210 protein-coding genes, 3 tRNA genes, 5 pseudogenes and 1 other annotated feature (2 of these 219 running past the window's edge) are annotated in these 230,686 nt (G+C 56.6%); of the genes and pseudogenes, 95 read left to right on the top strand and 123 right to left on the bottom strand.

Annotated elements, in window-relative coordinates:
- On the bottom strand, positions 1-353 hold the 5' portion of the coding sequence (locus ACTG19_RS07155; RefSeq protein ID WP_439988924.1) for a LysR family transcriptional regulator. It extends 547 nt beyond the left edge of the window; only the first 353 of its 900 coding nucleotides appear in the window; it begins with the start codon at positions 351-353; its stop codon lies beyond the left edge, outside the window.
- Positions 354-508: 155 nt separating this feature from the next.
- Here ACTG19_RS07155 and ACTG19_RS07160 point away from each other — a divergent pair, with 155 nt between their 5' ends.
- Both ACTG19_RS07160 and ACTG19_RS07165 read left to right on the top strand, forming a co-directional pair.
- On the top strand, positions 509-1,531 hold the full coding sequence (locus ACTG19_RS07160; protein ID WP_439988925.1) for an MBL fold metallo-hydrolase: 1,023 nt from the start codon (positions 509-511) through the stop codon (positions 1,529-1,531).
- A gap of 91 nt (positions 1,532-1,622) precedes the next feature.
- Positions 1,623-2,342: a substrate-binding periplasmic protein gene (locus tag ACTG19_RS07165; RefSeq protein ID WP_088869933.1), complete on the top strand. Its 720-nt coding sequence runs from the start codon at positions 1,623-1,625 to the stop codon at positions 2,340-2,342.
- A 90-nt stretch (positions 2,343-2,432) separates the two neighbouring features.
- Here ACTG19_RS07165 and ACTG19_RS07170 read toward each other — a convergent pair whose 3' ends face one another.
- Positions 2,433-3,725, bottom strand: coding sequence for an HAAAP family serine/threonine permease (locus tag ACTG19_RS07170; RefSeq protein WP_005338498.1), 1,293 nt, complete (start codon positions 3,723-3,725; stop codon positions 2,433-2,435).
- Between the two features lie 498 nt (positions 3,726-4,223).
- Here ACTG19_RS07170 and ACTG19_RS07175 point away from each other — a divergent pair, with 498 nt between their 5' ends.
- Together ACTG19_RS07175 and ACTG19_RS07180 are read left to right on the top strand one after the other, a co-directional pair.
- The gene (locus ACTG19_RS07175; RefSeq protein WP_113738963.1) at positions 4,224-5,162 is read left to right on the top strand and encodes a LysR family transcriptional regulator; all 939 of its coding nucleotides are present in this window, start codon (positions 4,224-4,226) and stop codon (positions 5,160-5,162) included.
- Positions 5,163-5,235: 73 nt separating this feature from the next.
- Positions 5,236-6,647: pseudogene (locus tag ACTG19_RS07180) on the top strand (MATE family efflux transporter).
- A gap of 114 nt (positions 6,648-6,761) precedes the next feature.
- On the opposite strand, the gene alsS reads toward ACTG19_RS07180, so the two are convergent.
- Both alsS and budA read right to left on the bottom strand, forming a co-directional pair.
- Positions 6,762-8,432, bottom strand: coding sequence for an acetolactate synthase AlsS (gene alsS / locus ACTG19_RS07185; RefSeq protein WP_005338504.1), 1,671 nt, complete (start codon positions 8,430-8,432; stop codon positions 6,762-6,764).
- Between the two features lie 18 nt (positions 8,433-8,450).
- Positions 8,451-9,245, bottom strand: coding sequence for an acetolactate decarboxylase (gene budA, locus ACTG19_RS07190; RefSeq protein WP_005338506.1), 795 nt, complete (start codon positions 9,243-9,245; stop codon positions 8,451-8,453).
- Positions 9,246-9,353: 108 nt separating this feature from the next.
- Between budA and ACTG19_RS07195 the strand changes: the two genes are divergently transcribed.
- Entirely contained in the window at positions 9,354-10,289 is a 936-nt protein-coding gene (locus ACTG19_RS07195) for a LysR family transcriptional regulator (protein ID WP_113738965.1), read from the top strand.
- 42 nt (positions 10,290-10,331) lie between these two features.
- Here ACTG19_RS07195 and tyrS read toward each other — a convergent pair whose 3' ends face one another.
- Positions 10,332-11,531, bottom strand: a complete 1,200-nt coding sequence (tyrS, locus tag ACTG19_RS07200) for a tyrosine--tRNA ligase (RefSeq protein ID WP_005347884.1) — start codon at positions 11,529-11,531, stop codon at positions 10,332-10,334.
- Positions 11,532-11,640: 109 nt separating this feature from the next.
- Between tyrS and ACTG19_RS07205 the strand changes: the two genes are divergently transcribed.
- Both ACTG19_RS07205 and ACTG19_RS07210 read left to right on the top strand, forming a co-directional pair.
- On the top strand, positions 11,641-12,966 hold the full coding sequence (locus tag ACTG19_RS07205; RefSeq protein ID WP_439988926.1) for a peptidoglycan DD-metalloendopeptidase family protein: 1,326 nt from the start codon (positions 11,641-11,643) through the stop codon (positions 12,964-12,966).
- A 313-nt stretch (positions 12,967-13,279) separates the two neighbouring features.
- Entirely contained in the window at positions 13,280-14,401 is a 1,122-nt protein-coding gene (locus tag ACTG19_RS07210) for an anhydro-N-acetylmuramic acid kinase (protein ID WP_439988927.1), read from the top strand.
- 22 nt (positions 14,402-14,423) lie between these two features.
- Here ACTG19_RS07210 and ACTG19_RS07215 read toward each other — a convergent pair whose 3' ends face one another.
- Positions 14,424-15,296: a hypothetical protein gene (locus ACTG19_RS07215; protein ID WP_113738966.1), complete on the bottom strand. Its 873-nt coding sequence runs from the start codon at positions 15,294-15,296 to the stop codon at positions 14,424-14,426.
- A gap of 1,163 nt (positions 15,297-16,459) precedes the next feature.
- On the opposite strand from ACTG19_RS07215, the gene ACTG19_RS07220 reads away from it, so the two are divergent.
- Complete coding sequence (locus ACTG19_RS07220; protein ID WP_113738967.1) at positions 16,460-17,725, top strand: RidA family protein; 1,266 nt, start codon at positions 16,460-16,462, stop codon at positions 17,723-17,725.
- A 73-nt stretch (positions 17,726-17,798) separates the two neighbouring features.
- Here the strand turns inward: ACTG19_RS07220 and ACTG19_RS07225 are convergent, their stop codons facing one another.
- From ACTG19_RS07225 to ACTG19_RS07235, 3 genes are all read right to left on the bottom strand, one after another.
- Positions 17,799-18,521, bottom strand: coding sequence for a PA1136 family autoinducer-binding transcriptional regulator (locus ACTG19_RS07225; RefSeq protein ID WP_113738968.1), 723 nt, complete (start codon positions 18,519-18,521; stop codon positions 17,799-17,801).
- Entirely contained in the window at positions 18,518-19,381 is an 864-nt protein-coding gene (gene hchA, locus ACTG19_RS07230; RefSeq protein WP_041208110.1) for a glyoxalase III HchA, read from the bottom strand. The genes ACTG19_RS07225 and hchA overlap by 4 nt, the downstream gene beginning before the upstream one ends.
- A gap of 145 nt (positions 19,382-19,526) precedes the next feature.
- The gene (locus ACTG19_RS07235) at positions 19,527-20,399 is read right to left on the bottom strand and encodes a LysR family transcriptional regulator (protein WP_201989750.1); all 873 of its coding nucleotides are present in this window, start codon (positions 20,397-20,399) and stop codon (positions 19,527-19,529) included.
- A gap of 135 nt (positions 20,400-20,534) precedes the next feature.
- Between ACTG19_RS07235 and ACTG19_RS07240 the strand changes: the two genes are divergently transcribed.
- Positions 20,535-21,563, top strand: coding sequence for an NAD(P)H-quinone oxidoreductase (locus ACTG19_RS07240; protein ID WP_113738969.1), 1,029 nt, complete (start codon positions 20,535-20,537; stop codon positions 21,561-21,563).
- Between the two features lie 182 nt (positions 21,564-21,745).
- On the opposite strand, the gene ACTG19_RS07245 is transcribed toward ACTG19_RS07240, so the two are convergent.
- Positions 21,746-22,318 (bottom strand): hypothetical protein, encoded by a 573-nt coding sequence (locus ACTG19_RS07245; protein ID WP_113738970.1) that lies wholly within the window; start codon positions 22,316-22,318, stop codon positions 21,746-21,748.
- Between the two features lie 225 nt (positions 22,319-22,543).
- Entirely contained in the window at positions 22,544-24,535 is a 1,992-nt protein-coding gene (gene tkt, locus ACTG19_RS07250; protein ID WP_201989748.1) for a transketolase, read from the bottom strand.
- A 349-nt stretch (positions 24,536-24,884) separates the two neighbouring features.
- Here tkt and metK point away from each other — a divergent pair, with 349 nt between their 5' ends.
- From metK to ruvX, 7 genes are all read left to right on the top strand, one after another.
- Positions 24,885-26,036 (top strand): methionine adenosyltransferase, encoded by a 1,152-nt coding sequence (metK, locus tag ACTG19_RS07255; protein WP_005343827.1) that lies wholly within the window; start codon positions 24,885-24,887, stop codon positions 26,034-26,036.
- Between the two features lie 68 nt (positions 26,037-26,104).
- On the top strand, positions 26,105-26,632 hold the full coding sequence (locus tag ACTG19_RS07260) for a SprT family zinc-dependent metalloprotease (protein WP_439988928.1): 528 nt from the start codon (positions 26,105-26,107) through the stop codon (positions 26,630-26,632).
- A gap of 73 nt (positions 26,633-26,705) precedes the next feature.
- Positions 26,706-27,410: an endonuclease gene (locus ACTG19_RS07265; RefSeq protein WP_113738972.1), complete on the top strand. Its 705-nt coding sequence runs from the start codon at positions 26,706-26,708 to the stop codon at positions 27,408-27,410.
- A gap of 118 nt (positions 27,411-27,528) precedes the next feature.
- Positions 27,529-28,260: a 16S rRNA (uracil(1498)-N(3))-methyltransferase gene (gene rsmE / locus ACTG19_RS07270; protein ID WP_005343824.1), complete on the top strand. Its 732-nt coding sequence runs from the start codon at positions 27,529-27,531 to the stop codon at positions 28,258-28,260.
- A gap of 114 nt (positions 28,261-28,374) precedes the next feature.
- Positions 28,375-29,325: a glutathione synthase gene (gene gshB, locus ACTG19_RS07275; protein ID WP_159158357.1), complete on the top strand. Its 951-nt coding sequence runs from the start codon at positions 28,375-28,377 to the stop codon at positions 29,323-29,325.
- Between the two features lie 202 nt (positions 29,326-29,527).
- Positions 29,528-30,082, top strand: coding sequence for a YqgE/AlgH family protein (locus ACTG19_RS07280; RefSeq protein ID WP_005349793.1), 555 nt, complete (start codon positions 29,528-29,530; stop codon positions 30,080-30,082).
- A gap of 43 nt (positions 30,083-30,125) precedes the next feature.
- The gene (ruvX, locus tag ACTG19_RS07285) at positions 30,126-30,548 is read left to right on the top strand and encodes a Holliday junction resolvase RuvX (protein ID WP_005343821.1); all 423 of its coding nucleotides are present in this window, start codon (positions 30,126-30,128) and stop codon (positions 30,546-30,548) included.
- 60 nt (positions 30,549-30,608) lie between these two features.
- Here ruvX and dtpB read toward each other — a convergent pair whose 3' ends face one another.
- From dtpB to ACTG19_RS07300, 3 genes are all read right to left on the bottom strand, one after another.
- Positions 30,609-32,114 carry a dipeptide/tripeptide permease DtpB gene (gene dtpB, locus ACTG19_RS07290; RefSeq protein WP_439988929.1) on the bottom strand — a complete coding sequence of 502 codons (1,506 nt, stop codon included), beginning with the start codon at positions 32,112-32,114 and terminating at the stop codon, positions 30,609-30,611.
- A gap of 711 nt (positions 32,115-32,825) precedes the next feature.
- A complete protein-coding gene (gene yidZ, locus ACTG19_RS07295) occupies positions 32,826-33,788 on the bottom strand; it encodes an HTH-type transcriptional regulator YidZ (protein WP_113738974.1) in 963 nt (320 codons plus the stop codon).
- A gap of 18 nt (positions 33,789-33,806) precedes the next feature.
- The gene (locus ACTG19_RS07300) at positions 33,807-34,979 is read right to left on the bottom strand and encodes an MFS transporter (RefSeq protein ID WP_113738975.1); all 1,173 of its coding nucleotides are present in this window, start codon (positions 34,977-34,979) and stop codon (positions 33,807-33,809) included.
- A gap of 356 nt (positions 34,980-35,335) precedes the next feature.
- Here ACTG19_RS07300 and ACTG19_RS07305 point away from each other — a divergent pair, with 356 nt between their 5' ends.
- The 3 genes from ACTG19_RS07305 to ACTG19_RS07315 are packed head-to-tail and all read left to right on the top strand — an operon-like array spanning position 35,336 to position 39,259.
- Complete coding sequence (locus ACTG19_RS07305; protein WP_419178067.1) at positions 35,336-36,265, top strand: AAA family ATPase; 930 nt, start codon at positions 35,336-35,338, stop codon at positions 36,263-36,265.
- A complete protein-coding gene (locus tag ACTG19_RS07310; protein WP_113738976.1) occupies positions 36,265-37,260 on the top strand; it encodes a DUF58 domain-containing protein in 996 nt (331 codons plus the stop codon). Before ACTG19_RS07305 ends, ACTG19_RS07310 begins: the two co-directional genes overlap by 1 nt.
- Positions 37,247-39,259: a transglutaminase TgpA family protein gene (locus ACTG19_RS07315; RefSeq protein WP_113738977.1), complete on the top strand. Its 2,013-nt coding sequence runs from the start codon at positions 37,247-37,249 to the stop codon at positions 39,257-39,259. Before ACTG19_RS07310 ends, ACTG19_RS07315 begins: the two co-directional genes overlap by 14 nt.
- Before the next feature lie 62 nt (positions 39,260-39,321).
- Here the strand turns inward: ACTG19_RS07315 and ACTG19_RS07320 are convergent, their stop codons facing one another.
- Positions 39,322-40,752: an alanine/glycine:cation symporter family protein gene (locus tag ACTG19_RS07320; RefSeq protein WP_013724018.1), complete on the bottom strand. Its 1,431-nt coding sequence runs from the start codon at positions 40,750-40,752 to the stop codon at positions 39,322-39,324.
- 701 nt (positions 40,753-41,453) lie between these two features.
- Between ACTG19_RS07320 and tal the strand changes: the two genes are divergently transcribed.
- Together tal and ACTG19_RS07330 are read left to right on the top strand one after the other, a co-directional pair.
- A complete protein-coding gene (gene tal, locus ACTG19_RS07325) occupies positions 41,454-42,404 on the top strand; it encodes a transaldolase (RefSeq protein WP_005338545.1) in 951 nt (316 codons plus the stop codon).
- Between the two features lie 160 nt (positions 42,405-42,564).
- Complete coding sequence (locus ACTG19_RS07330) at positions 42,565-42,747, top strand: DUF3545 family protein (protein WP_005338547.1); 183 nt, start codon at positions 42,565-42,567, stop codon at positions 42,745-42,747.
- A 286-nt stretch (positions 42,748-43,033) separates the two neighbouring features.
- On the opposite strand, the gene accA is transcribed toward ACTG19_RS07330, so the two are convergent.
- The 17 genes and pseudogenes from accA to rpsB form a co-directional block, all read right to left on the bottom strand.
- Positions 43,034-43,984 (bottom strand): acetyl-CoA carboxylase carboxyl transferase subunit alpha, encoded by a 951-nt coding sequence (gene accA / locus ACTG19_RS07335; protein ID WP_005338549.1) that lies wholly within the window; start codon positions 43,982-43,984, stop codon positions 43,034-43,036.
- A 15-nt stretch (positions 43,985-43,999) separates the two neighbouring features.
- On the bottom strand, positions 44,000-47,479 hold the full coding sequence (gene dnaE, locus ACTG19_RS07340; RefSeq protein WP_439988930.1) for a DNA polymerase III subunit alpha: 3,480 nt from the start codon (positions 47,477-47,479) through the stop codon (positions 44,000-44,002).
- A 38-nt stretch (positions 47,480-47,517) separates the two neighbouring features.
- Positions 47,518-48,108, bottom strand: coding sequence for a ribonuclease HII (gene rnhB / locus ACTG19_RS07345; RefSeq protein WP_042055124.1), 591 nt, complete (start codon positions 48,106-48,108; stop codon positions 47,518-47,520).
- 119 nt (positions 48,109-48,227) lie between these two features.
- Positions 48,228-49,367 carry a lipid-A-disaccharide synthase gene (gene lpxB, locus ACTG19_RS07350; RefSeq protein ID WP_040098041.1) on the bottom strand — a complete coding sequence of 380 codons (1,140 nt, stop codon included), beginning with the start codon at positions 49,365-49,367 and terminating at the stop codon, positions 48,228-48,230.
- Positions 49,360-50,151, bottom strand: a complete 792-nt coding sequence (lpxA, locus tag ACTG19_RS07355) for an acyl-ACP--UDP-N-acetylglucosamine O-acyltransferase (RefSeq protein WP_005338557.1) — start codon at positions 50,149-50,151, stop codon at positions 49,360-49,362. The genes lpxB and lpxA overlap by 8 nt, the downstream gene beginning before the upstream one ends.
- Positions 50,152-50,156: 5 nt before the next feature.
- Positions 50,157-50,618 (bottom strand): 3-hydroxyacyl-ACP dehydratase FabZ, encoded by a 462-nt coding sequence (gene fabZ, locus ACTG19_RS07360; RefSeq protein WP_005338559.1) that lies wholly within the window; start codon positions 50,616-50,618, stop codon positions 50,157-50,159.
- A gap of 24 nt (positions 50,619-50,642) precedes the next feature.
- Entirely contained in the window at positions 50,643-51,662 is a 1,020-nt protein-coding gene (gene lpxD, locus ACTG19_RS07365; protein WP_005338561.1) for a UDP-3-O-(3-hydroxymyristoyl)glucosamine N-acyltransferase, read from the bottom strand.
- 3 nt (positions 51,663-51,665) lie between these two features.
- Complete coding sequence (locus tag ACTG19_RS07370) at positions 51,666-52,178, bottom strand: OmpH family outer membrane protein (protein WP_005338563.1); 513 nt, start codon at positions 52,176-52,178, stop codon at positions 51,666-51,668.
- Positions 52,179-52,327: 149 nt separating this feature from the next.
- Positions 52,328-54,841 carry an outer membrane protein assembly factor BamA gene (gene bamA, locus ACTG19_RS07375; protein WP_439988931.1) on the bottom strand — a complete coding sequence of 838 codons (2,514 nt, stop codon included), beginning with the start codon at positions 54,839-54,841 and terminating at the stop codon, positions 52,328-52,330.
- A gap of 34 nt (positions 54,842-54,875) precedes the next feature.
- The gene (gene rseP, locus ACTG19_RS07380; protein WP_439988932.1) at positions 54,876-56,228 is read right to left on the bottom strand and encodes a sigma E protease regulator RseP; all 1,353 of its coding nucleotides are present in this window, start codon (positions 56,226-56,228) and stop codon (positions 54,876-54,878) included.
- Positions 56,228-57,423 (bottom strand): annotated as a pseudogene (gene ispC, locus ACTG19_RS07385) (1-deoxy-D-xylulose-5-phosphate reductoisomerase). The gene rseP and the pseudogene ispC overlap by 1 nt, the downstream one beginning before the upstream one ends.
- Positions 57,423-58,280 carry a phosphatidate cytidylyltransferase gene (locus tag ACTG19_RS07390; protein WP_026034918.1) on the bottom strand — a complete coding sequence of 286 codons (858 nt, stop codon included), beginning with the start codon at positions 58,278-58,280 and terminating at the stop codon, positions 57,423-57,425. The pseudogene ispC and the gene ACTG19_RS07390 overlap by 1 nt, the downstream one beginning before the upstream one ends.
- A gap of 27 nt (positions 58,281-58,307) precedes the next feature.
- Positions 58,308-59,084 carry a polyprenyl diphosphate synthase gene (uppS, locus tag ACTG19_RS07395; RefSeq protein WP_005338574.1) on the bottom strand — a complete coding sequence of 259 codons (777 nt, stop codon included), beginning with the start codon at positions 59,082-59,084 and terminating at the stop codon, positions 58,308-58,310.
- Between the two features lie 72 nt (positions 59,085-59,156).
- Entirely contained in the window at positions 59,157-59,714 is a 558-nt protein-coding gene (frr, locus tag ACTG19_RS07400) for a ribosome recycling factor (protein WP_005338576.1), read from the bottom strand.
- A gap of 101 nt (positions 59,715-59,815) precedes the next feature.
- Positions 59,816-60,550: a UMP kinase gene (gene pyrH / locus ACTG19_RS07405; protein ID WP_005338577.1), complete on the bottom strand. Its 735-nt coding sequence runs from the start codon at positions 60,548-60,550 to the stop codon at positions 59,816-59,818.
- Between the two features lie 71 nt (positions 60,551-60,621).
- Positions 60,622-61,503 carry a translation elongation factor Ts gene (tsf, locus tag ACTG19_RS07410; protein WP_005338578.1) on the bottom strand — a complete coding sequence of 294 codons (882 nt, stop codon included), beginning with the start codon at positions 61,501-61,503 and terminating at the stop codon, positions 60,622-60,624.
- A 104-nt stretch (positions 61,504-61,607) separates the two neighbouring features.
- Positions 61,608-62,336: a 30S ribosomal protein S2 gene (gene rpsB / locus ACTG19_RS07415; RefSeq protein WP_005303470.1), complete on the bottom strand. Its 729-nt coding sequence runs from the start codon at positions 62,334-62,336 to the stop codon at positions 61,608-61,610.
- A gap of 371 nt (positions 62,337-62,707) precedes the next feature.
- On the opposite strand from rpsB, the gene map reads away from it, so the two are divergent.
- The 4 genes from map (at position 62,708) to ACTG19_RS07435 (ending at position 67,730) form a co-directional block, all read left to right on the top strand.
- The gene (map, locus tag ACTG19_RS07420) at positions 62,708-63,496 is read left to right on the top strand and encodes a type I methionyl aminopeptidase (RefSeq protein ID WP_005338579.1); all 789 of its coding nucleotides are present in this window, start codon (positions 62,708-62,710) and stop codon (positions 63,494-63,496) included.
- An 85-nt stretch (positions 63,497-63,581) separates the two neighbouring features.
- Entirely contained in the window at positions 63,582-66,218 is a 2,637-nt protein-coding gene (glnD, locus tag ACTG19_RS07425) for a bifunctional uridylyltransferase/uridylyl-removing protein GlnD (protein ID WP_113738984.1), read from the top strand.
- Positions 66,219-66,392: 174 nt separating this feature from the next.
- Complete coding sequence (dapD, locus tag ACTG19_RS07430; RefSeq protein ID WP_005338581.1) at positions 66,393-67,220, top strand: 2,3,4,5-tetrahydropyridine-2,6-dicarboxylate N-succinyltransferase; 828 nt, start codon at positions 66,393-66,395, stop codon at positions 67,218-67,220.
- A 126-nt stretch (positions 67,221-67,346) separates the two neighbouring features.
- Entirely contained in the window at positions 67,347-67,730 is a 384-nt protein-coding gene (locus ACTG19_RS07435) for a DUF3461 family protein (RefSeq protein WP_005338583.1), read from the top strand.
- A gap of 269 nt (positions 67,731-67,999) precedes the next feature.
- On the opposite strand, the gene ptsG is transcribed toward ACTG19_RS07435, so the two are convergent.
- The 4 genes from ptsG to ACTG19_RS07455 all read right to left on the bottom strand — a co-directional run bounded on the left by ptsG (position 68,000) and on the right by ACTG19_RS07455 (position 74,762).
- Complete coding sequence (ptsG, locus tag ACTG19_RS07440; RefSeq protein ID WP_005338586.1) at positions 68,000-69,430, bottom strand: PTS glucose transporter subunit IIBC; 1,431 nt, start codon at positions 69,428-69,430, stop codon at positions 68,000-68,002.
- Positions 69,431-69,989: 559 nt separating this feature from the next.
- Positions 69,990-72,362 (bottom strand): amylo-alpha-1,6-glucosidase, encoded by a 2,373-nt coding sequence (locus ACTG19_RS07445; protein ID WP_162628349.1) that lies wholly within the window; start codon positions 72,360-72,362, stop codon positions 69,990-69,992.
- Positions 72,363-72,462: 100 nt separating this feature from the next.
- Positions 72,463-73,329, bottom strand: coding sequence for a MalM family protein (locus ACTG19_RS07450; RefSeq protein WP_113738986.1), 867 nt, complete (start codon positions 73,327-73,329; stop codon positions 72,463-72,465).
- Positions 73,330-73,469: 140 nt separating this feature from the next.
- Positions 73,470-74,762: a carbohydrate porin gene (locus tag ACTG19_RS07455; RefSeq protein ID WP_113738987.1), complete on the bottom strand. Its 1,293-nt coding sequence runs from the start codon at positions 74,760-74,762 to the stop codon at positions 73,470-73,472.
- Between the two features lie 631 nt (positions 74,763-75,393).
- Between ACTG19_RS07455 and ACTG19_RS07460 the strand changes: the two genes are divergently transcribed.
- The 3 genes from ACTG19_RS07460 to ACTG19_RS07470 all read left to right on the top strand — a co-directional run bounded on the left by ACTG19_RS07460 (position 75,394) and on the right by ACTG19_RS07470 (position 78,975).
- Positions 75,394-76,989 (top strand): glycoside hydrolase family 13 protein, encoded by a 1,596-nt coding sequence (locus tag ACTG19_RS07460; RefSeq protein WP_113738988.1) that lies wholly within the window; start codon positions 75,394-75,396, stop codon positions 76,987-76,989.
- 82 nt (positions 76,990-77,071) lie between these two features.
- Positions 77,072-77,251, top strand: coding sequence for an alpha amylase N-terminal ig-like domain-containing protein (locus ACTG19_RS07465; protein ID WP_197927519.1), 180 nt, complete (start codon positions 77,072-77,074; stop codon positions 77,249-77,251).
- Between the two features lie 44 nt (positions 77,252-77,295).
- Complete coding sequence (locus ACTG19_RS07470) at positions 77,296-78,975, top strand: alpha amylase N-terminal ig-like domain-containing protein (protein WP_439988933.1); 1,680 nt, start codon at positions 77,296-77,298, stop codon at positions 78,973-78,975.
- On the opposite strand, the gene ACTG19_RS07475 is transcribed toward ACTG19_RS07470, so the two are convergent.
- From ACTG19_RS07475 to ACTG19_RS07485, 3 genes are all read right to left on the bottom strand, one after another.
- Positions 78,953-79,402, bottom strand: coding sequence for a flavodoxin (locus tag ACTG19_RS07475; protein WP_201989734.1), 450 nt, complete (start codon positions 79,400-79,402; stop codon positions 78,953-78,955). The genes ACTG19_RS07470 and ACTG19_RS07475 overlap by 23 nt on opposite strands.
- Positions 79,403-79,492: 90 nt before the next feature.
- Positions 79,493-80,266 carry a tRNA pseudouridine(65) synthase TruC gene (truC, locus tag ACTG19_RS07480; RefSeq protein WP_041202291.1) on the bottom strand — a complete coding sequence of 258 codons (774 nt, stop codon included), beginning with the start codon at positions 80,264-80,266 and terminating at the stop codon, positions 79,493-79,495.
- The gene (locus ACTG19_RS07485; protein WP_005338596.1) at positions 80,263-80,598 is read right to left on the bottom strand and encodes a YqcC family protein; all 336 of its coding nucleotides are present in this window, start codon (positions 80,596-80,598) and stop codon (positions 80,263-80,265) included. Before ACTG19_RS07485 ends, truC begins: the two co-directional genes overlap by 4 nt.
- Before the next feature lie 276 nt (positions 80,599-80,874).
- Between ACTG19_RS07485 and ACTG19_RS07490 the strand changes: the two genes are divergently transcribed.
- The 5 genes from ACTG19_RS07490 to ACTG19_RS07510 all read left to right on the top strand — a co-directional run bounded on the left by ACTG19_RS07490 (position 80,875) and on the right by ACTG19_RS07510 (position 83,806).
- Positions 80,875-81,915, top strand: coding sequence for a DUF3549 family protein (locus ACTG19_RS07490; RefSeq protein ID WP_439988934.1), 1,041 nt, complete (start codon positions 80,875-80,877; stop codon positions 81,913-81,915).
- A 111-nt stretch (positions 81,916-82,026) separates the two neighbouring features.
- A complete protein-coding gene (locus tag ACTG19_RS07495) occupies positions 82,027-82,326 on the top strand; it encodes a DUF3301 domain-containing protein (RefSeq protein WP_005358647.1) in 300 nt (99 codons plus the stop codon).
- Between the two features lie 74 nt (positions 82,327-82,400).
- Positions 82,401-82,637, top strand: coding sequence for a DUF2789 family protein (locus ACTG19_RS07500; protein WP_005338602.1), 237 nt, complete (start codon positions 82,401-82,403; stop codon positions 82,635-82,637).
- Between the two features lie 83 nt (positions 82,638-82,720).
- On the top strand, positions 82,721-83,017 hold the full coding sequence (locus ACTG19_RS07505) for a hypothetical protein (RefSeq protein ID WP_439988935.1): 297 nt from the start codon (positions 82,721-82,723) through the stop codon (positions 83,015-83,017).
- Between the two features lie 3 nt (positions 83,018-83,020).
- Complete coding sequence (locus tag ACTG19_RS07510) at positions 83,021-83,806, top strand: Zn-ribbon-containing protein (protein WP_439988936.1); 786 nt, start codon at positions 83,021-83,023, stop codon at positions 83,804-83,806.
- A gap of 92 nt (positions 83,807-83,898) precedes the next feature.
- On the opposite strand, the gene syd is transcribed toward ACTG19_RS07510, so the two are convergent.
- Positions 83,899-84,447 (bottom strand): SecY-interacting protein, encoded by a 549-nt coding sequence (gene syd, locus ACTG19_RS07515; RefSeq protein ID WP_064337110.1) that lies wholly within the window; start codon positions 84,445-84,447, stop codon positions 83,899-83,901.
- Between the two features lie 204 nt (positions 84,448-84,651).
- On the opposite strand from syd, the gene queF reads away from it, so the two are divergent.
- From queF to ACTG19_RS07550, 7 genes are all read left to right on the top strand, one after another.
- Positions 84,652-85,500 (top strand): NADPH-dependent 7-cyano-7-deazaguanine reductase QueF, encoded by an 849-nt coding sequence (gene queF / locus ACTG19_RS07520; RefSeq protein ID WP_439988937.1) that lies wholly within the window; start codon positions 84,652-84,654, stop codon positions 85,498-85,500.
- Positions 85,501-85,667: 167 nt separating this feature from the next.
- On the top strand, positions 85,668-87,950 hold the full coding sequence (locus tag ACTG19_RS07525; protein WP_439988938.1) for a hypothetical protein: 2,283 nt from the start codon (positions 85,668-85,670) through the stop codon (positions 87,948-87,950).
- An 83-nt stretch (positions 87,951-88,033) separates the two neighbouring features.
- Entirely contained in the window at positions 88,034-89,650 is a 1,617-nt protein-coding gene (locus tag ACTG19_RS07530; protein ID WP_245094816.1) for a GGDEF domain-containing protein, read from the top strand.
- Positions 89,651-89,798: 148 nt separating this feature from the next.
- Positions 89,799-91,154 (top strand): nucleotide 5'-monophosphate nucleosidase PpnN, encoded by a 1,356-nt coding sequence (ppnN, locus tag ACTG19_RS07535; RefSeq protein WP_005338611.1) that lies wholly within the window; start codon positions 89,799-89,801, stop codon positions 91,152-91,154.
- 135 nt (positions 91,155-91,289) lie between these two features.
- The gene (gene xni / locus ACTG19_RS07540) at positions 91,290-92,090 is read left to right on the top strand and encodes a flap endonuclease Xni (protein ID WP_279464459.1); all 801 of its coding nucleotides are present in this window, start codon (positions 91,290-91,292) and stop codon (positions 92,088-92,090) included.
- A 159-nt stretch (positions 92,091-92,249) separates the two neighbouring features.
- On the top strand, positions 92,250-93,257 hold the full coding sequence (locus ACTG19_RS07545) for an isocitrate dehydrogenase (RefSeq protein ID WP_005349723.1): 1,008 nt from the start codon (positions 92,250-92,252) through the stop codon (positions 93,255-93,257).
- A 117-nt stretch (positions 93,258-93,374) separates the two neighbouring features.
- Positions 93,375-93,833 (top strand): hypothetical protein, encoded by a 459-nt coding sequence (locus tag ACTG19_RS07550; protein WP_113738999.1) that lies wholly within the window; start codon positions 93,375-93,377, stop codon positions 93,831-93,833.
- Positions 93,834-93,913: 80 nt separating this feature from the next.
- Here ACTG19_RS07550 and rlmM read toward each other — a convergent pair whose 3' ends face one another.
- From rlmM to dinB, 6 genes are all read right to left on the bottom strand, one after another.
- Positions 93,914-95,008 (bottom strand): 23S rRNA (cytidine(2498)-2'-O)-methyltransferase RlmM, encoded by a 1,095-nt coding sequence (gene rlmM / locus ACTG19_RS07555; RefSeq protein ID WP_005338617.1) that lies wholly within the window; start codon positions 95,006-95,008, stop codon positions 93,914-93,916.
- Positions 95,001-95,387, bottom strand: a complete 387-nt coding sequence (locus tag ACTG19_RS07560) for a DUF423 domain-containing protein (protein WP_100654345.1) — start codon at positions 95,385-95,387, stop codon at positions 95,001-95,003. The genes rlmM and ACTG19_RS07560 overlap by 8 nt, the downstream gene beginning before the upstream one ends.
- Before the next feature lie 51 nt (positions 95,388-95,438).
- Positions 95,439-96,083, bottom strand: coding sequence for an alpha/beta family hydrolase (locus ACTG19_RS07565; RefSeq protein ID WP_439988939.1), 645 nt, complete (start codon positions 96,081-96,083; stop codon positions 95,439-95,441).
- Entirely contained in the window at positions 96,076-96,996 is a 921-nt protein-coding gene (locus ACTG19_RS07570) for a transcriptional regulator GcvA (protein ID WP_005338622.1), read from the bottom strand. Before ACTG19_RS07570 ends, ACTG19_RS07565 begins: the two co-directional genes overlap by 8 nt.
- Before the next feature lie 284 nt (positions 96,997-97,280).
- Positions 97,281-99,422: a methyl-accepting chemotaxis protein gene (locus ACTG19_RS07575; protein WP_113739001.1), complete on the bottom strand. Its 2,142-nt coding sequence runs from the start codon at positions 99,420-99,422 to the stop codon at positions 97,281-97,283.
- 66 nt (positions 99,423-99,488) lie between these two features.
- Positions 99,489-100,544 carry a DNA polymerase IV gene (dinB, locus tag ACTG19_RS07580; protein ID WP_113739002.1) on the bottom strand — a complete coding sequence of 352 codons (1,056 nt, stop codon included), beginning with the start codon at positions 100,542-100,544 and terminating at the stop codon, positions 99,489-99,491.
- Positions 100,545-100,675: 131 nt separating this feature from the next.
- On the opposite strand from dinB, the gene ACTG19_RS07585 reads away from it, so the two are divergent.
- The gene (locus tag ACTG19_RS07585; protein ID WP_019445898.1) at positions 100,676-100,882 is read left to right on the top strand and encodes a hypothetical protein; all 207 of its coding nucleotides are present in this window, start codon (positions 100,676-100,678) and stop codon (positions 100,880-100,882) included.
- Positions 100,883-100,992: 110 nt separating this feature from the next.
- On the opposite strand, the gene ACTG19_RS07590 is transcribed toward ACTG19_RS07585, so the two are convergent.
- The gene (locus tag ACTG19_RS07590) at positions 100,993-101,553 is read right to left on the bottom strand and encodes a DJ-1 family glyoxalase III (protein ID WP_113739003.1); all 561 of its coding nucleotides are present in this window, start codon (positions 101,551-101,553) and stop codon (positions 100,993-100,995) included.
- A gap of 37 nt (positions 101,554-101,590) precedes the next feature.
- On the bottom strand, positions 101,591-102,544 hold the full coding sequence (locus ACTG19_RS07595) for a ketopantoate reductase family protein (RefSeq protein WP_113739004.1): 954 nt from the start codon (positions 102,542-102,544) through the stop codon (positions 101,591-101,593).
- Between the two features lie 200 nt (positions 102,545-102,744).
- On the opposite strand from ACTG19_RS07595, the gene ACTG19_RS07600 reads away from it, so the two are divergent.
- Positions 102,745-103,227: a YajQ family cyclic di-GMP-binding protein gene (locus tag ACTG19_RS07600; RefSeq protein WP_047435500.1), complete on the top strand. Its 483-nt coding sequence runs from the start codon at positions 102,745-102,747 to the stop codon at positions 103,225-103,227.
- A 107-nt stretch (positions 103,228-103,334) separates the two neighbouring features.
- Here ACTG19_RS07600 and ACTG19_RS07605 read toward each other — a convergent pair whose 3' ends face one another.
- From ACTG19_RS07605 to ACTG19_RS07625, 5 genes are all read right to left on the bottom strand, one after another.
- Entirely contained in the window at positions 103,335-104,165 is an 831-nt protein-coding gene (locus tag ACTG19_RS07605) for a nucleoside-specific channel-forming Tsx family protein (RefSeq protein ID WP_047435495.1), read from the bottom strand.
- A gap of 156 nt (positions 104,166-104,321) precedes the next feature.
- Positions 104,322-105,701, bottom strand: coding sequence for an AmpG family muropeptide MFS transporter (locus ACTG19_RS07610; RefSeq protein ID WP_041202292.1), 1,380 nt, complete (start codon positions 105,699-105,701; stop codon positions 104,322-104,324).
- A 173-nt stretch (positions 105,702-105,874) separates the two neighbouring features.
- Complete coding sequence (locus tag ACTG19_RS07615) at positions 105,875-106,450, bottom strand: peptidylprolyl isomerase (protein WP_201904784.1); 576 nt, start codon at positions 106,448-106,450, stop codon at positions 105,875-105,877.
- Positions 106,451-106,452: 2 nt separating this feature from the next.
- A complete protein-coding gene (locus ACTG19_RS07620) occupies positions 106,453-107,037 on the bottom strand; it encodes a YajG family lipoprotein (RefSeq protein ID WP_005349692.1) in 585 nt (194 codons plus the stop codon).
- Positions 107,038-107,054: 17 nt separating this feature from the next.
- On the bottom strand, positions 107,055-108,188 hold the full coding sequence (locus ACTG19_RS07625; RefSeq protein WP_159163041.1) for a methyltransferase: 1,134 nt from the start codon (positions 108,186-108,188) through the stop codon (positions 107,055-107,057).
- A 203-nt stretch (positions 108,189-108,391) separates the two neighbouring features.
- On the opposite strand from ACTG19_RS07625, the gene ACTG19_RS07630 reads away from it, so the two are divergent.
- The 9 genes from ACTG19_RS07630 to nqrM all read left to right on the top strand — a co-directional run bounded on the left by ACTG19_RS07630 (position 108,392) and on the right by nqrM (position 116,251).
- On the top strand, positions 108,392-108,706 hold the full coding sequence (locus ACTG19_RS07630; RefSeq protein ID WP_376895900.1) for a BolA family protein: 315 nt from the start codon (positions 108,392-108,394) through the stop codon (positions 108,704-108,706).
- Between the two features lie 434 nt (positions 108,707-109,140).
- Positions 109,141-110,484 carry a Na(+)-translocating NADH-quinone reductase subunit A gene (locus tag ACTG19_RS07635; RefSeq protein WP_005349684.1) on the top strand — a complete coding sequence of 448 codons (1,344 nt, stop codon included), beginning with the start codon at positions 109,141-109,143 and terminating at the stop codon, positions 110,482-110,484.
- Between the two features lie 3 nt (positions 110,485-110,487).
- A complete protein-coding gene (locus ACTG19_RS07640) occupies positions 110,488-111,717 on the top strand; it encodes an NADH:ubiquinone reductase (Na(+)-transporting) subunit B (RefSeq protein WP_005338642.1) in 1,230 nt (409 codons plus the stop codon).
- Positions 111,707-112,495: a Na(+)-translocating NADH-quinone reductase subunit C gene (locus ACTG19_RS07645; protein ID WP_005338643.1), complete on the top strand. Its 789-nt coding sequence runs from the start codon at positions 111,707-111,709 to the stop codon at positions 112,493-112,495. The genes ACTG19_RS07640 and ACTG19_RS07645 overlap by 11 nt, the downstream gene beginning before the upstream one ends.
- Positions 112,488-113,120, top strand: a complete 633-nt coding sequence (locus ACTG19_RS07650; protein ID WP_005338644.1) for an NADH:ubiquinone reductase (Na(+)-transporting) subunit D — start codon at positions 112,488-112,490, stop codon at positions 113,118-113,120. The genes ACTG19_RS07645 and ACTG19_RS07650 overlap by 8 nt, the downstream gene beginning before the upstream one ends.
- A gap of 3 nt (positions 113,121-113,123) precedes the next feature.
- Positions 113,124-113,720: an NADH:ubiquinone reductase (Na(+)-transporting) subunit E gene (gene nqrE, locus ACTG19_RS07655; protein WP_005338645.1), complete on the top strand. Its 597-nt coding sequence runs from the start codon at positions 113,124-113,126 to the stop codon at positions 113,718-113,720.
- Between the two features lie 32 nt (positions 113,721-113,752).
- The gene (nqrF, locus tag ACTG19_RS07660) at positions 113,753-114,976 is read left to right on the top strand and encodes an NADH:ubiquinone reductase (Na(+)-transporting) subunit F (protein ID WP_005338656.1); all 1,224 of its coding nucleotides are present in this window, start codon (positions 113,753-113,755) and stop codon (positions 114,974-114,976) included.
- Between the two features lie 3 nt (positions 114,977-114,979).
- The gene (locus tag ACTG19_RS07665) at positions 114,980-116,017 is read left to right on the top strand and encodes an FAD:protein FMN transferase (protein ID WP_439988940.1); all 1,038 of its coding nucleotides are present in this window, start codon (positions 114,980-114,982) and stop codon (positions 116,015-116,017) included.
- A gap of 9 nt (positions 116,018-116,026) precedes the next feature.
- The gene (nqrM, locus tag ACTG19_RS07670; protein WP_005338668.1) at positions 116,027-116,251 is read left to right on the top strand and encodes a (Na+)-NQR maturation NqrM; all 225 of its coding nucleotides are present in this window, start codon (positions 116,027-116,029) and stop codon (positions 116,249-116,251) included.
- Between the two features lie 73 nt (positions 116,252-116,324).
- Here nqrM and ACTG19_RS07675 read toward each other — a convergent pair whose 3' ends face one another.
- From ACTG19_RS07675 to ACTG19_RS07755, 17 genes are all read right to left on the bottom strand, one after another.
- Complete coding sequence (locus tag ACTG19_RS07675) at positions 116,325-116,864, bottom strand: DUF3833 domain-containing protein (protein WP_439988941.1); 540 nt, start codon at positions 116,862-116,864, stop codon at positions 116,325-116,327.
- Between the two features lie 14 nt (positions 116,865-116,878).
- Positions 116,879-117,421, bottom strand: a complete 543-nt coding sequence (locus tag ACTG19_RS07680; RefSeq protein WP_439988942.1) for a chalcone isomerase family protein — start codon at positions 117,419-117,421, stop codon at positions 116,879-116,881.
- Positions 117,378-117,599, bottom strand: a complete 222-nt coding sequence (locus ACTG19_RS07685) for a TIGR02450 family Trp-rich protein (protein WP_005338671.1) — start codon at positions 117,597-117,599, stop codon at positions 117,378-117,380. Before ACTG19_RS07685 ends, ACTG19_RS07680 begins: the two co-directional genes overlap by 44 nt.
- Entirely contained in the window at positions 117,596-118,072 is a 477-nt protein-coding gene (locus tag ACTG19_RS07690; RefSeq protein WP_159163039.1) for a DUF2878 domain-containing protein, read from the bottom strand. Before ACTG19_RS07690 ends, ACTG19_RS07685 begins: the two co-directional genes overlap by 4 nt.
- A 2-nt stretch (positions 118,073-118,074) precedes the next feature.
- Positions 118,075-119,331: a class I SAM-dependent methyltransferase gene (locus ACTG19_RS07695; protein ID WP_439988943.1), complete on the bottom strand. Its 1,257-nt coding sequence runs from the start codon at positions 119,329-119,331 to the stop codon at positions 118,075-118,077.
- The gene (locus ACTG19_RS07700; RefSeq protein WP_113739010.1) at positions 119,331-120,113 is read right to left on the bottom strand and encodes a DUF1365 domain-containing protein; all 783 of its coding nucleotides are present in this window, start codon (positions 120,111-120,113) and stop codon (positions 119,331-119,333) included. Before ACTG19_RS07700 ends, ACTG19_RS07695 begins: the two co-directional genes overlap by 1 nt.
- The gene (locus tag ACTG19_RS07705) at positions 120,110-121,369 is read right to left on the bottom strand and encodes an NAD(P)/FAD-dependent oxidoreductase (protein ID WP_107682467.1); all 1,260 of its coding nucleotides are present in this window, start codon (positions 121,367-121,369) and stop codon (positions 120,110-120,112) included. The genes ACTG19_RS07700 and ACTG19_RS07705 overlap by 4 nt, the downstream gene beginning before the upstream one ends.
- Entirely contained in the window at positions 121,366-122,100 is a 735-nt protein-coding gene (locus ACTG19_RS07710) for an SDR family NAD(P)-dependent oxidoreductase (protein ID WP_113739011.1), read from the bottom strand. The genes ACTG19_RS07705 and ACTG19_RS07710 overlap by 4 nt, the downstream gene beginning before the upstream one ends.
- Positions 122,097-122,525, bottom strand: coding sequence for a nuclear transport factor 2 family protein (locus tag ACTG19_RS07715; protein ID WP_113739012.1), 429 nt, complete (start codon positions 122,523-122,525; stop codon positions 122,097-122,099). Before ACTG19_RS07715 ends, ACTG19_RS07710 begins: the two co-directional genes overlap by 4 nt.
- 1 nt (position 122,526) lies before the next feature.
- Positions 122,527-123,948: a deoxyribodipyrimidine photo-lyase gene (phrB, locus tag ACTG19_RS07720; protein ID WP_113739013.1), complete on the bottom strand. Its 1,422-nt coding sequence runs from the start codon at positions 123,946-123,948 to the stop codon at positions 122,527-122,529.
- Complete coding sequence (locus tag ACTG19_RS07725) at positions 123,945-124,832, bottom strand: MerR family transcriptional regulator (protein ID WP_439988944.1); 888 nt, start codon at positions 124,830-124,832, stop codon at positions 123,945-123,947. Before ACTG19_RS07725 ends, phrB begins: the two co-directional genes overlap by 4 nt.
- Before the next feature lie 69 nt (positions 124,833-124,901).
- Complete coding sequence (locus ACTG19_RS07730) at positions 124,902-125,849, bottom strand: YbgA family protein (protein ID WP_113739015.1); 948 nt, start codon at positions 125,847-125,849, stop codon at positions 124,902-124,904.
- Between the two features lie 180 nt (positions 125,850-126,029).
- Positions 126,030-126,677, bottom strand: coding sequence for an autotransporter (locus tag ACTG19_RS07735; protein WP_113739016.1), 648 nt, complete (start codon positions 126,675-126,677; stop codon positions 126,030-126,032).
- Positions 126,678-126,866: 189 nt separating this feature from the next.
- Positions 126,867-127,439 carry a DUF3157 family protein gene (locus tag ACTG19_RS07740; RefSeq protein ID WP_113739017.1) on the bottom strand — a complete coding sequence of 191 codons (573 nt, stop codon included), beginning with the start codon at positions 127,437-127,439 and terminating at the stop codon, positions 126,867-126,869.
- Between the two features lie 106 nt (positions 127,440-127,545).
- A complete protein-coding gene (locus ACTG19_RS07745) occupies positions 127,546-128,382 on the bottom strand; it encodes a hypothetical protein (protein ID WP_101530819.1) in 837 nt (278 codons plus the stop codon).
- A 79-nt stretch (positions 128,383-128,461) separates the two neighbouring features.
- Positions 128,462-128,740, bottom strand: coding sequence for a DUF6482 family protein (locus ACTG19_RS07750; protein ID WP_005338699.1), 279 nt, complete (start codon positions 128,738-128,740; stop codon positions 128,462-128,464).
- An 18-nt stretch (positions 128,741-128,758) separates the two neighbouring features.
- Positions 128,759-129,370, bottom strand: coding sequence for an HAD family hydrolase (locus ACTG19_RS07755; protein WP_257687106.1), 612 nt, complete (start codon positions 129,368-129,370; stop codon positions 128,759-128,761).
- Positions 129,371-129,540: 170 nt separating this feature from the next.
- Positions 129,541-129,662: a sequence feature (Phe leader region), on the top strand.
- A 38-nt stretch (positions 129,663-129,700) separates the two neighbouring features.
- On the opposite strand from ACTG19_RS07755, the gene pheA reads away from it, so the two are divergent.
- On the top strand, positions 129,701-130,873 hold the full coding sequence (pheA, locus tag ACTG19_RS07760) for a prephenate dehydratase (RefSeq protein ID WP_005338715.1): 1,173 nt from the start codon (positions 129,701-129,703) through the stop codon (positions 130,871-130,873).
- Positions 130,874-130,948: 75 nt separating this feature from the next.
- Here pheA and ACTG19_RS07765 read toward each other — a convergent pair whose 3' ends face one another.
- Both ACTG19_RS07765 and ACTG19_RS07770 read right to left on the bottom strand, forming a co-directional pair.
- Positions 130,949-131,374: an LPP20 family lipoprotein gene (locus ACTG19_RS07765; protein WP_005338717.1), complete on the bottom strand. Its 426-nt coding sequence runs from the start codon at positions 131,372-131,374 to the stop codon at positions 130,949-130,951.
- Positions 131,375-131,384: 10 nt separating this feature from the next.
- Positions 131,385-132,005, bottom strand: coding sequence for a FlgO family outer membrane protein (locus ACTG19_RS07770; protein WP_005338718.1), 621 nt, complete (start codon positions 132,003-132,005; stop codon positions 131,385-131,387).
- Between the two features lie 201 nt (positions 132,006-132,206).
- On the opposite strand from ACTG19_RS07770, the gene ACTG19_RS07775 reads away from it, so the two are divergent.
- From ACTG19_RS07775 to radC, 11 genes are all read left to right on the top strand, one after another.
- Positions 132,207-133,361: a flagellar assembly protein FlgT gene (locus tag ACTG19_RS07775; protein ID WP_113739022.1), complete on the top strand. Its 1,155-nt coding sequence runs from the start codon at positions 132,207-132,209 to the stop codon at positions 133,359-133,361.
- Positions 133,362-133,411: 50 nt separating this feature from the next.
- Positions 133,412-133,488: transfer RNA gene (locus ACTG19_RS07780), tRNA-Arg, on the top strand.
- A 235-nt stretch (positions 133,489-133,723) separates the two neighbouring features.
- Complete coding sequence (locus ACTG19_RS07785; RefSeq protein ID WP_139392548.1) at positions 133,724-134,674, top strand: DUF932 domain-containing protein; 951 nt, start codon at positions 133,724-133,726, stop codon at positions 134,672-134,674.
- Positions 134,675-134,768: 94 nt separating this feature from the next.
- Complete coding sequence (locus tag ACTG19_RS07790; RefSeq protein WP_201939244.1) at positions 134,769-135,758, top strand: YqaJ viral recombinase family nuclease; 990 nt, start codon at positions 134,769-134,771, stop codon at positions 135,756-135,758.
- Positions 135,755-136,735 carry a recombination directionality factor gene (locus tag ACTG19_RS07795; protein ID WP_181497540.1) on the top strand — a complete coding sequence of 327 codons (981 nt, stop codon included), beginning with the start codon at positions 135,755-135,757 and terminating at the stop codon, positions 136,733-136,735. The genes ACTG19_RS07790 and ACTG19_RS07795 overlap by 4 nt, the downstream gene beginning before the upstream one ends.
- A gap of 77 nt (positions 136,736-136,812) precedes the next feature.
- The gene (locus ACTG19_RS07800; RefSeq protein ID WP_025201152.1) at positions 136,813-137,088 is read left to right on the top strand and encodes a hypothetical protein; all 276 of its coding nucleotides are present in this window, start codon (positions 136,813-136,815) and stop codon (positions 137,086-137,088) included.
- A gap of 83 nt (positions 137,089-137,171) precedes the next feature.
- Positions 137,172-137,519: a YkvA family protein gene (locus ACTG19_RS07805; protein WP_025201151.1), complete on the top strand. Its 348-nt coding sequence runs from the start codon at positions 137,172-137,174 to the stop codon at positions 137,517-137,519.
- Between the two features lie 19 nt (positions 137,520-137,538).
- Positions 137,539-137,964: a DUF2787 domain-containing protein gene (locus tag ACTG19_RS07810; RefSeq protein ID WP_025201150.1), complete on the top strand. Its 426-nt coding sequence runs from the start codon at positions 137,539-137,541 to the stop codon at positions 137,962-137,964.
- Positions 137,965-137,973: 9 nt separating this feature from the next.
- Positions 137,974-138,384 carry a hypothetical protein gene (locus tag ACTG19_RS07815; protein ID WP_025201149.1) on the top strand — a complete coding sequence of 137 codons (411 nt, stop codon included), beginning with the start codon at positions 137,974-137,976 and terminating at the stop codon, positions 138,382-138,384.
- The gene (locus ACTG19_RS07820; RefSeq protein WP_234918443.1) at positions 138,377-138,673 is read left to right on the top strand and encodes a hypothetical protein; all 297 of its coding nucleotides are present in this window, start codon (positions 138,377-138,379) and stop codon (positions 138,671-138,673) included. The genes ACTG19_RS07815 and ACTG19_RS07820 overlap by 8 nt, the downstream gene beginning before the upstream one ends.
- 71 nt (positions 138,674-138,744) lie before the next feature.
- On the top strand, positions 138,745-139,242 hold the full coding sequence (radC, locus tag ACTG19_RS07825; protein WP_025201148.1) for a RadC family protein: 498 nt from the start codon (positions 138,745-138,747) through the stop codon (positions 139,240-139,242).
- 222 nt (positions 139,243-139,464) lie between these two features.
- Here radC and ACTG19_RS07830 read toward each other — a convergent pair whose 3' ends face one another.
- From ACTG19_RS07830 to ACTG19_RS07885, 12 genes are all read right to left on the bottom strand, one after another.
- On the bottom strand, positions 139,465-142,524 hold the full coding sequence (locus tag ACTG19_RS07830; protein ID WP_421296823.1) for a DEAD/DEAH box helicase: 3,060 nt from the start codon (positions 142,522-142,524) through the stop codon (positions 139,465-139,467).
- On the bottom strand, positions 142,525-144,585 hold the full coding sequence (locus ACTG19_RS07835) for an EH signature domain-containing protein (RefSeq protein WP_181497542.1): 2,061 nt from the start codon (positions 144,583-144,585) through the stop codon (positions 142,525-142,527).
- Complete coding sequence (locus ACTG19_RS07840; RefSeq protein WP_024941047.1) at positions 144,582-145,349, bottom strand: OmpA/MotB family protein; 768 nt, start codon at positions 145,347-145,349, stop codon at positions 144,582-144,584. The genes ACTG19_RS07835 and ACTG19_RS07840 overlap by 4 nt, the downstream gene beginning before the upstream one ends.
- Positions 145,349-147,409 carry an anti-phage ZorAB system protein ZorA gene (gene zorA, locus ACTG19_RS07845; protein ID WP_181497543.1) on the bottom strand — a complete coding sequence of 687 codons (2,061 nt, stop codon included), beginning with the start codon at positions 147,407-147,409 and terminating at the stop codon, positions 145,349-145,351. The genes ACTG19_RS07840 and zorA overlap by 1 nt, the downstream gene beginning before the upstream one ends.
- Before the next feature lie 173 nt (positions 147,410-147,582).
- Entirely contained in the window at positions 147,583-148,296 is a 714-nt protein-coding gene (locus ACTG19_RS07850; protein WP_181497544.1) for a M48 family metallopeptidase, read from the bottom strand.
- Entirely contained in the window at positions 148,296-151,427 is a 3,132-nt protein-coding gene (locus ACTG19_RS07855; protein WP_439988945.1) for a type I restriction endonuclease subunit R, read from the bottom strand. The genes ACTG19_RS07850 and ACTG19_RS07855 overlap by 1 nt, the downstream gene beginning before the upstream one ends.
- A 74-nt stretch (positions 151,428-151,501) precedes the next feature.
- Positions 151,502-152,566, bottom strand: coding sequence for a type II toxin-antitoxin system antitoxin DNA ADP-ribosyl glycohydrolase DarG (darG, locus tag ACTG19_RS07860; RefSeq protein ID WP_259584242.1), 1,065 nt, complete (start codon positions 152,564-152,566; stop codon positions 151,502-151,504).
- Positions 152,563-153,216, bottom strand: coding sequence for a type II toxin-antitoxin system toxin DNA ADP-ribosyl transferase DarT (gene darT / locus ACTG19_RS07865; protein ID WP_058396005.1), 654 nt, complete (start codon positions 153,214-153,216; stop codon positions 152,563-152,565). The genes darG and darT overlap by 4 nt, the downstream gene beginning before the upstream one ends.
- A 267-nt stretch (positions 153,217-153,483) precedes the next feature.
- Positions 153,484-154,860: a restriction endonuclease subunit S gene (locus tag ACTG19_RS07870; RefSeq protein WP_319890422.1), complete on the bottom strand. Its 1,377-nt coding sequence runs from the start codon at positions 154,858-154,860 to the stop codon at positions 153,484-153,486.
- Positions 154,860-157,307 carry a type I restriction-modification system subunit M gene (locus tag ACTG19_RS07875; RefSeq protein ID WP_319890421.1) on the bottom strand — a complete coding sequence of 816 codons (2,448 nt, stop codon included), beginning with the start codon at positions 157,305-157,307 and terminating at the stop codon, positions 154,860-154,862. Before ACTG19_RS07875 ends, ACTG19_RS07870 begins: the two co-directional genes overlap by 1 nt.
- Positions 157,308-157,492: 185 nt before the next feature.
- Positions 157,493-157,939 (bottom strand): hypothetical protein, encoded by a 447-nt coding sequence (locus tag ACTG19_RS07880; protein WP_021138009.1) that lies wholly within the window; start codon positions 157,937-157,939, stop codon positions 157,493-157,495.
- Between the two features lie 147 nt (positions 157,940-158,086).
- Positions 158,087-158,275, bottom strand: a complete 189-nt coding sequence (locus ACTG19_RS07885) for a DUF3283 family protein (protein WP_058394506.1) — start codon at positions 158,273-158,275, stop codon at positions 158,087-158,089.
- A gap of 115 nt (positions 158,276-158,390) precedes the next feature.
- Here ACTG19_RS07885 and umuD point away from each other — a divergent pair, with 115 nt between their 5' ends.
- From umuD to ACTG19_RS07915, 6 genes and pseudogenes are all read left to right on the top strand, one after another.
- On the top strand, positions 158,391-158,834 hold the full coding sequence (gene umuD, locus ACTG19_RS07890) for a translesion error-prone DNA polymerase V autoproteolytic subunit (RefSeq protein WP_024945037.1): 444 nt from the start codon (positions 158,391-158,393) through the stop codon (positions 158,832-158,834).
- Positions 158,815-160,074 (top strand): translesion error-prone DNA polymerase V subunit UmuC, encoded by a 1,260-nt coding sequence (umuC, locus tag ACTG19_RS07895; RefSeq protein ID WP_439988946.1) that lies wholly within the window; start codon positions 158,815-158,817, stop codon positions 160,072-160,074. The genes umuD and umuC overlap by 20 nt, the downstream gene beginning before the upstream one ends.
- A gap of 291 nt (positions 160,075-160,365) precedes the next feature.
- Positions 160,366-160,647: pseudogene (locus ACTG19_RS07900) on the top strand (IS5/IS1182 family transposase); the annotation flags it as partial.
- An 86-nt stretch (positions 160,648-160,733) separates the two neighbouring features.
- Positions 160,734-161,666, top strand: a pseudogene (locus tag ACTG19_RS07905) (IS110 family transposase); the annotation flags it as partial.
- Positions 161,667-161,755: 89 nt separating this feature from the next.
- Positions 161,756-162,960, top strand: a protein-coding gene (locus ACTG19_RS07910; RefSeq protein WP_100654772.1) for an IS3 family transposase whose coding sequence is annotated in 2 segments (ribosomal slippage) — positions 161,756-162,074 and positions 162,074-162,960 — 1,206 coding nt in all. Because the reading frame shifts where the segments join, the coding sequence is not laid out codon by codon here.
- A gap of 441 nt (positions 162,961-163,401) precedes the next feature.
- Positions 163,402-164,046 (top strand): annotated as a pseudogene (locus ACTG19_RS07915) (IS5 family transposase); the annotation flags it as partial.
- Positions 164,047-164,292: 246 nt separating this feature from the next.
- Here ACTG19_RS07915 and ACTG19_RS07920 read toward each other — a convergent pair.
- The 6 genes from ACTG19_RS07920 to ACTG19_RS07945 form a co-directional block, all read right to left on the bottom strand.
- Positions 164,293-166,044, bottom strand: a complete 1,752-nt coding sequence (locus tag ACTG19_RS07920) for an exo-alpha-sialidase (RefSeq protein ID WP_234918457.1) — start codon at positions 166,042-166,044, stop codon at positions 164,293-164,295.
- A 134-nt stretch (positions 166,045-166,178) separates the two neighbouring features.
- The gene (gene nanQ / locus ACTG19_RS07925; RefSeq protein WP_181497551.1) at positions 166,179-166,649 is read right to left on the bottom strand and encodes an N-acetylneuraminate anomerase; all 471 of its coding nucleotides are present in this window, start codon (positions 166,647-166,649) and stop codon (positions 166,179-166,181) included.
- 133 nt (positions 166,650-166,782) lie between these two features.
- Positions 166,783-168,264 carry a sodium:solute symporter gene (locus ACTG19_RS07930; RefSeq protein WP_181497552.1) on the bottom strand — a complete coding sequence of 494 codons (1,482 nt, stop codon included), beginning with the start codon at positions 168,262-168,264 and terminating at the stop codon, positions 166,783-166,785.
- A 44-nt stretch (positions 168,265-168,308) separates the two neighbouring features.
- A complete protein-coding gene (locus tag ACTG19_RS07935) occupies positions 168,309-169,211 on the bottom strand; it encodes an N-acetylmannosamine kinase (protein WP_181497553.1) in 903 nt (300 codons plus the stop codon).
- Entirely contained in the window at positions 169,208-169,915 is a 708-nt protein-coding gene (locus ACTG19_RS07940; protein WP_181497554.1) for an N-acetylmannosamine-6-phosphate 2-epimerase, read from the bottom strand. Before ACTG19_RS07940 ends, ACTG19_RS07935 begins: the two co-directional genes overlap by 4 nt.
- A 302-nt stretch (positions 169,916-170,217) precedes the next feature.
- Positions 170,218-171,090, bottom strand: coding sequence for a MurR/RpiR family transcriptional regulator (locus tag ACTG19_RS07945; RefSeq protein WP_042011381.1), 873 nt, complete (start codon positions 171,088-171,090; stop codon positions 170,218-170,220).
- Positions 171,091-171,359: 269 nt separating this feature from the next.
- Between ACTG19_RS07945 and ACTG19_RS07950 the strand changes: the two genes are divergently transcribed.
- The gene (locus tag ACTG19_RS07950) at positions 171,360-172,259 is read left to right on the top strand and encodes a dihydrodipicolinate synthase family protein (RefSeq protein ID WP_042011366.1); all 900 of its coding nucleotides are present in this window, start codon (positions 171,360-171,362) and stop codon (positions 172,257-172,259) included.
- Positions 172,260-172,676: 417 nt separating this feature from the next.
- Here the strand turns inward: ACTG19_RS07950 and ACTG19_RS07955 are convergent, their stop codons facing one another.
- The 5 genes from ACTG19_RS07955 to ACTG19_RS07975 all read right to left on the bottom strand — a co-directional run bounded on the left by ACTG19_RS07955 (position 172,677) and on the right by ACTG19_RS07975 (position 176,435).
- Positions 172,677-172,946 (bottom strand): winged helix-turn-helix transcriptional regulator, encoded by a 270-nt coding sequence (locus ACTG19_RS07955; protein ID WP_439988947.1) that lies wholly within the window; start codon positions 172,944-172,946, stop codon positions 172,677-172,679.
- Positions 172,943-174,105 (bottom strand): IS3 family transposase gene (locus ACTG19_RS07960; protein WP_439988875.1). Its coding sequence is split into 2 segments (ribosomal slippage): positions 172,943-173,850 and positions 173,850-174,105, totalling 1,164 coding nucleotides; the frame shifts between segments, so codons are not numbered across the junction. Before ACTG19_RS07960 ends, ACTG19_RS07955 begins: the two co-directional genes overlap by 4 nt.
- A gap of 8 nt (positions 174,106-174,113) precedes the next feature.
- Positions 174,114-174,671, bottom strand: coding sequence for a Fic family protein (locus ACTG19_RS07965; protein ID WP_439988948.1), 558 nt, complete (start codon positions 174,669-174,671; stop codon positions 174,114-174,116).
- Between the two features lie 400 nt (positions 174,672-175,071).
- Entirely contained in the window at positions 175,072-175,755 is a 684-nt protein-coding gene (locus tag ACTG19_RS07970; protein WP_181497556.1) for an inovirus Gp2 family protein, read from the bottom strand.
- A gap of 503 nt (positions 175,756-176,258) precedes the next feature.
- Positions 176,259-176,435 carry a helix-turn-helix transcriptional regulator gene (locus ACTG19_RS07975; RefSeq protein ID WP_081990762.1) on the bottom strand — a complete coding sequence of 59 codons (177 nt, stop codon included), beginning with the start codon at positions 176,433-176,435 and terminating at the stop codon, positions 176,259-176,261.
- A gap of 403 nt (positions 176,436-176,838) precedes the next feature.
- Between ACTG19_RS07975 and ACTG19_RS07980 the strand changes: the two genes are divergently transcribed.
- Positions 176,839-177,798 (top strand): hypothetical protein, encoded by a 960-nt coding sequence (locus ACTG19_RS07980; protein ID WP_181497557.1) that lies wholly within the window; start codon positions 176,839-176,841, stop codon positions 177,796-177,798.
- A 58-nt stretch (positions 177,799-177,856) separates the two neighbouring features.
- Here ACTG19_RS07980 and ACTG19_RS07985 read toward each other — a convergent pair whose 3' ends face one another.
- Entirely contained in the window at positions 177,857-179,182 is a 1,326-nt protein-coding gene (locus tag ACTG19_RS07985; RefSeq protein WP_181497558.1) for a tyrosine-type recombinase/integrase, read from the bottom strand.
- Between the two features lie 386 nt (positions 179,183-179,568).
- Between ACTG19_RS07985 and ACTG19_RS07990 the strand changes: the two genes are divergently transcribed.
- From ACTG19_RS07990 to ACTG19_RS08010, 5 genes are all read left to right on the top strand, one after another.
- Positions 179,569-180,453 (top strand): DMT family transporter, encoded by an 885-nt coding sequence (locus ACTG19_RS07990; protein WP_439988949.1) that lies wholly within the window; start codon positions 179,569-179,571, stop codon positions 180,451-180,453.
- Between the two features lie 105 nt (positions 180,454-180,558).
- Positions 180,559-182,496, top strand: a complete 1,938-nt coding sequence (locus ACTG19_RS07995) for a methyl-accepting chemotaxis protein (protein WP_439988950.1) — start codon at positions 180,559-180,561, stop codon at positions 182,494-182,496.
- A 501-nt stretch (positions 182,497-182,997) separates the two neighbouring features.
- Entirely contained in the window at positions 182,998-184,158 is a 1,161-nt protein-coding gene (locus ACTG19_RS08000; protein ID WP_439988951.1) for a porin, read from the top strand.
- Positions 184,159-184,253: 95 nt separating this feature from the next.
- Positions 184,254-184,943: a YccT family protein gene (locus ACTG19_RS08005; RefSeq protein WP_240533628.1), complete on the top strand. Its 690-nt coding sequence runs from the start codon at positions 184,254-184,256 to the stop codon at positions 184,941-184,943.
- Between the two features lie 89 nt (positions 184,944-185,032).
- Positions 185,033-185,860 carry an SDR family oxidoreductase gene (locus ACTG19_RS08010; protein WP_439988952.1) on the top strand — a complete coding sequence of 276 codons (828 nt, stop codon included), beginning with the start codon at positions 185,033-185,035 and terminating at the stop codon, positions 185,858-185,860.
- A 92-nt stretch (positions 185,861-185,952) separates the two neighbouring features.
- Here ACTG19_RS08010 and ACTG19_RS08015 read toward each other — a convergent pair whose 3' ends face one another.
- Positions 185,953-186,285, bottom strand: a complete 333-nt coding sequence (locus ACTG19_RS08015; RefSeq protein WP_439988953.1) for a DUF1904 family protein — start codon at positions 186,283-186,285, stop codon at positions 185,953-185,955.
- A gap of 88 nt (positions 186,286-186,373) precedes the next feature.
- Here ACTG19_RS08015 and ACTG19_RS08020 point away from each other — a divergent pair, with 88 nt between their 5' ends.
- The 4 genes from ACTG19_RS08020 to ACTG19_RS08035 all read left to right on the top strand — a co-directional run bounded on the left by ACTG19_RS08020 (position 186,374) and on the right by ACTG19_RS08035 (position 189,963).
- The gene (locus ACTG19_RS08020) at positions 186,374-187,261 is read left to right on the top strand and encodes a TraB/GumN family protein (RefSeq protein WP_439988954.1); all 888 of its coding nucleotides are present in this window, start codon (positions 186,374-186,376) and stop codon (positions 187,259-187,261) included.
- 136 nt (positions 187,262-187,397) lie between these two features.
- On the top strand, positions 187,398-187,577 hold the full coding sequence (locus tag ACTG19_RS08025; RefSeq protein WP_005338733.1) for a DUF3149 domain-containing protein: 180 nt from the start codon (positions 187,398-187,400) through the stop codon (positions 187,575-187,577).
- A 187-nt stretch (positions 187,578-187,764) separates the two neighbouring features.
- On the top strand, positions 187,765-188,346 hold the full coding sequence (gene smrA / locus ACTG19_RS08030; RefSeq protein ID WP_005338734.1) for a DNA endonuclease SmrA: 582 nt from the start codon (positions 187,765-187,767) through the stop codon (positions 188,344-188,346).
- Between the two features lie 138 nt (positions 188,347-188,484).
- The gene (locus ACTG19_RS08035) at positions 188,485-189,963 is read left to right on the top strand and encodes a carboxypeptidase M32 (protein ID WP_439988955.1); all 1,479 of its coding nucleotides are present in this window, start codon (positions 188,485-188,487) and stop codon (positions 189,961-189,963) included.
- 119 nt (positions 189,964-190,082) lie between these two features.
- Here the strand turns inward: ACTG19_RS08035 and ACTG19_RS08040 are convergent, their stop codons facing one another.
- The 6 genes from ACTG19_RS08040 to ACTG19_RS08065 form a co-directional block, all read right to left on the bottom strand.
- Positions 190,083-190,484, bottom strand: coding sequence for a VOC family protein (locus ACTG19_RS08040; RefSeq protein ID WP_005338740.1), 402 nt, complete (start codon positions 190,482-190,484; stop codon positions 190,083-190,085).
- 94 nt (positions 190,485-190,578) lie between these two features.
- A complete protein-coding gene (locus ACTG19_RS08045) occupies positions 190,579-192,210 on the bottom strand; it encodes a DUF7305 domain-containing protein (RefSeq protein WP_439988956.1) in 1,632 nt (543 codons plus the stop codon).
- Positions 192,207-192,767, bottom strand: coding sequence for a PilW family protein (locus tag ACTG19_RS08050; protein ID WP_439988957.1), 561 nt, complete (start codon positions 192,765-192,767; stop codon positions 192,207-192,209). The genes ACTG19_RS08045 and ACTG19_RS08050 overlap by 4 nt, the downstream gene beginning before the upstream one ends.
- Positions 192,761-193,153 (bottom strand): type IV pilus modification PilV family protein, encoded by a 393-nt coding sequence (locus ACTG19_RS08055; RefSeq protein WP_005358533.1) that lies wholly within the window; start codon positions 193,151-193,153, stop codon positions 192,761-192,763. The genes ACTG19_RS08050 and ACTG19_RS08055 overlap by 7 nt, the downstream gene beginning before the upstream one ends.
- Positions 193,150-193,569, bottom strand: coding sequence for a GspH/FimT family pseudopilin (locus ACTG19_RS08060; protein WP_005338751.1), 420 nt, complete (start codon positions 193,567-193,569; stop codon positions 193,150-193,152). The genes ACTG19_RS08055 and ACTG19_RS08060 overlap by 4 nt, the downstream gene beginning before the upstream one ends.
- A 1-nt stretch (position 193,570) precedes the next feature.
- Positions 193,571-193,960: a type IV pilin protein gene (locus tag ACTG19_RS08065; RefSeq protein WP_204385146.1), complete on the bottom strand. Its 390-nt coding sequence runs from the start codon at positions 193,958-193,960 to the stop codon at positions 193,571-193,573.
- Between the two features lie 411 nt (positions 193,961-194,371).
- On the opposite strand from ACTG19_RS08065, the gene ACTG19_RS08070 reads away from it, so the two are divergent.
- Together ACTG19_RS08070 and ACTG19_RS08075 are read left to right on the top strand one after the other, a co-directional pair.
- Complete coding sequence (locus ACTG19_RS08070; protein ID WP_439988958.1) at positions 194,372-195,916, top strand: DNA-3-methyladenine glycosylase 2 family protein; 1,545 nt, start codon at positions 194,372-194,374, stop codon at positions 195,914-195,916.
- On the top strand, positions 195,913-196,386 hold the full coding sequence (locus ACTG19_RS08075; protein ID WP_439988959.1) for a methylated-DNA--[protein]-cysteine S-methyltransferase: 474 nt from the start codon (positions 195,913-195,915) through the stop codon (positions 196,384-196,386). The genes ACTG19_RS08070 and ACTG19_RS08075 overlap by 4 nt, the downstream gene beginning before the upstream one ends.
- Positions 196,387-196,452: 66 nt before the next feature.
- On the opposite strand, the gene ACTG19_RS08080 is transcribed toward ACTG19_RS08075, so the two are convergent.
- From ACTG19_RS08080 to ACTG19_RS08090, 3 genes are all read right to left on the bottom strand, one after another.
- On the bottom strand, positions 196,453-198,312 hold the full coding sequence (locus ACTG19_RS08080) for a peptidase U32 family protein (protein WP_439988960.1): 1,860 nt from the start codon (positions 198,310-198,312) through the stop codon (positions 196,453-196,455).
- Between the two features lie 97 nt (positions 198,313-198,409).
- Positions 198,410-199,018, bottom strand: a complete 609-nt coding sequence (locus tag ACTG19_RS08085; RefSeq protein ID WP_439988961.1) for a LysE family translocator — start codon at positions 199,016-199,018, stop codon at positions 198,410-198,412.
- A gap of 128 nt (positions 199,019-199,146) precedes the next feature.
- Entirely contained in the window at positions 199,147-200,088 is a 942-nt protein-coding gene (locus ACTG19_RS08090; protein WP_160881892.1) for a LysR family transcriptional regulator, read from the bottom strand.
- Positions 200,089-200,314: 226 nt separating this feature from the next.
- Between ACTG19_RS08090 and ACTG19_RS08095 the strand changes: the two genes are divergently transcribed.
- From ACTG19_RS08095 to ACTG19_RS08145, 11 genes are all read left to right on the top strand, one after another.
- Complete coding sequence (locus ACTG19_RS08095; RefSeq protein WP_021230362.1) at positions 200,315-201,403, top strand: ketoacyl-ACP synthase III; 1,089 nt, start codon at positions 200,315-200,317, stop codon at positions 201,401-201,403.
- A 254-nt stretch (positions 201,404-201,657) separates the two neighbouring features.
- On the top strand, positions 201,658-202,872 hold the full coding sequence (locus ACTG19_RS08100) for a methyl-accepting chemotaxis protein (protein ID WP_439988962.1): 1,215 nt from the start codon (positions 201,658-201,660) through the stop codon (positions 202,870-202,872).
- Between the two features lie 9 nt (positions 202,873-202,881).
- Positions 202,882-203,250 carry a response regulator gene (locus tag ACTG19_RS08105; RefSeq protein WP_005338778.1) on the top strand — a complete coding sequence of 123 codons (369 nt, stop codon included), beginning with the start codon at positions 202,882-202,884 and terminating at the stop codon, positions 203,248-203,250.
- Positions 203,251-203,263: 13 nt separating this feature from the next.
- Positions 203,264-203,590 carry an STAS domain-containing protein gene (locus tag ACTG19_RS08110; RefSeq protein ID WP_005349569.1) on the top strand — a complete coding sequence of 109 codons (327 nt, stop codon included), beginning with the start codon at positions 203,264-203,266 and terminating at the stop codon, positions 203,588-203,590.
- A 22-nt stretch (positions 203,591-203,612) separates the two neighbouring features.
- A complete protein-coding gene (locus tag ACTG19_RS08115; protein ID WP_439988963.1) occupies positions 203,613-205,823 on the top strand; it encodes a chemotaxis protein CheA in 2,211 nt (736 codons plus the stop codon).
- 10 nt (positions 205,824-205,833) lie between these two features.
- A complete protein-coding gene (locus ACTG19_RS08120; protein ID WP_005338785.1) occupies positions 205,834-207,759 on the top strand; it encodes a HAMP domain-containing methyl-accepting chemotaxis protein in 1,926 nt (641 codons plus the stop codon).
- A gap of 12 nt (positions 207,760-207,771) precedes the next feature.
- Positions 207,772-208,341 (top strand): chemotaxis protein CheW, encoded by a 570-nt coding sequence (locus ACTG19_RS08125; protein WP_429102605.1) that lies wholly within the window; start codon positions 207,772-207,774, stop codon positions 208,339-208,341.
- A gap of 43 nt (positions 208,342-208,384) precedes the next feature.
- Positions 208,385-210,139: a methyl-accepting chemotaxis protein gene (locus ACTG19_RS08130; RefSeq protein WP_005338789.1), complete on the top strand. Its 1,755-nt coding sequence runs from the start codon at positions 208,385-208,387 to the stop codon at positions 210,137-210,139.
- A gap of 57 nt (positions 210,140-210,196) precedes the next feature.
- A complete protein-coding gene (locus ACTG19_RS08135) occupies positions 210,197-211,000 on the top strand; it encodes a CheR family methyltransferase (RefSeq protein WP_064338649.1) in 804 nt (267 codons plus the stop codon).
- Positions 211,001-211,003: 3 nt separating this feature from the next.
- Entirely contained in the window at positions 211,004-211,495 is a 492-nt protein-coding gene (cheD, locus tag ACTG19_RS08140; RefSeq protein ID WP_058059429.1) for a chemoreceptor glutamine deamidase CheD, read from the top strand.
- The gene (locus ACTG19_RS08145) at positions 211,492-212,550 is read left to right on the top strand and encodes a protein-glutamate methylesterase/protein-glutamine glutaminase (protein WP_005338795.1); all 1,059 of its coding nucleotides are present in this window, start codon (positions 211,492-211,494) and stop codon (positions 212,548-212,550) included. The genes cheD and ACTG19_RS08145 overlap by 4 nt, the downstream gene beginning before the upstream one ends.
- 98 nt (positions 212,551-212,648) lie before the next feature.
- On the opposite strand, the gene pnp is transcribed toward ACTG19_RS08145, so the two are convergent.
- The 15 genes from pnp to rlmE form a co-directional block, all read right to left on the bottom strand.
- Positions 212,649-214,796: a polyribonucleotide nucleotidyltransferase gene (gene pnp / locus ACTG19_RS08150; protein ID WP_201937376.1), complete on the bottom strand. Its 2,148-nt coding sequence runs from the start codon at positions 214,794-214,796 to the stop codon at positions 212,649-212,651.
- Positions 214,797-214,963: 167 nt separating this feature from the next.
- The gene (rpsO, locus tag ACTG19_RS08155) at positions 214,964-215,233 is read right to left on the bottom strand and encodes a 30S ribosomal protein S15 (protein WP_005338797.1); all 270 of its coding nucleotides are present in this window, start codon (positions 215,231-215,233) and stop codon (positions 214,964-214,966) included.
- Between the two features lie 143 nt (positions 215,234-215,376).
- Positions 215,377-216,327: a tRNA pseudouridine(55) synthase TruB gene (gene truB, locus ACTG19_RS08160; protein WP_005338798.1), complete on the bottom strand. Its 951-nt coding sequence runs from the start codon at positions 216,325-216,327 to the stop codon at positions 215,377-215,379.
- Position 216,328: 1 nt separating this feature from the next.
- Entirely contained in the window at positions 216,329-216,766 is a 438-nt protein-coding gene (rbfA, locus tag ACTG19_RS08165; RefSeq protein ID WP_005338799.1) for a 30S ribosome-binding factor RbfA, read from the bottom strand.
- 55 nt (positions 216,767-216,821) lie between these two features.
- Positions 216,822-219,515 (bottom strand): translation initiation factor IF-2, encoded by a 2,694-nt coding sequence (infB, locus tag ACTG19_RS08170; RefSeq protein ID WP_005338806.1) that lies wholly within the window; start codon positions 219,513-219,515, stop codon positions 216,822-216,824.
- A 20-nt stretch (positions 219,516-219,535) separates the two neighbouring features.
- Positions 219,536-221,038 carry a transcription termination factor NusA gene (nusA, locus tag ACTG19_RS08175; RefSeq protein ID WP_005338808.1) on the bottom strand — a complete coding sequence of 501 codons (1,503 nt, stop codon included), beginning with the start codon at positions 221,036-221,038 and terminating at the stop codon, positions 219,536-219,538.
- A gap of 14 nt (positions 221,039-221,052) precedes the next feature.
- Entirely contained in the window at positions 221,053-221,511 is a 459-nt protein-coding gene (rimP, locus tag ACTG19_RS08180) for a ribosome maturation factor RimP (RefSeq protein WP_042060102.1), read from the bottom strand.
- Between the two features lie 166 nt (positions 221,512-221,677).
- A tRNA-Met gene (locus ACTG19_RS08185) sits at positions 221,678-221,754 on the bottom strand.
- Between the two features lie 92 nt (positions 221,755-221,846).
- A tRNA-Leu gene (locus tag ACTG19_RS08190) sits at positions 221,847-221,931 on the bottom strand.
- 9 nt (positions 221,932-221,940) lie between these two features.
- Entirely contained in the window at positions 221,941-222,267 is a 327-nt protein-coding gene (secG, locus tag ACTG19_RS08195; RefSeq protein ID WP_042060101.1) for a preprotein translocase subunit SecG, read from the bottom strand.
- The gene (gene tpiA, locus ACTG19_RS08200; protein ID WP_113739042.1) at positions 222,268-223,032 is read right to left on the bottom strand and encodes a triose-phosphate isomerase; all 765 of its coding nucleotides are present in this window, start codon (positions 223,030-223,032) and stop codon (positions 222,268-222,270) included.
- Between the two features lie 131 nt (positions 223,033-223,163).
- On the bottom strand, positions 223,164-224,498 hold the full coding sequence (gene glmM / locus ACTG19_RS08205) for a phosphoglucosamine mutase (RefSeq protein WP_113739043.1): 1,335 nt from the start codon (positions 224,496-224,498) through the stop codon (positions 223,164-223,166).
- 15 nt (positions 224,499-224,513) lie between these two features.
- Complete coding sequence (folP, locus tag ACTG19_RS08210) at positions 224,514-225,359, bottom strand: dihydropteroate synthase (protein ID WP_113739044.1); 846 nt, start codon at positions 225,357-225,359, stop codon at positions 224,514-224,516.
- A 59-nt stretch (positions 225,360-225,418) separates the two neighbouring features.
- Positions 225,419-227,365, bottom strand: a complete 1,947-nt coding sequence (gene ftsH, locus ACTG19_RS08215) for an ATP-dependent zinc metalloprotease FtsH (protein ID WP_042060094.1) — start codon at positions 227,363-227,365, stop codon at positions 225,419-225,421.
- Positions 227,366-227,410: 45 nt separating this feature from the next.
- Entirely contained in the window at positions 227,411-228,040 is a 630-nt protein-coding gene (gene rlmE / locus ACTG19_RS08220; protein ID WP_005338828.1) for a 23S rRNA (uridine(2552)-2'-O)-methyltransferase RlmE, read from the bottom strand.
- Positions 228,041-228,137: 97 nt separating this feature from the next.
- Between rlmE and yhbY the strand changes: the two genes are divergently transcribed.
- Both yhbY and ACTG19_RS08230 read left to right on the top strand, forming a co-directional pair.
- Entirely contained in the window at positions 228,138-228,434 is a 297-nt protein-coding gene (yhbY, locus tag ACTG19_RS08225; protein WP_005338829.1) for a ribosome assembly RNA-binding protein YhbY, read from the top strand.
- A 103-nt stretch (positions 228,435-228,537) separates the two neighbouring features.
- Positions 228,538-229,119 (top strand): PilZ domain-containing protein, encoded by a 582-nt coding sequence (locus ACTG19_RS08230; RefSeq protein WP_279497842.1) that lies wholly within the window; start codon positions 228,538-228,540, stop codon positions 229,117-229,119.
- A 76-nt stretch (positions 229,120-229,195) separates the two neighbouring features.
- Here the strand turns inward: ACTG19_RS08230 and greA are convergent, their stop codons facing one another.
- Positions 229,196-229,672, bottom strand: coding sequence for a transcription elongation factor GreA (gene greA, locus ACTG19_RS08235; RefSeq protein WP_005338833.1), 477 nt, complete (start codon positions 229,670-229,672; stop codon positions 229,196-229,198).
- Between the two features lie 156 nt (positions 229,673-229,828).
- Positions 229,829-230,686 carry the 3' portion of a flagellar motor protein MotB gene (locus ACTG19_RS08240; RefSeq protein WP_005349528.1) on the bottom strand. Its footprint extends 36 nt past the window's final position, so only the last 858 of its 894 coding nucleotides appear in the window; its start codon lies off the right edge, out of view — the gene reads right to left on this strand; its stop codon occupies positions 229,829-229,831.

Raw genomic sequence — 230,686 nt, forward strand, 5'->3', positions numbered from 1 at the left:
TAGCGGTCGAGAAAAGCGGGCAGCAGCGGCACCAGCCGGTGGTGGCCAAAGCTGAGGGGAGCGGCGATGCGCAGCCGTCCGGCCGGCTCGGCCAGCAGGTTCTGGGTGAGCGACTCGGTCAGTGCCAGCTCCTCCAGTACCCGCTGGCAGCGAGCGAGAAAAAGCTGGCCCAGCTCTGTCAGGGTCTGCTGGCGGGTGGTCTTGTGAAACAGCTTGCCCCCCAGCCACTGCTCCAGTCCCAGCACATGCTTGCCCACCATCTGGGCGCTGATCCCCTCTTCGCTCGCCACCGCGCTGTAGGAGCCGAGATCCACCACCCGGATGAAGATACGCATGCTGGTCAATCGGTCCACAACCCCTCCTTTTTTCCCGTTTCAAGGCCGTTTGGCCCGCGACCAGGGCCCTGATTCACAACCAAAAGTTTAGTAAGAAATGGATTTTAGCCAATTTATTCAACCTTTAGTTACCAATACAGTGATGCCATCCCTCCCCCACAGGATAAATTCCCATGAAAAGCACCTATCTGGCCGCCCTGCTGGTCGGTCTACTGGCGAGCGGCGCCAGTCAGGCTGCCGAGAGCAGCTTTATCAGCAACCACGACCATGCCCCTGCCTCAGCAACTCAAGCCCGGCCCGATATCTTTCGGGTCAGCCTGCTCGGCACCGGCACTCCGGTGCCCCAGATCAGCCGGGGCGGCTACAGCACTCTGGTCGAGGCGGGCAACCAGAAGCTGGTGTTCGATTTTGGCCGCAACTCCGCCACTCGCCTGTGGCAGCTGCATATCCCCATCGGCCGGGTCAACGCCTTCTTCCTCACCCACTTTCACTCCGACCACACCAACGGGCTGGCGGATCTCTGGCTGACCGGCTGGCTGCAACCGGCCTATGGCCAGCGCCACGCGCCGATGGAACTCTACGGCCCCAAAGGCACCACAGCTCTCGCCCGTGGCTTGCAGCAGGCCTACGCCACCGACATCGCCACCCGGGTCAAGGATGAGGGAACGCCGCTGGACGGGGTGGAGATCAACAGCCACGAGGTCACCGCCGGGGTGATCTACAACCAGGACGGGGTCAAGGTAACCGCCTTTGACAACGACCACGGGGTCAACATCAAGCCGTCATTCGGCTATCGCATCGACTATCACGGCCACAGCGTGGTGCTCTCCGGCGATACCCGCTACACCCCCGAAGTGGTGAAGCAGGCCAAAGGGGCCGACCTGCTGGTGCACTGCGTCTCCATGACCTCTGCCGAACAGATGAAGGCCAACCCCGGCTACAAGGCGATCGCCGGTCACCTCGCCTCCCCCGAGCAGGCGGCCCGGGTAATGAACGAAGCCAAACCGGCGCTGACCGTGTTCAGCCATATCGGCCTCAACGGCAAGATCAGGGTCAAAGATCTGGCGCAGGATCTGCGCGCCCGCTACACGGGCCCCTTCGTCATCGGCAACGACCTGATGCAGATTGATCTGCCCACCACGGCCTCCGGCAAGGGCTATGCCCTCTGGCAGTCGGAGAATATCGACAATAAATAGATGGCACGGATGCCGGTCAGCCATGGCCGGCATCCGCAATCGACACCGGGGGCTATCTTTAAGGGGTGTTTGACCACAAGGAGTTATCTCTATGAGCCTGAAATGGAAGCACCTCGCCCTGGCCACTCTTCCCTTGTTCGGCATGTCGGCCGCTCAGGCGGCAGTGTTGACCAGCCTTGAATGGCCCCCTTACACCAGCGCCAGCCTCCCTGAGCAGGGCAAGAGCAGTCAGGTGGTGACCGCAGCCTTTGCCCTGGCTGGCGACCCGCTGACCATCAAGTTCTATCCCTGGCAACGGGCCGTGGACGAGGCGACCAACAACCCCGAGGTACTGGGTTATTTCCCCGAGTATCTCGACCCCAAGAGCAGCTGCCTCTTCTCCGACCCCATAGGTAACGGCCCTCTCGGCTTTGCCCAGCGAGCCGATCAGCCGGTCACCTGGCAGACCCTTGATGACCTCAAGGGCAAGAAAATTGGTGTCGTCACCGGCTATGTGAATACCACCGAGTTTGACGAAAAGGTGGCCAGCAAGGCGCTCTCGGCCGACGCCACCAGCTCGGACAGCCAAAACCTGCTGAAACTGGGCAATGGTCGGCTCGATCTGGCGGTTATCGACCAGAATGTGATGACCTATCTGCTGGAAAGCGATCCCCAGCTCAAGGACGTTGCCGCCAACCTCGGCTTCAACGGCAAGATCCTCGAGGACAAATCCCTCCACGTCTGCTTTACCAACTCCGCCAAGGGGAAAGAGGCGCGGGACAAATTCAACAAGGCGCTGGCCAGTGACGAGGTGAAGAAGCTGATGAAGTAGCGATACCGCATCCGCTCGCCGCCCCAAAAAGCCATAAAAAAGCCGCCTCTTGCGAGGCGGCTTCTTCATTCAACTTGGTAACCGGAGTTATCAGGCAATCAGCTTGTAGATGATACCGGACATGGCGATCAGGCCGATGATGGTCACGAAGCCGTTGCTGATGTTGCCAGCGTATTTGCGCATGGCCGGAACCTTGGTGATGGCGTACATCGGCATCAGGAACAGCAGCATTGCGATGATCGGGCCGCCCAGGTCTTCAATCATGCCGAGGATGCTCGGGTTGATGGTGGCGATGGCCCAGGTGGTCAGGATCATGAACACGGCAGTGACTTTGTTCAGTTGCTTGGTGTCAACGTTCTTGCCCTTCTCGCGCAGCGCCTTGGCCATCAGGCCGTTCATGCCTTCTTGCGCACCCAGGTAGTGACCCAGGAAGGATTTGCTGATGGCAACCATGGCGATCAGCGGAGCCACAGTACCGATAACCGGGTTATCGAAGTGGTTGGCCAGGTAGGACAGGATGGAGATGTTCTGTTCTTTGGCAGCAGCCAAGTCAGCCGGGGAGAGGCTCAGTACGCAGCTGAATACGAAGAACATAACGGTCATCACCATCATGACGTGGGCGCCCAGCAGGATGTTGCTGCACTTCTTCTCGGCACCTTCACCGTAACGACCTTTGTTGTCCACCGCGAAGGAGGAGATGATCGGGGAGTGGTTGAAGGAGAACACCATTACCGGGATAGCCAGCCACAGGGTCTTGATGAAGTCACCGTTGAAGGCGTCGGACAGGGCCGGAGCTTCAGTGATGATGGCACCGTTCCAGTGCGGGATCAGGTAGAACGCCAGACCCATCAGGGTGAGTACGAACGGGAATACCAGCACGCTCATCGCTTTGACGATAACCTGGCCGCCCAGACGAACAACCGCCATCAAACCGAGGATCAGGGCCAGTGACAGAACGGCACGGGGAGGTGCAGACATGCCCAGCTGGTGAACAATCACGCTCTCGACGGTGTTGGTGATGGCGACTGAATACATCAGCACGATCGGGTAGATGGCAAAGAAGTAGAGCAGGGTGATGAATTTGCCTGCGGTCTTGCCGAAGTGCTCTTCTACTACTTCAGTGATGTCGCCATCACGGGTAGAGCCGGACAGCACGAAGCGGGTCAGACCACGGTGAGCAAAGAAAGTCAGCGGCAGCGCCAGGATCAACATGGCAACCAGCGGCCACAGGCCACCTACACCGGCGTTGATTGGCAGGAAGAGCACACCGGCACCGATCGCGGTACCGTACAGACCCAGCATCCAGACCACATCGGCCTTGTTGACGCCGCGGGAGGTGTTGCTGGCTAAACGACCATCAGCTGCAATATTCATGTCAGACATACGTTGTTCCTGTCATCTAGGAAAATGGGATTCTTGTTTGGTCGGGCCTTGGCCCGGTTCCATCTCCCTGGAACGCCTGCTGTCCATCCTTGATATTAACCTCTCGCCCCCCGGCAACCTGGCCATCACTCCTTGTGACAACAGGATTGCAACAAACAACAGTGCGAGATTTTGACCCTGAGGGTCGGCGCCCGTCTCACTTAACAACCGATTAACGTGCGCCACTCTTGATGGGCTGACTTTAATTAAATGCCCTTATTAATCACAGCGTTTTTTTGAATTAATCAACCAAAGTTTGATTTTGGTCGCCTTTCGGGCGACCAAGATCACACTCAAAGCGCCTTATTGTGAGTTTTTTTTAACAATTCAACTTAGTTTCACTGGAATCAATGGCCTGCGAGCAGCTACATATTTGCAACAAGCCACCCGTTTAGCGCGGATTGTATGCAGCATGGCCTTGGCGTACCCTTGTGACTCACGCCTTTTTGTTGATTGATGATGACCATTACCCGTACCGATCTCGCCGAACTGGCGGTGTTTGCCGCCGTCGCCCGTCACCGCAGTTTCAGCAAGGCCGCCCTCGAACTCGGGGTCTCCGCTTCCGCCCTCAGCCATAGCCTGAAGGGGCTGGAAGCCCGTCTGGGGGTGCGGCTGCTCAACCGCAGCACCCGCGCCGTGGTACCGACCGAAGCGGGCCAGCGGCTGCTCAAGCAGCTGCTCCCCACCCTCAATACTCTTGAAGAGGCGCTTTGCGAGCTGGCCCGCAACAGCGATGAACCGGTGGGAAGGCTCAAGCTCTGCGCCCCCCGCGGCGCCATCGACAGCCTGCTGGCACCAGTGCTGATCGACTATCTGGCCCGTTATCCGCGGATGCAGGTGGAGGTAGTGGAGCAGGAGCTGATGCCCCGGCTGATTGAAGATGGTTACGATGCCGCGCTCTTTTATGGCGATCTGCTGCCCAAGGAGATGATCGGCATCCCCCTCGGCCCGCCCCAGCGTTATCTGGTGGTGGGCTCCCCGACCTATCTGGCGGAGCACGGTACGCCGGAACACCCAAGCGAGCTGAGCCGCCACGCCTGCATCGGATATCGCCTCACCCCGCACCACCACTATCGCTGGGCCTTTGCCGCCCATGGCACCATGCTGGAGATCGAAGTGACCGGGCCGCTCACTACCAGCACCCCAGCCCTCTATCTGGGCGCCGCCGAGGCGGGGCTGGGGCTCGCCTACTGTCTGGAAGAGGAGGTGAGCCAAAAAGTCGCGGAAGGGAAACTGCTCACCGTGCTGGAGCCCTGGTGCCCCACCTTTGCCGGTTTCTACCTCTTCTATCCCAGTCGGCATCAGCTGGGCAGCGGGCTGCGCATCCTGATCGACATGCTCAAGGCGCACTACCAAAACCCCGGATTAGTGAGTAATACTCAGCAATTCATCAAGTGAAACCCTTATTATCACCAAATAAGTATTAATCTAGACTAGCTGTTCGATAATCGAACTCCCCGAGAGAACAGATATGTCTGCCTATTTAACACTGCGGCAACGGGCCATGACCCGTCGCTTCTGGGCTTACGCCCTCCCCTCCATTCTTGCCATGCTGGTCTCGGGGGCCTACTACCTCATCGACGGCATCTTCGTCGGCCACTATGTCGGTGCCGCTGGCCTCGCCGGGATCAACTTGGTCTATCCGGTCATCATGGTGCTGATTGGTCTGGCTGCCATGATCAGCATGGGGGCCGCCACCGCCATCTCCTTCCAGCAAGGGGCGAAAAACGACACGCTGGCCCGTCAGGCGCTGGTCAACGCCCTCTGGCTGCTGGCCGGACTCGGGGGCGTTGCACCGATGCTGCTCTATTACACCCACACCGATATCCTGCTGGGGCTGGGAATAGAACAGGGCACCGAGACCTGGAAACAGGCGAGTGACTACCTCACCTGGATTGGCGGCGGTACCCTGCTACTGGCCAGCAATCTGGCGGTCCCCTATCTGCTGCGCAACGATGGCCGCCCGAAACTGGCCATGGTGCTGGTGAGCAGCGGCGCCGTGCTCAACATCATCCTCAACTACATCATGGTGGGTCGGCTGGGGCTGGGATTGATCGGGACCGCGCAAGCCACCCTGATGGCAGAGGGTGCGGTGAGCCTGATCGGCCTTGGCTACTTCTTTACCCCCTGGGCGCGGCTGCGCCTCAGCTGGCGGGATCTGGTGCCCAACCTCCCCGCCATGCCGCACCTGCTCTTTACCGGCCTGCCGAGCCTGATTGCCCAGTTCAACCTCGGCCTGCTGCTGATGCTGCACAACAGCCAGCTGATGGTGTATGGCAATGTGAAGGATCTGGCGGGCTTTACCGTGGCCGGTTACACCGAGGCGGTCTTTATCGTCATTCTGCAGGGGCTCGCCTTCGGCATTCAGCCGCTGATCAGCAAGGCGGCGGGGGCCAAGCGCCACCGCAACCTCAAGTACCTGATGGAGATGGGGCTCAAGTTCACCTTTATCTACGGCATGCTGGTGTGGCTCACCATCCAGCTGCTGCCGGGACAGGTCGCCATGCTCTATACCGGCGACAAGGATCCCGAACTGCTGGCCGCCGCCATCAGCAGCCTGACCCTCAACCTCGGCGCTATTCCGCTGGAGGGGATCATCATGTTCGGCATAGTGCTGCTGCAATCCATGGCACGTACCGTCAGGCGCTGGTCATCTCCATCGCCAAAACCGTGTTGCTGCTGCCGCTCATCTTCCTGCTGCCGCAACTGTGGGGCCGTGATGGGGTGCTGATGGCCCAGCCCGCCACCGTGCTGCTGCTCACCCTGCCGCTCTGCTGGCTGCTGTGGCGCGAGTGGCTGCGCCTGAAGATGGCCTGCGCGCCAAAAGCCAAACAGCGCCCACAACCGGCCCGCGCACGCGCCGCCGTCCAGCTGGCCCGTTAAGGCCACCCATCCCGCAAAACAATAAAAAACCGGCATCCATTGATGCCGGTTTTTGCTATATGGGCGGGTCTGCCTGCCCTTACACAAGGATTCAGGCCAGCACCGCTGCCCACACTATGCCAATACTTCTGGCCTGAGCTGGGCCATCAGCCCCGGGTTGTCGGAGTAATCCACCGGGATCGCCACCACAGCAGGCCCCTCCACCGCCAGCGCGGCCCGCAGGGTGGCACGCAGCTCGTCGGCCGAGCGCACCGCAAACCCGGCCGCCCCGAACGATTCGGCATAGCGTTTGAAGTCGATGGGACCAAAAGAGACGCCTGAGGTGCGGCAATACTTCTGCTGCTCCTGCATCGCGACCATGTTGTAGCCGTTATCGACCCAGATGATGTGAACGATATTGCTCTTGAGCCGCACCGCCGTCTCCAGCTCCATGCTCGACTGCATGAAGCTGCCATCCCCCGATACCGAGATTACCTTCTCCCCCGGCCGCACCAGCGCCGCACCGATGGCCCACGGCAGTGCCACCCCCATGGTCTGCTGACCATTGGAGATCAGCACCTGACGGGCGCGGAAGCTGTAGAGGTAGCGGGCAATCCAGATATGGAAGCTGCCCATGTCGACGCAGAGGGTCATGTCGTCGCGCACCAGATCCTGCAGCTCGCGCACGATACGCAAGGGGTGAACCGGATTGCCGTGCAGATCATCGGCCCGCATCGCCAGTCGCAGTCGCTGCTGGCGTACCCCTTGCAGCAGCCGATCCACCTCGGGGGGGCGGATTTTCGGATTGCCCATGATGCGGGTCAGCTGCAACAGGTTGGCGCGGATCGACCCCACCAGCTCGGCGGTCGGGCAGTAGCTGCTGTCGATATCGGCAGGCAGCACGTCGATATGGAGGATGCGCCGCTCCCGGTCGCCATTCCACAGCACGGGGTCGTACTCGATGGGGCTGTAGCCGATGCAGATCACCAGATCGGCCCCTGCCAGCAGCTGATCTCCCGGCTGGTTGTTAAACAGCCCCACCCGTCCGGCAAAGTCATCGAAGTGGCAGCTGTCCACCACCCCGGCAGCCTGATAGGTACCGGTCACCGGCAGCCGCGCCTTGTCGAGGAAGGCGCGCACTGCCTCGGCATTCTCCGGCCGACTGGCCATCAGGCCGAGCAGCACCACCGGATTCTGGGCGTTGCGCAGCAGGGTCAATGCCTGCTCCATATTCTGCTCATCGGCGCAGCCCGGCTCAGGCACCTCACGGGGCACCAGCACATTGCCCTGCACCGGCTTGTTGATGATGTCCATCGGCAGACTGACAAACGCCGCCCCCGGCCGCCCCAGCTCGGCAGCGCGAAAGGCGTTGGCCATCACTTCGGAGATCGCCGCCCCGCTGTTGACCTGAGCACTGAACTTGGTGACCGGACGACAGAGATTGACCGTATCCATGCTCTGATGAGTGAGCTTGAGGCCATCGGCACGGCGCACCGCACCGCCCAGCGCCACCATCGGGTCCCCCTCCGAGGTGGCGGTCGCCAACCCGGTAATGAGGTTGGAGCAACCGGGGCCCGAGGTGACCAGCGCCACCCCCGCCTTGCCGGTGAGACGCCCCACGGCGGCAGCCATAAAGGCGGCGTTCGCCTCGTGGCGCACCACTATGGTCTCGATGGGGGAGTCCTCCAGCGCATCGAACACCCGGTCAATCTTGGCGCCGGGGATCCCGAACACCTGCTTGACCCCTTGCGCCTCCAGATGACGAACCACCAGCTCGGCACCGCACTTCCACTGTCTGTTTTCCATGATATTGCTCCTTGTCTATCAGCCTTCGGCGGCCTGAATGGCGCGGTCGAGATCGGCGGGGTTGAGGTCGGCCTGCCGGAAAGCGGGATCCGATGGCAGGGCCAGATTGAGGTGACGCACCACAGAAAGTCGCAGGGTGCCGTGGGCCATGGTGTAGTCGAGCAGATGACCGCCCCCCTTGCGATCGGCGGTGATCATGTGCTCGTGAAAGCCCGCTACATTAACTCCCTGCACGAACGGCGGGCAGCGAAAGCCCACCAGAGTTCCCGCCACCGCGGCAAAGCGGAACAGCGGCTGCTGTTCGATGGCTTCCAGCATGGGACGATAAGGGGGCTCCTGACGCGGCACGGTTCGTACCTTGGCCGTTTCAAACTGGCCGTCGAGGCGCAGGGCGACGAAGACGTTGTCGGATCCCACCAGCCGATCCACCCACTGGTGGATCTCGTCACGGCTGAGGGGGTGATCGAAGCGACGCTCCAGACAGGGGCGAAAATGGGTCATCACCGCAAAGGGGGTCTTCTGATCGGCGCGGGCGGGCCGGGCCGAGCCATCGGAGCGCAACTGGTGGATCTGGCGCTCGAAGGCGATCAGCTCGCCATCGAGGTGATTGAAGGTGCCGAGGCCAAAGTCGCCGTGGCGCAGCAGCTCGCTCATGGTGGTCTCCCCTTCGTAGACCCCCGCCAGCAGGGCGCTCATCAGGGAACTCTGGTAGATCTCGCCACCGTCATGCTGCCTGCGCCAGCGGGAAAACTGCTGGCTCACTTCGAGGGCACAGCTGCACCCGGCACTGTCAGATGTTGCAATATGTTCCATTCGGGTTTCACCTCCACCGTGAATCCTGTTAGCGTTCGGATCCAATGGTGACTTGGTTCACATTTCAACACCAATACGCTGATCCCATGACTTTGAGACTCAATCGATATGGAACTTCGTACGCTCCGCTACTTCATGGCCGTTGTTGAAAAGCAGAATTTCACCCGCGCAGCCGAATCACTCAATATGGCCCAGCCGCCCCTGAGCCAGCAGATCCGCAAGCTGGAGGAGACCCTGGGCACCCCTCTGCTGCGCCGTTTGACCCGCAGTGTCGAACTGACCGAGGCGGGCGAGAGCCTCTATCGGGATGCGGCGCAGATCCTGGCGCTGGCCGATGCGGCAAAACTGAAGGTAAAGCGGATTGCCCGGGGCGAGCAGGGGGCACTGCGGATCGGCTTTGCCGGTTCCACCGTGCTCCACCCCGCGGTGCTGACCCTGCTGCACGACTATCGGGAGCGCTACCCCGAGGTAGCCCTCAGCCCGCAGGAGGGCACCATGCCGGCACTGGTGGAGGCGCTACGCAACGATCGGCTGGATGCCGCCATCTTGCGGCTGCCCTGCCGGGGTAGCGAGGGCTTTGCCCATCACCTTATCGAGCAGGAGCCGCTGCTGATCGCCCTGCCGACCAGCCACCCCAAAGCCAAGCCGGGCCCCTTGTCACTGGCCAGCCTGAAGGACGAGAGTTTTATTCTGTTTCCCCACGCCATCGGGCCCGGGCTCTATGACGGAATAGTGGGTCTCTGCCGGGAGGCGGGGTTCGAGCCGATACTGGGGCCCGAATGCCCGCAGGTGATCTCTACCGTCGGCATGGTGCAGGCGGGCTTTGGCGTAACCCTGGTGCCCAGCTCGGTGGCGGCGCTGCGCCCGCTCGGGGTCAGTTACCACCCCATTGAGGGCAACGGCATGATGACCAGCATCAGTCTGGCAACACGGCCACACCCAAGCAGTGCCGTGCTGCGGCACTTTATCGCCCAGATCCGTGCCGCCCAGATACAACAAGGCCTCCCGAAGGAGGCCCTGTTGAACAAGCTTGAACCGGCCTGATGACCAGCTTGCCTGATGCGACTGCTTATTTGACGGTACTGCTTATTTGACAGTCACTCGGGCAAACTTGCGCTTGCCGACCTGGTAGACGGCGGTACCGGCACCGATGAGTGCCTTGCCATCTTCCAGCTTCTCGCCATCCACCTTGACCGCGCCCTGCTTGATCATCCGCAGCGCTTCGGAGGTGGTGGCCACCAGATCGGCCTCTTTCAGCAGGTTGGCAATGGCCAGACCTTCGCCTTCCAGTGCCAGCTCGATTTCCGGCATTTCGTCCGGAATGGCGTTCTTGGAGAAGCGCTGGGTGAAATCTTCATGGGCCGCTTCAGCCGCCGCTTCGTCGTGATAACGGGCAATGATCTCTTTGGCCAGCCAGATCTTCACGTCGCGCGGATTGAGAGTACCGGCAGCGATACCTGCCTTGAACTCTTCGATTTCAGCCAGCGGACGGAAGGAGAGCAGCTCGTAGTAGTTCCACATCAGATCGTCGGTGATGGACATGATCTTGCCGAACATCTCGCCCGGAGCGTCGTGGACGCCGATGTAGTTGCCTGCGGACTTGGACATCTTCTTGACGCCATCCAGACCCACCAGCAGCGGCATCATCAGCACGCACTGGGTCGCCATGCCGGCATCTTTTTGCAGCTCTCGGCCCATCAGCAGGTTGAACTTCTGGTCGGTACCACCCAGCTCAACGTCCGCCTTCAGCGCGACCGAGTCATAGCCTTGCAGCAGCGGATAGAGGAATTCGTGAATCGCGATGGATTGGCCGCCGGTGTAGCGCTTTTTGAAGTCGTCGCGCTCCATCATGCGGGCCACGGTCTGCTTGGCCGCCAGCTTGATCATGCCGGTCGCACCCAGCTCGCTCAGCCAGGTCGAGTTGTACTCGATGCGGGTCTTGGCCGGGTCGAGGATCTTGAACGCCTGCTCGGCATAGGTGAGGGCGTTGTGCTTGATGGCCTCTTCGGAGAGCGGCGGACGGGTGGCATTCTTGCCGGAGGGGTCACCCACCATGGCAGTGAAGTCACCGATCAGCAGGATCACTTCATGGCCCAGATCCTGGAAGGTCTTCAGCTTGTTGAGGATCACGGTATGACCCAGGTGAATGTCGGGGGCGGTCGGGTCCATGCCCAACTTGATGCGCAGCGGGCGCCCTTCCTTCAACTTGGCGACAAGTTCTTCTTCAACCAGAATTTCTTCCGCTCCGCGCTTGATCTCGGCTAGCGCCACCTCGAGCTGGGACATTTTTTGACTCTCCATCACGATTCCACAGGGCCAAACATATTACTGGAATGGCGGGCCAATTGGAAAGGCTGTAAAATCCGTCCATTCTGCCCGACTTCATCTGCTTCTCATGGTTATTTGGCACGCCTTCAACGCACTCCCCCACTGGCACCGCAAGATGGTGCTGATCTTGAGCATCATGATCATGATGCTGGCTGCCTGGCCCAGCGAACAGGCAGTAGCAACACGGGTCGATGAAAACGGCAACGAAATTGCCCTGCGGGAATCGGCGAACGACAACGCACTGAACGATGAGCTGTCGGCCGAGGCCGCCCAGCCCGTTACCCCGCCCAAGCCGCGCTATATCACCAAGCAGGTGAAGGTACGCCGTGGCGACAACATGGGAGTCATCTTCCAGCGCATTGGCCTGAGCACCACGGATCTGCACCTGATCGATCAGCTCGAGGGCAGCGATCCCCTGCGGATGCTGCAACCTGGGCAGGAGCTCACCTTCAAGCTCACCGAGAACGGCGAGCTACACAGCCTCTATTACCCCCACAGTCTGGAGCAGGCGCTCAAGGTGAGCCGCAAGGAGGAGACCTTTGTCGCCCGCAACGTCAAAATCGCCCTCGACACCCGCGAACAGGTAAGCAAAGGGGAGATCCGCTCCAGCTTCTGGGGCGCCGCGGTGGATGCGGGGATGACCGAAGATCAGATCATGGACTTGGCCGCCATCTTCGGCTGGGACATCGACTTTGCCCAGGACTTGCAGCCGGGGGACAGCTTCCGGGTGGTCTATGAAGACAAGTTCCGCGACGACGAGCGGGTCGCCTCCGGCGATATTCTGGCGGCGGAGTTCGTCAACCAGGGCACCGCCTACCGCGCCGTGCTCAATGAAGATGGCAACTACTACACCCCGGAAGGGAAGGCGATGCGCAAGAGCTTCCTGCGCGCGCCGGTCAACTTCAAATACATCAGCTCCAACTTCAACCCGCGCCGCCTCCATCCGGTGACCGGCAAGATCCGCCCCCATAACGGCATCGACTATGTGGCGCCGGTGGGTACCCCCATCATGGCGGCGGGCTCCGGCAGCGTTGTGGCTGCCGGTTACAACCAGTTCAACGGCAACTACGTCTTTATCAAGCATGCCGGCAACTATGTGACCAAGTACCTGCACCTCTCCAAGCGCACCGTCAACAAGGGACAGCGGGTGAAGCAGGGACAGACCATCGGCACTCTGGGTGGCACCGGTCGCGTCACCGGCCCGCACCTGCACTACGAATTCGTGGTGGGCGGCATTCACAAGAACCCGCGCACCCTCACCCTGCCGCAGGCAGAGACCCTGAGCGGACGCGAGCTGGCCAACTTCAAAAAGCTGGCGATGCCGCAACTGGCCAAGCTCGACAACCCCGAGCTGCAGCTGGCCCAGAACAAGCGGGATAGTCGCGGCAACTAAGTCATCAGGGCTGGCAGGGTGAAGGCCCTGCCAGCCCATTTTATTGAGCTCGCGCCAGGTGACAAGATTGAAATGAGTCCACCTTCAGACATAAGATGAGATGGATCACCGGGAGCGGCATGTGGCACTGAAGCAAGGGCTTATCTATCCTGTCTCTCTCACTCTTTTTCCGGTCCGCATTGAGGATGCAACATGGTTGAGCGTTATATCGGTCTGATGTCAAAGACCACGCCATGTGGCATGGGATGAAAGCCGTTCCCCTCTTCACCCTCTCTGCACACCGTATTTTCGAACAGCAATGTAAGGAGACACCATGGCTGAGCGCTATATCGGTCTGATGTCGGGAACCAGCATGGACGGCATTGATGCCGTGCTGGTGATGATCGCCGGGGATGAACTGCGGGTCGAAGCGGCGCTTTGTCACCCCTGGCCGCAAGAGACCGCCCGCACGCTGCATGCCCTCTGCACCCCGGGCGACAACGAAATCGACCGCATGGGGGTGGCCGATAATCTGGTGGCGCGAGAGTTTGCCGCCGCCACCCACGCGCTGCTGGCCAAGGCGAAGCTTGAGCCCAAAGATATTCGCGCCATCGGCAGCCACGGCCAGACCATCCGCCACCGTCCCCAGCTCGGCTTTACCCTGCAGATCGGCAATGCCGCCCTGCTGGCCGCCCTGACCGGCATCGACGTTATCGCCGATTTTCGCACCATGGATATGGCCCTCGGCGGTCAGGGGGCGCCGCTGGTGCCCGCCTTCCATCAGGCACTGTTTGCCAAGCCCGGCGCCCTGCGGGTGGTACTGAACCTCGGCGGCATCGCCAATATCTCGGTGCTGCCGGGCAATCCGGGCGGTGTATATGGTTTTGATACCGGCACGGCCAACACCCTGCTCGATGGCTGGTATCGCCGCCATCAGCCCCACGGCGGCAGCTATGACGCCGGTGGCAAATGGGCCGCCAGTGGCAAGCCCATCCCGGCCCTGCTGGAAAAACTGCTGGCTCACCCCTACTTCGCAACCCCCGCCCCCAAGAGCACCGGACGGGAGATGTTTACCCTCGATTGGCTCGATGGGGAGCTGGCAGGCACTTCATACGCCCCCGTGGATGTGCAGCGCACCCTGCAGGCGCTCACCTGCCACAGCATCGCCCGCCAACTGCCCGCCCGGCCAGAGTCAGTCGGTACCAGCCAGCCGAAAGCCGAGCTGTTTGTCTGCGGCGGCGGCGCCCATAACGCTCCCTTGCTGAAGGAGCTGGCCAGCCTGCTGCCTGCATGGCGCATCGCCAGCACAGCCGAGCTGGGCCTTGCCCCCGACTGGGTTGAAGGCGCTGCCTTTGCCTGGCTGGCCATGTGCTTTGTTCACCGCAAGCCGGGCAACCTGCCCGCCGTCACCGGCGCCAGCCGTTCGGCTGTGCTGGGGGCACTTTATCCCGCCTGAGTGATGACAAGGGGGCTGCGGATCAGTGTGCCCCCTTGAACAGACGCACAACCTGTTGCCGGATCGGTGCAAACAGCGGGGGCTTTGGCGGCTCCAGATTGATATGGCGCCGCCCGGCACGGGTTTCACAGCGAAGCAGATTCTGGATGTAGTGGTGGTGGGAGCGATGGATCAGCTGTGAGGCCTGATACGCCCACTGTCTGGGCACGCCCCACAGGGTGCTGGCAATCGCCCCGACGATGCAGAAGAAAGCGGGCTCCTGAATTCCCATCCGGCTGGCGTTCTCCAGCGCCTCCTTGAGCGAATTGGAGTGAGCAATACAGGTCATGATATTGACCATGAAGGCGTCGTAATCATCCTCCCCACCCTTGCCAACGCGCACCGTCAGGGTCGCCGCGGGCTGATAACCAAACTGATGGCCGATATTTTCCAACACTGTATTCCGCTGGCGGATCACCTTGCCATAAAACATCAGCATCACCATGCAGTCGATCGCCTTGCACAGCGCCTCGTAGTGGGGATGACTCTTCTTGGGACGCGGCGCCGTAGCGAGGGCCAGCTCTTCAGAGATAGCCAGCAGGCCCACAGGTACGGCGGTGCTGACAAACGAGAGATCAATCGACAGCTCCAGCCCATCCTCCCCTTCCATGCGGGCCACAATCACATGTTCGCCAAACAGCCGACGCTGGCGCTCGATAAAAGCGCCAAAGACCAGATCACGAAACTGCTTTTGCGGATAAGGGGTATCGAGCAGGCTCTCGATGGTCATGATGGCGGCGGATACCCGGCCGCGCAGTCGGTAATCGGCAGGAATGGGAAAGCTCTTTCCCAGGCGAGGAGGTAACCGCTGCCCAGATGTTTGACAATACATATCGCCCAGAACGAAACCCAGCATAAATCCTCCACAGTCAGGTAATGATGATCGCGACGCGATCTCGTTTGCCAATCCTGGGCAATGGCCTGCCGGTGCTTCGATGCTCTCCGTCAGGGCTCCTTGATTACCTTATTAATCATACGATTAATAGCGAGTGAAAAAAGCGACCTGACTCGCAATCACGCCACTAATTAACAGTTTCATCAAGAAACCATAAAAAGCGGTCGATAAATCCATTTTTTGACACATTTCCCTTTAAAAACAGCACATTGAACTTTATTCCTGCGAAATCATCTGAACTGTTCCCGAGCCCTGAAAACCATCCCAATCATCACAACCAGCCACAGATAAGAGGGAGATCAGACAAAGCCACAAAAAGTGGAGAAAGCGATGAGGCGGGGCAACCCCACCCATCGGAGGATGCAACCGGCGTGAAGATAAGCGGATTGCCACCACCGCCCCTCATCCAGCACCACAGCTCCCGCACACCGTCACGCCAACGCCAACGCCAATGCCAATGCCATGCTCCCCACTCCTGTGCAGCAGGGGCAGATCCGCCGTGCAAATTCATGGCATAGAATTTTATGGCGTTAATAACAGATCCCGGCTGCCAGCAAGGCGTCATCGAGTATGCCGGAATAATCATTTACAGAGAGGAATGCAAAAGCCGTGAATTATATTCCAGAGGTATCTTTAATAATGTTGATATGCATATTCAAGGGAATTTTCATAGCCCCTTAAAAAAGCTGGAAACAGATATCCATGCACCATAATATGCATTATTTGCACATCGGCGAATAATATTAACCCTTTATTCACACGCCAATATCCCGAAGAGGGGGAGAGCAAACCCAGTCAGGGCAAGGCTGTCCGCCGGTTCGGCACCATTTGTGCACAAATTGGCTCCTATTTCGGGTGAATTGAATAGCAATATGATTAAATTTGCGCCCATTGAGCCATCTCATAGAAATGTAATCAGCGGTTTGCAACCCCTGATAGCCACTCATAGAATCGCAGCGTCTGAAATATCTACCCTGTCCTCTCCTCCCTTATTCCTCTCAGTAATTGAGTGGATCACAAATAATAACCGGGGATGCCGTCGCTGGCGCAGTGGCCGTGGCGCACAACAAGATGGGGTAAACCTGTACCTGAATGAACAACAAATATTAAAAAGAGGCATATCTATGAGTGGCACCATCATCAAGTCAGCAAGAAATACCCCCCATGCACCCCAGGATCTGGGCCCCAGCACCCAAACGGTGGCGTTTTCTCATTACAACAATATCTCCGCCCAGCTGCCGGTCGATCCCGCCACCGGCAAGATGGTGAGTGGCGATGTCACCGCGCAGGCCAGACAGTGCCTGAGCAACCTCAAGGCAATCATCGAGAGCATCGGCCATGTGATGGACGATATGGTCAAAGCGACCATCTTCCTGAAAGAGATGGCGGATCTGGAGGCGGTCAACGCCGTCTATCGCGAATTCTTCCCGGGCTATCTGCCGACCCGCACCACCCTCGCCGTCGCCGCCCTGCCGCTAGGCGCGCTGGTGCAGATCGATGCCATCATCTCCAACGGCGAAGGCACCTTCCCGCAAGATCCTTGCCCGCTGGTGAAGCTCGCCCGCAACAGTGACAAGGCGCCGCACAATCAGTTCTCCACCCATACCGTGGCCTTCTCCCACTACAACAATATCGGCGCCCAGCTGCCGGTCGATGCGGCCTCTGGCCAGCTGGTTGCCGGTGGCATCACGGAGCAGGCGGGCCAGTGCCTGCGCAATATCAAGGCGGTGCTGGAGAGCATCGACGTGCCGTTTGACGATATCGTCAAGGTCACCGTCTATCTGACCGATCTGGCAGATCTGGAGGCCGTCAACGAGGTCTACACCACCTTCTTCCCCGACTCCGCCATCGCCCGCGCCGTGGCCTATCTGCCCGCCCGCTCGGTAGTCAGTGCCGCCGCTCTGCCCATGGGGGCACGGGTGCAGATGGATGCGGTCATCTCCCACGGTGACGGCACCCCGCCGCAACTGGTGGAAGATCGTCACAATCTGGTGATCCGTGCCCGCAATACCGACAAAGCGCCGAGAAGCCCGCTGCACACCCAGACCGTCGCCTTCTCCCACTACAACCATCTCTCTGCGCAGTTGCCGATAGACCCCGCCACCGGCAAGATCCTGGCTGGCTGCATCAAGGAGCAGACCGCCCAGTGCCTGAGCAATATCAAAGCGATTGTGGAGAGCATCGGCCATGTGATGGACGATATCGTCAAGGTCAATATCCAGCTCGCCAATATCGCGGATCTGGATGCGGTCAACGCCGTCTACACCAAATATTTCCCGGGTTATCTGCCTGCCCGCACCGTAATCGGGGTCAGTGAACTTCCCGCCGGTGCTCTGGTGCAAATTGATGCGGTGATGTCCAACGCCGAAAGTACCCCGCCGCAGGTGTAATGTTGTGGTAAATAAAAAAAGAGACCGGCTGATGGCCGGTCTCTTTTTACATGCCAGACAAAGGGATAGCCCCTCAGCCCTCGATATCGCGGTTCCTGATCGCCACTCTGACCGCCTCTGCGGTAGTGGCCACCCCCAGTCGACGGCGAGCACTTCGCAGATGGTTCTCGACCGTGCGCACCGAAAGCTTCAGGGTGGTGGCGATATCGGCATGGCGCCAACCCCGGGAGACCCACTCCAGCACTTCGCGCTCGCGCCCAGTGAGGCCACGCTCGTGACCCGCTACCGGCATCTCCATCAGGCGACGGGCAGCATGAAAAGCCGCCGCCGCGATCAGTGCAAGGCCAACCCTAGCGGGAGTGCTGGCATCAATCTGATCGCCGCCAAAGCTCATCGCCCCTTCCAGTCCCAATGGCCCATAGACGGGTACCTGCAAGCCATGTCGGCCCGGCCCCTCAGGCTGGCGAACGATACGGTACTGCTCGCCAGCGGCGCTATGGGTCTTGCTCCAGAAGAAGGGCTGGTCTCGCTCCCTGATATGCATCGCCATCGGGCACTCGCGCATATAGGCATGCAGGTCGACCGCCTCGCCGCTCTCCAGCCACTCCCCCTCCAGCCAGTAGAGGTGCTCGACCACTCCCTCCTCGCTGGCACTGATGGAGAAGAGCGCAAAGCGGTGATATCCCAGCGGGGTGGCGAAGGCGCGCACCAGTTGCTGGATCTCCTCCAGCCGCTGACACCCTTCCAGCGCCACCGCGACCTGCAGCGCATTCGCTGGCGATGACGACAACCTCATCGCTTGGCAACCGCCTCCAGCAAGGTGGTGGCGGCCAGCTTACCGAGGTTATTGCCCGCCAGCGGGCTGTCACCGGTCAGCAGATTGCGATCCCGGCACACTTCTCCCGAGATGCCGTTGTTGACGATCTCGAAGCCAATCTCTTTGAGCTTCTCGCCAAACTTCCAGGTGAGGTGGCCCGGCATATAGCCAATTGCCGGGGTCTGGGCATCCAGCTCATCGGGGAAAGCGCAGATCTTGTAGCCCGCGAAGGTCTCTGGATTGGCCACCGCCAGCAGCGCAGCAGGCCCGTGACAGAGGGAGATGATGAAGCGATCGTTGGCCATCGCCCACTCCAGCAGCGCTTTCACCTCGGCACTCTCCGGCAACCCCATCAGGGCGCCGTGGCCGCCGGGAATAAAGACGCCGATATAGTCCGAGTCGGCGGCCAGCGCCTCTTTCAGCAGGTCGGCCAGCTTGGCCGGTTGGCGGAACTGCGCCTGATATTTGCCATAGAGCCCCAGCACCTCTTCATCTTCGCCGGGCATGGCCCACCACTCGAACTTGACCGGATTGCCGGAGAGGGTGGCCACGTCAAAAGCAAAGCCCGCCTTGTCGAGGTGATACATGGGCAACAGGGTTTCGACCGGATGGTTGCCGGTGGAAAACAGGGTACCGTTGTCGGTGGGCAGATAACGCTCATCGGCCCCGATCAGCAGGATCTTCCAGCGCCCCTCCCGATAGGGTGCGGGATAGTCAGCCCCGGCAAGGTCAGATTTGCGCGAGGTGAACTGGCTCAGGGAGTAGGGCGATGGGAAGAAGGCATTCTGCTCTGCCGGATCCGGGGTCGGTTGTTTATCGTCAACAAGCATATCGGTCATGGGTCAGGCTCCAGTAGTGGTGGACTCGGTCTCACAGTATTGACTGTCAGAGACCAAGTAAATGAGGGTTTTCCCTCAACCGCCATGACTATGGCAAGAGGTGTGACCACGCTGCGACAAAACCTGAACAGAATCCCCGCCAGACTTAGGCCATCGCGGCAAATGCCCTGACGATGGCATCCATGACGGCCCTGACCCGCGCGGCATGCTGCACATCCTGATGGGTCACCAGCCACACATCGTAGGATTGCTGTAACTGCCGCTCGGGCCAGACCCGCACCAACCCGGCTTGCTCGGCGAGCGGAACCGCCACCTCGCCAAGTCCCAGCCCCATCAACAGGGCCTGACGCAGCATCAGGCTGGTATTGACCCCCGCGGCGACCGTGGCCCCCTCGGCCGCCTCTTCGAGCATCATTGGCGAGCGAGCGCTCTGCCAGTGGGGCTCATACACCACCAGCGAATGGCCCGCAAAACCGGTGCCCGCTTCGGGAATGCCATGGCGAGCCAGATAGTCGGCGGAGGCATACAACCCGACCGGCCAGGAGGCCAGCTTGCGAATAATCAGGTCGGGATTGTCCGGCTTCACCGTCCGGATCGCGATATCCGCTTCCCGCAGGGACAGATTGACCACCTGGGTCGAGGTATTGAGGATGACCCTGATATCGGGATAACGCTGATGCAGCTCGGTCAGAGCCGGTATCAGGAAATCCATCCCCAGGGTGTCTGTGGTCGCCACGCTGACCTCCCCAACCAGGCGGTTGTCGACCCCTTGCGCCGCCCGCACAAAATCAATGGCCGCCAGCTCCATCTGCTGGGCGCTGGCCAGCACTATCTCTCCGACATGGGTCAGCACATACCCTTTGGATGTGCGGAGAAACAGCGTGGCCGCCAGACGATGCTCCAGTGCGGAAATCCGTCTGCCAATGGTGGCCTGATCGACCCCGACCACACGGGCGGCGCCCCTCAGGCTCCCTTCCCGATGCAACGCCAGAAAAATTTTCGCATCATCCCAGTTCATCACGACTCCCGATTGAAATGCATTTTTGCATTACAGGTGAGGGATAATACTGCGTTTATTCATCAGCAATCTCCACTATCTTGGTGCTCATCCCATCCGGGGAACCTCATATCACCTCGTTACAAGGAGCCGCTGATGCATAACGCCTATTCCATTCCCGCCACCATGAGCGCGGTAGAGATTACCCAGCCAGGTGGCCCCGATGTCTTGCAACTGACCACCCGCGCCACACCGGCGCCCAAGCCCGATGAGGTTTTGATCCGGCACTATGCGACCGGCATCAATGGGCCGGATGTGATGCAGCGCAAAGGGCTCTACCCGCCTCCGGCAGGGGCATCGGATATTCCCGGGCTGGAGGTCGCCGGGGTCGTGGTCGCCAAGGGGGAGCAGGTGACTCATCTCAAGATTGGCGACAAGGTCGCCGCGCTGATTTCGGGTGGCGGCTATGCCGAGTACAGCGTCGCCCACCAGAGCAATGTCCTGCCCCTGCCGCCCGGATTGAGCTTTGTCGAAGCCGCGGCACTGCCGGAAACCTTTATGACGGTCTGGTCAAATATGTTTGAACGGGGTCAGTTCAAAAAAGGGGACATTATCTTGATCCATGGCGGTGCCTCCGGCATCGGCACGACCGCCACCATGCTGGCCAAGACATTTGGCGCCGCCAAAATCATCACCACGGTCGGCTCCCCCGAGCAGCAGGCCGCCAGCATCAAGCTGGGCGCGGATGTGGCCGTGCTCTACAAGGAGGAGGATTTTGTCGAGGCCGTGCATGCAGCCACCGATGGCCATGGCGCCGACATCATTCTCGATATCATTGGCGGAGAGTATGTCGCGCGCAACTATGCGGCGGCCGCCATCAATGGTCGCATAGTCCAGATCGGCATTATTGCGGGCGCCGCCCCCAATCTGGATCTGTTTCCCATGCTGCAAAAGCGGCTGACCCATATCGGCTCCACCCTGCGCTCGCGTACTCCGCAGGAAAAAGCCGAACTGATTGCCCAGCTGCAAACTCATGTCTGGCCATTTATCGAACGCGGCGAGGTCAAACCGCAGGTTTACCAAACCTTCCCGCTGCATGAGGCCGCTGCCGCTCACCATTTGCTGGACTCAGGCCGCCATATCGGCAAGCTGGTGTTAACCATGGCACCGTTATCGTCAGATTGATAAAGCGCATAGTGGAGCAGGCCGAGGTGGATGTGGTGATATCCAACGCGGAAAGCCCCCGCCGCAGGGGTAAGTGTTGCTCTCAATAAAAAGTGACCGGCTATATGCCGGTCTCTATTTTGGTAACAGGAAGGGACATTATTTTTATGGCATCGAAATAAACTTCCTTTTCAGATAGGAAATTACACCTTAGAAAAATAATCTGGCAAGTCGTTTATATAAAGCCTCAATATGTCACCTCGTTTTACTCTGCTATTATGTCCAAGATCTTTTCTAACTGCGAAAAGCAGATCTTCTACAGAGGCTAGAATATGGCGAGAGTCGCCATCGCTAGGAATAGACATCATGGCCTCACGAAAATCTCCAAATGCTTTTACCATATCATGAGAGCCCCAAATAACGAGATCTCTTGTTGTATCAGCAAAAAACTGTATTGTTTCACTTTCAGTTGGAGCATTTTTTTCAAGCTTTGCTGCAAATGTTATAAGGAAAATAAATTCTATGATTTTTTCATATACTGGAACCTTTTTCTGCCTTAGCTGAGCAGCAATTTCTACTTTTTGCTCTTGTCTTTTTGAGAGCATAACCGTAGCGACAGAAACAAAAATAGTTGCCGATGCAGCAATAATACCTGCAGCGAGAGTCGGATTTATAGCCTGAAAAACAGTCCAAACTTTGCTAACTAATATATAGATACCAAAAAAGAGAACCGCTAACAAAATCAACCCTATAGTTACTTGGAAAAATTTTTTCATTAATAAACCCTCTCCCATACAAAACCGACATATCGCTAAACCATTACTTTTAGTGGCTATAGCGTATCGAATGAAGCCAACTTTGGGAATGTTAGGCACGAAAATATAAGCCTTTAAATTGACCTTTGCTGTTTGAAACCAAAGATAGAAAAAACGCCCCCCATCTTGCGATGGAGGGCGTTTTATTTTCTAGCTATTGGGCCAGAGTGGCCCAATGGTCAGCTATTACAGGGATTCAGCGGTCGCAACCACGTTTTCCACGGTAAAGCCGAATTCCTTGAACAGCAGCTCGGCCGGTGCGGACTCACCGAAGGTGGTCATACCAATGATCTTGCCGCCGAAACCGACGTACTTGTACCAGTAGTCAGCGATGCCGGCTTCGATGGCCACACGCTTGGTGACGGAGGACGGCAGGACGGACTCTTTGTACTCGGCAGATTGAGCGTCGAACACGTCGGTAGACGGCAGAGAGACCACGCGCACGGCACGGCCCTTGGCAGTCAGCTGCTCATAGGCAGCAACGGCCAGTTCCACTTCGGAACCGGTGGCGATCAGGATCAGCTCCAGAGTACCGGCGCAATCCTTCAGCACGTAACCACCCTTGGCGGTGTCGGCCAGCTGCTGGGCAGTACGGTCCATCTGGGCCAGGTTCTGACGAGAGAAGATCAGAGAGGTCGGGCCGTCGGTACGCTCGATGGCGTGTTTCCAGGCGATGGCGGATTCAACCTGGTCACACGGACGCCAGGTGCTCATGTTCGGAGTCAGACGCAGGGAGGCGATCTGCTCAACCGGCTGGTGAGTCGGGCCATCTTCACCCAGACCGATAGAGTCGTGAGTGTAAACGAAGATAGCGCGCTGCTTCATCAGGGCGGCCATGCGCAGGGCGTTGCGGGCGTACTCCATAAACATCAGGAAGGTAGCGCCGTAGGGGATGAAACCACCGTGCAGGGCGATACCGTTCATGATGGCGGACATGCCGAACTCGCGTACACCGTAGTGGATGTAGTTGCCGGAGGCATCGTCGTTGGTCAGAGACTTGGAGCCGGACCACATGGTCAGGTTGGACGGAGCCAGGTCGGCAGAGCCGCCCATGAACTCCGGCAGCAGCTTGCCGAACGCTTCCAGAGAGTTCTGGGACGCTTTACGGGTCGCAATCTTGGCCGGGTTGGCTTGCAGGGTTTCGATGATCTTGGCGGATTCGGCAGCCCAGTTGGCCGGCAGTTCGCCAGCGGTACGGCGCTTGAATTCGGCAGCCAGAGTCGGGTGAGCGGCTTCATAGGCAGCGAACTTGGCAGCCCAATCGGCTTCCAGTGCAGCACCCTTCTCCTGAGCGTTCCACTCGGCAGCGATATCGGCCGGGATAACGAACGGCGCGTGGTCCCACTTCAGGAATGCGCGAGCAGCTGCGATCTCGTCGTTGCCCAGCGGTGAGCCGTGGCAGTCGTGAGAACCGGATTTGTTCGGGGAGCCGTAACCGATGATGGTGCGGCAGCAGATCAGGGTCGGCTTGCCGGTCTCGGCCTTGGCGGCTTCGATGGCGGCATTGATCGCTTCCGGGCTGTGACCGTCAACAGCCGGGATAACGTGCCAGCCGTAGGCTTCGAAACGCTTGACGGTGTCGTCGGTGAACCAACCTTCTACGTGACCGTCGATGGAGATACCGTTGTCATCCCAGAACGCGATCAGTTTGCCCAGTTGCAGGGTACCTGCCAGGGAGCACGCTTCGTGGGAGATACCTTCCATCAGGCAGCCGTCGCCCATAAAGGCATAGGTGTAGTGGTCAACGATATCGTGGCCCGGCTGGTTGAACTGCTCAGCCATGGCTTTTTCGGCGATCGCCATACCAACGGCGTTGGTGATGCCCTGACCCAGCGGGCCAGTGGTGGTTTCAACGCCCGGCGCGTAACCGTACTCCGGGTGACCCGGGGTGCGAGAGTGCAGTTGGCGGAAGTTTTTCAGATCGTCGATGGAGAGGTCATAACCGGAGAGGTGCAGCAGGGAGTACAGCAGCATGGAGCCGTGGCCGTTGGAGAGAATGAAACGGTCGCGGTCGGCCCACTTGGGGTTGTTCGGGTTATGTCTGAGGTGGCTACGCCACAGCACTTCGGCGATATCCGCCATTCCCATGGGGGCGCCCGGGTGACCGGAGTTGGCTTTTTGAACGGCATCCATACTCAATGCACGAATGGCATTGGCAAGCTCTTTACGAGAAGGCATCTGAATCTCCTGCGATTGCTTCATTTGATGGCCAAGATTAAGGCGCGTTATTGTCCCAGCAGGGCGCGCGGCGTGCAAATATTATCTGGATGAATAAAGTGGCTTTGGGAGGACAATCGCTTTTCTTGCCCTCTATTGACCAAAGCAACCAGAGAAAAACGTTTGATTTCCATCCCTTTCGGGATAGGAGAGCACCGCTTGTGACCCATTGGACACTGCGCGACAAAATAGTGCTGGCAATCGCGGGGGGCGCTAATTAAAATAGACGTCCAGATGTAGATACCTCTACACCATCCCATTCACCCGGTTATTGCTGTGGCGATAACCCAGACAAGCTGAGATTCATATCATGGCAAAGCTGTTTACTTCCGAGTCGGTCTCCGAAGGCCATCCAGACAAGATTGCGGACCAGATCTCCGATGCGGTACTGGACGCCATCCTCAAGCAAGATACCAAGGCCCGTGTCGCCTGCGAGACCCTGGTCAAGACCGGTATGGTCATGGTGGCCGGCGAAGTAACCACCTCTGCCTGGGTTGATATCGAAGAGATCGTGCGTGATACCGTGCGTGAAATCGGCTACACCCACTCCGACATGGGCTTCGACGCTGACTCCTGTGCCGTGCTGAACGCCATCGGCAAGCAGTCCCCGGACATCAACCAAGGTGTTGACCGCAGCGATCCGCTGGAGCAGGGCGCTGGCGACCAGGGCCTGATGTTCGGCTACGCCACCAACGAAACCGACGTGCTGATGCCGGCCCCCATCACCTACTCTCACCTGCTGGTGAAGCGTCAGGCTGAAGTGCGCAAGAACGGCACCCTGCCGTGGCTGCGTCCGGATGCCAAGAGCCAGCTGACCTTTGCCTACGACGACGCAGGCAAGATCATCGGTGTCGATGCCGTTGTACTGTCTACCCAGCACGCTGAATCCATCAGCCACAAGGATCTGGTTGAAGCGGTACGCGAAGAGATCATCAAGCCGGTGCTGCCGGCCGAGTGGGTCAACAAGGACACCAAATACTTCATCAACCCGACCGGCCGTTTCGTTATCGGCGGCCCGATGGGTGACTGCGGTCTTACCGGTCGCAAGATCATCGTCGACACCTACGGCGGCATGGCCCGTCACGGTGGTGGCGCCTTCTCCGGTAAGGACCCTTCCAAGGTTGACCGTTCTGCTGCCTACGCCGCCCGCTACGTTGCCAAAAACATCGTTGCCGCCGGTCTGGCCGATCGCTGTGAAATCCAGATCTCCTACGCCATCGGTGTGGCCGAGCCGACCTCCATCAGCGTCGAGACCTTCGGTACTGCCAAGGTTGCCGAGGATCTGCTGGTCAAGCTGGTACGCGAGCACTTCGAACTGCGCCCGTATGGTCTGATCGAAATGCTGGATCTGAAGCGCCCAATCTATCAGGCCACCGCTGCCTACGGTCACTTCGGTCGCGACGAGTTCCCGTGGGAGCAGACTGACAAGGCCGAACTGCTGCGTTCCGCCGCTGGCCTGTAAGGCTCGCTGTTGTGATAAAAGGGGAGCCTAGCTCCCCTTTTGCTTATCCGCCATTTGACGAGATGTTGATGTCTGCCACCCCTGCCCAGCTTGTCGCCCTGCTGCAACAACGCGTAGAAGCCTGCTTTGTGCAGGCCGAGGCGCGCCTTGGCCGCACCTTCCCCCGCCCGCGGATCTACTGCAATATGCGGGGCCGGGCGGCGGGATCTGCGCGGCTGCAAACTTGGGAGCTACGCTTCAATCCCGCCCTCTATCAGGCCAACCAGCAGGCGTTTCTGGATGAGGTCGTGCCCCACGAGGTGGCCCATCTGCTGGTCTATGCCCTGTGGGGTGAAGGTCGCGGCAAAAGCCGGGTCTTGCCCCACGGCAAGCAGTGGCAGTCGGTGATGCGGGAGGTGTTCGGCCTTGAGCCCAGAACTACCCACAGCTTCGATCTGGCGGTATTGGCCCAGCGCACCGTGCCCTATCGCTGCCTCTGCCAGCAGCATCAGCTCTCTATTCGCCGCCACAACAAGGTGGTGCGTGGCGAGGCCCGCTATCACTGCCGCCGCTGCAAGCAACCGCTGGAGCGGGAACGGCCGGAGCCAGAGCGGTAAGCCAGCTTGTGTCGCGCCCCTGTGGTAGGGTGCCCGCCATCGTTCGTCAATCACCCCGTTTGCAAGGAATCCCATGCGTTTCATCTCCTCCCTCGCCCTGACCCTGCTGGCCGGTTTACCGCTGCTCAGCTCCCCCCTGCACGCCCAGACCTTTCGCGAAGCCAAGCAAGATCTGGTGAAGCTCTATCGCAGCCAACCTGCGGTCACCACCTTCTACTGCGGCTGTGACATCGACTATCAGGGCAAGAAAATGAGCCCGGATCTCGCCAGTTGCGGCTATGAGCCGCGCAAGCAGGCCAAGCGGGCCGCCCGCATCGAGTGGGAACACGTGGTCCCCGCCTGGGAGTTCGGCCACCAGCTGCAGTGCTGGCAGGATGGCGGTCGCAAGAACTGCGAAAAATCGAGCCCCGAGTTCAACAAGATGGAGGGGGACATGCACAACCTCTTCCCCGCAATTGGCGAGGTGAACGGCGATCGCGCCAACTACCGCTTCTCCGACTGGAACGGCAAGCCGGATCAGTACGGCCAGTGCCAGATGCTGGTGGATTTCAAGGATCGTCGGGTACAGCCGCCCAAGGGGCCGGTGCGGGGCCAGATTGCCCGCGCCTACCTCTACATGAGCGAGCAGTATGGGCTGCGTCTGGCAGCGCAACAGCGTAAACTGTTTGAAGCTTGGGACAGGCAGTACCCTGCAGAAGGCTGGGAGTGCGAGCGCAACCGCCGCATCGGCAAGCTGCAGGGCAATACCAATCCCTTTATTGAAAAGCAGTGCCAATAACCCCATTTGACCAGGGAGGGGATCACCCCTCCTATCATGAAGCCCTTCCCTATTGCCGCGTGAGCCTTGCTTGCCGCAGGATATAAAGGGTTTCCAAGCAAGAGACTGACAAGCAGCCATGCGCATTCCACGTATCTATGAACCGGCCACCCTGCAAGTTGGCCAGACTATCGCCCTGTCGGAAGACGGCGCCAACCATATCGGCCGGGTGCTGCGCATGCAGCCTGGCCAGCAGCTCGAGCTGTTCAACGGCGATGGCAATCAATATCCCGCCACCATCGCCAGCGTTGGCAAGAAGTCGGTGGAAGTGACCATCGACAGCTGCGACGTTCAATCGGTGGAGTCACCGCTGGCCATCCACCTCGGTCAGGTGATCAGCCGTGGCGACAAGATGGACTTCACCATCCAGAAATCGGTGGAGCTGGGCGTCACCTGCATCACCCCGCTCTTCTCCGAACGCTGTGGCGTCAAGCTGCCGGCAGACCGCTTGGAGAAGAAGCGCGAGCAGTGGCAAAAGGTGGTGATCAGCGCCTGCGAACAGTGCGGCCGCAACGTGGTGCCAGAGGTGCGCATGCCGATGGAACTGGACGCCTGGCTGGCAGAAGAGACCAAGGAACTCAAGCTCAACCTGCACCCGCGCGCCGAGTACAGCATCAACACCCTGCCCGTTCCCGAGCATGGGGTGCGCCTGCTGATTGGCCCGGAAGGGGGATTGTCGAGCGACGAGATCGCCCGTACCGTGCAGGAAGATTTCAAAGAGATGCTGCTGGGGCCGCGGGTGCTGCGCACCGAAACTGCCGCCCTGACGGCGATTACTGCGCTGCAGTGCCGTTTTGGCGATCTCGCTTGATACTATCGGCCGCATCAATCAGCCCCATGGCTGCATCGACGCAGCCGCAAGCGGCCGATTACGCTGCGCTAATCGACCCTACAACCCTATCGAGCCATTAAAAAGGAACAGCGGATGACCATTAAACTCGGCATCGTGATGGACCCCATCTCGGCCATCAACATCAAGAAAGATTCCAGCTTTGCCATGCTCGAAGAGGCGCAAAAGCGCGGCTATGAGCTCTTCTATCTGGAGATGAAGGATCTCTACATGGAAGCCGGTCGCGCCTTTGGCACCATGCGCCCGCTCACTGTCAAATATGACTATGCCGACTGGTACACGCTGGGCGAGGTGGTGGACCATCCCCTCTCCAACCTCGATGTGATCCTGATGCGCAAGGATCCGCCGTTCGACACCGAATTTATCTACGCCACCTACATGCTCGAGCGGGCCGAGGATGAGGGTTGCCTCATCGTCAACAAGCCGCAGAGCCTGCGCGACGCCAACGAGAAGCTCTACACCGCCTGGTTTGCCGAGCACACCCCGACCACGCTGGTGACCCGCCGCGCCGACAAGCTGCGCGCCTTCCACGCGAAGCACAAAGACGTGATCTTGAAGCCCTTGGACGGCATGGGCGGCGCCTCCATCTTCCGCATGAAGGAAGATGACGCCAACGTCGGCGTGATTATCGAAACCCTGACCGCCCACGGCAGCCAGTACTGCATGGCGCAGACCTATCTGCCCGCCATCAAGGATGGCGACAAGCGGGTGCTGGTGGTGGACGGTGAACCGGTACCCTACTGCCTCGCCCGCATTCCGGCGCAGGGCGAGACCCGTGGCAATCTGGCAGCCGGTGGCCGTGGTGAAGCGCGCCCCCTGAGCGAAGCTGACTGGGCCATCGCCCGTGCGGTGGGCCCGACGTTGAAAGAGAAGGGCCTCATCTTCGTCGGTCTCGACATCATCGGCGATCGGCTGACCGAGATTAACGTCACCAGCCCGACCTGCATTCGCGAGATTGAAGCCGCCTTCGATGTGCACATCACCGGCATGCTGATGGATGCCATCGAGCGTCGGCTGGGCAAATAATCACCAGGAAGGCTAAGCCGGCCTGTTCAGGGGTAACCCGCCCCCGACAAGCCCGGAAAAAGAGAGGGTGGCCCGGCGCCACCCTCTCTGTTTCAAGACAATCCGGAAAGGGGCGGGATCTCGCCCAGCCCAAAAAGCGGTTTTTCCCATGGGGATCAACTGCCATAATTGACCTCAAATACCTTTGCACTATTTGGCCTCTATGCAAACACTGCAAAATCACTTCCTGCTTGCCATGCCAAGCCTGACGGATCCCTACTTCGAGCGTTCGCTGGTCTATCTGTGCGAGCACAACGAAGAGGGCGCCATGGGACTGGTCGTCAACATTCCGGTCGAGATGTCGCTGGAAACCATGCTGACCCAGCTCCAGCTCAATCCGCCCAACAACCCGGAACTCAAGCAGCCGGTGCTGCAAGGGGGGCCGGTTCACGCCGATCGCGGCTTCGTGCTGCACAGCTTCCGCCCCGGTTTCAACTCCACCCTGCAGGTGGGGGATGAGATGATGGTGACCACCTCCAAGGATATTCTGGAAACCCTGGGTACGAGCGAGGCTCCTGCCCATTGGCTGGTGGCCCTTGGTTATGCAGGCTGGAGCGCCGGGCAGCTGGAGCAGGAGCTGGTGGATGGCGCCTGGCTGGTGATCCCCCCCAATCCTGCTCTGGTGTTCAAGACCCCCATTCACAAACGTTGGCAGCAAGCTGCCGCCAGCATAGGGGTGAACCCGGTTCACCTCTCCAGCGATATCGGCCACAGCTGATCGGCTGGCCCGCTCCGCTCTCTATTTCGAGGATTTATCAGTTATGTCATCACGCAGCATCATGGGCTTTGACTATGGCACCAAGAGCATTGGCGTCGCCATCGGTCAGGAGCTGACTGGCACAGCCCAGCCTCTGCGCGCCCTCAAGGCCAACGACGGCATCCCCAACTGGGACGAGATTGAGAAGCTGCTCAAGGAGTGGCAACCGGACCTGCTGGTGGTCGGTCTGCCGCTGAACATGGATGGCACAGATCAGGAGATCACGGTACGGGCCCGCAAATTCGGCAACCGGCTACATGGCCGTTTCGGCAAGCCGGTGGAGTTCAAGGATGAACGACTCACCACCACAGATGCCCGCGCCCGTCTGTTTGAGCGAGGCGGCTATCGCGCGCTGGAAAAAGGCAGTGTGGACGGAGTATCGGCGCAGCTGATCGTCGAAGCCTGGATGGAAGAGCAGTACAACTAAGCCATCAACAGCAAGGCAAGGGTCGCCGCCCTTGCCTTGTCTCGCACTATCCTCCCCTCATTACGCCTGTGATTGACCCGCGACCAGCCCCTCGGCCTCTGTCGGCGTCGCATTCATCATCCGGTTGAGCCAGGGCACCATCAGCCCCATCACCACCGCAATCAGCAGGGTCGCCATTCCGATCTTGCCAAACACGCCGGTGTAAATGGGCAAGGTTTGCAGCGGATCCGTCATCCCTTGCGGCACGGCGGTAAAAGTCGCCACATAGCCCCCCAGCAGGGACGCCATCGCCTGAGTCAGGAACCACATTCCGAGAATGAAGCCCATCAGCCGTTGTGGCACCAGCGCGGCGACCATCGCCAGTCCCAGGGCACTGATCATCAGCTCGCCCAGACTCTGGAACAGGTAGATAAGCACCATAAACCAGGGGGAGGTAAGCCCCTGCTCATCGGCAAACCACCAGCCGGATGCCGCCGCCGTCAGAAAGCCCAGCGAACAGAAGAACATCCCGAGGGTGAACTTGAGCGGCATGGTGAGATCCCGCCCCTTGCTGCCCATCCGGGTATAGATCATCGCGAGTACCGGGCTACCCACCACCACCCAGAAGGGGTTGAGCGCTTGGAAGCTGATGGGGTTGACGCTCACGCCCAGCATTTCGTGGTGCATGTTGTTGATGGCAAAGAAGTTCAGAGACGTCGGCATCTGGGCATACAGCACATAGAAGAGCACCGCCTCCAGCATCAGCACGAAGGCCACATACATCTTGTTGCGGCCCGCAGTGTCGAGCCTGAACGCCTCGCGGAAGAAGAAGATCACCACGGCGATGGTCACCGTCATCAGCACCATGTTGGCGATCACCACGTGGTGCATCAGCCAGGCGCAAAAGAAGACCATGGCTACCGAGCCCAATATAACCAGCAGCAGCTTGCTGTAATTAAGTGGCAGGTGATCCGGCGCGGAGCCAATATCCTTGACCATATTGCGGCAGGCAAAGAAGGTAAGCAGCGCAATAATCAGCCCCACCCCGCACAGGTTATAGGTCACGGTATAGCCGTAGTGATCGGCAATTACCGGCGCGAGCGAGAGGGAAATAAGCGAGCCGATATTGATCGACATGTAGAAGAGGGTAAAAGCCCCATCCAGCCGCGGATCTTTCGGGGCATAACATTTGGAGAGCAGACTTGCCGGGTTGGCCTTGAACAGGCAGTTGCCGACCGCGATGGTACCGAGCGCATAGAAAATCAGGTCAGGATTGTAGATCGACAGGCCGGTCATAAAATAACCGACCACCAACACGATAGCCCCCAGCACCATGGTGCGCTTGGTCCCGAGAATATGGTCGCCAACATAACCACCAATCGAGATAAGGCCATACACCAGCGCCGAGAAAGCGCCGAAGGTGATAAACGACTGCTCCTGGGAAAAACCCAGTTGCTGTACAAAGAAAACTGCCAGGATCCCCTGCACGCCGTAATAACCGAAGCGCTCCCAGAGTTCGACGAAAAATATCATAAAGAAGGGTTTGGGTTGTTGTAACAACCCAGTCGGTGCTGTTGCTGGACGCATATCAACCTGCCTTTGCTGAGATTTATTTTTATTAATCTGGTGGTGGCTGCCGCACTATTTTTTCGTCCGTCATTGCCATTACGGGGAGTACAGTCAGCCTGCCAATCTGGCTATTTTCGGGTGCACGGGCCCCGTTCGATGAAAGGTGTTTTTCATCTAGCCGGTTTCAATTACGGGTTATCGGGGGATGGTGAGTGGCGTCTCCCAGTACAGTTACCGGCTCCGGGTTCTACCTTTGCTGCATCCCTTTACTCAAGCCGGTTTATCAACCTTGATGCTTATTCCCCTCTGCTCCGTCACTCATGGCTGGTGGCCAGATAGCCGGGGCATGATATGGCCACAGACGACCTGTGGGGCTGGCTCACGCTGCCCTCTACTGGCAGTCACCTACGCAGGCGCTATCTAACCCCGCCATTCCAAGGGGGGTCATGCTATATCACTGCAAATACAGGAACTTAATGGTCGATCACACTTTAAAAGTGACCATCAGTGAAGTTTTCTAATGAAACCACATGAATTTTTTTCGTGAAAAGAGCTTCACTCGAGACGTGCAACCAAGGCCAATCTGTGCATAAAGAGAGTTGAATGGCACACAGCTTGAACCCGAACTCGGCACTTAAGTCGTGCAAAAGCCCACTCATCCGGGCGATACGACAACAAAAAGCCGGAGCAGATGGCTCCGGCTGATCGATGGGCACCGTCACGACCACATTAGCGTGGCGATTCATCGTTGTAGAGTCGCCGGATCTCGTTGCGCAGCCACATCACCTTGGCATCCTGATTATGCCGCTTGTGCCACAGCAAGATGAAGGCGATCTCCAGCTGGGCGTAGAGCTTCTCGGGGAGCGGCAGCGGCATGGCGATCAGATTGCCGTGATGCCGACTGGCATAACCACCGCAGTAGGAAGGAGCCACCGCAATCAGTTCGTGGCTCGACTGGGAGGCAATATGCAGCGCCTGCTCGAAGCTTGAGACCATGATGGGCACCTCCCGCTTCAGCCCCTCGTCCTCCAGCAGACTGTCGAGGGCCCAGGTATCGTTCGCCTCCCACACCATGCTGATCTGGGGGCAGGCCAGAAAATTCTCCAGCGACCACTTCTGCTCCAGCAGAGGGTGATCCTTGCGCAGGAACACCACCGGGCGATCGGTGAACAGCACCTCGTGATCGATGTAGTAGGGCAAGCGGTTGACCTTGGCCTGGGAGCGGCCATGGGTCTCGCGGGCACAAAAGCCGAGATCTGCATCGCCATTGACGATGTCGTTGAGGGAGTGGTGATCCCACCCCAGCATCCTGACCACAGAGTTGGGGTACTTCTGGTAGATGGTCATGGGCAGATCGCTCAGGAAGCTGATGTAGAAGGGGGACTCCATCACCAACGTGAAGCGGGCACCGTCGGGGATCGCCTCGCTATTGAGCGAGGTGATGCTGTCGGTGAGCTGGAACCAGACCTTCAGCTCCTCCTCCAGAGTCAGGGAGAGGTTGGTGGGCTGCAACCCCTGCCGCACCCGCACAAACAGGGGATCGTCAAACCACTCCCGCAATTTGGCCAGAGACTTGCTCACCGCCGACGGAGTGACACAGAGCTTTTTGGCAGCCCCTGCCACACTGCGCTCCTGCATCAGGTACTTGAAAACCACCAACAGGTTTAAATCGAGCTCACCCAGATTGCGCATATCCCCTCTCATCTTCCATCAGCCCTGCGACCGCGCTTCACGAAGCGCGAGCCATGGTACCAGCCCTTTAACCGCCAGATAACTGAGCAGTGCCAGCAACAGGGCATAAGTCAGCATCTCGGTTGGAGCAAAGCCAAGTTGACCCAACAGCCAGATGTAGAGGCCGGAAAGGCTGATCTGCATGATGCAGAGCACGGCGCTGGCAAACGCCACATTGTGCTGACAACCATCGAGCGCCTCCCCCATCGCCACCCCGAAGCCACAGGAGAAGCCGACACAGACCAGTGTAAATCCCGGCAGCAGCAGATGGATATCGCCCCCCGTCTGCCAGCTGCCGATCAGTGAGCATGCCGCCAGCAGATAGGAGAGATGAGACAGCGCCAGAACTTTCTGTTTGCCCAGCCAGCGCAACAGCAGCGGCGTCAGGAAGGAGGTGGACATACTCACGCCGGCCATCACCATCATCACGATGGAGTACTGCTCGGTGGTGAAGCCAAACTCCTTCATCAGGATCAGCGGCGAGACGCTGACATAGACCAGAATGGCGGTCACGCTGGCACTGGTCAGCAGGGATAGCAACATAAAGCGCGGCGAGCGCAGCAGGACAAAGGGTTGCCCCGCGCCACTGCCCGGTTGCCGCGCCGGACGGGTCTCTTTGAGCAGCAGCAGGTTGACAAGACCGCTGACAGCCGCCACCAGCGCCATCGCCACGAAGATCCCGCGCCAATCAAAATGGGACAGGATGAGGTAACCGAGCACCGGCGCCAGCACCGGGATCACGCAGATCACCCCGTTGATCATCGAGAGCGCCATCGCCAGCCGCTCCTGACTCAGCACGTCCCGCAGCACGGTAAAGGTCATGATATAGAGCGCCCCCGCCCCGACTCCCTGCCAGAAACGGCCGAAATAGAACTGACTTATCCCCTCTGCGCTGCCTGCCACCAGCGAGGCGAGGACAAAAATCAGCGCGCCACCGAGCACCACCCAGCGCCGCCCGTAGCGATCGGCAATCATCCCGCCCAGCAGCACGGTCGCCGCCATACCGAACAGATAGATGGAGAAGGCGGTATGGATCTGCGCCTCGCTCGCCTGCAGGGTATCGGCAATCTGGGGCACAGCGACCAGATAGAGATCGATCCCGACCGGATAGAGGATGATCATCAGAAAAGTGCACAACAGGAATACAGGCATGGATGCTCCATAACTGATTGGCGTGCCGATGCCTGCCAGATCACAGCGACAGGCGAACAGTGGCGGGGCCAAGGTGGTGACAAAGGTAGCAACACAGCGCGTCGCAATGGGGCAACTATATGGGCGCCCAGCGCCCTCACCTAGTGAAGAGATGGCGATCGGTACATTCCAATCAGGAAATATTGTATTGAGTTACGTGCCATAGCGGCCATATTGAATCGAGCAGACTCAGCAATAAACCGGGTCACCACCCGCTCATAGCCATCCCTGCGCAGCACTTTTACCGCCCGTCTGTTATCTGCCTTCGCTCTTGCGGGCGTATAAGCTGTAGGTGCGACGCAATACAGGAAATGTGTATGAAGGGAATGGAGAGAGAAGAGCAGATTGCCGGGCTGCTGTCAGCACTGGAGCAAGCCATTCTGGGCAAGCCGCTGCAACTGAAAATCGCGCTGGTGACCCTGCTGGCGCGCGGTCATCTGCTGATCGAGGATCTGCCCGGTATGGGCAAAACCACCCTGGCCCACGCGCTGGCACAGGTACTGGGGCTGGCATGCCGGCGCATGCAGTTCACCGCCGATCTGCTCCCCGCCGACCTGCTGGGGTTGCAGATCTTTGACCCCCAGCAGCAAACATTTCGCTTTCACCCCGGCCCCATCTTCACCCAGGTACTGCTGGCGGACGAGATCAACCGCGCCAGCCCCAAAGTACAAAGCGCCCTGCTGGAGGCGATGGCAGAGGGCAAGGTGAGCATTGAGGGGAATACGCATCCCCTCCCCGATCCGTTTTTCGTCATCGCCACCCAGAACCCGGCGGATCAGGCGGGCACCTATCCACTGCCAGAGTCCCAACTCGACCGCTTCGCCGTGCGACTCTCACTGGGTTTTCCGCCGCGAGAGGCGGAGCGCCAGTTGCTGCGCGGCCACCAGCCGACTGGCCCGTTGCCCGCCATGCTGAATGCCGCCGAGCTGACTGCCCTGCAAGCGGAAGGTGATGCTATCCATGTTTCCGATGCCACCCTCGACTACCTGCTGGCGCTGGTGCACCAGAGCCGCTTTGATGGGGATCTGCCACAGCCCCTCTCCCCCCGGGCAGCCCAGACCTTGCTGGCGGTGAGCCGGGCCTGGGCGCTGGTTGCCGGGCGGCGCTTTGTCACGGTGGAGGATGTGCAGGCGGTCTTCCCCTATGTGGCCGAGCATCGGCTGCGGGGCAGCTTTGGCGTGCAGCACGGCGAAGCCTGTCCCCTTAGCCAGCGGCTGCTGGCCAGGGTCGATCCGGACAATCCCTGATGAGCACCTTGTTCACCCGCTGGCAGCAGTGGCGTGCCCGCTGGCAGCGACGCTGGCTCGACCGCCGCATTCCCCCGGCCCGCCAGATCACGCTGGCTACCCGCAGCCTCTTTATCCTCCCTACCCGCATGGGACTGCTCTATCTGCTGGTGCTGCTCGCCATCTATCTGCTCGGCACCAATTACCAGAACAATCTGGTGCTGCTGGTAGCCTACTGCCTCGGCAGCCTGTTTATGGCAGCCATGTGGCTCACCCACCGCAATCTGCTGGGGCTGGCGCTGCTGGGTGGCCCGCCAGTGCTGGGGGAAGCGGGTAGCCAGCTACCTATCCGTATCTTGGTGCAGAGCCCTCGCCCGGTGCAGGCGCTCCGGTTTAACCTCAACGAAGGCAGCCTCTGGCTGGCCCAGGCCGACGCTGTGCCCCGCACAGTTATCCTGCCAGTATCGGGCTCGCGCCGCGGGCCACTGCCCCTTGGTCGATTGCGGGTCGAGAGCCGCTACCCTCTCGGCCTGTTTCGCTGCTGGTCCCTGCTGGACTTGCAACTGGAGGGCTGGCTCGCCCCCAAACCGGCGTTCGGGGCACTAAGAGGGGAGCATGCGACCCAAAGCGAGGGGCATCAGGGCCAGCCCGCGCCAGCTCCCCTCGGTGACTTTGATACCCTGCGGACACATCAGGCCGGTGAGCCACTGAGCCGAGTCGCCTGGAAGCAACTTGCCCAGGGGCGCGGCCTGCTGACCAAGCAGTTCCATGAACCGCAGCAGGATGACACTCACCTTATGTTGCAGCGGATCGCGGGTGGGGATCTGGAGCAGCGGCTGGCGGTGCTGGCCTGGTGGTGCGCCGATTACGGCAAGCGGGGCATCCCCTTCACCCTGACGCTGGCAAACCAGACGCTGGGGCCCGATAGCGGTGCCGCCTTTGTGCAGCGCTGCCTGCTGGCACTGGCCCAGTTCGATGCCACACCACCGAAGAGCACGCAGGATGCTGCTAAATAACCGCCGCCTGCTGCCACTCATCGCCCTGCAACAGCTGCTGCTGGTCGCGGCGCTCTGGCCCCAGTTGCAGCTCTGGGTGGTGGCGGTAAGCGCCGCAACCCTTGGCGTCCGGGCCATGATGCTGTGGCGCGGCTGGCCGCCCCTGCCTGCCCACTGGTTGGCACTGCTGGCCATCACCACTGTGCTGTTGCTGGGGTTGCAGTGGCGCACATTGGGCACCCTGCCAGCCCTGATCAATCTGCTCTGGCTCGGCTATAGCCTGAAGATGATAGAAGTGCGGCGCGAGCGGGATATCGAGCAGGTGCTGCTGCTCGCCTTCTTTCTCATCGCGCTGGCACTGGTGCAGCGACAAAGCATCGGCTGGGCAGTCGGGATGGCAGTGGCGCTCTGGCTGGCAGTGACCACACTGGTGGCCGCCATTGCACCCGAGCAGAAAAGGCCATGGCGCAGCGCGGGCGGTGGCCTGCTGCTGGCGCTTCCCCTGCTTATCACTCTGTTTTTGCTGCTGCCAAGGCTCCCGCCCCTCTGGCAGATGCCCACCACCAGCCGCGCCCTGTCGGGGCTCTCGGAAGAGCTGGCCCCCGGCGATATCAGCGAACTGGTCAACTCCTCGGAACTGGCGTTTCGGGTCACTTTTGCCGATGGCCCGCCCCCTGCCCGCGAGCGCTACTTTCCGGTGATGCGCCAAGAAGTTTTCGATGGCCAGCGCTGGTTGCTGAGCCCCGAGGTCAAAGCATGGCAGCAGACAGTGCCGGTGCAGACCGGGCTCACCCTTCTGGCATCTTCTCAGGCCAACACTCAACTGGCAGATAGCCCGTTGCCAGCCGGGAGCTACGAGGTGATCGCCGAGCCCCAGCGCCACCGCTGGGCCTTTGCCCTGAGTGAACCGCGTCTGCTGGCGGGCCCTGTGCTGCTTACCCCTCTCGACACCCTCTATCGGCAGGGGAGCGGCGAGGTGGCGATCCGCTATCGCATTGGCCGTGGCGAAGCGCTGCCCGAGGATGACCACCAAGCTGCCCAGCGCAACCAGCAACTGCCAGCCGGAGGCAACCCGAGAGCGCGCGCCCATGGCCAAGGGCTGGCCACACGCCATCCGGATCGCGCAGAGCTGGTCGCCGCCCTGCTCGCGCAGTTTCGCAGCCAATCCTATTACTACACCCTGACCCCGCCACAACTTGGCCGTGACGGAGTGGATGAGTTCCTGTTCGATACCAAGCAGGGCTTTTGCGGCCACTACGCCATGGCGACCGCTTTCGTGCTGCGCGCTGCCGGCATTCCGGCACGGCTGGTCACCGGTTATCTCGGCGGCGAGTGGAATCCCACGGGCAACTATCTGGCGGTACACCAGTTCGATGCTCATGCCTGGGTGGAGTATCTCGATGAAGGGGGAAAGTGGCAGCGAATCGACCCCACGGCGGCAGTGGCACCGGAGCGCATTGAAGGCGGCGTGAGGGAGGCGCTGAGCGACGAGTTTACCGCTGCCGACCCGCTCGCTTTGCAGCGTTATCGCAACTGGGCTCTGCTCAATCAACTGCGCTGGTGGGGCAACAATATCGACTACCAGTGGAGTCGCTGGGTGATTGGTTACGATGCGGGCCAGCTCTGGCAGCAAATCAGTCTGCGCTGGCCTGCACTGGCGGGGCACACCCCCTGGTTGATCCTCGCCAGCCTGATGCTGGTCGCCCTGCTGGTGAGCCTGCCCCTGCAGTTGCCCGCCCGCCTGCCGCCAGAGCGGCGTATCTGGCAGCCCTTGCTCAAACGGGGCAAACGCAGTGGCTATCCACCCCAGCCCGCCGAGAGCATGGGGGCATGGTGCGAGCGGCTGGCACGGCTGCGTCCCGACCTTGCCCACCCCTTGTTGCAGGCGGCCTGGCTCTATCGCAGTTGGCGTTATGCCCCCCTCAACGAACGGCAACAAGGGCGCTGCTGGCGCCAGTTACGACGGCGTGTCAGACAGCTCGCCCAGCGCTGGGATCAACAGCCAACGAGTGCGCGATAAAAGAAGGGGGAGCCACCGGCTCCCCCTTCAGGTTTTAATCAAGAGGTTTGATTCACCGCTTGTTACTTTTTGGTCGGATTGTCCCAAATCCCCTCTTCCAGCTGGGAGCGGATCTCGGGGTATTTGTTGGCATCGAAGGTGGGCACCTTGCCCAGCCGGAGCTGGTCGTTGTAATCCTTCGCCAGCTTGATGGCAACGCTGGAAAGCAACAGGATCGCCACCAGGTTGACGATGGCCATCAGACCCATGGAGACATCCGCCATCGCCCACACGATCGGCAGCTCACCCACGGCACCGAACATCACCATCCCCAGCACGAACACTCGGAACAGCATCAGGCCACCCTTGTGGTTGTGCTCGAGGAACACCAGATTGGTCTCGGCATAGGAGTAGTTCGCCACGATAGAGGTGAAGGCGAAGAAGAAGATGGCCGCCGCAATGAAGATGTTGCCACCGCTGCCAATCTGGGAGGATAGCGCCCGCTGGGTCAGCTCGACACCGGTCACGCCGGATCCCGGCTCAAACTGACCGGACATCAGGATGATGGCGGCGGTACAGCTGCAGATGACGATGGTGTCCATAAAGACCCCCAGCATCTGCACATAACCCTGAGAGGCCGGGTGCGGCGGATAGGGAGTGGCAGTAGCCGCGGCGTTGGGCGCAGAGCCCATCCCTGCTTCGTTGGAGAAGAGACCGCGCTTGATACCGTTGATCATCGCCTGGGAGATGGCATAACCGAGCGCACCCGAGCCTGCCTGCTCAATCCCGAAGGCGGACTTGATGATCAGCATGAAGACATGGGGCAACTCGGTAATGTTCATCGCTACAATGACCAGCGCCAGCAGAATGTAGGCCAGCGCCATAAAGGGCACCACCAGCTCGGCAAAACGGGCGATGCCACGAATGCCGCCGAAGATAATCAGGCCGGAGAGAGCCACCAGCGCCAGACCGCTGACCCAGTCAGGAATGCCAAACGCCACCTTCATCGCCAGACTGATGGAGTTGGCCTGCACCGCGTTGAACACAAGGCCAAATGCCAGGATCAGACAGAGCGAGAAGACCACCCCCATCCAGCGCATGCCAAGGCCTTTCTCCATGTAGTAGGCCGGGCCACCACGGTAGTTGCCATCCTCATCCTTGACCTTGTAGAGCTGGGCAAGGGTGCTTTCGACGAAGGCGGTCGCCATGCCGATAAAGGCAATCAGCCACATCCAGAAGATGGCGCCGGGGCCACCCAGATAGATGGCGACAGCCACACCGGCCAGGTTGCCGGTGCCGACACGAGCGGCAAGGCTGGTACAGAGGGCCTGGAAGGAGGAGATGCCTGCGTTGTCCGATTTACGGCTGTTTTTCAGCACGGAAAACATGTGGCCAAAGTGACGGATCTGGATAAAACCCAGGCGGAAGGTGAAAAAGATACCGACCCCGATGAGCAGGTAGATGAGCACGGCTCCCCACATCAGGTCGTTTAGCATCGCAATCAAGGTGTCCATAATTCTCTCGTTGTTATTCACATCCATGGCCAGTCTGCGCTGACCGTTTTCTGTCTGTCGTTTAATTAGCGTTTCGCTAAAGGGGCGGAATCTAGCACAGCGGGAGAGCCCGGAATAGTGATCCCGGTCACGCGAGACACAAAAAACGAACGGTAAAAGCCCATAAAGCTCCATTTAAATCGCAAACTTTCAACAAACTCAATAATTCAATCAGACAGGCCACCATTAAGCCCCATAAGAGAACCTTTTTGATATATCCCTGATGAGCTATGCGAAAACGCAAACGCTTGCATGAAATGGCTTTCAAACGGAGACATTTCGCCAAACGTTTTCGCTGTAATTAAATTTCAAGTACGTAGCGAGATAATTTATGTGATCGACGACACAAATATGGATATTGGCTAAAAAAGTTCAGCTGAAAGCAAACCGGAGCGAGGTCGGAATGAAATGTAAAAAACCTTACTAATCATATAGTTTCAAGCCATAAAACGGGATGACTCAACAGCCTGAATGTTTAACAACCAAGCGCCCCTATTGCAGGATGCAGCACATCAGTATTAATTAGGCAGGCAATGACGATGGGCCGCCCCCATCGCGCTTTTCTGAGCCTGAGGCACCAAGATCCTGTAATTTTATTTCAGAACCACCGTCTCAAGCCCGCAACCCAGGGATTACTCCCTCATTAAGAGATGATATTCGCTATGGCCGATAAATTAACCCAGCTGAAAGCCCTGACCACTGTTGTTGCCGACACCGGTGATATCGAAGCCATCAAACGCTATCAGCCCATCGATGCCACCACCAACCCCTCTCTGGTTCTGAAGGCCTCCGAGATCCCCGAGTACGCTCCGCTGATCGAAGACGCCATCAACTGGGCCAAAGCCCAGAGCCAGGACAAGGCACAGCAAATCATCGACGCGGGCGACAAGCTGGCCGTCAACATCGGTCTGGAAGTGCTGAAGATCGTTCCTGGCCGCATCTCTACCGAAGTGGATGCCCGCCTCTCCTTCGATACCGAAGCCAGCATCGCCAAGGCCCGCAAGCTGATCCGTCTCTACAACGAAGCGGGTATCAGCAACGACCGCATTCTGATCAAGCTGGCCTCCACCTGGGAAGGGATCCGTGCCGCTGAAGTACTGGAGAAAGAGGGTATCCAGTGCAACCTGACCCTGCTGTTCTCCTTCGCCCAGGCCCGTGCCTGTGCCGAAGCCGGTGCCTTCCTGATCTCCCCGTTCGTGGGTCGCATCCTCGACTGGTACAAGGCCAAAAATGGCCGTGATTACACCGCCAGCGAAGATCCGGGCGTGGTCTCCGTCACCTCCATCTACAACTACTACAAGCAGCACGACTACCCGACTGTCGTGATGGGCGCCAGCTTCCGCAATACCGGCGAGATCCTGGAACTGGCCGGTTGCGACCGCCTGACCATCGGCCCGGCCCTGCTGGAAGAGCTGAGCAAGACCGAAGGCGCCGTGGTACGCAAACTGGACTACACCGGTGAGCGCAAGGCCAAACCGACTCCGATGACCGAAGCCGAATTCCGCTGGGAACTGAACCAGGATGCCATGGCTCACGAGAAGCTGGGCGAAGGCATCCGCATGTTCGCCATCGACCAGGGCAAGCTGGAAACCATGCTGGCAAGCCGTCTGTAATCAGTTCTTTTTTCTGATAAAAACCGGGCCCCTACCAAGGGGCCCGGTTTTTTTTCATGGGCTTTTTTAGCGCTGTCATAGAGTCGTCACGAAAACGTTTTAATTTCAGATTCGTTATGTTATACGGGTGGTGAAAACGATAAAAACCAAGGAGGGAGCCATGGAAATGTTCAACTTCGATTATGACGAGGTGGTTGAACTCGGTTCGCGTAGCCGCGGGACAACGGGAAAAAAACGTAAATGGCGTGAAATCGAGGCGTTGAAAGACAAACATCGCCTGCAGAAGGAGCTGCAATCCATCGATATCGCCTATGAAGGTCTTACAGACGAGATTGAACTGTAATACTGCCAGACAACTGTAAAAGCGCTCCGCACAGCCGGGGCGCTTTTTTATGCCGCAATCGGATGATCAAGTGGCTTGTCATGCCACCGCTAACGATGCCACAGGATGCAGCGGGCTAATGACAGTCATCACCAACAGCGTGGCATACCAACCCTGCCCCACACCCACGAATGCAGACCTGCGCCGTTTCAGGGCGCGTTGGGGCAAACATCGCAAGACAAGTCATCAGCAATAAAAAGCCCCCGTCGCTGACGGGGGCCTGAACACTCGGGGCTGACGGCTGCGCTTAGCAGTAGCCGTAGCCCAGCAGACGCTGGTAACGCTGCTCCAGCAGTTGCTCGGTATCGAGCGGACGCAGAGCGTCCAGATCCTGCTTGATGCGGGCCTTGAGGTTTTTGGCCATCTTCTCCACATCGCGGTGGGCACCGCCGAGGGGCTCGTCGATCACGTGGTCGATCAGCTTGAGCTCCTTCAGACGCTGGGCAGTGATACCCATCGCTTCGGCAGCCACAGAAGCCTTGTCGGCGCTCTTCCACAGGATGGAGGCACACCCTTCCGGCGAGATGACGGAGTAGGTGGAGTACTGCAGCATGTTGACGCGGTCACCCACGCCGATTGCCAGCGCACCACCTGAGCCGCCCTCACCGATCACGGTGCAGACCACCGGCACGGTCAGACCGGCCATCACTTTCAGGTTGCGGGCAATCGCTTCGGACTGGCCACGCTCTTCGGCACCGACGCCGGGGTAAGCGCCCGGAGTGTCGATAAAGGTGATGATCGGCATCTTGAAGCGCTCGGCCATCTCCATCAGACGCAGGGCCTTGCGGTATCCTTCCGGACGCGGCATACCGAAGTTGCGCTTGATCTTCTCTTTGGTCTCGCGACCCTTCTGGTGACCAATCACCATCACCGGCTCACCGTCGAGACGGGCGATGCCGCCGACGATAGCCTTGTCATCGGCATAGGCGCGATCGCCAGCCAACTCGTCAAAATCGGTGAAGATATGCTCGATATAGTCAAAGGTGTAGGGGCGCTGGGGATGACGCGCCATCTGGGATACCTGCCAGGCACCCAGATCACCGAAGATCTTCTTGGTCAGCTCTTCGTTTTTCTTCTCCAGCCGGCGGATCTCGTCTTTCAGATCCACGGCGTGATTGCCTTCACTCACATGTTTGAGTTCATCAATCTGCGCCTGCAACTCGGCAATCGGCTGTTCAAAATCCAGAAAAAGACTCATAGGGCCTTAGAACCTCTAATCAAAAACCAATTCAACCCGCTCTCGTCCAAGCAGGACTCGCAAGTCATCTATCAGTTGATCGGTGGGCGTCACCCGCCACTCGGTACCGAGCGTCAATCGCACCCGGGAGCCGGGGCGACGATAGTTTACCTGAACCGGACAGACTCCGGCACGGGCGGGCTCCAAAATCTCGCACAAACGCGGGAAAAAGCGATCATCAATCCGCTGTTCATCGAGGGAGATGCGGATTGCTCTGGCAAAACGCTCCCTCGCATCGTTGATATCCAGTAATTCTCGAGCCGACATTTTAAGGCCACCGGAGAAGTCATCAAAGCTGACCTGTCCAGAAACCACCAAAATGCGGTCTTTTTGCATCAATTCTTCATATTTTTCCAGCGCTTCACTGAACAGGGTCACATCGAGGCGACCGGAACGGTCGTCCAGGGTGAAGATCCCCATCTTGTTGCCACGCTTGGTCACCATGCTGCGAGCCGCAATCACCAGCCCCGCCGCCGTGGTCACGGTATCGCGGGAGGTGGGATGCAGATCGCACAGGCGACCCGAGGTATAACGACGCAATTCGCTGCTGTACTGGTTGATGGGGTGGCCGGTGAGATAGAGCCCGAGGGTCTCGCGCTCCCCTTCCAACCACACCTTGTCAGGCCAGTGCGGCACGTTGGCAAACGCCTTCTTGACGTCGTCAATCTCTTCGGTGAGCACGCCGAACATGTCGACCTGCCCCACCGCCTGCGCCTTGGCGTGCTGCTCGGCGGCACGCATCGCCTCCTCCAGCGTCGCCATCAGCGCCGCGCGGTGGGGGCCCAGTCGGTCCATGGCGCCGGAGAGGATGAGTTTTTCCATCACCCGCTTGTTGAGCTTCTTGATGTCGACTCTGTTGCAGAAGTCGAACAGATCGCGGAACGGGCCGTCCTGATCCCGCGCGCTGAGAATCGCATCTATGGGGCCTTCGCCGACCCCTTTCACCGCGCCTATGCCGTAGACGATGTGACCGTCCTCGTTGACCGAGAAGCGATAGCGGCCTGTGTTCACATCCGGCGGTATCACGGTGAGCCCCATGCGCTGGCACTCGTCCACCAGGGTCACGATCTTGTCGGTGTTGTCCATGTCGGCGGTCATCACCGCCGCCATGAACTCGGCCGGGAAGTGGGTCTTGAGCCAGAGGGTCTGGTAGGAGACCAGCGCATAGGCGGCGGAGTGGGATTTGTTAAAGCCGTAGCCCGCAAACTTCTCCACCAGATCGAAGATCTTCATCGCCAGTTCGCCGTCGACGCCATTCTTGACGGCGCCCTCCTCGAAACCAGCCCGCTGCTTGGCCATCTCCTCGGGCTTTTTCTTACCCATGGCACGGCGCAGCATGTCCGCGCCACCCAGCGTATAGCCCGCCAGGGTCTGGGCGATCTGCATCACCTGCTCCTGATAGAGGATGATGCCGTAGGTCGGTTCCAGAATCGGTTTCAGGCTCTCGTGCTGCCACTTCTCGTCCGGATAGGAGATCGCTTCATTGCCGTGCTTGCGGTCGATGAAGTTATCCACCATGCCTGACTGGAGCGGGCCCGGTCGGAACAGGGCCACCAGTGCGATCATGTCTTCGAAGCAGTCGGGGCGCAGCCGCTTGATGAGATCCTTCATGCCGCGAGATTCGAGCTGGAATACCGCCGTGGTCTCGTAGCGCTGGAGCAGGTCGAACGACTTCTTGTCATCGATGGGGATGGCGGCGATATCGACCGGCGGCTTGCCCTCTTTGACAAGACGCGGGTTTATCATACCGAGCGCCCAGTCGATGATGGTGAGAGTGCGCAGACCCAGGAAGTCGAACTTCACCAGACCGGCGTATTCCACATCGTTCTTGTCAAACTGGGTGACCGGGTGATGGCCCTCATCATCGCAGTAGAGCGGCGCAAAGTCGGTGATCTTGGTGGGTGCGATCACCACGCCACCGGCGTGTTTACCAGCGTTGCGCACCACCCCTTCCAGCCGGCGAGCCATGTCGATGAGGTCTTTGACCTCCTCATCCTGCTCGTAGAGCTCGGGCAGCTTGGGCTCGGCCTCGAATGCCTTGGCAAGCGTCATGCCCGGATCCGGCGGGATCAGCTTGGAGATACGATCCACAAAGCCGTAAGCGTGGCCCAGCACCCGGCCCACGTCCCGCACTACTGCCTTGGCCGCCATGCTACCGAAGGTGATGATCTGGGAGACCGCATCCCGGCCATACATGTCGGAGACGTGCTCGATAACCTCGTCGCGTCGGTCCATGCAGAAGTCGACGTCGAAGTCGGGCATGGATACCCGCTCGGGGTTCAGGAAACGTTCGAACAGCAGGTCAAATTCCAGCGGATCCAGGTCGGTGATCTTGAGAGCGTAGGCCACCAGAGAGCCCGCCCCCGACCCCCGGCCCGGACCAACGGGGATGCCGTTGTCCTTGGACCACTGGATAAACTCCATCACGATGAGGAAGTAACCCGGGAAGCCCATCTGGTTGATCACTTTCAGCTCGACATCGAGACGCTCGTCATACTCGGGACGGCGCTCGGCCCGCACCGCCGGATCCGGGAACAGAAACTCGAGACGCTCCTCCAGACCCTCTTTCGACTTGGCCACCAGAAAATCTTCGGTAGTCATGTCGCCAGTCGGGAAGTTGGGCAGGAAGTACTCGCCAAGACGCACCGTCACGTTGCAGCGCTTGGCGATCTCCACCGTGTTTTCCAGCGCTTCGGGAATGTCGGCAAACAGCTCGGCCATCTCCTCCTGACTGCGCAGGTACTGCTGGGGGCTGTAGCGACGGGGGCGGCGTTTGTCCATCAGGGTATAGCCATCGTGGATGGCGACCCGGATCTCGTGGGCGTCGAAGTCATCGGCGTTGAGGAACACCACCTCGTTGGTGGCGACCACAGGCAGCTCGAACTCGGTGGCGATGGCCACCGCCATGTGCAGGTAGACCTCTTCGTCGGGTCGACCGGTGCGCAGCAGCTCGAGGTAGTAGGCATCGGGGAAGTGGGTCTGATAGAAGGCGACGCACTGCTCGGTCATCTGCCGGTTGCCCTTGAGCAGGAACTTGCCCACATCCCCCTCGCGCCCGCCGGAGAGGACGATCACCCCCTTGGCATGCTCGGCGAGCCAGCTCTTGTCGATAACCGGACGCCCCTGCACGTGGCCGCGCTGGTAACCGCGGGAAATAAGCAGGGTGATGTTCTGGTAGCCGTCGTTATCCATAGCGAGCAGGGTGAGACGGAACTGCTCGTCGCCGAGCTCATCGCTCTGCACCCAGAAGTCGGCACCGACGATGGGTTTGATCCCCTTGCCGTGGGCTGCGCCATAGAAGCGCACCAGACCACACATGTTCATCTGATCGGTCAGCGCCAGCGCCGGCATGTTGTTGGCCGCCGCCGCCCCGACGATGGGGTTGATCTTCTGCAGGCCATCGACCATGGAGAAGTCGGAGTGGACTCGCAGGTGGATAAAACGGGGGTCAGCCATCGTCATCTCCTCTCGCTGCTCAAACTAAATGGCATGGTCTACTCGATCCCCAGTGCGCGGCGCACCGGTTTGAAGCTCTTGCGATATTCGGGCAACGGGCCGCGCTCGGCCAGAATGGCGAGATGCTCCGCAGTCGGATAGCCCTTGTGGCGGGCAAAACCATACTCGGGATGACGGCTGTCCAGCTCGGTCATCTCCGCATCTCGGGTCACCTTGGCGAGGATCGAGGCGGCGCTGATGGCGGCCACCAGGCTATCGCCCTTGACCACAGCGCGCGCTTCCATCGGCAATGCAGGGCAACGGTTGCCATCGATAAAGACCAGCTCGGGGGTGACCTTCAGTCCCGCCACGGCGCGCTGCATCGCCAGCATGGTGGCATGCAGGATGTTGAGCTCGTCGATCTCCTCCGGAGTGGCGCGACCGATGGCCCAGGCGAGCGCTTTCTCTTTGATCTCGTCAAACAGCGCCAGCCGCTTCTTCTCAGAGAGCTTCTTGGAGTCAGCCAGCCCGGCAATCGGATTGGCGGGATCGAGAATGACCGCAGCGGTGACCACGTCACCCACCAGGGGGCCACGGCCCACTTCGTCCACACCGGCAACCAGCTTGTCGTCAGGAATATCGATCATCATCTTGTAGCCTTGAATCAAAACAGGCCCCGTGGGGCCTGACAGGGGTCGACTGGCGCGGCATCACCGCTCGGAAAACGGATTAACGGGCTGCGCGGCGCAATCGACGGTCCGAAATAGCGTTATCTGCCGAGCAGATCCGCCACCGCATCGGCAGCCTGCGAGTCGGCATTGCAGCGGATCAGCTGGTGCAGCTCGGTGAAGGTGTTGACCAGCGCACTGTTGTCGTGCTCGAAGTACTTGCTCACCTCTTCCACCAGATTCTCCGGGGTGCACTCGTGCTGGATGAGTTCCGGCACCAGCATGCGACCGGCAAGCAGGTTGGGCAGAGAGACAAATTCGGTCTTCACCAGTCGCTGGGCCAGCCAATAGCTGAAGGGCTTGAGTTTGTAACCCACCACCATCGGTTTTTTCACCAGCATGGCTTCGAGCGCCGCAGTGCCGGAGGCCAGCATCACCACGTCGGCGGCGATCATCGCCTCGCGGCCCTGCCCTTCCAGCAGCACCATGTCGAGACCCGGCGCTACCTCGGCCTTGATGGCCATAAACTGCTCGCGCCGTTTCTGGTTGACCAGCGGCACGATGAAGCCGAGATCCGGATAGCGCACCGTCAGGTGTTTGCACGCCTCGAGAAACAGGGGGGACATAAACCCCACTTCTGCGGTGCGGCTGCCCGGCAGCACTGCCAGCCAGCGGCGATTGGCATCGATACCGAGATTGCGACGCACGGCTGCCTGATCCGGCACCAACGGAATATCATCCGCCATGGTGTGACCGACAAAACGGCAAGGGGCATCGAAGCGGTCGTAGAAGGCTTTCTCGAAGGGCAGGAAGGCGAGCACCATGTCGGTGGCGGCCTTGATCTTGTGAATGCGGTTCTGGCGCCAGGCCCATACCGAGGGGCTGACATAGTGAACCGTCTTGATACCGGCGCGGCGCAGTTTCAGCTCCACTCCGATATTGAAATCCGGTGCATCCACGCCGATGAAGATATCGGGTGGATTGGCAATAAAGTGGCGCAACAGTTCGCGACGGACCTTGAGAATGCGCGGCAGACGGCCCAGCACCTCGGTAATCCCCATGACGGAGAGCTCTTCCATCTCGAACAGGGCCTTGACGCCGAGGGCCTGCATCCGCGGCCCGGCGATCCCTTCGAACTGCGCATCCGGGTAACGGGCTTGCAGCTCGCGCACCAGACCGGCAGCCAGAATGTCGCCGGAGACTTCTCCGGCGACGATACCGATACGAACCGGATCAGGCACGGATGATCCCGCGCTCGTTATCTTTGAGGAAGTCCACATAGAGCTGGACGGCCGGTTCGGCTTGCGCCATCTCGATCAGCACCGGCAGCACCTCTTCGATGGTCTTGCCGGAACGGAAGATCTCTTTGTAGGCACGCTTGACGGCAGAGATGGCCTCGGCGCTGAAACCGCGGCGACGCAGACCTTCGGAGTTGACCCCGAACGGCTTGGCGTAGTTGCCGGCGGCCATCACGTAGGGCGGCACGTCCTTGTTCAGGGCGGCGCAGCCACCGACGAAGGCGTGGGAACCGACGCGGCCGAACTGGTGAATGGCGGAGAGACCACCAAAGATCACGAAGTCACCGATCACCACGTGGCCCGCCAGGGTCGCGTTGTTGGCGAAGATGCAGTTGTCACCGATGATGCAGTCGTGGGCAACATGAACGTTGACCATGAACAGGTTGCCGCTGCCGACCTTGGTCAGGGATTGATCCTGAATGGTGCCACGGTGGAAGGTGCAGTTCTCGCGAATGACGTTGTTGTCGCCAATTTCGAGGAAGGTGCGCTCACCGGCGTACTTCTTGTCCTGGCAATCCTCACCGATGGAGGTGTGCTGGAAGATCTTGTTGCCGCGACCAATCTTGGTCGGCCCCTTGATCACCACATGGGAACCTACCCAGGTGTTGTCACCGATTTCCACCTCGGCGCCGATGACAGAAAAGGGGCCGATTTCAACCCCTTTACCGATCACGGCAGACTCATGGACGATGGCAGTATCGTGAATGATGGCAGTCTGGTCGATCACGTGTGTTAAACCTCGCGTTTGGCGCACATCAGCTCGGCGGTACAGACCACTTCACCGTCGACGGTGGCGACACCGGTGAACTTGGCAATACCGCGACGCTCTTTCAGGAACTCCACGTCGAGCACCAGTTGATCACCGGGGCCGACTGGGCGCTTGAAACGAGCGTTGTCGATTGAGGCAAAATAGTAGAGTTCGTTGGGAGACGGCTTGCCCACCATGGTAAAGGCCAGGATACCGGTGGCCTGTGCCATCGCTTCCAGGATCAGTACACCCGGGAACACCGGCTTGGCCGGAAAGTGCCCCTGGAAGATCGGCTCGTTGAACGAGACGTTCTTGATGGCGCGCAGAGTTTTGCGCTCATCGCTGATCTCGTAGTCGTCTACACGATCCACCATCAGAAACGGATAACGGTGGGGCAGCAGATCCATGATTTCCTGGATACCCAGGCTCTTCTTTTCAGTAGTCAAAACAGTACCCTATACCAATCGTGATTATTCTTGATCCAGCTTCTTCTCAAGCTTGCTTAACCGCTTGTGCATCTCTTCGATACGCATCACCCGGGCGGCGGTCTTGCGCCACTCTTTATTGGTTTGCAGAGGGATGCCGGAAGAGTAGACACCGGGCTCGGTAATGGGTCGCATCACCATGGCCATACCGGTAACGGTGGCCTGGTCGCAGATCTCCATATGCCCGTTAAAGACGGAAGCGCCGCCAATGATACAGTATTTGCCGACCTTGAGACTACCAGCCATCACGGTGGAGCCCGCCACGGCGGTGCCGTAACCGATCTCCACGTTGTGGGCGATCTGGCACTGGTTGTCGATGATGACGTTGTCTGCGATGCGGGTATCTTCCAGCGCACCGCGGTCAATGGTGGTACAGGCACCGATCTCGACCCGGTTGCCAATGGTCACACCGCCGAGCTGGGGGATCTTGATCCACTCGCCACGCTCGTTGGCGTAACCGAAACCATCGGCCCCGATCACTGTGCCGGATTGAACCAGACAGTCGGTACCCATGGTCACATTGTGATAGAGGGTGACGTTGGCCCACAGCCGGGAGCGGGCTCCCAGCCGGGTATTTTTGCCAACAAAACAGCCTGGGCCAATGCGTACATCGTCACCCAGCACGACGCCGGATTCGATCACTGCATTGGCGCCGATGGCCACTCTCTCGCCCAGTTGCACATCAGCCGCGATAACGGCACTCGGATGAATATCCGTGGCCGGCTGCGGGGTAGTGTCCAGCAGTTGGGCTACCCGGGCAAAGCCCACATAGGGGTCTTTGAGCACCAGGGCATTGGTGGGACAAAATGGCAGATCCGCTTCTGTAATGAGCACGGCGGTCGCCTTGCTCTGCTCCAGATAATGTCGGTACTTCTTGTTGGACAGGAAGGTGATATCCCCCTCCCCGGCCTTTTCCAGTGTCGCTACCTTGCGGATTTCCAGGGTTCCGTCGCCATGGACCTGGGCCCCCAGTTGCTGGGCCAGCTGTGCGAGAGTGAATGCCATCAATTAGTTGCTCTTGCTTACCTGAGAAATAACCTGGCCGGAGATGTCCAGCTTGCTGGCGGCATACGGGGCGGCATTGCGCTCCAGCACCAGATCGTAACCATTGCTCTTGGCGATGGAATCGATGGCAGCCTGCACCTTGGTCAGGATCTTGTTGCGCTCTTCGGACTGACGGCGGCCGTTGTCCTGCTCAAAGGCTTGACGCTTCTGGTTGAACTCCATCTGCAGCTTGGCCAGCTTCTCCTGGTTCTGCTTCTTCTGCTCGGCGCTCATGAAGGCTTCATCCTTGCGGAACTTCTCGACCAGCTTCTGGCCTTCCTGTTCCAGCTTCTGCAGCTCACGCATGCGCGGCTCGAATTCACCTTTCAGCTTGGCTGCAACGGCTTCACGCTGGGGCAGCTTTTGGAAGACTTCGCCCATGTCGACCACGGCGATCTTGGTCTCAGCGAAGGCAGAACCCATGCCGGCAGCCATCAGTGCAAAGCTCAAACCAGCTACTTTCAACGCTTTATTCACACTTACTCCTTGTTCCCTCATGGCGAGGGCTACCTGATTTACCCGATTATGCAAGCGGCGTTAGGACCGTCTTGTTACCTGGTGAGGCACGCATACCGCGCGTCCCATCATTGAAGACCCCCACCGCATGGGTGGGGGTGAAACTCTGCTTAGAAAGTACGACCGATGTTGAAGGAGAAGAACTCGGTGCGATCCCCTTCGTATTGCTTGATCGGCTTGGCCAGGGCGAACACCAGCGGGCCCATCGGCGAGAGCCACTGCAGGGAGACACCGGCAGAGACCCGGATATTGCTCGGGCTGGAGTAGTCCTGGCTCAAGTAGTTGCAATTAGAACTGGCGGTACAGGGATATGCCCCGTTGGCAAAATCAGTGCTCCAGACAGTACCTGCATCGACAAATGCAGTGGTACGGATCTGCGGACGGTAGGTCTCTGAGACAAACGGGGTCGGGAATACCAGCTCGAAGGAAGCCACAGCCAGCGCATTGCCACCCACCGAGGTATCGGAACCTTCGTAATATCCAGTCTCAGTCGGAGCACCGGAGCCATTATTCTTGTACTGCTTGTAAATAGCCTTGGGACCTATGGTATTGCTCTTGAAGCCACGTACCGTATCGAAACCACCGGCATAGTAATTTTCGAAGAACGGCAGCATGCTGCTATTTCCATAGCCATTTCCGTAGGAGACTCGTCCCTTGCCGATCATCACCCAGCTATGATCCACATCGAGCGGGAAGTAATGGGCATCTTCGGCGGAGAGCTTGTAGTACTGCAGCTCCATACCCGGCACAGTCACCTTGGCGTTCACTCGTTGACGCTCACCGGCGGTCGGAAACATCCCCTTGTTCAGGGTTGAACGGGTCCAACCAGCGGTGAGGTCGACTGTCACGAACTCAACACTATCCTCACCCTTGGCATAAAGATCCCAGAACTGATCCATCTGCACTGACTGACGGTTGTCATTCCATTGGTTATAACAATTGTTGTTCTCGTCAACGCCATCAGAACCGATACACTCCTTGAATTTTGCCTCATTAAATGTCGGTCGGCTGAGCTTGGAGCTTTCAATACCGGTACTGAAGTCGAGACGGTTGAACTCGTTGACCGGGAAGCCGCTGGAGAGACGGAAACCGATGGTTTCGTTCTCGTAATCGACGATATCGGCATCATCGGCGCGGAACTGGTTGTAGTAGACCCGACCACCCAGGCTGACACCATCTACGGTGAAGTAGGGGTCGTTGTAGCTCAGGTCAACATTCTTGGAGTAGTCGTTGGTGCTGGCGTTGATGGAGACCTTTTTACCGGTACCCATAAAGTTGTCCTGGGAGATCCCCGCCTGCAGGCTCAGACCCGATTCGGTGCCGTAACCGATACCGGCGTTGATAGAGCCTGCTGGCTGCTCCTTGACCTTGAAGTCGAGGTCAACCAGATCATCGTTGCCCGGCACCCGCTTGGTGTCCACTTCGACACTCTCGAAGTAGCCAAGGCGGTTGAGACGGCTCTTGGACTGCTCGATGTTGTCGGAGGAGAGCCAGGTGCCCTCCATCTGGCGCATCTCGCGACGCAGTACCTGATCTTCGGTGGTGGCGTTACCGCTGAAGTTGATGTTACGCACATAGACACGGGGGCCCGGCTCAACGTTGACGATCAGCTCCACTTCCTTGGTCTTGTCATTGATCTGCGGGAAGGTGACCACTTTCGGATAGGCGTAGCCGTAACGGCCGAGGAACTTGGAGAGCACCTCTTCGGTATGAGTCACCTGACTGGCGGAGTAGGTGCTGCCGGCAGCAATCGGGATCAATCCCTTCATCTCGCCACCGCGGTCGATCAGGTCCCCCTTGAGCTGGACACCGGAGACCTTGTACTGATCCCCTTCCTTGATGTTGAGGGTGACATAGACGCCCTTCTTGTCGGGGGTCATGGAGACCTGGGTAGACTCCTGCTGGAAGCGGATATAGCCGCGGTCCATGTAGTAGGAGCGCAGGGTCTCGATATCCCCCGCCAGCTTCTGCTTCTGATAGCGCTGGTCGGCGGTGAAGTTCCACCAGGGTACTTCGTCGCGCAGGGAGAGCTGGGCAATCAGCTTCTCTTCAGGGAAGATGCTGTTGCCGACGATGTTGATCTGCTGGATCTTGGCCGCTTCCCCTTCCACGAAGGTGAACTTGAGGTCGACCCGGTTGCGCGGCAACGGGGTGACGATGGCCTTGACCTTGGCGGAGTATTTACCCACGCCATAGTAGAAATCTTCCAGCCCCTTCTCGAGGGAGGTGAGCACGGTGCGATCCAGCGGATCGCCCACACGGATACCGGAGGACTCCAGACTCTGGGTCAGTTGCTCCTCTTTGATATCCTTGTTACCGGCAAACTCGATGCTGGAGATGGTTGGACGCTCCTTGACCATCACTTGCAGCACCTGGCCGTCACGGTAAACCTTCACATCCTCGAAGTTACCCGAGGCATAGAGCTTTTTGATGGCGCTGGCCAGAGCCACGGAATCGACGGTATCACCGACCCGGATCGGCAGGTTCAACAGTGCGGCACCCAGGGTCACCCGTTGCAGACCTTCGACCTGGATATCTTGCACCACAAAAGAGGCAGGGGCCGCCTGGGCCAGGAAACTGGCACCCAGCAGGCAACTCAACACCAATGCTTTTTTAACAGCCATTTTGTTCTTATGTGTCCTTGTTGATGCTCTGGCCTCAGAGGCGAGCGAAATCGTTAAACAGCGCAATGCCCATCAATAACATCAGAATGGCGGCGCCGATCCTGAAACCCACTTCCTGTATTTTCTCTGATACCGGCTTGCCGGTGACCGCTTCGATCAGGAAATAGACCAGATGGCCACCATCAAGCACCGGCAGGGGGAACAGATTGATAATTCCCAGGTTGACGCTGATCAGCGCCAGAAAACTCAAGAAATAGACCAGACCATAGTCGGCACTGCTGCCGGCGCCCTTGGCAATGGAGATGGGGCCGCTCAGGTTGTCCAGCGACACGATGCCACCGATCAACTTGCCAATCATGTCAAAGGTGAGCGTTATCAGGCTCCAGGTCTTGTCCGCGCCATACCACAGCGCCTGCAAAGGCCCATACTGTAACAGAATTCGATATTCATCCGGTAATGGAACCAGTTGCGGCGAGAGACCGACGAATCCTACCAGCTTGCCCTGCACCTTGCGGCTATCCGGGGTCAGGGTCACGTTGAGATCACTGTTGTTGCGCTCAACCACCACTTGCAGGGGTTCGCCCGGAGCCTGCTGCACCAGCTCGACAAACTCGGCCCACGCGGTAATAGGCTGATCGCCGACCTGTTTGATACGGTCACCGACCTGCAGCCCCGCCTTTTCACTGGCACTCTTGGCCACCACTGCAGCCACGACTGGCAGCACTTTGCCACTCAGGGGGACGATCCCCAAGCTGCCGATGGGCGACTCTTTATCCGGATCGAAGGTCCAGCCGGTCAGCGACAAGGTTTTATCGGTGGCATAGCTGGTATTGGGTGCCTGCACTTTCAGGGTGACTGCATCATCACCCAGATGACTGATAAGAGCGTAGGTGACGCTCTCCCAGTCACCGGTCTGCTCATCGCCGACCCCGACAATCTCCATCCCCGGCAGCACACCCGCCTCGGCAACTATGGATGACGGACGCACTTCACCGATCACCGGCTTGACGCTCGGAACCCCGATGATAAACATCAGCCAGAGGGCAAACAGGGCAAACACGAAGTTGGCCATGGGGCCCGCGGCAACAATCGCCATCCGCGCCCAGACACTCTTGTGGTTGAAGGCATACTGCTCGTCACCGGGCTTGAGTTCATCGACCCGGCCATCGAGCATCTTGACGTAGCCACCGAGGGGGATCAGCGCCAGCACATATTCGGTGCCATCTTTACCCATCCGGCGCCAGATCGCCTTGCCAAAACCGATGGAGAAGCGCTCAACCTTGACGCCACAACGACGGGCCACCCAGAAGTGACCAAACTCGTGCACCGCGACCAGCAGGCCCAGCGCAACAATAAAGGCACCGATATTCCACAACACACCGCCCATCAGCCAAGCTCCTCAATCAAAGTGTGAGCACGGGCTCTTGCCGCACCGTCCAGGGCAAACAGATCATCGAGCGAGCCGACGGCGCTGCTCTCCAGCACCAGCATCACTGCCTCGTTGATCCGGGCAATATCCATAAAGCCGATGCGCCCGGCCAGGAAGGCGGCAACCGCCTCCTCGTTGGCTGCATTAAGCGCAGTGGTCGCCGCTTGTCCCTTCTGGCAGGCATTGATGGCCAGTGCCAGACAGGGATAGCGATCATAATCAGGCCGGATAAAGCTGAACTCTCCGACACTGAAGAAATCCAAAGGTTCCACACTGGAGGGGATGCGATTGGGATAAGCCAGCGCATGGGCGATGGGGGTACACATATCCGGATTGCCAAGCTGGGCCAGCACGGAGCCATCCTTGTACTGCACCATGGAGTGGATCACCGACTGCGGGTGGATCACCACCTGGATCTGCTCGGGCGCCGCATTGAACAGCCAGCGCGCCTCAATGTACTCCAGCCCCTTGTTGATCATGGTGGCGGAGTCGACCGAAATCTTGGCCCCCATCGACCAGTTGGGATGAGCGATGGCCTGCGCCGGCGTCACCTTCGCCAGCTCGCTGATCTCGGTGTAACGGAACGGGCCGCCAGAACCGGTCAGCAAAATCTTGCTGATCCCCGCCGCCGCCAGATCGCAAAAACCGGGCTGGCGCTGCACGGCGGTCGGCAGACACTGGAAGATGGCATTGTGTTCGCTGTCGATGGGCAGCAGCTCGGCGCCATGTTCGTGCACGGCTTCCATGAAGAAAGCACCGGACATCACCAGCGCCTCCTTGTTGGCCAGCAAAATTCGCTTGCCGGCACGTACCGCGGCCATGGTCGGGGCCAGTCCGGCAGCACCGACGATGGCGGCCATCACGCTATGGGTGTCGGGGTGAGCGGCAACCTCGCAAAGGGCTGCTGCACCAGACATGACCCGGGTCGCACTGCCGTGCGCTTTCAGACGGGCAGCCAGTTCACGGGCGGCATCCTCATCGACCATCACGGCAAAACGGGGGAGAATTCGAGGCAGTCCCGCAACATGGCATCCACGTTGCGGGCGGCGGTCAACGCCAACACTTGCCAACTGCCCGGGTTATGGCGCAGCACTTTCAAGGTACTCTGACCAATGGAGCCGGAGGCCCCCAGAATAACCAGTGACTTGTGCATCAAAACTCCTGACTGAGTAGCAGATAACTGAGCAGAAACACCGGCAGGGCGGCGGTCAGGCTGTCGATCCGGTCGAGAATGCCGCCATGTCCAGGCAACAGGGTGCCGGAGTCCTTGATGCCCGCCTCGCGCTTGAACATGCTCTCGGTCAGATCACCGAGCACGGAAGCAAGCACCGCCAGCAGAGAGCAAAACAGCACGGTGATCATCTTGGCAGGAACAAATCCCATCGACCAGGTGACACCGATGGCCAGCAGGCTGGCGGTAAAGAGGCCACCGCACATTCCTTCGATGGTCTTGCCCGGACTGACGGCGGGGGCAAGCTTGTGCTTACCGAACGCCTTGCCGAAAAAATACGCGCCAGAATCTGCCGCCCAGACCAGTCCCATCACGAACAACAGGATCCAGGCGCCCATCATGGGGTCATGGTAAAAGTTGTAACCACGGATGGCGACCAGCGACCAGAAGAAAGGAACCAGGGTCACCAGACCAAACAGCGACTTGAGCCAGATAGACTCTTTCCACAGCTTGGCGCTTTGGGGATAGCGCAGCACCAGCAGCAGACCCAGCAACCACCAGCTTACCGCTGTCCAGAGCACACCCATCACGAGAGGGTGCAGGTGGGGCGTCCAGAGTTGCTCCACTGGCAGCCAAAAGAGGCTGGCACCGAGCAACAGACAAAATACGATGGGCAACCATTGCTGCGGAGCAGCAGAGACAAACCCGCTCCATTCGCGACTGGCCAACAAAAACACCAGCGCAGCCAACAGGGCAAAAAATTTCAATGGCAGAAAGAAGAGCGCCCCCAACACCAGGGGGATCAACATCAAAGCAGTAATAATTCGTTGTTTTAGCAAAAGAAACCTCTCTCTTGGGAGCGGGGTTTAGCCGGTCTGCTGCTCGGCGATCAATTCCCGTATCTGTTCACCCGTGCAACCGAAGCGACGCTCGCGGGCAACGAAAGAGGCGACCGCCTCACTGAACTCGGCCTCGTTGAAGTCGGGCCACAATACCGGGGTAAAATAGAGCTCGGCATAAGCGAGCTGCCATAACACAAAGTTGCTGATGCGATGATCACCACCGGTACGGATCAACAGGTCCACGGGTGGCAGATCGGCCATGCAAACCTCGCGGGTCAACATGGATTCATCAATGTCGTCAGCGGCCAGTTCACCGGCCGCCACTGCTTTAGCCAGCTTGCGGGCAGCTTGGGCGATATCCCACTGGCCGCCATAGTTGGCCGCAATGTTCAGGGTCAACCCCTTGTTATTGGCGGTCAAGGCTTCCGCCTTGGCGATTTTGGCCTGCAACCGCTCACTAAAGCGAGCAGTATCGCCAATCACCTTGAGCCGGATCCCGTTGTTGTGCAGTTTCTGCACCTCACGACCCAGCACTGTGATGAACAGTTCCATCAAGGCACTGACCTCCCCTTCCGGGCGGCGCCAGTTCTCGCTGGAGAATGCAAACAGGGTCAATGCCTCGATCTTGGCACGCGCAGCAAAGGTAACGGCCTCGCGCACTGACTTGACGCCCGCCTTGTGGCCATAAACCCGCATCTTGCCTCGGTTCTGGGCCCAGCGACCGTTACCATCCATGATGATGGCGACGTGACGGGGTAAAGACGAGTTGGCACAATCACCCAACGCAGCCAAAAGCGACATGTAATTCTCCCACAAAGACAAAAGCGCCGTGCAGGGGCACTACACGGCGCTCGTAATATACCTTTCAGACGGTTAGATTTCCATTAGCTCCTTCTCCTTTACGGCAAGGGCCTCATCGACCAGCTTGATGTAGGAGTCGGTCAGTTTCTGGATCTCTTCCTGGGCGCGACGGTCGTCGTCTTCGGAGATCTCTTTGTCCTTCAGCAGCGCTTTCAGATCAGCGTTGGCGTCACGACGGATGTTGCGCACGGCAACACGGGCATTTTCCGCTTCGGCACGGACGATCTTGGTCAGGTCGCGACGGCGCTCTTCGGTCAGCGGCGGCAGCGGCACGCGCAGGGTCTGGCCATTGCTGGACGGGTTCAGGCCCAGATCGGAGGTCAGGATCGCCTTCTCTACCGCCTGGATCATGGAGCGGTCAAAAATGGAGATGGAGAGGGTGCGAGCATCTTCTGCCACGACGTTGGCCAACTGTTTCAGCGGAGTGGCAGCACCGTAATACTCAACCTGGATGCCGTCGAGCAGGCTCGGGTGAGCGCGGCCGGTACGGATCTTGGACATTTGAGTCTTGAGCGCTTCTACGCTCTTGCCCATACGGTCCTTGGCGTCGTTTTTAATCTCGTTGATCACAGTGGTTTTCCTTTTGGCGAACGAGCCGCTACACGGCCCGTGTCTATCTTATTTACTGACGTGATGGATAGGATAAGAGCGCCAGGTGGCTCACTTTTATCTTATTTACCAACGTGGTGGATCAGAGTGCCTTCCGGTTCACCCATGACAACCCGGCGCAGGGCACCCGGTTTGTTCATGTTGAACACGCGGATCGGCAGATCATGGTCACGTGCCAGGGTAAAGGCAGCAAGATCCATCACCTTGAGCTCTTTTTCAAGAACTTCATCATAACTCAGTTCATGATACAGCACGGCATCCGGATTCTTGACCGGATCTTCGTTGTATACACCATCAACCTTGGTGGCTTTGAGCACCACGTCAGCTTCGATCTCGATCCCGCGCAGACAAGCCGCAGAATCGGTAGTGAAGAAGGGGTTGCCGGTACCGGCAGAGAAGATAACGACTTTGCCAGCACGCAGCTGGCTGATTGCCTCGGCCCAGCTGTAGGAGTCACAGACCCCCTGCAGGGAGATGGCAGACATCAGACGGGCATTCACATAAGCACGATGCAGGGCATCACGCATGGCCAGACCGTTCATCACGGTTGCCAGCATACCCATGTGGTCGCCCACCACGCGGTTCATGCCCGCTTTGGCAAGACCGGCACCACGGAACAGGTTGCCGCCACCGATGACCAGACCGACCTGAACACCCAACTCAACCAGTTCTTTGATCTCTTGGGCCATCCGCTCCAGCACCGCCGGATCAATGCCGAAACCCTCGGATCCTTGCAGGGCTTCACCACTCAACTTCAGAAGAACACGTCTGTATGCAGGTTTGGGATTGGTACTCATGTCACTGATTCCTGGTCATATAAAGACCGCGACATAAGTCGCGGTCTGGGGAAACGGAAAAACCGGTTCGATTAGGCCTTTTGAGCGGCCGCGATTTGGGCTGCAACTTCAGCAGCGAAATCGGTCTCTTGCTTCTCGATGCCTTCGCCCACTTCGAAACGGGTGAAGGAGACAACGTCAGCGCCTTCTTTCTTCAGCAGCTCGGCAACGGTCATGGAAGGATCTTTCACGAACGGTTGACCAGTCAGGGAAACCTCACCGGTGAACTTCTTCATGCGGCCTTCAACCATCTTCTCGGCGATCTCTTTCGGCTTGCCGGAGTTGATGGCGATGTCGATCTGGATTTCGCGCTCTTTGGCAACGACTTCAGCAGACACGTCTTCAGGCTTGACGAATTGCGGGCTGTTGGCAGCAACGTGCATGGCCAGATCTTTGGCCAGCTCGGCAGAACCACCGGTCAGCTTGGTGATAACACCAATGCGGGAACCGTGAACGTAGGTACCCAGGTTGTCACCTTCAACCAGCATCACGCGACGCAGGTTCATGTTCTCACCGATCTTGGCGATCAGGTTGGTGATAGTCAGCTCGACGGATTCGCCGTTACCGAAGTCAGCGGCTTTCAGCGCGTCAACGTCAGCAATTTTCTGGGTCGCAGCGATGTCAGCGATCTTCTGGCCCATTGCCATGAAGCTGGCATCTTTGGCGACGAAGTCGGTTTCGCTGTTCAGCTCGATCATGACGGCAACGTTGCCTTCGGTGCGAGCAAAGATAACGCCTTCAGCGGCAATACGGCCAGCTTTCTTGGCGGCTTTGGCCTGACCGGATTTGCGCATGTTCTCAATTGCCAGCTCGATATCACCAGCAGCTTCTTCCAGTGCTTTTTTGCAATCCATCATGCCAGCGGCAGTGCGCTCGCGCAGTTCTTTTACCAGGGCGGCAGTAACGTTAGCCATGTCCAGTATCCTCGGTCTTGAATTGACAAGAAACAGGGGCCACAAGGGCCCCTGCTAACCAATTACATCAGCTTGGTTAATAAGGGCTTTACAGTCCTTATCAATTACTCAGCTTCAACGAAGCCATCTTGTTCGGCTTGAACAACGATGTCCTGAGCGCGAGCTTCCAGTACGGTGTCAGCAGCAGCATTCAGGTACAGCTGTACGGCACGGATAGCGTCGTCGTTACCCGGGATGACGTAATCAACGCCGTCCGGGTTGGAGTTGGTATCAACGATGGAAACTACCGGGATACCCAGGTTGTTGGCTTCTTTGATAGCGATGTGCTCGTGGTCGGCATCGACAACGAACAGAACGTCAGGCAGGCCGCCCATGTTCTTGATACCACCCAGGCTCTTCTCCAGCTTTTCCATTTCGCGAGTACGCATCAGCGCCTCTTTCTTGGTCAGCTTGTCGAAGGTACCGTCCTGGCTCTGGGTTTCCAGATCTTTCAGGCGCTTGATAGACTGACGAACGGTTTTCCAGTTGGTCAGCATACCGCCCAGCCAGCGGTGGTTTACATAGAACTGGTCGCAACGCTCAGCGGCTTCTTTTACGGCTTCAGACGCGGCACGCTTGGTACCAACGAACAGTACCTTGCCTTTCTTGGCAGCTACGGAGCTGATGAAGTTCATGGCATCGTCAAACATCGGAACGGTTTTTTCCAGGTTGATGATGTGAACTTTGCTGCGGGCACCGAAGATGTAGGATTTCATTTTCGGGTTCCAGTAACGAGTCTGGTGACCGAAGTGAACGCCGGCTTGCAGCATGTCGCGCATAGAAACTTTAGCCATTTTATACCTCTGTATTGGGGTTAGGCCTCCACACATCCCATATAACCGACCCGTTAAGGCACCCCGGCATATGTGTCGATGTGTGTGTGTTGTTTAAGTAAGGGTGATGAAATCGGGACGCAAGTTCCCCATTCCGGCGCGCTTTATACCATAACTTTGTTCAGGACACCACCGGCCGACACCCTAAACAGGTGTAAATATGGATCCCGCCAGAGGATGCTGCGACGCCGATTTGACGTTGTGATGACAATCACACTGGAAGTACACGGGGGTTGCGGATAAAATTTTGCCCTGATTGCAAACGCATCTATTTTTCATTACCTGTCCTGTCTGCCCTCGCAGGCCCAGCGGCAGGCCGCAAGAGAGATCCCATGTCCATTAAAATCAAGACACCGGAAGAGATTGAAAAGATGCGCGTTGCCGGCCAATTGGCCGCCGATGTGCTGGTCATGATTGCGCCCCATGTCAAAGCTGGCGTCACCACTGACGAACTGAACACCCTCTGCCACGACTATATTGTCGACGTACAACAGGCGGTTCCAGCTCCGCTCAACTACCACGGCTTCCCCAAATCCATCTGCACCTCGGTGAACGATGTGATCTGCCACGGTATCCCGAATCACAAGAAGCTGCGCGATGGCGACATCATCAACCTGGATATCACCGTCATCAAGGATGGTTACCACGGCGATACCTCGGCCATGTTCATCGTGGGTGAAACCACCCCGCTGCGCCGCCAGCTCTGCAAGGTTGCGCAAGAGAGCCTCTACGCCGCCATCAAGAAGGTGCGTCCGGGGGCCTGCATCACCGAAATCGGCGCAGTGATCCAGCCCATCGTCGAGAAGGCCGGTTTCTCCGTGGTGCGTGACTACTGCGGTCACGGTATCGGTGCCGAGTTCCACGAAGAGCCGCAGATCCTCCACTATCGCAACAGCGGCAAGCTGGAGCTGAAAGCAGGCATGTGCTTCACCATCGAGCCCATGGTCAACAGCAAGAAGTATCACTGCAAGGTCAATCCGAAGGATGGCTGGACCGTGACCACCAAGGATGGCGGCGACTCCGCCCAGTGGGAACACACCCTGCTGGTGACCGAGGATGGCTGCGAGGTGCTCACCCTGCGCCCCGATGACACTATCGACCGCTTCATCAAACACAGCTAACATCGAACCCCGGCCCTGAACTTCCAAAGCGCCGGGGTTTTTACTTCTGTTTCAGCCGTTTGCCTGCCACTGTGTGTGAGATGCCATGGACGCCAGCCTGCTTTCCCCCCATTTGTTACCCGATGACCAGCTCACTCGCGACAACTGCAAAGAGTACCTGAGCCGCTTTCTCGGCTGGCTGCACGCCCGTTTTGATGCCGGCGACAACATCATCGAGCTGGTCGCCACCCGCTCCGAATACATGGATCAGCTGCTCTGCCGATTGTGGCAGAAGTTCGGCTTCGACAAGAGCGACCTCACCCTCATCGCGGTAGGCGGTTATGGCCGTGGCGAGCTGCACCCCCACTCCGACATCGACCTGCTGATCCTCTATGACGGCGACGAACTGGACGAGGTGTTGGGACTGCGGATCGGCGAGTTCATCACCTTGCTGTGGGATCTCAAGCTGGAGGTGGGTCAGGCGGTGCGCAACGTGGCGGAGTGTCTCGAGCAGGGGCGTGCCGATATTACGGTCGCCACCAACCTCATTGAGGCCCGCTACATCACAGGTCGCCAGGAGGGCTTCCGGCAACTGAAAGAGGCCACCGGCCCCCAGCACTTCTGGCCAAGCGAAGCCTTCTTTCGCGCCAAGCGCCAGGAGCAGGCTGAACGTCACCAGCAGTTTCTCGGCACCGCCTACAAGCTGGAGCCCGATCTCAAGAGCAATCCAGGCGGCCTGCGGGATATTCAAACCCTCGCCTGGGTCGCCCGCCGCCACTTCGGCGCCACTACCTTGTTCGAGATGACCAGCCACGGCTTCCTCAATCGGGCCGAGTACCGCGAGCTGCTCGACTGCCAGAATTTTCTCTGGAAAGTGCGCTTTGCCCTGCACATGGCCATCAACAAGGGAGATAACCGCCTGCTGTTCGATCGCCAGCGCACCGTAGCCCAGATGCTGGGATTCGAGGGGGAAGGCAACACTCCGGTCGAGCAGATGATGAAGCGCTTCTACCAGACGGTGCGGCGGGTCGCCGAGCTTAACGAGATGCTGCTGCAGCTGTTTGACGAGGCGATCCTCGGCAACACCGCCATGGATGTGCGCCGCCTCTCCGACGAGTTCCAGCTCCGTGGCCGCCTCATCGATGCAGTGGATGCGGAGCTGTTTAGCCGTGAACCGGCCGCCATCTTGCGCCTCTTCTATCAGATGGCCCAGCATCCCGAGATTGCCGGCATCCACTCGGCAACCCTGCGCCAACTGCGCGAGGCACGCCGCAAACTCAACTGCTGGCTGCAGGACTTGCCTGACTGCCGTCGCCTCTTTATGGCGCTGCTACGCCACCCCAACGGCATCGGCCTGCCGCTCACCCTGATGCACAAATACGGCATCCTCGCCGCCTATCTGCCGCAATGGAACCTGATCGTCGGCCAGATGCAGTTCGATATGTTCCACGCCTACACGGTAGATGAGCACACCCACAGGCTGCTCAAGAACATTCATCAGTTTCCCAATCCGGCCAGTCGCCAGAGCCACCCGCTCTGCCACGAGGTCTTCACCCGGCTGCGCAAACCGGAGCTGCTCAGCATCGCCGCCCTGTTCCACGACATCGCCAAGGGGCGGCGTGGCGATCACTCGGAGCTCGGCGCCGTCGATGCGCTGGAGTTCTGCCAGCTGCACGGTCTGGATCGCTACGAGAGCCGACTGGTCGCCTGGCTGGTGCGCCACCATCTGCTGATGTCGGTTACCGCCCAGCGCCGCGATATCTACGATCCCGACGTGGTCACCGACTTTGCCCAGAAGGTGCGCGACGAACAGCATCTCGACCTGCTCTACTGCCTTACCGTGGCCGATATCTGCGCCACCAACGATACCCTGTGGAACGACTGGAAGGGCACCCTGCTGCGGGAGCTCTACTTCGCCACCCAGAAGGCGCTGCGCCAGGGGCTGGAGAACCCGCCCGACATGCGGCTGCGCATTCGCGAAAACCAGCGTCAGGCCAAGCAACTGCTGGCGCAACGGGATGTATCGGAAGAGGCAATCAACCAGCTCTGGGCCGATTTCAAGGCCGACTACTTCCTGCGCCACAGCCCGGAGCAGATCGCCTGGCACTGCCGCCACATCATCGAGCATGGCGACAACCCGGCGCCGCTGGTGCTGATCGGCAAACACCCGACCCGCGGTGGCAGCGAAGTGTTTATCTACTGCCGCGACACGCCGAATCTGTTTGCCACCGTGGCCTCGGCGCTGGATCAGAAGAACCTCAACATCCACGACGCCCAGATCATGAACTCGCGCAGCAACTTCGTGCTCGACACCTTCGTGGTACTGGAGCCAAGCGGCGAACCCATCAGCCCCAACCGCACCGCTACCATCAAGAAGGCGCTGGAGAAAGCACTGCAGGAGCCGGGCAAGCTGGTACTGCGCAACAAGCCGCTGTCACGGCGCCACCGCCAGTTCAGCGTGCCAACCCGGGTCGTTTTTCTGCCACACAAGGGGGAGAGCCGCCACACCCTGATGGAGCTGACCGCCCTCGATACTCCCGGCCTGCTGGCACGGATCGGTGCCGTGTTCCAGCAGTGTGGTCTGTCACTGCATGCCGCCAAGATCGCTACCTTCGGCGAGCGGGTCGAGGACTTTTTCAGCCTGACCAGCCTCGATGGCGAACCATTGACCGCCGAGCAACAACAGCAATTGGAAGAGCGACTGGTACACCAGCTCAATCCCCAGCAGTCGGTACTGGATTAAGCGAAGAGTGATTCGAAAGAGGCTGATTGCCGGGCGTTTTTTACCATACCAAACAACTGGTTGGCGCACACAGGATGAAGAAATGGCCGCTGGCCGGAAGAATTCCGGTCAACCCCTTAAAAACAGTCGGAAAAGTGTGATACAACAAACAGAATTTTTTAAAGGAAACCTGTCATGACCGAGTTGCAACAGATCATTGAAGCGGCCTTCGAGCGCCGCGACACCATTACCCCGGGCTCAGTGGATAGCGCCACCAAGTCCGCCATCCTGCAAGCCATCGACCTGCTGGACTCCGGCAAGGCGCGGGTTGCCGAGAAGATCGCCGGTGAGTGGGTTGTCCATCAGTGGTTGAAGAAAGCGGTACTGCTCTACTTCCGCATCAACGACAACGGCATCATTAAGGGCGACGATGCCCAGTACTACGACAAGGTTCCCCTCAAATTCTCCAACTACACTGCCGAGCAGTTCAAGGAAGCGGGTGTGCGCGTGGTGCCGCCGGCGACCGCCCGCAAAGGCTCTTTTATCGCCCCTAATACCGTGCTGATGCCCTCCTATGTCAACATCGGCGCCTTCGTTGACGAAGGTACCATGGTCGATACTTGGGCTACTGTCGGCTCTTGCGCCCAGATCGGTAAAAACGTCCACCTCTCCGGCGGCGTCGGCATCGGCGGCGTACTGGAGCCGCTGCAGGCCAACCCGACCATCATCGAAGACAACTGCTTTATCGGTGCCCGCTCCGAAGTGGTTGAAGGGGTGATCGTCGAGGAAGGTTCCGTCATCTCCATGGGCGTCTTCATCGGCCAGTCCACCCGCATCTATGACCGTGAAACCGGCGAGATCCACTACGGCCGCGTACCGGCTGGCTCCGTGGTCGTCTCCGGCTCCCTGCCCTCCAAGTGCGGCAAGTACAGCCTCTACGCGGCGGTGATCGTCAAAAAGGTCGATGCCAAGACCCGTGCCAAAGTCGGCATCAACGCCCTGCTGCGCTCCATCGACGAGTAATCAGCATTGCTGTGATGAAAGGGCGCCTGATGGCGCCCTTTTCATTTTGGCGCCCCTGTCACAGGCAAGCCATGAGGCATCGGTTAAGATGGATGGGACAGGATCGTTTCAAACCGAGGAAGCCTGATGTACGAGAATCTGAAGAGCCTGGGGATCCAGGATCCCGCCTCCGTCGACAGCTATACCCTGCGCCAGGAGGCCAACCACGACATCCTCAAGATCTACTTCAAGAAGCAGAAAGGCGAGTTCTTCGCCAAGAGTGTCAAATTCAAGTATCCACGCCAGCGCAAGACCATGCTGGTCGATTCCGGTACCCATGAGTACAAGGATGTCACCGAGATCAACGCCAACCTCAAATATGTGGTGGATGAGCTGGACAACCTGACCCAGGGCGTCCATCAGCAAGCCGACCCGGACATCAAGCAAAAGATCCTGCGCGACCTGCGCCATCTGGAAAAAGTGGTACAAAACAAGATCAGCGAAATCGAACGGGATCTGGAGAAACTCTAACCCTCCCCCTCTTGCTTAAAGAGCGCCCAATGTGGCGCTCTTTTTATTGGCTGACTTTATATAGGTTTATCAGGTGATGACATGCGATAAGTCGAGCGAGGCACACCAGCGGTTGTGCCGACATAGGGCATCCCGTTACACATCGCATCTTGGGTAACGAGACTCCTGCCGAGTTCGACCTGCTGTGACTCGCACGATCCATAACCAGAAATAGCAAGAGGGAGGCTTTCGCCTCCCTCTTCAAACACGCTGATATTCAGGCAACAGGATTAGTTGCTCTTCATCCAGATGTCCATGTCGGTTTTCAGGTTGTCGGACTTGGTACCGAAGATGGCTTGAACGCCGGAACCAGCCACTACCACACCGGCAGCACCCAGTTTCTTCAGACCAGCCTGGTCAACCTTGGCAACATCTTTCACACCAACACGCAGACGGGTGATGCAGGCATCCAGAGAAGCGATGTTCTCTTTACCACCGAAGGCGGCAACCAGAGCAGCAGACATCTCGTCTTTGCCTTGGCCAACGGCCTCTTCAGCAGTCTCGTCTTCACGACCCGGGGTTTTCAGGTTCATGGCACGGATAACGAAGCTGAATACGACGTAGTAGATAGCCGCGTAAACCAGACCCAGACCAACCAGCAGCAGCATGTTGTCGGCACGCGGTGATTGCACCACGAAGTCGATGAAGCCGTTGGAGAAGGTGTGACCGTGTACGATACCCAGAGAGTTGGTCAGCACATAAGCCAGACCAGCCAGTACAGCGTGGATTGCGTACAGAACCGGAGCGATGAACAGGAAGGAGAACTCGATCGGCTCGGTGATACCGGTCAGGAAAGAGGTCAGGGCTGCAGAGGCCATGATACCAACGATCTTGGCGCGGTTTTCCGGCTTGGCAGCGTGAGCAATGGCGAACGCAGCAGCAGGCAGACCGAACATTTTGAACAGGTAGCCACCAGCCAGCTGACCAAAACCGTTACCGGCAGCGCGGGAAGCGTCATCAGCAGTCAGGAAGCAGGTCATGATACCGTGAACAGTTTCACCGGCACCGTTGACGCAGGTACCAGCCTGATAGAAGAACGGTACGTTCCAGATGTGGTGCAGACCGAACGGGATCAGGGAGCGCTCAACCACGCCGTAGATACCGAAGGCCAGTACCGGGTTCTGGTTGGCAGCCCAGTCAGAGAAGGCACCAATGGCGCCACCCACTGGCGGCCAAATCACGGACAGGATCACACCCAGACCGATGGAGAGGAAACCGGTGATGATGGGTACGGCACGCTTGCCCGCGAAGAAGCCCAGGTACTCTGGCAGCTGGATCTTGTAGAAGCGGTTGAACGCCCAGGCTGCGATACCACCGGCCAGGATACCACCCAGCACGCCGGTTTCGATGGTTTCAACACCCATCACAGGTGCCATGACCTTCAGGGTTGCGACCATGATGCCGTAGCCAACGATGGCTGACAGACCGGATACACCGTCGTTATTGGTAAAGCCCAGAGCAACACCCACTGCGAACAGCAGGGCCATCTGGCCAAATACAGAACCACCGGCTTGCTCCATCAATTGGGAGACAATTTCCGGCATCCAGCTGAAGTGGGCAGCACCCACCCCCAGCAGAATACCTGCGACTGGCAAGACTGATACTGGCAGCATCAGCGCCTTACCAACCTTTTGCAGATTAGAGAAAGCATTTTTGAACATTGTGTGCGCTCCTGAATGGATTGTCGTCCCTGAACGATCTATCTGGATGAAATAAGCACTGATTCATTCAGATATCTTCGAGTCGGGCTTGTTTATTTTGACCATCAGAATATAACCCAGCGGGTCATAAATTGCTGCTTTCGAAGGCGGGGGAATATTGAATTTGGAGGGAAGATCACAACTTTACAATTCATAAAAAACAAGATGATAATCCGCAATATAACACTACCACAGATAAAATAAAATAATCGTATCAAAGTGTGCCAACAACAATTCACATGGTATCACATAAATTCAAAATGTAACTAAATGTAACGTGTTGAATTGTTTTCCATGGTACTACGGGCACCCAGTATGACCACAAATGACTTACCTGACAAACACAACCCAAGCATGAACGACTGACAGCTGAGTTGTTACTCATAACTATAATAGGGGGCTCTACGGCCCCCTAGAAAAATTTTATATGATGTCCTCGTATGTGCAAGTTATGAGACATTACTATTTGTTAGTAATACCACGCACCTGCTAAACACATACTCCACCTTATCAATATGACTCACAGACTGTATCGCTTACGCAATAAAAAATTATTTTCTTGCAAAGCTTGATGCTTAATATTCCAGTTGGGAATAGAAAATGAAATATCATCAAGAACTGGGTACGTCTCAGTCAAGTTTTTCACACATTCAATAATTACACCCTCAGCAACGCAGTCTTTAATGTTAACCATTATTTTAACTGCCTGTCCTAGCGTTGCCTTAACGGTCCATGTGTCACCACTCTGCAATGGTAGATTAATAATCACACATATATTATCCAGGGGTTTTTCCGTACTTAAACAGTAAATTGTACGTTCATCTTCAACATTTATATTTAAGATGATTTTATTATCACCCCCTAGCGGCAATCGTGCCACTACATTGCGCCACTCACATGGAAGTTTTGGTGATATAGTGACTCGTTTATGGAGCAACTCCGGTTTATATCCAATATAGTCTTGATACAGATTCCTGGTATACTCAGCTACCGACCAAGCTTGAGAATATGTTCCTGATTCAACAAGTTTGGCCGGGTCGTGTTGATAGGCATCAAGATTTTCACTCATAGTTCCCCGATAACCTTGATGCAATATTTGATCAGCAAGATTTTTTGATAATGCATATGCCACATGTATTTTATTAAACTTCAATAAGGCACTAATCGTAAAACCGGCATTCCATCCCCAGATCGTCCCATTATGATATGCAGCATCTTTATGATACATAACTTGATTATCATGGTAGGGATGGAACTCTGAATGGTCTTGGCTAAGAGAACATATACCCCATGGGAAAAGTAAATTATTGATGCTGTTTTTTATTACATGTTGAGCATTATCTATCGGCAATAACATATCACAGTGCGGAATAGTAATTACCATCAACTGATTAGGACGAATACTCCAATCTTGCTCATCAATATCATTAATTCGGTCAGCAAGAATTTCTCTCTCAGCATCCCAGAATTTTTTAACAAAGCTTTCTTTGATTTTTTCAGACATTGCAAGATATTTTTTTTCGCCTACCTGATCACTAATAAGATGCGCTAACTCTTTAGCAACCCCAATAGACTCAAACCACAATGCCTGAATATCATTGGCCTTACAACCACGCGGTGACCAAGGGATCACACCTTCAATTTTCGCATCCATCCAGGTATCTGGATCCTTATGCTTCATAAGACCATCATGATCCAGATAATTTTTTTCGACTCCCTCAATAAATCGTTTGATCACTGGATAAATGACTTTCGCGAATGCCAAGTCGCCACTATGATTAATATATTCCAGAACACCTCTTATCATCCAAGGCGTTCCATCTGTAGTGTTATATATTATGTTATCTTTACTGGTGACCCGATTAGGTATTCTGCCATAGTCAACTGACTGCACATTGCAATTTTGCATGGTGGCAAAATTTTCAATAATTTTCCTCGCAATATCAAACTGTCCATTGACCAGACATATTCCAGGCAAAGAAATGAAACTATCTCTCCCCCAAATATCTTTAAACCATGGAAAACCTGCCCAGATACCGTAACCGAACTCTGTATTGACAAATGATTGGCTCGCCAATCTAGCCCACATAACAGCTTTGCTATATTCCGTATCGCTGCACCAAAAATAGCTACCCATGAGAAAGTCATAGACTCTTTTCTTATGTTGACTTATCTCATCACCAGTAATAGCCTCAGAAACTATAGAGACAGCAGCCTCTTTCGAATCAGAAAATCCGATGTATATCGCAAGTTCTGAAATCTCAGCCAAGGAAGATAGATGAATTTTTTTATTATCGGCGCCATCCAAAGGATCTGATACCGTATCACTGACAGCTACCGTAAAAGGATGATTGCTTGATAATGCCATGAAACGACATGAAGCAGGACAATCCAGCAACTCATACACAATTAATGCGGGATTGTTATGTCCCGCCTTATGCAATAACAATTGCGAACCAATCGAGAACTCAGCCGCTAGCAAGCTATTCAACTCACTTTCAATAGTAAATGAAAGTAAGCGCTGACCACTAATCAATGACATATGCTCACAGGCATTATCATAGTAGTGTGATACACCATATGGCAACAATGTAGCGTTAAGCGCAGTAGCTCGATCACAGACTCCATTATTAATATGGAATCGGTATCCAGTCAAAACAGGATGTGAACCACTGATATACTTGCCACATCGTTCTGATATGTGTGTACAACCAGAATAAAAACCATCTACATTATCAGAAAAGACATAATCAATACTTTCTCTACTATTTATGGCCAATGCATCAAATAGCTCATTCATCGATGGATGCTTATTTTGCTCACGAGCAGTGTATTCACATTCACCTTTCATTTCACCATCATGAAAATCACCACCTTGAGATATTTTCTCCATAAAAACCTCCATATAAATAAAATTACAAAGACAACCAATGGATACCAAAAAGATAAAATGTCTCACCGCAAGGTGAGACATTTAAAGATAATAATGATGATTACTTGGCACTTATGGATTTAATAAACATAGCTTCAGCTTCAACAATACCCAATGCTTTGGCTTCATCACGCAGAGCTAATGCTTTCTGAATATCTTTACCTTTTGCAGCTTGCTCAATTGCATTTAGGTAATAATGCTTGGTATCGTCCTGAATCACGGCAGGGATGGCTGCCTTTTTATCCACAGCCCCAACAGCCACTACCCTTGATGTCATAACAGCACCTACAGGTTGGTTCACCACGGGTTTCAGGGTTAACAACTCAACAGACAACTCCAGCGAACCACCATTTTGGAAGGTATACGCTGGGTCTGTGACCATTGGCATAGGTTCACCCAACTCTTGCGCACGGACTCGTGCCGGATGAGTCGTGGTTATTTTTTTTCCTAACAGTTCAGATGGGGTATACACCACCATATATGGAGTTTCAATGGTGTTTATCTTCAGACGATAATTATATCTTGATTTAGTAAATGCATCTGAGGTTGACACCTTAAAAACACTATTCTTGACATATTTCACCACTTTAAAATCAGCACTCAACAAAGCAATTTCTGGAGCGAATACGGATCCGTCATAAAAATAACTTGACAGTGATACTGTAATGTCAAGACCTCGCTCACCAAATTTGAATGCTGCAAAGTGACTATTACCACCAGCAAAATATGCAGCAGGGGATGCTCCATCAATATTAAACTTGACAGTTTCATTGTCATTTAACTGAACATAGGGTAGTTGCGAGTAACTCGCACAACATAACTCTGTGTCACTCGGTGGCATAACATTCAACACTGATGGTTGATTGACGGCACACCCTGATATCAATGCGCTAAACACCAAGCATGAAATACTGCTTACATTTTTCATATCTTTTCATCCTAAAATAAAAAATCACGATGATACAAGTTCACTTAAAGTATCTACCGTAAACAATTTAGCACATTGTATCAATGAATCTACCAACAAAAAGGGCAGCATAAATGCTGCCCATTGTTGTAACATATTTCTTAGAACCAAATTTCGGTATGAACACCAACAACTGTTTCATCTTTGCCATCTTTGATACCGATAGTGCTGGCACTGGCGGCATCATCAGCAGCGATATAGCTGACATAAGGTTTAATTTGCGGACGGCCAAAGTAATCAGCATTAACGGTGATAGGCAGAGCCAGCTCTACGTTATAGTACTCACCCTTTACAGCATCGCCAGTTCGGGTCCAATAGCCCTCTGCACCTTTCTCCTGACCATATGAACCGGTCATCTCTACGCGAAGGTTATCGTTGATCTTGTAAGAGGGACGAACAGCAACCAAGAAGCGAGACAAATCCTCAGCACCAAACAGCTCATCCAGCGCGGCAAAATAGGTTACCTCAGAGCCCATCTGCCAACGGTCAGAGATGTTCCATACCCCATAGGTGGTTGCAAAGATGGACTCTGCGTTATCATCACCACCGGACCAGCTACCAAAGTTAAGGCCACGGTTCTGAGCCACACCTTTACCATACGCGACGGCACTCTGCGCCCAACCATCCAGCCCGTAATAGTTGGTGTTCAAGGTCACACCGGCACCAATACCATCCTCACTATCGCTGTCTTTGTTGGCCTGCTTCATATATTTGAAGTCGAAATCAAGCTTACCGAAGCCGACATCAACCCCATAGTAATAAAAATCGTAGCTGGTTAGTGTCTCACGCTCTGGCGAACGATCACCCGGTTGCTTCCCAGCATCAGGATCAGCCATCACCATGGCAACGCCTGCCGTGTTACCGGCAATTTTGGTCTGTACACCGGTGCCCACACCAGAAGATTGCTTCCAGTATTCACCCGAGAGCAAGCCTGCAGCACGGTTGAGGTAACGCTGACCACCCCAAACAGACGTATCTTCCCCCAGGAAGGAGAGACCACCGATTTCGACAAAAGCCTCTTTCACTTCAAATTGGGCTTCATCGTTCTTCTTCTGGCTACCATCGGAGGAATAAGCATAGGAGTTACCGTTGCCATACTCTGAACGCAGTACAAAATCAGACCATGCACCATTTTGATGCTCGGTATGCTTTTTCAGAGAAAACTCCACCTGGTTGGTGCTCTTGCCATGAGTACCTGCAGTTTTATAGTCTGGTTTACCAAATTCGGTATCTACCGTTTCCCCATCGATGTTTCTTACGTTCATGGAACCATAACCATGAACCTCCCATCCATCCTTCAACACATCAGTACCTTTAGCCGCATCTTGAGCAAAGGCACACCCAGCAAATAAAACTGAAGCCACTGCAGTAGCAATTACACTTTTGTTAGTCATCATTAACTCCATTTAATAGGAAGTAGAAATAGCAAATCACTAAAAACTAAAGGAATAACTCGTGTTTTTATAATTGTTCACAACTAACTGTTTATTACGTGATGTGAACTTGAGGGGCACTATACATTTCCAATCTTCATTGTAAAAGTGACGAGCATCACAAAGACAAAAACCAAATAATAGAACAATAAAGCAATAATGCATCAACAAAAAGCAACAAAGAGTGAATTCGCGCCAAAACTCGCAAGTCTAGCGCAACAATGCACCCCTTGAAAACGATATCAATCCCGAACTAACCAATCACGTCGCTCATTATTTTTGCCGATTTATAAACCAATTCTATGATTGAAATCGCTTTCATGATGCTTGATATTTAACCACCACTGAAGTCAATTGCATCACAGGTTATTTTTCTGCAAGCACAACCACAAAATCACATATCTCTATGGAATACTGATGTTGTGATCAAGCTCCCAGAATGATGAGTTACAACAGACTGCAAACCTTTTCAAACCAATGAGTACTTATGATTTTCAATTGACATCAATTACAATTGCCAAAGTTAAATATCTGTAACCATGAATAATTTATCACTACATTTAACTTAATAAATTAGAACCAAGGGGTCTCCATGAAAACTGAACGGAATAGTGTTATCTATCAGATTTACCCACGCAGCTTCCAAGACAGTAATGGGGATGGAATTGGTGATCTCAATGGTATCAGATCTCGCCTTGGTTACTTGTCCCAGTTAGGTGTTGATATGCTGTGGCTTACCCCGGTTTATGCTTCTCCACAGCGGGATAATGGCTATGACATTAGTAATTACCATGATATTGATCCAGCATTTGGTTCCTTTTCAGATATGCTGGCACTCATATCAGAGGCCGCAACGCTAGGCATAGGCATCATGATGGATATTGTTGCCAATCACACATCTACCGAACATTCCTGGTTTAAAAAAGCATTGGCAGGAGACAAATACTATCAAGATTTCTATGTATTTAGAGATCAGCAATTCGTTAATGAATACCCATTGACATCCATTTTTGGTGGTAATGCTTGGGAATATGTACCTGCACTTGATATGTACTATCTGCATAATTTCGATATTACACAGGCAGACCTAGACTGGGATAATGTAAATGTACGTAAGGCTATGGCTGCAGTCGTACAGTTTTGGCTAGACCAAGGCATAAAAGGATTCCGCTTCGACGTGATCGATATGATCAGCAAAAACTGGCCGACTCGCAGCATGAGCAATGGCCCACGCCTGCATGATTACATCAAGGAGCTGAACCACTCCACTTTTGGAGGCAAGAATATTATCACGGTTGGCGAAACATGGTCAGCAGACCTTGAACACATGAAGAGCTATTCATCTCCCGCTGGGGATGAATTTTCTATGGTGTTTAACTTCGAGCACTTGGGATTCGGCCATGATAAATGGCAATCTCACATCGATATAAAGACAATCAAGAATGTGTTTACCAGAAACCAATGTGAACTACGCAACCAAGGTTGGAATAGTTTGTTCTTATCCAATCATGATCTACCTCGAGCCGTATCAAGATTTGGTAATGATACCCCACAATGGCGAGAGTTAAGTGCAAAGCAATGGGCAATTATTCTACACATGCAACAAGGAACGCCATTTATTTACCAAGGTGAAGAACTGGGTATGACCAATCGCCAATGGCACCCTTCTGAGATTCGTGACATAGAGGCTAAAAACTACTTTAACAGCCATATCAATGATGCAACCGAATCAGAAGTATTGACCAGAATCAGCAAAATTAGCAGAGATAATGCGAGAACCCCCATGCAATGGGATGATACTAACCATGCCGGTTTCAGCACTGTCACTCCCTGGATCCAAGTGAATGAAAATTACCATTCAATCAATGTCGCCAATCAACAACATGATGATAACTCTGTATTCAACTGCTATCGCACATTGATCTCTCTCAGAAAAAAACTAGATATTATTCGCGAGGGGGATTTCACTATGCTCAGTAGTGATACCTCAAACCATATCTGCTACAGCCGTCAATGGCAGGGAAAAACCTTGATCGTCATGGCAAACCTGACTACCACACCTTTAGCCATACCTGTGCATAAAGACGACTTGGCAACATTAGAGCCATTACTAACAAACTATCCAACACCAAGCAACTCAGATGAGCTAAGACCACTCGAAGCTGTTGTGTGGCTAACCACAAAATAACGATATAGTGTGGGCTATATTTTAGCCCACACTATATCTATGCGGAATCAATTTATAAAGTAGTTAGAATAAGAGACTTTTCATGGACAAAAAAATCACTCGCGCAGCTATTTTTCATCGTTCTCATACAAATATGTCCTATGCATATAGTAGCAATCAACTCCATATGAGATTGCGCACGGCAAAGGGGGAGGTAACGGAAGTATTCCTGCGTGCAGGAGATCCTTTTGACTGGGCAAGTCAGGGAGGGGGGGGAATTTAAATAACGAAGGCGCTAGCGGATGGTTAGGTGGACGGAACTATCCAATGAAAAAAGAGTGTGAAACTGAACTCCACGATTACTGGCTATGTGAATTCACCCCTGAATTCTATCGTAGTCGTTATGCTTTTATAGTAAAAAACAACACAGAAATACTCTTAATCGGTGAAAAGAGGATTGTTCCACTTTCTAATCTCTCAGATGACCCAGCTCTGGATCAGCTTGTTAACTTCTATTGTTTCCCATATCTTAATGCTATTGACGTGTTCACCCCTCCAGAATGGGTTAAAAATACTGTCTGGTACCAGATATTTCCGGAACGCTTCGCGAATGGGATGCCGACTCTATCACCTCCACAGGCTCAGCCATGGGGATCAATGATTCCCGCTAACAAAAGTTTCTTTGGCGGTGACTTGCAAGGCGTCATCGACCATCTGGATTACTTAGATGCTCTTGGTATCACTGGTATTTATTTCACACCATTAACACTGGCCCCCAGCAATCACAAGTACGACGCTATCGATTATTTTACTATCGACCCTCACTTTGGTGATATAGATACATTAAAATCTCTTTGTAAAGAGGCTCATCGTCGCGGCATCAAGATCATGCTAGATGCAGTTTTTAATCATCTGGGAGAGCAGTCTCCTCAATGGCAGGATGTAATTAAAAATGGCGTTAAATCAAAGTACTATAATTGGTTTTATATTGATGATTTTCCTTTAATAAATAACGATGCAACTCTAAATAAAGAGCGTTTGAATTATCGCTCATTTTCGTTCTCTACGGGAATGCCAAAATTAAATACAGAAAATCCAGATGTCATTGAGCACTTATTAGAGGTAGGACGTTATTGGATACGTGAATTTGATATTGATGCCTGGCGGCTAGATGTTGCCAATGAAGTTGATCAACATTTCTGGCGACGTTTTAGAATCGAAATGAAACGCTTAAAGCCAGAATTGTTTATTTTGGGTGAAGTATGGCACGACGCACATAATTGGTTAACAGGCGATCAGTTTGATGCGGTCATGAACTATCCGATGGCTGAAGCGATTTTAAACTTTTTCGCACATCAGAGCATTGATGCAAAAACATTTAAGCACCTTATTAATGAGGCTTTTGTTAACTACCCAGTCAATGTCAATGAAGTTATGTTTTCTCTTCTAGATAGCCACGACACCCCAAGAATTCTTCATTTGTGTCATGGCGACAAAAATAGAGTGAAACTTTCATTTTTATTTCTCTTGAGCCAGACAGGCACGCCATGTATCTATTATGGTAGCGAAATAGGGATGGCAGGTGGCTCAGATCCGCTTAATAGAGCATGTATGGAATGGGATCCGGCTAAGCAGGATCGCGACCTGCTACAACACATGAAAAAACTGATTGCTCTTCGTAAAAATACACCAGCAATGATCAGCCATAATATGGACTGGCTATTATCTGATGGTCAGACGCTGATTTACAGTAAAACACATCAACATGATACTGTATTTATCATCATGAATGCATCCGCAGGCCAAAGCACGATCACTTTGCCATCACAATTGGCAGACAAATCAGTCTTTGATTTATATGACAATAACATTGTCCAGCTAAGTGATACGTGCACACTGCCAGAATATGGCTTTGCGATTTATCGCCTCAACACTACCGGGGACTCACAATCTCCCACATTAATCAAATCAGCAAGAGTCATTGCTAATGATCTGACAAGGGAATAAGCACGCTCTTCAACCAGCTGAGTGCCACCTGTTCGGGTTCATCGTGCACGGTGGCATCCAGCTCCAGCGGGAGAATCACTCGCGTGGCCCCCAACTCTTGCAGCAATCCGTCCAGCCGACGGCCCGCGCCACAAAAGTGGTCATAGCTGCTGTCACCCATGGCAATCAGGGCATAACGCAGCCCCTTGAGCCAGGGCGCCTTGTCAGCCAGCTCGCTGGCAAAGGGCTGCAGATTGGGAGGAATGTCCCCCTGCCCGGTGGTGGCACTGACCAGCAATAAAAAACGGCCGGGGTCAATGTCCGCCAGCCGTGCTTCTTCGTGCAGAGAACAGTGATGCCCCTTGCGTTCCAGCTCATCTGCCAAGGTCTCGGCCACCAGCATGGCTGCGCCGTAGACAGTTCCTACCACGATATCGATCTGCGCCATTCTCCTCTCCCTGCTTGAGTCACTCTTTTGAGCAACTCTATCAGCAAGCTGGCGTCAGATGCCACCGGTTCAAGGCTGAGGATCAGGCGCTTAGTAGTCGCTCTCGCTGGCGGGCCAGCCCAACTCGGCAAACAAGCGCAACACATCCTGACCGAGCGGAGCCTGGATCCGCATTGGCACCTTGAGCACCGGATGGGTAAAGCTCAGGGTGCGGGCCACCAGCAGCAGCCGCTCGCAACCGAAGTGCTCGCGAAAGAAACGGTTGTGTCGACCATCCCCGTGGGTGGTATCCCCGACGATGGGGTGGAACAGGTGATCCATATGGCGGCGCAACTGATGCTTGCGACCGGTCTTCGGGAACAATCTGACCAGACTGTAGCGACTGGTAGGGTGCTTCTTGGAGACCGCGTGGGGCAGCTCGACCTGATGCAGGCGCCGGAAGGTGGTGACGGCATCCTGCGCCGGACGATCCGGGTTGCTCATGGCATCGGCAATCTTGTCCAGCTGCTCCTTGAGGGGGTAGTCGATCACCCCCTGCTCGGGCGCCCAACCGCGCACCAATGCCAGATACTCCTTGTGCACCTGACGTTGGGTGAAGGCTTCGGTGAGTGCGCGGGCAATCACCGGATCGAGCGCAAACAGCAGCACACCGGAGGTGGGTCGGTCGAGGCGATGCACAGGATAGACATGGCGACCACCGATGAGATCCCGGGTCATCTGCATGGCAAAACGGGTCTCGCCCTTGTCGAGCCAACTGCGGTGCACCAGTAGACCGGACGGCTTGTTGACCGCCACCAGCCACTCATCCTGATAGAGCAGGGTCAGCTTCAAGTCACTCTCTTCTCGGGTTTGATCTGGCATCATTGTTCGATCACTTTGCCGGAAAGCAGCAGATCGAAGCGGGCGATCAGGCGCAGCAGCGCTTCTGCTTCGGCCAGATCTTCTTTGTAGACTTCGCTGGCCATGGGATAAAGGGAGACGCTGGTGGGCAGTGGCGCCTGCAACATCACCAGCTGCTCCATGCGCGGGATCAGCACGAACTGCAGCCACTGATCAAAGCTCAGGGTATCGACACAAAAAGGCAGGGTGCTTGCCAGGGCTTCGTCACCGGGATGGTCAGCTTGCCAGCGCTCAAGGCGCTGCAACTCGGCGGTGAGTTCCCCCAACAGGCCAGCTACCAGCAAATATTGATTCATCTCGCTCTCTTCCTCATAACCACAAATTGATCCGCCGACCCGACAGGGTCAGCCAGGATGCCGATACATTCAGTCGCACAGCACCGGCGGTTCAGCCGGGTCAACGACACACACGGCAACCAGCGCGGCCTGCCGCCTTTAAAAAAGGGCGATACTATACACCTCCCCCCGCATGGCTGCCATGTTGATATCTGCCGCAACGCGCGTCTGCTGCCACTGGCTATCCTCGGCAAGGGCCTTATAATCGGCCCGCATCACCATTAGCCGGATCTCACCATGTCTGCGACGCCTACTGCCATCAATACCTTGACCGAATTTCTGACTCAGGCTGGCACCCAGTTCCAGCTGTTTGACATGGGCCGCCAGGTGCGGCCACTGGCAAGCGATACCTTTGTGCGCATCGAACAGCAGCAGGAGCCCTATCCCTGGCCGCTGCAACAGCACGCCTGGCTGGGTGTGCACTTCTTCCAGCCGAGCGAGTCTCGCCACTACCTCTGGTTCCTCAAGTTTGCCCTCGATGAGCGCGGCTTGCTGATGTCAAATGGCCCCAAGCTGTTCATGGATCAGGTGGTGGAGACCCTGGGCTACAAGCTCACCGGCGATCTGGATGAAGAGAAAGCCCAGCGCTTGGCCGACAATCCCTACACCTTCCGCCCGGCGGAGGCCAAGATGGCCAGTCTGCATGCCAAGCTGGCGCGCCAGCTGGAGCAGGCCCCTTCCGCCTATTACGATGCCCTCTGCCACTATCTGGCCGCCCCCAACGATACCGGTTGGCAGACGCTGGGGCTGCAGGGCTTTGCCGACCTTGCGGAGCGGCTGCATGATGAGCGCAATCTGGCGCTGATCTGCAAGGCGCTGCCCAAACTGCCGCAAGAGCCGCTCTATGCACTCTGCCAGAGCCTTGAAAACGCCCCGCTGCCGCCAGCAGTACAAGGCGCCCTGCTCGAGCGGATCGGCAAGGAGCAGGAGTGCGCCACCCCCAACCCGGAGACCCTGGCCTACCTCTGCCGCGCCATGGCCTCCTGCCCCGGCAGCACGCTGCGCACCAACAAGCTGCTGACCCTGCTGCAAACCCAGCCAAGCCCTGCACTGCTGCTCGCCATTGCTGGCCGACTCTGGCCCGACCTGAAAGATGCCAATCTGCTCAGCCACTATCTGGAACAACTGGCGCTACAACCGACCCAGTTCTTCAATCAGGTTTTTGCCGAGTTGGTCACTTTACCGGCCCTGCGCAATGATATGCTGGCCAGACTGCGCGACCCCGAGCGCAGCGATGCGCTGGGCAAGGCCATCGGCCGTCTGTTTGCCTCGGCCTGATCCCTCGCCTCCCCCTCACGCCACGAGGCAACACGGCGGGAAATAGAAAAGGAGATCGGGAGTGCCGAGCAGGACTCACGGTTATCGACATCACGATAAGGAAGCCCGCCTATGGGAGAGATGCTCGGAATTTTGTTGCTGATTGCCGTAGCCGGCCTGTTCTGGCTGCAACGCCAACAGGCAGAAGTGGCCTGGCAATACATGCGCCGCTACTGCCAGCACCATGATCTGCAACTGCTGTCACTGGCTCGCCATCGGCGGGAGCTGGCACATCATCCCCTGCGGCTGCTGACCCACTATCAGTTTGAATTCTCCAGCGATGGCGAGAGCCACTATCAGGGCACCCTCAAGATGCAGGGGCTGCACATCGTAGGCGTTGATCTGCCACCCCATCGCATCCCCTCTGCCTGATCTCCAATCTCGTCTCTGCGCCCGATGGCTGTGCCTGTCTATAATCTCAGGGATTAAACAAAGGGAGAGACGAGATGGAACCCCTTGTCCACGATCTGCCAGCCCTGTTTGCCCAGCTCGGGATGGCCAACGACGAGCTGAGCCTGCACCGCTTTGTGCACGACCATCACCTCGACAATGAAACCCTGTTGCCGGAGGCCGGTTTCTGGAACGCCGCCCAGGCAAGCTTTCTGCGCGATGCCCTGTGGAACGACTCCGACTGGTGCGAGGCAATCGACCAGCTCGATGTGATGTTGCGCCAGCCCCGCTAGCCGCCCGCCCCTTTCCTCCCCTGCCGGCTTTGGTTAAGATCCCGCCCCGATATCGATCCCCCCTTCTCACCCAGAGCATGCTTATGTCCGCCCACGAGATCATCCGAATTGCCAACGAGCTGGCCGCCAAGGGCCTGACACCCACCACCGCCATGATCAAGGCCCGCCTCACCCAGCCCGTGCCGATGGCCGAGCTACTGAAAGTGCTGAGCCAGTGGAAGCAGCAGCCAGTTGCGACCGCCGAGAGCGAGCCCCTGCAAGAGGCTGCCCCTCAGCCAGCACCGGAGCTCACCCTGCAGCAACTCGCCGAACAGCTCGCGCGCATCGAACAGAAGGTGGATCGCCTGACCGACCTGCTCCTCCAGCAGGGGCAAGGCTGAACCATGTATATCGTCGAACTCTGCTTTGAGTGTTACCGCGATACCTCCCTTGGCGACGCCGAGCGGGCTATCGTCAACTACCTCGACATGCTGCGTTATCAGGGCCAGATCCTCGGGCGGGAGTTCCCCACCAGCATGCACGACGGTTATTTCGTCAGTCGGGTGGTCTGCCCGGAGCAGGATAGCTTGCACCCCGACAACCAGAGCGAGCAGGTCAAACTGACCGAACAGCAGCTCAATCAGGCGGGGTTGCTGGCGCCCAAACTCCAGCTGCAGGGGGCGGATCTGCTCTCCGACAGCACCGACCCTTGCGGCACACAGGGCGAGCGCCCCAGCTGGATGATGCTCTATACCAGCTTCCTGCACACCTGCTCGCCGCTGCGCTGTGGCGACCACTTCGCCCCCATTCCGCTCTACCAACTGCCCGCGGTCGCCAACGGCGATCAGAAACAGATCATCAAGTGGCAGGAGGATTGGGAGGCATGCGATCAGCTGCAGATGAACGGCTCCATCGCCGAACATGCGGCGCTGCACGAAATCGGCGAAGTGGGCAGCCGCCTCTACCGGCGCGGCAGCGATCTGGCCAAACGGCTGGAAGTGCTGAGCGGCATCCCCACCTACTACTACCTCTACCGGGTGGGCGGGCTGAGCGCGGCCGAGGAGAAGGCGCGCCCCTGCCCCAGCTGTGGCGGTGAGTGGGCGCTGGCAGAGCCATTGCACGAGATCTTCGACTTCAAGTGCGACAGCTGCCGTCTGGTCTCCAACCTCTCCTGGGATTTCAAGGATTAAGCGCGTTCCCTGTACGCAACCCCATAAAAAAGAGCCTTGCCGCATGGCAAGGCTCTTTTCGTTCCGATGAGTAACCTTGGCTCGAACAGGTGCTATTGCGGCAACGTCTCAAGCCGTTCCAGAAACGTTGGCAAAGAGGGCGCCAGCGGCAGACGGCGGCCGGAGTCGAGCCACTCCAGCCACACCTGACCACTCTCGTTATCCAGCGAGATGAGCGTCATCTCGTTGCGGGTGGTGGCAATAAAGATGGAGGGGGGGCGTTTTAGCTTGCGCAGCATCAGCAGGTGGCCAATGAGGTTCTCCCTGAGCAGGTCGAGATCCGCGTCGTTCCACGGCAGGATCAATTCAAGGCGCAGCCCCTTGAAAAGGCAGGGGATGGGGCGGCTGAACCAGTGCCCGAACAGGGCGATGGCGCCGGGATGAATCGTCAGCTCAAGAGCATCGGCCATAGCCGTAAAATCGGCGGGTTCGGAGCGATGGTGAGGACGCCAGGCAACCCGACCATCGGCAGGCTCACCAAGTTGGCAGGGGGAACGCCAGTCCGCCTCCCACTCGCACAGGGGCAGGCCTCGTCTGGCCTCGCCATCCCGTTGCCAGCGGGCAAAAAAGTGCTCCAGGGCAGACAAAACTTGATCCGACATCGAAAATCCCCACAATTGCTGGCAAAGTCCGCTATTGCACCACCAAACTCGGTAACAGACAAGGTTGCCAGCCGACCTTGCGACCCGGGAAACAGAACCCGGGATACAGAGAGGCCGACACCCAAGCCAAACGGCTGCAACCATCCGGCCCAGCAATGGCCCGTTTCATTCCACTCATCATGAGCACATTACGTGAGCAACCCTGTGAGCAAACAAGATAGATACGCCGGGGCCAGCGCCCTGACCGGCCTGAGCCTGGGCCAGCAATCCGATTACATCAGCCAGTACACCCCCTCCCTGCTGCAGCCGGTTCCACGTAGCCTGAACCGGGATGATCTCAAGCTGGGCGATGACCTGCCCTTTAGCGGTTGCGATGTCTGGACCCTCTATGAGCTCTCCTGGCTCAATGCCAAGGGCAAGCCGATGGTGGCGGTGGGGGAAGTGACCATTCCTGCCACCAGTGCGAACCTGATCGAATCCAAATCCTTCAAGCTCTACCTCAACTCCTTCAACCAGACCCGTTGCGACTCTATCGAGGCAGTCGCCGCCATGCTGACCAAGGATCTGAGCGCCTGTGCTGGCGAGACCGTCAAGGTCACTCTGTTCCCCCTCGACAAGGCGCCGCACCAGATTGCTCTGCTGCCCGGCGAGTGCATCGACGAGCAGGATATCGAGGTCGACAATTACGAGTTTGATGCGTCCCTGCTGCAAGAGGCGGCCGGCAGCGAGCTGGTCGAGGAGACCCTGCACAGCCACCTGCTCAAATCCAACTGCCTGGTCACCAGCCAGCCGGATTGGGGCTCTGTGGTGATCCGTTACAAGGGACCCAAACTCGATCGGGAGAAACTGCTGCGCTACCTCATCTCGTTCCGCCAGCACAACGAGTTCCACGAGCAGTGCATCGAGCGCATCTTCATCGACCTCAAGCACTATTGCCAACCTGAGCAGCTCACCGTCTATGCCCGCTATACCCGTCGCGGCGGACTCGACATCAACCCGTTCCGCTCCGATTTCGAGGCGGTGCCCGCCAACCTGCGGCTGATCCGTCAATAAACGCGGCATTGATAAAGGGCCGCCCAAACAGCGCACTGTTATCTCAGCCTTGCTGGCGCCTCGATACAGCTGACGACAAAGGATCCTGAGCACACCATCAGTAAACGCTGGACTCGCAGGGGGGGGCTTGGATAACATGCCTACACCTCTGCGCCGTCCTTAATCCAATGAATCAACTGTTTTTTCTGGCCATGATGATGTCCTCCCTGTCAGCTCCGGATCTGGATCTGGACAAGGAGCAACTCTCTATCGATCTGCAACACGCGCAATCGATGGTACTGGCTGATCCTGCCAGATGTGTCCAGATCACCACCGCCTTCCTGGCACGCGCAGCCAATAATCCCAAGCAAATCATCAGCAATCGCCAGGAGTTCGGCTATCGTGAACCCCTGCTCAGTTACAGCACCATCTCACAAGCCATCGGAGCACACCTGCTTGAAGGGGAGTGTCTGATCCAGTTGGGCCAGTATCAAGCCACCCAGCAAGTCCTCGACAAGGCAATGGCACTGGCGGAGAGAGAGCACCAACCCGAGCTCAAGGCCCACGCCCTCTATCTCAAGATCCGCAGCCAAGCCCTCAAACCAGATAACCAGAACACCAGCCGTGCCCTGATGGATCAACTGGACGAGCTGTTGGCTATCCCCACCCTCAAGCGGAGCCAGTTACAGGTCTATAGCCGCCTGCAACGCACCAGCTACGAGATTGAAAATCAGAATCTTGAAGACGCCAAGACCCATCTGGCGGATGCAAGGATCTGGGCTGCCAAAACCGCCAACCCTCTTGCCAGCGCTTGGGTCAGCGCCATCAGCGGCGACCTGTATCGCGTGCTGCAGCAACCCCAGCTGGCCCTTGGGGAATATATCGATGCCCAGCAACAGGCCAAAAGTTTCAACGACCCGCTTTTTCTCGGCCTGCTGTCGAACCAGATAGTCAAACTCTACCAGCAGGAGCAGGAGCCCCAGAAAGCACTGCAATATGCCAATGAGGCAGCCAACTTCTTCCACTCCATCGGTAACCCCTCTCTGCTGTGCGACTCGCTCATCGTGCTGGCACGCCTCAACCGGGATCAGGGGGAGCTCAATCTGGCGCTGGTCTATTTCTTCAATGCGCTGGACTTGCTCGATGAGGGGAATAGTCGGCCGCAGGCCTCCCTGCTCAAGTACGAGATTGGCAAAACCTATCTGCAAAGCGGTAACCTCTCGCTGGCCAGCAACTACCTCAATGCGGCCCGCCAGTCTCACGAACTGAGCGATGCCAAAGAGCCGCTGATCGATACCCTGCTGCTGCTCGGCGAGCTCTATCTGAAGAAGCAGGAGGCCGCCATCGCCATCCTGCAGTTGGAGAACGCCCGCGCGCTGGCCAATCAGCTCGGCGATACTCGCCGTCAGTACGAGGTATTCCGCCTGTTGTCGCTGGCCTATGAGCAGAAGGGGTATCTGCGTCAGGCTCTCGACAGCTACAAGCGCTTCCACCGTCTTGGCGAGGAGGTGCGCCAGCAGGAGCAGGCTATGGAGCAGGCGGCGATCCGTGACAACTATGTCCAGGTCGAGCGGGTGCAACATATCAAGGAGCTGGAGCAGCGACTTAACAACAGCCAGCATCAGCAGGAGCGCTATCTCTGGTCGAGCATCACCACCAGCCTGCTGCTGGCGCTCTTTATCTACCTCTTCTTCACCCTCTGGCTCAAGCTGCGTACTGCCCGCCTGCAACTGAAACGGACCAATGAGGCCCTGCTGATCGAGCCACGCTCGGGGCTGGCCAACTGGCAGCGGCTAATGAACCGCTGGCCGCGGGAGATGGCAAAGCGCCAGCTGAAATCGGATCGCTGGTACCTCAGTGAACAACCCTCCAGCGAGTTCGATGACAAGCTTCACTATCTGCTGTTCCGGGTGCCTTTCCTGGTCAATACGCTGGAGCGCCACGGCTATCAGGCCAGCAGAGAAATCGAGCAGGCCTTCGGTGCCTATATGGACACCCTGACCCCGCAAGATGGCCGTATCTATGACTTGCGTGAAGGACACATGCTCTACGTCGTGCCACAGCGCCACGTCACCAACCTGCATCAACTGGCGGGAGACCTGCTGACCGCCATCGCCGCCTTCCCTTGCAGCTATCCGCTGGATCGCCAGATCAGCCTCGGGATTGTCAGTCACCCCTTCCTGCCGAAAGCGGCGACCGCGCTCGATCACAATGGCCTGTTTGACCTCTGCTATCTCGCCCTGTCGGGAGCCATTCAGCTCAGTGAAAAATGCCAGCAAAACGCCTGGTTGGAGCTCGCGGCGATCGATTGCCAACAAGCGGCATTTTTTAATGGAGATGTGTGGCAATGCGGCCTGATGGCAATTGACAAGGGACTGGTAAAAGTCAATTCTTCTCATGAAAAGCAATGGGTTAATTGGCCCAGCCTTGCAAGGAAGCCGGCAGCCGATAACCACCAGGAAATAATGTAGATAACAGGCGAGGATCGAAACCAGGTTCGACCACTGTTGCTATCCAACACCAAAAACAATAATGACAACAGGGCGACCTGATAATGAATGACATCGCTGCCGTAGCAGGACAATTGGCAAGACTCAGGGAATCCCTTCAGCAGAAACAGCTGGAACTCGACGGCGTACTGTCGTTTTCCGATGCAGAGCGTGCCCGTGGTATCCAGTTTATCAACAAGTTGATGCTCTCCTGCCGTGGCTTCGACCGCGAGCTGGACAATCGCTTCGCCAAGCTCAAGCAGAAACTGGATAACAACCCCGCATTTACCGCGCTAGACGAGGATCTGCTGGCCATTGAAAAACTGCTGCAGCAGCACAGCAATGCGCTGGAAGAGTCGATCACCCTGACCCAGACCGCCATCGAGCTTGGTTCCAAACAGCTGAAAAACATCAAGGGCTTCCCGGAAGAGACCCGCAAGTCCCTCAAGGAATTTCTGGCAAGTCCCGCCGGTTACGGCATTGCCGATCACCAGAAGAAGGTGATCAAGCTGCTGGAGTTCTACCAGCAGGCGATCAAGATCCAGCTGCTGCCAAGTCAGCCGCTGTTGGCACCGTCAGGTGCAACTCAACAAGAAAGCGATACTGCCAGCAACGATGGCCAGCCCGATGTCGACCCGTTTGATCTAAAGGATCACGCTCGCATCGCCGATGAGCTGCAGCGGCTTATCACCGAACTCGACTTTGCCGGCGCCATCGGCGAGAGCCTGAGCGACATTCGCCGCCAACTGCTGATCGGGATCAACCCTGCCCTGCTGGCGGAAACCTGCCTGCAGGTGATCGAGCTCATCATCGAAGGCACCCGTGAGGAGCGCAAAGCCTCCCGCGCCTTCCTTAGCTCCCTCAACGAGAGCCTGTCCGCGGTACATGTCGGCTTTACCGAATCCCTCGATGAGGGGCGTGCGCTGCAAAACGAAACCCGAGAGACCCGCGAGGCGCTGGTCAACGAGTTGCAGGCGATCGATCACTCCCTGGCCAGCCATAACTCCATCGATGCGCTCAAGCGCGCCATCTCCGGCCATATGGGCGCCATCAACCTGCTGCTTCAAGAACGGGAAAGTACCGCAGCACGGGAACGTCACCTGCTCACCCGCCTCTCCACCATGGAGTCCAAGCTGCGCTTGATGAAGGAGGAGACCGCCGAGTACAAGAAGCGGCTGACCATTCAAAAACACAAGCTGTTCCTCGACAGCCTGACTCAGGTACACAACCGGGCAGCCCTCGATGAACGGCTGGAGCAGGAGTACAAACGTTGGCTTCGTTACCGCACTCCGCTCTGCATGGCGATCATCGACATCGATCACTTCAAGAACATCAATGACAACTACGGCCATATGGCGGGTGACAAGGCGCTGAAAGTAGTCGCCAAGGCGCTGCAAAGCGCGCTGCGTGATACAGATTTCATCGCCCGTTTTGGTGGAGAAGAGTTCGTGGTGTTGCTGCCCAACATCAATCCGGACAAGTTCCAGAAGCCGCTGGAGACCCTGCGCCAGACCATCAAGAGCATCCCGTTCCGTTTTCGCGATGCCAAAGTGGAGATCACCATCTCCATCGGCGCAACCCTGTTCAAGGATGGGGACAACCCGTCAGATGTGTTCGAGCGGGCGGACAAGGCGCTCTACCACTCCAAGCACACCGGTCGGGATCAAGTGACACTGGCCTGACAAGCGGCTAAAAAAACAGCGAACAGTCGTCGCCCTATTTCCCTCTACCCTCTGTTACCACTACTATCGATCTCAGGGGATGCAACATAGCGTCCCCTTTTCTCCCCAGGGAAAAACACAACGATAACAAGTGAGTAAAGGGGAACCTATGATTACGCACATCAATCCCGTCGGCAGCATGGATTTGCTGTCACAGCTTGAGGTGGATCGCCTCAAGCAGACTGCCTCCAGCGATATCTATCAACTGTTTCGCAACTGCTCGCTGGCAGTGCTCAATTCCGGTAGCCATACCGACAGCTCCAAGGAGATCCTGGAGCGTTTCAAATCGTTCGATATTCATGTGATCCGGCGCGAGCGCGGGGTCAAGCTGGAACTGTTCAATGCCCCCGAGCACGCCTTTGTCGATGGCGAGATCATTCGCGGCATTCAGGAGCATCTCTTCTCGGTGCTGCGCGACATTCTCTATGTCTCCAATCAGCTCGAGTCCAACCGCCAGGTCAATCTGACCAACTCCACTCATATCTCCAACGTAGTGTTCGCCATCCTGCGCAACGCCAAGGTGATCCTGCCCGGCGCCGATCCCAACCTGATCGTCTGCTGGGGTGGCCACTCCATCAACGAGATCGAATACCAGTACACCCGCGCCGTGGGCAGCGAACTGGGCTTGCGTGAGCTGAACATCTGTACCGGCTGTGGCCCGGGTGCCATGGAGGGCCCGATGAAGGGGGCCGCCGTCGGCCATGCCAAACAGCGGGTGCGCAACGGGCGCTACATCGGCCTCACGGAGCCTTCCATCATTGCGGCCGAACCGCCCAACCCCATCGTCAACGAGCTGGTGATCCTGCCGGATATCGAGAAACGGCTGGAAGCCTTCGTGCGTCTGGGTCACGGCATCATTATCTTCCCGGGCGGGGTCGGCACCGCGGAAGAGCTGCTCTATCTGCTCGGCATCATGATGCATCCGGCCAACGAGCGGCAGCCGATGCCCATCATCCTGACCGGCCCGAAAGAGAGTGCCGACTACTTCCGTGCCATCGACGACTTCATCAAGGCGACCCTCGGTGAACCTGCGACCAAGCTCTACCGGATCATTGTCGGCGATGCGCCGGAAGTAGCCCGGGTGATGAAGGAGGCGATGCCGAAAATCCGCGAATACCGCAAATCGGTCGGCGATGCCTACTCCTTCAACTGGTCCCTCAAGATTGAGCCGGAGTTCCAACTCCCCTTCGAACCTGATCACGCCAGCATGGCCAGTCTGGATCTGCACCGCAACCAGCCGCCCCAGTTGCTGGCCGCCAACCTGCGTCGTGCCTTCTCCGGCATCGTCGCCGGCAACGTCAAGGAAGGGGGCATTCGCGCCATCGAGAAGAAAGGCCCCTTCAAGCTGCACGGCGACAAGGAGCTGATGCACCTGATGGACAAGCTGCTGGAGAGTTTCGTCAAGCAGCAGCGGATGAAGCTGCCGGGCAGCCAGTATGTGCCCTGCTACGAAATCGTCCGCTAGGGTACAGATACATCATCGACAGAGGGGCGCATCAACGCCCCTCTTTATTGGCTCAATGCCTTCCCAACCGCCATCAATCCCCCATAAGGCGAGCGGTTTGTTACAATGAGGCGTCCCGACCGCCAAGAGTGCCCCATGTCAACTATCCGGCCACACCTGCTCATCATCGATGCCCTCAACCTCATTCGCCGTCTGCACGCGGTACAGGCCCAGCAGGCACTGACCCCTGCCCAGGCGCTGGTTGCAACCCGCGCCAACCTTATCAATACCTGCCGCAAGCTGCTGGCCAATAGCGAGCCGACCCATGTCATTGCCGTGTTTGATGGCGAGGTGCATAGCTGGCGCAAAGAGGTCTATCCGGCCTACAAGGAGGGGCGAACCCCCATGCCCCACGAACTGCGTGAGGGGTTGGCGACCCTGCAGGATGCCTTTTGGGAGTGCGGTGTCGATGCCCTGCTCTCCGAGACAGATGAAGCGGATGATCTCATCGCCACCCTCGCCAGCGGCATCGCCAGCCATGGCCATCAGGCGACCATCATCTCCACCGACAAGGGCTTCTGCCAACTGATCTGCCCGCAGATCCGGGTGCGCGACTACTTCAACAAACGCTGGCTGGATGCGGCCTTCGTCCAGCAGCAATATGGGGTAGCCCCTGCTCAGCTGGTCGACTTCTGGGCCCTGACCGGTATCAGCGGTTCCAATATCAAGGGGGTTCCGGGGATCGGCCCCAAGACCGCCACCCAGCTGTTGCAGCAATATGGCAATCTGGCAGCCATGCTCGAAGCCTGTCAGCAAGAGGACGCCGTCAAGCCACTGCTCAAGCTGCGCCAGCATCAGGATGAGGCCCTGCTGGCCCAGCGGCTGGTGCGCTTGCAGCGGGATATTCCGCTGGGATTCAACCTGCGGGACATCCGCTACCCGCCCCAGCCGGACTAAATGGCCGAACAAAAATGCAGACAAGGGCGTGAACCATGACGAGACTCACCCTCGCTGTTGATAAAAGTGAGTAGAATGTAAAGGAATGTGGTTGGTTTGCTGAGTAAATGCTATAAAGCAGCCCCATCCTCCCCTATACCCTGGAAGTGGAACCCTCTCATGTCCAAAAGAAAAATTACCGTGATCCCCGGCGACGGCATCGGCCCCAGCATCATTGAATCAGCCATCCAGATCCTGACCCATGCGGGCTGTGACTTTGAGTACGAATACGCTGATGCGGGTCTGGTTGCCCTCGAGAAGCATGGCGAGCTGCTGCCCCAGGCTACCCTGGATCTGATTGAGAAGAACAAGGTGAGCCTGAAAGGGCCATTGACCACACCGGTCGGCGGCGGTTTTACCTCCATCAACGTCTCCCTGCGCAAGAAGTTCAACCTCTACGCCAACGTGCGTCCGGTCATCTCCTTCAAGGGCACCAGAAGCCGTTACGACAACATCGACATCATCACGGTGCGTGAAAACACCGAAGGGATGTACTCGGGTGCAGGTCAGAAGCGCAGCGATGACAACAAGAGTGCCGAGGCGATGAGCATCATCACCCGCGAAGGGGCCGAGCGCATCGTCAAGTTCGCCTTCGAGCTGGCTCGTCAGGAAGGGCGCAAGAAGGTCACCATCATCCACAAGGCCAACATCCTCAAATCGACCTCCGGCCTGTTCCTCGAAGTGGCACGTGAAATCGCCAGCCACTACCCGGATATCCAGAGCGAAGAGATGATCGTCGATGCCGCCTGCATGAACCTGGTGATGTACCCGGAGCGTTTCGATGTCATGGTCACCACCAACCTGTTCGGCGACATTCTCTCGGATCTTTGCGCCGGTCTGGTCGGCGGCCTTGGCATGGCACCCGGCGCCAACATCGGCGATGGCGCGGCCATCTTCGAAGCGGTCCACGGCTCTGCGCCTGACATAGCTGGCAAGAATATCGCCAACCCGACCTCGGTGATCCTTGCCTCCATTCAGATGCTGGAGTACCTCGGCATGCAGGATAAAGCAGAGCGGATCCGCGAGGCGGTACGAGCTACCATCGAATCTGGTGATCGGGTCACCCGCGATCTGGGCGGCACGGCTTCCACCAGCGAATTCACCCAGGCCATCATCGATCGCTTGTGAGTTAATTCATTGATTTTAAAAGGGAGCTTCGGCTCCCTTTTTTATGTTTCCGAATCCTTTGCCACTCCCCAAACAGCAACTATGTTCAATAGAGAAGAAGAACAGGGAGTGTTTTTCATGAAGGGATACGGGTGCTATCTGGTGTCGGGTCTGATGCTGGTTTGTGGCACTGCCAGTGCCTTCGAACAGGCCCAATCAACCCAAATCGCCAAACTGCCACAGCAGGAAAAACGGACTGCCACCGAGGTATGGCGTTCAAGCCTGGATACCAACGACCTGCTCAAGGCCCCCAAACCCCTGTCGTTTGGTATTGAAGTCTCCACCGACAACTTTGGTAATCAAAAGATCACCTCCTACCCGCAGCTTAATCTGACCCCGGAAAAGAGCGTCAGTCTGTCGGTCGAACGCTTCAGACCCAAGGTCAAGTTTAAGGCTGGCGGAATGAACACCGCCCTCAGGCTGAGAGGAGACGGGATAAAGATGCAATTCAATCCGGTCGACAAAACCATCCCGCTGCAGATAGAGATCAAGGTGACCGACGACGAATCTTCCCTGCGCCTCGATTACCGTTTCTGATTTTTCGAGCCCTGAATAGCAAAAGACCGGCAGGGTTCCCTGTCGGTCTTGGTTTTTATCGTACGGGCTGAACGGCTACATCACGCCTTGGGCTCGAGTTTGGAGACCCAGTACTTGTTGTAAACATGCACGGTGATCTCTTCTCGATCGTGATAGAGCTGCTTGGCCTGGATCACGAACGCGTTGTCGATCTCCTTGAGCATCTCGCGCAGCACCTCGATATTGTGCACCGACTCGGCATAACGCTTCTTCATCGGCAGCTTGAGGTTGAACATCGCCTCCTGGCAGTCACCCTCACGGAACCAGTCCGCAATCATGTGAACGACCCGCGCCGGTTTATCGACCATGTCGCACACCAGCCAGTAGGTGTTCTTCTTGCTCGGACGCCAGACGAAACCGTCATCCCGGATATGCTTGACCTGACCGGTATCCATCAGGGATTGGGCCATCATACCGTTGTCGACCGCCGTCACCATCATGCCACGGCGCACCAACTGATAGGTCCAGCCACCCGGGCAGGCGCCCAGATCCACCGCCTTCATGCCTGAACAGAGACGCACATCCCACTCTTCCCGCGGCACGAACACGTAAAACGCCTCCTCCAGCTTGAGGCTGGAGCGGCTCGGTGCATCGGCCGGGAAGCGCAGGCGCGGGATCCCCATGTGGAATCCGGAGTTGTTGAACGAGTAGGAGTAACCCAGCAACACGTGATCATTGGCCATGAAGAAGGCGTGGAACACCGGACGGTTTGGCGTCTCCTTCTTGGTCAGGATCTCGTTGCTGCGCAGCGCCTGACGAAGCGGCACGGTGAACTTGCGGCAGAAGGCCGACAGCTCTTTCGCTTCATTGGTATCCGCGGTTTCGACCCGCAGATCACCGCAAATGGTGTAGTCACTCACCGCCTCAAGGATGGGGGAGATCCTGTCCGCGACATCCAGATCCTTCAGCTCATGGGTGACCACCAGCATCTGGCGGATGAAGATGAGCTCCCGGAATGGCAGCTTGCGAGCCAGCAGGTCCGCCTGCTCCTCGTCATACAGTTCGAAGATCACATAACCGCTGTCGTCCTTGACCCGGGCGAAACCGTAGCACTGCATGTTACCGGCACGCTCGGTGATCTCTGCAGCCGCCTCTTTCTCAAAACCGGGGCGGCAATAAAGCAGCAGATTATTCATTTTTTCCTCCAAGACGACAGCCAGCCCAGATCAGGGCCGTCCATCCCAACATAAAACAGAGGCCACCGGCCGGGGTAATCAATCCCAGCCCCTTGCTGCCAAGCAGCACCATGGCGTAAATACTGCCGGAGAATCCGATGATCCCCAGCACAAAAGCGGTGCCAGCCAGGTGGATCACCCTGCTGCGCACACCACACCAGCCCAGAACCAGCAGGGCCAATGCGTGAAAAAACTGATATTGCACGGCGGTATTGAACGCCGCCAGACGCTCGGGCGTAATGCCGGTCGCCGCCAATCCATGGGCGCCATAAGCCCCCAGCATGGTGGCCGTCAACCCGAAGAGACCGGCCAGTATCAGCCAATGTCGATGGATCTGCATCCTCACTCTCCCTCTCTCATCGAGGCTGGCAATAAAGCCAACCCTCTCGTGCTATCCATGCCGGGCCACAAAATGGCTGATGGCCGCCGCTGCATGCTGCATATTATCCTGCTCACTCACGCCACTGGCTTTACGCGGTTTGAAACCATGATCACCATCGGTCAACCAATGGACCGATACGGCGGGTGAGAAGGGGAAATCGGCCAGTTCGGCGCGACTACCGAAGGTATCGCGCTCCCCCTGCAACAGCAGAGTTGGCACTGCAATATGCTTGAGTACCTCGCCTCGCCAGCTGTCTGGCTTGGCCGGAGGGTGGAAAGGATACCCGAGAATGAGCAATCCTGCAGCATTCATCTCACCCTCGCCTTCACGATAGAGTTCCGCACGATAGAGTTCCGCCGCCATCCGCCCGCCCATCGACTTGCCCGCCAGAAACAGTCGTGGATGGGCAAACTCGCGGATCATGTCGTGCCAATGGGCGAGCAGCACAGGCGCCCTGTCAGGCGGGCGGCGCTTGCCATCCTGTGCACTCCTGGTCATGTAGGGAAAGTTGAAGCGCACCACTTCGATGTCGGGGCCAGCCAGCAGGCGTGACAACTCGGCAAGAAAGACATGATCCATCCCCGCGCCTGCCCCGTGGGCCAGCAAAATGCGAACGGGGGCATCAATTGCCCCCTCGCGGATCACATCAGGCATCGGCGAGCCTTGCCCTGCGACGCGCCTCTTCCTGCTCCACCAGCTCCAGCATCCAGTCGCGGAAGGCAACGATCTTGCCCTGATCCGACTGTTGCTCCTGGCACACCAGATAGAAAGCATTCTTGCTCACCAGCACCTGCTCGAACGGGCAGATAAGGCGGCCGGCCTCAATCTCGGGTTGTGCCAGCACGCTGTGGCCAAGCGCCACCCCCTGGCCGTGGATCGCCGCCTGGATCACCATGGTGGAGTGGCTGAAGATGGGCCCCTGATTGACGTTGGGTGCATCGATATCGAGCTGGCGGAACCAGGCCTTCCAGTCGCGGCGGGAGGTATCGTGCAGCAGGGTATGAAGAGTCAAATCTTGCGGCGTACGCAGTGGCTTGGGCCCGGTCAGCAGCAAGGGGGAGCAGACCGGGATCAGGTATTCGGTGTGCAGCTTGTCCGAGCGCAGACCCGGCCAGTTGCCGCGCCCGTAGTAGATGGCCACATCCACATCGTCGGTGAGCGACCCTTCGTCGAGATCGACCGCCTTGATCCGCACGTCGATATCGGGGTGGCGCTCGCTGAACTTGACCAGCCGCGGCACCAGCCACTGGATGGCGAAACTCGGCTGCAAACTGACAGTCAACGCCCCCTTGGCACTGCGGGCCAGCAGCTTGTCGGTCGCCTCAGAGATGGAGGCAAAGATGTCCTTGATATCCAGGAAATAGCCCTGTCCCTCTTCGGTCAGCAACAAGGAGCGGTTTTTGCGGCGGAACAGCTTGATGCCAAGATACTCCTCCAGCGCCTTGATCTGGTGACTGATGGCAGCCTGAGTCACAAACAACTCTTCTGCTGCGCGGGTAAAGCTTAAGTGACGAGCCGCTGCTTCAAACGCCTTGAGGGCATTGAGCGGGGGTAAACGACGAGACATGACACCAGCCGACGATGAGTTTTTCTAATGGGGCGCATTATAATTTGTCGGTTGCGGGTCGACCAGTGAATAAACATAATTCGCCCAGCAATCAGTCGTCATATGGCTCACATTTTCTACTACGTGTTGGTTTACATGTGTTTTTAGTGAGTCTTTCGACTGCGATTGTGGTGTTGTGTTTCTTCCTCTGCGGGAAGAGGGGCTCAAATCTCACCGGTTTGACCCAGTCTGTCATCTGAATGTGTTTGGCGCCTCCAGCTGGATGGCGCCTTTTTTCATCCCTTCTATACCTTGAACTGCCCCACCAGCTGCTGCTGCTTGTCCGCCAGCGCAGAGAGCTCGCGACCATTTTCGGCGGAGGTCGCCGCCTCGGCCCGGATGGTGTGGCTCACATCGCGAATGTTGCTGACGTTGCGGTTGATCTCGTCCGCCACCCGGCTCTGCTCCTGCGCCGCCCGGGCAATCTGTTCGTTCATCTGATGGATGGTGGAGACCGACTGGATAATCTGCTCCAGCACCTGCACCGAGAGATCCACCTTGGCGAGGGTCTCGTCAGCCTGACCATGACCATCGCGGATCGCCTTGACCACGGCACCGGTACCGGATTGCAGTTGGCTGATCAGAGTCTGGATCTCGACGATGGCATTCTGGGTGCGACCCGCCAGATTGCGCACCTCATCAGCCACCACGGCAAAGCCACGGCCCTGCTCACCGGCCCGCGCCGCTTCAATAGCCGCATTCAGCGCCAGCAAGTTGGTCTGCTCGGCAATTCCCTGGATCACGATAAGAATGTCATTGATGTTGTCGCTGTTGGCGGAGAGTCGCTCCACCACCGGCTGGGCATCGTTGATGATGGTCATCAGCTTGCGCATAGCCTCCTGGGTGTCGGCAACGACATATTTGCCCTCTTGCGCCGCGGCATCAGTGGTGTTGGCGGCTGCCACCGCCGAGCCGGCATTACCGGAGACCTGCAACGCCGTGGCGCTCAGCTCTTCAAATGCCGTCGCCACCAGATCGATCTCCTGATACTGGGCCTGCATGCCACTGCTGGTGCGCTCGGCCACTTGCGCGGCTCGCTCGGCACTGTTGCGCGTACCGGAGACGGTATCAATCACCTGACTGATGGTGGATTGCAACTTGTTGAGGAAGCTGTTGAACCACTTGGCCAGCTCGCCGATCTCGTCTTGCCGCAGGATCTCGATACGCTGGGTCAAATCCCCCTCACCGCTGGCGATATCCTTGAGACGGGCAACTACAGCGCGGATGGGCGCCACAATCTGGCGCGCCATCAACCAGATAAAACTCAGGGCCACCAGCGAGATCAGCACCCCGATTGACAGCTGCGAGACCACGCTGCGATTGGCCTCACTGGCCAGCTCATCTTGCAGTTGCTGGGCCGAAGCCAGTACTACGGCCCGTGGCAATTCAATGTAGATGCCCCATTTACGGTCGGTGCCACGCATGGATACCGGGACAAAGGTCTGCAACAGGGTGCCATCGCTGCTCCAGCGAGTCAGCTCCTGACCCTGACTGAGCCAGCCTTTCAGCTCGCTGGCCAGCCCCTGATACTTCTGATCCAGCCCGCGTCCCATGGTCACATCGAACTCATCGGCTCCCGCCACACGCCCCTCGTGACTGACCAGCAAGATTCTGCCCTTGCCGTCATAGAGCTCCTTGTCCATGGTGCTCACCAGACTCTGCAAGGTAGCCAGCGAGATATCGACCCCAACCATCCCCAGCAAGGTCTCCTGCTCCAGTAGCGGGACCGTCACCGAGGTCATCAATATCTGTTTATCGCCCACATCGTCCAGATAGGGCTCCAGCAGGCAGAGGGCACGGGTGCGAATGCTGCAGCGATACCACTCGTTTTCGATGCCACCAGCCTCGGTCGGGCTCTCATCGGCCAGTACATCCTCATTCTGCACTTCCGGCTCTATCTTGCCGTTGTCATAGGCCCAGTAACTGGAAAAACGCCCCTTGTCGTTGGAACCCAGCGCCGTTGAGCCCTGATAGTTGCTGTCTTCCCCATCCAGCTGATCAGGCTCGAACACCGCATAGACACCAAGCAGATTGGTCGATGAGGCAACGGCATCGTGCAGTTGCTGATTGACGGCGCTGCGCAGCGCCTCCGAATGGACAAAGTTCTCGGCCGCATTCTTGCGCTGGAACAACACGCTCTCCGCCAGCAAACTGGCGCGGAAATAGGCCTCATCGAGATAGCTGGTGACCTTGGCCGCCTGCTCCGAGCCCATCGCCTTCATCCAGTTCTCGGCAGACTGCTGCGCCTCGTGCATGGTGGCTTGCCGCACCTGCTGTTGCATCTTGTTCGCGTTGTAAATCGAAGAGGCAACCAGAGCGGCGGCTGTCACCAACAGACAGCAACCGGCGATCAGGGTAATCCGACCCTGGACAGAAAGAGCGCTCATGCCAATATTCCTACGTCATACAGATATGGATAGATTATCGACTTTATAAACAAAAACTTAACTCTCTCACAGCAAATCCAGCGAGAGTTGATTAACTTCACCCTCTCTTGGCAAACCCACCACCAAGCCCAGCAGGCGAACCGAACGCCCTTGCGCCCGCTGTAACCCCTCTTTGAGCAGGGGAACGAACAAGGCTGGCTGATAGCCACCCTGACTGCGATAGACGGTGGTCTGGTGGAAGTCGGCAAACTTGAGTTTAATCCCCTGCCCCATCACTTGCTCGGCAGGGCACGCCAGCTGAAATCGCCGCTCCAGCTCCGGCAGCAGTTGCTGCAATACCGTCAGGCAGGCGGCTTCGTCACAAACATCGCTCGCCAAAGTGGTCTCCACCCCGATGGTTTTGCGGATCCGGTGCGCCTGCACCGGCTGTTCATCCAGCCCCCAGATCCGGGTCGTCAGCATCTCCCCCAGCTTGCCAAAACGGCTGCACAGCTCTTGTGCCGACAAGGCCCGCGCATCCTCACAGGTGTAGAGCCCCTGCGCCTCCAGCCGCTCGGCAGTCTTGCGCCCCACCCCGGGCAGTTTGCCGAGGGGCAACTGGCAGACAAATTCGGCCACTTCGTCGGGACGAATGACAAACAGACCATCAGGCTTGCGCTGCTCCGAGGCGAGCTTGGCGAGAAACTTGTTGGGGGCCACTCCGGCCGAGGCGGTCAATCCCAGTTCGGAGACGATGGCTTGCCGGATCTCTTGTGCCATCAGGGTGGCGCTACCGCCACAACAGCGACTGTGGGTCACGTCGAGGTAAGCCTCGTCCAGTGACAGCGGTTCAACCTGATCGGTATAGCGCAGGAAAATGGCCCTGAGCTGACGGGAGATATCCTTGTACACCGCCATTCGCCCAGGGATCAGTACCAACGGCGGGCAGAGTTTTTTCGCCAGCGCGCTCGGCATGGCGGAGCGCACCCCGAACCGGCGCGCCACATAGTTGCAGGTCGAGATGACGCCGCGCCGCTCGGAGGCCCCACCGATGGCGAGCGGCACCTCCCGCAACGCCGGATTGTCCCGCATCTCCACCGCGGCAAAAAAGCAGTCCATGTCGATATGGATGATCTTGCGCATACCACTGTATAAATAAACAGACATGGCATCATCTTACCCCAAGGATAACCGCAGCTCTATCTCTCTCGTTGCGGCTAAAATAGTAGACTCCAAGGAGACCTTTACTACCACAATGACAAGGAGCGTTCGGGATGAAATATCTTTGGCTGGGACTCTGTTTGCTGCCGTTGACCGGCATCGGCAAGAACAACCCGACGGCAGAGTGCCGCTGGCTGTACGACCGGATTGAGATACTGGAACAGGCCATCAAGAAAGGGGACACACTCGGCACAGAGCAAGAGTTGTCACGCTGGCGTGAAGAGTTTCGCAAGAAGAAGTGCAAACAGTACGACTACTGAGCCGGACAAGATGGCGTGACCGACAACGGCAGATAACAAGCGGGCCCCGATCAAGATGACCGGGGCCCGTTTTCAAAGCATGACCAGCTTAATTCTGCAGCAGAGTGCGCTCAAGGCAGCACCATAGGGCCAGCGACAGTGGCCGCCACCTCATCCCCACGCAGCATCCGGATCAGTTCAAGCGCAAACTCGATTGCACTGCCCGGCCCCTGACTGGTGATAAGGCGATGAGCCTCATCCCTGACTACCCGCTCACTTGACAGCTGCGATGTCGGTAGTCGGGACTGAAAGCCGGGATGACAGGTGACGATGGCATCACCCAGCAGAGCATGATGTTGCAACACCACCACAGGGGCGGCGCAGATGGCAGCGCGCCAGCGACCAAGAGCGGCCTGCTCTTTGAGCAGATCAATGGCCAGCGGGGTATCGCGGATCACTTCGCTGCCGGGCAGACCACCGGGTACCACGATGGCTTCAAAGTCCCGACGGGTCAGTTCGTCGATATGACAATCGGCCACCAGCTGTACCCCGCGTGACGCTTTTACCTGCCGGGATCCGGCAGGGCAGCAAGAGGCCAGCACCACCTCAATACTTGCGCGCATCAGGGTATCGACAATCGCGACCGTCTCTATCTCTTCCGACCCGGGGGCCACCAGCACCAGTACACTCACGTTCGCCTCCTTGCTGCTTGCTCTACCATGTAAAAGATCAGACGGCCTGACTCTTCTCTTTGATCGCCTGATAGAGACCCTGATTGACCGGTACGGCAATGCCATGCCGGGCAGCCTTGGCCAGCAGGAAGCCGGTGATGGCCTCAATCTCGGTCTCGCGTCCCAGCTCCATATCCTGATGCATGGAGGAGTAATTGTCAGCGGTCAGCTCCACCACTGTCAGCACCCGACGCTGCAACTCCTCTGCCGCGGTCGCAATCCCTTCGGCGCACATCACATCCGCCACTTCCACGCAGATCTGCTGCAGGGCATCGGCAAAACGGGGGCCCGCCAGCTCGCCATTTTTCAGCTTGTAGAGGGCCGTCAGGGGATTGATGGCACAGTTGATGGCCAGCTTTTGCCACTGGCGCGTCAATACCTGTTCATCCCAACCAGCCTGACCCAGTGCCAGCGCCAGCTCGTCCGCGAGCGCGGCATGGGCCTTGGCGGCATCGTTGATCGGGCCAAGCCAGGTTTCACCCTTGCCAGTATGACGGAAGACAAAATGGCCGCACTGCATGGCACCATGGCTGGTGACACCGGCAATCACCGGATTGTGCGGGAACATCTCGACCACCTGCTCGGCAATGCCCATCCCGTTGTGCAGCAGCACGATCGGCACGCCGGCATCCAGCTTACCCACCAGCGGCGTCAGTGCGGCAATCACCTGACTGGCCTTGGTCATCACCAGCAGACGCTGGATCTTGCCGGGTTTGCTGACAAATCCGCGCTCGATATTGAGCAACTGAACATGCCCCTCCAGCGAGGTGAAATCGATCCCCGGATGGAGCGTGGACTTATGATGTTCGCGCAACAAGACACGGGTGGATTGACCACTCTGGGTCAGCAGGGAGGCAAAAACGCCGCCGAGGGCGCCACAACCCAACAGTGACCACTTCGGAGTAACGGGTGGAATAACGGGCTGTCGGGAATTTTTTAATCCGCTTGGCATGGTGTGACTCTGTCAGGGTAAGGGTTGCAATCCTCTCAACCTGTTACCGGGGATAAGTGAAGATGTCGCTGGTGGACACTAACGGGTCCACCCGTCCTGTGCGCAGGGGATTCTAGCAGAGCAACCCCATCAAAATCAGCAAATTTGCCCGTTTTCTGGTAGATTTGCCCCCCGATAACGCAACATGAGGAGCTCCGGCTATGCCGTCATTCGATATTATCTCTGAAGTCAAAATGAACGAGGTGTTGAACGCAGTCGACAACGCCAATCGTGAACTGGCCACCCGTTTCGATTTTCGTGGGGTAGAAGCCAGCTTCGAGTTGAACAAGGAAGAGGTAAAGCTGGAAGCCGATGCTGATTTCCAGCTCAAGCAGATGGTCGAAATCCTGCGCGGCGCCCTGCTCAAGCGCAACATCGAAAACAGCTCCATGGAAGTGGGTGACTCCGTTCACTCCGGCAAGCGTTTCCACCTGACCGTCAAATTCAAGCAGGGGATCGAGAAAGAGATCGCCAAGAAGCTGGTCAAGCTGATCAAGGACTCCAAAATCAAGGTACAGGTCGCCATCCAGGGTGATGAAGTACGTGTCACCGGCAAGAAGCGTGACGATCTGCAAGAGACCATGGCACTGGTCCGTGGCGCCGAACTGGGTCAACCGATGCAGTTCCAGAACTTCCGCGACTGATTTATCCACTCAGCCGTGGCGCACTTGATGACTCGCGCCACGCTATCTAAATCGCGGCCATAAAAAAACCGGAGCAGATGCTCCGGTTTTTTGTACCCCAAGTTTTATTAGAACTTGTAGGTAACGTCGAAGTAGTGACCGAAGCCTGTAGTTTTCAGGTGCAAATCAGGCTTGTCTGTCGGGTCAGGCTGGTAACCATTTTTGATGCCGTACACATCATGGAAGTATTTCAGACCATAGCCAACAGCAAAGCGGTCATTGTGCCAGTAGATACCGTTAAACATGTTGGTACCAGTACTGGAGCTGTCTTTGGCATCAAACAGGTGATCCAAGTAACCCTGATAGGCAACAAAGCTGCCGTTGGAGAAGGTGTAGAAAGGCTTGAACCAGTTCACGGAGAACTGATAGCCATTCCAGCCTTGCTCACCGCTACCTTCATTAACATGACGAGCGTAAAGGTTCATGCCCATCTTGCCGAACCAAGGTACCATCACATCAGCGCCCAGACCGGTCATAGCTTCAAACTGGCCATCTGCACCGCCAACGTTAATAAGGTTAGCTACGTACAACTCTTGAACCGGACCAAACGAGAGATCTTTACCAGTCATACCATCGATAGAGATACGCGGAGCGAACTTGATAAACATGTTTTCGCCGTTGTGCTTATCGCTATGGCTGCTCTGGAAAATATCGAATACATCGACATAACCATACAGATCAAAAATACCGGAACGACCACCAAACTCCATTTCAAAATAAGTGTCGTTGAAATCTTGTCCATCAGCATGCGGCATCTGATCGATGGTATGCATGACGTTGAACTGGAACCATTTGAAGTCATTCTTGTGGATATCACCGCTGTAGTCAGCAGCGAAGGCCGGGGTAGCGGCAGCAGCCAGCAGACCGGCAGCGATCAGAGTCTTGGTAAATTTGGCCATTTTATTGGTCTCTTGTGCGTTAGTTGAGGTTTTCCGTAGCCTGCCCACAAGGAGCGAGAGGGATTCTAATCAAATAAAATTGGGGGTGAAACAACTTCTCGGGAACTTTATCCGGAAGTGTGAATCTAATCACCCCCGATTCTACGCAAACGCTTGCTATTTGTCAGCCGTTGAGAGCAACTCACTCCCTTTTCTGGCGACCAGCACAATCAACAACAACACGGGCAAGCCCAATAAACTGGTTCCGACAAAGAAGGCACTGTAGCCAATCTGCTCCACAACCTGTCCGGAAAAACCGGCCAGCAACTTGGGTAGCAGCAACATTACCGAGCTGAACAGGGCGTACTGAGTGGCCGAAAATGCCACATTGGTCAGGCTGGAGAGATAGGTCACGAAGGCCGCGGTCGCGATACCGGCACTGAGGTTGTCGAGGGAAATGATCAGGGTCAGCAGCTCCAGGTTGTGACCAACCTGATTGAGCAGGGCAAACAGCAGGTTGGTGCTGGCAGTGAGCAGCGCCCCCAAGAACAGGATGCGCAGCGTACCGAAGCGCATCACCAGCACGCCCCCCAGCGCCGCCCCCACTAGCGTCATGATGACGCCAAACACCTTGGTAATGGTCGCAACCTCGGTCTTGCTGAACTGCATATCCACATAGAAGCTGTTGGACATCACCCCCATCACCACATCAGCAACCCGATAGCAGGCGATCAGAGCCAGGATCAGCAGCGCCGAGCTGCCATAGCGACGAAAGAAATCGGCAAACGGACACCAGACCGCCTCATAGCCCCAGGCCCCCGCACTCGCCAGCAGAGCTGGCCACCCTTTTTCCAGGAGCTGCGCCTTGCGTTCGGCCTGTTGTTTGCCCTGCTCGGCCAGATCGATATCCGGCTCGTGGCAAAACAGCGTGGTGATAACCCCGAGTGACATCAGACCCGCCATCACCAGATAGGTAATCTGCCAGCCACGATAGTCATAGCCGCTGTTGCTGCCAAACCACGCCGCCAGCGCCAGCGCACCGGCGCCCGCCATGATCATCGCCAGTCGGTAGCCGGTCATGTAAGAAGCAGCCATCGCCGCCTGCAGCCGCTCGGGGGCAGATTCGATGCGATAGGCGTCGATGACGATATCCTGCGTGGCCGAGGCAAAGGCCACCAGCAGGGCAAACATCGCTAGCTGGGCCAGCTCGGTCTTGGGATCGCAGAACGCCATGCCGACCAGCGCAGCGGCAATCAGCAACTGGGAGAAGAACATCCAGCTACGGCGACGCCCCAGCAGCGTGGAGAGCAACGGCAGCGGCATGCGATCCACCAGCGGCGACCACAGCCATTTAAAGCCATAGGCGAGCGCCACCCAGCTCATATAGCCGATATCGGTCAGGCTGACATCGGCCTCGCGCAACCAGAATGAGAGGGTACCGAACACCAGTAGCAGCGGCAGACCCGATGAAAAACCCATGGCAAAGAGAATAAACACCCGAAATTCGAGATAGACGGCGAGGGACTCTCTCCAGCTTGGTTTGCGGATCATGTTCAACTACCTGACGACTTTGGAAAAGTGCGTCATTTTGGCAGGTTGATTGCAGATAGCCAAGGCGAGCAAAGAGATAGGCAAAAGAAGTCCGGATAGAGAAAAGGCCCATCCTGAACGGGATGAGCCTTGTATTGTGACCTGACGAGGGCGAGGTGACGAACCGCGTCCGGCGAGAGTTACTTGCCCGCTTTCTTGTCTGCCGGAGTTTCTGCCAGCAAGACCACCTTCTTCAGAATGATGGGACTGGTCGGCACATCGTTGGCGCGCAGAATGGGGCTGTAACCGGTCTGTACCTGAGCCAGTTTGTCCAGCACCTCCATCCCCTGAACCACCTGACCGAACACGGTATAACCCGCAGAGCCACCGGCGTTGAGGTTATTGTTGTCGACCAGATTGAAGTAGAACTGGCGAGTAGCGCTGTCGACCGCCTGGGTGCGAGCCATGGCGATGGAACCACGCTTGTTGGGCAGACCGCCACGCGACTCGTTGACCACAGGCTCATAAGTCGGCAACTGCTGGAACTGCTGGTTGTAGCCCCCACCCTGCACCACGAAATCCTGGATCACCCGGTGGAAGATACTGCCGTCATAGCTGCCATCAGCCACGTAGCGCAGGAAGTTTTTCACCGTCTGGGGCGCCTGCTTGGACGCCAGCTCCACCACGATATTGCCGTGGTTGGTCTCCATTCTGACTTTCGGGCCTGCAAACGCCAGCGGGGCGATCAGCATGGCCAGCAACCAGAGTTTTTTCATCATCAGACCCCTGCACCGTTCGGTTGACCTTTCAGGTAACCGCGCAGCGCATCATCCGCCATGATCTGCTGCAGCACGCTACCCAGTTGCAGGTTCAGTGTAGACTCCAGGTCGGCCATGCTTGGCTCGCTCGGGCTCTCCTTGCTGGAGGACATGTTGAACTGCTTGGTCAGACGGTTGCCCTGGAAATCAGCGATCACCTGCAGGCTGACACGGGACTTGGTGACATAGGTAAAGGTCTTCTCTTCCACATTGACTGCGGCGTTAGAGATCACCAGTGTCAGGTTGGTGGTGCCACTGTTGCCCACTTCGAGACCCTGGCTGCGCAGACCTTCGGCCAGCCGCTCGGCCATCAGCAGGTTGAGCGGACGCTCACTGTTGACCAGCACGGGCGCTTTCTCTTTATGTTTGATGGAGAAGACGTAGGCAGCCTCACGCTTGTCCACCCCTTCCATGGTGATGCGATTGCCAGAGTAGTATTGCTGGTTGGCGGGGATCACCTGCGGATTGAGCAGCGCTGTCTCCGGCCAATGAGTGGCACACCCGCCCAGCATCAGGGCGGCCAGCAGCAAGAGTGACTTTTTCATCATGGTTTCCTTTGGCTTTAGCGTTTGATGGCTTTCAAAATAACGAATTTGCTGTTCGACGCAACGACTTGTGCGTTGGCAAACAAGCGCTTGAGTTTGTTGTGATAGTCCAGATGACGGTTGCCTACTATCCAGAGTTCACCCCCTTGAGGCAACACCCGGTGCGCATCGCTGAACATCTGCCATGCGATATGATCGGTGATCGCCTGCAGCTGATGGAAAGGAGGGTTGCAGAGGATCCGATCCGCCGAGGCGACCGCCACCCCGTCGAGACAGTTATTGACCATAAAGTGGGCGCGCGGCAGTGCATCGGGCAGATTGTGCTCGACGTTGAGCTGTGCCGAGGCGACTGCCATATAGGATTCATCGATAAAGGTCACCTCCACCTCGCTGTCTTTGGCGAGCAGCGACAGACCCAACACCCCGTTGCCACAGCCCAGATCGATCACCTTGCGGGCACTGTGGATGGGCAGGTTGTCCAGCATAAAGCGGGCACCGATATCGAGACTGGTGCGCGAGAAGACGTTGGCATGGTTGTGGATGAGCATGCCACTCCCCTCCAGCGGCCAGACAGTCGGGAAGGGGTTGGCTAGCGCGGGTTGCCCCGCCTGCGGCTCGCAGTGAATAAGGCGCGCCTTTTTCCAGGCCAGCGAGGTACGGGTAGGCCCCAGATACTTCTCGAACAACTTGAGCGTGGAGGTATGAATATCCTTCGCCTTGCCGGCAGCGATAACGCGGGTTGCCGGTGTCACCACCGCACGCAGCGCCAGCAGTTGCTGCTCCAATAGAGCCTGATATTTGGAGACCTTGATCACCACCAGCGCAGGGGCATCGGGCAGCGGCGCCAGCGCATCCTGCAAGCGGATCCCGCCTGCATCCAGCCCGTTTTCGGCCAGATTGGCCAGGGTCGCCCGCTCACTGATGTAGGAGTCGGTGACGCAGCAGGGGGAGTGCGGATGCAGATAGGCGGCCAGCGCGCCAAAGCCATCATTCATGATGATGACGGGGCCCGCCTGCTCGAGGGGAGACTCCGCCAGGGTATTGATCAGATATTCGTCAGCCGCATCCCAGGCTTGCAGGGTCTCCTGACTCTGGCGCGGATAGCGGTAGAGCGTGAGCTGGCAATGGGGAGTGTCGAGAAGGGTTTGCATAGGAAGAGTCCAACCTCGGCTTGATTCGTGTATACAGGCGCCAGGGGCGACGCAAAGTGGCGCTATTCTAGCGAGGAGCAGGAATTTCACCAGTTCGATGCGCATCAAGGGGCAACTGACAGGTGATTTCCCTCTTACGGGGGCTTATTCCATCCCGCGACTACCGATAGAATGGCCCGACATTCACTCTGGAAGCCGATCCGATGACCATCCAACAACTGATTGAAGCCAAGCTGACCGCCGCCCTCTCCCCCACCGTGCTGGAGGTGATCAACGAAAGCCACATGCACCGTGTGGAACCGGGATCTGAGAGCCACTTCAAGGTGGTGATCGTCAGCGAGCAATTTGCAGGGCAGCGGCTGCTGGCCCGTCATCGTCAGGTCAACGCGGTGCTGGCCGACGAGCTGGCCGGTGCCGTTCATGCACTGGCGCTGCATACCTACACCGAGAACGAGTGGCAGGAAAAAGGCCACGCCCCGCGCACCCCGAGCTGCGTTGGCAAACCGTCGCTCTCCTGAAACCGGTTGTACCACAGGATTCCCCTCGAGAACCTGCCAACAAAAATTAAACATATTTCCCCCATTGACCCCGAAAAGGCTACATCCAAGGGGGTATATTTCGGCATCAAGGCTTTTTGCTTATAGTGGAGACAACGGCAAATACCCCCATCGAGGTATCGAAATAAAAAAACCTTTAAAACCACTACTTACAAGGTGTCAGGGGCTTATTCATTGCAGGTTAATTTTGTGATGGCACGGGGATTTTGCCCATTTGGCATGGCAGAAAATGCACCTTAAGTGGTAAACTCAAGCGCTTTTGAGTGAGCCTGCATGTTGAATAATTGTTGAGCCTGCCCACCTGGCGCAACCACAACATCGACTCATTCAACCACCCGTCGTGATGTATTTCTCGGCGCTAACCAACCTCTCCCGTAACGGTAGTGCAAGTAAGTATGATTACAATCAAAAGAGGACTGGACATCCCCGTGCTGGGTGCGCCAGAGCAAGTAATCTACGATGGCCCCGCCATCACCCGTGTTGCGACACTGGGCGAGGAGTTTGTGGGGATGCGACCTACTATGTTCGTCAAAGTAGGTGATCGCGTCATCAAAGGTCAGGATCTTTTTGAAGACAAGAAGAATCCGGGCGTTAAATTCACAGCTCCTGCCACCGGTGTGGTTTCAGAGATCAACCGTGGTGCCAAACGTGTTCTCCAGTCTGTGGTCATCGACCTCGACGGTTCCGATGAACAGGTGACGTTTGAGCATTTTGCCTCTGCCGAGCTGGCCAAGCTCGAGCGCAGCAAGGTGCAAGAGATCCTGGTCGCATCAGGTCAATGGACTGCGTTGCGTACCCGTCCGTTCAGCAAAGTCCCCGCGGTAGCGTCTGCCCCGCGCGCCATCTTTGTGACTGCAATGGACACCAACCCGCTGGCAGCCGATGCCGAGCTGATTATCAAGGAACAGCCGCAGGCCTTCCTCGATGGTCTGGCCGTATTGACCCGCCTGACCGACGGCGCCGTCTACGTCTGTAAAGGCGAAGGCAGTCTGCCCCACTCTCCGCTGGCTCAGGTCAAGGAAGAGATCTTCGTTGGTCCGCACCCTGCCGGTCTGCCGGGTACCCATATCCACTTCCTGGATCCGGTCAGCAGCACCAAAGTGCAGTGGCACATCAACTATCAGGATGTGATTGCATTCGGCAAGCTGTTCACCACCGGTCAGATCTTCACTGACAAGGTGATCGCGCTGGCTGGCCCGAACGTGCTCAAGCCGCGTCTGCTGCGTACCCGTCTGGGCGCCTGCATCAGCCAGCTCACCAACAATGAGCTGCGTGCCGACGAAAACCGTATCATCTCCGGTTCTATCCTGAGTGGTGCCAAAGCCGAAGGTGTTCACGACTACCTGGGCCGCTATCACAATCAGGTTTGCGTGCTGGGTGAAGGTCGCGAGAAAGAGTTCCTGGGCTGGATCAACCCCAGCGCCAACAAGTTCTCTATCACCCGTACCACCCTCTCTCATCTGATGAAGGGCAAGCTGATCAACTTCACCACCACTACCAACGGTAGTGACCGTTCCATGGTGCCTATCGGCAACTATGAGCGGGTGATGCCACTCGACATCCTGCCGACCCTGCTGCTGCGGGACATGGTCTCCGGCGATACCGACGGTGCGCAAGCACTGGGCTGCCTGGAGCTGGATGAGGAAGATTTGGCGCTCTGTACCTTTGTCTGCCCCGGCAAGACAGAGTACGGCCCGATCTTGCGTGAGTGCCTGACCAAGATTGAACTGGAAGGTTAAGCGATGAGTTTCAAGCAACTTCTTGAAAATATGGAACACCACTTCGAACCGGGTGGAAAGTACGCCAAGTACTATGCCCTGTTCGAAGCGGCGTACACCCTGTTCTACACCCCGGGTAGCGTTACCCGCAACGCCTCCCACGTTCGTGATGCGCTCGATCTGAAGCGCATGATGATCATGGTGTGGCTGGCCGTGTTCCCGGCCATGTTCTGGGGCATGTACAACGTTGGTAACCAGGCGATTGCCGCCATTGCCCACATGGGCTCGGCTGCTGGTGCCAGCAGCTGGCAATATGCCCTGGCTACCATGCTGGGCGCCTCCCTCGATCCGGCTGTTGCCGGTATCGGCAGCAAGATGCTGATCGGCGCCACCCACTTCTTCCCGATCTACATCACCGTCTTCTTTGTCGGTGGTTTCTGGGAAGTGCTGTTCGCCATGGTGCGCAAACACGAGATCAACGAAGGCTTCTTCGTGACCTCCATTCTGTTTGCCCTGATCGTGCCGCCCGAGCTGCCCCTGTGGCAAGCTGCGCTGGGTATCACCTTCGGTGTGGTGATGGCCAAAGAGGTGTTCGGTGGTACCGGCAAGAACTTCCTGAACCCGGCGCTGGCTGGTCGTGCGTTCCTGTTCTTCGCCTACCCGGGCCAGATCTCCGGTGACGCCGTGTGGGTTGCCGTTGACGGCTTCTCCGGCGCGACTGCACTGAGCCAGTGGGCCCAAGGCGGCCAGATGGCGCTGATCAACGGTGCAACCGGCCAGGCTATCAGCTGGATGGACGCTTTCCTGGGTAATCTGCCGGGTTCCATCGGTGAAGTCTCTACCCTGATGATCCTGCTGGGTGCCGCCATGATCGTCTACATGCGCATCGCCTCCTGGCGCATCATCGCCGGCGTGATGATCGGTATGATCGCCACCTCCCTGCTGTTCAACGTCATCGGTTCCGATACCAACCCCATGTTCAACATGCCGTGGCACTGGCATCTGGTACTGGGTGGCTTCGCCTTCGGTATGGCCTTCATGGCGACCGACCCTGTCTCCGCCGCCTTTACCAACAAAGGCAAGTGGTGGTATGGCGCCCTGATCGGCGTAATGGTCGTGCTGGTTCGCGTGGTCAACCCTGCGTTCCCGGAAGGCATGATGCTGGCCATTCTGTTTGCGAACCTGTTTGCTCCCCTGTTTGACCACTTCGTCGCTCAGGCAAACATCAAGCGGAGGATTGCTCGTGGCGTTTAATAAAGATTCAACCCTCGGCACCGTCAGCGTGGTCACCGGCCTCTGTCTGGCCTGTTCCATCGTGGTATCCGTTGCCGCTGTGGGCCTGCGTTCTACCCAGCAGGAAAACAAGGCGCTGGACAAGCAGAGCAACATTCTCGCCGTAGCCGGTGTGGATGTGAGCGAAGTGGCCAAGCGCGACCTGGCCAAACTGTACGGCGAGAAGATCGAAGCCCGTCTGGTGGATCTGGCGACCGGTGACTTTGTTGACGGTGATGCCGACAACTTCGACACCAAGCAGGCTGCCAAAGATCCGGCCCGCAGCATCCGTCTTGCCGCCGCTGACGACAAGGCCAGCCTGCGTCAGATCTCCAAGCAGATCCCGGTATTCTTCGCCAAGGATGCCGAAGGCAAGATCGACAGCATCATCCTGCCCATCTATGGTCAGGGTCTGTGGTCGACCATGTATGCTTTCGTCGCCGTTGCCGCTGATGGCCAGACTATCAAAGGCATCACCTACTACGACCACGGTGAAACCCCGGGTCTGGGTGGCGAGATCGAAAACCCGGCCTGGCAGGCGCTGTTCAAGGACAAGAAACTGTTCGACCAGAATGGCATGCCGGCGCTGCGCGTCATCAAGGGCCATGCTCCGGCGGGCTCCGAGCACGAGATCGATGGTCTCTCCGGTGCCACTCTGACCGGTAACGGCGTACAGCATACCTTCGACTTCTGGATGGGTCCCAAGGGCTTCGGTCCTTTCCTGGCCAAGGTTCGTGCAGGAGAAATCAACAATGGCTGACAAGAGCGAAATGAAGAAGTTGCTGTTGACGCCTGTGCTGGGCAACAACCCCATCGCCTTGCAGGTGCTGGGTGTCTGTTCTGCACTGGCGGTTACCAGCCAGATGAAAACTGCGTTTGTAATGACCCTCGCGGTCATGGCGGTCACCGCCTTCTCAAACCTGTTCATCTCCCTGATCCGCAACCAGATCCCGAACAGCGTCCGGATCATCGTGCAGATGGCGATCATCGCCTCACTGGTTATCGTGGTTGACCAGGTGCTCAAGGCGTATGCCTATGACATCTCCAAGCAACTGTCGGTCTTCGTGGGTCTGATCATCACCAACTGTATCGTAATGGGCCGCGCTGAAGCGTACGCCATGAAGAGTGCCCCGCTGCCCTCCTTCCTGGATGGTATCGGCAACGGTCTGGGCTATGGTGCCATTCTGCTGAGTGTCGCGACCGTGCGTGAACTGCTGGGCTCCGGCACCTGGTTCGGCATCGAGCTGCTGCCGCTGGTGAATAACGGTGGCTGGTATGTGCCCAACGGCCTGCTGCTGCTGCCGCCGAGTGCATTCTTCATCATTGGTCTGATCATTTGGGGCGTGCGCACCAAGGATCCCAAGCAGGTGGAGGCGAAGGATTAAGGTATGGAACACTATCTGAGTCTGTTAATTAAATCGATCTTCATCGAAAACCTGGCACTCTCCTTCTTCCTGGGGATGTGTACCTTCCTGGCGGTGTCCAAGAAGGTAAAGACCTCCATGGGTCTGGGTATTGCCGTTATTGTGGTGCAGACCATCGCGGTTCCTGCCAACAACCTGATCTACAACTACGTGCTTAAAGATGGCGCTCTGGTATCCGGTCTGGATCTGAGCTTCCTGAGCTTCATCACCTTCATCGGTGTGATTGCAGCACTGGTACAGATCCTGGAGATGGCGCTGGACAAGTACTTCCCGGCACTCTACAACGCGCTGGGTATCTTCCTGCCGCTCATCACCGTGAACTGCGCCATCTTCGGTGGCGTCTCCTTCATGGTGCAGCGTGACTACAACTTCATGGAGTCTGTGGTCTACGGTGTGGGTTCAGGGGCAGGCTGGATGCTGGCGATCGTTGCGCTGGCGGGTATCCGCGAGAAGATGAAGTACTCCGATGTTCCGGAAGGCCTGCGCGGTCTGGGCATCACCTTCATCACCGCCGGTCTGATGGCGCTGGGCTTCATGTCCTTCTCTGGTATCTCCCTGTAATCGGCTTTCCTGCAATCAGAAAGGAACGATAGATGGAAATTATTTTGGGTGTGGTCATGTTTACCGTGATCCTGCTGGCTCTGGTGGCAGTCATTCTGTTCGCCAAGTCCAAGCTGGTGACCGCGGGCGACGTGACAATCAGCATCAATGGTGACCCGGCCAAGGCTGTGACCAGCCCGGCCGGTGGCAAGCTGCTCGGCGTGCTGGCTGGCAGCGGTATCTTCGTCTCCTCCGCCTGTGGCGGCGGTGGCTCCTGCGGCCAGTGCAAGGTACGGGTGAAATCCGGTGGCGGCGACATTCTGCCGACCGAACTGGATCACATCAGCAAGGGCGAAGCCCGTCATGGCGAGCGTCTGGCCTGTCAGGTTACCGTTCGCTCCGACATGGATATCGAACTGCCGGAAGAGATCTTCGGGGTGAAGAAGTGGGAATGTACTGTTATCTCCAACGATAACAAGGCCACCTTCATCAAGGAGCTCAAGCTGCAGATCCCCGATGGCGAGAGCGTACCGTTCCGCGCCGGTGGTTATATCCAGATTGAAGCCCCGGCTCACCACGTGCACTACAAGAACTTCGATATTCCCGAGGAGTATCGCGGTGACTGGGATCGCTTCAAGATCTTTGAGCTGGAGTCCAAGGTCGATGAGCCAATCATCCGTGCCTACTCCATGGCCAACTATCCGGAAGAGTTCGGCATCATCATGCTGAACGTGCGTATCGCAACCCCGCCGCCCAGCAACTGGACTGCCCCTCCGGGACAGATGTCCTCCTATATCTTCAGCCTGAAGGCTGGCGACAAAGTGACTATCTCCGGCCCGTTCGGTGAGTTCTTCGCCAAGGACACCGATGCCGAAATGGTATTCATCGGTGGTGGTGCGGGTATGGCGCCGATGCGTTCCCATATCTTCGACCAGCTGCGTCGCCTGAAGTCCAAGCGCAAGATGAGCTTCTGGTACGGTGCCCGTTCCAAGCGCGAAATGTTCTATGTCGAAGACTTTGACATGCTCGCCGCCGAGAACGAGAACTTCACCTGGAACGTCGCCCTGTCTGATCCGCAACCGGAAGACAACTGGGACGGCTACACCGGCTTCATCCACAACGTGCTCTACGAGAACTATCTCAAGAACCACGAAGCACCGGAAGATTGCGAGTTCTACATGTGTGGACCTCCGGTGATGAACGCTGCCGTCATCAACATGCTCAAAGACTTGGGCGTTGAAGACGAAAACATCCTGTTGGATGACTTTGGTGGTTAATCCATGCACAGTGTTGTAAAGACCTGGCTAGCCTTCGGGCTAGCCTTTTTCTTGACTGGGTGCGGTCAGGAGACGGTCCAATCCAAACCGGAGATCCACATCACCGGCAGCACCATGGGCACTTATTACTCCATCAAGGTGGCGGACAGCGCCATCAGCGATCCGGCCAAACTTCAAGCTGAGGTGGATGTGTTGCTGGAGCGGGTCAACGACCAGATGTCGACCTATCGCCCCGATTCCGAACTGTCGCGCTTCAACCAGAGCCGTGACAACAAACCGGTAGTGGTCTCCCGCGATACCGCACGGGTCGTCACAGAGGCCATTCACATTGGCCGTGAGAGCCAGGGGGCGCTGGACGTCACCGTTGGCCCCTTGGTCAATCTGTGGGGCTTTGGCCCGAACAAGAAGCCGACCAAGGTCCCTTCCGACGAGCTGATCACCCAGACTCGCCAGAAGACCGGTCTGGGCAACCTGCACGTCATCACCTCGGTGGATGCCGACACCCTGCAAAAAGACATTCCGGATCTTTACGTCGATCTCTCCGCCATCGCCAAGGGCTTTGGTGTGGACAAGGTAGCCGAGTATCTGGAGTCACTGGGTGCGCGTAACTATCTGGTGGAGATTGGCGGCGAGCTGCGGATCAATGGCGTCAACGGCAAGGGTCACCCCTGGCGCGTGGCCATCGAGAAGCCCACCGCAGGCACCGGCACGGTGCAAGAGGTGATCGTGCCCGGTGACAACGGGGTGGCCACCTCTGGCGATTACCGCAACTACTATGAACTGGATGGTCAGCGCTTCTCCCACACCATAGATCCGCGCAGCGGCAAGCCGATCCAGCACCGTCTGGTGTCGGTCACCGTGATCCATCCCTCCTGCATGACTGCAGACGGGTTGGCCACCGTGTTTATGGTGATGGGGACCGAGAAAAGCCTGGCCTATGCCAACGAGCGCGGCCTGGCGATCTTCGTGATCACCAAGACGGACAACGGCTTTGAAGAGGCTTACTCCGATGCCTTCAAGCCCTATCTGGTCAAGAAGTAAGAGGTAGAGATGCAGATTTTTCTGATCACCTTCGGGGTATTCATGCTGGTGATAGCCGCCATGGCTATCGGTTACATCTTCCAGAAGAAGACCATCTCCGGCTCCTGTGGCGGTCTGGGTAGCGTCGGCATCGAGAAAGAGTGCGATTGCCCGGAACCCTGCGACAACCGCAAGAAGAAGATGGCCAAGGAAGAGGCCCGTCGCAAGATGCTAGAAGAGAACCGCATCATCTGATGACTCTGGTTTTTCGGTAAACAAAAGCGCGCCATCGGCGCGCTTTTTACTGGCCGTTATCTTGCGTTAACGGTCAGGGCTGACGTTCGATATAGAGGATCACTTCACCCAGATGGATACCGAACTTGCTGATCTCGGCACGATTGATCAGACGATCTTCGTCCAGCAGGTACATCCAGTCATCGAAGCTCACCCGCACAACCTCGCCATCCGGTAGCGCCAGATCAAGCTGATAGCGCCAGTTGAGGGCAAACCCTTGGCTTTTACCGATCGCCTCGCCCACCACATCGGAAGCAGTACCGCGCCAATGACCATAATCGCCCTTGCTCAGATACCAGGTACGGGTCTGCTGGCGGCCATCGTCAAAGTAGAACAGCTCGAACAGCTCTCCCTTGCCATCTTTCCAACTACCCACCATCTCAACCCGAAAGCGACTGGTCACTTCGCCGCTGCGGTCGGTCACCAGGCCGTGAGCCACCAATTTGCCGTTGAAGAAACGAGCGAGATCCCAGTTTGGCCCCTGCCCACGATAGTCATCGAGACTGGCACCACAGCCACTCAGCAGCAAAAAGGGGAGCAACAGCAACCAGCGGTATGCACGATAGAAAGGCATCAGAGACTCCATGTTCAGGGTTGGCCACGCAGGCGGCGGGTCAGGGCAGGATCGCGGCTGTTGTCAGCCAGCCAGATGGCGAGAAAAGCGGCCGAGAATTGTGGATCGGCCAGGGTACCTAGGGGCTTCTCCTGCCACCAGAAGTGGCCTACCCCGCCCTTGTCGACATAGAAGGTGAGCTTGTCGCCTGCCTGCACATCGGGCCAGAGTGCAGCGAGCTGGCCGAGCCAGCGCTGACGTTCGGCGTCGGAGCCAAGACCGAGCCGCTGCCACTCCGCGGCAGTAGCGCTCAGCAGATCTTCCCGCTCGATGGCTCTGGCATAGGTGAGGGTCAGGGCCTGCGGATAGTGACCGGGCTGATAGCGCCCGCTCGCACTGTAGAGGGTGGCATCGTAGAGCTTGAACCAGAGCCAGTTCATCTCCCCCTGCCCGACCGGGCGCAACTGCTGCCAGGGGGCGGCAGAAGCCTGCACTGCGGTTGCAGCCAAGAGCGTAAACGCCAGCAGTAGCGGGTTAATTCCACCCCATATGCCAGTGGTTGGGGTCTTCCAGTTCATGCCAGTCCATCTCCTGTTCCTGCAGGGTGTTGATATCCTGCATCACCACCTGCACCAGCTGCCCCTGCGCATCCCGCTGGCAGGCAACCACCAGATAGAAGCGATCAGTGAGCTCATGCTGGCTCTCTTTGGTCCATTTGGAAAAAAGCAACGAGTCGGTCGAAAAGGTGTTTGTCATGACTCACCCTCCAGCTTGACCATTACCCACAGGAGTACGGGTAACCACCACATCCAGATCACAGCCAGCAGCGCCGTGCTGATCCAGATGCCCCAGGGTAAGTTTACTGCCCCCATGGCAGCCCCCGCCACATAGGAGGAAGCACCGCCAAACACGCCAAACAGCGCCTGCTGCCAGCGAGGCAAGCGCAGCAGCCAGCGCATACCGTGGGCCAGCGTCAGGGCAAAACCGAGCCAGAGCAGCACCAGCCAGAGGGGAAAACCGGACGGGAACCGGAACAGGCCGAGCTGCCAGAGCAGGGCATCCAGCAGACAGCCGACGACCGCGATGGGAAGCAGCCGCCAGTCACGCTGACGGCTGGGTGAGAAGAGAAAGTGCAGCAGCAACATTGCCAGCAGCGGGCCCGGCTGCTGCCACTTCACCGCCAGCAACCAGTAGAGGTTAAACCCCAGCAGGTGAGCCCACTGCCACATTGTTAGTGACCGCTTACTGGCACATCACCCGACCAGCCAGCGGGCCCCGGCTTGGCGGCCTCCAGCTGCACCAGACTGATGCTGCGCTCCCAGAATCCCCCTTCGCAATAGGCAAAGTAGAAGTGCCACAACCGGATGAAATCTTGGCTGTAACCGAGCTTGGGCAGCTCGGGCGCCAGCGCCAGAAAACGCTCGCACCAGTGAGCCAGGGTGCGCGCATAGTGATGACCATGATCGTGCAACCGCACCAGCTGCATGTCGGTCTCCCGCGCCAGCAGCCCCGCCATCTGGGAGACGCTCGGCAGGCAGCCACCGGGGAAGATGTAGCGCTGGATGAAATCGACTCCGCGCAGATACTGGGCATGGCGCTGATCGGCGATGGTGATGGCCTGGATGAGCAGGCGACCACCGGGTTTGAGCAGCCGCGACAGCTGGCGGAAATAGTCGGGCAGGAAGGCATGCCCCACCGCCTCGATCATCTCGATGGAGACCAGCTTGTCATAGGTGCCCTCCAGCTTGCGGTAATCCTCCAGCAGCAAGGTGATGCGATCCCCCAGCCCCTCCCGCGCAATCCACTCCTTGGCATAATCATGCTGGGCCCGGGAGATGGTAGTGGTCGTCACCCGGCAGCCATAGTGGCGGGCGGCATAGACGGCGAGGCCGCCCCAGCCGGTGCCGATCTCCAACAGATGATCGTCAGGCCCCAGCGCCAGCCGCTCGCAGATGGTGCGCAGCTTGGCCTGCTGTCCCTCTTCCAGCGTGGCCTCGGCACTCGGATAGATGGCGCTCGAGTACTGCATATGGCTGTCGAGAAACCCCTGATAGAGGGTATTGCCGAGATCGTAGTGGGCGGCGATGTTGGAGCGCGAACCTGTCAGGGTATTGCGGTTGAGCCAGTGGCGCACCTTGTTGAACGGGAAACTGAGCCAGCCAAGGCGCCGCTCGAGGGAGTCGAGCAGGGTCAGATTCCGGGCCAGCAGCCGCACCAGCGCCACCGGGTCCGGGCTGGTCCAGAGCCCCTCCACCCAGGTTTCCCCGGCGGCAATGCTGCCCCCCAGCAACAGGCGACGATAGAAGGCAGGATCTTGCACCACCAGTTCGGCATGCAGATCGGTACCCGCGACGCCAAAGCTGTGGCGCTCACCGCCATCCCGCAGCAGCAGCTGGCCATGTTCGAGGCGACCCAGCAGATTGAGCAGCATTTGTCTTGCCCCCTTGTCGATGAAAGAGGCAGAGAGGGTTGATTGAGCAAGTTCCATTAGCGGCTCTCCGGATGGGTAAAAATCGGGGTTCGTTTGATAAATAGACGCAGGGCCTGCCAGTAGATCCCGAGCAGCACCTTCATGGTCATCCATGGCCAGCGGGCCAGCAGGGCCACCAACCCCTTGCGCGACAAGGGTTCGCGAGTGAGCGCCAGGGTGGCGTCAAACAGCTTGGCTTCACCGGATACGGGATGGCTCTCGATATGGATCAGAGTCTCCTGCGCGGGCGGCCTGATGCGCCAGTGATAACGCATCGCCAGCCCCATAAAGGGGGAGACGTGAAAATCCTTGTCATGGGGTGCCAGCGCCGCCAGATCGAGCAGGTAGTAGTGACGCTCGTTCCAGGGGGTGTTCGACACCTCTGCCAGCAGATAGCGCGCCTCGCCCTGCCGGTAGCAGAAGTAGAAGTTGACCGGGCTGAAGTAGAACCCCAGACAGCGCACATTGCCGAGCAGCAGTACCCGCCCCTCGGGCTCGGCATCGCCACCCAGCTCGCTCACCTTCTGCCACACCGCCTGCTTGAGGCTTCCCTCACTCCCCTTGAGATAGTCATGGCGGTGAAACGAGAGCAGCCCAGCCCGCTCAACCCCGAACCAGCGCCCCTGATCGAGCTGTGGCAGCTCGTCGAGATCCAGTCCCAGCATAAAGAGGCTGTAGGAGAAGGTGTGAGCCCGCGGTGCAAAACGGCGGTGGCGCACCGAGCCCTGCCAGATGGCGCTGATGACGCCAGCCAGTTCGTCTGTACGCTCATGTTCGGTGGCCACGGTGGCGCCGTTCATAGCTCGGCTCCGAAGCGCCTGGCGACATCCAGCGCGCTGCGCACCCCATCCTCATGGAAGCCGTTGTACCAGTAGGCACCACAGAAGTGGGTGTGCTGCTGGCCGCAGATCTCCGCGCGCCGCTGCTGGGCGGCAATAGAGGCCTGATTGAACACCGGATGGTGGTAGACGAAGCGGCGCAGTACCTTGCTCTCATCCACCTTGCCCTTGGGATTGAGGCTGACGCAGAAGGGCTCCGGCGAGTTCACCCCCTGCAGGATGTTCATGTTGTAGCTCACCAGCGGCCGCGCCTCATCGTTGCCATCGAGCTGATAGTTCCAGCTGGCCCAGGCCTTGCGGCGGGTGGGCAGGCAGCGAGCATCGGTATGGAGCCAGACATCGTTGGCCTGATAGGGCATGTCGCCGAGGATGGCCTGCTCCCGCTCGCCGGGATCCGCCAGCAGCGCCAGCGCCTGATCGCTGTGGCAGGCGAAGATCACCTCGTCAAACCGCTCCTCGCCGTAACTGCTCTGGATCACCACGCCGTCCGCGTCCCGCCGTACGCTCTGCACCGGACAGGCGAGGCGGATCTGCGACTGCCAACCCGCGGTAAGGGGGCCGATATATTCCCGCGAGCCACCCGGGATCACGTACCACTGGGGGCGATTGGCCACATCGAGCAGGCCGTGGTTGGCAAAAAAGCGCAGGAAGAAGCCAAGGGGGAAGGCACGCATATCGGCCAGGGTCGATGACCAGATCGCAGCTCCCATCGGCAAGATGTAGTGGCGGGCGAAGTAGTCGCTAAACTCCCCCGCCAGCAGAAAGTCCCCCAGGGTCAGCTCGGGGCCAGCCCCCTGATGCTGACCATCCGCCAGCCAAGCCCGCGCCTCCCGGTTGAAGCGCAAAATCTCGGCGACAAAACCGTAGAAACGGGGGCTCAACAGATTGCTGCGCTGGGCAAACAGGGTGTCGAGGTTGTGGCCGTTATACTCCAGCCCCTCCGGGCTTTTTACCGAAAAGCTCATCTCGGCCGGTTGGCGCGCCATGCCGATCCGTGCCAGCAACTTCAAGAAGTTGGGATAGGTGCGATCGTTGAAGACGATAAAACCGGTGTCGATGGCATAGCTGCGGCCAGCCTGATTCACATCGACGGTCGCAGTATGGCCGCCCAGAGTCGGCGCCGCCTCGAACAGGGTGATGTCATGGAGTTTGTGGAGCAGAAAACCGGCGGTGAGCCCCGAGATCCCTGAACCGACGATGGCGATCTTTTTCTTCATGAATGGCTTCCTTTCGATACGAGTGCACGGCCAAGGCGCAGCCAGAGCCCCACCGGCAGCGCACCAAGCAGGCGCAGCAACCAGATGAAACGGCGGGGAAAGTGGATCTGGTGACGACCAGCGTTCAGCCCGTCCATGATGGCGCGGGAGGCCTCTTCCACCGTCACCAGACAGGGCATGGGAAAATCATTTTTGGCGGTGAGCGGCGTCTGGACAAAGCCGGGGCGGATCAGGGTTACTCCGATCCCTTTGCTGGCCAAATCGAGGCGCAAGGTATCCGCCAGATAGTCGAGGGCCGCCTTTGAGGCGCCATAGGCCTCGGCTCGTGGCAACGGCAGCCAGCTCACCGACGAGCTGACGATGGCAAGCCGAGATCCCGCCCCGAGCAGCGGCAAGAAGGCGGCCAGCGCATGGCCGGTGGCTGTCAGATTGGTGTCGATGACACGGGCAAACAGCTCGCTGTCAAACCCCTCCGCCACATCCATGTACTCGCAGTTGCCTGCGTTGAGGATCAGCAGATCGAGGAATGGCAGCGTAGCAGCCACCCCGTTCATAGCGGCCAGATCCCGGGCATCAAATTGCAGCGGCGTGACGCCATCCAGCCCCAGCGCCTGCAGCCGTTCGCCATCGCGGCCACAACCCCACACCTGCCAGCCTGCCCGCCGGTAATCCAGCGCCAGTTGACGACCGATGCCGGAGGTCGCGCCTGTAATAAGCACCCGGCCGCTCATGCGCCCAGCCTCATCTTGATAGTGCGCACCACTGGCCCGAGCAGCGGCAACTGCTCGTAGAGCATGGCGCCCAGGTCAAAATAGTCCCGGTGCTGGCACACCTTGCCCGCCTCGTCGAATTCGAGGCGGGTGGCCCCCTCCACCGTCACCGGCTCACCACCACGCAATCTGGGGTGAGAGAAGGTCATGGTCCAGCCGAGCCAGGCCTGAGGCCCTTGCTGCTGCTGACTGGTGATGACGAAGCGGCAGTAGGCGAGGCGCTGATAGAGGGCGGCAAAATAGTCGCCAAGGGCCGCCAGCCCCTCGATACGGTGGGCCGGATCGGTAAAGACCACCTGTTCGGCATAGACATCGGGCAAGCGGTGCAACTGCTGTTTGTCCAGTTGCTGATAGAGGCCAATAAAGCGGGCCAGCGGCTCGTTCATCCTATTTCTCCAGAGAGCGAAACATCTCGATGGCTCTCACCCGGGCAACGGCGTGATCCACCATGGGTGCCGGATAATCACGTCGCCCCTTGAGCCGCAGCCAGTCGTGGGGCTGATGCAAATAAGCGGCGGGAATATCGGCCAGTTCAGTTACCCAGGTACGGATAAACTCCCCTTGTGGATCAAATCGTTGCCCCTGAGTAGTGGGGTTGAAGACCCGAAAATAGGGCGCCGCGTCGGCGCCGGTGCCCGCTGCCCACTGCCAGCCGCCGTTGTTGGCCGCCAGATCGCCGTCGATCAACCGACTCATGAAGTAATCCTCCCCGAGCCGCCAGTGGATATGGAGATCCTTGGTGAGAAAGCTCGCCACTATCATCCGCAGCCGGTTGTGCATCCAGCCGGTGGCGTTGAGACAACGCATCGCCGCATCGACGATGGGGTAGCCAGTGCGCCCCTCGCACCAGGCGGCGAAGGCATCCGGATCCCAACTCCACGGCAAGTCCGCCGTCTCGGGCTTGAAGGGGCGATTCATGGAGAGGGTCGGGATCAGTACCAGCAGGTGGCGATAGAACTCGCGCCAGATGAGCTCATTGAGCCAGACAAAGCCGGGCTGGGCTTTCGACTGGGGTCGATAGCCCAGCCGCTGCTGGAGCGCCGCCACGCACTGACGGGGGCTGATAATGCCCGCCGCCAGATAGGGGGAGAGCACAGAGGTGCCCGCGATGGCAGGAAAATCCCGGGTCTCCCCATAGTCGAGCACTGCCTGTTCCAGAAAAATGTTCAAACGGCGCAGAGCTTCTGCCTCCCCCACTGGCCAACGCGGATCAACCGTCAGCTCGCAGAGCGCTTCATCAACCCACGCCCGCTCAGCCAGCAGCTGCCAAGGCAAAGGCTCGCCACGCGGTGCAGGAGCGCGATGAATGACAAATCCCTCCTCGTCGAGTGCCTTGAGCCAGGCGCGGCTGAAAGGGGTGAACACCTTGAACATCTCACCCGAGCCGGTCAGTACCCGCCCCGGCGGCAATACGCAGCAGCCGTTGAACCAGTGACAACTCACCGCCTGCTCTGCCAGCGCGGCGCTGACGGCGTGATCGCGGCGCTGCTCATCGATCTCGATAGCCTGATTGGCGTAGAGCTGGGTCACCCCCTGCTCGCGGCAGAGGTTTGCCAACACAGCGGGCACCTCGGCAAAAGTCTCCACTCGCAGCAGATGGAGCGGGATGCCGAGCGCCGCCAGCTCGCGGCCCAACTCATCCACCTGCGCCAACATAAAGCGCTGACGGATGGGGGCCATTTTGTGCTGCCGCCATTGGGTAGGAGGGATGATAAAGAGCGCGGCCACCGGCTCATCACCGGCGCAGGCATGCCGCAGCGCAGGGTTGTCGGCAAGGCGCAGATCGTTGCGAAACCAGACCAGTTTCATGATTTTTTCCTCCCGCGTCCGCTGGTGCCAGCAGCATCTGGGGCATCCGCCATCAGCTCGGCAAGGCTCGCCTGCCAGCCATGGGCTTTAAGCCACTCATCGTCGTAGAGGCGCCCCAGTTCGCCAAACAGGCGCGTACCTGCGGGCCACCCGGCGGCCAGCTCCTGTTTGCCGAGCCCTGCCCCCAGCAGCACCAGCCAGGGGGTAACGGCACGCCCCTCCAGCAAGCTGGCATGGCGCGGCTCGACCGCCCCCAGCAGTTGCACCTCATAACCCTGACCGATCAACTCGTAGGCTGCCCAGACCAAATCGAGGGGGCCAACCTGTCCCCAGTTCGCCAGCGTGATCGGCACGCCCTTCTCCTGCTCGATCAGGTGGCGGGCGAAGCGGGTATGGAGCCAGCCCAGCCACACCTGTTGCAGCAGCTCGCCATCGGGCCGTTCACGCCACAGCCCCAGCAGCCGCTCCACCAGCGGTTGCAGTACCCGGCTGCGCACCAGCTCGAACGGGTAGCTCGCCAGCAGGTCGTTAAGCTCGGACTCCGCCTTGCGCTGGTTGAAGGCGAGCAGCGCCTGACTGAACTGCTCCAGGGTTTGCTGCCAGTGATCGCTCACTGGCTCGGAATGGGGTTCGCTCAAGAGCCCCTTTACCTGCCCGATACTCACTCCCCGATCCAGCCAACTCAGGATCTCGCCGATCTGGCGGATATCCTGCTCGCTATAGAGGCGGTGGCCCTTTTCGGTGCGAGCCGGTTGCACCAGACCGTAGCGGCGCTGCCAGGCGCGCAGGGTCACGGCGTTGACGCCGGTGAGGCGGGAGACCTCGCGAATGGGGTAGATCCCCTCATCAGCCAGAGGAGCAACTTCTTGCGATAAATCAGACATGACAACGTCCATCAAACAGAGGGGTAAAGCCCCCCGGCGCAAACCATGCGCCGGGGCAACAGAACGGATTCAGAGCCCGTAACGCAATTTCAGCGTATCGGGGTGTGGATTGAGATATACCTGCTCGGCGAGATAGGGATTGGGGTACTCGCGCAGGTAGTGACGGATCAGGGTGAGCGGCACCAGCAAGGGGAAGATACCGGTGCGGTACTTGTCGATGGTATCGGCAAGCTCCTGCTTCTGGGCCGGGGTCAACACCCGCTTGAAGTAGCCCTGCAGGTGCATCAGCACATTGGTGTGGCTGCGGCGGTTGGCTCGCAGGGTCAGCGCCGTCATCAATCCCTTGATGTAGTTGTCGGCCACATCCTGCAAATTGGTGGACTTGCCCAGATTACCGAGCAGCTTGCCGAGGATGCGGTAGTGGGTGGTGGCATGGGAGAGCACCAGATACTTGTAGCGGGAGTGGAAGCGGATCAGCGCAGAGGCGGTAATGCCGCGGGCGCAGAGCTGCTGCCAGTCGTGGTAGGCAAAGACCCGCAGCACGAAGTTCTCCCGCAGGATGGGGTCGCACAGGCGACCATCCTCTTCCACCGGCAGCAGGGGGTTGGCCTCCATCAACGCCTTGGCAAACAGGCCGATCCCCTCCTTGGCGCTCCCCTCGTTGTTGGCGCCATAGACCTTGACCCGCTCCATGCCACAGCTGGGTGATTTGGCACAGAGGATATAGCCGGAGATGAAGTCGAGCTGGCGCGCTTTCTGCTCGCTGAAGGCAATCAGCTTTTCGGTGACATCGAAGCTGCCGTTGCTCGCCTCGGCGCGGATCTCGCCGTTGCGCTTGACCAGCCGGATGGCGGCGCGAGGCGCCCCTAGACCGATGGCCATCTCGGGACAGACGGGGTGATAGTCAAAGTGAGCGCCAAGATCCCGTTCGCAGAAGCTGGAGCGCTTGTGGCCCCCATCGAAACGTACCTCTTGTCCCAGCAGGCAGGCACTGATACCGACTTTAATCTTGTACATGATGACGCTCCTTGTATAAGCATTGATTCAGTTATAGCAGTTATACAAAAAAATGAAAGTTGTATAACTATTTGCGACTGATACGACACAAGGAGAAAAAAGGGATCACCGGAAAAAGAAAAAACCCATGGCGAACGCCATGGGTAAAAATCAAGACACTACGGACTACGGGAAGGGGGATTAGAAGCTGTACTTCACACCCAGGCTGGAGATGGAACCTTTTTGCAGATCCCAGTTGCGATAGGTGTAATCGGCAGTCAGCGCCCAGTTCTGGTTGAGCTTGTAGGCACCGCCCACCTTGAAGTCGTGCATATCGTCGGTCATGTTGGCGTAGCGATAAGCGGTGGAGAGCTCGATGTCGCCGATGTCGTAGCGCAGACCCACTTCACCGTACATGCTGCCGCTGCTCTTGCGGCTCACCAGATCCCAGCCCTTGACGTCATACGCCTGCTCGCGCTCCATGGTGTAACCCATCAGACCGGTTTCACCGTAAAGGTTCAGGCCGGTGCTAAGCGGGGTGAACACACCGATACCCAGGCTGCCGATACCCATGCTGTCATTGCCGTGCTGGGCAGAGGTGCCCTCGGAGAGCAGACGACCGTAGAAGTTGTTGGCAAACGATTTGGAGAGATCCAGCGTCACACCGCCAAAATCGCGAGTGCCCTGATTGCTGGCATCACGTGGGAACAGCGGGTTGTTGTTCAGATAGTCGGATTTGGTGTGCGCCCAGGTGGCGGAACCCTTGGCGTAGCTGAAGGCATCCTGCGCCATAACGGAAGTAGAGGCAAACCCGGCCAGAACCAGAAAAGAGACAGTTGCTTTTTTCATGATGATAACTCCATGTGATTGGGCCCGTTGCTAGCGAGCTGGTATGGAGTCATTTTGCGATCAGGTTCCCGGCTTGCCGAGCTGCAAGCTGTTGCAGAACCATGTCAGATGTAAGCAGATATTGCAGGGGGTGTCAGCGGCAACAAGTTGCCGGCCCAAACAGTTTGCATGGGCCGGAACAACGCCAAATCAGCGGAAGACCACCTCGTCAATTTCGACCCGCACCAGCGGCTGACCGGTCAATCCGGCAGGACGGGGGATCTCGAGTGCCAGCGACGGACGGGCTTGCCCCTTGCGCAGATAGGTTTCCGGCAGACGATTCTCGGCAACCCAGAAGCGGGCCTCCTGACGGCTCAGCTGCACCCCGTCAGCACTGAACAGGGTCACCATGCCATGCACCCCGACTACATTGCGGGTGCCGGTATTGCTCACCATAAAGGTCAGCACCAGCGGGTCAGATCCCTCGATCTTGTCCAGTTTGACCACCACACCGTCACGCGCCATCTGGGCAAGCAGGTCCGGATTGGCCTTGGCCTGATCGGTCAACACCGGGGCCGCGACGGCCACCACGGCCCCAGCCTTCCCATCAGCAGCCACGCCCTGCACAGGCTCGGCCGGTTTGACCACCAGATACTCCCAGGTGAAGTCGTCGTTGAGCTGAACCTGCCGGCCATCGGGCAGCGTCACCTGAGAAAGAGGGGCAGCCTGCGCCAGTACGGGGGAGAGGCACAGGGCAATCAGCAGACGGGAGAAGGGTTTCATAGGGCGAAGCTCGGTAACGGGTGAAAGGGCGACAGTATAAACAGTCCCGTCGCCCCTTGCCTATGACAGCACTCACGTTCTGGCACCGGCATCGCTTGCCCGCAGGCTAGATGGCGAGATCGTGCCGCTCTTTCTGTGCCATATCCAGGGTCACCAGATCGAACTTGCTCCCCTTGAGGGCAGACAAAATATCCGATTGCATATCAAATGCCTGCGCACGCTGATGTTCTGGCAGACGCACCCGGGCCAGGGTGGTGGAGGAGTCGCACAGGGTATGGAAAAAGACCTGTGCCTCGTCCAGCCCCATGTCGGCCAGCATCTGCTCGGCCTGATCCACCATTCGCAGATAACGCTGCTCAAGCTGCCGTGGATTGGTGAAGCGATTGCTGAGGCAACCGTTGCTCCCCTTGCCCCAACGACCGAGCTGACGCTTGTTGAAGCCGTAACGATAATCGCGGCGCATCAATCCGTTGTCGGCAAAAAACCAGATGGAGTTGGCAGGCAGAGACCCGAACTGGGCAAGATAATCATCACGCTCCTCCACCGCTGCCGGAACCAGCAACGGCAGATGAGTCCATTCCGGACGAGTCTGCACATACTCACCAATGCGGCGAACCGGGTCGATCAGCCCTTCAATATTTGGCAGGCGATCGCAAAAGACGATCTCGTCACTCTTGATGACCCAGTGATCGATGCCATAACGCTGGCAATAACGGCGGGCACGGGCCACTTCGCTACGACTGCGGGTCGGATTATCGAGGGTAATTGCGTGGATTTTCACACCGGCAGCGCGGCACAGCTCGATGCTGTAGCAGGATTCCAACCGTCCCGAAAAAGAGACAACCAGCTCGTCAAAACTTGCCAGTCGCTCAATCAGCAGCTGTTCCCTGGCTTGAAAAGAGTGATCATATCCCTGATTCAGTACAACTACATTGGCACCCATTAAACAGCTCCGGATGATGAACAGGTGCAGTATTGTGCGGCAAACAAACTGAATAGACCCTTAAAGAGTCTGGTTAAAATTAAAACTTGATGATTATTTCCTGTGATTCTGCTGCTAAATCTTCATTTTGGGCGTCATAAATTCGTAATCTTGCTTGGTGAACCCGATGGGCTCGCAAGAAACCCTGCGCCTGATCCAGCGAGGTGAAGGTCAGGCGCCCTCCCTCGCTGTCGGTCAGGCAGAGGCACTCCCCTTCAGCCTCAACACAGAGCTGATAACCGCTGCCATCCTTGCAGGCGATGATCAGGGTCGCCTCGGGATAGTGACTGAGCCAATTGCGAAACCGGCCATGCTCCATAGTGCTCCTAGAGGGGCATCACCCCTTGCCGGTGGCGGGCAAACAGCCCAGCTCACCCAGTTGCTGGCGGCAACTTGCCGCGTCGGTAAAGACGATCCCCCTGATACCGAGGGCCTCGGCGGCTGCGATGTTGGCGGGACTGTCATCGATGAAGATACACTCTGCCGGTTTCAGATCGAACGACACCAGCAGATAGCGATAGATATCCGGCTCCGGCTTCATCATCCGCACCCGCGCCGACACCACCTTGCCGCTAAAGAAGCGCCAGAAATCCTGATGCTGCTCCAACCAGTCGATGCTGGCATGACCCATGTTGGAGAGGGCATACAGGGTGTGCCCCGCCCCGTGCAGCTCGGCTATCAGGGTTAGCATAGCGGGATCTGGCATCAGGGAGGCAGGAACTGCCTGTAAAATGGCCAGATTCTGTGCCGCAGAGAGGCCGGTGCGCGCTTGCGCTTCCCGGGCCATGGTGTGGAGCGACATGGTGCCTCTGTCTACCTCCAGCCAATCCGGGTGGTTAAAGAGCTGCTTGGCCAACTGTTCGGCCCCTTGCGGGCCACGCACGGAACGCACTATGCCTACCGGATCCCAGCTCACCACCACCCGTCCCAGATCGAAAATAATCGCCATCGTCTTTACCTCCCCCACTGGGTTTCAGTCATCAAAACAGAGTCAACAGAACATCGCTCATACGCCATTTTCTTAACCGGATAACCTGCCCCCATCCCCGCCTGCGGGCAAGTTTTACTTGCATCAGACCGACAAATCCCTTAATGGTTATGACGTTACCTCAAGGACACACCTATGCACGCACCATTCTTCTTTGCTTTCTCGTTTATCCGGCCCGCTTGAGGGAAGGCCTGTCGTCGTGTGAACAGAAAGCAAAGACGAATCTAGCCTCCCCTAGCGGAGGCTTTTTTTTGCATTAATATCAATCGATTACTTGGATAGGGAACAATCATGGCAACGCTCGACGAGATCAGACAAGACATCACCCGGTTGGATCAGGAGCTGCTTGCCCTGCTGGCGAAACGCAAGACCCTCAGCATCGAGGTCGCCCGTGCCAAGCAAGCCAACCCGCGCCCCATTCGTGACCACCAGCGGGAGCAGGAGCTGCTGGTCGCCCTGATCCAGAAAGGGCGCGTGCTTGGGTTGGATGCCCAGTACATCACTCGCATCTATCACACCATCATCGAAGACTCTGTGCTCTCCCAGCAGGCCTATCTGCAGAGCCTGCTCAACCCGGAGCAGCAGGAGCCGATGACCAGCGTCGCCTATCTGGGGCCGCGCGGTTCCTACTCCAGCCTGGCCGCCCGCAAATATCTGGCGCGCTACAAGGATCAGGTGATCGAGGTGAACTGCCAGAACTTCCGCGAAGTGCTGGATGCGGTGGAGTCAGGCCGCGCCGCCTTCGGTGTGCTGCCCATCGAGAACACCAGCTCGGGCTCCATCAACGAAGTCTATGACGTGATGCAGCACACCAGCCTCTCCATCGTCGGCGAGCTCACCTACCCCATCGAGCACTGCATCCTCACCGCCGTACCGACCGAGCTTGGCCGCATCAAGACCTTCTATGCCCACCCGCAGGTGTTCCAGCAGTGCTCCCACTATCTGAGCAAGCTGGAAGGGGCGCGTCACGAGATCTGCGACTCCTCCTCCAGCGCCATGATGAAGGTGAAAGAGCTGGCCAGCCCGGAGGCCGCCGCCATCGGCAGCGCCGCCGGTGGCGAACTGTATGGCTTGGACGTGCTGGCAGAGCAGCTCGCCAACCAGAAAGAGAACTACAGCCGCTTCATCGTGGTGGCGCGCAAACCCATCGACGTGGCACCGCAGATCCCGGCCAAGACCACCCTCATCATGTCCACCTCCCAGAAGCCGGGTTCGCTGGTCGAGGCGCTGCTGGTACTACGCAGCCACGAGATCAACATGACTAAGCTGGAGTCCCGTCCGGTGCAGGGCAACCCGTGGGAAGAGATGTTCTACCTCGATGTCTCCGCCAACCTGCAGACCCCGGCGATGCAGGCCGCACTGGTGGAACTGACCAAGATCACCCGCTATATCAAGGTGCTGGGCTGCTACCCGAGCGAGGATGTGAAACCTACCGCAGTGCCGCCGGTGCTGATGGGGAGCTAACCAGCCCACGACGACAAAAGGCGAGCACCCTGCTCGCCTTTTTTTGATGCCGGTTTTCACGGCAAGCCCATCAACTCAGAACTGACCGGCCATCAGCTGGTTGATGTTGTAGAGGGCACGGGTATCGAGCTCCATCTCGGTGGCATAGGTATTGCCGCGCGGATAGGAGGCAACCACCCGGGCACCACGCACCACACCGGCGACCGACACATCCAGCGAGTTGGAGGTCTGGGTCAGGTCACGATAGCTGCTCTGGCCGCGCACCTGCTGACCATTGAGCTGCTCGGCCAGCTCGCGATATGCATCCATCTTGGAAGCGCGAATGGCTTGCAGCATCTTCTCCGACTGGGAGGGGCCGGGCTGGATGTCGATCACCGCATACCCCACCGCCTTGAGCACCGGAAAATCATCGGGTTTGCCACCCTGGGTGTAATCCACCACCCGGTTGCCGCTGCAACCGGTGAGCAAGAGTGCCAACAGGCAACCAAACAGGATCTTCATGACTCGCTCCTCACGGGGTCAGGTTGACCAGATGACCACCCGGCCGGGCCTGACTGTCACGCATCAGATAACCGCGATTGATCGATGCCCGACCAAACGAGTTGTTGGCACCGAACAGATATTTTTGCGGGATCAGGCTCTGGGCCGTGGTCTCCACCATCTTGGTGCGCATGTCGATAACGCGGGCATTGACCAGGATCCCCTTGCTATTGCGGCTGAAGGTGCCGACCAGAATGCGGGAGATCGGCAAACGGGAAGAGAGCTCCTTATAGTTGCGGCTCAGCACGAAGTCCCCCTGCGGCGTCACCTTGATGCTACCGGTCAGCTTGAAGTCCACCACCACCTCGCCGCGGCGGTTGAGCTCGTAGATAAAGCTCTCCTCAATCTGCTGCCCCATCCAGTTGGTATCCTGCAGGGTGTCGAGATCAACGAAAGAGGCCACCGCGATGGGCTCGGTCAGGGTGGTCAGCGATTTGCGCTCCATCAGCTGGTCGGTCATACGCGCCACCAGCCAGTTGAGCTCCATCCCCTGCGCCGCCTGGCGGGGGTCACCCTGATCCCGATTGATAGGGTCGGAGCCGCACCCGGTCAATGCCAGGGCGAGCGCCAACGCCGTGATGAGTTTGTTCATGGATACCTTTCCTGTATCTGCACCTGACTTATTATCGGACGCGCCGGACAAAGCTTGAGCCGGGAATGAGGCATGATTCTTGCTTTTTTAATGGTCAGCGCCAACGTGCGCTACCACTTGGAACGTGTTGTGATCCATGTCGGTCAGCAGGCGCCATTTCCTCAACATGGCTCGGCTGCCCGCCAACTCAAGGTATCTGCTATGAAATTACCGCTGCTGTTGACCCTGCTGCTGGCCAGCCTGAGCGCCCGAGCCGAGCTTATCGAAGCGCAGGGCAGCGCCGCCATTCTGGGGGGTGATGAGGTCTATGCCCGCGAGCAGGCGACCCGCGACGCCCTACGTCAAGCCTTGCTAGCCAGCGGCGCGGCCGTTTCCAGCGTGCAGCGTCTGGAAAATGGCAGCCTGCGATCCGAGCAGATCCAGATCCGCTCCGGCGGCGACATTCGCCAGTACCGGCTCAAGCGGGAAGAGGTGCGCAACGGCCGCATGTACATCACGCTAGTGGCCGACATTCAGGCCGAACGCCAGATCTGCCAGACCCAGCACTTCGCCAAGGATTTGACACTGGTGAGGCTGCGGATGCGCTATCCAGATCAAGCAAGCTATGGCGCCATGGACGACATGCCTGAGAACCTCTCGCGACGACTGTTCGAAACCCTCGCCAACGCGCCGCAAGGGGTCGCGGTGCGCCAGTGGCTGGATGAAAACCTGCGCATCGACCCGCTGCATCTGCAACAGGGGGATCGCAGTGCCCTCGAAGAGATCAAGGCGCTCAGCCTGCGTACCGACAGCCAGTATCTGGTGCTCGGCAGCATCGACGATCTCTCCATCGAGCCGCAGGGCAACCAGCTGACCAGCTGGTATGAGGATCCCGTACGCAACTTTCGCATGCAGCTCTACCTGTTCGATGGCATCAACGGCAGTCTGGTCAACCGCAAGGCCTACGAAGGGCGCGCCACCTGGACCTTTGGCAAGCGGGAGCAAGTGGGCAGCAGCAGCGGCCAGTTCTGGCAGTCAAGTTATGGCCAGGAGGTCAACTACCAGTTGCAACAGGCGGCTCAGGATCTGGTAGCCCAGCTCACCTGTGCCCCGGTCACCGCAAGAGTGGTCGGCCAGAACGAACGCGGCCCCTACATCAATCTGGGACGGCGCAACGGTGTCAAGCTCGGCGACCAGTTCCGCATCCAGCACAACGCCGACTTCATCGACCCCTACGGCAAGTCGCGCATGATGCGCAACCCGGCCGACGGCCTGTTCGAAGTGGTGCAGGTATTCGACGATGGCGCCATCATCAGCAGCCAGAACAAATATTCGCCGTTTAACATCCAGAATGGGGATTTGGCAGTATTGGAATAAGAATCAAGGGTTTAAAAGGGAGTTGCTTCTTGTATAATGCCCGCCACACAGCTCCCGTAGCTCAGCAGGATAGAGCGGTCCCCTCCTAAGGGACAGGCCACTGGTTCGACTCCAGTCGGGAGCGCCATATAAAACAAGGGGTTAGCATCATCACGATGCTAACCCCTTGGTCGTTTTTGGCCCCGTACCCCTCTCCGTACCCCTCCAATGCAGTTCATTGCACAACACGATCATGCTGTAACGCCACCCTTAAAAATGAGAATTGAATGGTAAACACATCCTATTCAATAAACTTTCAAACCTACATCACCTACATGAGTTAGCAGGCTGAATGTCTGCATTTCACAATTCCTGGAGGAGATATGGCTCACCTGATCGACACCATGGCCTACACCGGCCAAACCCCTTGGCATGGCCTTGGCAATATTTTGCCCCCGCAACAATCTCTCGATATCTGGCTACAGGCAGCCGGGATGGATTGGACCATCGAGCAGAGCGACGTGATGTTTAACGTCGCCTCCGATGCACTGCATATCCGCCCCTACAGCGACAGCAAGGTGCTGTATCGCTCCGATACCCTCGCCCCCCTATCGGTGGTCTCAAGTCGCTACAACGTGGTACAGCCTCACGAGGTGCTGCACTTCTATCAAGATCTGGTAGAAGCCGGTGGCTTTGAGCTGGAAACAGCAGGCTCGCTTAAAGGCGGCCGCAAGCTGTGGGCTCTGGCTAAAACAGGTCAGGACCTAAAGCTCAAAGGCAATGACTTGGTAAAGTCCTATTTGCTGCTGGCGACCAGCTGCGACGGCACGCTCTGCACCACGGCGCAGTTCACCTCGCTGCGGGTAGTCTGCAACAACACCCTACAGATGGCACTGCGCGGCGCTACCGGTGCCATCAAGGTGCCCCACTCTACTCAGTTCGATGCAGCTGCCGTCAAAGAGTCGCTCGGGCTGGGGCTCTCTCATTGGGATGAATTTAAGGCGCAGACCAAGGCGCTGGCACAGCGGCCCGTGGCCCCCGAAGAGGCACTGCGCTTTTTCAGCGACCTGTTGGCGCAACCGCTGGATGAGGAGAACATCATCCTCACCAAGCCGGTACAACGGCTGCATGAGCTCTATCAGGGCGCAGGCATGGGCTCAGAACTTGTCAGCTCCCGCAATACCGCCTGGGGGCTGGTCAATGCGGTAACGGAATACGTGGATCACCATCGCCGTGCTCGCAGCCAGGATCACCGGCTTGATTCCGCCTGGTTTGGTCAGGGCGCCCAACTCAAATCCCAAGCCCTGAATCAGGCACTCACTCTGCTGCAGTAATTCCTCTTCCCTCTCTAAACCGCATAACGACCTCACCCGGACTGGCGCAAGCCAATCCGGGCGTTGCCATTTATGCCGTCAACAAGGAGTCGTCATGAAAGCAAAAGCCAAATACGGCCAAGCCCTGCGGCTGGCCTCCACTACCCAATTAACCCGCGAGCAGTGGCTCGCTATCCGCAAACTCGGCATTGGCTCCTCCGATGCCGCCGTGGCAGTGGGGCTCTCCCCCTACAAATGTCCGCTCAGCCTTTGGCTGGAGAAGACCGGCCGCAAGGAGCCGGAGGATATCTCACACAAGGAAGCGGTACTGTGGGGCATCGAGCTCGAACCTGTGCTGGCACAGGTCTATGCCAAACGCACCGGCTACAAGGTGCGACGGGTCAATGCTGTGCTGCAACACCCCGAGCAACCCTTCATGCTCGCCAACCTCGATCGGGAGGTAGTCGGCCATCCCGATGGGCCGGGCATTCTGGAGATCAAGACCGCCAGCTATCACAGCGCCCCCCAGTGGGAGGAAGGTGTGCCGGTGGCTTATCAGTGTCAGGTACTGCATCAATTAGCGGTTACCGGCCATGCCTGGGCTGAGGTGGCAGTGCTGATCGGCGGCCAGGATTTTCGGATTTACCGCATCGAGCGCGATGAGGAGAAGATCCAGGATCTCACCGAGCGGGAAGCGCAGTTCTGGCAGATGGTGCAACAAGACCAGCAGCCCGAGCCTGACGGCTCCAATGATGCCGCCAATGCCCTGAGCTGGCTGTTTCCCCGCGATGATGGCCAGACGGTAGATCTCTCCGATTCTCCCGAGTTCAACCAACTGTTTGGGGAGCTGCTGCGATTGCGTCAGCAGAAGGAAGCTGTCGAGCTGCAGGAGTCGCAGCTCAAGCAGCGGCTGCAAGCCACCTTAGGTGAAGCCACTGCCGGGCTGTTTGCCAACGGCAAGATCACTTGGAAGCGCAGCAAAGACCGGCTGGCACCGGATCTGGATAAGCTCGGTCAGGATCATCCCGACCTGCTCACCCGTTATGTCAAACCGGTGCCCGGCGTGCGCCGTTTCACCATTCAACCCTTGAGGCAAACACCATGATCAAAGGACTGGCGATCACCCCGCCCGTGATCGGGCGGATCTGCATCGGCAAGCTGGTGCAAAAACAGGATAAGTGGGTACCGGAGAAGGACGACAGCTTCACCCTCACCACCCAGGTACAGCAAAAGGGGGGATGGTTGCTCCATCCCCTGCATCAACACTACTCATCGCAAAAGAGTGGCCAAGGTCAGGAGCAAACCAAGATCCGCGCCATTCCAGTGCGGGTGCTGTTCAACGACAGCGACTTGAATCTGCGGGCGGAATACAGCGCCTTTGACCGGCAAACCGGCAGGCCGCTCTGTGTCGGGAATGGGGAGGTGGCGAGACGTGTGGGGGCGCAAGGCATGGAGGAAGTCAGCTGTCCAGGACCAGAGCGCTGCGCCTTTGCAGGGCAACAGGGCTGCAAGCTGTACGGACGACTGAACCTGTTTGTGGAGGGGCAAGGGGATGAGCTGGGTAGCTTTATCTTCCGCACCACCGGCTACAACTCGGTACGCACCCTGGCTGCGCGACTGAAGTACCTGGAGGCAGTGAGCGGGGGTCATACCCGCTATCTGCCGCTCACCCTGCGGTTGCGGGCCAAGAGCACCACCCAGTCGTACCGCACACCGGTCTACTACGTGGATTTGACCTTGCGGGAAGAAACCAACCTGACTGAGGCAGTCAGGCAAGCACTGGAGGCCGCCCGGCGTGATCAAGAGGCGGGGCTCGCCATCGACCAGATGGAACAGGCCGCTCGCGACCTGCTGCGCAATGGCCAATTTGAGGATATCGATGAAGAGGTGCCGATGCTGCTGGAGGAGTTCTATCCCGAAGCCAACAGCGACGAGACGGCGAATGGTATCAATGGTTCTGAGGCGACAACCTCACCTCACGTCCCGCTAGGCAAAGCAACCAGAACGCCACAGAGACCACAACCAAGAAGGAGTCCACTCACCAACAAATTGGGGAAAGGGACCCCATCCCCTCCCCAGTGAATGGTGGATGATCAGCGAGGACGCGCCAACCGCTCCACCAACCGTTCTACCGTTTCCAGCAACAGGGTTCGGTCAGCATGACGGCCACGGTACAGGGCAAGGAGTACGGCCCTTATGCTGGGCAGGCTTTCTCCATCATCGTCGATGGCAGCCAATACGATGCGCCCTATGAGACCGAGTCCCGTGTCGGTGAGAACAACTTCTTCGACATGTGGGGCAAGCTACGTAAGGCCAAGTCGATCAGCATTTTAACGGCTGACGGCAAGCAGCTCGCACTGCCGACCCAAGAGGTGGCATCAGTTCTGCCCGCCACCAATACCCCCGAGTTTGACTGCTTGATGTGGGACCAATAGCTCACACTCATTCCCATCCAAGAGGAGGCATTTGCCTCCTCTTTTTATTTCTGCCATTCACCCACCCGTAGAGGAGACGCACTATGCCACCCTGCATTCCCCCTGAATGCGAGCCGTTCGATCACCAAGGCTTTTGGCAAAAACTCTGGGCCTTTGCCAAACGTGCCGGTCGACCCTTTATCGAAACCTGCCTGTTGCTCTACTACACCAGCCAGAAGGATGACCTGCCACTTTGGGCCAAGCTGCTGATCTACAGTGCGCTGGCCTACTTTATCTCCCCCATTGATGCGATCCCGGATGTGTTGCCGATGGGACTCACCGATGACATTGCGGTACTGAGTGCGGCGCTCGCCAGCATTGCCGCCTTTATTGATGAACAGATCCGTGCCCGTGTGGCCAGAAAAATGCGCGAGCTGTTCGGACAAGATTAACCCCCACAAGGAGTACATCATGACTATTCCCTTTTTCCGGGACGGCTTTGCCCTGCCCGTTGACCAAGCATTGCTGGTTCTGCTCGACCAGGAAGTCGCTAAAACCGAGCTCAATCTTGAGTGCTTAACCCAACTGACCTTCAACTTTCGTAACCCCGGCTACAGCGTCGAACAAGGTGGTGTGCACCCAGTCGAGATCCGCCTGATCCGTGGGCTCGATGGCTGGCTGTTCGATTACGTCACCGACTTCAGCTACCAGGGGCAGGGCCAAGATACGGAGCTCTGCAAGGAGCTCGATTTCAACTTCCTCGATGGGGAACACACCATGTTGGGCTGGGGACCGCTGCGGTTGGCCGAAGCGCGAGAATTGTTCGACATCTGGCAGTGCAACTTCATTGCCTACTGCCGGTTGGAATGCTTCAGCGTCACGGTCGCAGGAGATTAGGAGGACACGATGAGCCAAGAATTAGCGCTCTCCCACTACTCACGTCAGTGGTTGGGACAAATCGCCGCCAACGCCAAGATAACACCCACCAGCAGTGGTCAGCGTTGGCTGCTGCACCTGACCCCGGAGAGCCCACTAGCCCGCACCGTCACCCTGCAAGTGCGTTGGTCCGGGATGCAGTGGCAACTGCTATCTCTCACCAATGCTGAGGACTGGCACACCATGAGCCAGCCGAGGGATGAAATCTGCATCGACCCCGAACGTCGCTGTTTCTGGCATTGCCAGGCAGGGCCAGTCCCGCTCAACGAGCAACCTCGCGTACTGGCCAACTTTCTGGCTGACCTGCAGCGCATCTGCATCCATCGCGGCTATGCGGTGGAGAGTGACCCCATCCCTGACAAGGAGACCGAAGATGATTAACGCCGTGATCGCCATCGAGCTGGAGGCTTATCTTGAACACGATGGTCAGATTGAAGTGGTGCATGACCAGGGCCTGCCGGTGGACGGTTATACCCTCTACCTGCGCTATGAAAACGAACGGGGCGACGCACTGGCGCAATGGCTGTGCGATCACCCGGATCACAGCTGGCTAACCCAGTTAGGCACCCTACTAGCCACCAGTTACCACATTCCGCTGCACGACTACACCCGCACACCTTGGCGGCCTGAACACAGCCAGCCAAGCCAGTGGTCACACCCCATTCAGTAACCCATTAACCAACTACTTCGCCTAGCCTGCCGCGTCCAATGTGGTGGGGCGATAGCGTATGGAGCCCAATCATGTTGCATCACAAATTGATCGCCGGGGAGATCCCCGGCACCTATCTCGTCACTGAGCTGATTAACGAAGAGGACCTGTTGACTATCGCCAACCAGATTGCCCGGCAGAAACTGGCCAAGGGAGAAGCTATTACCGATAAACACTTGGCCCATCAAGCCCTGCAAGGGCTGCTGCAAACACGGGATCGCGAAGTTTTTGCTGCACTGTTCCTCGATAACCAGCATCGGATCTTGGCCTATGAAGAGCTGTTCCTTGGCACCCTGTCCGCTGCAACCGTCTACCCCCGCGATGTGGTCAAGCGGGCACTGCACTACAATGCTGCCGCCCTGATATTGGTGCATAACCACCCGTCGGGATACCCGGAACCCAGCCGGGCAGATATCGAGATCACCCTGCGCCTACAGAATGCCCTGGCACTGGTGGATATCCGGATTTTGGATCATCTGGTCGTCGGTACTGAGGGTGTGGTGTCGCTGGCAGAACGAGGGAATTTGTAACTACCACGCCGGTCAGGGAGCACATGGAGGAAGGCATGGTCAGCAGTGAGCTCTACTACGACTTACCATCATTAGGAGTACACAGAAAATGGGAACCATAGGGAGTTGGGGATTACACACCCAAGTTCAACCACATTTTGGCGCACGTGCAATTGTCGAACGAAACAGGGTCTCCCTATTTTTGGATCGCTGCGGCGTCTATGGCGATGGCCCACTCCATTACTACAGACCCATGGCACTTGTCATTTCTCTTTCGCTGACGGCTTCGGGGGTGACCACTGCATCTTTCAGCATCAGCTTGCCGCGCAACAGGCGATCCAGATGGACATCGAACGCATCAAATCGCGGGTGAGTCAGGGTCGGCAAGTGGATAAACACTGGTTTTTGCTGGCCGATGCGGTAGACCCGGTCTGAGGCCTGGGCCTCTTTGGCTGGGTTCCAGTGACGCTCCAAGTGGATCACATGGTTGGCACTGACCACGGTCAGACCGACCCCTGCAGCCACAGGGGACATGATTATCACATTGAAACCGGCTTGAGCCTCGAACTGGCTGATCAGCTTCTTGCGCGTCAGATCCTCGACTTTACTGGCCACCGCCTTGGTGTCGCCATTGATGATGGCGATATCCAGGCCGTAGATCTGATCCAGCCAGAGCTTGAGTACTCGCTGCAACCGCTTGGTCATCATAAACAGAATGACTTTTTCGTTCTGGCTACGGATCTGCTCCAGTAACTGCAGAACAATGGTGAGCTTGCCGGATTCCTGCATGTACTGACGGGCCTGCTTGGCATCCTGACTGTAGAGCGCAGCTTCGTCATCCAGCCTTGGATGCAATGAGATGCTTCTGAGCCGGGAGAGTGCAGCCAGGGCCGCTCCTTGCATGTTTTCGTCACTAGCCCGGCGACTGCGATACTCATCGAGTACGGCATCATAGGCCTGCAACTGTAAGCCGCTCATGACGCGGCTCAATTCGGGGTGATAGCGTTGCAGCTGGCTATCTGCTTGCTGTACGCCATTACATATGGTCTTGCTGGGTAGTCCCTTGAGCTGCTCCTCTTTGACTCGGCGTAACATGAAGGTACCTACGGTGCGGCGTAATTGCTCGCCGATTTGGATACGGATCAGGTCGCGTTCTTGCTCTTCGGCATTCAGAATGGGTTTTATCCAGCTGTCCCGGTAGTGTTGCCAGCTACCGAGCAGCCCGGGTTGGGCGGTATCCAGCAAACACCAAAAATCTCCCAGGCTGTTCTCCACTGGGGTTCCGGTTGCCAGCAGCTTGAAGTCAGCCTTGAGGCCTTTGGCTGCACGGGTCTGTAAGGCATTGGGGTTCTTGATGTTTTGCGCTTCATCGAAGATCACCATACCCCAGTCGATGCGGCAGAGTGAAAACTGGTAGTCCCGCAAGGTTTGATAAGTGGTGAGTACTAGCCGTCTATCCATGTCCAGCCGATGGATCCCGGCCTCTGGGCCTATGGCCAGGGCATAGCGGATGCTTTGTTCATCTAGCATGCCGCTTTCATCTGCCAGCGAGGCCAACTGTACCGACTCTCTTTCTGCACCTCGGATCCGAAACCTCCCTAGATCACGACCTGCTTGCAACACCACCTGGTCGCGAAACGGCACGCTGTTATAGGTCTTGGCGACCTCATCTTCCCAGTTCTCCAGCAGACTCAGTGGCGCCACCACCAGAATGGGCTTTTCTGCCTGGCCCTGGCTGCGTTGACGATGCAGGTATTCACCGATGGTCACCAAGGTCATATAGGTTTTGCCCAACCCCATGTCATCGGCCAGCAGGCCGCCTTGCAGTCGGTAGAGATCCTCGGGATCTTCATGCAAGGCCACATTCAGCAGTTTTAGCATCCATTCGATGCCTTCTTGCTGGTGAGAGAAGGGCGTGCGCGCATAGCGTGACCAGTCAGGTGAGGCTGGCAGGGTGGCGAAATTGGTCTTGTTCAACAAGGTGGTATGGATGGCATCCGCCTCCTTGAGAATGACGGCAACGCGCTCTTTGACTTTTTCTTCGTCTACTGGTGTCTCAAGTGTGACTGATTCATCTGCTGGTTCATCGTCGAGGCCAGAATGGCCGGCAAGACGTTGCTTGATGGCGGTAACTTGTTTTTCCACTACATCGACGTTGGTGATGTCGATCGTCTGTTCACCAAAAGTCAGAGTGCTGGCGCCTTGGGCTCGTGCCGCTTGCAATAGATCTTCAAAACGTTGCAATTCCTCAGGCGACTGAATAAGTCCGCTGAGTACCTCCGGGGGTGATGGACGGGAGTCAAGAGCAAACCAATTGTTTTGGTTGGTATCCAGCCCGCCAAAGTCCATGTACTGTAGTCGGCCTACACCTGCGACCCTAATGGAGAAACCAACCTCGAGATTAACCAAGGCGGCATCCAAAAAAGCGGTAGGGGTGGCAATAAACTCATTGACCTTGTCGGCAGGAATGCGTGTATTGGCCAGTACGTTGCGGATCCCGGCCAACCGGGGTTCGTCCAGCAGTACTACGCGATTATCTATTCGCAACACGCCGCCATTAGCGCTCATATCTATCTGCGCCCATCGCTTCTGCAATTGATCTGGCGTGGATCCCTCTCCCAGACAGGGGCAAAGCTGCAGGCTACCATCCGGCATGCGGGTGGCTATGATACCTATGTTGTCCGGCACCACTACGTCAAGGCGCTCAAAATGACTAAGGTCGATGCGCATACCACTTCGTGCCGCCGTTTGCAGCTCGGCCATCAGTCGCAGGTTAGCGGTTTCGCCTCGCAGCTCGGCTGTCAGGGTCTCGTGTTGCTCCCAAGCCATCAGTCCCATTAATTCTGCTGGCGTCAGCCAATAGCATTCTTGGCTACCCAAGTACAGAAAGGGCCCTTTGCGGGTAAAGGGGGTTTCCCCTTCAGGCATACTGGCGGTAATGGCTACCCGAAAGCCGCTGTTACCGGTTCGGCCGTGAATCGTGGAGACAAATTGCCCGGGGAAGCGGGGCGGCAGGTCCAGGATCTCGGCTTGTTCGCCATCCATACCAGTGATGTCTTCTGCCTCAATATGAAAACCATTAGCAGTGGTCTCGGCCACACCCTGCTCGGCCAACATGTTGAGGCAGATGAGTTGCACCTTTTGCCGGGTGTTCCCCTGTCCTACTTGCAGTGATTTGAGCTCACTTGCTGGCAGGAAAAAATTCAACCCGCTGGAGTCAGGTTGGCTGTGAAAACCTAACTGGTTGTTGATGGCGTTGTCCGTGTCGCCAATAAAGGATCGCAAGAATTCGACTAAGCGCATTTAGTGGCCTTTATGATGCTCTTCATAAGCGGTTAATTCCGCGGCTGCTACGGATGTGAGGTGCCAGCCATATTGGCTGTTTTGCCAGCAGAGCGTACCAAGGGGCCCATAAAGCTGTTGATTGATCTCTTGAACTGTCATGCCCAAGACGTTGGCACCATGACGAGCTCTGTCACCGGCATTGCTGGCAAAATATTGCAGTACCTTAAGCTCTAGCGGTTTGAGCTGGCTAACCCGGGGGCAGAGTTCGGAGAGCGAAGGCTCCGCAACAGTGTTAGCGCTGGTTATTTCATCCGAATGGGGTGTTGCTGGAGCGGGTTTGTTCTTGTATTTGAACCTGCCATTCAGCTTTGAAAGCTGCTCAGCTGATAACTTGTTCACTGCACGTGACGCATTCGCTGGGAGCTGCTGGGGTTCTTCATAAAGCTTGGCCTGATGGGATGCCTCCCTGACTTGATCTACTGGTGATGGACTGAGACTAGTTAGAGCTGACTGGTGAGTTATCGTGTCGACAAATGACTTGGCTGTCGGCTGGCTGGGAGTTGGCACCGGTGTCCGTTTGGGATTGACTGCAGGGATGCCAAAGCGGCGAAGCTGGTATTGGTAGTCCTGGCGGCTCAGTAGTTGCTCCATATCCAGACCGATGCCGTTGTCTGCCAAGAAGGTGAAGACCTTGTGCTGCCAAGTGTGTGGTGTGTGGACGATGCTGGCGAGAGGAAGATTGCCATATCGTTTTTGGTAGCCAGCAGGAATGGTGGATGTCAGTGCGGCATGGCTGAATATCCGTTTCTCATAAGTGGTCAGTATGTCACTTGGGGGCGCCAAATAGACCCAAATTTTGAAACTGTGGGAACCTTCAATCAGGTAGAAATCGCCACAGTCCAGATAGATCACCGCTTTATCGCTCATAGCCCCATCCATGGGAGCGAAGCTGGTTTTTACTTCCTTACCCAAAATCCCTTTAACGATTTGCTGGGCCCGGTTACCGAGTAGCAGACGGGTATTACGGATCAGTTTGAGTTTGAACAAGCCCTCCAGAAACAGCTTTCTGGCGGGAAACATCCGCTGTAATTCGTCGTTATGACTCTGGATCCCATATTGCTCAACGGCCTGCAAAAAGAGGCGAAGATCCTCTTTGGATAGCCAGCCTCTGACCTTTTGAATCCGTGCCTCGCCCAGTGGTTGCCACCATTGACGGTAATTTGTGGCGGCGCTGGATATGCGGGGATCGCCTGCCAGGTTGAGGATGAAGGTTTGCCAGGCATCGCTGGGCTCCTGGCCTGTACGGTCGATCAGGATCTCCAGCGCGGCATGGCCGATACAGCGGTCCCCCTCAAAGGGAGCCTTGCTGACCGAGGGTTTAAGTAGCTCATCCATCACAGGTGACCATTCGTCCAGTGACAAAATGCGCAAGGTCTCGAGATAGAAGTGAGCACGACAGATATCGCCGTAACGGCCATCATCCAGGCCTTGCAGGCCCAGTTCGCTAAATGTCACACCAAGCTCGCGTCCTGCTTGTAGCGTCTGCTCTGCAAGTTGACGAGGGCCGTCCAATCCAAGAAGTTTGTGTCCTTCTTGTTTTAGGCTGATGAGCGGGTTCGGCCGCAGGGTGGCAATACGAGGTTCTGGCAGTTGCTCCAGTTGTGACAGCAGTGCCAGCTCCAGCATGGCACGAAATCCATCATGTTGGTCTAACAGGTCGAATTGACGAAAGTAGAGCTGCACCAACTGCTGGAGTGTGATGCGGGTCAGCCTGGGTTGTTGGGCATGCAACAGCGCGGAGAGGAGTTGGGGGCTGAGCAGTCGCTCGGCATACCGGTCGCCACTAAGCCAAAACCAGCTAAGGGCTCGTGCAGTGAGTCGGCGCTTCAGTAGTCCAGGTAATGCCTCAAACCGGCCTGAGATGGCCATGTTGCGCAGTGAGGTGAGCATCTGGCTGAAGGCGTCGTTGTGCCCTGCAGCCCCCTCCATCTTGGAAGCCTTCGTCTGGAGTTCGGCCCAGGCGTTTACCGTGGGTAGGCCCCAAGAGGTTGCCATGGATTTGGCCTCGGGCAACTTCATTGCTGAAGTTCCTCCTGCAGCCGTTCCTTCACTTGTTCGTACTGTGCGCTGTCTGGTCTGCGGATGGTAAAACGAATGTCGATGCGACGATTACGCTTAAAATCTGTCTCCGTCACTTGATTAGACACCGCTGGCCGTGTTTCTCCATAGCCACTGACCGAAAAGAGGGGATGGCCATCTCTATTTTTCAGCCGGGATAGTTGTTCATCACCGATGAGTGATTTTTCCCAAAACTGCCAGAGGGAAATGGCGCGGAAGGTTGACAGCCCCCAGTTACCCTTGCCCATAAAGCCCTGCAGGGGACGGTTGTCGGTATGTCCTTCGATGAAGATGGTATCTAGGAACTCCACTCGATTGTCACGAGAGATTACCATGTTAAGCACTTCGCCTATTTCCCTGGCCCGAGATTGATAGGTCGGACTTATATCAAAGGCGCCAGTTTCAAAGCCGAGCAGTTCGTTGGGAATGCTCAAGACGGTGTGATTCTGGCTGACCTCTACCTTGATGCCGCGCTTGCGCAGGGTCTCTACTGCTTCGTCAAGAATTGTGCGGCGTACTTGCTCGGCTTGTTTTAGCGCGACAATCTCTTCTTCAAACTTGGCTTGTTTATGCTCCAGTTCTTTTTGGATCTCCATCAGCTGCAGGATCAGGATCACCGAGGCCATAATAAAGATGACGAGCAGGGCGGACATGATGTCGGAAAAGGACATCCAGTAGGGGTTTTCTTCGTCAACGTTGGTGGTTTGAGCTTTACGAAATTGCATCAGCGTTGCTCCAGCTCATCCAGCACACTGCTCATGGCTTCGGCCGTGTGATACATCTTGGTGGCATATTCCAGAGAAACCTTGTTCCACTGATCCATACGCTCATGAACCTGGGTGCTGACTTCGCTGGCGTATTTTTGCAGCCACTGTTCAGCCTGTTTTTCGATGGCTTCAACTTGGGAACGCAACGTCTCGCCTAAGGCATTGAATTCGGTTCTCACCCCTGTCAGGAATTGTTGCTGCGTTTGCTTCATCTCAACAAAGCCATGGCGAGCCTCACTGGCAGCCTGTTCGAACCGCTCCGCTCCCTGCAGCAGGCCATCTTGCAATCTGGCCAGCATTTCGGCTTGTTGCTTGAGTTGATCAGTAAGTGCAGCATTTTGGCTACCGGCTTGCTCAATTTGTTGTGTCACTTGTTCCAAGCGCTGCCCCAGTAGATCGGCGGCAGAACGGACATTGGTGGAGAGCAGGCCTAGCTGATTGGCACTGCTGTCCATATGCTTGCTGCTCTGGGCTGCGGAATCGGTCACTTGCTGCAAGCGAGTCAGCAATTGCTGGTGCTGTTCCGCCATTTGGCGGCTTTGTTGTTGACCGGCTTGCACTGAGTCGGCTAAGGCGGTCAACAACGCTTGCTGCTGTTGTGTTACGTCAGTCAGCTGCTGTTGGAATTTATCCTGACGAATCTGTTCGCGAACATCCGCCTGAGCACCTTGTTGACTTAAGTTATCCAGCAGTTTGCCAACGGCATCCTGCAATGTGTTCTGTTGTTGCTGTACGGCCGAGGTCATAGCCTCGATTTGCTGTTGGCTCGCGGTGCCCAGACTGCCCAGCATTTTTTGTTGCTGCTCCAGTAACGTGGTTTGCTGTTGCTCATGTTGCTGGGCCAAGTCACCCATCATCTTACCAAATCGACTCTCCAACTGGCCTTGTCGTTCATCTGCCGAATTGGCCAGTTGTTGCAACTGCTCCTGGAAACGTTTGGACTGCTCATCCTGAGCATCCAGGCTGCTAGTCTGTTGAGAGCTTAATTTACTAAACAGCTGTTCAAGACGTTCGCCCATGCTGCTGACGGCGATATTGACATCCGCGGCCACTTTTTCGAGCTGTTCACCCTGTACTCTGCCTGCCGAGCTCATACCCTCCATAAAGCTGCTTACCAGGTTTTCCATCACCTGGCTTGATTGTTGATTAGTGGAATGAACTAGGGTTTGGATGGCCGGCCCCATGATATTATTAAGTGTGTCAGTGAGGGCATTTTGCATAGCTTCGCTCATGCCATTGATGCTTTCTTGCAGTCGGTCTCCGATCCGCTCGTGCAGCTCCTGCAGTGCTTCTTTACTTTCTTTGCTGTACTCGGCGATATGCACCAGAGATTGTTCCGCAGGGAGTCTTGGATAGAGGAAATCAATCCTGTTTTGCAGGTCTTGGATATCGTTCAGCGCTTTGCGTTCAAACAGCTTTTCACACAGATTGAGTAGGAGACTGAAAGCAACCCCCCAGACCGAGGTCATAAATGCAACTGCTGCGCCAGAGATGAGCTTATTGATACCACTCTTGAGGGTCTCGATTTCTGACGTATTGCCCACTAGCCCCTCTAGACCAATGGTTAATCCAACAAAGGTTCCGAGCACCCCGATCGCCACTAAAAAGCTGGGGGTCGCTGCTAGTAAACGGCTGGCGGTTAGGCCCGTTGCCAAGGTTTTTGCATTGAAAAAATGCTCCGCGTCAATGCTGTTGAAAAGTTGTTTCTTGTCAGAAGATAAGACAAGGCTTTCATCAAATTCCTGCCAGAGATGACCAATATTGTTGGCATTCAGCTTTTGAGCCCTCTGAAGTATTTCACGGCGAGAGTAAGCCAATGTTTCTCTACTTTGCCCATCCAACAAAGATCTCAATGCTTTGTTTCTTTCAATGAAATTGAGGTAGTGCTTAATCAAAAAAAACAGGGATAGTAAAAAGATGAAGCATGTGAATGACCAGAACCACGCACTGATCCCATTGGTAGTGCCATTCAGCATCTGGCTAAAGTCAGGCCATAGGTGTTTAAGTAAATCCCACATGTCTAATCCCAAATGTTCAACTGATTCTTGAAAAAAACCGGCAGTCTTTAACCTAGTGTTTTGACCAGGTCGAGATAACGAATGAACAAAAACAAAGTAATCCGCTCAACAGATGAGCCGCGTCAATCTGGTTTTGCCGGCACCATACCACAAACTTACCTAACTACTTTTCCCTAATACCCCCACCGGTTAAACGCCAGCGGCATCTTGTTGAGCTTCTCGCGATGCTCGCGCCAGTTGGGCAGATGGGTATCCATCAGTGTGATAAATCGCTGGTTATGTTTGCGCTCTAACAGGTGAACCAGCTCGTGCACCACAATAAATTCCAGGCATTCGGGGGGCTTCTTGACTAATTCGAGGTTGATCCAGATGCGGGATGTATCTGTTTTGCAGCTCCCCCACATGGTCTTCATCCGTTTGATACCGACAAACGAAGGGGTGACGTTGAGCAAGGCCTGCCACTTGGCAATCAATATCGGCAACCGCTGGCGCAGCAATTGGCGATACCAGCCCAGTAGCAAGGCTTCTCGCTTCGCGGCGTCATAATGAGCGGGAACCCGCATCCGGATCCACCCCCCTTGTAGCTTGACGCTGTGCGCTCCCTCAACCGGGATCACCTCCAATCGATAGCCCCGTCCCCAAAGGTAGTGCGTCTCGCCGCTGCACATCTGGCGCTCGCTCTGACGTGGCTGCGCCTGAAAGTGGGCCTGTTGCTGCCGGATCCACGGCAAGCGTCTGACCACGGCCATTCTGATGGCCGTCTGTGACAGCGACGCCGGGGCCGAGACGCGCACGCGACCATCAGGGGGCAGCACATTGATGTGCAGGTTCTTGATCCCCTTATGCTGCAACTCCAGCGTGAGCTCACCAATGGTGATCAGGGGCATCAGTGGTACTCCTGCTGCGCTTTCACCAGCTCCATCACCTCGGCAACGATCACATCGTATCCCTTGGTTTCTTCGGCAATGGCAAACGCGATCTCCCGCTCCTTGAAGCGATCGCCATACCAATCGGCCTTCTTGGTATAACGCACGGCGGTATCAATCCTGGCCACCAGCAGCTCATCCTTGCCCAGATTGTCATAGAGTGCCCGTTTGGCTGCCGTGTCTATGCTCTCTGGGTAGGCGCTCTGGCTATGGCTCTGTGGATATTTCACCTGCTTGGCCAGCTCGCGGACCTTTTCCAGATACTCCTGATAGGAGATGGCCTGCTGGCGGCGCAGATCGATCAGCTCATCGAGCAGCACCGACATCCTCTCGTAGTATTTGGGGTTGACCGGGTTCTCATCGACGATGGTCCGGCGCACGTTGTTTTCAATCGCCTCGGCCATCGCCTCCTGATTTTTGCGCATCTCCTTGGGGAGCCCTTCCAGCGCCTCCGGGCCGCGCTGGATAATGAGCTCCAACAGCCCCAGCTCCTCAAAGTCCATCAGCGTCTCGCTGGGATCGGCATCGACCCACAGATCCAGCATCTGGCGCATCCCCGGCTCAAACTGCTTCATATCCACCAGATCGCCACTGGCCAGTTTGATCTCATCCCTGACCTTGGCGAAGTGTTCGACCTCCTGCTTGATCGACTCCGCCTGCGAGGCGCTGTAACCCGCCTCCTCCTGCTCACCCGCCAGATTGGTAAAGGCGCGGATCAACTTGGCCACCAACTGATAGAGGGTCAGCCGCAATGCCTCTTTCTCGCTCAACGTCTCTTCATCGGCTCCCGGCTCACAACAGAAATAATGCTGATAATCGAGTTGCGACTTGGGCGCCTTCACCGGCTCACACAATGCACGGACGGCTTCCAGAGCGTTATCCAGATCCTCTTTGGCCTGCGCCAGTCGATCCTTGAGCAGCCCGGCCACATCCTCCTTGTCATAACCCGCGAAGGCCTCGGCCGTATAGTCGTTGACCGTCTTCTCCAGCGACTTGAACAGGTCTTTGTAATCGATGATGTAGCCGTACTCCTTGTCGTCACCATCCAGCCGATTCACCCGACAGATGGCTTGGAACAGGTTGTGATCAGCCATCTTCTTGTCGATATAGAGGTAGGTGGCAGAGGGGGCATCAAAACCGGTCAGCAGCTTATCCACGACAATGAGCAGCCGCATCTGGCCCGGCTCTTTGATAAAACGCTGCTTGACCAGTTTTTCAAACTCTTCAACCCGCTTAGCCGCCTCATCCTCCGGCTGCTCGAAATAGTCGGCCAGCATCTTGCGATAGATGTTGTACTTGGCCAGCTTCTCCGTCAGCCCCTCGCCCGTCTCCTCGCCCTTGATCTCGCTGGCATTGGGTTGGTAACTGGTGACGATGGCGCACTTGCCAGCAAAACCGGCCTGGCTGAACATCTCGTAACTTTTGCAGGCTTGATAGACGCTGGCGCAGACCAGCATGGCATTGCCACGACCATCGGCCAGCCGGGGCTTGCGCTCGAAGTCGAGCAGAATATCGGCCACTATCTGCTCCAGCCGCGAACGACTGGAGAGCAGCTTCTGCATTGAGGCCCACTTCTGTTTAAGCTGCTGCTTGCCCAGCCGCGAGAGATCCTTGGTCTTGGTATCGAACCACTCATCCACTTTTTTCTGGGATTTGACCCGCTGATCGATATCCCGCGCCTCGTAGCGCAGATCCAGCACCACGCCATCACTCACCGCCTCGTTGAACTTGTAGGTGTGAATGTAGGGGCCAAAGACCTCGATGGACTTTTTTTTGTCCTGCTTCATCAGCGGCGTGCCGGTAAAACCGATAAACAGAGCCTCCGGCAACAGGCTCTTCATAGCCCCATGCAACTTGCCAGACTGGGTGCGGTGACACTCATCGACAAACACAAACAGCTGGCCCTTGGGGCTGAAGTCCGATGGCAAGCTGCGGCGCATATCAGCAATAAAATCATCCGAGCTGCCGTCATCTTCGTCATCCGACTCGCCTTCTGGTGTGCGACCGAACTTATGCACCAGGGAGCAGATCAGCCAGGGATTATGGGCATGCAGACGGGCCACCAGATCGGCACCGCTCTTGGTGCGCAGGATCTCCTCCTCCACCCCGCTGAATACCTTCTCAATCTGCTCATCGAGTTCAGTGCGGTCGGTGATGATGAGCACCCGGCTGTCGGTCACATTTTCGCGGATCCACTTGGCCAGCCAGACCATGGTCAGGCTCTTGCCGCTGCCTTGGGTGTGCCAGATGATGCCGCCATCCCGGCGGCGGATATATGCCTTGGCGGCACGGATGCCGAAATACTGGTTATGGCGGCAGGTTTTCTTGGTGCCCGCATCAAACACGATAAAGTCGTGGATCAGCTCCAGAAAGCGCGCCTTACTGCACAACTGTGCCAGATGCTGGTCCAGCAGATTGGCACTCGGCAGATCGACATGGTCGGAATGGATTGGATCGGCTGGCTCTTTCCACTCCAGATAGTATTTCTCGTGGGTTTCGATAGTGCCGTAGCGCACCCCTTGGGTGTCGTTGCCCGCCATCACCAACTGCATGGTGGTGAAGAAGTTACGGATAAAATCCTTCTTCTGGTTATCCAGGTTCTGGTGGATACCTTCAGAGACAGAGACGGTAGAGCGCTTGAGCTCAATGACGCCAAGGGCAATGCCGTTGACATAGAGCACCAGATCCGGCCGTTTCTTATTCTCGCCTTTGACCGTCACCTCTTCGGCAATGGCAAAGTCGTTGGCCTGCGGATTGGCCCAGTCGATCAGCCAGACGGTTTGGTTCTGCTCGCCTGCCCCTACTTTTTCCTTCACGCCATAACGCAGCAGGCGATAGACCTCCTTGTTGGCATCATAGAGGAGGCGCCCTTCGCCCAGGCTCGCTGCCCGATCCAGTTGCCTGAGTACCTTGGGGATCAGCGCCGCGTCCACGCCCCGCCCCACCAGCCAAGCGGTCAGCAGCTCCGGCTCGACATTACGGTTGTTCTCCCGTGTATGCCAATCCCCCAGATAGCGATAGCCCAGCTCCGCTTGAAATAACTTGATGACGCGGTTCTGGGTTGCCCGCTCCCGTTGGCCGACTGAAATCATGCTCTCTATCCCTGTTATTCTCTCACGCCGATGCGACAACCGCGCAGCCGCTCTTATTCGTTACACAAACGTCGTTACACCAATCCCTGCTGCAAACGGGTCAAGGCGATCTGCAGACTGCGATCATCAAACAGCCGCGCCTTGCGCTCACCCCACGGGGTTCCCGCTGGCCAGCGGTGCAACCCCTCGCGCAGCACGCTCAGCGTCGGCGCACAGCCCTCTTCGGCGATCAACCAATCCACCGTGGCCAATAACTCCATGCCATAGGGCGACTCAAAACCATCGATTAACGCGGTCGTCTGCTCCAGTATCGGTAAAAATGCTTTGGCCTCGGTCTGGAGATAAACTGCAAGCTCTTGTTTTTTAGCCTCATTAAACCAGATGACATCAAACGGCTTGCTATCCGGGATGCGCTTGTCGGACTGCAGATAACTGCCGTCCATCGCATTGAGCAGATGGGTCAGATTGTTGGCATAAGGGCCATAACGATGGGCCTTAAACTGCAACTGCAGCGGATCCCCCAGCGGGTTGCGGCCAATGACCCGAGCCAGAAACCAGGCCAGCTTCTGGATTTCCAGCAAGCTGCACTCCATCCCTAAAAACCAGTAGCGACGTACCAGTTCAGCAATCAAGGCCCGAGCCGGAGTCAGCTCCGCCACCCCGCCGCGCTTGGCCACATTTTGGTATTGGCTACTGGGCTCATAGAGCAGGATATCGATATCCAGATCGCCCAGTGCCGTTTCAATCGCCTGTTTGACCTCTGGCCAAGGCAGACCACCGTTGCCAGCCCCCAGCGGCGGAATGGCAATCGAAGAGACCTGCTGCGCCTGTAACCAGGCCCGCAGATCCTGCAAACCATCCTGGATCCACGCCATCTGTGCCGGATTGCGCCAGTGCTGTTTGGTCGGAAAATTCACGATCCAGCGCGGCCCCAGCAGCTCACCCGTCTGGGTAATAAACATCTTGCCGGTGACGACATCACCCTGTTTGCACGCCTCGGCATAGGCGCGCATATTGGCCGGGAACCGCTCCTTGAACATCAAGGCGATCCCCTTGCCCATGACACCGACGGTGTTGACGGTATTCACCAGCGCTTCCACCGGAGCATCCAGCAGATTGCCTGTTGTATATCGAATCATCTGAAATACCACCCATCACGGACATAGACGGGGCGCGCGACCCCGACCCGATTCATGCATTGTTCCACGCGGTTCTTTATCTCTTCGTTGTAACACACCACGCCCAGCAACGCCTCGATGGGGCAATGTTGATGGATCAAGGCCTCGGCCTGATAGCGTTCCAGCTTGCTCAAATCGTCCGCATCACGCTTGAAGTCACGGCGCTGCAACAGTGGCCAGTCAATCCGCCCCAGATCACCAAGGTCGACATAGAAATTGGCCCACTGGTAATAAGCATGGCTATCGGTAAACACAAACGGCAGCCCCAGTTCAGCCATGCGATGCAGGCTGGAAACCAGGATCAGGATTTCATCATTGTCACGCTGGGGAACACCGCGCCCTGAGTGAATATTGCTGAGCATGGGAGAAAACGGCGTGAAGTAGAAGGGCACATAGTCATTCAACACGCCGTAAGGCACCAGCGGCACCGGATGGCGCGCACGCTTGGCAATCAGCTCCGGCAACCCGATATGCACCCAGTGCGGGTTTTGCTGCTGACCATTCCCCGCCCACAGACCATGGGTCAGGATCCATTCCAGGTTATCCCGATGCACGATCCGGAATATCAGCGCCTTCTGCGGATTCAGGCTCTGGCTATAGTCATAGGCCATGGGTGGCTAGCTCCTGCGATACCCAGCGCTTGATAAACACGCCAACGATGACCCCACCCGCTTTTCGTATGCGGGTGGCCGCTGTGCACGCCATCAAACAACTCACAATAAAAGTATCTCTTTCTTTTCAGATAGATAAACATCTATCGCGCCAATAAACAACCGCCCCAGTCACGCAACAGTCAAGCAAATCCGGCGCTGGGTGGCTCCGGTGGCCAGGCTCGCGGCAGAGGCGGTCATCCGGTTGGGCTGCACTTATGCCCCCGTCTATGCCCCCGCCGCCAGCGGCAGGCGGATTTTGCCGGTCAGCAGTTGCTGCATCATGCCTTGCTTCAGGGCGCGGGCCTTGTCCAGCTTTTGGGTCAATGCCTTAAGCTCGTTATCCATATCGGATAAAATAGTGGCAATGGCGGTTTGCTCTTTTTGGGATGGTACTGGCACAGGAACAACGGCTAGGTTGTTCTTGGATAAACCATAAACCTTCATCCCTGTTGCCAATCTATCGAATGCGTTTTTTACCGCAGGAATGCAATGCAAATAACCTCTATAACCATCCGCCATATATTTGTTTTTGTCTCTTAAAAGGAATGTATGCAGACCTGCAACAACTTTTTTTGAACCGACATTACAAATTTCCACACTTTTCCCAATTCCTTCATAATCCTCTGATGCATCAGCCATTATCACATCACCATTTTCAACAAATGAGGATGAAGCCAAGTGGCTAGATATTCTTGGCAAATTAAATTCATTTAAATCCAATGCATTATTGAATTTAGTATGAATGTCCCCGTAGTGGATATAACCATACTCCCCTATGTTAGATAAATCTGCTCGAGAGTTAGTGGATGTTGAGAGGAATGTGAATATCTCACCATAAGTCATAACCTCCCAATCCTCTGGAATTTCTCCCAGTTCGCTGGGTTTATAGCCTTTTGGAGTGCCATCGGGGCGCAGGGCGAAGGCGGGCAGGCGGGTGCGGCCGGTGAGCAGCTGCTGCATGGCGGCGCTCTTGATGGCCTGCTTCTTGGCGATCAGCTGCTCCAGCGCATCGATCAGCGCATCGCTATCCGACAGCACATTGGCAATGGCGGTTTGTTCTTGTTTATTGATGGGTAACGGAAATTTGAAATCTTTCAAGACAACTATCGTTAATGCCTTTTGAGAGCTTCCAATAGCATTATCGACGATTTCGTTTTTATGAAAGTGCAGTTGTCTTATTAGATACCCAGGGAAAACACCAGAAATATTCCTTAACCAAATCAGATTACCATCCTTAAAATAAAATGGCTCATCCACATTCACAAGAAATGAATTACCCAGTGTACCAACAGCTGTGATTAGTATATCTCCTCGCTGAGGTGCGCCATAACGAACCGCTAATTGATGAAATCGACTCTTAGATATGAAGCAAGCGTTTTTTATCTCCTTCCCTTCAATCAAGGCAGATATCTCTTGCCCTCGATAAAAAGGAATTCCATCTGTTACATAATCACTTTCAAATATTCGTTTACTTGATGTCAACTCACCAACTTCACCAATAGAGCTGACCACCCAATCTTTCGGAATAACCCCCACTTCGGTCTGCTTATAGCCCGCCGGAATAGTCTTGCCTGCTGTCTCTTGCATCATCTGCTCTGCCATTATGCCCACTCCAGCCCCATGCTCTTAAGGTGCGCGGCCACCTTGGCTTCCAGATTAGTGACCTGCTGGGTCAGTTGCGGCAAGGTGGCGCGGTAGCGCTCCTCCAACTCCTTGACGCGGTTGGCCAGCTGCTGGGTGATGCGCTCAATCTCCGCCTCGATGGCGGCCTGCAAGCTGGCGCGCCACTTATCCTCCACCAGCAGTTGCTTGATCTCACTCTCTGTCAGCTTGGGGTAACGGGCAACCACGGCCCGATCCAGCGCCTCTTGCGCTTCTTTTACCGCCTTTTTAGCCTGACTTTCGGCTTCGAACAGCTTGATGGCGGTTTTCAGCGCCGCCTTTTCCTCGGCATCGCTGGCTTGCTTGAGCCGCGCCTTCAGGCTGGCGGCGTTGATCTTGCCCGCGTCGTTGGCGGCGTCACTCAGCAGCCCCTCCTCGCCCCCTTGCTCTTCCAGATAGCTTTCCAAGGCTTGGCTTGCCTCATCCGCGGCGGCCTGCAGGGCGTCGATTGCAGCCTGCTCGTTGGCAAAGAAGCGTGCCACCAGCAGCGCCGGTGGCAGCAGCTCGGCCTTGTACTTGCTCTTGCCCAGCACCAGATCCGGCGTCTCTTTAAGCTTCTCGCCCTTGTCGACTTTAAGCTCGCGCAGCACCTTGCCCGCCGCCCAGCCATCCTGGCAGAGCACATAGACATCGTCCTGCATCACGGCGTGCCAGTAGTCCAGCAGCAGTTGGTAGATATCGTAGTTATCCAGCAGTGGCAACGGCGCATAGGCGGCGAGCAGGCTTTCACTGATCTCCTCGATCAGCGCCTTGGGCGATTCGCCCGGCTCAATCTCCGCCAGATGGCACTCGGTAAACCAACGTGAGAAGGGTTCGAGCGAAGCAGAGGCAAAACGGACAAATTCGGGGTGCGCCAGTATGGTGCCCTTGACCTTGGCGGCCTCCACCAACCCATGGCTATAACCGGCATGGGCCGGAGCAAACAGATCGGCCCGCAGGGTCGGAAACACCTGCCAGTAAGCACCCAGGGCGTCGATATCCCGATTGGGAATGCCGCCTTTGAGGTGCGCGGCCAGATCGTGCAGATCCTCGGCCTCGCTGGCATCGATATAGCGCGGAATATTCAGGTTGTAGTCGTTGGCGGCGATTTCCGACAGCGGCACGGCGCGGCTGTAACGGGGGATCAGCTGCTCGCGGGTAAAGGTATCGACGATCTTGTGGATGTCCTGCTCGCGCAGCCGGTTCTTGTTGCCATCTTTGATAAAGCCTTTGCTGGCATCGATCATAAACAGGCTCTGGTTGCTATAGCCGCTGGCCTGGATGGCGCGCTGCTGCGCCGTCTCTTTGTCGATGACGATGATGCAGGCCGGAATGCCGGTGCCGTAGAAGAGGTTGGCAGGCAGGCCGATGATGCCCTTGATAAAGCCCTGTTTGAGCAGATTCTCGCGGATGCGCGCCTCGGCATTGCCACGGAACAGCACGCCGTGGGGCAAGATCACCGCCCCCTTGCCACGGCTGTTGAGGCTCTTGATGATGTGCAGCAAGAAGGCGTAATCGCCGTTTTTCTCCGGCGGTACCCCCCAGACAAAGCGGCCAAACTCATCGTGCTCAGCATCCAGGCCGCTGGTCCAGTTCTTGTTGGAAAAGGGCGGGTTGGCGACGGCAAAGTCGAAGCACTTGAGCTGGTTGTTGCCCTCCTTCCACTGGGGCGCGGCCAGGGTATTACCCTTCCAGATCTTGGCGGTCGGATTGTCGTGCAGGATCATGTTCATGCGCGCCAAGGCGCTGGTGGCGTTATCCATCTCCTGACCGTAGATGGTGAGCCCCTTGGGTCCCGCCTCGTCACTGGCCTTGAGCAGCAAGGAGCCGGAGCCGCAGGTGGGATCGTAGACGGTGGCATCTTGCGGCGTCTGGCGGCTGATGCCAATCACCTTGGCCAGAATCCGCGACACCTCGGCCGGGGTATAGAACTGCCCCTTGGACTTGCCCGATTCGGTGGCGAAGTGGCGCATCAGGTATTCGTAGGCATCGCCTAGCAGATCATCGCCCTCGGTGCGGTTGGCGGAGAGATCCAGCCCCTCGAAGATGCCGATCAGCTTGGTCAGGCGGTCGATCATCTCCTTGCCCTTGCCCAGCTTGTCCTCATCGTTGAAGTCGGCGATGTCGATGACGCCCTTAAGATCATTGGCTCCGGCCAGCGCCGAGATGGTGAGGTTGATCGCCTCGCCGATATTCGCGGTCCCCTTGAGCGCCACCATGTCACTAAAACTCGCCCCGTGCGGCACCTCAATCATGGCGTAGGGGTTACCCTTGGCCTTGTCGGAAACGTACTTCACAAACAGCAGGGTCAGCACATAGTCCTTGTACTGGGAGGCGTCCATGCCACCGCGCAGTTCATCGCAACTGGCCCACAGGGAGGAGTAGAGTTCGTTTTTCTTGATAGCCATGGAAAGGGTTCCAATAAGAGTCAGTTTGCGCCAAGGGCGCATGGAAAACGAAAAGAGGCGATTGTTTGCACCCATACGGGTGAGCACGCCAGAGATTGCCAACGAGTTTACCCACTTGACCCTGTGGCAACCATGGTGGATATCACATCAGTGACGGATAGGCAGATCGTTTGCTGCAAAAGCCATCATTTGCCTTCCAGCAAGGCCGGCGGTGTGCTCTCGCCACGGCATTTGAGTTGCCCCAGCGCGTTGGTTCGACAAACGGTGCCATCAGATGCACGCAACTGACCAAGCGCATCTTCACGCCATGTCACCCGTTCACCGGTTTTGGCATTGCTGCCGCGAATATTGCCCAGCGCGTCTTGCCGATAGGTAGTGCCATCGCTCCCCTTAAGATTGCCGAGCGCGTCCTTACGCCAGGTCGTTCCGGTTCCCGAGTCTTTGATGTTGCCAAGCGCATCCTCACGTAAGGTGCCCTGCTTGCCATCGTCACATTGATAGCGGGTATGGCCCAATGCATCTTTTCGATAGGTGCAGTCGGCTGCAAACACGACTTGCGGCGTTAGGCTCAGCAGCAGTGCGGCCAGCGACCACTGGCGTGTCGCTAACCAAAAGCCGGGTTGGTGACTCATTGCATCTCTCCTCTGACGTGAACTCGATTGACTATACCGGGCCAGCCGCTCAGCCTCGATACTGAGGTTTTTAACATGTCGTGTTTTCAGGCGGATGCGTGATGGCAAGATCGTCCACTGAGGCGCGATCTGTCCAGCTTGAGAGAATTAACCTCGTTGGTATTTACCCACTTGCTCGAGAAAATAGCTGCTCAGCTCACCCTTATGCTGGCTTGCTTCGCTTTCTGCGCTGGCCAAGTAACCGTTGCGCTCCTTCCATACCGCATATGCGGCGGCCTTCTCGACCTCGACCCGTTCTTGCTGCTCTTTCGGTAGGGCACACAGATTGTGACTCATACTGACCTCTTTGTTATTTGTTGGCGCCATGGTACGTCATCAGTGGCATGCGGGACTTGCGCTGGTTCAAAGGTGGTGCGCTATAATGGCTGTATATAAATACAGGTGTTTTGCCATGAAGCTGTTAACCCCAGACCCATCACCCGCCGAGGTGACCATCCCGCTGTTCTTACACCGCGCCTCTTGTGGCTTTCCCAGCCCAGCCAGCGACTATCTGGAAGGGAAGTTGGACCTCAACACCCACTGCGTGCCGCACCCTGCAGCAACCTTCTATCTGCGTGCCGAGGGGGAGAGCATGACCGGGGTCGGCATCTTTCCCGGTGACTTGCTGGTGGTCGATAAGAGCCTCACCCCTCGCCATGGTGATGTGGTGATTGCACTACTCGATGGCGGCTTCACGGTAAAGACCTTGCAGCTCAAGCCGAGGTTGCGGCTGTTGCCAGCCAATCCGGCGTTCGCGCCTATCGACCCTTGTATGAGCCTCTCCCTGGAGTTGTTCGGAGTGGTCACCCATGTGATTGGCAATCTGAGGCAGCGTGATGGCTATAGCGCTCGTTGATGTAAACAACTTCTACGCCAGCTGTGAGCGGCTGTTTCGCCCTGAGCTGCGTGGCCGCCCGATCGTGGTGCTCTCCAACAACGATGGATGCGTGGTGTCGCGCAGCCCCGAAGCCAAGGCGATGGGTATCAAGATGGCCGGGCCCTACTTCAAGATCCGCGAGCAGTTCGAGGCGCATGGCGGTGTGGCATTCAGCTCCAACTACGTGCTCTATGGCGATATGTCTGGCAGGGTGATGAGCACGTTGGAGACCATGGCCCCCGAGCTGGAGGTCTACTCCATCGATGAAGCATTCCTGTCACTGTCGGAGTCGTTTGCCGGGGACCTGACAGCCTATGGACAACAGATCCGGCAGCGAGTGTGGCAGTGGACCGGCCTAACGGTAGGGGTTGGGATCGGCCCCACCAAGACCCTCGCCAAGCTGGCCAACTATGCAGCCAAGAAGTGGCCTGCCACGGGCGGCGTCGTGGACTTGCGTGACGAGCTGCGCCGTGCCCGGCTGATGGCTATCACCCCGGTGGATGAGGTGTGGGGCATAGGACGGCGCTTGGGCGCTAAGTTGGTGGCACAAGGCATCAACACCGTGGCTGACCTGGTGGCTAGCGATGCCAAAGGGTTACGCGCCCAATACGGCGTGGTGGTCGAGCGGATCGTACAGGAGCTGCGTGGCCTGCCTTGCGCAGAGCTGACCGTTGAACCGGCGGCGAAGCAGCAGATCCTCTCGAGCCGTTCCTTTGGTGAGCGCGTGACTGACCGTGGGGAAATGGCCCAAGCGTTGTCAGGCTTTATGGCTCGTGCTGCCGAGAAGTTGCGGGCCGAGGGAATGTGTTGCCAGCGGGTGCATCTGTTCGTGCGGACCAGCCCCTTTGACGAACGTGCGCCTTACTACAGTGAGCAGGCTGGCGTTCGGCTGGTCAGCCCTAGCGATGATACCCGGTTGTTGCTGCAACAAGTGGGCGTGTTGCTACCGCAGATTTGGCGTGACGGTTACCGCTATCAGAAGGGAGGTGTCATGCTGAGTGAGTTCACCCCCAAGGGGCAACAACAGGCCGATCTGTTTGCCCCGTCCTCTGCTCAATCGGATGCACTGATGGCCGTGATGGACCAGATCAAAGCCAAGGGATTGGGGCGCGTAGGCTTTGCCAGCCAAGGCACAGGGTCGCCTGAGTGGATGATGCGACAAGAGCACTTAAGCCCCTGTTACACCACACGCTGGGAGGACCTGCCGGTGGCGAGGTAGTCCTGAGCTCGCTGGCCTGCGGTTTGGTCAACCCAAGTGATGACACTAGGTTGCTGTAGCTCAAAACAGTCGCTTGCCATAAACGCATCCTCAGTTCAGTCGGGGCACCTGATTCACCGAGGGTGCCATATACACTGACTGCTCACCTAGATAGCTACATTACCGCTGTGCCAATGACATAGAGCCTGTATCAAGCGACAATGGGCGTTGTTGCCCAAATCGATGCAGCTTGAATGGAACTAACTGAGGGCGCGGTGATCTGATCACCACCACCCTCTTCAAGTCTGCATCATGGGCACGTCGCTTCACCCCATCACCAACTGGCCTCAATACAACAAGTCTTTGATTAACCGCGGTTCACTCACCTTCTGGGTTGATGCCGAGGCCATGAGCAACTGGTTTCACCACGACCATCATGGGCGGCGGGGGCGCAGCCAGCTTTACACTGACCAGACCATCTGTACCTTCCTGATGCTCAAGGGGATTTTCAACCTGACTCTGCGGGCCACTCAGGGACTACTCGACTCCCTATTCGAGTTGATGAATGTGCCGTTGTGCGCACCGGACTATAGCTAATGGGATGGTCGCCCCTCCCCAAAACGGCATCTGAGTGCCAAAGTGGCGAATGTAAGTTCCCACTGATGAGAGAGGCGACCACCATGAAGGCTACGACTATCGGCATTGATCTGGCAAAACATCTCTTCCAATTACATGGCGTTGATCAACATGGCAAGACGGTCCTCAAGCGACAGTTGAAGCGGGATCAGATGCTCTCATTCTTTACCAATCTTCCTCCTAGCCTGATCGGCATGGAGGCATGCGGCAGTGCCCATTACTGGGCCAATAAACTGCAAGGAATGGGGCATACCGTCAAACTGATGGCGCCGCAGTTCGTTAAGCCCTATGTGAAGACCAACAAGAACGATGCTGCGGATGCAGAAGCTATCTGCGAAGCCGTCACCCGACCCAATATGCGGTTTGTGCCAATAAAAAATGGCGAGCAGTTAGCCGTGTTGGCGCTACATCGCGCAAGGCAAGGGTTCGTCAAAGCCAGAACGGCACAAGCTAATCAAATCAGGGGCCTGCTGGCTGAACATGGCATCATTGTCCCTAAAGGTATTGCACACATTAGCCTACGATTGCCCGAGCTCCTGGAGGATGCAGAGAACAACCTACCCGGAACGTTTCGTCAATTAATTGAGCGTTTAGGGGAGCACCTCAAAGAGCTCGCCAAGCAGGTGAATGAACTGGAAGAGCAGATCTGGTGTTGGCACAAAGAAAACTCGGCAAGCCAGAAGCTGGCTAAGATGCCGGGTATTGGTCCTCTCACGGCCAGTGCACTGGTAGCGTCTATCGGCGATGCAAAGCCGTTCGAAAATGGCCGCCAGCTAGCAGCCTGGCTGGGCTTGGTACCCAAGCAACATTCCAGCGGCGGCAAGCAGACCCTGTTGGGGATAAGCAAACGCGGTGACATCTATCTACGCACACTGCTGATCCACGGGGCCCGCTCCGTGCTCCGGGTCGCTGAGCGTAAGACAGAGTACGCAGGAAGCTGGCTTGCGGGGGTCATGGAGCGACGTAACCATAATGTAGATTGGCCCCTTGAAGATCCAGACACTTCGCCCCTCTTAACTTAAGAGGTAGTCTTGGAGCTATGTTCAGTACTAGTCACAACGAGAAGATGGTCGAAGTGTTAACAGGGGCCGAGCGCCGTCGACGCCGGACTCCACAAGAAAAGATCGCCATCGTGCAGCAGACCTTTGAGCCCGGGATGACCGTCTCTCATGTTGCTCGCTTGCACGACGTCAACGCAAACCAGCTTTTCAAATGGCGTAAGCAATTCCAAGAAGGGTCTCTCACGGCGATCACCGCCGGTGAGGATGTTGTTCCTGCTTCCGAGTTGGCTGCTGCCATCAAGCAGATCCGAGAGCTTCAGCGTCTGCTCGGGAAGAAGACCATGGAGAACGAGATCCTCAAAGAAGCCGTGGAGTATGGTCGAGCAAAAAAATGGATTGCGCATGCGCCCTTGTTGCCGGGGGACGACGATTAAGTGCTGTGAGCCAGGCTCTTAATGTATCGCGTGCGCAGCTATCCGTTCGTGTTCATCGAAAACCGGGTTGGCAAGATGGTCGTCATCATCGCCAGCGTGATGATGCAGCCTTACTTGGCCGTATCATGGAGGCGATGGCAGAGCTTCCCTCCTATGGCTATCGCCGGGTCTGGGCGCTGTTACGGCGTCAGTCTGAGGCAACAGAACAACCTGTGGTAAACGCTAAGCGGGTATATCGCGTCATGCGCGAACATGGCTTGCTGCTGGAAAGAAAACCAGCTGCACCATTGGCCCAGCAGGCACATAAGGGGCGTGTTGCCGTCAAGGAGAGCAATCGACGGTGGTGCTCAGATGGCTTCGAGTTTCGCTGCGATAACGGTGAAAAACTACGTGTCACGTTCGCCATGGATTGCTGCGATAGGGAAGCGTTGGACTGGGCGGCCAGTACTGGGGGTTACGATAGTGACACTGTGCAAGATGTCATGCTGAGGTCTGTCGAACGTCGCTTTGGGGATTCGTTGCCGGCATCACCGGTGGAGTGGCTGACTGATAATGGCTCGGCGTATCGAGCCCATGAGACCCGCGCGTTTGCACGAGAAATCGGGTTGGAGCCCAGAACGACAGCAGTGAGAAGCCCACAGAGTAACGGTATAGCGGAGAGCTTCGTGAAGACGATGAAGCGAGACTATATCGAGATGATGCCAAAACCGGATAGCCGAACAGCGGTAGGCAATTTGGCTATCGCGTTTGAGCATTATAACGAGCACCACCCGCACAGCGCCTTGGGATACCGTTCACCACGGGAATTTCTGCGCAGTCGGGTATCACAACCCTAAGCGGGAAAAAGTGTCTGGACCTATGGGGTCAAATCCATAATGTAACGGTAGTGGCACTGGCCAACAAGAATGCACGCATCATCTGGGCATTACTTGCCCATGAGCGCGAGTACGATGCTGATCACGCAGTAGCGGCCTGAGCGCAATAGCTAGCACAGGAACGGTGTTTCATAGCAAGCGTGACAAAGTATCGAGTTAACAACCAGCGTTAGAAAGTACCACCGATTGCACGGGCGATCATGACGTGATGGCGAGGCAGGTCAGACCGTGACTGGCAAAACCCGACAGACACAGGGCACTAATAAGTGCGTTTAGCTGATAGAGGAGCCAGTCAGCGAATTCCATCAGGGATAGAGGCTGTTGCCTCGGTGAAATCCGGATCTATGGCTGCAATCTCAACCTGACTCACTTTCATTGATTGAGGGCTTGGCAAACCGGGGCGACCATCTATGTGTCAGCAAGCGGGCACGCACGGTGACGGTCGCTTATCGACAGCCCCCAAAGGGGCGCATTACCGACCTGGTTATCGACTCGACGGGTCTGAAAGTGTTTGGTGAAGGCGAGTGGAAAGTCAGAAAACACGGCGCTGAGAAACGTCGAGTCTGGCGTAAGTTGCATCTGGCGGTAGATCCGGTGACTCACGATATCGTGGCGGCAGAAGTGTCGCTGGAGAATGTGCATGACGCAGAGGTGTTGCCGACCTTGCTCAATCCTCTGCGTCGCAAGCTGGGGCGTGTTTATGCGGATGGCGCCTATGACAGCAAAGCCAGCCATCAGCTTATCTCGCGCAAAGGGGCGACAGCCTGTATCCCGCCTCGCAAGAACGCGGGGTTATGGGAAAAGGGACATCCGAGAAATGAGGCGGTGCTGGTGATGCGCAAGGAGGGGCTAGCGGACTGGAAGAAGATGTCGGGATATCACCGTCGCTCGCTGGCAGAGACGGCGATGTATCGGTTCAAGCAGTTGATGACGGGTAAAATCAGTCTGCGAACATACAACGGTCAGGTAGGGGAAGTGATGGCGTATGTTGGTGCAATCAACAAACTGAACACCCTTGGTCTGCCTGTCAGAAAGCCCCGAGTGTAGCGGTCACCTGGGGCTGGGGACGTTGTGACCTGATGGCTGATTTGGGCAACAACGCCGCGACAATGAGTACAGATTAAATAGATTGGTGAAGCAGAATCCTAATCAGGCTGTAGAGGCTGTACACAAATCAATATGATATAAATAAAAAGGACACCAGCTTCACACTGGTGTCAAATGAGAGGTTCTTTTAGCTCTGTCACAATACGTTGTGTATGTATCTAAATTACTAAAGACAAAAATATCAAGTCACTCAATTTCATTTATATCGAGTACCATAAACCTAATTTCAGTACTTGGAGAGGCCTCATATATAACACCTATATCCTCGTTACCATTAGCTCCTTGCTTTTCAAGTTTTACAAGATCTGAATAGGCACTATAACCATCTCGTAATTGAGTTCTCTTGGTGAAATTATAGTTACCCCCGCCATCATCAATTGCACTCCAAATGGCTAAATCATTTCGATCAGAACTCACCGCTGCATTACCCTGTGGGCCAGACATTAGTAACCGGCTACCACCATAATTCAGCAAACCAATATCAACTGGGTTTAGTTTGAAGAACAGCGCCCCATTAATAGAGTTTCTGTCCTCCAATATCATTTTCCAACTTATACCCTGATCGAAGCTGGTGAACTGGTAGCGATTAAAATTACCAATCCCTGTGACCCCATCATTTCGTGCTGATAATAAAAGTCGGCCGTCATTTAACTCAACCACATCTGCCTCACTTGGCTCATGTGCATAAGTGGGTGTTTGAGCACCAGCTTGCCAAGTTTCACCATGATCATCACTATAGATTGAAACTACAGATAGCTGTGCAAATGCATCGAGTACAATAGCAGGGAATATCAGTCTTCCATTGGACAATTGTATGCCTTGCCCTGGACCAGCATTGATGCTTTTCCAGCCAGGCCCACCTTTACCATTTGATGTGAGTGTTTGTGACCAACCTTGATCTGTTGGAGTATTAATGACAATTCCATTAACACGCTTCATCAGACTAGCATTAAAAGTAAGCAGTGAACTATTGCCAATTCTGAAATCGATGTTCTGATAAGCAACTGCTCCTGAAGTGTTAGAACAGCCATTACCCCATGTCACTGTTTTACTGGAATGAGTTTGCCCAAGCCAATTTGAAGTAACCAACCTACCGTCAACATAAAAGCTAGCTGTACTACCAGAACCTTTGATTTGGTAGTTATGATATCCAGAGATATCTAAGTCGAGGGGGTATTCAATATTTCCAGTATCTGTATACAATACAGCCTTTACTGATTTATCTGTGTTAGTTTGTAAATCAGCCAAAAATCGTTTATTTCCATCTCCATAATATTGCACATTGCATCGGCCATCAGCAACACGGGATATCCAGCTCAGACTCCAGCCATTGTTTGTTGCCTTCTCAATCTGAGCTTGTGATGGAGTCAAAGACCAAGTCGCCAGCCCTGATATACCATTAGCCATCCAGTTTGTATCTCTGACTTGCGCTAAAATATCAACAGGATCTGACCATGTTTGTCCATTATCATCACTACTACGATATAATAACTTATGCTGTGGATCACCAAATGGCACACAGTTACCATTCTGAGCACACCGGTTATCCCATTTAGTGTAGAAAATGAACATCCGTCCGTTACTCTTATCTATAAAAGGTCTCGGATCAGAATATGCTTCATTAGCACCCTCATGAATAACATTATAATCACTCCATGTGACACCATTGTCTATTGAACGTCGGCTTTTTATACCAGTAGGATAGCCACTGCCAGGATCGTGACTTGAAGCCCTTCCTTCCGCAAACGCAACCAATGAGCCATCAGCAGCACTAACAATAGATGGAATACGATAATTATTGCTCCCCCCTTCACCTCCTTTAAATACAACAACATCTCGTATATTTGGTGCTATTGCTTCTGCGCTGTAAGACATACCTAATAGACTAAAGGCTAATAGTCCAGATAACATTAAAGAGCTTTTCACATTCCATTTCATGGTGACTTCCTCGTATATTAACGGCTTTAACATACATCTGCTACTTCCCTATTCCATTAAAGGTCAACAGAATATTTTTAACACCACACTTAAGATTTTATATAAACCCATACTCGCCTAACAGAATAGCTTCATTAAACTAATAACGATTTATGCATTTTTATTACTGCTTTTTTGAGCGACATAGGCGTCTCAATGCAGCATCCCGGTTTATGTGGTTGCTCCGGAAAAAATATTGCAAACATACCAGGTGACAATAGCAATTCAGATTCACAGGAAATTGAAGATACGAGATAATAATCATTGATTTCATCGTACTCTTTAAAAACAGGGTTTGTAGTATTTTCCAGCCCAAAAAAAATGCGCTCTTTCCCACTGATAAGGAACTGAATGTCAATGTATTCACGATGTACTTCTGCCTGTTTTTGCTCAGAAAAATTCGTATCAAACTCCATCACGTTAACATACAGTAACTCCTTTTCCAGCTCGTAACGCCCTACCGGTAGATTATACATATCGGTTTGCTTTAAATAGTTAATAGCCTGTTTTAATATCGGCGACAAATAAGAGTATGTCTGCGACTGATGGATATTTCCTAAAATCATAATCTAACTCCGGAGCTGTAGGATATTTGACCTTTAAAATGGAAAGTGGGAGGTCCTGGTCCGTTATAAATATGTGTTAGCGGACCAGAAGAAAATCAAAAATTACAAAGAGTAAGCTCTCAATTAGTCAGTTCTATAAAGACAAGGCTTCCACATTCTCAGGCCGCTTACAATTCTTGAACAAAGGAGCCGTAAGATAGCCTACAAAGACTACCATCATGGTACCTATCGCACCGTAGAAGAAGAAATTCAGGTCAGTGAATGAACGCACCAACAAGATGGAGGCCACCGAAGCAATTACTCCGACTAGTGCACTGTTCGCGTTCGCGCTACGGACAAAAATCCCCAGCATAAATAGACCGGTCATTGGGCCACCCATCAGGCCTAGCAGGCTGTTGAACGCATCCCACAGTTCGCTTTCATTGGACATAATTAGATAAGTGGATGCCACCACACCCAGCACGCCCGCAATAACGGTCACTGTACGGCCACTTTTCAGGTTCTGTTCCGATGATTTAGCTTTACCGAAACGGCTGTAAATATCTGATGAATAGCAGGCCGAGATACTATTCAGACTACTAGAGATGCTGGATTGGGATGCAGCAAAGATCGCGGCTATAATCAATCCGGCCAGACCGGCAGGCATATCTGTGATAATGAAGAAAGGCAGAATACCACCGGTGTTAAAATTCGTCGGTAACAGCTCAGGATGCTGACCATAGTAAGCATACAATGCAGCCCCAATGGCAAAGAAGAAGACCGGAATACAAGCCACCAGTTTAGCATTGGTGATCAGTGCTTTTTTTGTCTCTTCGACTGAATCAGTCACGATATAACGCTGTACTACGTCTTGGCTGGCGGTGAACTGTTGTAAACTAGTGAAGAAAAAGCCAAGCATCAGTACCGGTACTGTGCTGCTGGTCCAGCTCCAACTCATTTGGCTGGCCGGGAAATATTTATCTGCGGCTGCCGAAACCGCAAATATTTCAGTGATCCCACCATCGACCTTGAAGCAGATCATGATGAAGATTAATACCGCAGCTCCGGATAGCATGATCCCCTGAATAACGTCAGTCCAGATAACCCCTTCAATACCACCGAGGAAAGTATAAATAATACACAACACCCCAATCAGGAAGACAATCATCAACGGGTCCATGTCTACAAATGGCATCAGAGCAAGCGCAGTTAAATAAGTTATGATAGCTATGCGGCCAATATGAAAAAGCATGAATGAAACACTAGCAAATAGTCGCATCCGGATATCAAATCGTTTTTCCAAATACTCATATGCCGAGGTCAGATTCAACTTTCTGAAAAACGGGATATAGTACATAAATACGAATGGCAGGATTGCAATTGTAATGTACTGACCAATCAGAAATGTCCAATCACCGGTATAGGCTTTCGCCGGAATAGACATGAACGTAATCGAGCTCAGTGTAGTGGCAAACACGCTAACCCCAGCGGCCCAGCCAGGAATACGTCCACCAGCTTTAAAATAATCATCCGCTGATTTTTGGCGCTTAGCAAAATACACACCGACTAGCATAATTATCGCAAGATAGGCGGCAAGAACCAGATAGTTCAGCGTACCAAATGGATGCGTCTCCATGAATATTCCTCTGTTCTTTGTAGTGTAAATGATTGAAGGGTAGGTTATTGTTTTACCTTGCTGATCGCTGCCGCCCACTGCGCAACGCCGAGCAAACCGGCATCGGTATGGCAACGCGCGGGGAATAATTGTGGTCGATACAAGGCAGGCATTTTCACCAACGCCTGCTCCACTAACCCGATATAATTTTCAGCCAACCCGACCCCTCCTCCGATAATAATTGCATCGAGATCAAGGGTAATAGTGAGGTTGGCGATTAACTCAGCGACCGCGTCAGCGGAGCGTTGGATAATGGCTGTCGCTTGGGCATCACCTTGCAAATAATGCTGATAAACCTGCATGCCACTGCACTTGTCACCAAACACGGCTTGCCCGGCAGCAGCAATCGCACGCCCTGAGGCAATCGCCTCTACACAACCACGACGACCGCAACCACACAGGGGACCATTGGGGTCAGCAAGCATGTGACCGGAGTGTCCGGCAATGCCACGCGGCCCTGTGAGCAGCTGATGGTTGAGTACTAATCCGGTGCCCACCCCCGTCGACACTGTAATAAATGCCAGATCGGCAAATAACTGCTCGTACGCCAGATATTCAGCCCAAGCCGCAGCCTGCGCATCATTGATGAGGTAAACGGGAAGATCGGTAATCTGAGCGATCACTTCGTGCAGGGGGAAACGATCCAGCCCGCCCAAATTTTGCGGATTCAGCGCGGTCAAGATGCCGTGATCGATAATGCCGGTAGACGCTACTGCCACGTAATTTGCAGATGCTGCCAACGGTTCGAGCAGTTCGGCCAATGTGGCAATGAGTAGCTGTGGATTGCCAGACGAACGCGTCTCGGCCAGATGACGTACAACCATCCGCGGCTGGGATGCCGAGTCCATTTCAATCAAAGCAGCCGCCAGCTTGGTGCCGCCAATATCAACAGCCAGACAGATAGTCATGCTACGGCTCCGTGACATTCGCGTTTCGCCCCTTCCACCGCTTCGGCAAACCAGCCGCAAATATGCTCGATACGCGTGATCGCCGAACCAACAGTGACACAATCTGCACCGGCCAAAATAGCCTGTGCCGCCAGTTGTGGGTTGTTATAGCGCCCTTCCGCCATAACAAAGCACCCTGCTTGCTTAAGCGCAGTGACCAGCGCCAGATCCGGCTCTGCCGGCGTTACCGGGCCGACATAACCGGACATGGTCGTACCGATGATTTCCACACCCAGATGGAATGCGGCAATGCCCTCGGCATAGTCGGAGCAATCCGCCATCGCAATACAACCAGCGTAATGGATCGCCTCTACCAGCACCTCGACGCTAACCGGACGCAGACGTGCCGTTGCGTCAATAGCAATAATGTCAGCACCAGCCTCTGCTAAGGCTTGCACATCGTCCAGATACGGAGTGATTCGCACAGGAGAATCAGTCAAATCACGTTTAACAATACCGATAATTGGAGCAGAGACTAGTGTCCGCGCCGCCTGAACGTTCTCAACGCCCTCAATACGAACAGCCACAGCCCCTCCAGCAATAGAAGCCTGTGCCATAGCAGCAATAATTGCTGGCGAGTCCATTGGACCGTCATCAATAGGCTGGCAGGAGGAGACAAAACCAGTCTTCAAGTGGGCTAAAACAGAGTATGCAGAAACTGACATAAAGTTTAACTCCAAGAATTTATTATGCAGTGAAGTTTTAATTCAATCTACTGACATCGGAGTTAAACTTCAAACAACCACATCCACAATGGAGATCTACACCTCATTTTTTGCCTACCTTAGGCATAAAAATGAGATAGCGGTTGGATTTTTAGCCCAAAATGGAACGTGAAACAGGCCAGAGAAAACAGCCAAAGAAGGGAAATACCAGACAACAGTAATAGCAGTTAGCTCGATGTCAGCAAGCGCCATAAACTTTCTTCGGCGCTTACTACTGCATCACAACACTGTATCAGAGAGGCTCAAATATCCAGCGCACGTGTCGTACGCTGTTTCTTGTCAATTGAAGCACTTATATCGTCTTTAACCAGAAGGGTATAGAGCAAATCCAGTACATACAACTGCGCAATCTTGGTACCAATAGAGTCACCTTGCATCTGCCCTTGTCTGTTACCGTTCAATAGCACCGCGTCAGCATACTCACAAAGAGTGGATTTCGGGTTATGGGTCAATGCAACCGTATAAGCGCCTGCCTCTTTGGCCAATCGTAACGCCTTGATGGTTTCCACCGAGGAGCCTGAATGACTGATCCCGATGGCAAGATCACAGGGCTGTAACAGTGTCGCTTTCATGTACATGAAGTGGTTATTGGTCAGCGCATCCACATTTAATCCGATCCTCATGAATTTATTTTTCGCCTCTTCTGCGGTGATCCCAGATGAGCCGACACCAAAAATGTAAATCCCGCGGGCCTCGCGGAGCTGGTTCGCCACAGTTTCCATTGTCTGAAAACTAAGTAGATTCAGCGTTTCCGACAGAACATTATGAATACCCTGCTGCAGCTTTTGCCCAATCAGTTCCACGTTATCGTGCGGAGCAATATCAGTATCTAGAATCGAACGATCATTCTGATGCAAGGAAGAGAGCTCGATGGCCAAGTCCATCTTAAAATCTTGAAAACCTTTAAATCCGAGCAGACGGCAAAATCGGATTATCGTTGCGTCGCCAGCATCAACTTTATGTGACAACTCGGCAATTGAGAGCTTGGTCACCTCTTCAGCATTCTGTTGCACAAAGTCGGCAATACGACGAGCAGATGGGGTCATGCTTTCAAGCATGCTTCCCATCATATCTAGTACTTTTCCTGTTTTTATTGGCAAGTGCTTGGCGACCATAAACTGCTCCACATCATCTACATAAGTCATTGATATGATTTTTACATTTCAAGCTGTTCTTGTGAAGTAAAGCTCCAATGATAAGAATGAGTTCGATCTCAATTTACCGCAAAACAACCTCGTGAAAGAGGGTGTTATCCCAATCACATTTTGTACATCTGCCTAGCTTTTTTGGCGAATAGTGATTGCACGATGAAGTTTTACTCCATAACATCAAAACTCCAAGTCAAACAAATTATGTGAAGTTTTACTTCACGGAGCTCTTAACGATGGAAAAACTCTCAGGACTGATTGCCGCCCCGCACACCCCGTTTGATGCCAACGGCAACGTGAACTTCGCCAACATCGACAAAATTGCCGCCCACCTGATCCGTGACGGTGTGCGTGGCGCCTATATATGCGGTACCACCGGCGAAGGGATCCACTGCTCGGTTGCAGAACGTAAAGCCATTGCCGAGCGTTGGGTCAGTGCAGCCCAAGGTCAACTGAAGTTGATTGTCCATACTGGTGCTCTGAGCATTGTCGATACGTTGGAGCTGACCCGCCACGCTGAAACCCTAGATATTTTTGCCACCTCGGTGATTGGCCCTTGCTTCTTCAAGCCAAGTTCACTGGATGACTTGGTCACCTACTGTGCAACCGTTGCGGCAGTTGCGCCGTCTAAAGGTTTCTACTACTACCACTCAGGAATGTCTGGTGTAAACTTCGACATGGAGCAGTTCCTAATCAAAGCCGATGCGCGTATTCCTAACCTGTCAGGCTTGAAGTTTAACAGCCCTGACTTGTACGAATACCAACGTTGCCTACGCGCATGCGGCGGCAAGTTTGATATTCCATTCGGTGTAGATGAGCACTTACCTGGCGCCTTAGCTGTGGGTGCAACCAGTGCAGTAGGCAGTACCTATAACTACGCAGCGCCACACTTCCTGCAAATTATCGAAGACTACCAAAATGGCAATCACGACGCAGTTTACCGAGGTATGAATAGCGTGATCGAACTGATCCGCGTATTGGTGGAGTTTGGTGGTGTGGCAGCCGGAAAGGCTGCGATGGCTCTGCATGACATTGATGCCGGCGACCCACGACTACCACTACGCGCACTGACCGTACAGCAAAAAGAAATCGTTGCAGAAAGGATGCGTAACGCCAAGTTTTTACTTCAGCACTAAGCAAATGCCCGTTAGAACTCAAACGAACCCCAGCGAAGAGCTGTGATCACAATATTTGTCAATTAACAGCCCATAGTTCGAGCCGTTGGGCATGTAAAAATCCGAAACCAATCAATTGGTTTCGGATTTTTTATGCATATCGTACAGACTCCCGACTTCCTTCATACCTGCAATGCAGTCTAGTTTGAGTCACTCGCTGAATTTATTCCCCATGCCAATCACGACGTGGCTTGGCCAAGGGGACGTTGTTACCCCGCCCCGTCACCTCATGCCCATAGAGCGCTGGTTTGGACCAGCATCTTCATGGCTATGATCCGCAACGGAGTTATGGTGATTTCTGGTGTACGTAGGGATAGAAGGAGTGGCGTATCCTGCTGATTGATTATTCCGATAAGAATCTCTATCAGGCCTTAATGGTTAAGCATCAGGATCCAATACCTCCCAACGTCCGCTCTTACGCGGTCCAACAAAGCGTAATCGCCCGTCTTTGACCAGCACGGCAACAGCTCTCTCCACTGTACTGGTCGATTTGCCAATCAGCTCTGCGACTTGCTTGAGAGTTATGGTCGGCTCAGCCGCCAGTTCCGCCAAGATGGCCTGGGGTGTTTTGACCCGCTTTTCTACCTGCGTTTCAACCTTCATTTCTACCCGTGTTTTTTCCTGATGAGGTGATACTGTAGTGGTCAACTAAATCCGGACACTTGGTTAGGCCGTTCTTCGGCTTTTGCTGGCGGTATCCCGTCATTGTGTTGATGTGGACGCCGCCAGTTGTAGTAATCCATCAGGTAGTAACTGATATCCCGCTTCGCCTCTCGCAAGTTCATATATCCCATAGCCGGGAGCCACTCTGACTTCAGGCTTCTGAACAACCGTTCCATCGGGGCGTTATCCCAGCAGTTGCCACGCCGACTCATACTCTGGGTCATGCGATAGCGCCACAGTCGTTGCCGAAATGCCCCGCTGCCATATTGGCTGCCCTGGTCAGAGTGAAACAGCACGCCTGACGGACAACCTCGTTGCTGATACGCCATCTCAAGTGCTTTGATGGCAAGCTCTGCATCTGGTTTATCTGACATCGCCCAGCCCACGACCCGCCGGGTGTGCAGGTCAAGCACCGCTGCCAGGTAATGCCAACGACCACCTGCCCAGACGTAGGTGATATCGCCACACCACACCTGATTGGGTTGCTGGACATCAAATTCGCGGGCCAGCAGATTGGGAATGTCCGGTCGTTCAGACTGTGCCACCTTATAGCGGTGTGCGCCCGGCTGTTTGGATACCAGCCCGGCTTCCTTCATCAGGTTACGTACTTTGAATCGACCAATCTGATACCCCAACTCCCGCATCATCGACATCAAGGCGCGGCTGCCAGCCGAATCCCTGCTCGCTTTGAACAACCGGCGCAACTCAGAGCGCTGTTGCATGCGCTCACGGTTAATCGCCCGCCTACGGGCCAGATAATCGTAAAAACAGGAGGTGGGAACATCGAAAGCGCAGCAGACCAAGGTGATGGGGGCTTGCTCCCTTAATCGGTCTATCAGCGCGTACGTGTGAACTCGTCCGCCATCAAGAGAGCAGTAGCCTTTTTTAGAATGTCCTTTTCACGTTCGAGCCGGTTGATACGGGCTTCCAGCTCCTGAATTTTTTGCTGCTCCGGAGTCAGTGCTTTGCCGATTGGGGTTGTGCCAGTTCGTTCGGATTGCAGTTGCTGAACCCAGCGACGGAGCACGGTTTCACCGACATCCAGTGAACGGCTGGCTTCAGGGACAGAATATCCCTGGTCGAGCACCAGGGATGCAGCTTCGAGTTTGAATTCGGCAGTAAATGAGCGACGTAATCTTGTCATTGAACACCTCAGGTCATGGTGGCGACTGTACCACCTAAAATGGTGTCCGGGATGATTAGACCACTACATACTGCTGCTAGTTGAATCGCAATCGCTTGAGCCAGTGCATCGCGCAGCGCTTCCAGTAGAAAGAGGATGAACTCGGTACAATCACTACGACTATCAGCCTGACTTAGCTGCAGATAGTAGTGCTCCTGCCGTGCCTTGATCACCGTCTCCACTGGTAAGAAGGCCATTACAGGCTGCCAGCGACTCAAGATCACCGTCTGCCATAAACGTCCCATTCGACCATTTCCATCCGCAAAAGGATGAATAAACTCCAACTCGTAATGCAAGGCACAGGAAGCGATCACCGGATGAGCCTCGGTCTCAGCCAGCCAGGTCAATAGCTGCCCCATCAGACGAGGGACCTGGTTCGTAGGGGGAGGCATATGCACTAACTGCTCGCCTCGATAGATACCTACGCCACTGCTACGCCAGTGACCCGCATCATTACAGAGTCCACGCATCAGTAGTCCGTGAGCACCAAGTAAATCATCAGCTGAAGCTGGATCCCAATCAGGCATTGCTTCATAGGCCGCAAACGCATTACGGACTTCTTGGATTTACCGTGGAAGCCCGAGTACCGTCTTCCCCTCAATCACTGCCGTCACCTGCTCAACACTCAGGGTATTGTGCTCAATCGCCAAGGAGGCTTGGATAGTACGGATCCGGTTCTCCCGACGCAGCATCGGCACCTGGGAGCTCTGAGCAAACCGCTACTGCCCCACCAACTCGGCGATTTCCGCCACCCGGCTCAACATGGCATGGGTCAAGGTGAAGGGAGGGGAATAGGCTGCCATGAATTACTCCAGCTGATGCGATAACAAATGAGGGATTAGCTTAACAGATCCGGGAGTAGAAACTCCCGAATTGAATTTGAATGGCCGGGCGTCCCCGCTAGGGCCAGTGAATTAAGTGTGAACATTACCTTATTAGTTGACTACGTCCGTAATTACGTTCACCTCGTACTTTTGAGCGTAACTTAAATAAATACGCTGTTCTCTCCAAGAATTTATAAAATTTCTCATTGTGCAGATCAGCATCTCGGCGATCAAATCGATACTCTGCATCATCAGGGAAATGCACCAAAGACGCATAATCAGGGTATGCGAGCCTCAATGCACTGCACCAAGCTTTACGGATACGCGTAGCCATGTTATCTCCATCGAGATTAGAGTAATCCCCAAGATGACCGTAATCATCTCGGTTAAATAGTAGCACCACGTGATAATGAGGATACTGGCTTGTTACTTGCTCCTTCACCCAGATAAATCCCAAGAAGAATGGTTTACCCGTCTTACCCTTACGGTGACGTGCCGCCTGTATTTGGCTTTTTAGTGAAGCTATAAAGCGCTTAATAACCTTTTCCTCCTCTACCTCCGGTGGAAAGCTTGTCGGCATGTCCGGATCATCCATGATGGATATCAGGGGGAAGCGTAGATCAACGCGCACTGCAAACACTCGTGGGTGTTTATTCAAGAAGTTAGCGATTACCTCCACGGATGTTTTCAACTGTTCAAAAGATATTGAACCATACTTAGCCTCAGCCACAACTCGTAAGTTTTCTAGCTCGTCGGCTATTAAATGATACCCGACTTTTGATTTCATATAAGTTCCTATAGCACGCATGGAATACCTATACCCGTTGGTTAGATACTCAGGTGACTTCACTTATCGTAATTAATGAGGATTGCTACGTAAAACTTTACTGACAACTGATACTGTTCTCTCTTATCAAACCACTAGGTTGATATACCAACCTGCATTTAGCACTCTGTGCATTACATATACTTTGCTATGCAGAACTATACAGCCAATGGCTTATATCTGATGTACAAGCCTGATGTGCATCTGATTGGTATACACGATGTGTATATATCACATATTCTCGTTCACATACCCTGTGATACACTCTGATGGTGTATCACTCTCACCCTCGATATATCTCCTACCCCCTCTACCGTGTTATACACTTCGCGTGTATATGTAATACTATTACCGAACTGAGCAACATTCTAAATCGCCGAGAAAAGCTTGGTTATTTTCGATAAGCGCTCGATAATTCCGAGCATTAAGACAAATAAGTTCCTCTGAACTTAGCTCGATACCTCCTATCTAGCGGATACCTTCGAATCAATCCATTCTATTACTTCACTCAGCTTCCAAGCGACCGCACGAGGCCCTAAAGGAACGGCACCAGGAAATGCCCTCTTGCTCATCAAGCGATAAATTGTCGCTTTGGATAAGGTAGTCATTTCGATGACTTCTTTCAGCTTAATCAACTTCATGTTATCTCTCCGCTATTTCTTCATAACGAAGGACCACATGTTAAAAATTACTATCCGAAATAAACCACAATCTAATCTCAATCTCATTAATCCGCACAATTAATTGATAGCCACCCACAACCGAATAAATAAATCTCAGTCTCCACTGAACTTTGCGATAAACCCATGAAGAAAGAACTTTACTGACACACACAGTAATTCATAGCACACTAAACAAGCTCAGGATCTAAACCACCAGATGCATAGTGCACTCTAAGCCAGACACCCCAAACATTGGTTGGCCATTCCTGCACCAGGCCAAACATAAAAAACACGTGAAATACATCACAAAACCCCACAAAATACACTCACGAAAAACACAATAAAAACTACAATGTAGTTTTAGGTTATTAGGGTGAAAAATATGGCGCTCTGGACGGATGGAAAAGTTGTCAGAACACTGTTACTCGACAAATACTTTGTTGATTATCTTTGGTATAGAACATGTGAAATAAATTCGTATTCAGTGTGTGTAATTCCTGCAGCTGAAAATATTGAAAACGAACTATCAAGAGCCAGCTTAGATCCTAACGCTCAAAGATTCATGTCTGATAATGATGTTAGAGACAATTCAACACTTAACCTCGACCGATTTATCAAAGTACTTCATAACGAATATACCCAAGCATGTATTTCCAAGGATGACCTACATTGGATAGATGAAAAAAATACCAGATTGATTTTTTATATATGGCGAACATTGAGTCACTTAACATTAGATCACATCTCTAATAAAATGTTCGATTTCGACCTTAAATGTGAATTTTTACAAACAATGCAGCCAAACAACAGCAAGAAAATTGTGAGAATGAATGATATTACCAATGTAAAAATAAGCACATTTTTAATCGTTTGCTGTATAAATAGATTGAGAGTTAGTAAGGCCATTAAATTACAAATACTAGATAATATAAAAGAGACAGCTTCATACTCCCTAAAAAACCAAGAAATAACTCGCTGGCTAAACAAGGATGAAAATCAAAAAATATCTTGGACATTTGACTACTTGCTTAATAACAAACTAAGATATATCCCACTAGTACTTCCTGGCTCAATGGGAATTAGAGATGATATCATTTCTTTTTTTGATGTGACGCGCACATTCAATGAGGACAGTTCAAAACTTATTACACTCACAATGAAGAAATCATGGAGCCAGAGAAAATACCGAGATAAAAACAAAGATAAGAAACAATACAGTATAAACATGAGCCAAGATATAGGCGATATTCTTGACGAACTAAGCCAAGTAGAAAACAAAAATAAAAATGCTATCATAGAAGAATTGATTAGAGAAGCATACGCAAAACGGTGTTCAATATAAATAAAATGGACTAAATGATTTAATCATTTAGTCCGTCATTCAGCATTATCATAGCCACTTACTTTCTATTAAAACTCAATTTCACAACGTTATTGAATACTGTTTCAGCAACAGGCTCTTGCATCACCTCATCAGCTACCAGTCTCCCCCAATTAATCCAGACAAGTCGGGTTTTCTCGGCATGACGTGAGCGGTGATAAGTTCTAATAAGTTTGTTAATGGGTGTGTGATTCAAGCAAAGCTCAATTACCCTTTCCTCAGTATCCAGTCTTTCCGCCCAGTTAGTTGCAGCACTTCGACGTAAATCATGAATAGTAAATGGCTCCATATCAGATAGAGAGCGAGCAATGAATCGTCTTAGTGCTCGTGTAATTGAATCGACTAATATTGGCTCTATTTCATCTGTTTTTGGCCGATCTGATTCAAATACAAAATCACCATTGGAATACTGTCCCTGAACTTCAATTACTGATCTTGCTTGAGGAGAAATAAAGACTGTATGAGCTCTACCATTTTTCGTTTCTGGAATGGTCCATATATCATCCTTGATCTGTGAAAAACGCATATTGGCGACTTCACTACGCCGACATCCGGTCAGTATCAATAGCTTGATCGCATTCGCTGCAGGCAGAGAAATAGTGGCATGGCGAGAAACGCCCCGTCCCCCAACTGCCAGGCTGCCACCGCTCCCCAAGTCCTCATCAATGGCCTTCCATAACCTGCGCAATTCGGGGACAGTCAGCCAACGCTCTCTTGGGGCGCCAGCACTGGCGCCAAAATCTTTTGGCCGTAATAGCCTTGCTGGGTTAGCTTCAATCAGGCAGTGAACCACCGCATAATCCAACATCTGATTCAGCGTTCCCAGCCCCTTACGGGTTTCGTCTTTTGTTGCGCGCCTGGTTATCTCTAACGCTTGTGCCAAGTGGGCACGAGTCAGATCGATTAAGCGAATATTGCCCAGGGTCTTCTTGAGATGACGATTCCAACGATCTTGATGACATTGGAGGGTTTTGGGTTTGACGACCTGAGCAACACGTTGCGCATCGAGCCATCGTCCAAGCAACTCATCCATCGTCAGGGCCGTTTCATTTTTAGCCTTTTCTTGCGCTGCAAACTTAGTGGGATCAATGCCCCGCTTCACAAGCTGCACGGCTTTGCCATGCTCCTCTCTAGCTTTAGCCAAAGTTAGAGCTGGATAACTCCCCAACAACAATTCACCTTCACTACCACCAATCTTGAAGCGATACACAAAACGCTTGAGGCCACTTGCGCGAATTTCTATCTTGAGCCCGCCACCATGCTTCGATTGAATCGCATATCGCTTCACCTTAACCCCTTCAACAGGCTTGAGTGACGAGATCTCCAGGTCTTTACTTATCGCCATCCGTACCCCTCCCCGTACCCCTCCAATGCAGTGCGTTGGAGTGAGACCTTATGAAACTACTTGATACAGATATATTAATTAAATAACTGTTTTTAATCAAAAAAATATCCATCACAGAACCAGTGGATACCGTCTGAAACTCTATCAACCTTGGCTCCTAAGGGACAGGCCACTGGTTCGGCTCCAGTCGGGAGCGCCATATAAAACAAGGGGTTAGCATCTTCACGATGCTAACCCCTTGGTCGTTTTTGGCGACAATGAATCCGACCATCCAACCGTAATTACCCTCTCCTTTCTGCGTTCAGAGCATGCGCTCTCTGATAGACTGCTTCTCTTTGGCTTGTCTTTGAGGCCAAGCCCTGTTTCATCTTGCAAAGGAGTGTTGGATGTCCGGATGTTCCTGGTGGGATAGATCCACCGGTTTTGCACTGCTGACCATTGTGCTGTGGGCCTCGTTGGCGGCGCTGACGTCACGGGTCACCAGCGTGTCACCACTGGTGCTGGTCGGGCTGGTGCTGTTTTTCTGCGGGGTCGGGGCCTTGCCGTTCTGGCGCCAGTGGCGTGCTCGCCCTATTACCTGGCTGGTGACGGTTACGGCATTGCTGCTCTACCATCTGCTGCTCTTTATGAGCTTTCGCCATGCCCCGGTGCTGGAAGCAAACCTCATCAACTACCTCTGGCCGCTCTGCATCATTCTGTTCACCCCACTGTTGTTGCCCGGCCATCCACTCCATGCCCGTCACCTGCTGGCTGGCGCCTTTGGTCTGGCAGGCTCCATGCTGGTGATGGTCAACGGCGAGCTGCAACTGCAACAGACCTATCTGCCGGGATACCTGTTGGCGCTCGGTGCAGCTGTCGTCTGGGGGGCCTATTCGGTGCTATCACGCCGTCTGCCGCCAGCCCCCGCCGTGGTCACTGCGGCAGCCTGTCTGCCCGCGGGTTTGCTGGCGCTGCTGCTTGCCCGTCTGCTGGAGGGGCCCCTGCCGCTCGTGCAGATCCCCACCAGTGACTGGTGGCTGATCATCGGGCTGGCGCTGGGGCCCATGGGGGCGGCCTTTGTGACCTGGTATCTGGCACTGCGAGATGGCGATCCACGCCGGATCGGTGCCCTTGCCTACCTGACACCGCTGCTGAGCACCTTGCTGCTGGTGTTGCTCAATGGAGAAACGCTAACCTCGCGCCATCTGCTTGCTGGCGCACTTATCATGGGAGGCGCCCTGCTCGGTATGCTGGGCCAACGCAACAGAGCACTGGCATCCCCAGCCAGTTAAGTCGGCAAAATGGGGCCACCTGACCATGCTGTCATAAAAACGCCATCATCCCTGTTTAGGCTCTGGCCACGCTCCCCCATGGTCTGTGCTGACAGGAATTACCCCGTGAAAATCGCCCATTACGCCACCCTCTCCTCCCTTGTTTTGTTACTGGTCGCGGGAGGACAGGCGCTGGCCCTCTACCACGGCTGGCAGCAGCTTGCCCGTACCAATCAGGCCCAGCATCAGCACGAGACGCTGCAACAACTGGTGACCGTGACCCTGCAAAACAGCCTGCGTGACTACCTCAACAGCGGCGATCCGCAACAACTGACAGCAGCGGAGAAGGTCCGCCAGCAAGCGCTCTCCTCGCTGGCCGCTCAGGATGATGCCGTGGCAGCCCCGCTCAGACAGCAACTCGAACAGATGGCGCAGCGCATCGCGCACGACTATCAGGCCGCAGGCAAGCTCTCGGGCAACAGCCAGCTGCTGCTGCAAAATGCCGAGAGTGAGCTGGGCAGCCAGGCCATGGAGCTGATCCGCTATGGGGAGCAAGGTGCCAACACGGAACAATCTGCCGCGGCACAGCAATATCGCCGCGGTGCGGCCGAGATCCTGGCGGGCCTGCCGCGCCTCGCCCATTTGCGCCAAAGCTATATGGAGCAGGGCAATGAAAAGCTGCTCGAAGGGATCCGCTTCGAGCTGGAGGCACTGCAAAAACAGGCGCAAGCGCTGCAAGCCTTGCCGCTGCTCGGCCTGTATGAAGAGGCGCCCGCCGATGAATTCACGCTGGGGGAGCCGGTACGCAAGGAGCTGGGAGATCAACCGCGCAGCGAATTACGCTCGCTGCTGGGTCGCTATCCGCAGGAATTGGCCAACAGCCGCACGGCGCTTCAGCAACAACAGGCTGGCCGCCAGACCGTGCAGCAAGACATCATGGCGATGTTGCAAGCGACCAGACAGATGGGGGAACAACTTGCCCACGAACGGCAAGCCGTCAATCAGGAGCTGGCCACCATCCTCGGCACGCTGGCGCTCTGTCTGGTGATAGTCGCCCTGCTGTTTGCGCTGGTGCAACGACGCTGGCTGCTCGCCCCCTTGTTGCGACTGCGCGGAGCCTTTCTGCAGCTCGATCAGACAGGGCAGGCCGAGCCGTTGCCTACCGGGCGCGATCGCAACGAGCTGGCCGATATTGTTGCCAGCTACAATCGGCTGATCGGTCGTCTGCAACTGGACCAACAACAAAAAGAGGGGCAGCTATCAGCGGTATCCCTCAGTCTGCAAGGGATGGTCAGTCAGGTTGACGAGATCCACCACAGCACCCGCACCACCGAACAGGTGGTCGACGAGAGCGGCCAGATGATGGATGAGCTGAACCAGCTGGCCGGAGAGGTCCATCAGGTCGCCGCCAACATCGCCCAGCATGCCCACCATAACGAACAGGCGATGAGCCAGAGCGAAGATCTGGTGGGGAGCATGCTGCACGCCACTCATCAGACCGGACTGGCGATTGACGAGAGCGATGAGGCGCTGCAAGCCCTCACCCGCTCGGTTGCTGATGTGACGGCCATTGTCGATGTGATCGGTCATATCGCTCAGCAGACCAACTTGCTGGCCCTCAACGCCGCCATCGAAGCGGCCCGCGCAGGGGAACAGGGACGCGGTTTTGCGGTGGTCGCCGATGAAGTGCGCCACCTCTCGGCCAATACCCAGCAATCCCTCAACCAGATCACCGATATTCTGGGGCGCCTGACCCAATCCGGCGAACAACTTGGCACTGTACTGAACCGGATCACCAGCGAATCAAGCCGCCAGCGAGCGCAGGCGGAACAACTGCGCCAGACCACCCAGGCAGTGAGGGAGATCGCCCGCAACACCGCAGTGATCGCCCTGCAGGGGGCCGACAACGCCAAAAGTCAGGAACACAAGCTGGCCAGTTTTGCCGATCTGATCGCCCGTATCCATCAGCATGCCCGTCAGGTGAGTCAGCTCTCGGTGCAGGTCTCGTCCCATATCCACCATCAGGCGCAGCAGATCCCCCGCATCCTCGGCCAGCAAGGCTGACCCCTATTCGCCCCACATCTTTGCCAGATCACTTTCCCTCAACCAGAGGGAAAGTTTTTTTGTAGCACAAAATTATCTGTTATCGGCAGGTTAACTGACACCTCTTCCCCCGTACCGGATGAAAACCCGCACTGGCGCTGGCCGCAGCCTCAAGAAAACGCTCTCATCACCGTGATACCTGCCATGAGGCTGTTTACGACCTTGCCCATGATTATTTGCACTCGGTCATACTTTTGAAACTTTGAGGGAACTTTTCATTGATATTTCGCACCGCGAACGTACTCTTGGGGTTGTCCGATAGCCAAGAATCGGAACATAAAAAAACAACATGTGATGATCAGGACTGCCAACTACAGATGTGCCAAGACATCCGGGTTGCAGGTAGCCAAGACAAGATTTTTTGCCCTTCGGGGTGTTGATTGCAATACCGATAATCGAGCGGAAGGCACACAGCCAACTGCCGAAAAAAAAAGCTAAGTCCATAAAATCAGGAGCTATCTTATGTTCAATAAATCCGCACTGGCTGTTGTAATTGCTTCAGCTTTCGCACTGCCTGCTCATGCAGATATCAAGAATGTCGACATCTATGGCCAGATCGCAATCTCTGCCTGGACTGGTGCTGACTGGGCAACCGTTGATGCCAATGGCGGATACGAGAACCCCATCAAGATCGAAAATGAATCTCGCATCGGTTTCCGTGGCAGCAAGGATTTTGCCAACGGCCCCAAGTTTATCTGGCAAATCGAATCCGGCAACGTCGGTGAGTCTGGCGGTGACGGCAAGCTGGGGGTGCGCGATACCTTCGGTGGTTTCGAGTGGGAAGGGATAGGTAAAGTTCGCGCAGGCCGTATGCTAACACCGCTCTATGAAGTGCTTGACTGGCCGTACAGCAGTATCTCTACCGGTAAAGTGATGGACTGGCGCGGCGACATCATCGGTGGTGGTAACTACGATCGTCAATCCAACATGATCCGCTTTGACTCCGCCAACCATAGCGGCTTCAGCTACAACCTGGCGCTGGGCCGTGGTAACAATACCAATGATGCGAGCTCCAACTTCTATGGCTTGGGCGCCCACTACAATACCGGTCCGCTGACTCTGCACGCGACCTATGAAAAAGGTACTGACCGCAAAATCGGAGAGGGCGCGTTTCATGGAACGCAGAAGCTCGCTAAGATCGATGAAAATAATAAGAATACAGCTAATGCACTCCTGACGCATACTAGCGGAACAGGCGACTCAAATGCCTATCTGCTGGGCTTCGAGCTCAACTTTGACAATGGCCTCGGTTTCTACGGTGCCTATAAGCGCCTGACCGCCGATTATTCCGACATGGACCTGAATGTTATCGGTGTAGGCACCACGACGCTGAACGGTATGTCACAAGATAGCTACACCCTGGCCACTGTATACAATACCGGTCTGTGGCAGTTCAAACTCGCCTATGCCGCCAACCTGAAGCCTGAATTTGAAACAGCGGCTGGCGACTTTAAGGCGAGCGAGTTCAGCGACTCCATCATCTCCGGTCAAGCCATGTACTTCCTGGATGACTCGGCCGTTGCCTATGTTCGTCCTTACTATCTGCAGCGCCGTGGTCTGTCAGTGGTACAAGATGGTGATAAAGAGTTTGGTCTAGGCATGGGCGTAGAATACTACTTCTAAACCCTGGCTTGTGTTCCCTGTATTTAATGCCTACTTGGCGGGCCCTTACAGGGCCCGCCTTTTTAGTTGTGATGAAGACAAGAGGTAAACCAGAAATGAAAAAGACCATTATGGCAGCATTAATCGCCACACTACCCTCTGTCAGTCAGGCTGCAGTCAATCTGGAAATAGGCAGAGGGGTAGAACTCGTTGCGGTCAATGGTATTCCGGTTGACTCCCCGCTGTTTATTGGCAAGGTAGACAATCAATCTTTGCCCGACGGAGACAATCAAATTGCGATTAAAATCTCTCAATTAGTCAAAGATAAAAACAATACAAAAAAATATAACTCTCACGTACATGTCTTGACATTTAATGCTGCAAACCAAGCGATATCGGTAGAAGCACCGAGGTTGCAAACATGGGAACGAGGAGAGGCGTTTGACAAACAACCACAATGGAAACTCTCGTCATCCGGCAACACCGTTTCATACAAACTTGGTGAGCTGGTCTCTATGACCAATATGTCCGTGCTTCGTAATTTTGGCGAAGAGCTTGACGCATTTAACCGTAGCAACCAACCAGCGGCGCTACCTCAACTGGCAGGAGCAATGCAGGGTAATGTGAAAAACGTATATGACTTGCCGACACAAGGCAGCAACGTGATTCCCGCAGCAGTAGCCACAAAACCCATTCAGCCTTCCGATATCAGTGACTCAGCTTCCCAACAAGCGCGATTCTGGTTTGACAAAATGACCCCAACCGAGAAACGCGATTTTATCTCTTGGGCAGCGCAAAACCTGTAAGAAGTACTGTTTATCACACTTAGCCCGCTTTTATGCGGGCTTTTGTTTCATGTATCCTCAAGCGATACATCGCATAGAGATTTCCCATCATGCCCCGTTTTGTTCTGATCACCGGTTGTTCCAGCGGAATTGGCCTCGCCGCCGCACAGGCGCTCGGGCAGCACGGTTTTACCGTGATCGCCTCGGCGCGCAAGGCGGAAGATGTGGCCCGTCTGCAGCAACAGGGATTGCTGGCGGTACAGCTGGATCTGGCGGACCCTGCTTCCATCGAACTGGGGGCCAGTGCGGCGCTCCATCTGGCAGGCGGGCGCCTCTATGGCCTGTTCAACAATGGCGCTTATGGCCAACCCGGGGCGCTGGAAGATCTGCCCACCGAGGCGCTCAGGGAGCAGTTCAATACCAACCTGTTTGGCTGGCACCATCTGATCCGTCAGGTGCTGCCGCCGATGCTGGAGGCCAAAGAGGGGCGGATAGTGCAGAACAGCTCGGTACTGGGGCTGGTTGCCATGAAGTATCGCGGCGCCTACAACGCCAGCAAATTTGCGCTGGAAGGTTATAGCGACACTCTGCGCCTCGAACTGGCGGGCAGCGGGGTACATATCAGCCTGATTGAACCGGGCCCCATCGATACCCGTTTTCGTGCCAATGCCCGCAGCGCCTTCTTGCGGCACATCGAGCCGGCCCAGAGCCGTCATCAATCGGCCTACCGCCAGACCCTGACGCGGCTGGAAAAAGAGGGGGCAACCAGCGGCTTTACCCTCCCAAGCGAAGCCTGCATCCCTCCGCTGCTCCATGCACTGACCCACGCCCATCCCAAGGCGCGCTATCCGGTGACCACACCAACCCGGCTGTTTGCCTTCTTGCGACGGGTATTGCCCACTCGCTGGCTCGATAAACTGCTGGCCAAATCAGCCTGATCCCGTGATTGGCGACCAAGTACCCGGTCGCCCAGGTGGCGTTAGCCGGGTAGCGGCGTCACCTGTCCCGCCAACCTTGTTTATCCCCCTCTTCAATAGTGCTCACCATTGCTGTAGTAGGCACTCTTGACCAAGGGAATCACCTGCACCACCACATAGGTCTGCTCCCCCAGCACCTGCTTCAAATGGCGCGTGATAAGGCGCGCGGCGGTGTCCTGCATCTCTTGTGGCCGCTCGAACCAGTGCAGCTCGACAAACGGAAAACCCGCCTCTGGCTCGCCGTTGCGGATCCAGCTGCTCTCCACCCGCTCCATGGTGACAAACTCCGGCTTGCCGCCGGTCAGCTCGCAAAACTCGGCCAGTAGCGGGCCACTCACCTGTTGCAGGGTATCGAGCGTCACGGCGCGAAAACGAAGATGGGGCATGGCAAACCTCTTGGTTATCTGAAATGAGGACTTATCATAGGGGTTATTGTCAGCAAGAGAAGTCACCCGGCGCACATTAAGGATCCCCATGAGTTTTCATCGCACCCTCTTTGCCTTCCTGCTCTGCCTGCTGCTACCGCTGCACGCCTTTGCCGATCCCGCGTTCTATCGGGTGAGCAAGGGCAACCAGCAACACTGGCTGCTGGGCTCCATCCATGCGGGCAAACCTTCCCTCTATCCTCTTCCCGAGCCGGTGGAGCGTGCCTGGCTGCAGAGTCGCGCACTGGTGATGGAGGTGGACATGAACAGCATCACGCCGGATCAGTGGCAACAGACCGGCTCCCTCACCCGACTGGTGGATGGCAAACCGCTCAAGGATCATCTGCCTGCCGAGCTCTATCAACGCACCCTGATGGCGGGTGCCCGCTATGGCATCGACGAGGCGACCCTCGCCACCCTGCGCCCATGGTTTGCCGCCATTACCCTGACCCAGGCCGCCATGGCCCGCTCCGACTTCAAGAGTGAACTCGGGATAGACCAGCACTTTGCCGTCCGGGCCGCCAAAGAGGGCAAACCGGTGGTGGGCTTTGAAACCCTGCTGGAGCAGCTCGGTTATCTGGCTAGCGTGGGTGACAACCAGACCCTGATGCTCGCCAGCACCCTTGATGAGCTACCGATGCTGGAGAGTGGTTTCGCCGCCGTGATGAAGGCGTGGCAGCAGGGAGATGAGGCGACGCTGATCAATCTGCTCAAGGAGGAGATGGCTCCCCCCGCGCTACAAAGCTGGATGGAGCAGACCCTGCTGGCCGAGCGCAACCATAACTGGCTGAAAAAATGGTCCACCCTGCCCAACGAGAGCTTTATCGTGGTAGGCGCCCTGCACCTTTACGGCGAACAGGGGTTGCTGGCGTTGCTGGAGCAGCAAGGGTGGCGCATTACCCCGCTCACCACACCGGGCCCTGTGCAGGCTCGGTAGCAAGGAGTCCAGTGAGAATGATCACAGAACACACTGGTTATTAAACAACCTGCAAGGGAGTTGATCGGGATCATCCCGGACGGGGCAAAGAGGTATTTATCATGCCTGTCATCAACCGGGTGACAGGAGCAATAAAATGGACTTTTGGCTGGACCTGATGTTTGGCAACAGCGTGGGATTGATGTCGATGCTGGTGATTATCGGCACCTTCTTGCTGATCAGCTCTTACGCGGCCTACTTCATCTACAAGGTGATGCACTCGCAACCGCCTCATTCACAGCAACCCCATTCTCAACAACCCAAAGAGGGCAAATAATCCTCTGACCACAGGCGGCAGCTCACACTGACCGCCTGTGCTGTTTTATGGTTCGCGACTGTGATTCCCGGGCCAGACTGCACCAGTGTCCATGCTGGGCGCCCCTTATCACCTGCCCCTTTCCCCGTTTTCTGTGCCGGTTGCGGCCGTTATAATGGCCCCCACTTTTTCTTATGGGGAGCCTGCCGTGTCTCATAACGACGAACTCTCGCTATTTATGAATGAAGTGGCCGACGTACGGCCCATTCGCAGCGACAACATCCATCCCCATGCGGCCAAATCCGCCCCGACCGAGGCGCAGCTCGCTCGCCGCCAGGCTGCCACTGCCGAACAACTCGCCCTCGACCACCTCACCATGGAGGCCATCGAGATGCGCGATCCGCACGAAATCGTCGGCTTCAAACGCGATGGGGTGCAGGAGGGGGTCTACAAGAAGCTGCGGCTCGGCAAATATGAGCTGCAGGCAAGTCTGGACTTGCACCAGAAAACCCTCAATGAGGCGCGCCAGACGCTGGTGCAGTTCATTGCGGATTGTGAAGTCCGGGATATCCGCTGCCTGCTGATCCTGCACGGCAAGGGGGAGCGCAGCACCCCGCGCGCCCTGCTGAAAAGCTATGTCAGCGCCTGGTTGCCGCAACTGCCCGCCGTCATGGCGATCCACAGTGCCGAGCGTCGCCACGGCGGCAGCGGTGCTCTATACGTGCTGCTGCGTAAAAGCGAACGCAAAAAAGCGGAAAACCGCGAACGGCACCAGAAGCGGCTCGGCTAATCCGCCTCTCGCCACCATACCTTTGGCCCGCCAGCATGAAGGTGGTCAACTATACAGCGGCGGTGTTAGCATCGAACGGCCCCGATCATGCCAGGTACGGGGCGGCATACCATCAGGGACGATAACAAGGACAATCCCATGTCATATCAAAAGCTTGAACAACATCAGCAGCAGATCCACCGCTTTAGCCACCTCGCCGCCATCTGCGGCTGGGATCAGGCAGCCATGATGCCGGAAGGGGGCAACAATGCCCGCGCCGAAGCGATGGCCGAACTCGGTCTGCTGATCCACCAGAAGCGCACCGCTCCCGAGCTGGGCGACTGGATTGCCAGGGCCGAGAGCGAACCGCTCGATGAAGTGCAACGTGCCAACCTCGGCGAGATCAAGCGCCAGTGGCAAGATGCAAGCCTGCTGCCCGGTGAGCTGGTCGAAGCGCTGTCGCTCGCTGGCAGCAAGTGCGAGCACGCCTGGCGCAGCCAGCGCAAGAACAACGACTGGGCCGGTTTTGCCCCCAATCTCGAGGAGGTGGTGAAACTCTCCCGTGAAGTGGCGCAGCTGCGGGCCGATGCGCTTGGCGTGCGCCCCTACGACGCCATGCTGGCGCTCTATGAGCCGGGCATGACCAGCGCGCGGCTCGATCAGATCTTCGGCGATCTGGCCAGCTGGCTGCCGGCTCTTATCCAGACCGTGAGTGAACAGCAGAAGGGCGATGCCCTGCTACTGCCGCAAGGCCCCTTCCCCATCCCGACCCAGCAAGCGCTCGGTCAGGAGGTGATGGGACTGCTCGGCTTTGATTTCGCACACGGCCGCCTCGATGTGAGCAGTCACCCCTTCTGTGGCGGCGTGCCGACCGATGTGCGGATCACCACCCGCTACAACGAGCAGGAGTTTGTCTCCAGCCTGATGGGCATAGTTCACGAGACCGGCCACGCCCGTTACGAGCAGGGGCTGCCGCGCCATCTGCTGGGCCAGCCGGTGGCCGAGGCCCGCTCCATGGCGATCCACGAGAGCCAGAGCCTGTTTTGCGAGATGCAGCTGGGGCATCATCCGACCTTCCTCGCGCTGCTGGCGCCACGTATTCGTCACCACTTCGGCGAGCAGGCGGCATTTGCGCCGGACAATCTGGCCAAGCTCTACAGCCGGGTCGAGCCGGGCTTTATCCGGGTCGATGCCGACGAGGTGACCTATCCGGCCCACGTTATCCTGCGCTACGAGCTGGAGCGCGATCTGGTGGAAGGGAAGATCGAGGTGGCCGACATCCCCGAGCTGTGGGACGCCAAGATGCAGCAGTGGCTGGGGCTCTCCACCAAGGGCAACTACCGCAATGGCTGCATGCAGGATATTCACTGGACCGACGGCTCGTTTGGCTATTTCCCGAGTTACACCCTGGGTGCCATGTATGCCGCCCAGCTGCGTTTTGCCCTCGAAAAAGAGCTGGGCAGCATGGGTGAGGTGATCGCGGCGGGCCGCCTGCCGGAGATCTTCGGCTGGCTCGGACGCAACATCTGGTCACAGGGGAGTCTGCACAGCACCGACGAGCTGGTGCGCCGCGCCACCGGTGAAGCGCTCAACCCACACTGGCTGCGCCAGCATCTGGAACAGCGCTACCTGAAGTAATGAGCGCAGTAAGCTAACAGCAGAGCGGGGCCCTTTTTAGTTGACCACTACAGGGCCCCGTTTTTATGGCGGTGCATGGCACAGCAGGCCGCCACCACCATGCTGTCAAAAGAGAAAATTCAGAGAGGATCAGGGGAACCCAGCAACTCGCGCAGTTGCAGGATATTGCCCTCCGGATCGAAGGCGTTGCGCACCACAAAGCCGGGCCCTGTCCACTGCTGTGGCAGCAAACCGCCGCCGAGATCCGCCGCCTTCGCTTCCGCCCAGGCGAGGCTGGATACGGTGAAGAACAGCTTGATGGCCCCCTCTTCCCGCAGTGCTGGCGGCCGCTTGATAACAACTTGCCCGGCATAAGGCTCGGGAATGGCGTGGATCAGCAGCTGGATATCGCTGTTTTCCAGCACCACCAGCTGCTCATCCTGACTGCAGACCACCATCTGCAGCAATGTACGGTAAAAGTGGGTCAGCAGGCCCGGATCCTTGGCATAGATCAGGGCACCGGCGCGAGCGGGGCCTGGCATGGAGCTCTCCTCAACAGTGAATGGCTGGGTGGACAGATCTCCACCTTCTCACAGTTGCGCGCCCCGTTCGATCCTTTTTAGCGGCTCGCCAGCCTCACTGCACAAAGTGCCACTGCCGCAGCGCCAGTGTCGGCGGCGGCCCCTGATCGTCCCCCAGATCTGCCATGCCCAGCGCCTCGTCATAGTGCACACCGCCCGCGCCACTCTCGGTCAGGTATTTTGCCCGCACCGCCCCGTACAGACCGCCACTTCCGCTGATCTGCATCTCGGTCAGCGGGGCATAGAGGGCGGCATAGAGCGGGGTATTGCCCGACAGCTTGATCCCATCCTTGCCGCTATAGGCGGAATAGATGGAGATAGCAGGCGTACCGCCAGCGGTCAGCCCCTGCTTGGCTGCCGTCACCTCAGCACCGGCCCCAAGATCGACCTTGCCGCTGACGATCAGGGTCAGACTACTGCCCTCGCTCACCGTCAACTTGTTGCTGCCAGTCATGGTGAAATCCTTGTCGATCAGCAGCACCACATCCCCCTTGATGGTGAGACTGGCATCGGCCCCCATATTGAGACTGTCGAGCTTGTAAACGGTCTGCTCCTTGCCAAACAACTCCCCCTTGCCGGGTAGCGGCAGCCCGGGCTTATGCTGGTTGTTGCTGGTGACCGAGCCAGTGGCAGGATCCGTGGTCAGCACCATCTGCTGGGTGGCCCCGAGCGTCAGCGGGCCATTGATGGGCAGCGTTGCAGGAGGGAACGATTTGGGCAGCGCGGCCACATTGAGCGGGTCACACACCTGCCCGGCTACCGGTGGCAGCTTGGGATGAGTGCGGTATTGGGGATCCAGATACTTCTGATGCTTGGCATCAAGGAATGCCCCGTTCCCACCATAGTTCAACTTGTCGCCAGCAATGCTTGTGCCATGACCCATAGAGACATCACCATTGATTGCAACAGCTCCGGCAATATGCCCCCCTTGCAAGGCAAAATTTCCACTCCCGTTTACGCTGCCCTCAACCCTGACGACCCCATCAGAGGGAGAAATGGTGATATCGCCGCCAGCAAGTACATTACCTGCAACAGGTGAAGAGCCGTTCAAGGTCACCGAGCCGGTCGCCCGCACATCACCCCAGATGGGGGAGTGCCCGGCGAGCACTACATTGGCCTTGTCGCTGACAGTCGCCACCTTGGCGTTTTGCCCCTGATTAAGAGTCCCGGAAACAGACTCCTTGTACGCCCCCTTGCGCGAATCGTAGCTGTCGATAAAACCGCTACCGGAGAGGCTTAGCCCTTCACACGCCACCACCGAATCCTGAAAGATGAGATTACCCGGCTCGCGCTTAAGGGCAAACAGCGCGTTGAGGCTGGCATTCCCCTCCAGATAGCGGCCATGGCTCTGCAACGCCAGCTTGCTGCCGGCGGAGGCATCAAGCTGCTCGATGCGAAAGCGGCTGCCCGCCATGGCTCCTTCGCCATTGCTTGGCACCTTCTGCACCAGTTGAGCCCACTCTATCCTAGGTTCGGCGCCAAGGGCCTGATGCAGGGCGCGATAACTGTCGTTCATCCCCTGCTCGGCACTGAGCTGCGCATTGATCTTCTTGTGAAAATTGCCGCTCAGGCGAGTCTGCAACTGGTTCTCCTGAATGCTGGTAAACACCAGCAGACTCGACAGCAGGCTCACCACCAGCACAACCAGCAGTACGGCTCCCCGCTGCACGCTCAATCCCTTGTTCATCCCGCTCCCCCTGCTGTGGCGTTGGCACCGGATGTGGCCAACGCTGCCTCCCAGACCGCCTTGCGGCGGGCCACCTGCACCTCTACTCCCGGTGCCAGATTGCTGGGCAGCCCTTCGGGCAAGATGCGGATATTGACCAGTGCACCCTGCTGGCCGAATTCAAGATCCTGAAGATGGGCCAGCAACAGGCGTGGGCCATCTCCGTCATCGCAACTGAGTACCGGCGGCGTGAAGCGGTACTGCTCGGTAAAATCGGTGGTTTTCTGGTTGCCAAGGCAGGAGAGCACCGGACTGCCCCCCTCTACCTTGAAGGCAAGCGTCAGGCGATCAGGGGTGACCGCTATCAGCTGATCCGCCTGCTTGATGCTGTTGGTAAAGGTGAGAGTGGCAAAGCGCAGCACTTCGTTCGCCTGCTCCAGCGCCTTGCTCTGCTCGACCGTACTCTTGATCGGGGCGTAACCGGCAAAAATCGCCAGCATCAACATCAGACCGAGCACCATGGAGATCATCAGCTCGACGAGACTGACGCCTCGTTGCAGTGAGGGGACGCTCAGCATAAGGGCGGAAATCCTGCGTTCAGCTCTACCCGCTTGGCGCCGGAGACCCGCTCATCCTGCCACTCGATAGCGACCACAAAGTTGTCGCTATAACGGTTCGGCAGCACCAGCCGGTGGCCATCCTGCAGGGTGAAGCGGGCAAGAAAATCGGCCTGGGTGAACCGCTCGGGCTTGCGCTGCACTTCACACAGCGAGCTCCAGATCTGCTCCACGCTGTTGCTCGCCTCGATCGTGGCCAGCGTGCTCTGCAAGCTGTAATGCGCCTGCTGCAACGAGACCACCTGCCCCTTGGCGAGACCGAGAAACACCATCACCGCCAACACCATGGAGACCATGATCTCCACCAGATTGAAGCCCTGCTGGCGGGCAAGTGCGGCGTGTCTCATGAGCAGCTCCCTTGCAGCAGCTGGCCGCTCGGGGCCACGCAGAGCACCCGCTGCTCACCGAGGCGATTGGCCAGAATGATCTCGGCGTGGCTGCTGCTGCCGGTTGGCGCGATCTGGATGGGGTCAAACGGCTTGATCACCACTCCGCCAGCAGGTGCTGCCGCCTGACGCAGCAACTTGCTGTCAGCCATCACCTCCCAGCCACCGTTCTCGGTGCCCTGCAGCACCACCGGCAAGGTCAGCTTGACCGCTTCACTGCGGGCAAAACGGTAGGCAGACGCGAGCTCGGTCGCGCTGCGATCGAGCCGTTCGGCCGCGAGGCGCTGACTCATGGAGGGCAACCCGACCAATAGCAAGATGGCGGCGATGCCGACCGTGATCATCAACTCAATCAGAGTAAATCCGCGCACGTTCATCTTATGATCCCCAGCAGTCATGGCGATTGGCCGCGCGATAACCGGTCTGATCGAGGGTCAGAGTGCCGCACTCATCCTGTTGACGCGTCGTTGGAATGGCTTTGAGCAGGTAGTCGCCAGCATCTTGCTGGCTGTAGCTGAACTGGTAGAAATCCGTGTTGGAAGGGGTGGCAAACGTGTCGGGATAACGGCCCTGTTGGGTATAGATACGTTCGAGGGCGAGCGCCTGCGCCAGCAATTGCTGCTGTGCTTCGTAACGACGTCCCTGTTGCAGATAACCCTGATACGCAGGCAACGCGATGGCCGCGAGAATGCTGACAACCGTCATGGCAATCAACAACTCGATCAGACTAAACCCCCGGCAATGGGGCCATGCCTTACAGTCGTTCACTTATCATCCTTGGCAAGTGTTGTTGTTATTGGTCGGCCCTGGGCCGCAAATGCGATGACTTAATAATTATCAAAAATTAACTGACTCGATTGAACAACACAAAATCGCCACACTCAATATAAAAAAGATAGTTATGTGATCTGTTATTAATCTTTAAGCAGTTCTCGCCGCCACTAATCTCGCTAAGCAAATAAAGCTAGGCCAATCGTGCCTCCGACCCATCCGTTATGCCCCCTTCTGCCGAGCCGCGATACATGAATAACAGCGTGACGAAGAGTGAAACCCGGCCGTGCAATAAAAGAGCAAAATAACCTTTGGCCAATTTTTGCTATCCCTGTCCGTTTCTGGCTAGTCACAGCCCCTGAGCCCCCTTACTCTCTTGCCATCTATTCCAGCAAAGCCGCCCACACCATGAATGCAAAGCCCAGCCCAGAGTCGTCACAAGATGAGGTGATCAACACCCTCAGCCGTGAGCAGTGCCATGCCGCACGGCTCGCCCGCGATGCTCGCTTTGATGGCCGCTTCTTTACCGGCGTGCTCTCGACCGGCATCTACTGCCGGCCAGTCTGCCCGGCACGGCCACCGCACGAGCACAATGTGCGCTACTTCCAAAGCGCCGCGGCCGCCGAGCAGTATGGGCTGCGTCCCTGCCTGCGCTGCCGCCCTGAGCTGGCCCCCGCCGCCCGTGGCGATCTGCCGGTTGAACTGGCTCGCCTGCTGGCGCGTATCGATCGCGGCGAGCTGGCGGAGGGCACGCTCGCTGAACTGGCCGCTGAGGCAGGGATCAGCGAACGCACGCTACGCCGCCAGTTCGAGCAACATCTCGGCGCCTCACCAAAACAGGTGGAGCAGACGCGCCGCCTGCTGCTCGCGAAACGACTGCTGACCGAAACCGGGCTGCCCATCACCGACATCGCGTTTGCCGCTGGCTTTGCCAGCATCCGCCGCTTCAATGACGCCTGGCTCAACGCCTACGGGCTGGCCCCACGCACCCTGCGCCAGCAGGAGCAGCACGATGACGCGCCAGAGCAGATGAGCGATCAACCGAGTGGCGCAACCCTGGCGCTGCAACTGCCCTACCGCCCCCCGTATGACGTGGCGGCCATGCAGGCATTCTACCGGCTGCGGGCAATCCCGGGACTGGAGCGGGTAGATGGCGAGGTGTATGAGCGGCGCTACCGAGTCGGCGATCAGGTCGCGCTAGTGCGTATCGCGCAGGGCAAGGGGCACAGCCTGCAGCTTACCGTCCATGATCTGCCGCTCGCGGCGCTGCCCGATCTGCTCTATCGGGTGCGCCGGATGTGGGATCTCGATGCCGACATGCAGCGGATCGGTGATCTGCTCGGTCAGGACCCGCTGCTCGCCCGCTTGCAGGCGTGCTGGCCCGGTGTACGGCTGCCGGGTGGCTGGGACGAATACGAGGTGATGCTGCGCGCCATCGTCGGCCAGCAGGTGTCGGTCAAGGGAGCCATCACCATACTCGGGCGACTGGTAGCCCGTACCGAGGCGCAATTCGGGGTGGCGCAACTACCGACCCCCGCCCAGTTGTGCGAACTCGATCTCGACGGTATCGGCATGCCCGGCAGCCGCATTCGCACCCTGCGGGGCGTGGCACAGGCGCTGGCCAGTGGCGAGCTGACCCTCACGACAGCCAGTGACGAGCAGTTGCTGGCACTACCGGGCATAGGCCCCTGGACGGTCTCTTACTGGCGGCTGCGCTGCGGGATGGATACCGATGCCTTCCCCGCTTCCGATCTGGTGCTGCAAAAGGCACTCGGAGGCGGCACCAAGCTGCCGGTGAAAGAGGTGTTGGCGCAAAGTGCGGCGTGGCAACCGTGGCGCAGCTATGCGGCCAGCTGGCTGTGGCACGCCATGAGCGAAGCGCCCGATTTGCTACTCCGTGCCACTGGCAACGAACAACAGCCAGATACCCAACAACAGGAGATAACACCATGATCCGCTACGATATCCTGCCGACCCGCTGCGGCGATCTGCTGGTCGCCATCAATGAATCCGGTCTGGTGCACGTGGACTTTGTGACGGGCCTGCGGGCACTGCCCGATATGAGTAGCTGGCAGCAAGATCACGAAGCGCTGGCTCCCTTCCTCGCCGAATTTGACGCCTATTTTGCCGGTCGCTTGCAGCGCTTCTCCCTGCCCCTTGCCGCCCGTGGCACCGCCTTTCAGCAGGCAGTATGGCAAGCGTTGTGCGACATCCCCTACGGCGAGACCCGCAGCTACAGCGATATCGCTCGCACCATCGGCAAACCCGATGCGGTGCGGGCAGTGGGCGCGGCGAATGGCCGCAATCCGCTCTCGATCATCGTCCCCTGCCATCGGGTGATCGGCCAAAACGGCAGCCTGACCGGCTATGCGGGGGGATTGGAGATTAAAAAAACGCTGCTGGCGCTGGAGAGGGACAATTAAAGGAGGGTAGGCAGAGAACCTGCGATAAAAATTGCCCCTTTCCGGATGGAGAAAGGGGCTCATTGATCAGCGTTTCAGGCTGCCCATCACATGCATTTCGCAGCGGTTACAGTCAAAACGCAGGCGGAAGGTGTCTTTACCCATCTTGAGCTCCAGCGGCTCGGCCTTGAGACCGGGCACCTCGTTCGGGCAGAGGTTCTGGCTATAGCGGATGCAGTGCTTGGTGATCATCAGCACCACTTCCCGCTCCTCCTTGTTCGCCTCATAGGCGGGAGCGATGCGCTCCACCCCGTGTTCGCGGAAGAACTGCTCGGCGGCGCTGTTCAGCACGTTGCCAAGGTAGGAGAGGCGGTGCTGGGGATAGCTGATATCCCGCAGGGCGATGCGTCGCTCGGGGCGCTGGTAGCTGGCCACTCGCGCCACCTCCAGCGCGGCGATGCCCTCCCGGCGCAAACCGTTGAGCTGTGATGCGGCGATAAATAGCGGGTGAGTAAATGCCAACTCAATCTTGCGCGCCACAAACAGGGTATTGCCGAGTTTGCCGAGCTGGTCACGCGCCTGTTGCAGCGCCCGCTCCGGGTTGTCGGCAGGCTGTTTGTCACAAGGCAGGGTCACTGCGGCACTGATGCCTTGTTCGTCGGTGAGCGTGAGGCTCACGCCCTCATCGCATTCTGCCAGCACCATATCGACCCGGATGCGGCGATCTGCGCTCGCCTTCTCCAGCATCTTGCTGAACGCCTGATCGTGGTTGCGGTAGATTTCGGTCCCCACCTTCAGCCCCGGCATGCGTTCAGACAGGAGTAACTGCTTACCTTCGACCTTGTTGAGACGCATCCCCACCAGCTCGTTATTCGGCTTGAAGAAGCCCAGACCGTCGCCGTTGTTGAGGGTGACCTGTTTGCCATCGATCTCGATACCGTCACGGGTCACCCTGGTGACCCGCCCCAGCGGCTCGCCCACATATTTCGGGCTTTTGGTGGAGTCGATACCCTGATGACGGCCATGGAGGAAGTAATCGGTGCTGCCGCGGTTGAAACTTTTCTTGGGGTCAGGCGTGAAGCTGTAGCTGCAACGACCCGCCGAGGCGGCCACCAGATCGGAGCGGCTATCCAGAATGGCGTCGAGCTTCTGGCGATACCAGGCGGTAACGTTCTTGACGTAGTCGAGCCCCTTGAGGCGCCCTTCAATCTTGAAGGAGCGGATCCCCGCCTCGATCAAGGCCTCCAGGTTGTCGGTCTGATCCATATCCTTGAGCGACAGCAGGTGGCTGTCGGCCACCAGCACTTCACCGTCCGGCTTTTGCAACGAGCAGGGCAAGCGACAGAGCTGGGCACACTCGCCACGGTTGGCACTGCGGCCGGTACGGGCATGGCTGATATTGCACTGGCCGCTGTAGGAGACACAGAGCGCACCGTGGATAAAGAACTCCAGCTGCACATTGGTCGCCACGCTGATCTCGCGGATCTGCGCAAGGGACAGTTCGCGCGCCAGCACCACCTGAGAGAAACCCACATCCTGCAGAAACTTCACCTTCTCCGGCGTGCGGTTGTCGGTCTGGGTACTGGCATGGAGCGCGATGGGAGGCAAATCCAGCGCCAGCAGTCCCATATCCTGCACGATGAGCGCATCGGCACCGGCTTCGTAGATCTGGTGGGTCAGCCGCCGGGCCTGCTCCAGCTCATGATCATGCAGCAGGGTGTTGAAGGCGACAAAGACCTGGGCGCCGAAACGGTGGGCGTGACGTGCCAGCGCTTCGATATCCTCGATGGAGTTGCCCGCCGCACTGCGGGCGCCAAAGGCAGGACCGCCCATGTAGATGGCATCGGCACCATGGTTGATGGCTTCGATGCCGTAGGCGAGGTTCTTGGCCGGAGCCAGCAGCTCCAACCGGTTGTTGTGGCTTAACGGGTGCTTGTTCTGGTGCATGGTCTCGGGATCAGGGCGGACAGCAAATGGGCGCTACTCTAGCCCATTCACCACCCGCATGCCTTGATCCCGCTTAAGGTATCCGCAAAATGCAGGATTAGATAACCACCTTGAGTGCCAGCCCGAGCAGCACCAGCCCGCTCACCTTATCGATCACAAAGGATTTGGCTTTAAGCCATGCCAGCACAGGCCCGCGCGAGAGCACCAGCGCCACCAGCACGTACCAGACGGCATCGATCCCGCCCGCGGTGAGCATCATGATGCCACCTTCGCTCCAGCCGGTATCGGCCCGCACAAACTGGCTAAACAGGGCGATGAAGAAGACCGCCAGCTGGGGATTGAGAAAGGCCACCATAAAACCTTCAAAGGCTCCCTGCCGACCACGCAGCTGGTGCACCTCTTCACTCGCTTCACCACTGGCTGGTTTTGCCAGCAGGGCTTTCGCCCCAAGCCAGGCAAGAAACGCAGCACCGCCGTAGCGGATCAGATCAAACAGGATTGGGGTCTGGGTGATCAAAATGGAGAGGCCGAGCGCGGTGACCAGCGCATAGATACCAACCCCGAGGCCGTGGCCGAGCGCAGTGGCGACACCATGCCCCTGCCCGCCCTGCACCGTGTTGCGGATGATCAGCGCCAGACTCGGCCCCGGGCTGATGGCCCCCATCACGCAGATTGCGGCCAGTGCCAGCCAACTCGTCAGTTCCATGCATTTCCTCTTTATATGCTCGATATGATGACCTGCATTCAGGGTACGGGCTGAGCCATTATGCCAGTAGTGAAAGTTATGAATAGATTCCATAACCAATGGCTATGGCACCACACAACTGACTGCGGCTAACCGCCGAGACCGAGCAGCTTGCGACTCTCGCCGACGGTACGTTGCAGGTGATCCCGCAGGAATGGGTAGGCCAGCTCGCGAAACCAGCGGTGGGCCGGATCCTGATGGTGGCGCTGATGCCACAGCAGATGATACTGCTGGTCGCGGGTAGCAAATGGCAGATCGACAAAGGTGAGCTCATGGCCGCAGGAGAGCTGCCAGGCGATATGGGCCGGGGTTGTCATCAGGCAATCGGTGCGCAGCAACACCTCCACTGCCGCCTGAAAGAAGGGTACTCTGGCAAACCAGCGCCGACTCAGTCCCTGCGGCGCCAATACCTGCTCCACCGGGCTGTCCTTGTCGCCACCGCCACTCACCTGCAGGTGAGGCCAGGCGAGATAGTCATCGAGATTAAGCGTCTTGCCTGCCAGCGGGTGGTGACATCCCATCAGCACCGCCAGCCGATCTTCCCCCTGATGCAGACCACGGATCTGCTCCGGTACCTGCTCGGTGATGGTAGAGACCAGATCGAGCTCGGACTGCCACAGCTGCGGCAGCAGACGCTTGTCCCACAGGCTGTACTCCAGCGCCGCCAACGGCGCCTCTTTGGCGAGCGCGGCACAGATATCGGGCAGGATATGCTGGGCAACATAATCAGAAGAGGCGAGTCGAAATACCCGCTCGCAGCGGCTCGGGTCAAATCCGGGCGCCTCGTAGAGCCGCTCCAGCGCACCGAGAGAAGCCGCCAGCTGGGCGGCCAACAGTTCGGCCCGTGGCGTCAGCAGCCAGCGTTGCCCCTCCCGCACCAGCAACTCGTCGTCAAACTCGCTGCGCAACTGGGCAAGTTGCTTGCTGATGGAGGGCTGACTCAGGTGCAACAGCTCGGCGGCGCGGCTGATATTGCGGGTATCCAGCAGCACCTTGAGGGTCGGCAACAAGTTGAGATTGGCTCTGAGCAAGGAGATACCCTCATCGGTGGGGAAACGCCTATCTTAGGGCAGAGGAGTCCCGCGTTTTAAGCAAAATTTCCTGCCATGTTCAGCACGTTGCAGCCCTTTGCGACCAGATGACACAGCGGATCCCCCCGCACATAACCATGACCACAAGATGACAGTGGTTGTCTCGTACGGCATAATTGCACGATTTTCCGCCCGCGGGCGATCCACTTTGAGAAGCGGTAACAAGATGAAATACGCCAATATCACCGGCTGGGGCAAATGCCTGCCTCCCTCTGTGCTGACCAACGACGACCTCAGCACCATCATGGATACGTCAGACGAGTGGATCTATCCGCGCACCGGCATCAAGGCCCGCCGGATCTCCCATGTCAGCACCTCGGATCTCGCCACCCTGGCCGGTCGCCGTGCACTGGCCTGCGCAGGTCTGGAAGCGAGCGATCTCGATGGCATCATCCTGGCGACCGCCACCCCGGACAACCTGCTGCCAAGTGCCGCCTCTGCGGTGCAGAAGAAGCTGGGCGCCGTCAATGCCGCCGTGTTTGACCTCAACGCGGCCTGCACCGGTTTCGTCTACTCTCTCTCGGTCGCCACCTCGCTGGTGCAGACCGGCATGATGAAGAAGGTGCTGGTGATTGGTGCCGAGCGCCTCACCTACCTGCTGGACTGGGCGCGCCGCGATACCGCCGTGCTGTTTGGCGATGGTGCCGGTGCCGTGGTAATCGAGGCGAGCGAGCAGGAGTGTGGCCTGATCGCCAACAAGCTCGGCTGCGACAGCGAAGCGCGGGAGATCCTGCACGTACCGAACTTCGGTACCGATCGGGTGCGTTTTGCCGATATCGATGGGCTGTTCACCTTCAACTTCGAAGGGCCGGAGATCTTCAAACGCGCCGTGCGCGGCATGGGGGAAGCCACCAGCACTGTATTGGCGCAGGCTGGCATTGCGCCGGAGCAGGTCGACCTGATCGTCCCCCATCAGGCCAACATCCGCATCATCGAAACCCTCGCCAAGCGGATGAACGCGCCGATGGAGAAGGTAATGGTCAACATCGAAAACTACGGCAACACCTCCGCCGCCACCGTGCCCATCGCCCTGTGCGAAGCGCTGGAACAGGGCCGCGTCAAGCCGAACTCCTATCTGCTGACCGCAGCCTTCGGTGCCGGTCTGACCTGGGGCGCCGCCATCATCAAGTGGGGCGATCGCGTCACCCCTATCAAGGCGTGCGATGCCGAACTGCCCCCGTGTGACAAGAGCGCGCTGGAACTGATTGCCCACGCAGTTGAAGGTTGCCAGAAGGCTCACGCCAACGAGGCTTGATCCTCATCAGGAGCCTGAATCCTCAGGCTCCTTCTCTCCTTTTCATCCCCACCTAGCTCTGCCCCCCCACCTCGCAAGCCGCTTGATACGGCAATCGCTGATACAAACAACTCCGATTTGCAGCCAATTAATTTTTTTCCGCTAACCTTATTGTGCCAACTATAAATAAAGAAAAGAGCGTCAAGGGGCACCATGACTGTTTCGGTCCTGCGCCTTTACCTCTTACCAAATAATTGCACAGGGATAAGCTACGTATGGCACAACACAAAAGTGGCGTGAACACACCGCTTTGGGAACCGGTTTGCTGGATTTGCTGCATCGGGCTTGCTCTGCTGAGCTGCCTGTTGCTGCAGCTCGCCGATGCGCTGTCACCTCTCTACCTGCTGCTCAATGTGCTGGTTGGTATTGCCGCCGCCCTCTGGACATCAAATCACTTCCACCAGCACACACACCGACATCGTGCCGGAGAGGAACAAACCGTCGCAACCGATCCTCTCGCCCACTCCATCATCGGGCTCGAACAGGTGTGCGAGAAGGCTCTACCTATCTGGTCCCAGCAAATTGAAAGCTCTCGTCAACAAACCGAAGCCGCGATGATTGACCTGACCCAACGCTTCAACGGCTTGGCCAACAAGCTGGAGGAAGCAGTCAATGCTTCTCATCTTGCAGCCGGAGAACTGGGTGATGCCAATTCCCGTGGCATGGCAGGAGTCTTGAGCGAGAGCCAGCAGCAACTCAATGAGGTAGTGGCCATCCTGCACTCAGCCCAAGCCAATCGGGACGCCATGCTGGGTGAGATAAAAAGCCTGACCACCTACACCATAGAGCTCAACACCATGGCCATGGATGTGGCCAAAATAGCCTCCCAGACCAACCTGCTGGCCCTCAACGCCGCCATTGAAGCGGCTCGCGCTGGGGAAGCGGGTCGTGGCTTTGCTGTGGTCGCTGATGAAGTGCGCAACCTCTCCCGCCTCTCCAGCGAAACCGCCCAGAAGATGACCGACAAGGTGGATACCATCAATACTGCTATCGGCCGCGCCTTCCAGATTGCCGAAAATGCTGCCGCACGGGATCACGCCTCGGCGCTCAATTCGGAGCAGACAATCGAACAGGTGTTGGCCCGTTTTCGCCATGCCACTGACAGCCTAGCGGAATCCGCCTCCCTGCTGCAAAACGAGAGCACCGATATCCATCGCGAAATCTCCAGCGTCATTGTCTCGCTGCAATTTCAAGACAGGGTCAGCCAGATCCTCAGCCACGTCAGACAAAACATGGAGAGCCTCTCCAGCCATCTGGTTGCTTCGGAGCAGAGCAGCAATGCAACAGGGCCAATCCAGATCGATGCCAATCGCTGGCTGGCAGAGATGGAGCTCTCATACGCCACCGACGAACAGCGCAATATTCACCATGGTCGCACCACCCGTTCTGTCAACGCGCAACCAAGCAGCGCCGACATCACATTTTTCTAGGAGAGAGATATGGGCAAAACGATCCTGATCGTGGATGACTCGGCAACTATTCGCCAAGTCGTGGGCATGACCCTCAAGGGCGCCGGTTATGAGGTCATGGAAGCCTCTGACGGCAAAGATGCGCTCAACAAACTTGATGGCAAGAAGATCAACCTGATCATCAGTGACGTCAACATGCCGAACATGGATGGCATCACCTTCGTCAAAGAGGCCAAAAAGCTGGCCAACTACAAATTTACCCCTGTCATCATGCTGACCACCGAGTCTCAGGACAGCAAGAAGCAGGAGGGACAAGCCGCAGGAGCCAAAGCCTGGGTGGTCAAACCCTTCCAGCCCGAACAGATGTTGGCCGCAGTCGCCAAGCTCATCATGCCGTGATCCGGAGCGCATCATGCAACTACAGAGTGAGCTACTCGACAACAAGGTAGTGGTGACCATGCCGGACGAGATCACCATTTATACAGTCAGCGAGCTGAAAGATGCTCTCTCACCCTTATTGCATCAGGGGAACGAACTGGAGCTGAATCTGGCAGCGGTATCCGAGATAGACAGCGCCGGGCTGCAACTGCTGCTGGCAGCGAAGAAAACCGCTCTGCAGCAGGGCACCTCCCTAGCACTGGTCTGGCACAGCCATGTTGTGCTTGAACTGCTGGAGCTCTGCCAGCTCTCGGCCTTTTTTGGCGACCCCACCCTCATCACCCATGGCGAACGGCCCTGAGCCACCATGACAAGGAGTCACCGTGAGCATCGATCTTGATCAGGCTTTACAAACCTATATCGCCGAGGCACGCGAGTTGCTTGAAGAGATGGAATCAGCCCTTCTATCACTGGAATCTGACCCTGACAATAGCGAGCTGATTGGTGCCATCTTCCGTGCTGCTCATACCATCAAGGGGTCGGCTGGCCTGTTTGGTCTGCAACCAATCGTCGGGTTTACCCATATCGTCGAGGATCTATTAGACCAGATCCGCAATCAGCAGCTCACCGTCACCTCTCTTCTGATCAAGGATCTGCTGGAGAGCTGTGACCATATCCAGACGCTCATCAGTGTCGTTGCAGAACAGGGCAGCACCTTAAGCGATGGCGATGCCAACCAGGATGAACGGCTGAGGCTCACCCTCACCCGTCATCAGTGCGTCCCCCATGCCACGCTGCCAGATACTGTAAATACGCCGGAACCCAAGATCGAAAAAGAGGGAGGGATTACCAGCTCCGCCTCCCTGTGGCATATATCCCTGCGTTTTGGTCCCGATGTGCTGCGCAATGGCATGGATCCGGCCGCATTTCTGCGCTATCTCGGCACTCTCGGAACCATATGCTCGGTGGAGACCATCCATCAGGCGCTACCGGATTGGGAACAGTTCGATCCGGAGAATTGCTACCTCGGCTACGAGATAGACTTCGACTCGCAGGCAGATAAGGCAGCCATCAGCGATGTCTTTGAATTTGTCAGAGATGACTGCCAGATCACCATCTTGCCGCCCCACAGCAAGATCGCCGAGTTCATCAACCTGATCGAGTCACTGCCGGAAGATAGCGCCATGCTGGGGCAGTTGCTGGTCAACACCGGCGCCCTGACCGCAGAGGAGTTAGCAAGCGGTCTGCAGGCACAACAAGCGACCCCGGCAGAACAAGCGCCCAAACTCGGAGAAATCCTGATTGCGCAGGGTGCCGTCAACGAAGCCGTCGTCGATGCCGCCCTGAAAAAACAGAATCAGACCAAAGAGAGCAAGAGCAAAGAGGGCCGTTACGTCAGGGTGCATGCCGACAAGCTGGACGATCTGATCAATCTGGTCGGGGAGTTGGTAGTCGCCAGTTCAGGAGCCAATCTGCTGGCCCAACGCACCCGCGAAAGCCAGCTGCAGGAAGCCACCTCGGTCATTGCCATGCTGGTGGAAGAGATCCGCGACAGTGCACTGCGCCTGCGCATGGTACCTATCGGCGATACCTTCAACCGCTTCCAGCGGGTGGTGCGCGATGTCAGTCAGGAACTGAACAAGGATATCACTCTTGTAATCTCCGGAGCCGAGACCGAACTGGACAAGTCGGTGGTAGAGAAAATCGGCGATCCGCTGATGCATCTGGTCAGAAACTCGATGGATCACGGCATCGAATCGGCAGAGCAACGACTGCTGGCAGGCAAACCCCCCCGTGGCACCCTGAATCTCAATGCCTATCACGACTCCAACAGTATCGTCATCGAAATTCGGGATGATGGAGCTGGTCTCAACAAAGCCAGGATCCAGCAAAAAGCCATCGAGCGCGGTCTGATCAGCCCAACCACCACGTTGACGGATCAGGAGATTTACAACCTGATCTTCGAGCCGGGGTTCTCTACCGCCGAGGCGATAACCAACCTCTCCGGTCGTGGGGTGGGCATGGATGTCGTCAAACGCAACATCACTGCCCTGCGCGGCACGGTCGATCTGGACAGCATCCCGGGAAAAGGAACCCGTGTGCAGATCCGCCTGCCGCTTACCCTTGCCATCATCGACGGCTTCTTGGTGCGAGTCTGCGACACCCACTACGTCATTCCCCTCGATATGGTGATCGAGTGCGTTGAATTGACCCAGAGTGCACTGTCCGATACCCAGGGTCGCAATTACATCAATTTGCGTGGCGAGGTGCTGCCCTTTATCCGCCTGCAACACTACTTCGATACCAATGGCAGCAAAGGGAGGCGCGAGAACATTGTCGTGGTCAGCCATGCAGGCAAAAAATCCGGACTGGTGGTGGATGAACTGCTGGGAGAATTCCAGACCGTCATCAAACCGTTGGGGAAATTGTTCCAGCGCCTGCAGGGCATTAGTGGTTCAACCATTCTGGGGGGGGGAGAGGTCGCCCTGATCCTCGACATTCCTTCGCTGATCCAGCACGCAATCACTCAGGAATCCTGTCAGCTCAACAGGTTGACAGTGTCGCGCAACCTGCCTCAATCCAGCATCAACTGAGGGGACCATCATGTTAAAAAATTCCACCATCAAATTGCGTCTTATCGTACTGCTCTGCATGCTCTGCCTGCTGCTGCTGGCCGTTGGCAGCCTCGGGTTATACAACATGCAGAGCAGCAATACCGGGTTGCAGCGCGTTTACAACGACAGGGTGGTTCCCCTCAAGCAGCTGAAGACTATCTCCGACAGCTATGCCGTCTCGATCATCGACAACCTCAACAAGGCCAATGCGGGGCTGATCCCGGCAGAAGAGGCTTTGAAGCAGATACAACAGGCCCAGCAGACAATCAAAAACGAGTGGCATCACTACCAGTCCACCACTCTCACACCAGATGAACAGCGTTTGTCAGCCGAGGCGACAACCCTGTTCAACGCGGCCGATACCGATATTGGCAAGCTGGAGAAATACCTCGCCACCCAGCACGGCATGATTACTGGCATGCTGAACACTTTTGACGGTGCCCTCTATGGCTCCATCGACCCGATAGGCAACAAAATCACCGAGCTGGTCAACCTGCAGCTCAATGTGGCCAAGTCGGAATATACCGCAGCGCAATCCTGGTATGACGTGATGCTGATAACCATGGCGGTGGTTATCGCGGTCGGCATTGCACTCGCAGCCTGGTTTGGCACCCTGCTGATCAAAAGCATCATCACCCCCATCGAACAGGCTCTGCGCGTGGCCAATAGTCTGGCCGATGGCAATCTGGATGTATCGATCCAGATAGACTCCAACGATGAAGCGGGTCAGCTCTTGATGGCGATGGATAACATGGTCAAGAAACTGGGGGCCTTGATCACGGATATCGAAACGCTGGTCACCGCCGCTGTCGAACAGGGCGACTTCAGCCACAAGATTGCGCTGGAGGATCGTCAAGGATATATCAAGCGGGTATCCGAGCTGCTGAATCGCCTCTCCCATGTGACAGATACCAGCCTGGAAGATGTGATGCGCATTGCCACCGCGCTCTCCAAGGGTGACCTGACCCAACGGATCGATGAGCCCTATCCAGGAATTTTTGGCCAGACCAAAGACGGCCTAAACCGGACCATCACTGCGCTGACCAATATCATCGAAGAGGTACGCAACGCCGCCGACAACCTGACCAATGCCTCCAATCAGGTGAGCAATACGGCGCAGGCATTGAGCCAGGCCACCAGCGAGCAAGCAGCCAGCGTTGAAGAGACCAGCGCCTCTATCGAGCAGATGAGCGCCAGCATCAATCAAAACACCGAGAACGCCAAGATCACCGACAGCATGGCCAGCAACTCGGTGCTGGAGGCCACCGAAGGGGGCCAATCCGTTCAACAGACGGTGACCGCCATGCAGCAAATCGCCAAGAAAGTCAGCATCATCGACGACATTGCCTACCAAACCAACCTGCTTGCCCTCAACGCTGCCATCGAGGCGGCTCGCGCCGGAGAGCATGGCAAAGGCTTCGCGGTGGTTGCTGCCGAAGTGAGAAAACTGGCAGAGCGCAGCCAGATCGCAGCGCAGGAGATTGGCGAGCTCTCCTCCGACAGCGTCAGCAAGGCAGAGCGGGCTGGCAACCTGCTGGAGAGGATCGTCCCCTCCATTCGCAAGACCTCTGACCTGGTACAAGAGATCAATGCCGCCTCAGGCGAACAGGCCAGTGCAGCCAACCAGATCAGTCTGGCCATGAACCAGCTTAATCAGGTGACACAGCAGAATGCGGCCAGCAGCGAGGAGCTGGCGGCCACGGCCGAGGAGATGAGCTCGCAAGCCAGCGAACTGCAGCAAACCATGGCCTTTTTTGCTCTGGAAAAAAGTGCGCAGCTCAACACCAGGCCCCATGAAACCAGCCACAAGGGCATGCCTCCCAGAGGCAGTTTCATCGCCCCCCCACAACGGACCAGCCAGCCCAATCAACCATCATCCCATTCCATTGATGACGCGGATTTTGTCCGCTTTTAACCGGAGGCGACCATGCATACATCCACCGACATCACGGTGCCATCAGCGGCCGCTGACGCGAGCAGTGGCGATGCCCAGTACCTGACATTTCTGATCAACAACGAGATGTTCGCCATCAATATTCTGGGGGTCAAAGAGATCATCGAATACGGCAATATCACTCCGGTTCCAATGATGCCGGGTTTTATTCGCGGCGTAATCAACCTCAGAGGAGCGGTAGTGTCGGTCGTAGACTTGAACGCCCGCTTTGGCAATGCACCTTCGGTCATCACTCGCCGCAGTTGCATCGTCATTATTGAGGGGGTGGCCCCGCAGGGCGATGAACCTGTAGGTCAGGATATTGGCGTTGTGGTGGATTCCGTATCGGAAGTACTGGGTATCCCACAAGCAGATATCGAGCCCCCACCCAGTTTTGGTGCCCGCATCCGGGCCGATTTCATTAGCGGCATGGGCAAGGTCAACGGCAAATTCGTCATCCTCATCGATACAGGGAAAGTGTTGTCACTCGATGAGATGGCTCAACTCAACGAACTGGCCCAGCCACAGGCAAGGTTGCCACAAGGCAACCTGCAACCCTCCTGAACAGGCCTCCATACTCCACGACATGCAGCACAAGGAAACGCTCATGACCCAATCACTCTTAGGAAAACTCTTCGGAGACAATGCCACCGAAGTGAGGCAGCGGACCCAGTTACTCGACGCAATCGGCCAGCTGCAACACACAGTCCTGGCAGAGCAGGTTCCAGCACCACTCGATCTTTCCGGTATGGATAGCCCCTTGCGTGAAGTAGGACATGCCATCAACGAGGTGGTCACCTTGCTCAGTGACAAGCTGGAACAGAGCCGCAACGACATTAAAAAGAACCAGATGTTGCTCCATGAGAACCAGCTGGTTCGCAAAGCCCTCGATTGCGCCAGCACCAACGTGATGATTGCCGATACCAACCTCGACATTATCTATATGAACGAGGCTGTGACCGGCATGCTCAATCAGGCTGAGACCGACATTAAGAAAGAGCTATACAGCTTCAACGCCAATCAGCTGATGGGCGCCAACATCGACAGCTTTCATAAAAATCCCGGCCATCAGCGCGCCATGCTGGCCAAACTCAACAGCACCTACCGCACCCAGATACAGCTGGGGGGGCGCACCTTCTCCCTGATCGCAAATCCGGTCTTCAACGATACCGGAGAACGGTTGGGATCCGTGGTCGAATGGGCCGACAGAACCAAGGAGGTAATGATAGAGAAAGAGATGTCCGACATTGTGCAGGCCGTGATCAATGGCGAGCTGCACCGCAGGATGGAACTTGCTGGCAAGAGCGGCTTCTTTCAGGCGATGGGAGAAGGGATCAACCAGATTGCCGAAGTGATCGACAGCACCCTCAACGACGTCATCCGGGTCGTGCAATGTCTGGCAAAAGGGGATCTGACCCAACAGATTGAGGCGGACTACCCCGGCGTGTTTGGCACCACCAAGGATGCGCTCAACAAGACCATCGCTTCGCTCACCAACATCGTCACCGAAGTGCGCGGCGCCTCTGACAACCTTTCAAGTGCCGCCGAGCAGGTAAGCGCGACCGCCCAGTCGATCAGCCAATCCAGCAGTGAACAAGCCTCCAGCATGGAGGAGACCAGCGCCTCCATCGAACAGATGAGCGCCAGCATCAACCAGAATACCGACAATGCCCAGGTCACCGATGGCATGGCCAGCAAGGCAGCCAAAGAGGCCGTAGAGGGAGGAGAAGCGGTCAAACTGACTGTGGATGCCATGAAGCAGATCGCCAGACGGATTGGCATCATCGATGACATCGCCTACCAGACCAATCTGCTGGCACTCAACGCAGCTATCGAAGCTGCGCGGGCTGGCGATCACGGTAAGGGCTTTGCCGTAGTGGCGGCGGAGGTGCGCAAACTGGCCGAACGCAGCCAGGTGGCAGCACAGGAGATTGGTGAGCTAGCCTCCAGCAGTGTCGAGATGGCGGAAAAAGCAGGTCGTTTGCTGGATCAGATGGTTCCTTCAATCAACAAGACCTCGGATCTGGTGCAGGAGATCAGTGCCGCTTCGGTTGAGCAATCCACCGGTGTCAGCCAGATCAATCAGGCCATGAACCAGCTGAGTCAGGTTACCCAGCAGAACGCTTCTTGCAGCGAAGAGCTGGCTGCCACAGCAGAAGAGATGAGCAGCCAGGCTGAACAGCTGCAGCTGGCCATGGAGTTCTTTACCCTGGAGGCCCACACCAAAGAAGGTAAAGCAGCCACCTCGCATCTTCACCCCAATACCCGAGGTCGCTTCATGAACGAGAGCAATGCCAACAGTCGGGAACGAGCCGCCACAGTCCAACGCCCCACGGGCGATAGCGATTTTGTCCGGTTCTAGTCACGGGAGAGGCGTTGCCTCTCCCGTCTCCGACAACACAGGTAGAGGGACTGTTTTTTGTATCAAACCCAGCTGCATGATGATGAGTTCTCCCGTTTCCAACGCTGGCTTCATCAAACGGCGGGGATAGAGCTGTCTCCAGCCAAGAAGGCGCTGGTGGCCAGCCGCTTGGCGAAACGCCTCTGCCACTATGAGCTGGATAGTTATGACGACTACTTCCAGCTCATCATGAACGATCGCAGCAGCGAACTGCAGCTGGCGCTCGATCTCCTTACCACCAACGAAACCTACTTTTTCAGGGAGCCCAAACACTTCGAGTTTCTGACGCGGGAGATAGTCTCAACCCTCCCGCCAGAGCAATCGCTGCGAGTCTGGAGTGCCGCCAGTTCATCTGGCGAGGAGCCCTACAGTCTGGCCATGACCCTCGCGGAAAAACGCAGCACCTTCAACTGGGAGATACTGGCCTCCGATATCTCGTCCAGGGTGCTGGAACAGGCGATGAGCGGTCGTTACCCCATCGAGCGGGCGCAAAATATTCCACTGCCCTTTTTGATGAAATATTGCCTCAAGGGTGTGGGCCTGCAGGAGGGCATCTTCATCATCGATCGCAAGTTGCGAGACAAGGTGCAGTTCATGCAGATCAACCTCAATCAGGATCTGCCAGACATCGGCATGTTTGACGTCATCTTCATCAGAAACGTGATGATCTACTTCAACAAGGAGACCAAAGGGCAAGTATTGCAGCGGCTGGTACCCAGACTCAAACCCGGTGGCTACCTGCTGGTGAGCCACGCCGAGAGCCTGCATGGCCTGCACCACGGCCTGCAGCTTGTCTCTCCTTCCATCTATCAGAAGAGATAAGTCATGACTCGGGAGGTGATCCTGCAACCGGGAGAGCTCTTCTTTGGCAAGGAGGATGTGGTGGTCAGAACCGTACTGGGCTCCTGTATTGCCATCACCTTGTGGCATCCGGAGCAGAAACAGGGAGGAATGTGTCACTACATGCTGCCAAGTCGGCGCAATCCCTCTGCCAAGCTGGATGGGCGCTATGCCGATGAGGCCCTCGCCTTGTTGCTGCAAGCAGCCAGTCACTATCCCGCCCCTATCCATGAATATGAGGCCAAGTTGTTCGGGGGTGGCAACATGTTTACCGAGCCTCAATACGCACAGAGCGACAACAATGTCGCCACCAAAAATATTCAGGCAGCCTGGCAGCTGACCCGACACCTTGGCCTTGATATCAAGGCTCATCATCTTGGCCATAGCGGCCACCGAAGCTTGCTCTTTGAGCTCAGCAACGGCAGTGTCTGGCTCCGCCATCATCGTCTGCCACATCAACGGGAGTCGCGAGAATGAAGCAGATCCGGGTCATGCTGGTGGATGATTCCGCCGTGGTCAGACAGGTATTGCAAGCGGTGCTGGAGCAGGAGCCTGATATCCGGGTGATAGCCACAGCATCGGACCCCCTGTTTGCCCAGGAAAAACTGAAGAAAGAGTGGCCTGACGTCATCGTGCTCGATGTGGAGATGCCCCGTATGGACGGCATAACCTTTCTCACCAAGATCATGGCGGAGCATCCCACCCCGGTGGTGATCTGCTCCTCCCTCACCGAAAAGGGGGCCGAGACCACCTTGCAGGCAATGGCTGCCGGCGCGGTGGACATCATCACCAAGCCGACCATGGGGATAAAAAGCTTTCTGCAAGAATCTGCCCACGACCTGGCTATGGCGGTACGTGCTGCGGCCCAGGCCAACCTCAAGCGCGTGGGCAAGCCCTCCTCTGTACCGGTCAGCACTAAACTCAACGCGGATGCCATGCTGGCGCCCAACCAGCACGCCATGGCACAAACCACCGAGCGGCTCATCGCCATCGGCACCTCGACCGGCGGCACCCAGGCACTGGAAGCCGTGCTGACTGCCTTGCCCCGGGTCAGCCCCGGCATTGTCATCGTGCAGCACATGCCGGAGAAATTTACCGCCATGTTTGCCGAGCGGTTGAACGGGGTCTGCCAGATAGAAGTGCGGGAGGCGAGGAACAATGACCGGGTAATCCCGGGGCTGGCGCTGATTGCCCCCGGAGGCAAGCATATGCTGCTCAAACGCAGCGGTGCCTACTATCACGTCGAGGTAGTCGACGGGCCGCTTATCAATCGCCATCGCCCCTCGGTAGATGTGCTGTTTCGCTCCGTCGCCAAATATGCCGGCAAGAATGCCACCGGCATCATCATGACCGGCATGGGGGATGACGGAGCCCGGGGATTGCGCGAGATGCTGGATGCGGGTGCCAACACCTATGCCCAGGATGAGGCCTCCTGCGTGGTCTTCGGCATGCCCAAGGAGGCGATCAAGCTGGGAGCAGCCCGCCATGTACTTCCCTTGCAAGAGATGCAGTACGCCATCCTCGGCAAGTAATCCCTTATTGCGCGTTTTGACCATAAAAAAATCCGGCTCCCATTGGGGAGCCGGATTTTTTACATCAACCGGAACCTATCCGGTATCAGGCGAGCAGATTACTCTGCAGCAGGCGCTTCTTCTGCGACCGGAGCGGCGTCAGCAGCAGGTGCAGCTGCTTCGGTCGGGGCGTTCGCTTCCTTGATGGAGAGACGTACGCGGCCCTGACGGTCCACTTCCAGTACCTTCACCTTGACTACGTCACCGATGGTCAGGTGGTCAGCCACGTTCTGCACGCGAGCGTCGGTGATCTGGGAGATGTGTACCAGACCATCTTTGCCCGGCAGAATGTTGACGAATGCACCGAAATCGGCCAGACGAACAACTTTACCTTCATAGATGCGGTTCACTTCGATCTCGGCGGTGATGGCCTCGATGCGACGGATCGCTTCCATGGCGGCTTCGTTGGCCACGGCGGAGATACGTACAGTACCGTCATCATCCAGCTCGATGTTGGTGCCGGTCTCTTCGGTCAGCGCACGGATCACGGAACCACCCTTACCGATCACGTCCTTGATCTTCTCGGGATTGATCTTGATGGTGTGGATACGCGGTGCGAAATCGGAAATCTGGGCACGGGGAGCCTGGATAGCTTCGTCCATCACTTTCAGGATGTGCAGACGAGCGCCACGAGCTTGCTTCAGCGCAATCTCCATGATCTCTTTGGTGATGCCTTCGATCTTGATGTCCATCTGCAGCGCGGTCACACCTTCGGTGGTACCGGCTACTTTGAAGTCCATGTCGCCCAGGTGATCTTCGTCACCCAGAATGTCGGACAGCACGACGAAACCTTCTTCTTCCTTCACCAGACCCATGGCGATACCGGCAACGGAGGCCTTGATCGGCACACCGGCATCCATCAGCGCCAGAGAGGAACCACAGACAGACGCCATGGAGGAGGAGCCGTTGGATTCGGTGATTTCAGAGACCACGCGCACCACGTACGGGAACTCGGCGGCGCTCGGCATCACGGCAGCAACGCCGCGCTTGGCCAGACGGCCGTGACCGATTTCACGACGCTTCGGGCTACCCATCATGCCGGTCTCACCGACACAGTATGGCGGGAAGTTGTAGTGCAGCATGAAGCGATCGGCACGGTTGCCGGTCAGCTCGTCGATGTTCTGGGCGTCACGCTCGGTACCCAGAGTGGCGACCACGATGGCCTGAGTTTCACCACGGGTGAACAGGGCAGAACCGTGGGCACGGGGCAGAATACCGGTACCTACGCTCAGGGCGCGGATCATTTCCGGATCGCGACCATCGATACGCGGCTCACCACGTACTACGCGACCACGAACGATGCGGCTTTCCAGGCTGTGGAACTCTTCGCCGATCTTCTTGGCATCTTCTTCCACACCGGAAGCGATAACTTGCTCAACCACACGACCCTTGATGGCCGCGATAGTTTCGTAACGAACAGCCTTCTCGGTGATGCGGTAGGCTTCACCCAGCTCGGCGCTCGCCAGCTCGGCAACCTTGGCTTTCAGCGCTTCGTTGACGGCAGGCGGAGTCCAGTCCCACGGCTTGGTGCCGACGGCAGCGGCAAACTCGTTGATCGCATTGATCACGGTCTGCATCTGCTCGTGACCGTACACCACGGCGCCCAGCATCACTTCTTCGGAAAGGATGGCCGCTTCGGACTCAACCATCAGCACGGCATTGGCAGTACCGGCAACCACCAGATCCAGATCGCTCTGCGGCAGTTCGGTAGTGGTCGGGTTCAGCACATACTGACCGTTCATGTAACCCACGCGAGCAGCACCGATCGGGCCGCCAAACGGGATACCGGAGATGGCCAGTGCAGCAGAGGCACCGATCATGGCAACGATGTCGGGGGATACGGCCGGATTCACGGACATTACGGTCGCAACGACCTGAACCTCATTGAGGAAGCCTTCCGGGAACAGCGGACGAATAGGACGGTCGATCAGACGGGAGATGAGGGTCTCGCCTTCGCTCGGACGGCCTTCACGACGGAAGAAACCACCCGGGATACGACCAGCAGCATAGGTACGCTCCTGGTAGTTGACGGTCAGCGGGAAGAAATCACGGCCGTGATCGGCCTCTTTCTTGCCGACTACGGTCACAAATACGCAGGTATCGTCCATGCTGACCATAACGGCCGCAGTGGCTTGACGGGCCATCACACCGGTTTCCAGAGTGACGGTGTGTTGACCGTACTGGAATGACTTTACAATAGGATTCACGTGAATTTCCTTTTTACAATTTGGCTCTTTAAATTCGCGCACAAGTATACTTGATTCGATGCAAAAGGTAAGCGGCGACGCGAATTCTGTGAGGCAGGCAACGGCTTGAAGAGCAATAAAAAAGGGGAACCTGACGGTTCCCCTTTTTCGCGAAATCTGATGGTCGATTAACGACGCAGACCCAGCTTGGCGATCAGAGCAGCATAACGCTCGGAATCTTTACGCTTCAGGTAGTCCAGCAGCTTACGACGCTGGGAAACCATGCGCAGCAGACCGCGACGACCGTGGTGGTCCTTGGAGTGCTCTTTGAAGTGACCTTGCAGATGGTTGATCTGGGCAGTCAGCAGGGCAACTTGCACTTCGGGGGAACCGGTGTCGTTGGCGCAACGAGCGTTGTCAGCAACGATTTGAGCTTTGATCTCAGCATTTAGAGACATGGTAATACTCCAGTAGAGTGTTTAAAGGTTCACAGCCAATCTCTAATTCAGCCGTGAAATGAGGGCCGTATCATAATCGTCCCCGCCCCTTTTCGCAACGATAAAGAGGCGAAACGGGAAAGACGCGCAGATACGCCTGAGGATCACTCCTCGTCGTGATAACGCACCAGTCGCTTGGGGGCGACGCGGCCATCATCATCAATCTCGCCAACCCCGATGAACTCGCGCTCCGGGCCGACCGTCATGCGAACCTGACCGCTTTGCGGCGCACCCGCTACCTGCACGGCCTGGCCCTGATTCACATAGGCAGCCACAACAGCCAGCATGTTCACCTCGGGCAAGCTTGCCACGGCGGTATCCATCGGCAACAACAGCGGATCCAGCTGCTCGCGCGGCGGGATGCTCTCGGCCTTGGCCTGCTCGAAGATGCACTCGAGTTGCTCCAGAGTCAGCATCCGCTCGTACGGATAGCTGGCCACCTGGGTACGACGCAACTGAGTCACGTGGGCACCACAGCCCAGCACTTCACCCAGATCATCCACCAGAGAGCGGATGTAGGTGCCTTTGCTGCAGTGCACTTCAAGGCGCACTTCATCACCTTCGAAGCTCAGCAGTTTGAGCTCGAATACGGTGATGGGACGGGCTTCACGCTCAATCTCGATGCCTTCGCGGGCATATTCGTAGAGCGGACGGCCGTTGTGCTTGAGCGCGGAGTACATGGAGGGCACCTGCATGATGGGGCCACGGAACTGGTCCAGCGCCTCGATCAGGGTACCGACAGCCACGTTCACCGGACGGGTGGAGACCACCTCACCGTCGGAGTCGCTGGTGTTGGTGCGCTCGCCCAGTTTGGCGGTCACCTCATAGCGCTTGTCCGCTTCCAGCAAATACTGGGAGAACTTGGTGGCCTCGCCGAGGCAGATCGGCAGCATGCCGGTCGCCAGCGGATCCAGTGCGCCGGTGTGACCGGCCTTGGCGGCGTTGTAGATGCGCTTGACCTTCTGCAACACATCGTTGGAGGTCAGGCCGGTCGGCTTGTCCAGCAGCAGAATGCCGTGCACATCACGGCCCTTGAAACGACGTCTTCGGGTCATCTCAGGCTTTATCCTCAGTCGTGTCATCCGGTGCGGATTCAGCTTCTTCGTCACGGCCGGATTCGGCCATGCGACGCTTGTCTTCACGCACAGTGTTGGTCACCAGGTTGGAGAGACGCATCCCCTCGACCAGGGTCTGGTCGTAGTAGAAACGCAGCTCGGGCACCACGCGCAGACGCATGGCACTGCCCAGCAGACTACGGATATATCCGGCTGCTTCGGTCAGACCCTGCAAGCCTTCCTTGATGCGCTCGGCATCATTTTCCAGCTGCAAGAAGGTGACGTAAATCTTGGCATAGTTGAGGTCACGGGACACTTCCACATCGGAAACGGTCACCATGCCGATGCGCGGGTCTTTCACCTCGCGCTGCAGGATCAGCGCAATTTCACGCTGGATCTGCTGTCCGACCCGACGGGTCCGGCTGAATTCTCTGGCCATATTCTATCCTGCGATAAAAGGGGGCCGCGGCCCCCTATTTTGTCTAACTCTCGGCTTACAGAGTCCGTTGGATTTCAACAGTCTCGTAAACTTCGATCTGGTCGCCTTCGCGTACGTCGTTGTAGTTCTTGACCGCAATACCACACTCGTAGCCGTTGCGAACTTCGTTGACGTCATCCTTGAAGCGGCGCAGGGATTCCAGCTCGCCTTCATAGATAACCACGTTGTCACGCAGAACGCGGATACGGTTGGAACGCTTGACCACACCTTCGGTAACCATACAGCCGGCAACGGCGCCGAACTTCGGAGACTTGAAGACGCTACGCACTTCAGCCAGACCGATGATCTCCTGACGATACTCAGGGGCCAGCTTGCCGCTCATGGCCTGCTTCACTTCGTCGATCAGGTCATAGATGACGGAGTAGTAACGCAGATCCAGGCTCTCGGATTCGATGACCTTGCGCGCAGATGCGTCGGCACGGACGTTGAAACCAACCAGGATGGCGCTGGAAGCAGCAGCCAGGGTCGCGTCGGTTTCGGTGATACCACCTACGCCGGAACCCACGATCTTCACCTTCACTTCGTCGGTGGAGAGTTTAACCAGCGCATCGCAGATCGCTTCCACAGAACCTTGTACGTCGGCCTTGATCACCACGTTCACTTCGGACACTTCGCCCTCGGTCATGTTGGCGAACATGTTTTCCAGCTTGGCCTTCTGCTGGCGAGCCAGCTTGACTTCGCGGAACTTGCCCTGACGATAGAGCGCCACTTCACGGGCTTTCTTCTCGTCACGGACAACGGTGGCTTCGTCACCGGCAGAGGGAACGCCGGACAGACCCAGAATTTCCACCGGCAGGGACGGACCCGCTTCCTTGATCTCGCGACCCAGTTCGTCACGCATGGCGCGAACACGGCCGTACTCGAGACCACACAGAACGATGTCGCCCTGACGCAGAGTACCTTCTTGTACCAGTACGGTAGCAACCGGACCACGACCTTTATCCAGGAAGGATTCGATCACCACGCCGTTGGCCATGCCGTCAACCACCGCTTTCAGCTCCAGTACTTCAGCCTGGATCAGGATGGCTTCCAGCAGGTCGTCGATGCCTTCGCCAGACTTGGCGGATACGTGCACGAACTGGCAGTCTCCACCCCAATCTTCGGACATGACGTTGTAACGGGCCAGTTCGGTCTTGACGCGATCCGGATCCGCTTCAGGCTTATCGATCTTGTTGACCGCAACAACCAGCGGCACACCGGCAGCCTTGGCGTGCTGGATAGCTTCGATGGTTTGCGGCATCACGCCGTCGTCAGCTGCAACAACCAGAACAACGATATCGGTCGCCTTGGCACCACGAGCACGCATGGAGGTAAACGCCGCGTGACCCGGGGTATCCAGGAAGGTGATCATGCCACTGTCGGTCTGGACGTGGTAAGCACCGATATGCTGGGTAATACCACCGGCTTCGCCAGCAGCAACCTTGGCTTTACGAATGTAGTCGAGCAGCGAGGTCTTACCGTGGTCAACGTGACCCATGATGGTAACGACCGGTGCGCGCGGCTTGGCTTCGGAGGTCTCGTCACGATCGGACAGTACAGCCTCTTCCAGCTCGTTCTCACGACGCAGCACAACCTTGTGACCCATCTCCTCGGCGACCAGCTGAGCGGTCTCCTGGTCGATCACCTGGTTGATGGTGGCCATGGCACCCATCTTCATCATCACCTTGATGACTTCAACGCCCTTGACGGCCATCTTGTTGGCCAGCTCGGCCACAGTGATGGTCTCGCCGATGACGACGTCGCGGTTCACCACGGCAGCCGGCTTGTTGAAGCCGTGCTTCATGGCGTTCGGCATGGCGACCTTGCCGCGCTTGCCTTTACGGGCACGCGGGTTGCGAGAGTCGCGATCATCTTCACGACGACCGGCTTTCTTCGGTGCCTTGGCAGCTGCGGCAGTGCGGCGGCTGGTCTCTTCTTTCCGATCCAACTCGTCTTCTGCGGCTTGCGCATGCTTGTTGGTGGTCAGATGGTAGTCGCTGCTCTCTTTGGCGCGAGCGGCCTCTTCTTCAGCCCAGCGGGCTGCATTCTGTTCCGCCATGAGACGAGCCTCTTCGGCTTTCTTCGCGGCGAGTTCTTCAGCCTTTTTCAAAGCTGTTTGTTCCTGTTGGCGCTTCAGTTCTTCTGCTTCGCGCTTGGCCATCTTTTCTGCCTCTTGCTGAGCTGTGCTACTGGCTGCTTTGGCGGGCTGTGAAGCCTGTCGAGCCTTTGATTGTGCCTCGATCCGCGCCTTTTCCTCAGCTTCACGACGAGCTTGCTCAGCCTCACGGCGAGCCTTCTCTTCAGCTTCGAGGCGAGCCTTCTCTTCGGCCTCGCGACGAGCTTTTTCTTCTGCTTCCAAACGCGCTGTTTCCTCGGCTTCCGCCTGACGCTGTTCATCTTCCAGCGCCGAGCGTCTTACATAGGTGCGAGACTTGCGCACTTCTACCTGCACTTCCTTGTTCTTGCCGCCAGTACCCTGAACACTGATGGTGCTCTTGGTCTTGCGCTGCAAGGTCATGCGGGCAGGAGCGGCGACCTCGTCACCTCCATGCTGTTTCTTCAGGTGTGCCAGCAGAGCCTGTTTCTCAGACTCGCTGACCATGTCGTCGGCCTTGCTCTTGCTGATACCGGCATCGACAAACTGCTGGAGAAGACGATCAACCGGTGTGTCGATGTCAGTGGCAAGTTGTTTGACTGATACTTCTGCCATTCATTTTCCTCCGTTTGATCTTACTCGGACTGCTCTTCTCCGAACCAACAGATATTGCGAGCAGCCATAATGAGCTCACCTGCCTTCTCGGCAGTCAGCCCTTCAATATCAGCAAGGTCATCGATACCTTGCTCAGCCAAATCTTCCAGGGTGCCCACGCCACGGCCCGCCAGAGCGTAAGCCAGTTCGCGGCTCAGACCGTTCAGATTGAGCAGCTCTTCGGACGGCTCAACGCCATCGAAAGACTCTTCTTTGGCCAGTGCCTTGGTAGTCAGGGCATCTTTGGCGCGCTTGCGCAGCTCTTCGACCATGTCTTCATCCAGACCGTCGATAGCCAGCAGCTCGTTGACCGGTACAAAGGCGATCTCTTCCAGGGTAGAGAAGCCCTCTTCCATCAGCAGACCGGCGAAATCGTCGTCGATGTCCAGGGTGCTGGTGAACAGGTTCATGATGCGGTCGTTTTCGGCCTGGTGCTTGGCACGCATGTCCTCAACGGTCATCACGTTCAGCTCCCAACCGGTCAGCTGGGAGGCCAGACGCACGTTCTGACCATTGCGACCGATGGCCTGAGCCAGGTTGGCAGCTTCCACGGCGATATCCATGGTGTGGTTGTCTTCATCAACGATGATGGAGGCCACATCGGCAGGTGCCATGGCATTGATCACGTACTGGGCCGGGTTGTCATCGTACAGCACGATGTCGGCGCGCTCACCGCTCAGCTCGGCGGAGACAGCTTGCACACGGGCACCACGCATACCGATACAGGCACCGATCGGGTCGATACGACGATCGTTGGTCTTCACCGCGATCTTGGCGCGGGAACCCGGATCACGGGCGGCGCCCATGATTTCGATCATCTCTTCACCGATTTCCGGTACTTCGATACGGAACAGCTCTTTCAGGAAGTCCGGGCTGGAACGGCTGACAAACAGCTGGGAACCACGGGCTTCCGGACGAACTGCGTAGAGCAGGCCACGGACACGGTCGCCCGGGCGGAAGGTTTCACGCGGCAGCATGTCATCACGGAAGATCACGGCTTCAGCATTGCTGCCCAGATCCAGGATCACGTTGTCGCGGTTGCTCTTCTTGACCACACCACTGATGATGGTGCCTTCTTTATCTTTAAACTGATCAACTACTTGTGAACGCTCAGCTTCGCGCACTTTCTGCACGATAACCTGCTTGGCGGTCTGGGTAGTGATACGGTCGAAGGTCACCGAGTCGATCTGGTCTTCAACATACTCACCGATCTGGATCTCCGGCTGATCAATCTGCGCCGCTTCCAGGGTGATTTCAGCGTAAGGGTTCTCCATCGCGGCTTGATCCGCAATAACGACCCAGCGGCGATAAGTGTCGTAGTCACCGGTCTTGCGATCGATCTCGACCCGAACTTCAATCTCGCCTTCATATTTCTTCTTGGTCGCAGTCGCCAGCGCGGTTTCCAGAGCCTGGAAAATCTTCTCGCGGGGTACCGCCTTCTCGTTGGATACTGCGTCAACGACCAGCAAAATCTCTTTATTCATATCCGATAGCCTCGTTAACCAAAGTTCGGCACTATGTTCGCTTTTTGGATATTGGTGAAAGCCAACACGTCGTCCTTACCATCTACTGTCAGGGTGATCATGTCGCCTTGCACAGCTTTGATTACGCCTTTGAACTTGCGGCGGTTATTTGTTGCCATCCGAAGCGTTACCGCCGCCTCTTGGCCAACGTATTTTTCGAAATGGGCAACCTTGAACAGCGGACGATCCATGCCGGGGGAGGACACCTCGAGGTAGTACTCCTCGGTGATGGGATCTTCGACGTCCATGATGGCGCCAACCTGATGGCTGACCTCAGCACAGTTCTCGACAGTCACACCCTGCTCGCCGTCGATATAGACACGCAAGGTGGAGTGTTTACCCGCACGGATAAACTCAATACCCCAAAGTTCAAAACCCAAGGCAACGACCGGAGCCTCGAGCAGATCGGTCAAACGTTGTTCCAACGTAGCCAAAGTCACCCTCCGAAAAACAAAAAAAGGGCATAAAGCCCAGATAGAGATCGATACAGAGTAAATTGCACATAACAAAAAGCCCCGATGTCAAATCGGGGCTTGGCGCTTTACCCTGATTGTCGCCTCGCAGCGACCGCCTTCCTGAGCGTAGGAAATGCGTGAAATTTGGTTGCGGGGGCCGGATTTGAACCGACGACCTTCGGGTTATGAGCCCGACGAGCTACCATGCTGCTCCACCCCGCGTCCGAAATCGTGCGAGATTATAGCCAGTTCAATCTATTCATACAAGAGTGACTGGCTATAATACACTCGGCTACCCGAGCTCACTACTTAATTGGTGCCGTGGGCGGGACTCGAACCCGCACACCCTAGAGCACTACCCCCTCAAGATAGCGTGTCTACCAATTCCACCACCACGGCAAAACTCACTTACTGGGGAACGTCAGTATCTTTGTTTACTGGCGCTTTAGTCTGCTCAACCTGTTGGGTTTGTTGCAGATTCTCCCACTCACTACCCTGTTTTACCTTGTTGCTGGACATAGATCCGAGCACCAGGCTGATAACGAAAAACAGAGTAGCCAAAATTGCTGTTGTTCGGGTCAGGAAACTGCCTGAACCACCGGAGCCGAATACTGTGTTCGATGCCCCTGCGCCGAAGGAGGCGCCCATATCAGCCCCTTTACCTTGCTGAATCATCACAAGACCAATCAGGGCCAGTGAAACCAGCAGATAAACGACTAAAAGAATCTCGTACATTTAACTTGCACCCTTTGCCGCTTCAACAATTCCTAAAAACGCATCGCTATCGAGGCTTGCTCCGCCAATCAGTCCGCCATCAATGTCGGGCTGTGCAAACAAATCTCTCGCGTTGCTTGGCGTTACGCTCCCACCATAGATGATTCTAACTTTCTCACCTATTACCGGAGTATCCTCCGCCAAGCGACCACGTATAAAGGAATGAACCTCTTGTGCCTGCTCGGGTGTGGCGCATTTACCTGTACCTACAGCCCAAATCGGCTCGTAGGCGATGATAGCATTATCGAAAGCCATCGCGCCATTTTTCTCTATGACGATATCCAGCTCTTCAGCGATCACCTCGAAGGCTCTTCTCGCCTGCCTCGCCGCGCCTGATTCACCTAAACAGAGGATGGGAATCAAGCCTGCCGCTCTGGCTGCCGCAAACTTCTCTGCGACTATAAAACTGGTCTCACCAAAGAGACGCCTGCGCTCGGAGTGCCCTACCAATACGTAACGACACCCTGCCTCAACCAGCATCTGACACGAGATTTCTCCGGTGTAAGCGCCAGCCTCGTGCTGACTCACATTCTGAGCCCCCAACTTTATTACATTCTGCTCATTAAGCAGTGAAGCGCTAAAGTCGAGATGCACATGGGAGGGACAGAGAACCACATCTACTTTTCCGTCAACGCCGTTTAGGCACTGACTTGTAAACTGCTCTAACTGCGACCTACTACCGTGCAACTTCCAGTTGGCTGCTACAAACGGCTTGCGATGTCCCATCGGCAACTCCCTTGCGAAAGCGGGGCTGATAATATCCAGAGGATGCTCAGCTGACAAGTGCTATTTTTAAATTTTTGAATCGTTTGAACAAGATACAACCAGGGCGGCTAAAAAGCCGCCCCAAGTGTTCATTAAAACGCCGATTCAACCTGCTTGGCGATGCGCTGAGCCATGTCACGTACCTGCTGTTCATGCTCCCCTTCGACCATGACCCGGATCAGCGGTTCGGTACCTGATTTACGCAACAGTACGCGACCACGACCAGACAGCTCCTGTTCCACCTTGGCAACCTCAGCCATGACAGCATCCGCGGCCAGCGGATCCTTGCCTTCGGCAAAGCGAACATTCACCAGCACCTGCGGGAACTTGCTCATGCCGGAGCGCAGCTTGGCAAGCGGCATCTCGGCACTGCGCATGGCGGTAAGTACCTGCAAGGCAGCCACGATGCCATCCCCGGTGGTAGTCTGATCCAGACAGATAATGTGACCGGAGTTCTCGCCACCGATACGCCAGCCCTTCTCTTCCATCATCTCCAGCACATAGCGGTCACCCACTTTGGCACGGGCAAACGGAATGCCCAGGGTTTGCAGCGCCAGCTCCAGACCCATGTTGGCCATCAGGGTGCCGACGACACCGCCTTTGAGGCGACCATTGCGCAGGGCATCGCGCGCGATGATATAGAGCACTTCATCACCGTCGATGAGATAGCCGGTATGGTCAACCATGATCAGACGATCACCATCACCATCAAAGGCAACCCCCAGATCGGCCTTGCACTCCAGCACCTTGGCCACCAGAGCGTCAGGTGCAGTCGAACCGACACCATCGTTGATGTTGAGACCATCCGGGGCACAGCCCATGGTGATCACTTCGGCACCCAGTTCGCGGAAAACCGACGGCGCAATGTGGTAAGTGGCGCCGTGGCCACAGTCGACCACCATTTTCACCCCATCCAGATTCATGTGGGAGGGGAAGGTGCTCTTGCAGAATTCGATATAGCGACCGGCGGCATCATCAATGCGCACCGCTTTGCCAAGTTCGGCCGACTCGACACACTTGAGCTCGTGATCCAGCTCGGCTTCGATAGCCAGCTCGACATCATCGGGCAGCTTGGTGCCGTCGGCGGAGAAGAACTTGATGCCGTTGTCGTAGAAGGGATTGTGGGAAGCGCTGATGACGATGCCAGCTTCGGCACGGAAAGTGCGAGTCAGGTAGGCAACCGCCGGCGTGGGCATCGGTCCCATCAGAATGGCCTTGAGGCCTGCCGCAGAGAGCCCCGCTTCCAGCGCGGATTCCAGCATGTAACCGGAGATGCGGGTATCTTTGCCAATCAGCACCTTTTTGGTGCCCTTCTTGGAGAGCACCTTGCCGGCAGCCCAACCTAATTTCATTACAAAATCAGGGGTGATCGGGTATTCGCCAACCTTGCCGCGCACACCATCGGTACCGAAATACTTTCTTGCCATTGTCTGTTCTCTTTATTATCTGGAAATAAAATCTTGTCCCGTCATTGCCAGCCAACCGACGCGCAATGCGTCCATGGTCTCCCGTACATCATGTACCCTGATGATGCGGGCCCCATGCTGCATGCCGATAAGGGCGCATGCCAGACTGCCCGCCAGACGCTCATCCACCGGACGGCCCAGCAGGTTGCCTATCATAGACTTTCGCGACATCCCCACCAATAGCGGCAAGCCATAATCAAGCAGTTCCTTTTGAGCCGCCAACAGCTGATAGTTGTGTGCAAGGGTTTTGCCAAAGCCATATCCCGGATCCAGCAACAGCTCTTCACGACGGATCCCGACCGCCAGACAAGCCGCAATACGCTCATCAAAGAAGGCGCGCACCTCCCCGATCAGGTCGTCATAGTGCGGCTCGACTTGCATGGTTCTCGGCTGCCCCTGCATATGCATCAGACAGACCGGAACCCGCGCTTCGGCCGCGGCTTGCAGTGCTCCCGGCTCTTGCAGTGCCCGCACATCGTTGATCAGATGGGCTCCCGCCTTGCAACCCTCCCGCATCACAGCCGCTTTGGAGGTATCGAGGGAGATCATCACATCCAGCTCACGGGCCATCTGCTCCACGACAGGAATGACCCTGTCCAGCTCCTCCTGCTCGTTCACATCGGGCGCACCAGGGCGGGTTGACTCGCCACCGATATCGATAAGGGTCGCCCCATCCGCCACCATTTGACGGGCATGGGCCATTGCCCGTTCAAACTGGTTGAAATTACCGCCATCGGAGAAGGAGTCGGGCGTCACATTGAGGATCCCCATCACATGGGGACGATCGAGGGAGAGGCTGAGCCCCTTGCTGGTTAACTGCATTTTCACGTCCATCTGATAAAGAAAAACCCCGGGCAAGCCCGGGGTTTGGAGAGTCACAATTATTTAGCCGGCGCGTCATTGGCTTTGTCGATAGTGACATCCGCCACCGGTGCAGCCTCATCGGCAGGCTTGGCCTCGGCAGCCACAGTGGAACCGCCTTGCGGGGTATCACCATGCTCGTCATGCCAGTTGCTCGGAGCACGAACCTCGCGACGGGCCATCAGATCATCGATCTGTTTGGCGTCGATGGTTTCGTACTTCATCAGCGCATCTTTCATGCTGTGCAACACGTCCATATTATCCAGCAGGATCTGCTTGGAACGGGCGTAGTTGCGGTCGATGACCTGCTTGACCTCTGCATCGATCACGCGAGCGGTATCGTCGGACATATGCTTGGCCTTGGCCATGCTGCGACCGAGGAACACCTCGCCATCTTCTTCCGCATAGAGCATCGGGCCGAGACGCTCGGACATACCCCACTGGGTCACCATCTTGCGTGCAATCTCGGTGGCACGCTCGATATCGTTGGATGCACCGGTCGATACCTTCTCGGCACCGTAGATCAGCTCTTCTGCCAGACGACCGCCATACAGACTGGAGATCATCGACTCCAGATGCTGCTTGGAGTGGCTCCAGCGATCCTGCTCCGGCAGATACATGGTCACACCCAGCGCACGACCGCGCGGAATGATGGAGACCTTGTAAACCGGGTCATGGTCAGGAACGAGACGACCAATGATGGCGTGACCAGCTTCATGATACGCAGTCATCTCTTTCTCGGACTCTTTCATCACCATGGAGCGACGTTCTGCGCCCATCATGATCTTGTCCTTCGCCTTCTCGAACTCAGCCATGGAGACCACACGGCGACTTTCGCGAGCGGAGAAGAGCGCAGCTTCGTTGACCAGGTTAGCAAGGTCAGCGCCGGAGAAGCCGGGCGTGCCGCGGGCAATCAGCGCCGGGTTGACATCATCTGCCAACGGAACCTTGCGCATGTGTACTTTCAGGATCTGCTCGCGACCACGGACATCCGGCAGACCGACCACAACCTGACGGTCGAAACGGCCCGGACGCAGCAGTGCCGGATCCAGTACGTCAGGACGGTTGGTGGCAGCAATGACGATGATGCCTTCATTGCCTTCAAAACCATCCATCTCGACCAGCATCTGGTTAAGAGTCTGCTCACGCTCATCATGACCACCGCCCAGACCGGCGCCACGCTGACGACCGACGGCGTCGATTTCATCGATGAAGATGATGCAGGGAGAGGATTTCTTGGCCTGCTCGAACATGTCGCGTACCCGGGAGGCACCGACACCGACGAACATCTCCACGAAATCGGAACCCGAGATGGTGAAGAACGGCACCTTGGCCTCACCCGCAATGGCCTTGGCCAGCAGAGTTTTACCGGTACCGGGAGGACCAACCAGCAGTACGCCAGTCGGGATCTTGCCACCCAGTTTCTGGAATTTGCTCGGGTCGCGCAGATAGTCGACCAGCTCCTTCACCTCTTCCTTGGCTTCATCGCAACCTGCAACATCGGCAAAGGTAGTCTTGATCTGATCTTCGCTCATCAGGCGAGCCTTGCTCTTGCCGAACGACATGGCACCTTTGCCACCGCCGCCCTGCATCTGACGCATGAAGAAGACCCAGACACCGATCAGCAGCAGCATCGGGAACCAGGAGATGAAGATAGAGGTCAACAGAGACGGCTCTTCCGGCTTCTCGCCCATCACTTTGACATTGTGATTGAGCATGTCGTTGAGCAGCTGGGGATCCGGCGCAGGGATGATGGTGGTGAATCGTTCACCAGTACGCTTGACGCCATTAATGACCTTACCGTCCATCCGCACTTCACGGATCTGCTCTTGGGTCACCTCTTTAACGAAGCTGGAATAGTCCAGCTGGCGACTGGTGGTATCGCTGGGGCTGAAGCTATTGAACACCGACATCAAAACGACGGCGATGACCAGCCACAGGATTAAGTTTTTCGCCATGTCACTCAAATCAGTAACCTCGCAGACTGACAGTTAACGATGAAGGTTAGGGTACTACAGTTTAAAACCGGTAGCCACAATGTAGACTTCCCGTGATCTGGCGCGGGATGAGTCTGGTTTACGAATTTTGACAGCGGAGAAAAGTTTACGAATTTCATTGAGATAGGCATCAAAGCCCTCTCCCTGAAACACCTTCACTACGAAACTGCCGTCACTACGCAATACCTGATTGCACATGTCCAGCGCCAGCTCGACCAGATACATGGCGCGAGCCTGATCCACCTGCTGGGTACCGCTCATGTTGGGCGCCATATCAGACATCACGACATCGACCTTGTCGGGACCCACTCGCTCCAGCAAAGCGCCGAGTACAGTTTCCTCCCGAAAGTCCCCTTGCAGGAAATCGACACCAGCAATGGGATCCATCGGCAAAATGTCACATGCGATGACGCGACCCGAATCACCAACCTGTTCAACCGCGAACTGGGACCAACCACCGGGGGCTGCTCCCAAATCCACTACGGTCATGCCATGTTTCAGCAAGCGATCCTTGCCCTGGATCTCGTCAATCTTGAAAACAGCACGAGAACGCAGGCCCATTTTCTGGGCTTTTTTGACGTATTGATCGTCGAAATGTTCTTTTAACCAGCGAGTTGAACTGGGGGAACGTTTTTTCTGGGTCATGATAATCGACTTTAAAAAACCACAAGGGTTATTAGTATTAAGGGCTAAGTGGGGGTAGAATACGCCCCTTTCAACCCTGACTTATGAAGAAATTGCGATGATTCTCAACAATAAACAGAAACAGTACCTCAAGGGCCTTGCCCATAGCCTCAAGCCTGTCGTCCTGCTGGGTCAGCATGGTCTGACCGAAGGTGTACTGGCCGAGATCGATCTGGCACTGAACCATCACGAGCTGATCAAGGTTAAGGTTGCCTCTGAAGATCGCGAAATGAAACAACTGGTTATGGATGCTATCGTCCGTGAAACCGGTTCAATCAAGGTGCAAAGCATGGGTCATGTGCTGACCATTTATCGTCAAGCCAACGAACCCAAAATCCAGCTGCCCCGCAAGTAAAAGGAAAGAGCATCGCTCTTTCCTTATTCCACTTCTTCCCGAGTCGCTTGCCAAAGTAGTCGCAAAGCCCTTAACCTGCGATGAATACTTCCGGACACGCATTATGGCTCACCATCCTATTCTGACCGACGATGAGCTGGCCATGCTGCGGGACTTGGGGAGCAATCAGGACACCCATGTTCTGAGTGGTCACCTCGATGCCCCCATGCTTGGCTTGCTGCAAAAAGCCGAACACCTTGTACTCGAAGCCCGCTTCGCTGGCCATCAGCTGCGTTTTCCCCTGAGCTTTACCCAAGGGGAAGATGGCTTCGTCGAGCCCCGCTTATCTGCACCGGTCATCAGGGAGCTGGGGTTTGCGCAACCGCGCGCGTGGCGTCTCACCCAAAAAGCCAAGCTTTGCAGCGAATTGGGCCTATTTCAGGTACTCAGCCTCTCCCTCAACGGCCTCATCGTGGAAAATTTGCCAACCGACATGGTGGCCGATACCCCCATCAACGGCGAGCTCTGCATCGAGCAAGAGACCCCTCTTCCACTGCAGGGACGACTGGTAAGGCGCATCAAAGCCAATGCCGACCATGCCACCTGGGCACTGAGCTTTCAAATGAGCGAGAGCAACATCGAACGGCTGCGCCATTGGTTGTTTCAGCGTCATCAGGACGCCTTTACCGAGGCGTATCTGTCCTGATTTTTATCAATAATCATATAGATAAAGACAAACAGGGGAGCACAAGCCCCCCTGTTTCATTGTCTGTAGCATTCGCTTAGATATAAGCGACTTCCAGTACTTCGTATTCCACATCACCGCCCGGCGTCTTGACGATTGCAACATCGTCCACTTCCTTGCCAATCAGGGCGCGGGCAATGGGGGAGTTGACAGAGATGAGGTTCTGTTTGATATCAGCTTCATCGTCACCCACGATGCGGTAAACCACCTCTTCCTCTGTCTCGCTCTTAAGCAGAGTCACAGTCGCGCCAAAAATAACGCGACCGTTGTTGGTCATTTTGGTGACATCGATCACCTGCGCATTGGAGAGCTTGGCTTCAATCTCCTGAATGCGGCCTTCACAGAACCCCTGCTGCTCGCGAGCGGCATGGTATTCGGCGTTTTCCTTCAGATCGCCGTGCTCACGGGCATCGGCAATCGCTTCGATAATCTGGGGACGAAGCTCGGTCTTGAGATAATCGAGCTCTTCGCGCAGCTTCTCAGCGCCGCGAACAGTCATCGGAGTATGATTCATAGTCGAAACCTGGGTTGCTTGAAAATAGAAACTGCGGCCATCTGCAAGGAGGCCGCAGCAATCGGTTCGGATGAGGCATCTTAATATGAAGCCAACACAAAATCCACGTCAGCCCCCTGATGCAGATCCCACTTGCGTCATCGACATTCCCCTCGCTTACTTCCCTTCCGGTACGGAAATGGGGGCCGAAACGGTCGGTTTGCCCTGCATGATGGCGATCTCCACCCGCCGGTTCATCCGACGATTTTCCGGGGTGGTATTGGGCACCAATGGCTGGGAATCCGCCATCCCCTGCACCACCAGCCGCCCCTGATCAAAACCGGGGACCTTCAGCATCTGGTGCGCCACCGCCACCGCCCGTTGCGACGACAGCTCCCAGTTGGACTGGAACAGCTCATCTTCGGTCGCCACGTTGTCGGTGTGACCGGAGATGGTGATTTCACCCGGCACATCCTTGAGCAGGGTCGCTACCTTGCGAATGACCGGCCAGAACTGTGGCTGCAGAAATGCCGAACCGGCCGGGAAAGACGCTTTTTCCCTGATCCGGATGATGATCTGCTGGCCCAGCGCCTCAATTTCGATGGCGCCATCCTGGATCTGATCTTTCATCTGCTCGGCGAGGGCTTTGGCCAGGGTATTGGACTGTTCTTGCGCCTTCTTCGCATCCTGCGCGGTATCGCCCCCTGTCTGTTTGCCATCACTCTTGTCCTGACCACCTGCCTGATCCGACTCGCCGGGCAGAAACTCCAGTTCGGTCTGGGTCAGATCGATGGTCTGCTGCATCACGGTATCAATCGGCGTGGGTTCCGGGCGACCGGGCCTGAACTCCTGGGCAATCACCGAGGTTCCCTTGGGAATATCTTTCACCTCAAGGATGTTCTGTACCCCGAATGCCTTGTCCATGGAACCGGCTATCTGCTTGAACTTCTGCACATCCATCTCGGCAAAGGAGAGCAACAGCACGAAGAAGCACATCAGCAGCGACATCAGGTCGGCAAAGGTTCCCATGTAACC

The organism is Aeromonas sp. 3P (assembly GCF_051919745.1).
Lineage (GTDB): Bacteria > Pseudomonadota > Gammaproteobacteria > Enterobacterales > Aeromonadaceae > Aeromonas > Aeromonas veronii.

Coding starts and splice junctions, on each gene's coding strand:
- ACTG19_RS07160 (WP_439988925.1), top strand. CDS start 509: ATGAAAAGCACCTATCTGGCCGCCCTGCTGGTCGGTCTACTGGCGAGC.
- ACTG19_RS07165 (WP_088869933.1), top strand. CDS start 1,623: ATGAGCCTGAAATGGAAGCACCTCGCCCTGGCCACTCTTCCCTTGTTC.
- ACTG19_RS07170 (WP_005338498.1), bottom strand. CDS start 3,725: ATGTCTGACATGAATATTGCAGCTGATGGTCGTTTAGCCAGCAACACC.
- ACTG19_RS07175 (WP_113738963.1), top strand. CDS start 4,224: ATGACCATTACCCGTACCGATCTCGCCGAACTGGCGGTGTTTGCCGCC.
- alsS (WP_005338504.1), bottom strand. CDS start 8,432: ATGGAAAACAGACAGTGGAAGTGCGGTGCCGAGCTGGTGGTTCGTCAT.
- budA (WP_005338506.1), bottom strand. CDS start 9,245: ATGGAACATATTGCAACATCTGACAGTGCCGGGTGCAGCTGTGCCCTC.
- ACTG19_RS07195 (WP_113738965.1), top strand. CDS start 9,354: ATGGAACTTCGTACGCTCCGCTACTTCATGGCCGTTGTTGAAAAGCAG.
- tyrS (WP_005347884.1), bottom strand. CDS start 11,531: ATGTCCCAGCTCGAGGTGGCGCTAGCCGAGATCAAGCGCGGAGCGGAA.
- ACTG19_RS07205 (WP_439988926.1), top strand. CDS start 11,641: ATGGTTATTTGGCACGCCTTCAACGCACTCCCCCACTGGCACCGCAAG.
- ACTG19_RS07210 (WP_439988927.1), top strand. CDS start 13,280: ATGGCTGAGCGCTATATCGGTCTGATGTCGGGAACCAGCATGGACGGC.
- ACTG19_RS07215 (WP_113738966.1), bottom strand. CDS start 15,296: ATGCTGGGTTTCGTTCTGGGCGATATGTATTGTCAAACATCTGGGCAG.
- ACTG19_RS07220 (WP_113738967.1), top strand. CDS start 16,460: ATGAGTGGCACCATCATCAAGTCAGCAAGAAATACCCCCCATGCACCC.
- ACTG19_RS07225 (WP_113738968.1), bottom strand. CDS start 18,521: ATGAGGTTGTCGTCATCGCCAGCGAATGCGCTGCAGGTCGCGGTGGCG.
- hchA (WP_041208110.1), bottom strand. CDS start 19,381: ATGACCGATATGCTTGTTGACGATAAACAACCGACCCCGGATCCGGCA.
- ACTG19_RS07235 (WP_201989750.1), bottom strand. CDS start 20,399: ATGAACTGGGATGATGCGAAAATTTTTCTGGCGTTGCATCGGGAAGGG.
- ACTG19_RS07240 (WP_113738969.1), top strand. CDS start 20,535: ATGCATAACGCCTATTCCATTCCCGCCACCATGAGCGCGGTAGAGATT.
- ACTG19_RS07245 (WP_113738970.1), bottom strand. CDS start 22,318: ATGAAAAAATTTTTCCAAGTAACTATAGGGTTGATTTTGTTAGCGGTT.
- tkt (WP_201989748.1), bottom strand. CDS start 24,535: ATGCCTTCTCGTAAAGAGCTTGCCAATGCCATTCGTGCATTGAGTATG.
- metK (WP_005343827.1), top strand. CDS start 24,885: ATGGCAAAGCTGTTTACTTCCGAGTCGGTCTCCGAAGGCCATCCAGAC.
- ACTG19_RS07260 (WP_439988928.1), top strand. CDS start 26,105: ATGTCTGCCACCCCTGCCCAGCTTGTCGCCCTGCTGCAACAACGCGTA.
- ACTG19_RS07265 (WP_113738972.1), top strand. CDS start 26,706: ATGCGTTTCATCTCCTCCCTCGCCCTGACCCTGCTGGCCGGTTTACCG.
- rsmE (WP_005343824.1), top strand. CDS start 27,529: ATGCGCATTCCACGTATCTATGAACCGGCCACCCTGCAAGTTGGCCAG.
- gshB (WP_159158357.1), top strand. CDS start 28,375: ATGACCATTAAACTCGGCATCGTGATGGACCCCATCTCGGCCATCAAC.
- ACTG19_RS07280 (WP_005349793.1), top strand. CDS start 29,528: ATGCAAACACTGCAAAATCACTTCCTGCTTGCCATGCCAAGCCTGACG.
- ruvX (WP_005343821.1), top strand. CDS start 30,126: ATGTCATCACGCAGCATCATGGGCTTTGACTATGGCACCAAGAGCATT.
- dtpB (WP_439988929.1), bottom strand. CDS start 32,114: ATGCGTCCAGCAACAGCACCGACTGGGTTGTTACAACAACCCAAACCC.
- yidZ (WP_113738974.1), bottom strand. CDS start 33,788: ATGCGCAATCTGGGTGAGCTCGATTTAAACCTGTTGGTGGTTTTCAAG.
- ACTG19_RS07300 (WP_113738975.1), bottom strand. CDS start 34,979: ATGCCTGTATTCCTGTTGTGCACTTTTCTGATGATCATCCTCTATCCG.
- ACTG19_RS07305 (WP_419178067.1), top strand. CDS start 35,336: ATGAAGGGAATGGAGAGAGAAGAGCAGATTGCCGGGCTGCTGTCAGCA.
- ACTG19_RS07310 (WP_113738976.1), top strand. CDS start 36,265: ATGAGCACCTTGTTCACCCGCTGGCAGCAGTGGCGTGCCCGCTGGCAG.
- ACTG19_RS07315 (WP_113738977.1), top strand. CDS start 37,247: ATGCTGCTAAATAACCGCCGCCTGCTGCCACTCATCGCCCTGCAACAG.
- ACTG19_RS07320 (WP_013724018.1), bottom strand. CDS start 40,752: ATGGACACCTTGATTGCGATGCTAAACGACCTGATGTGGGGAGCCGTG.
- tal (WP_005338545.1), top strand. CDS start 41,454: ATGGCCGATAAATTAACCCAGCTGAAAGCCCTGACCACTGTTGTTGCC.
- ACTG19_RS07330 (WP_005338547.1), top strand. CDS start 42,565: ATGGAAATGTTCAACTTCGATTATGACGAGGTGGTTGAACTCGGTTCG.
- accA (WP_005338549.1), bottom strand. CDS start 43,984: ATGAGTCTTTTTCTGGATTTTGAACAGCCGATTGCCGAGTTGCAGGCG.
- dnaE (WP_439988930.1), bottom strand. CDS start 47,479: ATGGCTGACCCCCGTTTTATCCACCTGCGAGTCCACTCCGACTTCTCC.
- rnhB (WP_042055124.1), bottom strand. CDS start 48,108: ATGATGATCGATATTCCTGACGACAAGCTGGTTGCCGGTGTGGACGAA.
- lpxD (WP_005338561.1), bottom strand. CDS start 51,662: ATGGCATTCACTCTCGCACAGCTGGCCCAGCAACTGGGGGCCCAGGTC.
- bamA (WP_439988931.1), bottom strand. CDS start 54,841: ATGGCTGTTAAAAAAGCATTGGTGTTGAGTTGCCTGCTGGGTGCCAGT.
- rseP (WP_439988932.1), bottom strand. CDS start 56,228: ATGGGCGGTGTGTTGTGGAATATCGGTGCCTTTATTGTTGCGCTGGGC.
- uppS (WP_005338574.1), bottom strand. CDS start 59,084: ATGTCGCTTTTGGCTGCGTTGGGTGATTGTGCCAACTCGTCTTTACCC.
- pyrH (WP_005338577.1), bottom strand. CDS start 60,550: ATGAGTACCAATCCCAAACCTGCATACAGACGTGTTCTTCTGAAGTTG.
- tsf (WP_005338578.1), bottom strand. CDS start 61,503: ATGGCTAACGTTACTGCCGCCCTGGTAAAAGAACTGCGCGAGCGCACT.
- rpsB (WP_005303470.1), bottom strand. CDS start 62,336: ATGGCTAAAGTTTCTATGCGCGACATGCTGCAAGCCGGCGTTCACTTC.
- map (WP_005338579.1), top strand. CDS start 62,708: ATGTCCATTAAAATCAAGACACCGGAAGAGATTGAAAAGATGCGCGTT.
- glnD (WP_113738984.1), top strand. CDS start 63,582: ATGGACGCCAGCCTGCTTTCCCCCCATTTGTTACCCGATGACCAGCTC.
- dapD (WP_005338581.1), top strand. CDS start 66,393: ATGACCGAGTTGCAACAGATCATTGAAGCGGCCTTCGAGCGCCGCGAC.
- ACTG19_RS07435 (WP_005338583.1), top strand. CDS start 67,347: ATGTACGAGAATCTGAAGAGCCTGGGGATCCAGGATCCCGCCTCCGTC.
- ptsG (WP_005338586.1), bottom strand. CDS start 69,430: ATGTTCAAAAATGCTTTCTCTAATCTGCAAAAGGTTGGTAAGGCGCTG.
- ACTG19_RS07445 (WP_162628349.1), bottom strand. CDS start 72,362: ATGGAGAAAATATCTCAAGGTGGTGATTTTCATGATGGTGAAATGAAA.
- ACTG19_RS07450 (WP_113738986.1), bottom strand. CDS start 73,329: ATGAAAAATGTAAGCAGTATTTCATGCTTGGTGTTTAGCGCATTGATA.
- ACTG19_RS07455 (WP_113738987.1), bottom strand. CDS start 74,762: ATGACTAACAAAAGTGTAATTGCTACTGCAGTGGCTTCAGTTTTATTT.
- ACTG19_RS07460 (WP_113738988.1), top strand. CDS start 75,394: ATGAAAACTGAACGGAATAGTGTTATCTATCAGATTTACCCACGCAGC.
- ACTG19_RS07465 (WP_197927519.1), top strand. CDS start 77,072: ATGGACAAAAAAATCACTCGCGCAGCTATTTTTCATCGTTCTCATACA.
- ACTG19_RS07470 (WP_439988933.1), top strand. CDS start 77,296: ATGAAAAAAGAGTGTGAAACTGAACTCCACGATTACTGGCTATGTGAA.
- ACTG19_RS07475 (WP_201989734.1), bottom strand. CDS start 79,402: ATGGCGCAGATCGATATCGTGGTAGGAACTGTCTACGGCGCAGCCATG.
- truC (WP_041202291.1), bottom strand. CDS start 80,266: ATGATGCCAGATCAAACCCGAGAAGAGAGTGACTTGAAGCTGACCCTG.
- ACTG19_RS07485 (WP_005338596.1), bottom strand. CDS start 80,598: ATGAATCAATATTTGCTGGTAGCTGGCCTGTTGGGGGAACTCACCGCC.
- ACTG19_RS07490 (WP_439988934.1), top strand. CDS start 80,875: ATGTCTGCGACGCCTACTGCCATCAATACCTTGACCGAATTTCTGACT.
- ACTG19_RS07495 (WP_005358647.1), top strand. CDS start 82,027: ATGGGAGAGATGCTCGGAATTTTGTTGCTGATTGCCGTAGCCGGCCTG.
- ACTG19_RS07500 (WP_005338602.1), top strand. CDS start 82,401: ATGGAACCCCTTGTCCACGATCTGCCAGCCCTGTTTGCCCAGCTCGGG.
- ACTG19_RS07505 (WP_439988935.1), top strand. CDS start 82,721: ATGTCCGCCCACGAGATCATCCGAATTGCCAACGAGCTGGCCGCCAAG.
- ACTG19_RS07510 (WP_439988936.1), top strand. CDS start 83,021: ATGTATATCGTCGAACTCTGCTTTGAGTGTTACCGCGATACCTCCCTT.
- syd (WP_064337110.1), bottom strand. CDS start 84,447: ATGTCGGATCAAGTTTTGTCTGCCCTGGAGCACTTTTTTGCCCGCTGG.
- ACTG19_RS07525 (WP_439988938.1), top strand. CDS start 85,668: ATGAATCAACTGTTTTTTCTGGCCATGATGATGTCCTCCCTGTCAGCT.
- ACTG19_RS07530 (WP_245094816.1), top strand. CDS start 88,034: ATGAATGACATCGCTGCCGTAGCAGGACAATTGGCAAGACTCAGGGAA.
- ppnN (WP_005338611.1), top strand. CDS start 89,799: ATGATTACGCACATCAATCCCGTCGGCAGCATGGATTTGCTGTCACAG.
- xni (WP_279464459.1), top strand. CDS start 91,290: ATGTCAACTATCCGGCCACACCTGCTCATCATCGATGCCCTCAACCTC.
- ACTG19_RS07545 (WP_005349723.1), top strand. CDS start 92,250: ATGTCCAAAAGAAAAATTACCGTGATCCCCGGCGACGGCATCGGCCCC.
- ACTG19_RS07550 (WP_113738999.1), top strand. CDS start 93,375: ATGAAGGGATACGGGTGCTATCTGGTGTCGGGTCTGATGCTGGTTTGT.
- rlmM (WP_005338617.1), bottom strand. CDS start 95,008: ATGAATAATCTGCTGCTTTATTGCCGCCCCGGTTTTGAGAAAGAGGCG.
- ACTG19_RS07560 (WP_100654345.1), bottom strand. CDS start 95,387: ATGCAGATCCATCGACATTGGCTGATACTGGCCGGTCTCTTCGGGTTG.
- ACTG19_RS07565 (WP_439988939.1), bottom strand. CDS start 96,083: ATGCCTGATGTGATCCGCGAGGGGGCAATTGATGCCCCCGTTCGCATT.
- ACTG19_RS07570 (WP_005338622.1), bottom strand. CDS start 96,996: ATGTCTCGTCGTTTACCCCCGCTCAATGCCCTCAAGGCGTTTGAAGCA.
- ACTG19_RS07575 (WP_113739001.1), bottom strand. CDS start 99,422: ATGAGCGCTCTTTCTGTCCAGGGTCGGATTACCCTGATCGCCGGTTGC.
- dinB (WP_113739002.1), bottom strand. CDS start 100,544: ATGCGCAAGATCATCCATATCGACATGGACTGCTTTTTTGCCGCGGTG.
- ACTG19_RS07585 (WP_019445898.1), top strand. CDS start 100,676: ATGAAATATCTTTGGCTGGGACTCTGTTTGCTGCCGTTGACCGGCATC.
- ACTG19_RS07595 (WP_113739004.1), bottom strand. CDS start 102,544: ATGCCAAGCGGATTAAAAAATTCCCGACAGCCCGTTATTCCACCCGTT.
- ACTG19_RS07600 (WP_047435500.1), top strand. CDS start 102,745: ATGCCGTCATTCGATATTATCTCTGAAGTCAAAATGAACGAGGTGTTG.
- ACTG19_RS07605 (WP_047435495.1), bottom strand. CDS start 104,165: ATGGCCAAATTTACCAAGACTCTGATCGCTGCCGGTCTGCTGGCTGCT.
- ACTG19_RS07615 (WP_201904784.1), bottom strand. CDS start 106,450: ATGAAAAAACTCTGGTTGCTGGCCATGCTGATCGCCCCGCTGGCGTTT.
- ACTG19_RS07620 (WP_005349692.1), bottom strand. CDS start 107,037: ATGAAAAAGTCACTCTTGCTGCTGGCCGCCCTGATGCTGGGCGGGTGT.
- ACTG19_RS07625 (WP_159163041.1), bottom strand. CDS start 108,188: ATGCAAACCCTTCTCGACACTCCCCATTGCCAGCTCACGCTCTACCGC.
- ACTG19_RS07630 (WP_376895900.1), top strand. CDS start 108,392: ATGACCATCCAACAACTGATTGAAGCCAAGCTGACCGCCGCCCTCTCC.
- ACTG19_RS07635 (WP_005349684.1), top strand. CDS start 109,141: ATGATTACAATCAAAAGAGGACTGGACATCCCCGTGCTGGGTGCGCCA.
- ACTG19_RS07640 (WP_005338642.1), top strand. CDS start 110,488: ATGAGTTTCAAGCAACTTCTTGAAAATATGGAACACCACTTCGAACCG.
- ACTG19_RS07650 (WP_005338644.1), top strand. CDS start 112,488: ATGGCTGACAAGAGCGAAATGAAGAAGTTGCTGTTGACGCCTGTGCTG.
- nqrE (WP_005338645.1), top strand. CDS start 113,124: ATGGAACACTATCTGAGTCTGTTAATTAAATCGATCTTCATCGAAAAC.
- nqrF (WP_005338656.1), top strand. CDS start 113,753: ATGGAAATTATTTTGGGTGTGGTCATGTTTACCGTGATCCTGCTGGCT.
- ACTG19_RS07665 (WP_439988940.1), top strand. CDS start 114,980: ATGCACAGTGTTGTAAAGACCTGGCTAGCCTTCGGGCTAGCCTTTTTC.
- nqrM (WP_005338668.1), top strand. CDS start 116,027: ATGCAGATTTTTCTGATCACCTTCGGGGTATTCATGCTGGTGATAGCC.
- ACTG19_RS07675 (WP_439988941.1), bottom strand. CDS start 116,864: ATGCCTTTCTATCGTGCATACCGCTGGTTGCTGTTGCTCCCCTTTTTG.
- ACTG19_RS07680 (WP_439988942.1), bottom strand. CDS start 117,421: ATGAACTGGAAGACCCCAACCACTGGCATATGGGGTGGAATTAACCCG.
- ACTG19_RS07685 (WP_005338671.1), bottom strand. CDS start 117,599: ATGACAAACACCTTTTCGACCGACTCGTTGCTTTTTTCCAAATGGACC.
- ACTG19_RS07690 (WP_159163039.1), bottom strand. CDS start 118,072: ATGTGGCAGTGGGCTCACCTGCTGGGGTTTAACCTCTACTGGTTGCTG.
- ACTG19_RS07695 (WP_439988943.1), bottom strand. CDS start 119,331: ATGGAACTTGCTCAATCAACCCTCTCTGCCTCTTTCATCGACAAGGGG.
- ACTG19_RS07700 (WP_113739010.1), bottom strand. CDS start 120,113: ATGAACGGCGCCACCGTGGCCACCGAACATGAGCGTACAGACGAACTG.
- ACTG19_RS07705 (WP_107682467.1), bottom strand. CDS start 121,369: ATGAAGAAAAAGATCGCCATCGTCGGTTCAGGGATCTCGGGGCTCACC.
- ACTG19_RS07710 (WP_113739011.1), bottom strand. CDS start 122,100: ATGAGCGGCCGGGTGCTTATTACAGGCGCGACCTCCGGCATCGGTCGT.
- ACTG19_RS07715 (WP_113739012.1), bottom strand. CDS start 122,525: ATGAACGAGCCGCTGGCCCGCTTTATTGGCCTCTATCAGCAACTGGAC.
- phrB (WP_113739013.1), bottom strand. CDS start 123,948: ATGAAACTGGTCTGGTTTCGCAACGATCTGCGCCTTGCCGACAACCCT.
- ACTG19_RS07725 (WP_439988944.1), bottom strand. CDS start 124,832: ATGTCTGATTTATCGCAAGAAGTTGCTCCTCTGGCTGATGAGGGGATC.
- ACTG19_RS07730 (WP_113739015.1), bottom strand. CDS start 125,849: ATGTACAAGATTAAAGTCGGTATCAGTGCCTGCCTGCTGGGACAAGAG.
- ACTG19_RS07735 (WP_113739016.1), bottom strand. CDS start 126,677: ATGAAAAAAGCAACTGTCTCTTTTCTGGTTCTGGCCGGGTTTGCCTCT.
- ACTG19_RS07740 (WP_113739017.1), bottom strand. CDS start 127,439: ATGAAACCCTTCTCCCGTCTGCTGATTGCCCTGTGCCTCTCCCCCGTA.
- ACTG19_RS07745 (WP_101530819.1), bottom strand. CDS start 128,382: ATGGGTGCCAATGTAGTTGTACTGAATCAGGGATATGATCACTCTTTT.
- ACTG19_RS07750 (WP_005338699.1), bottom strand. CDS start 128,740: ATGGAGCATGGCCGGTTTCGCAATTGGCTCAGTCACTATCCCGAGGCG.
- ACTG19_RS07755 (WP_257687106.1), bottom strand. CDS start 129,370: ATGGCGATTATTTTCGATCTGGGACGGGTGGTGGTGAGCTGGGATCCG.
- pheA (WP_005338715.1), top strand. CDS start 129,701: ATGGCAACGCTCGACGAGATCAGACAAGACATCACCCGGTTGGATCAG.
- ACTG19_RS07765 (WP_005338717.1), bottom strand. CDS start 131,374: ATGAAGATCCTGTTTGGTTGCCTGTTGGCACTCTTGCTCACCGGTTGC.
- ACTG19_RS07770 (WP_005338718.1), bottom strand. CDS start 132,005: ATGAACAAACTCATCACGGCGTTGGCGCTCGCCCTGGCATTGACCGGG.
- ACTG19_RS07775 (WP_113739022.1), top strand. CDS start 132,207: ATGAAATTACCGCTGCTGTTGACCCTGCTGCTGGCCAGCCTGAGCGCC.
- ACTG19_RS07785 (WP_139392548.1), top strand. CDS start 133,724: ATGGCTCACCTGATCGACACCATGGCCTACACCGGCCAAACCCCTTGG.
- ACTG19_RS07790 (WP_201939244.1), top strand. CDS start 134,769: ATGAAAGCAAAAGCCAAATACGGCCAAGCCCTGCGGCTGGCCTCCACT.
- ACTG19_RS07795 (WP_181497540.1), top strand. CDS start 135,755: ATGATCAAAGGACTGGCGATCACCCCGCCCGTGATCGGGCGGATCTGC.
- ACTG19_RS07800 (WP_025201152.1), top strand. CDS start 136,813: ATGACGGCCACGGTACAGGGCAAGGAGTACGGCCCTTATGCTGGGCAG.
- ACTG19_RS07805 (WP_025201151.1), top strand. CDS start 137,172: ATGCCACCCTGCATTCCCCCTGAATGCGAGCCGTTCGATCACCAAGGC.
- ACTG19_RS07810 (WP_025201150.1), top strand. CDS start 137,539: ATGACTATTCCCTTTTTCCGGGACGGCTTTGCCCTGCCCGTTGACCAA.
- ACTG19_RS07815 (WP_025201149.1), top strand. CDS start 137,974: ATGAGCCAAGAATTAGCGCTCTCCCACTACTCACGTCAGTGGTTGGGA.
- ACTG19_RS07820 (WP_234918443.1), top strand. CDS start 138,377: ATGATTAACGCCGTGATCGCCATCGAGCTGGAGGCTTATCTTGAACAC.
- radC (WP_025201148.1), top strand. CDS start 138,745: ATGTTGCATCACAAATTGATCGCCGGGGAGATCCCCGGCACCTATCTC.
- ACTG19_RS07830 (WP_421296823.1), bottom strand. CDS start 142,524: ATGCGCTTAGTCGAATTCTTGCGATCCTTTATTGGCGACACGGACAAC.
- ACTG19_RS07835 (WP_181497542.1), bottom strand. CDS start 144,585: ATGAAGTTGCCCGAGGCCAAATCCATGGCAACCTCTTGGGGCCTACCC.
- ACTG19_RS07840 (WP_024941047.1), bottom strand. CDS start 145,349: ATGCAATTTCGTAAAGCTCAAACCACCAACGTTGACGAAGAAAACCCC.
- zorA (WP_181497543.1), bottom strand. CDS start 147,409: ATGTGGGATTTACTTAAACACCTATGGCCTGACTTTAGCCAGATGCTG.
- ACTG19_RS07850 (WP_181497544.1), bottom strand. CDS start 148,296: ATGCCCCTGATCACCATTGGTGAGCTCACGCTGGAGTTGCAGCATAAG.
- ACTG19_RS07855 (WP_439988945.1), bottom strand. CDS start 151,427: ATGATTTCAGTCGGCCAACGGGAGCGGGCAACCCAGAACCGCGTCATC.
- darG (WP_259584242.1), bottom strand. CDS start 152,566: ATGATTCGATATACAACAGGCAATCTGCTGGATGCTCCGGTGGAAGCG.
- darT (WP_058396005.1), bottom strand. CDS start 153,216: ATGGCCTATGACTATAGCCAGAGCCTGAATCCGCAGAAGGCGCTGATA.
- ACTG19_RS07870 (WP_319890422.1), bottom strand. CDS start 154,860: ATGGCAGAGCAGATGATGCAAGAGACAGCAGGCAAGACTATTCCGGCG.
- ACTG19_RS07875 (WP_319890421.1), bottom strand. CDS start 157,307: ATGGCTATCAAGAAAAACGAACTCTACTCCTCCCTGTGGGCCAGTTGC.
- ACTG19_RS07880 (WP_021138009.1), bottom strand. CDS start 157,939: ATGAGTCACCAACCCGGCTTTTGGTTAGCGACACGCCAGTGGTCGCTG.
- ACTG19_RS07885 (WP_058394506.1), bottom strand. CDS start 158,275: ATGAGTCACAATCTGTGTGCCCTACCGAAAGAGCAGCAAGAACGGGTC.
- umuD (WP_024945037.1), top strand. CDS start 158,391: ATGAAGCTGTTAACCCCAGACCCATCACCCGCCGAGGTGACCATCCCG.
- umuC (WP_439988946.1), top strand. CDS start 158,815: ATGGCTATAGCGCTCGTTGATGTAAACAACTTCTACGCCAGCTGTGAG.
- ACTG19_RS07920 (WP_234918457.1), bottom strand. CDS start 166,044: ATGAAATGGAATGTGAAAAGCTCTTTAATGTTATCTGGACTATTAGCC.
- nanQ (WP_181497551.1), bottom strand. CDS start 166,649: ATGATTTTAGGAAATATCCATCAGTCGCAGACATACTCTTATTTGTCG.
- ACTG19_RS07930 (WP_181497552.1), bottom strand. CDS start 168,264: ATGGAGACGCATCCATTTGGTACGCTGAACTATCTGGTTCTTGCCGCC.
- ACTG19_RS07935 (WP_181497553.1), bottom strand. CDS start 169,211: ATGACTATCTGTCTGGCTGTTGATATTGGCGGCACCAAGCTGGCGGCT.
- ACTG19_RS07940 (WP_181497554.1), bottom strand. CDS start 169,915: ATGTCAGTTTCTGCATACTCTGTTTTAGCCCACTTGAAGACTGGTTTT.
- ACTG19_RS07945 (WP_042011381.1), bottom strand. CDS start 171,090: ATGGTCGCCAAGCACTTGCCAATAAAAACAGGAAAAGTACTAGATATG.
- ACTG19_RS07950 (WP_042011366.1), top strand. CDS start 171,360: ATGGAAAAACTCTCAGGACTGATTGCCGCCCCGCACACCCCGTTTGAT.
- ACTG19_RS07965 (WP_439988948.1), bottom strand. CDS start 174,671: ATGCCTGATTGGGATCCAGCTTCAGCTGATGATTTACTTGGTGCTCAC.
- ACTG19_RS07970 (WP_181497556.1), bottom strand. CDS start 175,755: ATGAAATCAAAAGTCGGGTATCATTTAATAGCCGACGAGCTAGAAAAC.
- ACTG19_RS07975 (WP_081990762.1), bottom strand. CDS start 176,435: ATGAAGTTGATTAAGCTGAAAGAAGTCATCGAAATGACTACCTTATCC.
- ACTG19_RS07980 (WP_181497557.1), top strand. CDS start 176,839: ATGGCGCTCTGGACGGATGGAAAAGTTGTCAGAACACTGTTACTCGAC.
- ACTG19_RS07985 (WP_181497558.1), bottom strand. CDS start 179,182: ATGGCGATAAGTAAAGACCTGGAGATCTCGTCACTCAAGCCTGTTGAA.
- ACTG19_RS07990 (WP_439988949.1), top strand. CDS start 179,569: ATGTCCGGATGTTCCTGGTGGGATAGATCCACCGGTTTTGCACTGCTG.
- ACTG19_RS08000 (WP_439988951.1), top strand. CDS start 182,998: ATGTTCAATAAATCCGCACTGGCTGTTGTAATTGCTTCAGCTTTCGCA.
- ACTG19_RS08005 (WP_240533628.1), top strand. CDS start 184,254: ATGAAAAAGACCATTATGGCAGCATTAATCGCCACACTACCCTCTGTC.
- ACTG19_RS08010 (WP_439988952.1), top strand. CDS start 185,033: ATGCCCCGTTTTGTTCTGATCACCGGTTGTTCCAGCGGAATTGGCCTC.
- ACTG19_RS08015 (WP_439988953.1), bottom strand. CDS start 186,285: ATGCCCCATCTTCGTTTTCGCGCCGTGACGCTCGATACCCTGCAACAG.
- ACTG19_RS08020 (WP_439988954.1), top strand. CDS start 186,374: ATGAGTTTTCATCGCACCCTCTTTGCCTTCCTGCTCTGCCTGCTGCTA.
- ACTG19_RS08025 (WP_005338733.1), top strand. CDS start 187,398: ATGGACTTTTGGCTGGACCTGATGTTTGGCAACAGCGTGGGATTGATG.
- ACTG19_RS08035 (WP_439988955.1), top strand. CDS start 188,485: ATGTCATATCAAAAGCTTGAACAACATCAGCAGCAGATCCACCGCTTT.
- ACTG19_RS08040 (WP_005338740.1), bottom strand. CDS start 190,484: ATGCCAGGCCCCGCTCGCGCCGGTGCCCTGATCTATGCCAAGGATCCG.
- ACTG19_RS08045 (WP_439988956.1), bottom strand. CDS start 192,210: ATGAACAAGGGATTGAGCGTGCAGCGGGGAGCCGTACTGCTGGTTGTG.
- ACTG19_RS08050 (WP_439988957.1), bottom strand. CDS start 192,767: ATGCTGAGCGTCCCCTCACTGCAACGAGGCGTCAGTCTCGTCGAGCTG.
- ACTG19_RS08055 (WP_005358533.1), bottom strand. CDS start 193,153: ATGAGACACGCCGCACTTGCCCGCCAGCAGGGCTTCAATCTGGTGGAG.
- ACTG19_RS08060 (WP_005338751.1), bottom strand. CDS start 193,569: ATGAACGTGCGCGGATTTACTCTGATTGAGTTGATGATCACGGTCGGC.
- ACTG19_RS08070 (WP_439988958.1), top strand. CDS start 194,372: ATGAATGCAAAGCCCAGCCCAGAGTCGTCACAAGATGAGGTGATCAAC.
- ACTG19_RS08075 (WP_439988959.1), top strand. CDS start 195,913: ATGATCCGCTACGATATCCTGCCGACCCGCTGCGGCGATCTGCTGGTC.
- ACTG19_RS08080 (WP_439988960.1), bottom strand. CDS start 198,312: ATGCACCAGAACAAGCACCCGTTAAGCCACAACAACCGGTTGGAGCTG.
- ACTG19_RS08085 (WP_439988961.1), bottom strand. CDS start 199,018: ATGGAACTGACGAGTTGGCTGGCACTGGCCGCAATCTGCGTGATGGGG.
- ACTG19_RS08095 (WP_021230362.1), top strand. CDS start 200,315: ATGAAATACGCCAATATCACCGGCTGGGGCAAATGCCTGCCTCCCTCT.
- ACTG19_RS08100 (WP_439988962.1), top strand. CDS start 201,658: ATGGCACAACACAAAAGTGGCGTGAACACACCGCTTTGGGAACCGGTT.
- ACTG19_RS08105 (WP_005338778.1), top strand. CDS start 202,882: ATGGGCAAAACGATCCTGATCGTGGATGACTCGGCAACTATTCGCCAA.
- ACTG19_RS08110 (WP_005349569.1), top strand. CDS start 203,264: ATGCAACTACAGAGTGAGCTACTCGACAACAAGGTAGTGGTGACCATG.
- ACTG19_RS08120 (WP_005338785.1), top strand. CDS start 205,834: ATGTTAAAAAATTCCACCATCAAATTGCGTCTTATCGTACTGCTCTGC.
- ACTG19_RS08125 (WP_429102605.1), top strand. CDS start 207,772: ATGCATACATCCACCGACATCACGGTGCCATCAGCGGCCGCTGACGCG.
- ACTG19_RS08130 (WP_005338789.1), top strand. CDS start 208,385: ATGACCCAATCACTCTTAGGAAAACTCTTCGGAGACAATGCCACCGAA.
- cheD (WP_058059429.1), top strand. CDS start 211,004: ATGACTCGGGAGGTGATCCTGCAACCGGGAGAGCTCTTCTTTGGCAAG.
- ACTG19_RS08145 (WP_005338795.1), top strand. CDS start 211,492: ATGAAGCAGATCCGGGTCATGCTGGTGGATGATTCCGCCGTGGTCAGA.
- rpsO (WP_005338797.1), bottom strand. CDS start 215,233: ATGTCTCTAAATGCTGAGATCAAAGCTCAAATCGTTGCTGACAACGCT.
- truB (WP_005338798.1), bottom strand. CDS start 216,327: ATGACCCGAAGACGTCGTTTCAAGGGCCGTGATGTGCACGGCATTCTG.
- rbfA (WP_005338799.1), bottom strand. CDS start 216,766: ATGGCCAGAGAATTCAGCCGGACCCGTCGGGTCGGACAGCAGATCCAG.
- infB (WP_005338806.1), bottom strand. CDS start 219,515: ATGGCAGAAGTATCAGTCAAACAACTTGCCACTGACATCGACACACCG.
- nusA (WP_005338808.1), bottom strand. CDS start 221,038: ATGAATAAAGAGATTTTGCTGGTCGTTGACGCAGTATCCAACGAGAAG.
- secG (WP_042060101.1), bottom strand. CDS start 222,267: ATGTACGAGATTCTTTTAGTCGTTTATCTGCTGGTTTCACTGGCCCTG.
- tpiA (WP_113739042.1), bottom strand. CDS start 223,032: ATGGGACATCGCAAGCCGTTTGTAGCAGCCAACTGGAAGTTGCACGGT.
- glmM (WP_113739043.1), bottom strand. CDS start 224,498: ATGGCAAGAAAGTATTTCGGTACCGATGGTGTGCGCGGCAAGGTTGGC.
- folP (WP_113739044.1), bottom strand. CDS start 225,359: ATGCAGTTAACCAGCAAGGGGCTCAGCCTCTCCCTCGATCGTCCCCAT.
- rlmE (WP_005338828.1), bottom strand. CDS start 228,040: ATGACCCAGAAAAAACGTTCCCCCAGTTCAACTCGCTGGTTAAAAGAA.
- yhbY (WP_005338829.1), top strand. CDS start 228,138: ATGATTCTCAACAATAAACAGAAACAGTACCTCAAGGGCCTTGCCCAT.
- ACTG19_RS08230 (WP_279497842.1), top strand. CDS start 228,538: ATGGCTCACCATCCTATTCTGACCGACGATGAGCTGGCCATGCTGCGG.
- greA (WP_005338833.1), bottom strand. CDS start 229,672: ATGAATCATACTCCGATGACTGTTCGCGGCGCTGAGAAGCTGCGCGAA.